The following is a 230,686-nucleotide window of genomic DNA, read 5'->3' as shown; positions in this document are numbered from 1 at the left end:
GGCCGTCTTGCTGATGAGTATCGTTATGCGAGTAAACCGCCACCAATGCTCCTGACTCACCCTTTGCCTGAAGATCGAATTACCGATAGCCGTGCGCGAGCAAGAACCTATCCTCCAATGCGTGTTGTGCCTTCAATAGACTATCATCTAGCTCGCGCGCGCATTGTGGCTCGTTACGCTGGCATTGATGGACAAGCCGCCCTGAGCTGGTTTGAGAGAACCCAAAAGAAAGCCTCTGCGGACATTACACCTGCTTTTGATTATGGTCGAGCACTCGTGCATTTAGACAATAAACGCTTATCTCAAGCGGAACCAATTTTGAAAAAGTTACTGGAACAAGACCCAAGTAACCCGTTTTACTTGGACGCTATGACGGATTTATACATCGAGAAGAAGCAGCCAGAAAAAGCAACCGAGATGCTCCGCAAAGCGTTATCTCGTAACCCTCAAAATAAAGTATTGACCATTAACTACGCCAATGCGCTACTTGAGGACAATAAAAACGATCAAGCCACGCGAGTTCTTCAAAGATACACTCATGACTATCCTGAAGATACAAATGGCTGGCACCTAATATCGAAGAGCTACCACGCGCTGGGGCGTAGCGATGAAGAGTTGGCTGCTCGAGCAGAAATTTTGGCATTGCGAGCAAATTGGAATAAAGCGATTCAATATTATAGTGAAGCAAGTAAAATGGCCAAGTTGGGCAGCTTAGAGCAAGCGCGATACGATGCCCGTATCGACCAACTCATGATCCAAAGAGATCGATTCATGGCATTACAATAACGAAATGGAGAAAACCATGTCAGTCGTGATTTATCACAACCCTCGTTGCTCAAAGAGCCGTCAAACACTTGAACTGCTTGAGCAAAATGGTGTTACACCGGAAGTCGTCAAATACCTAGACACACCACTTAACGTGGATGAACTAAAAGCGCTGTACGCCCAGCTTGGCTTTTCATCTGTACGTGAAATGATGCGCACTAAAGAAAGTGAATATAAAGAGCTTGGCTTAGGCGAAGACTCCGTCAGCGATGAGCAATTATTCGAAGCAATGGCGAAAAATCCAAAGTTGTTTGAGCGTCCGGTTGTCGTTGCTAACGGCAAAGCAAAAATTGGTCGCCCACCAGAGCAAGTGTTGGATATTTTATAAATGGATTGCCAGATCCTTATTTTGTATTTCAGCCGTCATGGCTCGACAAAACAACTGGCAAGACAAATAGCAAGAGGAGTCGAATCGACTCCTCAATGCCAAGCAATTTTGCGTACAGTTGAAGAACTGTCACCTCACTCACACTCCCCTTCTGATCCAATTGTTACTCTAGAGGAACTAAAAACGTGCGACGGTCTAGCGTTTGGCAGTCCCGTCTGGTTTGGCAACATGGCTGCGCCTTTAAAGCACTTCTGGGATCAGACTACATCTTTATGGGTCAGTGGTGACTTAATCGATAAGCCTGCTTGTGTCTTTACCTCTTCGTCCTCGATGCATGGTGGTCAAGAAACAACGTTACAAAGCATGATGACCCCTTTATTGCATCACGGGATGATGGTTTTGGGCATTCCTTATTCCGAGCCAGAGTTACACACTACGCAGTCCGGAGGCACTCCGTATGGCGCCAGCAGTGTAGGCCATGAGGCAACCCTAAGCAGTGAAGAGATTCGCCTGGCACAACAATTAGGCAAAAGGCTGGCAACTGCAGCGTTAAAACTAAAAGTCTGTTAGTAAAATCAAGGATAGTTAATCGATGTCTGACTCTTTAGACCAAACACCACTCGGTACACAGGCTAAAACCTATCGTTACCTGGCTTTATTTGGCAACTTAGCCTTATTAGCCTGGGTCGCTATTTGGCAGCTTGCGTTATCCCCTCACCCTCACCTCAGCAGCACAACACTTGCTATTGCTTGGTGTATTCCGCTACTACTTCCGTTACCTGGTATTTTAGCTGGTAAGCCTTACACTCATGCTTGGGCTAACTTTGTTCTTATGCTGTATTTCTTGCATGCGCTGACCATCCTCTATGTGGATGGGGGTGAACGCTGGCTTGCGGCAGTGGAACTGATACTGACTTCACTCGGTTTCGCTGGCAATATTTTGTTTGCTAGAGCGAGAGGCAAAGAGCTAGGCCTTAAGTTGAAACGCCTCTCTCAAGTAGAAAAAGAAGAAAAAGCGAAATTCAATAAATAACGCCAATCGCAGTCAATCACTGATCATTGGTTCGAATACGAATTTAGAAAACAAAAAGAGTCGCTATTGCGACTCTTTTTTATGCTTACCACATTGGTGTTTGATCCTTGCGTTTCACGCCTGGAACGCTACCAAGGAGATTACGATGCCGAGCGCCACTCGTAGATCAAGTCATACTGTTCTCGGACAGGCTCCACAATCATCGGCTGAGTTGGTTGTGTTTCGTCACTTGCTTCTGCCACAACATTTACTGGTACTTCAGGCTGCGCTTCTTTTGGCGTCGCGGCGTCTTTTGCTTCATTACTCTGAACCAATGGCTCTTCTTCTTGAGTTGAAGCTGGGGCATCAACTTCACCTAAAGGATCTTCAAAAACCATTAATTGAGAAATAGAAGAAGCTTCTTTCTCAAAAGCTTGTTGTGATGCCAAAAGGTGGATGTTGAGCGTTAACTCGTCCCCTTGAACACGCTTAATCTCTGTACCCGCAACCGAATTAAGTTGTTTTAGCGCATTCTCTAAACGGAAGAAGTCCGTGGCAGAGGTTACATTAAGGACTTTCACTGCTAGCGCTTTTGAAGACTTTCCTGAAACCACAACTGCACTCTTACTTGCATAGTAGTCTGCGATGCCATCCACCATTTCTGCAATAGCATTAGCACCTGATGCAGACTCGCTACGCGGAGAACGTTGCGCTTCTACAATTCTCGTTGGCGACTGGTCGTAGAGTGTCCAACGAATTTGTTCACCTTGAGCCCGTACAACCAAAACGGCGTCAGCTGGGTAGCGCTGGCTGGCTTGACCAATTGGCTCAATAAAGCCGCCCCAAAGATCAGAGACATTAACACCGGTTACATCATCAAAATCCCCAACCGGGATAGTGATTGGTAGGCCTCTTAATTTCGCTGCGCTACGAAGTGCTGCAACATTTGAAGATTCAGAATGTTCCCACGCAATGTTACGATCGTAACCCTGTTCTTCAACCATCCAAACTAAAATATTGGCACGATTTGGCGACCAAGATGGCAATTGTGCTTGTGTTAAAAGAGAGCTGATTTGGTCGTTGTTAAACAACATTTTTAAGCTCGCTTTTCCATCAACCTGCCCATAGCTTAGTTGAGAAATGTAACGCGCACTTGAGCTAAGTGCCTTTTTAATCACTGGATTGCTTAAAGAGGATTGAGAACCGGTCGCTCGAACAATCACATCCTGCATACCTTGTTGACGAGCCAAAGACTCACCGTCGTTCTGCTCACTGTCGATAACCACTTCGGCACGATAGATATCCACCTGAGTTAATGCATATACTGGTAGGGACAACCAACCTATCAGTAAGAGAGCTAAATAGCGCATAGTTTTTATAATCCTCTGAACAAGAACCCGAATAATAAGCAACTATCAAATCTTGAGCAAGGTAAGTACTGAGTAAATTGTCTGTATTATGACCAGCTTTGTTAACTCGGGCCTCAACCAGCACTTCAGTGCTATTTTTTATAATAAACTCATTGCTTATTAAGCTATCTCAACAAGTTAGGCTGTCCATTTTTCATCTTCACGCAAGACACGTAAAAGAGGACAATTTGCAAGCAAGCAACTCTCAAAAGTGCTATTTATGGGAAAAATTCAATCGAAAGTTTGATCTATGCAACATTGCAAACGATTGCAGGATGATAGTATTCGCCGGATTTGTCTGCGTATCTTGAAAATAGGGAATTATTATGAAAAACGCGTTACAAGGCGCTCAAATGCTCTTTGTCGCTTTTGGTGCTTTGGTGCTTGTGCCGCTCCTAACTGGCCTTGATCCAAACGTAGCCCTCTTTGGTGCCGGTGTCGGTACCCTCCTCTTCCAATTAATGACTAAACGTTCTGTTCCCATCTTCCTTGCCTCTTCTTTTGCGTTTATTGCTCCTATTATGTTCGGTATCCAAACTTGGGGTATCGGTGCAACGATGGGCGGCTTGATGGCAGCTGGCTTAGTTTATGTGGCTCTAGGGGCGATGATCAAAGTGCGTGGTGTTGGATTTATCCATAAAATTCTCCCGCCCGTTGTCGTTGGCCCTGTGATCATGGTTATCGGCCTTGGCCTTGCCCCAACAGCAGTGAACATGGCGGTAGGTAAAACTGGTGATGGAGCTGCACAGCTAGTTAATGGTGATGCTGCGATCATTATCTCGGCGGTCTCACTGCTCACAACCATTGTACTCAGCGTTTTTGCAAAAGGCTTTTTGAAGCTCGTTCCTATTGTTGGTGGTATTCTTGCTGGTTACTCTGTTTCTCTATTCTACGGGGTGGTTGATTTCACTCCCGTAGAACAAGCGGCTTGGCTAGCCATGCCAAACTTCACCGCGCCAGAGTTCAATATCAACGCAATTTTGTTCATGATTCCTGTCGCTATCGCACCTGCGGTTGAGCACGTAGGTGACATGCTTGCCATCTCAAACGTTACAGGTAAAAACTACCTGAAAAAACCAGGCCTTCATCGCACAATCGCAGGTGACGGGGTGGCAACTATCGCAGCTTCGATGGTGGGTGCTCCACCAAACACCACTTACAGTGAAGTAACAGGAGCGGTAATGCTAACCAAAGCATTTAACCCTGTGATCATGACTTGGGCAGCAATCACCGCAATCGTACTTGCATTGGTAGGTAAGCTAGGTGCGGTTCTTCAAACGATTCCAGTACCTGTCATGGGCGGTATCATGATTCTGCTGTTCGGCTCTATCGCAACGGTAGGCCTCAACACACTGATCAAGAATAACGTTGATTTACATAAGTCTCGTAATCTAGTGATTGTTGCCGTAACCCTTGTGTTTGGCATTGGTGGTATGGCCTTCGGTATTGGTGAGTTCAGTCTACAAGGTGTGAGTCTATGCGGTATCGTGGCAATTATTCTTAACCTTGTGCTACCAAACGATTTAGGTGAAAACCACGTTGTAGATAACGCACAAATGGAAGAAGAAAGCGCGAAATAGTTCGTTTGCGCCGCTTTATTAGTTGGCGTGTCTTACTCTTCTCCTCTTGTAGATACAAAAAAGGCTTGGTTTTCACCAAGCCTTTTTCTGTTCAGTCATAGTAATACATCAAAGAATTACTTAGTACCGAAGATCTTATCACCTGCATCGCCTAGACCCGGAACGATGTAGCCTTTGTCATTAAGCTTCTCATCGATTGCCGCAGTGTATAGCTCAACATCTGGGTGTGCTTTTTCTAGCGCTTCAATACCTTCTGGTGCAGCAACAAGTACCAGCACTTTGATTTGGTTACAACCTTTCTCTTTTAGGAGATCGATCGTAGCAATCATAGAACCACCTGTTGCAAGCATTGGGTCAACAACAAGCGCAATACGCTCCTCGATGTTTGAAGCAAGCTTGTTGAAGTAAGGAACTGGCTCAAGCGTTTCTTCATCACGGTAAATACCCACAACACTGATACGTGCGCTTGGCATGTGCTCAAGAACTCCATCCATCATGCCTAGACCTGCACGTAGGATTGGCACTACGGTTACTTTTTTACCTTTAATCTGGTCTACTTCTACCGGACCGTTCCAACCATCAATGGTCACTTTTTCTGTTTCAAAGTCTGACGTTGCTTCGTAAGTAAGTAGGCTACCGACCTCAGTCGCTAACTCACGAAAACGTTTTGTGCTGATGTCACCTTCTCTCATTAGACCAATTTTATGTTTTACTAGAGGGTGCTTTACTTCAACAACTTTCATGTCCATCTCCGGCTATAGTTGGCAATATTTAAACAAACCTTCAGATTATACATGATTTTCACAGGGATATCAGGATAAATCACTAAAGAAAAAAACAGACGCAAACGTTTGCTATCTATGTTTAAGCACTGTTAGAATAGCGCCGTTTTCATATCCAACTTAATACCGAGGACTTCCCTGTGAGTGGTAACAACTCTTCTCTTAGCTATAAAGACGCTGGTGTAGATATTGATGCAGGCAACGCGCTTGTGGATCGTATTAAGGGTGCGGTAAAACGTACTCGTCGCCCTGAAGTTATGGGTGGTATCGGTGGTTTTGGCGCGCTATGCGAATTGCCAACTAAATACAAACAACCTGTACTGGTTTCTGGTACTGATGGCGTTGGCACAAAACTTCGCCTAGCACTGGATATGAACAAGCACGACACGATTGGCATCGACCTAGTGGCAATGTGTGTAAATGATCTTATCGTGCAAGGCGCAGAGCCACTGTTTTTCCTAGATTACTACGCAACAGGCAAACTAGACGTTGATACCGCAGCGGATGTTGTTTCAGGTATCGCAGAAGGGTGTGTTCAAGCAGGTTGTGCCCTAATTGGTGGCGAAACTGCGGAGATGCCTGGCATGTATGAAGGCGAAGACTACGACGTAGCTGGTTTCTGTGTTGGCGTAGTAGAAAAAGAAGACGTGATTGACGGCACGAAAGTCGCTGCTAGTGATGCACTTATCGCTGTTGGCTCAAGCGGCCCACACTCAAACGGTTACTCCCTTATCCGTAAGATCCTAGAAGTATCTGGTGCAGATAAGAGCGAAGAGCTAGCAGGCCGCACTATTGGTGAGCACCTACTAGAACCAACAAAAATTTACATCAAGTCAGCACTTAAGATGATTGAGAAACACGACATCCATGCGATTTCTCATATCACTGGTGGTGGTTTCTGGGAAAACATCCCACGCGTACTGCCTGAAGGCACGAAAGCAGTTATCGATGGTAACAGTTGGGAATGGCCAGTTATCTTCAAGTGGCTACAAGAGAAAGGCAACGTCGACACACACGAAATGTACCGCACATTCAACTGTGGTGTAGGTCTAATCGTCGCACTACCGAAAGACCAGGCAGACGCAGCAGTTGCTCTTCTTAAAGAAGAAGGCGAAAACGCGTGGGTGATTGGTCAAATCGCACAAGCAGACGCGAACGAAGAGCAAGTTGAAATCCAATAATTTGCAAATCGAGCTCAAAAGATAAGAAGAATGAGGACACTAGATGACTAGGTCCTCATTTTGCTATCTAGAACACTAAAAACCATTCTATTAGTAGGTAGTTTAGAAGCTACATAACTCCAACCTACAATACCAAGGCGCTCTCGACATCATGAAAAACCATACCCTAAAAAACTTTGTGGTCCTCATCTCGGGTAACGGAAGTAACCTGCAAGCTATCTTGGAAGCTTGCGAAGACAGCATGCCAAACGCACGAGTGGCAGCCGTGTTCTCTAACAAAGCAGATGCTTTTGGTTTAGAACGTGCAAAAAAGTTTGATGTAGACGGTCACTTTGTCGACCCTAAAGCATTCAGCTCGCGTGAAAGCTTTGATGCAGAGCTAATGAGTCAAATAGATGAATACCAACCAGACGTGATTATTCTTGCTGGTTACATGCGCATTCTGAGCAGCGCATTTGTTTCTCATTACATGGGTAAGATGATCAATATCCACCCTTCTCTTCTACCAAAATATCCTGGGCTACACACACACCAGAGAGCAATTGATGCTGGCGATAAAGAACATGGTACGAGTGTGCACTTTGTAACGGAAGAGCTTGATGGTGGCCCTGTCATACTGCAAGCAAAAGTTCCTGTGTTCGAAGACGATGATGCTAGTGTACTTGCGGCACGTGTTCAGGCGCAGGAGCACCGAATCTACCCTATGGTGGCTAAGTGGCTGGTAGACGAGCGGTTGATCATGAAGGATGGTAAAGCCTATTTAGATGGCGCAGAGCTTGGCGTACATGGGTACGCCTCAGATGAGTAGCCCTGAATAATAAACTCCAGGCACAAAAGAGCAGCCTGAGGGCTGCTCTTGGTTGGTTGTTTTAATACTTATAAACTTGATTCAAGAAAACCATGGTGAGACTAGAAACCTAAAACCCAACATTCTAAAAAATCCCATAACCACTTGAGTAACATAACACTCGGAAAGTAGATTCTGAATCTGGTTCGTTCTTCACCGTTCAGACTGACGAGGTGTTTTATGAGAAATTTCTATCAGTTACGTCTTTACAGCAAGCCTTAGCGAGACTAGGACTCTACTACCAGCACTCTAGAAAGTAAGAATGCTCATCCGTATCCGCCCTCGGTTTAAAACGCATAAAAATAAAGCTCGCGATTAAGCGAGCTTTATCTTTATATTCAGAGTAAGAGACCATCACTCTAACGGTTCGGTTGGCGCTTGATTGCCCGGCTTAGCCGCCGCAAACGGCACATTTACCAGTTCAGAGGCATTATTTTTGACTAGTTCACCTAGGTGAAACAAGCCGTATTCGCCAGGTTTCATACGCTGCCAAGCTTCGTTGCCCGTCAAAGGTTGAGTTGCGATCACAGAAACGATGTCATGTGGCGTGGTTTCTTCTTGGAAGTTAATTTCCACATCTTCATCAAGCAAAGCAGCTTTTCCAAACGGTGCGCGTCTTGTGATCCAATACAAATGATTGGTGCAATACGTCATTACATACTCACCATCACTCAGAAGCATGTTAAATACACCCTTCTCTCTTAGCTCATCACAACATTTAGCAACATATAAGAATACCGACTCCATATCCTTTGGTGGCTCAGGATATCGATCTTCCATTTGCTTCAATAACCAGCAAAATGCCAGTTCACTATCTGTTTCACCGACAGGTCGATGTCGACCTGTATGCAAGTCTTGATAGCCAGAGAGCTGACCGTTATGCGCAAACGTCCAATACCTACCCCACAGCTCACGTGTAAAGGGATGAGTATTTTCTAAATTAACACCACCACGATTCGCCTGTCGGATATGACTAACGACCGCACGACTTTTGATGGGATAATTTTGTACCAACTCTGCTATTTTAGACTCACAACTTGGCTTGGGATCTTTGAAGGTTCGAAAGCCCTTCCCTTCGTAGAAGGTGATCCCCCATCCGTCACGGTGTGGGCCGGTTCGACCTCCACGCTGCATGAGCCCAGTAAAACTGAAACAAATATCCGTTGGAACATTAGCGCTCATACCGAGCAATTCACACATGGTTTAAAAAACTCCCTAACAACACAGCTCGAAACGGTGGCCGTAAACGATTATTCCATCTCTTTTTCGATCAACTGAATGATGATATGAATAATCTTAATATGAATTTCCTGAATGCGGTCTGCATAACCAAAGTGTGGCACGCGGATTTCAATATCTGCAAGGCCTGCCATTTTGCCGCCATCTTTACCTGTTAGCGCAATCGTCTTCATGCCTTTCGCTTGTGCTGCTTCAATCGCTTTCAGGATGTTACCTGAGTTACCTGAAGTCGACAGACCAAACAGTACGTCACCTTTTCGACCAACCGCTTCTACATAACGTGAAAACACGAAGTCATAACCAAAGTCATTACTCACACAAGAAAGGTGGCTTGGATCTGAAATAGCAATACCAGCATAGCCAGGACGATTTTCTCGGTAACGGCCTGTTAGCTCTTCGGCAAAGTGCATTGAATCACAGTGAGAACCACCGTTACCACATGACAATACTTTACCATCTTGCTTGAATGAGTCAGCAATCATTTTCGCCGCTGCTTCGATTTGCGCAATGTTATGGTCATCGCTTAAAAATTTGTTGAGCACTTCAGCAGCTTCGTTTAATTCACTTCTAATCAGATCATGGTACATAAGACGTTCTCTTTATTATTTCGGCTTCAGTCAGCTCTAGACTCACTGAGCAAATTGTTCTGATACCAATTTGGTATCGGACATTTCATAAACCTGAACTCGGGTTTGATTACTCTGAGTTTACCCACAAACGAGAATTAGTGTCGATAGTGAACCAACAGATTTAGATTAGTGATGGTAATAAACTTGTCAACTTGCTCATGAAACCATCACTCAAATCTCAACTTTAGAATTTTAACTCTACTTAGATCACTTTTTATCCAATCTTATGTTTTACATTTCCTTAATATTTTGATTACACTTAAACCAACTGGTTAGACCTCTTACCTAACATACAGACGTACAAAACTTATAAAGTCTGAAAAGGAAAATACATATGGACATCTTGCTCTCAATCATCACGATGGCGATCGTGCTAGGCATTACGCTCTACCACCGCATGTCTCTCGTGAAATCTATTAGCTTACTCACCGCAGCCATGCTGGCTCTTACAGTAGCTGGTACTGTCGGCGTTATTGGTTGGGCTATTTACGTTCTCGCCGCAGCTGTGCTCGCGGTTCCTAGCGTACGTCAGTCTTTAATTAGCCGCAAAGCGTTAGTGCTTTTCAAGAAAGTGCTGCCAGCTATGTCTCAAACCGAAAAAGAAGCGTTAGACGCAGGTACCGTCTGGTGGGAAGCCGAACTATTTAAAGGCAAACCAGAGTGGCAAAAGCTACACGCGATTCAAGCACCTAAATTAAGTGCGGAAGAACAAGCCTTTTTAGACGGCCCTGTGAATGAAGTGTGCGCCATGGTGAGTGATTTCCAAGTGACCCATGAACTCGCGGACTTACCGCCAGAAGTTTGGCAATACCTGAAAGATCATAAGTTCTTCGCCATGATCATTAAGAAAAAGTACGGTGGTCTAGAATTCTCAGCATACGCGCAATCTTTGGTACTACAAAAATTAACGGGTGTTTCTGGCGTTCTATCGTCTACCGTTGGTGTTCCTAACTCTTTAGGCCCTGGTGAGTTACTGCAACACTACGGTACTGAAGATCAGAAAAATCATTACTTACCGCGCCTAGCTGAAGGTAAGGAAATCCCTTGTTTCGCCCTAACAAGTCCAGAAGCGGGTTCTGACGCTGGATCTATTCCAGATTACGGTGTGGTCTGTAAAGGCGAATGGGAAGGAAAAGAAGTACTGGGTATGCGCCTAACTTGGAACAAGCGCTACATCACCCTAGCGCCAGTCGCAACGGTACTAGGCTTAGCATTTAAACTTCGCGACCCTGAAGGTTTGCTAGGCGACAAAGAAGATCTTGGCATCACTTGTGCGCTTATCCCAACTGATGTCAAAGGTGTTGAGATTGGTAACCGACACTTCCCACTCAATGTGCCATTCCAAAATGGTCCAACGCGCGGTAAAGACATCTTTGTTCCTATCGATTTCATTATCGGTGGCGAAAAAATGGCGGGCCAAGGTTGGCGTATGCTGGTTGAGTGTCTGTCGGTTGGACGTGGTATCACGCTACCTTCAAACTCAACAGGTGGCATCAAAACTGCGGCAATGGCAACCGGTGCTTACTCACGTATTCGCCGTCAGTTCAAACAGCCGATCGGCCATATGGAAGGAGTTGAAGAACCATTAGCACGCTTGGGTGGTAATGCTTACGTGATGGATGCAGCAAGCAACTTAACCGTTGCGGGTATCGACTTAGGTGAAAAGCCATCAGTAATCTCAGCTATCGTGAAGTATCACTGTACGCACCGCGGCCAGCAAAGCATCATCGATGCAATGGACATCGTAGGCGGTAAAGGTATCTGTATGGGACCTTCTAACTTCCTAGCTCGTGGTTACCAAGGTGCGCCAATCGCGGTAACGGTTGAGGGTGCTAACATTCTAACACGCTCAATGATCATCTTTGGCCAAGGCGCAATCCGTTGCCATCCGTACGTTCTTGAAGAAATGAACGCGGCGTATTCTGAAGCAAGTAATGCTGTCGAGAAATTTGATAAAGCGCTTGCTGGTCACGTGAGCTTTACAATGAGTAACCTAGTGCGCAGTATCTGGTTTGGTTTGAGCGACGGTCTGGGCTCTTCATCACCAACCAAAGATGCAACCAAGCGTTACTACCAACAATTGAACCGTTACAGTGCAAACCTTGCTCTGCTATCGGATATCTCAATGGCAGTGCTAGGTGGCTCTTTGAAGCGTAAAGAGCGTCTATCAGCACGTCTTGGTGACATTCTAAGCCAGCTATATTTGAGCTCTGCGACGTTGAAACGTTTTGAGCAAGATGGCCGTCCAGTCGAAGATTTACCATTAGTACACTGGGGTCTACAAGACAGTTTGAAACAAGCGGAAGTGGCAGTAGATGAATTCTTAGCAAACTTCCCGAACAAAGTAATTGGCCGTGCGCTACGCGTATTAATCATGCCATTTGGTCGCGTACGCAAAGCACCAAGCGATAAACTAGACAGTAAAGTGGCGCGCATTCTACAAACACCAAGTGCAACGCGCTCACGCATTGGTCGCGGTCAATACCTTGAACCAACCGAGCACAACGCAGCAGGTAAGATTGAGCTTGCACTATCAGTCATTCTTCAAGCTGAGCCTGTGTTTGACAAAGTATGTAAAGCGCAAGGTAAGCGTCGCCCATTCTTACGTTTGGATATGATTGCTCAGGAAGGGTTAGAGCAAGGCTTTATCACGCAAGAAGAAGCCGATCTACTCAGAGAAGCGGAACAGCATCGTCTAGATACAATCAACGTTGATGATTTTGAGCCGGAACTGCTTGCCGCAAAGCCGCTATACCCTCAGATGGATAGTGTCGCGTAACTCTAGAATCTGAGACCACAAACGGGAGTATCAGCTCCCGTTTTTTATTGCTTCCAGAATCGCATTCATAACACCACGAAGCCCCTGCGCAATCGCAATAAAAGCCACGCACTCCAATCTTTCCCCCGATTTCCAGTGATAACTAACTCACAGACGTTCCAACTAAGCGGTGTATACTTTAAGTAACTCACTCACATATATGGTAAATCCGTTGGCTAAAATATTACTCGCACAGTGGTTCCCAGGGCTTGTTCAGCTTAAGCATTATCAAAAAGAATGGTTTGTTAACGACTTTAGAGCCGCCTTTTCTGTTGTCGCGGTTGCACTGCCAGTTGCCATAGCTTATGCACAGTTAACTGGTGTATCCGCAATTGTCGGTCTGTATTCGTGTGTACTGCCAATGTTGGTTTACGCCATGATGGGCACATCTCGGCAACTCATTGTCGGACCCGATGCAGCAACCTGTGCAGTGATCGCTGCTGTTGTGACACCACTTGCCGCAGGTGACCCCACAAAACATTGGCAGTTGGTTATGACCATGACAGCGATGACGGGGATTTGGTGTGTACTGGCAAGTCGTTTCAAGCTAGGGGTGTTTGCAGATTTCCTTTCTCGTCCGATTCTTTTGGGTCTACTCAACGGTGTTGCTCTCACAATTATCGTTGGTCAGTTTGCGAAAGTAGTCGGTTTGAAATACGAGCAACGTTATTTACTGGAACGTTTATGGGAAGCTCCACAACGACTAACCGAGCTTCATTGGCCTACTGTAACTCTGAGTATCGTGACAGTTGTCGTTTATTTGCTCACCAAACGCTACCGACCAACTTGGCCTGCTGCCATGCTGGCGATCCTCGTAACTACTGCGTCAGTTTGGTTTTTCCATTTACAAGAGATGGGCGTATCGGTTGTCGGACTCACTCAAGGTGGCTTCCCTCAGTTTCAAACACCGGAGTTTGAGCTAGGTGAAGTTCGTGAACTAGTGGTCCCGGCTCTCAACCTTGCGATTGTCAGTTTTGTTAGCATGATGCTCACCGCCCGCAGTTTCGCTGCTAAAAACGGTTATGATATTGATGCTAATAAAGAGTTTCAGGCGTTGGGTTTTGCCAACATTGCCTCAGCGTTTTCGCAAGGTTTCGCGATAAGCGGCGCTGACTCACGCACAGCCGTCAATGATGCAAATGGCGGTAAATCTCAATTAGTTTCGATTGTCGCTGCAATCACTATTGCCATTATTGCGGTATTTATTTACGAGCCTTTGCAGTTCATCCCTATCGCTTCACTTGGTGTTGTATTGATCATTGCGTCCCTATCGCTGCTCGATCTTAAAGCAATTTGGAAATTAAAATCTCGTGACAAAGATGCATTTTATCTGGCCATCATTACTTTTATTTCTGTGTTGATCGTGGGTGTAATACCGGGGATCACTTTGGCGGTACTGCTAGGGCTGTTTCAATTTTTACGTATTGTCATGCGGCCGAGTGATCAGCTACTTGGCCTGGATGAAAAAGGTACCATTCGGACCATCGACGACTCAGGAAAAGCATCGCCTATTCCTGGAATGGTGATTTACCGCTTTAACTCACCGCTAACTTACTTCAACGCTCCTTACTTTAAACGTAGAGTGTTAGAGCAGGCAGAGCATCACAAAGACGCAAGTTGCGTTGTCATCGACGCCGTGTCGAGCTTTACTCACTTGGATCTCAGTGTGATGGCAACACTGGCAGATATTCACAATACTTTGAAAAAGAGAGGCGTACGCTTAATCCTAGCAGGAAGGAAACGACGTCTTCGTCAATGGTGTGAGCTTACTGGTATCAGCACCAGTGAAGGAGGCATCTTACTGCGAGCTGATATGTACCTTGCCATTAAACTTAGTGGCTGTTACATCAGTGCTGTGGGTGAGGGACAAATTCCTACTGTTCAAAAAGAGCCTGATTTAGAGCAGCCACCCAAACCAATTCCAGAAGTGGCTTAAATACAAATTTAATATAGAAAACAGGAAATTAAACTCCTGTTTTCTAGTGCTTATCTTCACAGCTGAATACGTGTTATGCCTTTGGCTTAAACTTTTTTGTCATCCCTTGGCTTTTAGGAGCCACCAGCCTATAACCAAGCTTTTCGTAAAAGACCGGTTCATCAGCAATCATAGAAACGTAAGAGCCTTCAAGTGCAACAGAAGAAAGATAACCGTCGATGTATTCCATGACTTTTCTACCTAAACCGTTACCTTGATAATCAGAATCAACGGCAACGTCGACAATTTCGAAGTTACACGCCCCGTCACCAACAACCCGACCCATTGCAATGAGCTTTCCTTCATCCCGAACAGATACGCCATATAACGAATTGGGTAGGCCAATTTCAGCAGCTTTCAACGATTTAGGTGATAGCCCGGCTTTTATACGCATATCACAGTATTCTTTCGGGCTTGGCACATGCTCTTCATATCTTATTGTCATTATGTACTACTCCTTTGTATCACCTTGGAGCTTACATAACTAAACTGTATAAATAAACAGTTATACGTTGGAAAGATGTTCCCATTAAGCACACAAAGTATCGGGTCTAGAAAAGAACCCGCCGACAACTCTGACGCCATAATAGATATAAGTTGCTCTGAAGCTAGACATTCCTTTTTCTAAACATGTTTCTCTCAACAACGTATCCGCATGCTTTCGAGCACTTTGAGGCAACACCTCTTCCCTCATGAGTTGGTAAAGAGCATCATGCACTAAAGAAGCTTTCATAATGTTTTTTGTGTCTAACGCTGGCCCACTCGCTCCATCCCATGCATAGCCCTTTTTAATCGTTAACACGCCTTGTTTGGACAAACTAAGAAAAGGGCTGTCATACGCGTTACTCACTGAAATGTGAGTCTCAATCTTTTCTTCAGAATGGAGAGTGTATTTATACTTCTGACGCTTTTTGTATTTCATCAGAGACCTCGCGTTTACTTATTCTTATTTATCACGCACAGCTGAATATTTATCCAGAAACCCTAAAAGATCGGCTCTTGTTATTATGGCGTACTACCTATTACAAAGCCCAAATCAATATAAATAGAACTCCATGCAATCAATAAAGCCAGAACCCCTGACTTTATTGACCAAAATTCAACCAACAATCCTTATTCTGAAGGAAGTCTACTCAATTTTTTATGGATATCTTCTACAAAATTGGTTTGTTCACTTGGAGAAACCTCTAGAACATAATGAAAAAACGGACTTGTATGCTCAGTAATTTTATACTCTTCACTTAACAGCTTAATTACTTGTTCATGATTAAATCGTGCGGAGACTAAGCCACTCTCGGTTTCTTGAGTTATAACTATATAGTGAGCGGTTGGAAAAACCGTAAACCTTCCTTCGACAGGAAACCAAGGAGCAAAAGAAATAATCTCGTCATCAATTATGTATGCTTGAGGTTTACTGACATAGGTGTAAGGGTACTTTTCATCTAAATAGGGTCTTGCTGTATCAAACAAGCCATCATAATAAGTTGGTATTTCTACTTTTTGGATTTTACTTAAGGGATCGAAAGTGAAGGTATCAAGTGATTTTAAATTATTACTTCCCGAATCTGGATTATTAACACCATTATCAATAGAAGAACAACCTACAATTATCACTGCACAAAAAAAAGCTAAAATTTTATTCATTATTTCTTTATCTTTAATTGATTGTTTTGAAAGTTAGTCACATTAAAAATGCAACCAATTTAGAAAGTAAAAATGATATATTATTTATATAAAATCCCAAACATATATTTGAATACAGTAAACTTAAATATTCATAATTTATCCATTTTTCTTCTTCCAACTTGGTAACTTGATAAAAAAACGGAGCCGATTGGCTCCGTTTCTCGCTTTATGTGTTACTACTATTTCTTTGGTACTTCTAATTGCATCTCTGGCATGGCATCGCGCTTCGCTTTAATTTTGCGCCAGACTATCCATGCAATGATCACAATCAGCAGCATTATCAAATTACCCACCGCGATAATAATCATGCTGCGCTTACGCTCAGCCTCTCGCTCAGCGATAATTTGCTTTTCCATTTCAATACGGCGCTGTTCGGCTAATTCAGCTTCTTTTGCAATTCGAGCAGCTTCTAGATCAACTTCATCAACAACACTGAAGGTTTGCTCTGGGATAGGAAACACCAACGAGCGCTGAGTTGCAAAATCAGTGGCAAAGATCTCGCCGCGCCATGCGTACTTACCAAGCTCAGCATCGTTATTGAGGTTCAACGTAACTCTCATTCCATCTTTAGAGACCTGTCCTTGGCTGTAACTAATGAAACCATCGGGAGCGTCCTTTTTCACTGTGACTGCAATAGAGCCTGGTGCAATCATACCTTGCTCGCCACTCACCACTAATTGGTGTGGCTTATCGGGATTACGAGCCTGAATAAAAGTACGAGAGATTGGGTTCGGATAAACCAAGATGACTTGCTCTTGCGCTCGTAAGAATACGCCATTGCCAGACGTGATGCGCGCACGGTACTTACCAGGCTCAACGTCTATTGGGAGCTGAACCGTGAACACTCCATCCCCTGCTTTTTCATCCAAGCCTCGGCCGTCATCAGAAAACTCACCCACAACCATCGGCACTGGACGTGCTTCTTTGATCAGCTCATCTTCATTTTCGACAAACTTGGTAAATGTCACGCGCAGATTCACGCGATCAAGGAAGTCGCGCAGTACAAGAGGTTTGCCGTCGGAGGTCAGGCGAGCTGTAAACTTAAGCGCTTCCCCATTATATAATCGGTTTGGGAACAGATCCGTACTGAGCTTTAGGTGAGAAATTAAGCGGATGTTATTTTTAGGCGTAACTTTCCCCACAGCCTGCCATGGACCTGGCATAGGGTTATCAACGGAAATAATATCGAGTGAGGCTTCTTGATACCAACGTACATTGTCGTAAGAGCCCCAAGCATAGTATTTTTTACCGTCAGGACGGACTAAAACAACTGGCTGAGAACTTTGCTCACGATAAACCAAAAACGTGATCTGCTCGATGGTTGGATCAACTCGAAAGCGATTGTCTAACAAAGACATTGTAGATTCACTCGCAGCACTCGAGAGACTACTCCATATCGCTAAAAACGCGACCAACAAAGCCCTCAACATAGCTTCTCCTATTGATGCCAAATACAGTTGTTCACCAACTCTAATCTTTTTTGGTGAGCTTCTAGTTCATCGGCACTTGCGCGCAAAACCTTTAGCGCTTTTCTTCCTTCAATACGACGAATGGTTTCTACCCCACCCTCTTGTTTATTCGCGTTAAATTCTAGACTCGTTTGACCACCCGTCATAAAGAGGTAAACGTCGGCTAGAATCTCCGCATCGAGCAAAGCTCCGTGGAGTGTACGGTGCGAGTTATCAATACCGTAACGTTCACATAAGATATCAAGGTTGTTTCGCTTACCAGGGAAGATTTTCTTCGCCATAGCAAGGGTATCGGTCACCTTGCAGTAGTCGTCCGTTTTGCCGATGTTAGGATCGAGCATGCCAAACTCGTAATCCATAAAGCCGGTATCGAAGGGCGCGTTGTGGGCAACAAGTTCTGCGCCTTTAATAAACTCAAGAAACTCTTGGTGCACGCTCGCGTATTCCGGTTTATCAACCAAGAATTCATCCGTAATACCGTGAACTTCAACCGCTTCTGGTTGGATTTCACGATCGGGTTTTAAATAAACGTGGAAGTGACGACCAGTCAGCTTACGGTTGATGATCTCCACGGCACCGATTTCAATAATGCGGTGTCCCATGTAGTGAGGACCACCCTCGCGGTTCATACCTGTGGTTTCGGTATCGAGAACGACAATGCGGTTATATTCAGAATTGCTGCTGGTATTCATAAGGTTATGTATGTCAGACTATGCTTTATTAAATGTTTCGGCTAATAGTACCAAAAAATATGACCAAACACGTTGAGATTTTCACTGACGGTTCTTGTTTAGGTAACCCAGGACCAGGTGGTTACGGCATAGTATTGCGTTACAAAGACGTAGAAAAGACACTTTCCAAAGGCTATACGTTAACTACCAACAACCGCATGGAAATGTTGGCGGCTGTCGTCGCGCTACAGACGTTAAAACAACCTTGTAAAGTCACTTTAACGACTGACAGCCAATATGTGCGCCAAGGTATTACTCAGTGGATCCATAACTGGAAGAAGCGTGGTTGGAAAACAGCGGATAAAAAAACCGTGAAGAATGCCGATTTATGGCAAGCTCTAGACAAAGAAACCGCACGCCATCAAGTTGAATGGCATTGGGTAAAAGGCCACGCGGGCCATCGTGAGAACGAAATGTGTGATGAGCTAGCCCGGACTGCTGCAGAAAACCCAACTGAGGAAGATACAGGTTACCAACCCTCTTAGCGAGATTCTTTCCTCATAGTGTTACCCTCTCGATTCATCACCCCAAGTGGTGTGAGCTTTTTCTTCAAGCGCCAATGCGGTTTGATAGGCTTGAGAGGGTATGTCCGTTTCCGCGCGACTATGTAATACAAACTCCCAGCGGGTGATGCCCAATCACCAAGACTATTTTCCAACCATGTCCACATCGTACGGTAACGTTTCATCGGAAACAGCGCATAACGATCACAATGAATCACTTGATAATTAAGTAACCCTAACCAATCTTTGATGCGGTTCGACGTAAACATTCGTCCACTCCAAGGCAAATTATGTTTACGCCATGGAAGCAAACTCGCTAATCCAGTCAAGCTTAATGGGTTGAATCCAGTAATAATTACATAGCCATCATCCATCATCACTCTATCGACTTCACGCAACAAACGGTGTGGATCGCTTGCATAGTCGAGCTGATGAGCGAGTATCACAACATCAAAGCTTTTTTCCAAAAAGGGTAATTCGTAACCATCTGCAATCACATTATGCAACGGGTTCTGGATATCTACGTTGACTTGGTGTTGAATGTTACAATTACAGCTGGTTAGCTCACAGCTCAACCCGCCCAGTTTGAGCATATGGTAGCCGAAGAGTTTCGGGCACCATTCATCAAGTCGGGTCTGGATTGACTCAAGCACCCACGGACCGTTGTTCATTGCTGACCAAGTCGACGGGTGTGGTATAGTTTTGTTGCTGAGTGCTGGTTTCATTAACCACCTGACTAAAATGGGTGACGGAGAACGAATCGTGTTAGAGATCAAAAGCATACCCGCATTTAATGATAATTACATCTGGCTGATACAAAATAGCGATAAGCGCTGCGCAGTCGTTGATCCGGGCGATGCGAAGCCAGTATTAGAATTTCTGCAGGCTAACGAATTAACTTTAGAAGCGATTTTAATTACGCACCACCACAACGATCACATTGGTGGCGTTCCAGACTTAGTGCGTGCATTTCCTGACGTCGCCGTTGTGGGCCCAAAATCAGAGCCAATTCCAACCCTAACGACACCAATGGAAGAAGGCGACAAGCTGGAGTTGTTTGGTGAGATTTTCTTAGTACTTGGGTTACCCGGTCATACTTTGGGCCATATCGGTTACGTTGGAGACGGAAAACTGTTTTGCGGTGATGTGCTCTTTTCCGCTGGCTGTGGTCGTATTTTTGAAGGTACGCCTGAGCAAATGTTTGAATCACTGAGTAAACTAACGTCTCTACCAGAAGAAACTCAAGTCTTCTGCGCACATGAATACACGGCGAGTAACGTGGCGTTTGCTCTAGCGGTTGAACCTGATAATGAGCAACTTCGCCAATATCGCGACGATGTAAACCGACTGCGAGCACTCAACATTCCGACACTTCCAACAACAATACGCAAAGAAAAGTGGATTAATCCGTTCTTGCGAACCTCTAACCCTGACGTGGTTCAATCTGTTGCTAGTCGCATTAAAAATAGCGATCCATGCTCGGTTTTTACTGCTTTACGCGAGTGGAAGAACGAATTTTAACCATTTTCTGCTTGTAAGTTTGCAAGACCCCAGTATTATCAGGGGCTGATTTTTCGAGAAGCGCCACTGGCGCTTCTCTTACGTTTGGGGTTGATATAAATCTATTTGAATTTCTCCCCATTGCATAATTAGAAGCTCTTTGCCTCTATAAATTAGTTAGTGTTTAAAAGATGTCTATTATCTTGCGACTGCCACGCACATTACGTTGCGCGACAGGCAGGTGAAGATAAACAGGCCCTAAATAGGCTGAATCCATGCGTTTGAAGTATACTTGGGCGTTGGCGTTGTTATTATCTGGCTGTCAATTGACTCAGTCAGATTCAACGTCTTCTACACCAGAAACCAATAAATCTGAGCAGACTGCAAAGCAAAATGCAGTAAAAGCTCAACCGGGCAATAAATCGTCACTAGCAAAAAAATCCGCTAACGACGCGCCTAAAGTTCTCTCCCCCCAAGAACAAGAAGATGTGTGGCAACGTATCGCCATGCAGCTGGACATGGATATCCCAAACCACAAGAAAGTGGACTACTACCGTACGTGGTATTTAAAGCACCCAAATCACCTTTACACGGTATCTAAGCGTGCGACTCCTTTTCTATACATGATCACAAAACGTATCGAAGAGCGCGGACTCCCAATGGAGCTTGCATTACTTCCTGTAGTGGAAAGTTCATTCGATGCCTTTGCCTACTCACATGGTAGCGCGGCTGGGTTGTGGCAATTTGTCCCAGGCACCGGAAAAATGATGGGATTAGAGCAAAACTACTGGTATGACGGTCGCAGAGATGTGGCAGCAGCAACGGATGCAGCGCTGGACTACCTAGTACAACTAAACGAGCGTTTTGATGGTAACTGGGAACATGCAATCGCCGCTTATAACAGCGGTGGAGGCCGAGTTTCTAGCGCAATTCGTAAGAATAAAAAGCTCGGTAAACCTATCGATTTCTTCTCATTAGACTTACCAAAAGAGACCAGCAGTTACGTTCCTAAGCTATTGGCCTTGGCTGACGTTATCGCAAACCAAGACAAGTACGGACTTAATATTCCTGCAATTCCAAACAAGCCTGTTCTAACGCTTGTTGATCCAGAAGAGCAGTTAGATCTGGCTATTGCCGCAGATTATGCCGGCATTAGCGTAAAAGAGTTGCAGAGTTACAACCCAGCATACAACCAGTGGTCGACAGCGCCTGAGGGGCCGCACCAACTTTTGATTCCCGTAGAGAAAAAAGAGACTTTTCTCACCAAGGTGGAGAAAAATCGCGGTAAAGGGATGAAGGTCGCTCGCTACAAGGTGAAATCTGGCGACTCTTTAAGCGTGCTAGCTAATAAATACGGCACAACCACGAAAGTCATTCGACGTGCCAACGGCCTATCGAATAACAATATTCGTATTGGTCAATACCTGTTGATTCCGACATCAACAAAAGACGATGCAAAATACGCATTAACGGCACAAAACCGATTAAACAAGACTCAATCTCGTGCTCGTGGTCAACTCAAGCTCACCCATGTCGTTCAGTCTGGAGAAAGTTTGTGGTCAATCGCACGTAACAATAAAGTGTCGTATAAATCGTTAGCTAAATGGAATGGTATGGGCCCTAAAGATCCATTGCGTGTGGGTCAAAAGCTAGTGATTTGGAAAGACTCAGACAAAGGTTCTGTGATCCGTACCGTTTTCTACAACGTTCGCTCTGGCGACACCATTAGCGGCATTGCAAGCAAGTTCAAAGTAAAAACGAACGACATCGTGAAATGGAACTCGCTACACAAGAAAAAATACTTACAACCAGGTCAAAAGCTTAAGTTGTACGTTGACGTAACGAAGGTAAGTGTATGAACCCATCAAGCAATCCACTTGTGATGCTGTTGGACATTTTTCGTTCTCCAACATCTTGTTTTCTTGCGCTTTATCAACGCGGTGGATGGGGATGGCAACCGTTCATCTTCCTGATGCTTAGTCCGTTTTTATTCTGGGGTGCTTACTTTTCGAATGTCGATTTCACGTGGCTCAGTGACCAACTTGCTGCGCAATTTCAGCAAATCGACCCGAAGCAGATTGAGCTATTAGAACCAAACACGCTAATGGCAAGCGCGATCATCAATGATGTATTCAACCGCTTTGCCACCTTACTATTGCTCGCGCTTTGGTTCTTTCTTGCAACAAAGGCAAGCAAACAACAATACGGTTACTGGAAATGGTTTGCCGCATCGTGTGCTATCTTATTCCCAGCAGTATTGGGCGATGTAGCAAGCTACGCGAGCTTGCTACTCAAGCATGGTCAGGTAATGACTTACGCTGCCGATTTAAATAGCCTCAATGGTCTATTAAAGCTGCCTCTTACTAACGAATGGTCTCATTTCGCTAGCTCGTTACCTTTGCTTCTGCCTTGGTACATTGTGCTCGGCTACGGCGTTGTACTGACGTGGACGGAGTTTGAACGTGGCCAAGCTTTGGTGATAGCAAGCCTGCCATGGGTATTCTTCTACGTTATTTGGGCACTTTATATTGTGGTAACCTAAGCTAGTTATTTAACGTAAATGACAATAACAATGGGTTATGATCGGAAGCGTCGCTCTGCGGCGCTTTTGCGTACTTAAGCGTCAGACCTCGGTAAAACACATGGTCCAGTGGTAACCCTGTTATAAATTGGACTCGATGATCCGGCAAGAACGTCACCTCTTGTAAGTCCGCAGCCTTTAAGGCCTGCCTCATCGCATTAACGCGAGATTCACTCCAGCTATTGAAGTCTCCAGCAAATAGAATTGGCCCCACATGATGCTTTAAAAGCATTTCAAGCGCCGTTAACTGAGATACATACTCTTTTGTACCCACGGTGAAGTTAATTGCATGTACATTCACCACTGCGAGTTTCTCGCCATTACTCAAGTGATACTGGCTATATAATGCAGACTTAGGTAAGCGAAGCCACGGCTCTTTAGAGGTGTAAGCGCAGGCTTTTTCTGGTTGCCCTTGAGCAATACTAATTACACCGGCACCGCTACCCAGCGCCTTAAAAGCACTCACTTGATTACTAACCCAGCGACCATCCACCAACCACTGTTTAAATGATGGTGTCATGCTGGCTTCTTGCAATAACAGTAACTGCTTATCAGCAGAAAACTCATCGAGTGCACGTTGCCAATTAGCCCGGTTCTGTTTGTAGATATTCCAGACAAGCACATTGATTTTGCCGTCATGATCGAGAGCTTTTGAATCGCTAAATTCGATGCACCTGATATCTTGTGTCAGCTCGGTACCTGTTTGAGTAATAATTTGCGGCTGATCTGGTACGGTGAAAATAACCTGGAAGCCAACCAATACCGCCATTACGAGAAAAGCTAACGCCAGAAAAAAACGCTTAAACATACGACAAACCTGAATGTAGGCACCCGAAATCTAGAACAACAAATCTCGGGTTAAATGATTTCACTAATAAGCAAACAACAAAAAAGGAGCCACTTGGCTCCCTTTTAGCATAATAAATACGAAACAAGTGACAAGAAACCTTAGATCGCGTCTTCGTCTTCTTCACCAGTACGAATACGAACCACACGCTCAATATCAGTGACGAATATTTTACCATCACCAATCTTACCAGTTTGCGCGGTTTCAATGATTGTCTCTACGCATTTATCAGCCACATCTTCCGTTACAACGATTTCGAGCTTCACTTTAGGTAGAAAGTCCACCATATACTCTGCACCACGGTAAAGCTCGGTGTGACCTTTTTGGCGACCAAAGCCTTTCACTTCAGAGACGGTCATCCCTGTAATGCCAACTTCAGCTAGCGCTTCTCGAACATCATCCAGTTTAAATGGCTTGATAATCGCTTCAATTTTTTTCATGTTCATCCCTTAAGCTTCAATCGATTGCGCTTATTATCGTTTAGCGTTTCGCAACATTCAATGTTTGTCTCTGATCCACCAGCGAAAATCCAGGCTGAGCAAATTAACATAGCGAATATCGTGAGTTGATAAAACCCAATGAGGACTGCTCAATGCCCAATCGTCCAAGCTTTTTCAGACTCGCGTTTACTTCAAACTTGCGTAGTAAGCCGCTAGGTTAGCGATATCTTCATCAGACAACAATGAAGCTTGAGCTTGCATCACAGCAGCAAGCCCACCTGTTCGCTCTTTATTTTTATAAGCTTTAATTGAACTGATAATATATTGCTCATTTTGCCCTTTCAGATTTGGGTAACCCGGAATGACAGCAATACCATCAGCGCCATGACACGCCGCGCATACTCCCGACTTTGCTTGACCTGCTGCAGCATCTCCCGCAGCTAGAGCCTGCCCACTGAACATGGTTAACGCCACCATTGCACCCATGATTGTTTTCTTCATTGCTTCACCTAATCAATTATTATTTAAGGATTTTTATATTTTATAATCGACATTGTGGCATGAATTTTCATTACCTGCGCCAAATAAGTTCACAATCTTGACCATTAAATGCCTGATCAACGAACAGATCTGCCACAGCAACGACTCGGTCTTGATACATCAAAATCGGAATTTGACGACGCAGCCAGCTTGGCACATTGTATTCTTGGAACAACTTCTTCAGTTTTCGACTGTGATTACGCGTGGTTGGATGCGCTGATAAGCCTTCCGGATTAAAGGTCACGCGAAGCAATTCTGGCTGACTCGGAAGCGCAATCGTTGCGTTGCTAGAACTCGTCGTTAAGGTCAGCTCCCCTAGCCGCTCTGGCAGCGACAAAGTCGCATCAACTTGAATCGTACTTTGCCACTCAGTGACGTCAGCCGTTTCCGTTACCCAATAGAGACAATTTCGAAAACGGCGCACTTCACCTTGTTTAAGTTGTAGTTTGGGGTTGGCATCTTGCTGAGCTAATGCGACTTCATTCCAGATGAGATTGAGTTGTACCTGAGTCGGCATACTAGTATTAAGCTTAGACAGCCACATACGAATCAAGCGCGCACGCGCTAATCCACTGTGCTTAGCCAGTTCTTCAATACTCAAACTTAGATCCGTTTGTAAAGCGCGTTCAAACACCGCGCTCAATAGTTCATCCAATAGCGCTTCTTGTTGAGCACATAAACTTGCACTGCGCTGAACCGCTTGATGGATACTCGGCCAGCGACCAGACAATTCAGGAATAACACAATGACGAAGAAAGTTACGATCATAACGGGTATCTTGATTGCTTTCGTCTTCCACCCACTCCAAGCCTAATTTAGTAGCGGCGTCTTCGATGGTCTTCCGCTTGATAGTAAGCAATGGTCGAACTAGAGATCCGCAAGAAAACGGCATACTCTCCGCCATCGAAGATAACCCTTTAGGCCCGCTGCCGCGCTTAAGCGCAAGGAGAAAAGTCTCTATTTGATCGTCGGCATGTTGACCAGTCAACAGTATATCGCCTTCTTGAATGTACTTAGTTAAGGCTTGGTAGCGAGCTTCACGAGCAAGAAGTTCAATACTTTCACCATTGCTGATGTCTAAGCTCACTCGCTCGATCGAGCACGATATCCCCACTTGTTGTGCCCAAAGTAAGCATTTATCGGCCCAATTATCGGCATTCGAGCTTAAACCATGGTGCACATACACAGCGTGACACTCTACAGAGTGCGCTTGTTGGTAGCGACTGAGTAATTCGAGTAAAAGACGTGAATCCACTCCTCCGCTAAACGCTAAGACAACCTTAGTGCCTAATTGATAGTAGCGGCCGAGAACTTGAGCAAAATGCGGGTAAAGCGATTCCATAAGCGATCCGATAGGTACAAAAAAAGGGCTGGACTCTCATCCAACCCTTTCTATTTTAACTGTTATCACTTGAGATATCAGCTAACGCTTAATAGCAATCACCGAAATTAACAGTAACCGTAGCTCATTAGACGCTGGTAACGACGCTCACGTAGCGTCTCTTCATCCAATTGTTCTAGATCTTCTAGCTGACGAAGTAGTGTCGCTTTCATATTCGCTGCCATTTGAACATGATCGCGATGAGCGCCGCCTAGTGGCTCTTCAATGATTTCGTCGATCAGTTCAAGCTCTTTAAGACGCGGAGCAGTTAGACCCATTGCCTCTGCCGCTTGTGGCGCTTTGTCTGAATCACGCCATAAGATTGAAGCACAACCCTCAGGAGAAATTACTGAGTACGTAGAGTACTGAAGCATGTTCACGTAGTCGCCTACACCGATTGCTAGTGCACCACCAGAACCGCCTTCACCAACAACGTTACAGATTACTGGCACTTTAAGACCAGACATCACTTTTAGGTTTTTCGCGATAGCTTCAGATTGACCACGCTCTTCTGCGCCCACACCTGGATACGCGCCAGCCGTGTCGATAAATGTGATAATCGGCATGTTGAAACGCTCTGCCATTTCCATCAAACGTAGCGCTTTACGGTAACCTTCTGGTTTCGGCATACCAAAGTTACGTTTCACCTTTTCTTTGGTCTCACGACCTTTTTGGTGACCAATGATCATCACAGGGCGGCCTTCAAGGCGAGCCATGCCACCCACAATCGCTTTGTCGTCTGCAAACGCGCGGTCACCCGCTAATTCATCAAACTCCTCAAAAGCGTGTTGGATGTAATCCAGCGTGTAAGGACGTAGTGGGTGACGAGCCAGTTGAGCTGTTTCCCATGCACCTAGGTCACTGAAGGTTTTTTTCTTCAGCTCTAAGCTTTTCTTCTCAAGCTGTTCGATTTCTTTATCCAGGTCAATCGCAGAATCACCACCGTGACGAGAGACATCACGTAATGCTTCAATTTTCGCTTCTAGTTCTGCAATTGGCTTTTCAAATTCAAGAAAGTTTAGGCTCATCTATGAATCCTTGTTTACTCAGCGTCTAACATATTGCGCTGAATTTTTAGTTAAATTCGAGTTCTACCTGGCTTTTGCCAAGCAACTGTTTTAAATCGTCGAGTAATGTATCACTTGGCGTAACTCGCCACTCGGTGCCCAATGTTAACCGCGCTCTGGCGTCGGCACGCTGGTAGTATACATTGACGGGTACGGTTCCGGCTTTGTGCGGTTCTAAAATACGGCTGAACTGCTCAAAAAACTGATCGTTGATCTGATTTGCATCTATCGATACCGACAAACCACGAGCGTATTTCTCGCGCGCACTGCCGAGATCCATAACTTCACGCGCCGACATTTTAAGGCCACCGTTGAAGTCATCAAAGCTGACCTGTCCAGAAACGACCAAAATTCTGTCTTTTTCGAGAAGTTCAGCGTATCGATCCAGCGCATCTGAGAACAACATCACTTCCATGCGGCCACTTCGGTCATCCAGTGTCATAATACCAATTCGTGTACCACGCTTGGTCGTCATTACACGAGCGGCAATAACCAGGCCGGCTACCGTGACAGATTGATCGCGGCGAGTGGGCGTTGCGTCTTTTAGTCGACAACTGGTGTATTTGTTTAGTTCCTTTACGTAGGCGTTAATTGGGTGCCCTGTCAAATATAGACCTAGGGTATCACGCTCGCCCTCTAACCACACTTTTTCTGGCCAAGGCGGAACCTGCGTATACTTATGCTCTACTTCTTCAGGTGCATCCGTTAGCACACCAAACATATCCGTTTGACCAAACGCCTCAGCTTGGTGATGTTGACTTGCTGCTTTTACCGCATCATTGAGTGACGCCATCATCGCCGCGCGGTGTGGGCCTAGTCGATCCAACGCGCCCGCGTAAATCAGCTTCTCTATCACTCGTTTATTGACACGTTTTAGATCAACTCGAGCACAGAAATCAAATAGGTCTTTAAAGTGACCACCTTTATTTCTCGCCTCAAGAATCGCATCGATAGGACCTTCACCTACCCCTTTTATCGCACCAATACCGTAAACAATTGCGCCATTTTCATCAACATTAAAGCGATATAGGCCAGAGTTGATGTCTGGTGGCAGCACGGTAAGCTTCATACGGAAACACTCATCGACCAAGCCAACGACTTTTTCCGTGTTATCCATATCGGCTGTCATTACCGCAGCCATAAATTCGGCAGGATAATGTGTTTTCAGCCAAAGAGTTTGATAAGAAACCAATGCATAAGCAGCAGAGTGCGATTTGTTAAAACCATAACCGGCGAACTTCTCTACCAAGTCGAAGATTTTCATCGCCAACTCGCCATCGATACCGTTCTTTATCGCACCTTCTTCAAAGATAGCACGTTGTTTTGCCATCTCTTCTGGCTTTTTCTTACCCATTGCACGACGAAGCATGTCCGCACCACCTAGCGTATAACCCGCTAAGATCTGCGCAATCTGCATTACCTGCTCTTGGTACAGGATGATGCCGTATGTTGGATCAAGCGTCTCTTTTAGCGACTCGTGTTGCCACTTTTCATCTGGATAAGAGATCGCCTCTCGGCCATGTTTACGGTCGATAAAGTTATCTACCATGCCCGATTGCAAAGGACCCGGACGGAAGAGTGCTACCAATGCGATAATGTCTTCGAAACAGTCTGGCTGAAGTCGTTTGATCAGCTCTTTCATGCCTCGAGATTCAAGCTGGAATACTGCTGTCGTTTCAGAGTTTTGCAACAAACGGAAAGAGGCAGGGTCTTCTAACGGTATTGATTCAATTTGAACCGGTTCTTTCCCTTCTCGCTCTAGGCGTGGGTTAATCAGTCCTAACGCCCAGTCAATAATGGTTAAGGTACGTAAACCCAAGAAGTCAAACTTAACTAGGCCAGCGGTCTCAACATCGTTTTTATCAAATTGAGTAACCGGAAAGTGACCTTCAGCGTCTGCATAAATTGGCGCAAAATCGGTAATTGTTGTAGGTGAAATTACAACACCACCAGCGTGTTTACCGGCGTTTCGCGTACAGCCTTCCAAAATATGACACATGTCGATGAGTTCTTTAACTTCCTCATCGGCCTCATACAATTCAGGTAGTGCAGGTTCAGCTTTAAACGCTTTATCTAGCGTCATGCCTGGATCGGGCGGGATCAGCTTTGAAATACGATCAACAAAACCAAATGGGTGGCCCAATACGCGGCCAACGTCACGGATTACCGCTTTTGCCGCCATGGTACCAAACGTGATGATCTGAGATACCGCGTCGCGACCGTACATTTCCGCAACGTGGTCAATAACCTGGTCACGTTTATCCATACAGAAATCGACGTCGAAATCGGGCATCGAAACACGTTCTGGGTTCAAGAAACGTTCGAACAGCAAGTCATATTCTAGTGGATCCAGATCGGTGATTTTTAGTGCGTAAGCCACCAAAGAACCAGCACCGGAACCGCGTCCAGGACCGACAGGAATTCCATTATCTTTTGACCACTGGATGAACTCCATTACGATCAAGAAGTAACCAGGAAATCCCATTTGGTTGATAACATCTAGCTCTATCTGAAGACGTTCATCATATTCAGGGCGGCGACGTTTTCTCTCTTCCTCATCTGGAAATAGGAACTCTAAACGCTCTTCCAACCCCTCTCGGGATTTCATGACTAGGAACTCAGTCTCTTTCATCCCTTCGGTTGGGAAAGCTGGTAGGAAGTACTCCCCTAAGCGCACAGTCACGTTACAACGCTTCGCTATCTCGACACTGTTTTCTAACGCTTCAGGAATATCAGCAAACAGCTCGCACATTTCTTCTTCTGTACGAAGATATTGCTGCGGACTGTAGTTTTTTGGCCTACGCGGATCTTCTAATGTGTAACCATCGTGAATCGCTACGCGTATTTCATGAGCATCAAATAGGTCTGGACTCAGGAATACAACTTCATTGGTCGCCACTACTGGCAAGTCTTGCTGCTCTGCCAATTCAACCGCAAAGTGAAGATAAGTTTCTTCATCTGGACGACCGGTACGAAGTAGCTCAAGATAAAAGCGATCTGGAAAATGCTGTTTATAGAAATCAACACACCCTTGCACTATTTGACGGTTGCCTTTCAAAAGGCCGCGACCAATTTCTCCGCTTTTACCGCCGGATAATACAATCAGGCCTTCAGACATTTCAGCCAACCAGGCTTTGTCAATCACTGGGTGGTGTTGAACATGTCCACGTAAGTACGCTTTTGATATCAATAACGTCAGGTTCTTATAACCTACATTATCCGCCGCAAGCAAAGTCACTTGTGTCAGCTCTTCACCAAACTCGTCCGACTGCATTTTAAAGTCAGCACCAATGATCGGTTTAACACCACTGCCATGCGCCGTACCGTAAAACTTCACCAAACCACATAGGTTGGTAAAGTCGGTCAACGCCATTGCGGGCATACCGAGCTCAGCAACTTTCTTTACAATTGGCGGAACTTTGTTGAGGCCATCCACCATCGAGAAGTCACTATGAACACGCAGGTGGATGAATTTGGGATCTGACATTAACAGGTACCGTGTAACTCTATTTTGTTGGGGATTCTAACCTAAAGAGGTTGGGTTTATAACACCAATTAGATCGTTTGATTATTCTATGCCTAACGCTTTTTTTACTGGCTTGAAACTCTTGCGGTGTTCACTGATCACTCCGTGTTGCTCAATCGCTTCAAAGTGCACTTTAGTTGGGTAACCTTTGTGCTTCGCGAAGCCAAATTGTGGATGAAGTTTATCCAACTCTTCCATCTCTTGGTCACGCACGACTTTGGCAATAATGGAAGCCGCACTGATTTCGGCAACACGTAGATCGCCTTTTACTACAGCTTGAGCATCCATTGGCAGCTCCGGACAACGGTTACCATCAATCAACACCAAATCAGGTTGAACCTGTAACCCCGCCACTGCACGCTGCATCGCAACCATAGTCGCCTGCAAAATATTCAGTTGATCGATTTCTTCAGGAGAACAACGCCCGACCGCCCACGCCAATGCTTTTTCTTTGATTTCAGGAAGCAGCGCCATGCGTTTCTTTTCGGTCAATTTTTTCGAATCGTTCAACCCTTCAATAGGATTGTTAGGATCAAGGATAACCGCAGCGGTGACGACGTCTCCTACCAAAGGGCCACGTCCTACCTCGTCGACTCCGGCCACAAGCTGATAACCTTGCGGATATTCAAACGGAGGGAGTTCAACTTTGGTTTTGGTCACTTTTGGTTTAACAGCCATGATAAATCTCTATTTCTCAATCAGTTTTAGAACCGCGTTTGCGGCTTGTTGGTCCGCATCTTTACGAATCCAATGATGCATTTCCGTAAACTTATCTAACATCGGTTTATTGTCGCTTTCCAATAAGCGAGAAACCTCAGTAAACAAATTGTCTGGTGTGCACTCATCTTGTAGATATTCTTTGACGAGCTCATCATCCGCCAAGATATTCGGCAATGACACATACTTCGTTTTCAATAGACGTTTAGCTAAAAAAGCAGTAAATGCATTCACACGATAACCCACCACCATTGGACGCTTGAGAAGCATACACTCCAACGCTACGGTACCGGAGGCCAACATCACGGCATCGGATGCGGTGATGACGTTGCGTGCGGTGTCATCAACTAACTTGAAGTCCAACTCTGGCGCTAGCTCTTTCCATGCTTGTTCAAACTGCTCACGGCGTTTTTGATTAACAAGCGCGACAACAAACCCCAGTTCTGGAAATTTTTTATGGAGTAACTTGCAGGTTTCAATAAATGGCTCTGAGAGCATTTTTAACTCGCTACCACGACTGCCTGGCAGGACAGCAAGCCACTTTTTATCTTGTTCTAAACCAAGCAACTCACGTGCAGGCGCTTGTTCTGATTCTAGTGGGATGGCATCAGCCAAGGTATGACCAATGAACTCGCAAGGTACATTAAATTTGTCGTAGAACGCTTTCTCAAACGGAAGAAATGCTAGTACCAAGTTCGTTGCCGCTTCTATTTTAAAGATGCGCTTCTGACGCCAAGCCCAAACAGACGGACTCACGTAATGAACGGTTTTAATGCCCGCTTGCTTGAGGTCAAGCTCCAAGCGTAAGTTGAAGTCAGGAGCATCGATCCCGATGAAAACATCAGGCGGATTCTGAGTAAAATACTGAACGAGCTCAGCTTTCACTTTAAGAAGTCTCGGTAAGCGGCCTAAAACCTCGACTAATCCCATCACCGCAAGCTCTTCCATATCAAACAGAGACTCGCAACCTTGGGCTATCATTTTCGGACCGCCAATGCCTACGAACTCTGCGTCTGGATATTGCTGCTTTACTGCTTTGATAAAGCCTTCACCTAGCGTATCGCCAGACAATTCTCCGGCAATGATGCCAATACGTAATGGTCTTTCCATATCTACTTCGCTATTTTTCCTGTGCGCTATGGATAACGGTTTGCCTTATCCATAAAACACAAAAAGATCGTAACCTCAAATTCGGTCACGATCTTTTTATTTATTGGTTCATTCGCCAATTAACGAATAATGCCACGTTCCGTCGTTTCCAGAATATCTGAGAAACGCTTCACTGCTGGCCACTCTTGAGCCATTTCAGCTAGAATAGGCTTCACTTCTTCTAGCGTCTTACCTGAACGGTAGATTTCTTTATACGCTTTTTGTAGCGCACGAATCTCTGGTTTCTCAAAGCCATTACGCTTCAAGCCAACAAGGTTCAAGCCGAAAGGTGTGGCGTGGTTACCTTGCGCGAGTACGTAAGCTGGGACATCTTGCACTACTGCTGAACAGCCGCCAATGTACGCGTAAGCGCCCACTGTACAAAACGGATGAATCGCAGACAGTGCCATCACACCGGCATAATCATCAACAGTAACGTGACCACCAAGAATCGAGTTATTACCGATATGAGTGTGGTTACCAATAACAACATCATGCGCAACGTGTGCATTCACACACAATAAGTTGTCATCACCAATGATCGTGGTTGCTTTGTCTTGCACTGTGCCGCGGTGAACTTGGACCGCTTCACGAATGACGTTACGATCACCGATAACCACAGTTGTGTCTTCACCACCGTATTTTTTGTCTTGGTTTTCTTCACCAATGACAGCATGTGGGAAAATACGGTTATCTTTGCCAATAGTTGTGTGACCTTTGATCACAACGTGAGACATCACTTCTGTGCCTTCACCAATTTCAACCGTAGAGGTGATGTACGTAAAAGGACCTACTGTTACGTTAGCACCAATTTTGGCGCCCTCTTCTACCACCGCTGCCGGGTGGATTTTAGCGGTTTCATGAATCATATTAAAACTCTCGACGAGCACACTTCAGTTCTGCAGAACATACCACTTCGCCGTCAACTTTTGCTACACCGCTAAATGCAGCAATGCCGCGACGTTCTTTCAGAAATTCTACCTCAATAACCAATTGGTCGCCCGGAACCACTGGTTTACGGAATTTCGCGCCGTCTACGCTTGCAAAGTAGTACAGTTCATTTTCTGTTGGTGCACCAAATGATTTAAATGCAAGTAAGCCTGTTGCCTGAGCCATTGCTTCTAAAATCAAAACACCTGGGAATACTGGTAGTTGAGGAAAGTGACCTGTGAACTGAGGTTCGTTAACCGACACGTTTTTAATCGCGTGAAGGTACTTCTCTTCTTGGAAGTCTATCACTCGGTCGATCAATAAGAATGGGTAGCGATGAGGTAGTAGCTCTTGAATTTCAGAGATGTTCATCGTTTTCTTTTCAGTAGTCAAAGTCGTCTTCCTATATCAATTTTTTGCCGCCAAGATGGCAAACGTGGCAACAGGTCGTAAAGCCGAATCGCTTTGCAATATACTAGCAAAATACGCACCATCTTGGAGTTAAATCTACTTAGAGCGCGTCATTATAGAAGAAAAAGACCCGCATTTCGCGAGTCTTCGTACAGAATATGGAACTAGAGCCTGTTAGCTTTCACGTTAAATACAGAGCGAAAGATAACTTGTTCTAAATTTCTTCTTTCTGTTCCAGCTGTTTTTCAACCGCTTTCAGGCGCTTATTCATCTCATCAATACGGTGAACTCGAGTTGCAGTTTTACGCCACTCTCTGTTCGTTTGTAGTGGAATACCTGATGAGTAAAGGCCTTTTTCTTCGATACTGCGCATTACCATGCCCATACCTGTAATCGCCACACCATCTGCGATAGTGATATGGCCATTCAGAACAGACGCGCCGCCAATCTGGCAGTACTTACCAATTTTTGTACTGCCCGCGACAATAGTACCACCAGGCATCACGGTACCATATCCGATCTGCACGTTGTGCGCGATTTGAAGTTGGTTATCCAGAATGACATTGTCTTCAATGATAGTATCTTCGAGTGCACCGCGGTCAATCGTAGTACAAGCACCAATCTCAACGCGGTTACCGATACGCACTGAACCAAGCTGAGGAATTTTAATCCACTCGCCTTTGTCATTCGCGTAACCGAAGCCATCAGAGCCAATGACGGTACCCGATTGAACGAGACAGTCATCACCCAATGACACTTCATGGTAGATAGTGACATTAGCCCAAAGCTTGGTGTTATTCCCTAGCTTGGCGTTCTTACCGATAAAACAACCAGCACCAACACTTACGTTGTCGCCGAGTTCCACGCCCGTTTCAATCACAGCGTTAGCGCCGATTGTAACGTTCTCACCCATCTTAACGTCAGCGGCAATCACAGCACTTGGTGCAATATCGTCTGCCGGTTTTGGTGTGGTATCCATCGCTTGGACCACACGAGCAAATGCGACATAAGGGTCTGAAACCACTAGCGCATTTCCAACGCATTGATCTTTATGCTCAGCCTTTACCATAACAACGGTAGCTTGGCACTCAGAAAGGTGTTTTGCGTATTTTGGGTTAGACAAGAAGGTTACGTCACCTTCTTGTGCTTTATCCATTGGAGCAACACGGCTTACAACGAGAGACTCGTCACCAAACAGCTCACCCCCGGTAATTGTCGCCAATTCGGCTAATGTTAATGTCTTCATAACTTCTTATTTTAGAGCTTTAATTACGTCTTCAGAGATATTGTATTCTGGCTTGCCGTACTGCAAAGCAGAGATATCAATCACAAGATCGTAACCATTTTTGTCTGCGACTTTCTTAACTGCATCTTGAATCGTTTTGAAAAGCTTCGCTTTTTCTTCAGCTTCACGACGCGCACTTGCTTTTTCAAGTGCTTGTGCTTTCACTTTGTACTCGCTGTCTAGCTTCGCGATATCGATACGTAGCTTTTCAACTTCGTCTTGACCCAAAAGCTCGCCGTCACGTTGTAGCTTCTCAATCTTTGTTTTAGCTTGTGCTTGGATTGACTTCAGTTCATCAGCTTTGCTTTTGAAGTCTTTCTGCATTTTTTGTAGTACAACTTCACGTTGAGGAAGAGCTTGAAAAACTTGAGCTGTATTTACGTAAGCAATTTTCTGTGCAGCTTCTGCCGCATTTGCAAACATTGAAGAGCTCAGTACAAGAAGGCCAATCCCAGCCGCTTTGATCATTTTATTCAAAATATTTTCCTCTTTAGAAAGTTCTACCGATAGTGAATGTGAAGAACTCTTCATCATCGCCATCAAATTTCTTAATTGGTTTCGCTAGTGAGAATACTAGTGGCCCCATTGGAGACATCCACTGCAACGCCGCACCGTAAGAAGAACGGTAGTTGGTTGGATCTGAGTAATCGTAGTAGTAACGGTCACCATATTCCGCACCTGAATCGCGGTAGTCAAACTCCGTATCCCAAACACTTGCCATATCAAAGAAGATACTGGTACGAATTTGGTTTTGTACTTCTTCTGATGCAAATGGTGTTGGGACAATCAACTCAACACTTGCTAGCGCTACGGCGTTACCACCAACAGAGTCATCTGTTGCTGTATCTGCGCCATTGTTTGAACCAGATGTATCACGGTAAACTGCTTTAGGACCAACAGAGTTTGAGCCAAAGCCACGAAGCGATGTAAAGCCACCTGCGTAGTAGTTTTCGTAGAATGGGAACAAGTTATCGTTACCATCCGTTTGACCGTAACCATTACCGTAACCTAAGCGGCCACGGAACAAGAGGGTAAACTCGTGCTTTTTAGTCAATGGCACATACTGGCGAACATCGTACTGCATTTTGAAGTATTGAACGTCAGAGCCAGGTACGGTCATTTTATAGAATGCACGCTGATGGTTACCTGCCGTAGGGAAATAGCCACGGTTTAAGTTATTACGTGTCCAAGAGATATTGAAGTCGAAGTCGTTTGTGTTCAACGCTCCACTAGAATCAATGTTGTCTGCTTGTGCTCGTAAGAACTGCTCTACCTGCAAGTAAGGCGATAAGTTACCGATCTTGTTGTGCGTATAACCGACACCGAATTCAAAACGGTTCAACTCATCGAATGGGAAGCCCCACGTTAAGCTCGCGCCATAGCTTTCGTTGGTATAGTCAACGATATTGGCTTCTTTCGCTTCAAATTCGTTATAGAAAACCTTACCACCTAAGCTTACACCGTCTAAGTTCCAGTACGGATCACGGTAATCTAGACTGATGTTTTTCTGGTAGTCATTCATCATCGCATTGATACCAACACGGTTACCGCTACCAATAAAGTTATCTTGTTGCAGGCCAACCTGGAAGCTCACACCCGATTCTGTACCGTAGCCAACACCGAAGTTAACGCTACCAGAGTTCGCTTCTTTGACAGAGTAAACTAGGTCAACTTGATCATCACTACCAGGAACTCGAACCGTCTGTACTTCAACATTTTCAAAGTAGCCCAAACGGTTTAGACGAGTTTTACCCGTTTCAATCGATTTCGAGTTCAACCAACTGCCTTCCATCTGACGCATTTCACGACGAAGGACTTCATCTTTGGTTGAGTTATTACCCGTGAAGCGAATATCACGAACATAAATTCGGTTACCCGGGTCTACGTTAACGACCAAAGAAACTTCTTGATTCTCGTCGTCAAACTCTGGAATGGTATTCACTTGAGGATAAGCATAACCGGACTCACCAAGCACACGCTTAATTCCTTCTTCCATTGAAGTCACCAACGAGCCGTTGTATGTCTCATTGTCTTCAAATGGCACAAGTCTTTCGAACGTCGCTTCCTCACCAATCAAATCACCACGGAACTTCACGTCCTTAACGGTGTAAACCTCGCCCTCTTCTAGACCAAGAGTAATGTATACCCCTTTCTTGTCAGGAGAGATTGCAACTTGTGTCGAATCAACGTTAAATTTTAAGTAACCACGATCCAGGTAGAATGATTTGAGTGCTTCAATATCACCTGCAAGAACTTGCTTTTGATACTTTTCATCAGAAAGGAAATTCCACCACGGCACATCAACATTTAAGTTAAAGCGCGAAAGCAGTTCTTCATCACTGAACACTTCATTACCGATAAAGTTGATTTGCTGAATTTTTGCCGACACACCTTCAGTAAAGACAAACTTAAGATCAGAACGATTACGTGGTAGTGGAGTCACCACCGCTTTTACTGTTGCGTTGTATTTACCTACGCTGTAGTAAAAGTCTTCTAAGCCTTTTTCAATGTTGCTTAGCGTGGTGCGGTCAAGCGCTTCACCTTCACGAACGCCAGACGCGTTCAGGTTTTCTTGTAGCTGCTCGTCCTTGATTGCTTTGTTACCTGAAAAAGAGATGCTTGCAATGGTAGGACGCTCTTTGACTTGAACCATCAGAACACCACCGTCACGCAACACTTTCACATCTTCAAAGTTACCAGATGCATACAGGGCGCGGATAATTTCTGCAACATCGCCTTGGCCAATGGTATCACCGACACGTACAGGCATTTTCAACAATGCAGCACCCAGTGCTACACGCTGCAATCCATCGATTTCAATATCTTGAACTACGAAGTTCTCTGCTCCATTTGCAGATACACTGGTCGCCAGTAAACTTGCAAATAGAATTCGCTTAATCGCCATACTTGTTCTAATTATTCCTTGCTACTGCTTTTGTCTCTGAACTATCACAGACGAGTAAAATCATTAAATAGCGCTAACGCCATGAGCGAGAAGATGATCGCACCACCAATTCTAAAGCCCATTTCCTGCACTTTCTCAGGAACAGGACGTCGAATGACTGCTTCAATTGCAAAAAACAACAAATGACCGCCATCCAACATTGGTAAAGGAACGAGATTAATAATACCTAGGTTAACACTAATTAGAGCCAGAAAACCTAAAAAGTAGACCAAACCATAATCTGCTGTCGCGCCTGCGCCTTTGGCTATTGATATTGGTCCACTCAGATTATTCAGACCAACGTCTCCAACAATCAGCTTCTTAAGCATGCTGATTGTCAAACCAATGACTTGGCCAGTTTTGTCTACTGCTTTACCTATTGACTCGAATACACCAAACTGAAGATCGAAGCGATAACTTTCTGGCCATTCTGCGACTTTAGGTGCAATACCTGCAAAACCAACGACTTCTTTGTTAGCTAGCTCACGGCTACCGGGCGTCAGCGTCAATGTTTGCTCATAACCCTGACGCAACACCGTCAATTCAAGCGGTGTATCAGGATTAGAACGAACCGCTTCAACCACTTGCTTCCATTCGGTTACGCGTTGTTGACCAATTGCGACAACCTCATCACCTGGAAGCACACCGGCTTTTTCCGCCGCTCCACCTTGCGAGACCTGCTCGATAACTCGATACACCTCCGGTGTATACGGAGCAAAACCTAACGACTGCATCGCTGACTGAGTTTCTGGGTCGAACTTCCACTCACGTAAATCGAGCGTTTTCGTTACTTCTGAACCAACTTCATTCGCTGACGTTAGTGTTACCGTCATCAAATCATCGCCAATATGAGAAATCAATCCCATATTTACTGATTCCCAATCCGGAGTTTTGATACCAGATATCGATTTAAGTTCCATTCCAGATTCAATTCCAGCTTCCGCAACAATCGAATTGGGCGTAACTTCACCAATTACAGGCTTAACAGCCGGGATACCAATTAGAAATACCAGCCAATAGGCAAAAATTGCGAAAAGAAAATTAAAGATGGGGCCAGCCGCAACAATAGAGGTTCGCTTCCATAACGGCTTCTTATCAAACGCTAGGTGCTTCTCATGTTCTGGCACCTCATCGACACGGCTATCAACCATTTTCACATAGCCGCCGAGAGGGATCATTGAGATGCTGTACTCCGTTCCGTCTTTGCCTACTTTACTCCAAATAGACTTGCCGAAACCGATTGAAAACTTTTCAACTTTAACGCCGCAACGGCGAGCAACCCAAAAATGCCCAAATTCGTGCACGGCAACAAGAATGCCCAGTGCGACGATAAAAGAAATGAGATTCCACAATATACCAGTCATCATACCAGTCATCAGCTACGCTCGCGTATGGTTTCTAGGGCAATAGTTCGTGCCATTCTATCTAGCTCGAGCAAGCTTTCCAAGCTATTCGCATTCTCAGCTTTGCAGCTTGCGTTGATTTTATTCAACACAGACTCATTGATGCGAGCAATATCGGTAAAACCTAGTCTGTTATTTAAAAATGCATCAACAGCGACTTCATTAGCTGCATTCAATGCCGTTGTTGCGTGTTGACCTTCATAACAAGCATCAATTGCGAGTTTTAAACATGGGTAACGAGCAAAGTCAGGCTGCAAAAACGTCAGCTCACCAACTTTCGTGAAGTCTAGCGGCTTAACCCCAGCTTCTACTCTTGACGGGTATGACATGGTGAGCGCAATTGGCGTCGCCATATCCGCTTCTCCCATTTGTGCCAAGACCGAACCATCACGATACTGAACCATAGAATGAATCACAGATTGAGGATGAATAACCACCTTCAGTTGTTCGCGAGCAGCATTAAATAGCCACTTAGCTTCGATATACTCAAGGCCTTTATTCATCATCGTGGCAGAATCAACAGAAATTTTTGGCCCCATCGACCAGTTTGGATGAGCGATCGCCTGAGCGGGTGTCACCTGCTCCAGTTCTGCGATGTCAGTGTAACGGAAAGGACCACCAGATCCAGTCAACAAAATATGAGAAATGCCATGTTCTTGTAAATTGCAACGACCTAGATTGGTTTGTACTTGCTGTGGTAAACATTGGAAAATGGCGTTGTGTTCACTGTCGACGGGAAGTAGCTCTGCGCCAAATTCTTCTACAGCATCAATAAATAGCTGGCCTGACATTACAAGTGCTTCTTTATTTGCCAACAAGACTCGCTTACCTGCTTTCACGGCAGCCATGGTAGGCAATAAGCCAGCGGCTCCTACAATAGCAGCCATTACACTGTCGACCTCGTCCAGCGAAGCAATATGGCATAGCGCATCAACACCACCTAGCACTTCGGTACCTGGCGAAACCGAGTGTAGCTCAGCTTGAAGTTGAGACGCCGCAGCTTTATCTGCCATGACCGCATACTTAGGTTGCCACTGACGACATAGACCGATCATCTTTTCAACGTTAGTGCTTGCCGCTAAGGCAACGACAGAAAACAGATCTGGGTTTTGTTCGACCACTTTAAGCGTGCTTGCACCAATTGATCCAGTAGCACCAAGAATCGTTAACTTTTGCATGTTGTAAGACCGTTAGAAAGCTCAGGAGCGACGACGCCGCTCCTGATAAATTAGAATACGTAGTAAAGAAGAGCAAAAACTGGGAATGCTGCGGTTAGGCTGTCGATACGATCTAGCACACCACCGTGCCCTGGGATAATGTTACTGCTGTCTTTAATGCCTGAGACACGTTTGAACATACTTTCAACCAGATCACCAAGCACTGAAATAACGACAGTCACTAGCGTAATCAGCACCATATGGACAGGGCTAGTGAACTGGATGTCGAACCAATCAGCAAATGCCCACGCTACGATTAATGCCGTGATAATGCCACCAATTAGCCCTTCAATAGTTTTATTGGGGCTTACATGAGGAGCCATCTTACGTTTGCCTAAGCTTTTGCCTGCAAAGTAGGCGCCGCTATCTGCAGCCCATACCAAGAAACAAACGTACAACACAAGCTTTGCGCCGTGGTATGGATCTACAGTGATGTCATACGCTCTGAGAATAATCACACTCCAAAGGAATGGGATTAATGTCAGAAAACCAAATACATGACGTAAAACAAAATTACTTTGCCAAGATTTCGTCGTTTTGGGGTAAGTAATCGCCATTAAGCTAGCAATAATCCACCAAACAAAACCAATACCCAAGACGACATAATGAGGTGTCGTTAAGTGATTGAGGCTATATGCATCAGGCGAGATGTATAGAAAACTAAGTCCGGTAATAATGATTGCCGGCACAAGGGCAGCAATGCGAGAGTTGCTTCCTGTAAACTGAGTCCACTCCCAAAAACCTAATAGCGTTATTGCAGTTAAAGCGGCAATAAAGCCCATTAGCGGTAATTTAAAAATGCCTAAAATAACCAGGGGAGCTAAAATTAGTGCTGTTATTATTCTCTGTTTCAAACTAACTAGTCCTTATTGAGCTGCCATCAATGCCTTTATTTGTTCACCTGTACAGCCAAAACGACGTTCTCGGTTGATAAACCAAGTCACAGCTTCTACCAAACTGTCTTCATCGAATTCTGGCCAGTACTCTGGTGTAAAGTACATTTCTGCATAAGCCATTTGCCACAACATAAAGTTGCTGATGCGGCACTCTCCACTGGTGCGAATTAAAAGATCCACTTCCGGTAGGTCTGCCATGGTCAAATGCTCAGTGATTAGCTGCTCATTGATATCCTCTACACGAATTTCACCGTTACGTGCTTTTAGCGCTAACGTTTTAGCAGCTTCTGTGATGTCCCATTTACCGCCATAGTTGGCTGCAATGTTGATCACCATACCCGTGTTATCTGCCGTTAGGTTTTCTGCTTCTACAATTTTCTTTTGTAGACGCTCACTAAATCGACTGGTATCACCGATCACGCGCAACCGTAAGTTATTTTTGTGTAGTTTTTTTACTTCACTAGACAGGACCGTGATAAACAGTTCCATCAAAAGACCCACTTCTTCCTCCGGACGACGCCAGTTTTCACTACTAAAAGCAAACAGCGTCATGGCTCTAATGCCTAGTTTTGAAGCAGCAGCCACGGTCTTACGAACGGCACTAACGCCTTTTTTATGACCAAATACGCGAGGTTTTCCTTTGGACTTAGCCCAACGGCCATTACCGTCCATAATGATGGCAATATGCTTAGGAAGGGAATCAGAGAAGGCTTGAGAATTTTGCATAGGGAGTTAATTGAGTTCCATCAGTTGGATAGACTAACATAAAAAAACGCTGAGCTGTGAGCACAGCGTTTTCCAACAGTGATGTGTGTGGGAGTATTAAACTTCCATCAACTCTTTTTCTTTTGCAGCAAGAACTTCATCGATCTTCTTAACTGCAACGTCAGTTAGCTTTTGAATTTCGTCTTGTGCTTTACGATCTTCATCTTCAGAGATTTCTTTATCTTTTAGAAGCGCTTTAAGATCGTTGTTTGCGTCACGACGGATGTTACGAACAGCAACACGACCACCTTCAGCTTCACCACGGACGATCTTAACTAGGTCTTTACGACGTTCTTCCGTTAGCGGTGGAAGTGGAACGCGGATGATAGTGCCAGCTGACATAGGGTTTAGACCAAGGTCAGACGTCATGATCGCTTTTTCTACTTTCGGCGTCAGCTCTTTATCAAAAACCGTGATTGCAAGTGTACGTGCATCTTCAGCAATAACGTTTGCTACTTGGTTTAGAGGTGTTGCTGCACCGTAGTATTCTACAGAAATACCAGATAGTAGGCTTGGGTGTGCACGACCTGTACGAATTTTAGAAAGGTTGTTCTTAAGCGCTTCAACGCTTTTATCCATGCGCTCTTGCGCGTCTTTTTTGATTTCGTTAATCACAGTTTCACCTTAAAAATGTCATCTTTCCTGAAGAAAGCCTAAAACGGTTGAGCAAAGCAAGCACCACCCTAACGCTTTGGAGTGGCACCTTAAGCCAAGCTTATTCGTTGATGAGCGTGCCTTCTGCTTCGCCCATTACCACGCGACGTAGTGCGCCTGGCTTGTTCATATTAAATACGCGGATTGGCATTTTGTGGTCACGAGCTAGCGTAAACGCCGCCAAGTCCATAACTTTCAGCTCTTTATCCAGAACTTCTGCATAAGATAGCTTATCATACAGCTCTGCGTCTGGGTTTGCTACAGGGTCAGCAGTAAATACACCATCAACTTTCGTCGCTTTTAGTACAACATCCGCTTCAATTTCGATACCACGTAAACAAGCAGCAGAATCCGTTGTAAAGAACGGGTTACCAGTACCAGCAGAGAAGATGACAACTCGGCCTTGGCGAAGCTCACGGATCGCATCAGCCCAATTATAGTCGTCACATACGCCTTTTAGAGGGATTGCAGACATAACGCGCGCATTTACGTATGCACGGTGAAGAGCATCACGCATCGCTAGGCCATTCATTACTGTAGCAAGCATACCCATGTGGTCACCAACTACGCGGTTCATACCAGCTTCAGCTAGGCCTGCACCACGGAACAAGTTACCGCCACCGATAACTACACCAACCTGAACACCCAGTTCAACCAGTTCTTTAACTTCTTGTGCCATACGATCAAGGACCGCAGGATCAATACCAAAACCGTCTTCACCTTGAAGAGCTTCACCACTCAGTTTTAATAGAATACGTTGATACGCTGGTTTAGGGTTCGTAGTCATGGAGTTTACCTTCCAAAGAGAGTTGTTGATTAACAGTCATGAATAGACACAACTTCAGTTATGGCTATTCATCACGGCTAATCGTTCACTGCTCATAAAAAGACCGCAGCCTTGGCTACGGTCTAATCTTTATACAGTCTCTAAGGATTAACCTTTTTGAGCTGCTGCAACTTCTTCAGCGAAGCTCATTTCTTCTTTCTTCTCGATACCTTCACCTACTTCTAGGCGAACGAACGTAGAAACTGAAGCGCCTTTTTCTTTCAGCATTTCGCCTACAGTTTTCTTAGGCTCCATGATGAAAGCTTGACCTGTTAGAGAGATCTCGCCAGTGAATTTCTTCATGCGGCCAACAACCATCTTCTCAGCGATTTCAGCAGGCTTGCCTTCGTTCATTGCGATTTCAACTTGAACCGCTTTCTCTTTTTCTACTACGTCAGCTGGTACGTCTTCTGGGTTAACGAACTCTGGCTTAGAAGCAGCAACGTGCATTGCAACGTGCTTAAGAGTTTCTGCGTCGCCTTCACCAGCAACAACAACACCGATTTTCTCACCGTGACGGTAAGAAGCGATTGCAGTGCCTTGAACGTATTCTACGCGACGGATAGTGATGTTTTCACCGATTTTAGCTACTAGAGCTACACGTGCGTCTTCGAATTGTGCTTGTAGTTCTTCAACAGAAGCTTTTGAAGCTAGAGCTGCAGCTGCAACTTCTTCTGCGAATGCAGTGAAGTTACCGTCTTTAGCAACGAAGTCAGTTTGGCAGTTAACTTCAAGAAGAACAGCAACGCCGTTTTCTTCTTTGATGATGATTGCGCCTTCAGCTGCAACGTTACCAGCTTTCTTAGCTGCTTTCGCTGCGCCAGATTTACGCATGTTTTCAATTGCTAGTTCGATGTCAGCGTTTGCTTCTACAAGCGCTTTCTTACATTCCATCATGCCAGCGCCAGTACGCTCGCGAAGTTCTTTAACTAGAGCAGCAGTTACAGTTGCCATTCTGTCTTCCTCGTTTGATTCGAAATAAGGTAAAAAACAGGGGCCTAACATTGTCGGCCCCCATTGCTAACTATAACTTAGTTTATGCTACACAAAGGTTTCACATAGACCAAGTGTGACACAGAGCCGCTATTATTCAGCTTCTACGAAACCGTCTTTTTCAGCAACTGCAGCTACGTCTTTGTTACGACCTTCAGATACTGCTGAAGCAGCAGCGTTCAGGTATAGCTGTACAGCGCGGATCGCGTCGTCGTTACCTGGGATTACGTAGTCAACGCCGTCTGGGTTAGAGTTAGTATCTACCACAGCGTATACTGGAATACCTAGGTTGTTAGCTTCTTTAATTGCAATGTGTTCGTGATCAGCGTCGATTACGAATAGAGCGTCTGGTAGGCCGCCCATGTCTTTGATACCACCAAGAGATTTCTCTAGCTTCTCCATTTCGCGAGTACGCATTAGAGCTTCTTTCTTAGTTAGTTTGTCAAAAGTACCGTCTTGAGATTGAGTCTCTAGTTCTTTTAGACGCTTGATAGACTGACGAACTGTTTTGTAGTTTGTAAGCATACCGCCTAACCAGCGGTTGTTTACGTAAAACTGGTTGCTTGCGATTGCAGCTTCTTTAACAGCTTCAGATGCAGCGCGCTTAGTACCTACGAATAGAACCTTACCTTTCTTCTCGCCAACTTTAGCTAGTTCAGCTAGAGCGTCGTTGAACATTGGTACAGTTTTTTCTAGGTTGATGATATGAACTTTGTTACGAGCGCCAAAGATGAATGGCTTCATTTTTGGGTTCCAGTAACGAGTCTGGTGACCGAAGTGAACACCAGCTTTTAGCATATCGCGCATTGATACAGTTGCCATTTTAAAATCCTCTATGGGGTTAGGCCTCCACATTCCCCATAACTCCGACCAAGCTTCTGCTCAGCACCCCGGAATATGTGACGGAATGTGTGTGATTTAAAGATAAAAGGTTATTCGGATGAAGCTTGCTTCGCCGCTTAACTTTGCTAAACGAAGAGAACAGTCCTCTATTCCGGCGCGCTTTATACCATATTTTAGCTCACTGTGGCTAGTAAAAATTATTTCTTCACCGAGCCACTTTCTCCTATTTATAAGCAAAACTTTAAACATATGATCGAATTAAGAATGATGCATATTCCTATCTAACTTGGGTTAACGCCCCGATGTCTGATAGAATGCGGCCATTCGCACGTTTACGTGCTTAGGAATAAGTAGAGAAAGCCAATGTCAATCAAGATTAAAACTGCTGAAGAAATAGAACGCATGCGCATTGCGGGCAAGCTAGCCGCAGAGATTCTAGAAATGATCGAACCACACATCAAAGTTGGTGTGACGACAGAAGAGTTAAACAAAATCTGTCATGAGTACGCTCTAGAAAAAGGTGCATACTCTGCTCCGCTTGATTACCATGGTTTCCCTAAGTCGATCTGTACTTCAATCAACCATATCGTATGCCACGGTATTCCAGCGGAAAAAGACGAAATCGGTAGCAACGGCCAAATGAAGCCGGCGGTACTAAAAGATGGTGACATCTTGAACGTTGATATTACCGTAATCGTTCCAAATGATGAGAATGCCGATCTGAGCGTGCGTCCTCAGGGTTACCATGGTGACACTTCTAAGATGTTCCTAGTCGGTGATGTTTCGCCTGCAAACAAACGTCTGTGCATGGTAGCTCAAGAAGCACTGTATGTTGGTATGCGTACCGTTAAGCCAGGTTCAACGGTTGGTGACATCGGTACAGCTATCGAGAAGTACATCAAAGAGAATAACAAGAACAATCCTCGCAACAAGTTTTCTATTGTGAAAGACTTCTGTGGTCACGGTATTGGCGATGAGTTCCATGAAGAACCACAAGTGGTTCATTACAAGAACAAAGACCGCCGCGTACTAAAAGAAGGCATGTGCTTTACTATTGAGCCGATGATTAACGCTGGTAAATTTGGTTGCTCTGTTGATGCACAAGATGACTGGACTGTTTACACGGGCGACGGCAAGAACTCTGCGCAATGGGAACATACCATTGTTGTAACAAAAGAAGGTTGTGAAGTACTGACGCTTCGTAGCGACGATACGATTCCTCGCCTAATGAAAAACGCGTAAAGCTGACGACCACTCGTTGTTTACTATATCCCTGCTTCGGCGGGGATATTTTTTATCTGCCGGAAATTTGTTAGATTGTTATTAGATTAGCTTGCACGGATGGCAAATATGACACTTCAGTCCCCTCTTACCTTTTCCGATGAACAAATCAATATCGGTGAACTCAAACGAGAATTAGAGAAGTTTAGCTCTAATCAAAACCAAGAGTTTCTCAATCATCATCCGGTAACAAGCTTGGTTTTAGCCAGAGCTGAATATATGGATCTGCTTCTCAATCGTTTGTGGCAACATTTTGGTTTCAAGGATATTTACAACATTTCCCTAGTTGCCGTTGGTGGCTACGGACGAGGCGAGCTGCATCCGCTCTCCGATATCGATATTTTGATTCTGTCGAACAATAAACTGCCAACCGCGTTAGAAGCAAAAATCAGCGAATTCATTACGCTGTTGTGGGATTTAAAACTCGAGGTCGGACACGCTGTTCGCACCGTTACTGAATGTGCTGAAATTGGTAAAACCGATCTAACGGTCGCGACAAACCTGCAAGAAGCGCGACTGCTGTGTGGAAGCGAGGACACCTTTCAGGCACTGAAGAAAGTCGTGTTATCAGACTCCTTCTGGCCAAGTGAGACGTTTTACCGCGCTAAAATTCAAGAGCAGCGCGAACGCCATGCGCGTTACCACGACACGACCTACAACTTAGAACCGGACATTAAATCAACCCCTGGCGGGCTGCGCGATATTCATACATTAAGCTGGGTCGCTCGACGTCACTTTGGTGCGACTTCATTGTTAGAAATGAGCCGATACGGATTTTTAACTGACGCAGAATACCGAGAATTGGTTGAATGTCAGGACTTCCTTTGGCGAGTACGTTTCGCTCTGCACATGGAGCTTCGCCGCTATGACAACCGCTTGACCTTTGCCCATCAAGCACAAGTTGCGGAAAATCTAGGCTACGTCGGAGAAGGCAATCGAGGCGTAGAAATGATGATGAAAGAGTTCTACCGCACGCTTCGTCGTGTGGCAGAGCTCAATAAAATGCTACTCAAACTCTTTGACCAAGCGATCATTAATGGTGGGGCGACAGAAAGTGCCGAGATTCTCGATACGGACTTTCAACGTCGCGGTTCTTTAATTGAAGCGCGGAAACCCGCATTGTTCCAAGCTCGCCCAGAAACTATTCTGGATATGTTCTTACATATTGCTAACGACTCAACTATTGAAGGGGTGAGCCCACCAACGCTGCGTCAACTTCGCACCGCTCGCCGTCGGCTCAACAAGTTTTTGCACACCATTCCTGCTGCGCGTGAAAAGTTCATGGCGTTATGTCGTCACCCTAATGCTCTGCACAAAGCATTCAGCCTAATGCACCGATTAGGGGTTATGGCGGCCTATTTACCGCAATGGAGTCAGATTGTTGGTCAAATGCAGTTTGACTTATTCCATGCCTACACAGTTGATGAACACAGTATTCGCTTACTTAAACACATCAACACTTTTAGTGACCCAGAAAATCATGCGAAGCACCCTATTTGCTGTGACGTCTACCCACGGATGCAAAAGAAAGAGCTGCTGATTATTGCCGCTATTTTCCACGATATCGGGAAAGGTCGTGGCGGCGATCACTCAATTATCGGTGAAGGAGAAGCGTACGACTTCTGCATTGAGCATGGTTTATCGAAGCCCGAAGCGAAACTTGTCGCTTGGTTGGTAAGACATCATCTATTAATGTCTGTCACCGCACAGCGCCGAGACATTTATGATCCCGATGTCATTACCGAATTTGCCAAAAAAGTCAGAGACGAAGAATCTCTCGATTATCTTGTATGCCTGACAGTTGCAGATATTTGTGCAACCAACCCAGAACTTTGGAATGCGTGGAAACGAACTTTACTTGCGGAGCTGTATTACTCCACGCAACGTGCTTTACGCAGAGGCCTAGAGAATCCTGTCGATGTGCGTGAGAGAATTCGCCACAATCAACAAATGGCCTCCGCAATGCTGCGCAAAGAGGGGTTTGCCGCGCGCGAAATTGAAGTATTGTGGCAACGCTTCAAAGCTGACTACTTCCTTCGTCATACCCATACGCAAATCGCGTGGCACTGCGAACACTTACTTCGCATGGAAGATCCGACTAAGCCTTTGGTATTAATCAGTAAAAAAGCCACTCGTGGCGGCACTGAGGTGTTTGTATATACGAAAGACCAGCCTGCTTTATTTGCGACGGTCGTAGCGGAGTTAGATAGGCGTAATTTTAATGTACACGACGCGCAAATCATGACCAGCAAAGATGGGCACGTGATTGATACCTTTATGGTACTCGATCAACATGGCGAAGCGATCGATGAGTCTCGTCACGCCGCGGTGATTAAACACCTCACCCATGTACTGGAGGCGGGCCGACCAACCAAGATTAAAACGCGCCGTACTCCGAACAAACTTCAGCACTTTAACGTGAAAACCAAAGTCGACTTCTTACCAACCAAAGGTAAAAAACACACTTTAATGGAGTTTGTCGCGCTAGACACACCGGGGCTGTTGGCCAAAGTAGGCCGTACGTTTGCTGATTTAAACATCAACCTTCACGGTGCTAAAATCACCACCATTGGTGAGCGAGCAGAAGACTTGTTTATTTTAACCAGTGATGCAGGGGGAAGGTTAAGTGAAGAACAGCAAGATGAGCTAAGAGAGAGATTGATCGAAAAGTTATCTGATGAGGTCGCAGCTTAGATCAAACCTGCCAATCTTTTCGGTTCAGGGCGAGAGCGATCTTGCCCACAAGTTAAGCATTTTGGCTAAATATCAGCTATCTAGCTCATACATAGGCTGCTACAGTTATATCAATATCAATTCGATGTAATAGAGGTAGCCTATGTATCCCCACCTCACTGGTTTGGGTATTCACGACCCTAAGCAGATTGAACGTTATTCCCTACGCCAAGAAGCACACAAAGACGTACTCAAGATCTATTTCCACAAGCAAAAAGGCGAACTATTCGCTAAAAGCGTTAAATTCAAATACCCACGCCAAATCAAAAATGTTCTTGTTGATAGTGGCAGTCACAAATATAAAGAAGTAACGGAAATCAACCGTAACCTCACATTAGTCATTGATGAGCTGAATAAAATCACTAAGCCAACGAAACAACCTGAGGTTGATGTAAAAGAGAAAATTCTTTCAGACCTTCGTCATTTAGAAAAAGTCGTTTCGAGCAAGATCGCAGAGATCGAAGCGGATCTCGCAAAACTAAAGTAAAACGTTAAGTCTTAAATATTAAAAAAGGGTTAGCATTGATGCTAACCCTTTTTATTTGTACCCAATCATTATCTAGATCTAACTGCGCCGATTATCGGTTGATCATCGATTCATCCCACTCAAATCGAGTAAACAATTGCTGCCAAGTTTCATCAAGATTAGCCGTCATAACAATCTCTTGATCGGTAAATGGATGGATGAACCGTAACTCTGAAGCATGCAGTAGCAGACGATGAGATTCAAACTCTGTGCGATACAGCTTGTTGTGCTTTCCATCCCCGTGCGTTGTATCACCCACGATCGGATGGCGTAGATGTGCCATATGACGACGAAGTTGGTGCTTACGCCCCGTTTTAGGTTTCATCTCAACTAAGCAATAACGCGTTGTAGGAAATTTACCCGTCGAATAGGGAACTTCCACTTTAGCCAACGGCTTATATTCCGTCACCGCTTCTTGCGCTTCTTTTTCTTGTGAAGCGAACTTATCAGCAATCTTGTCTAACTCGACTTTGAGCGCGTAATCCAAGACGCCCTCTTCCTCAATCCAACCGCGTACTATTGCGTGGTATGTCTTTTCCATTTTATGTTCAGCAAACATCGGCATGACTTGTGATGCGACTTCACTCGACAACGCAAACACGAGCACACCAGATGTTGGGCGATCCAGACGATGCAATGGGAACACATGCTGACCAATTTGGTCGCGCAAAGTTTGCATGACAAACTGAGTTTCGTGTTTATCTAACCAACTGCGATGCACTAACATGCCTGCAGGCTTGTTGACCGCTACAAAATATTCATCCTGATAAACGATCTCCAGCTCAACTGGTTCTGAAGATCGCGTTAGTTCTTGTTCTAGCATTCGTTTACTTACACAGTTCGTCAATGGTTCGGATTGTAACGAGCAGCTCGGCGAACTGCGGTTCCTGCTTCCACGCTTCTGAAAAATAGGGCTCGAGAGAAAACCCTCTTGGCAGTGGTTGGTTATTTTTCACTAGTGCGTGCATTCTGGCTATAAAAATCCACTGCAACCACTCATGAGGATGCAATGTATCAATCGCAAATGGCTCCGCACTTTGTAAGGCTTGCTCTGAAGGCATAGTGTATTGCCACAATTTATGCTCTCTAAGCTGCGTTTCAAGTTGGTGAAGTAAGTCGACCAATTGAGTATTTGTTACCATTAATTCTATCTCGAACCTTGAATTAGCCGAGAATGATACCATTTCTTGTGAAAAGAACGTTAGGACGTCGTATTTAATGGAAAACATTCAAACCCTCACTCAACTGTTGAACAACAGCCACTGTGATTATCAAATCTTCGATCTTGGTCGCCGTATCAAAACCATCGCTAAGAAAGAGTTTACCGATGTAGAAAAAGGTCAAGCACCTTACCCATTTCCAATGCAGCGTAAAGCACACCTTGCCATCGCTTATTGGAATGAACAAAAGCAACCTTGGATTTGGTTTCTAAAGTTTGAATTGGACGAGCGCGGTTTGTTAAAGCAAGCGGATATCGGCAATTTCATTAAATACGTCGTGGAGGCTATGGGAACACGCCTCAATGATGATATCACTGAAGAGCAACAACAAAAGCTGTCTAACAACCCATACACTTTCAAACCTTCCGAAGATAAAATGGCCGTGTTTCATAGCCAGGTCCGCGCAAACCTCAATCTTCCTACCAGCCAATATTACGAGCATACCCAGCATTACTTCTCTGGAGGTTTAGGCTGGGATAATTGGCAAACTGTAGGTCTGCAAGGTATCACAGACATAGCCGCTCGCCTGGACAAAGAGCAAAACGGGGTAATGATACGCAAAGCGTTGAACCACCTACCAAATGAGCCACTTTATGCCCTATTAGGTGCGCTTGAGCACGTAGAGCTTCAAGAGCGTTTAGCAGAACGTATCGCGGAAAAGGCACAGCAAGAAATCGCAAGTAGCGAACCTGATCTCTTCCTACTTTCAGCACTTATCCGAGCCCTTGCTGGTGCACCAACAGAAGTCGCCTCTCCAGTATTAGATGCGATATTGCATAGCCCTCGTTTAAGCCATCAGGAGGTATTGATTGGTGTGGCGGGTCGCGCTTGGCACTTACTCGCCAATGAAAAGGTAGCAGAACAGTTTTTGCTGCGTTTAGCTCAAACCGGTAATCAAGCCCTATTTAATCAGTTATTTGCCGATTTAGTGATGCTGCCAGAGTTAAGAATGGTGTTATTGCCTTTACTGCATTCAAACCCATCAGAGGAACTAGCAAATGCGCTAGTAAGCTTACAACAAACAACAAAAAGCTAAGAAAGGTTCAGGAATGATTGGTGATCTTTTAGCAATTTTAGGGCTCTGCTTTTTCTGTTACCTGTTTTGGCAACAGCGTCGCCAAGCCGAACTCGCAAAAGCGGCCATCACGCGTAAATGTGAGCAATTGGATCTCCAATTAATCAGCATCGCCTTTGGTGCCCATAAACTAAAAACGCCAGACGGAGTCTGGCGTTGGCATACGGTGTATCAATTTGAGTTTTCATCTCTTGGTGACGATTGCTACCAAGGAGAGTTAACCATGGTCGGTTTCAGGCCGCAGAACTTTCACCTACCACCGCATCGCTTGTAAATTCCATTTCAAAGTAAGGACCATATATATCCTTACTTTCTTTTGTTTCAACAAATCCCAGCTTTTTCAGTACTGCCATAGAAGCTTGATGATTGCTATTCACGTTAGCTTTCACCTTATTCAAGCCCAATTCACTGCACGCTTTGGGGAAAAATGCTTTTAGTGCTTCTGTTGCTAACCCTTTACCCCAATATGATTTATCAAAAATAAACCCTAATTCAGGTTCGGAATCGAGATTAGCAATGAACACGTGCCCCATATAGTCACGACTGGTGCTCTCTAGCACTGCCATACTATAAATGTTCTCATCATCCAGTATTTTCTCAAACATCTGTTTGGCAGACGCAACTGTATACGGACCATTCAATTCAGCACGGTTTTTCGCACAGCAATTCAGCATGACGAATTCTAGTTGCAACGACTCATTGTAGGGTAGAAGAAGCATTCTTCTGGTTACTATGGCCACATCTGTTCCTTGATTACAACAAACTTAATCTATCCGCAGATCACAAACTCGATGAGCTGAACATGCTCAATGATTGCGGGCATAACACCTTGTAGAGAAGCCGAAAGTTAAACCAACTGGTTGGAAAGGATATTGATCTGAGTTGTTTTTTATTAAGTGTTATTAGGAATTTATATATTTTGTGATATTGATATCCCCGAGTAACATCGAGATGCTTAATTCAATGAGAGCACTGGATATCGTTTTTATATAAGAAAGACCCCGACACATAAGTATCGGGGTCATGGTCTTACTCGCAGCAGTCCGGCTACTAAAAGTGCTCCATGCATCATCCATAATAGTGGCTGATTCCGTCAGCTTATTCCTTACGTCGCCGTCCTAGCGGTGTCCTTATCATCCTGACTGCTAACATTCCTCGTTAGCACACGTCACTTGTTCCTTGAGCGGTGTCCCTTGCATCTTCCTGATGCTGTCCATAACCTCAATCCTAGAGGGGTCCATTGTCTATCCTTAGTCATCAACATCCTATTGATGATCGTATCCTTACAATGTCCTACGCTCCATGCTTGATTAATCATCCTGACCAACCAAATCGTCTTCCTGACGATAACCAAATCCTTGGTGCTTTCCTGTTCCATGTCTGCTTCCTGCTGACAACTCTCAATTTACGCCTTTTCCAAAAATAGACAATCTATCCAAGATAAATATTTGGCTCTCACATTGGTTAACAAGTTGTTAAATCATTATTTATCAGAAACTTAAGCTCTTCAGCTTCTCTTTTTCCGCTTACGAAATCGTTTTCTCTCACAACCTATGTAAGAGATCTCTCACACTACACTCTCCAAAATGCCATTCGCCAAATCAGCGCACTCAACGTATGATGATAGATATATCGTTGTTAAGGATTAAAAATGTTAACTCAAGACGTTACTAAAGAATTAGAAGCGGTAATGGAACAACTGCAACAACAAGGAAAAGAGCCAACCGTAGCGTTAGTGAAAGCACGATTGAAAACGCCAGTTCCAATGCCAGCGTTAATCACCGCAATAAAAAGTTGGAAGAGTGCTCAACGCGTACCCAAGGTTGAAATCGCAGCACAGCACCACACCGATAATGATCGTCTTGAAGCCCTAGAACACACCGTAAAAATGCTAGCCATTCGTATTGAAGAGTTAGAAGCGAAACTCAGTGAGAAATCATCATGAAGTTATGGGTAGATGCAGACGCGTGTCCAAAAGTTATTCGCGAAACCATTGTGCGTGCCGCCGAGCGTACGGGGATTGAATGTACGTTTGTCGCTAACCACGTTGTCCCTGTGCCGAAAAGAGACAACATCCATTCGCTACAAGTCCCTGCGGGATTTGACATCGCAGACAACGAAATCGTCAAGCGTGTAGAAGCCAACGATTTGGTGATCACGTCAGATATTCCGCTTGCAGATGAGGTTATCTCTAAAGGCGCTCAAGCCCTCAGTTCTCGTGGCGAGCTCTATACAAAAGACACCATCAAAGCTCGCCTAAATATCCGCGACTTTATGGAAACCATGCGTTCAAGCGGAATTCAGACAGGTGGGCCCGCCGCGCTTTCTCAAACCGATCGACGCGAATTTGCAAACCATTTGGATCGTATTTTGGCGAAATTTAAGAAGTAACCCTCACTCTATTCAAATTGAGCCAGCAAATAAAAGCCTGGCTCATTCCTGAAAATTCATTCTCAGCATTGCACCCAAAGCGTGCTCTTACTCCCATTTGTTTTGTTCTGTTTATTTTTCATCTCGCTCACCATAGCTTCAATATGCAACGTGGTTTATTTTGAACGACGTTTTTAATAAGTGTATAGAGAATAATGGGCTTTAACATCGTTTCCAGTGGAAGCTACCTGCCAACGAATCAATGGTCTGATCGAGAGATGGATCACTTCCTAAAATTAGCGCCAGGGACCTGCCGAAATAAATTCGACGTTGAATATCGTCATGTAGCCAATACAAAAGAGACCGCTATTTACATGGCGGTGCAGGCAATAGAGCAGTGTTTAGGAAACACACATACCTTAAGCTCCGTTGATCTCCTTATCTACGCTAGCGGTACACACCACCAGTCTCTACCCTACGACGCTTCAGCGGTTCTCGCCGCGTTAGACGCTCCAACATGGCTAGAAAGCTTTGATTTGAACAGCACCTGTTTATCCTTTCTCTCTGCGCTTGATCTTGCTCAGAGTCTATTCTTAGCAAAACGGTACCGTCGGATTCTTATTGTCACCAGCGAACTCGCCACTGGCATCACACTGAATCGAAATTTTACGCTCAAACCAGAAGTTGCAACCTTATTCGCGGACGGTGCCGCCGCATTTTTGCTCGAAGAACACAACGATGATGGATTGCTCACCAGTCACTTTGAAACGCATCATACCGGGTATTCATTTTGTCAAATTAAGGGCGGAGGTAGTCATATCAATCCGCATACCTCCGAGCATCAAGCCTATTTAAAAAGTTGCCAGTTTGAGATGGAGGGCAAAGCACTCTTTAAACATGTGCGTAAAGCCTTACCAGCGTTTCTAAAAAAAGGGTTTGACGCCTCTCCGGTAACACTCGGCGATATTGATTATTTTCTTCCTCATCAAGCCAGCGCGCATGGATTAAAAAAACTGCCTTCACTCACCGGGCTACCAACAGAGAAAACCGTTAATCACTTTTCGACTTTGGGAAACCAAGTCGCCGCCTCACTCCCAATTAACTTACACTGGCTGCGTAATCAGCCAGAAGCCGCAGGAAAACATGTGTTATTAGCTGGTACCGCCGCAGGGTTGTCACTAGGGATGGGAGTGCTAAAACTATGAAGATATTGGTCACTGGTGGCAGCGGGATGTTGGGTAGCGCAATTCTGAGAATGTTTCACCAGCAGCATGAACTGCACTTTACAGCACGAAATACAGTCATCGCTAAACAACTCGCCGAGCAATTCGATGTTATCCCACATATAGTCGATTTAAGAGACCACTCAGCAGTTCATGCGGTATGCCAAGGTATGGATGCAATCATCCATTGTGCCGCTCTCTCAAGCCCATGGGGAAAGTGGCAGGCGTTTTATCAAGCCAATGTAGATGCCACCAAAAACCTCGTCAATGCGGCTAATACCTATCAAATCTCGCGTTTTATCCATATTTCCTCCACCAGCGTCTACTTTGACCATCAAGACCGTTGGAATATTCGAGAAACCGACGCCATAGCTTCATACTGGTGTAATGATTACGCACACACAAAATACCTATCGGAAATTGAAGCCGTAAAAGGCCAAAGCAAAGCGATCATTTTAAGACCGCGTGGCATTTTTGGACCCAATGATCGCGCGATTATCCCAAGAGTGCTTAAGGCGATAAAAAACAACACTCTGCTTCTGCCATCGGGTAGAAATCCTGTGGTTGATCTGACCTATGTAGACAACGTTGCCCATGCAGCGATGCTCGCTTGCACTCAGGCAGGCCAACTTCAGCATGGTGATGTGTTCAACATTTCCAACAACGAACCAATGCCAATTGAGACTGTTCTGCAAGCTTTATGTGAGGGGTTAAACCTAAAAGTAACGTTACAATCATTACCATACGGTGTTGTATCACCATTATTAAAGCTCAGTGAGCAAATACGAAGGCACTTACCACATCAGCCAGAACCAAGGCTCACCTCATACAGCGCAGGATTGTTTAACTATCATCAAACTCTGGATATCAGCAAGGCGAAACAAACACTGAATTACCAACCGCTTTTTTCAATTCAAGAAGGAATACAGCAGTATGCAAACTGGTCTAAAAATAAAAATCTTTGAGGCTGGACACTGCGTACACCCAGGCTTTGTTGTCAAACCAGGTTCTGGTATCAAGCCTAGAGCATTTCCGGCAGCCGTTGCGTTAATTCAGCACCCAACACAAGGCAACATCCTGTTTGACACGGGATATCACGAGCATTTTTTTAGCGCGACTCGCCCCTTCCCTGAACGTTTTTATGCTTGGACAACACCTTGTCGCTATAAAAAAGAACACGGAATTGTTGCGCAGTTAGCAAAAGAAAGTCTCAAACCTCATGATATTGAACACTTAGTACTTTCCCACTTCCATGCTGATCACATTGCTGCCGTGTCTGAGTTTTCCCACTCTCAATTGCATTGCCAACAAAAAGGGGTGGATGCAATTACTAAAAGTGGTCGAATTGGAGGCGTAAGAAAAGGATACCTAAAAGCTCTACTTCCTCCACAACTTGAATCTAACTTATTCATTCATAGTGACTTTTCTGTATCAATCAGCCAAATTCTTCCTCAGTGCCAAGGTGTTAATTTGCTCTGTAAAGACATGTTCGACGATGGATTTATTTATATGGTTAGCTTGCCAGGCCATGCAGCTGGCCAAGTGGGCTTGCTGGTTAAAAGAGACCAAGGTTGGCTGTTCTTACTCGCCGATGCATGCTGGTTAATCGAGAGCTTGAGTGAAAATATCGATCAACATTGGCTGGCGAACATGCTTTGCGATGATACAAAAGCCTATAAAAACACCCTCTCCGAGTTGAGAAGTTGCTACCAACAAACCCACCACTTTGTTCGCTTCGTGCCTTCACATTGTCAGGAAACTATCCAGCAGCTAATCAAAGAAGGATGGATGAAGTGAGAACGCTTATCTCAGAATTCTGGCGAACCCGCTACCGCCCCTTCGGCTCAAGGGAACAAGTCGAAACATGGCAGCAACAACACTTAACGCAACACTTGGATTGGGTATGCCGCCATTCACCGTATTACCGCTCACTTCAAGGTGCACCACTCAGTGATTTCCCTATCATGAATAAGCAAACCATGATGGAGAACCTTTCAGAGTTGAATACGAAGGGCTTAGATGCTGAACAGTTAATGCAGCAGGCACTCAAAGCAGAGCAGTCACGCAACTTTGCCGCTTCGAAAGTTGGCGATGTTACTGTTGGGCTTTCTTCGGGCACATCAGGCATGCGCGGGTTGTTTCTTGCTGACAAACAGGAAACACAACTATGGGCTGGCAATATATTGGCTCGCCTGTTGCCCAACCTATGGCAAAAACACCGAATTGCTCTAGCCTTGCGCGCCAACAGCCCACTGTATAAATCCGTCGCGAAAGGGCCTGTAACATTTTTTTATGCCGATTTAACCAAACCTTACCAAGAATGGATAAAAGAGCTGGATGAGTTCCAACCCACGCTTTTGGTTGGTAGTGCGCAAGCTCTTCAGCTCTGCGCCCAGTTCAGCGGTCAATTTGGTCAACCCGCAATTCAACCACAGCGGATCATTTCTGGTGCAGAAGTCCTAACCGAGAGTGACCGTCACTTTATTTCTCAACGGTTCGACAGCGAACTCCATGAAGTCTATCAATGTACTGAAGGTTTTCTTGCATGTACGGATCAGCATGGACAAATGCGCTGGAATCAAGATGTTGTTTACATCGAAAAACATTGGCTGAATACCGAACGTACTCATTACAGCCCAATCATTACCGATTTTCGTCGTAAAACTCAGCCAATTATTCGTTATCAGCTCGACGATATTATTGAGAATAAACAGGATAATGGCGTATTTGAACCTCTTGGCGCAATTGCCGGACGATGTGGTGATCGCCTCACGCTAAACGCAAACCACGTCCCAGTGACGGTGTTACCAGATCTCATCTACCGCGCTATAACACTATCCGCCCAAAGTCGCGTGGATTACCGAATCACCCAAACAGGGTCACAAGCCATTCAAATTGAAGCGGATGTTCACCACCATCGGGTTATACATCAAGCCTTGATAAAGTTGTTTGACCAATTGCGGCTTGATCCTGTCAGATTTAGTTACCGCCCTGCGCCTATTTGGACGCCAATGAATAAACAACGACGTGTGGTGAACATATGCGGGTCTTAATCACCGGAGCCCGATCACCAGTTGCACTAGAGTGGGCAACCATGTGTATGCATCATGGACATGACGTAACTCTCACCGATTCGCTAAAAAAACCTCTAGGATCGTTTTTGCGAGGCATCGAGTCTTATATCCCCACCGCTTCGCCTCGATTTGCGTTTCCCACCTATCAACAGCAGATCCTAAAAATCATTACTCAGATGCGTATTGATATGGTGATACCCACTTGTGAAGAAGTGTATTACTTGGCTCATGTTGCCAAACAATGCCCAGAAGTAGATTTTTTTCTGCCCAATGTGGGACTACTCAATGCCCTGCACAACAAGTTGACCGTCTTTGAACAGCTTCAAAGTTTGCCAGAAATCACACTTCCAAAAACTCGTTTGGTCGCTGATAAAAGTGAGATTGAAATTAATAAGAGAACCGTTCTAAAGCCCGTTTACTCTCGGTTTGGCGGGCAAGTCATAAGAGATGTGACAACTCAGTCTATTTCTGCCGCCACGATATCGCCCCTTTACCCTTGGGTTCAGCAACAAAAAATCCATGGGACTCCGGTGTGTAACTATGCCATTTTTGAACATGGTGACCTTAAAGCACACCAAGCTTATGTGCCGAAATACTGTGTAAACGGCTCGGCCGCCAGTGCTTTTCAGCCGATCTCGTGCGAACGACTAGATACATTTATCGCAGCTTTTGGTAAACGTCATACTTATCATGGGCAAGTGTCGTTTGACTTCATCAAATCACAAGATGAACTCTACGTGATTGAATGTAACCCAAGAGCCACCAGTGGTTTGCACCTACTCTCGTCTCGATGCAACCAACTGCTTCCTAATATGGAGTTTACCAGTCCTTCCAAGCAGCGATTGCATCATTTAGGTCCAATAACACTCATCGCGGAAGGTGGATTATCCCTGTTCAAGGCTCGAACTTGGCAAGATTGGTGGTCTGGAGTGAATGTGATGCAACAGCATAACTTACCGGCCGGGAGCCAAATCCGGAGTATGTTTGAATTACTCCGGTTAGCTAGGCAGAACAAGACGAAGTGGAGCGACGCTTCTACCGTTGATATTGAGTGGAATGGAGAGGCATTGAACTCATGACACTTTCCTCTCAAGAATGGCATAAAACTTTTTTCACTCTTATGCAGTCGAATCCCATTGATGAATGCACAGCAAGCTTTGGTTGCTACTATATCGATGATGTTGCCATTCCCTACTCCGTAACACCAAAAATACCAAACAACTGTTATGCCGTGTCCCCTATGACACTGCTTAGTGGCTACGCCGAAGAAGAGCTTCACAAAGTCAAAAATGTGGCTGTTCGATGGGTATGTAAGTTACTTATTAATATGACTAAACCAATCTTATCACTGGCTGGATTGGATCAAGTCCAAACGCTCAACAATCAGTGCTTGTCCACCAATATGTATAGCGAACAATGGGCAGCCTTAAATCTCGATGAACTGCGTCGCGTCGCACTCGATCAATACCCCACCTTTCCCTTGGTGCTTCGCTCCCTCAACCAGCGTCAGCATTTACACTTAATTCAGCGATTGAAGCAGCCAAAATGGAAAAGCTTGGTAACACGACAAGTGTATTTACTTGATGATTGGCAAGCGTTCAGCTTCAACCGAGATTTAACGAAAGACTTCAAACTGCTTAATGATAAAGATTGGCAGTTTAGGCCTCTGACCACTGATGAAGAGTTTCAGCGTGCCAAAGAGTTATATGACATGCTTTACCTTGATAAATACAGCCTCAATAACATACAGTTTTCAACCCAATATTTAAAACAGGCGAGCCAGAACAAATTAGTACAGTTAGTGGGACTGTTTTATCAAGAAGAGATGCTGGCTACGTTAGGCATTGTAGAAATTGATAATGATATGACTTGCCCAATTTTTGGCTACGATACCAATAAGCCACAACGCCTCGCATTGTATCGTCGAATATCGGCCTATACCATCCGCCACGCAATGATATTCCAGCGTCGCTTTAATATGAGCTCAGGTGCTCCGGCTTTTAAACGCAACAGAAAAGCCCGGCCAGAAATTGAATTTAGCTATGTTTATATTGCGCACTTACCTTGGTACAAACGCATAATTTGGAAAAGCTTATGCTGGCTCACTCAGCACTTTTATCGCCCTTTGTTGATGCGTTTTCAGCTATAAACCGACATCTATAATCAGGTAAGCCTGCGTACACAGTCTCAATCGATAAAAAAGCCTGCGACGTTCGCAGGCTTTTTATAATGGAGCTGTGTGAGGTAACCGTTTTCTACGGTGTGTAGTATGTTGCTGCGCCAGGGCCTACTGGTAAACCAAATACGAATACCCATAGGTAGAACAGCACACTCCAACCTACAATGAAGCAGATTGAGTAAGGTAGCATGGTCGCGATCAGCGTACCGATACCTAAGTTCTTCATGTAACGAGTCGCTACGGCAAGAATCAAACCAAAGTAGCTCATCATTGGAGTAATGATGTTTGTCGTCGAGTCACCAATTCGGTAAGCAGCCTGAATCGTTTCCGGTGCATAACCAACAAGCATCAACATAGGAACAAAAATCGGAGCCGTTACTGCCCACTGTGCCGATGCCGAACCAATCATTAGGTTGATAAATCCACACATCAGGATGAAGGCAAAGAACAACATTGGGCCAGTTAAGCCAATTTCTTGCAGGAAGCTAGCGCCAGCAACCGCGAATACCTGACCGAAGTTAGTCCATTTAAAGAAAGCAACGAACTGAGCCGCAAAGAAAACTAATACAATGTACATGCCCATAGAAGACATAGATTTCGCCATTGCATCAATTACATCGCGATCCGTCTTCATCGTGCCAACAACTTTACCAAACACAAAGCCTGGAATAGCAAAGAACACAAAGATGAATGCCACGATACTTTTCAGGAATGGTGAACCTGCAATTGTACCTGCATCAGAACGTAGAATGCCGTCTTCTGGAACAACCGTCCAAGCAAGCAGCGCTGAAACAACCAGTACAGCAACACCTGCTAGTTTTAGGCCTTTCTTCTCAATGTCTGTTAAGCCACCCATTTTGTCGTTCGACAAATCTTCTGAGGCTTCTTCTTCACTGTATTTGCCAAGCTTTGGCTCAACAATTTTTTCAGTAACAAACGCACCTGTGATTGCAATGAAGAATGTCGACACAAACATGAAGTACCAGTTAACTTCTGGACCAACAGTGTAAGTTGGGTCGATCATTTGCGCCGCCGTTTCAGTAATGCCTGACAACAGCGGGTCAACCGTACCAATAAGTAGGTTTGCTGAGTAACCACCAGATACACCAGCGAACGCCGCAGCAAGACCGGCAAGTGGGTGACGACCTAAAGAATGGAACAGCATTGCAGCCAGTGGAATAAGTACCACATAGCCAAGCTCTGATGCCGTATTTGAAATGATACCCGCGAAAACGACCGTCACTGTTACCATGCGTTGAGATGCACCCATGACTAAGCCACGCATTGCTGCAGATAGCAAGCCTGAGTATTCAGCAATAGCAACACCCAACATCGCAACCAATACCGTACCCAAAGGTGCAAAGCCGACAAAGTTTTTCACTAGATTGGTAACGATTAGCTCAAGGCCATCAGCGTTAAGCAAGCTAACGACATGAATCATGCCATCCGCGGCACGACCTTTTGCACCCTCAGGACGAGGGTCAACTACGGAAACTTCGAAGTATCCTGCAATACCCGACATCACCAGAATGGCTAAACAGAAAATGGCAAATAGTGTGATCGGGTGGGGTAATAAGTTCCCCAAATATTCGACAGTATCCAAAAAGCGCGTAAACAGCGGCTTCTTAGGCGAGTTTTGTTTAATTGAATCAGATGAACTCATCTGTTCCCTCCTTGTTTTTATTCCTATGCAAATGTGACAAAAATGTCAAAAAGCGTGCGAAGGGTACTTGAGTAGAAGGTCAAATAAAAGCCCTAAATGTTACAAACTGTGACGAACAGAGGCATTTATAACCAACATTGAATAAAAATGTAGATATTTCATCCATGTAAGATAATTAACTCAATATTATCAATTAAACAAAACCATAAGTTAGATATATACAGGTTGATTACTTTTGCACAGCTTTGAATCTCGGGTTCGTTTTACAAATGACATAAAGACGCCCTCTCCGTTTTACAATCTGGCAATCCGGATGACGACTTTTTGCACTTTTTAATGATTTTACTACCTTCATGATTTATTCCTTTTCGCTCTTAAATTGACCAAAACGACGGTTGAAGTTCGCAATGCGACCTTCGGTTTGTACAACGCGCTGTTTACCGGTGTAGTACGGGTGAGAAGCTGACGACACATCTAACGTAAAGTAAGGGTAAGTTTTGCCATCTTTCCATTCGATGGTTCTCTCCGTTTTCAACGTAGAACCAACGACAAAGTACTTATCTACACTCGTGTCGTGGAACACCACAGGACGATATTCAGGGTGGATTCCTGGTTTCATAATACTTTTCCTTTCAATTAAATTGTTATGTTATAACATTTTAATTAATAATCATTATCAACAAGAAAAGCAAGAGAAATTTGTGATACTTTTCATCTCAATGAATTCTTAAAGATGTCCACCATGTATTCCATCGAACCCATCGGCGTCATTGAGACACCGTACAAAGAAAAGTTTGCAGTTCCGCGCCAACCACGCTTAGTACCAGAGGCTAAAGCACGCGTAAAACTGTTAGGTGCAGCAAATAGCCCTGAAGCAGTGCGTGGGCTAGAACAGTTCTCTCACGTTTGGTTGTTGTTTCTATTTGATCAGAATCTGGAAGCTGGTTGGAAACCAACTGTACGTCCGCCACGATTAGGCGGCAATGAACGAATTGGTGTCTTTGCCTCGCGCTCGACTTTCCGTCCAAACGGAATCGGAATGTCAGCCGTTGAAGTGAAAGGAGTCACTAAGCAAGGCGATCAAATCTATCTTGATTTAGGCAGTGTAGATCTCGTGGATGGGACACCGATTGTGGATATTAAGCCTTATATCCCCTATTCGGATTCTATTTCGGAAGCACAAGGCGGATACGCAGACCAAGAGCCAGAAAAGTCACAAGTCACCTTTTCTGCTCAAGCATTAGCAACGATAGAAAATCGATCCGATACTGACTATGTAAGATCAGTCATTGAACAAGTTCTGGCACAAGATCCTCGCCCTGCATATAAGAAAAACAAACCGGACGACAAAGAATATGCGGTAAATTTGTTCGACTTGAACGTAAAGTTCACAGCAACAAGCAACTTAATAACGGTTACCGCTATTGAAAGCTTTTGACAAACGCAATTGGCTGATATTATAGACGGCTAACAAATTTCCCTTTCGGGAACTCCCATACTCCTGCTTATTCAAGCTTGAGTATCTAACTTAAATAAACGGATAAATTTAATGCGTACCAGTAATTATCTTCTTTCTACTCTGAAGGAGACTCCAAACGACGCAGAAGTAGTGAGCCACCAGCTCATGCTACGTGCAGGTATGATCCGTAAGCTGGCTTCAGGTTTATACACCTGGCTACCTACTGGTCTACGTGTACTGCGTAAAGTCGAAAACATCGTTCGTCAAGAAATCGACAATGCAGGCGCAGTCGAAACTTTGATGCCCGTTGTTCAGCCGTTTGAACTATGGGAAGAGACAGGCCGCAGCGAAAAGATGGGCCCTGAGCTACTTCGCTTTACTGACCGTCATGTTCGTCCGTTTGTACTTAGCCCAACCGCTGAAGAAGTGATCACTAGCCTTGTTCGCAATGAAGTGAGCTCTTACAAACAGCTTCCGCTAAATCTGTACCAAATCCAAACTAAATTTCGTGACGAACGACGCCCACGTTTTGGCGTAATGCGTTCACGTGAATTCTCAATGATGGATGCGTACAGCTTTGACATTGATAAAGACGGACTACAAAAGTCATACGACGCAATGCACGATGCTTACTGTAAAGCATTCGATCGCATGGGTCTGGATTACCGTCCTGTACTTGCAGATAGCGGTGCTATCGGTGGTAGCGGCTCTCAAGAGTTCCACGTACTGGCTGAAAGCGGCGAGGATATCATCGCATTTTCTAGCGAGTCAGATTACGCGGCAAACATTGAAAAAGCAGAAGCACTAGCTCCAGCCTCTGAGGCTGCGGCACCAACACAAGAAATGACGTTGGTTGATACGCCAAACGCGAAAACAATCGCTGAATTGGTTGAGCAGTTCGAACTACCAATTGAAAAAACAGTGAAAACACTGTTTGTGAAAGCATCTGACGAAGTTGATGCGCCAATCATCGCGCTTATTATTCGTGGTGATCATGAACTGAACGAAGTGAAAGCAGAAAACCTTCCTCAGGTTGCAGCTCCACTGGAAATGGCATCTGAAGAAGAAATTCGTGCGCTTATCGGTGCAAGCCCAGGTTCACTTGGCCCTGTTGGCCTTAAACTGCCGTTCATTGTTGACCGCAGCGTTGCGGTAATGAGCGACTTCGGTGCGGGCGCGAACATCGATGGCAAACACTACTTCGGTATTAACTGGGGTCGTGATGTAGAGCTTGGCCAAGTTGAAGACCTACGTAACGTTGTGGAAGGTGACCCAAGCCCATGTGGCAAGGGCATTATCCAGCTTAAGCGTGGTATCGAAGTTGGCCATATCTTCCAACTAGGTAACGCTTACTCCGCAGCGATGAACTGTGGTGTACTGGGTCCTGATGGTAAGAACGTCATCCTAGAAATGGGTTGTTACGGTATCGGTATCACTCGCGTAGTAGCGGCTGCTATTGAGCAAAACCATGACAAATACGGCATCATCTGGCCAGATGCAATCGCACCATTCCAGGTTGCGATCGTTCCAATGAACATGCACAAGTCAGAAGAAGTAAAAGAAGCCGCTGAGAAGTTGTACGCTGAGCTAACGGCAATGGGCATCGAAGTACTATTTGATGATCGTAAAGAACGCCCAGGTGTAATGTTCTCTGATATGGAGCTTATTGGTGTACCGCATACCATTATTATCGGTGACCGCTCGATGAAAGAAGGCAACTTCGAATACAAGAACCGTGCTACTGGTGAGAAAACGCCAGTCGCAATGACTGATATTATCGAGCACGTAAAAGCTCAACTAAAGTAAGCGCTCGACGAGTTCGCATTTGAAGTAATTTCAAATAATTAGAAAGGGTTGGCTTCGGTCAGCCCTTTTTTATTACTGGGCAACCTTACTACTCCCCTTTAGATCTATTCACTTTGTTAATCTTTGGTTCAGCTTCTTGCTATTAAACTGATTTCATCATCTAAAGGAGGTCAGTTATGGATTTAAAAAGTCTTCTAAACCAAGCACTCAAATCAGACTTACTCAAGCAAGGGGCTGATGCGTTAGGTAAACAAACTAACAACATCAAACCCTCATCAAACTCAAGTAGCCTGAAAACGCTAGGAGCAGGTGCCGTTGGCGGAGGCCTTATCGGTATGCTGATGGGCTCGAAGAAAAGTAAAAAAATGACCAAGAAAATAGGCTCGGGCGCATTAAAAGTCGGTGGCGCTGCTGCGCTTGGAGCATTAGCCTACAAAGTTTATAACGACTGGCAAGCCAAACAGTCCGGTCAAGGTGTTCAAGAAACCTTTGACCCCGATGACAGTAAACACAGTGTCTTAATTTTAAAAGCAATGATTGGAGCTGCAAAAGCTGATGGTCACGTTGATGAAGAGGAAATGGCGCGCATTGAACAAGCTCTCGCGGATATGGGCGCAGATGAGCACGTTCGTCACCTCGTTCAGCAAGAGTTAAACAAACCGCTTGATCCTGCTGAAATTGCTAATCAGGCGACCTCTCCTCAACAAGCGTCAGAAATTTACCTGGCGTCTTTGATCGTCGCTGATGAACAAAACTTTATGGAAAAAGCGTATCTGCAAGAACTAGCAAAACAACTTCAACTTTCACCAGAAGTCACTCAGCAGTTAGAAGCACAAATGCAGTGATTAAATCTCGCTCAAGCAAACCTTCAACTTGAGCCAAAACAACTCTGTACTTTGAGTTTCAAATCCGCTGTGTGTATATTGAGATAAGTTATCATTTAGTGGAAACAAAACATGCAAGTATACGGCTGTTGTGAACTGGTTCGTGAGCTTTATGCTCAGATTGGTAGTGGCGATCAAGCTTATATTCCCCAAGCAATTTCATGTGCAGTTAAAGCACTGAACGATGTTGCAGCGGATGAGTCCCTGCCTAAAGAAGTGCGTGAAAAAGCGGCATTTGCTGCGGCAAACCTACTGATTTCAGATTTTGAGGATAAGTAATGAATCTAGCGAACTTTGAATCTATGGACCCTGTCATGCTGATGAGCATTGTGAATATGAAGCTACGCGATGACTTCGGTGGTGACTTAGATAAACTGGTGGCTTTCTTCGATATCGAGCGCACAGCACTGGAGACAAAACTGGCTTCTGCTGGTTTTGACTTTCTTCCAGAAGCAGGACAATTCCGTTAATCAACACCATTCTTGGCGGATAACCGAAACGAGAATAACCAATATGAAAAAGGGCTTGATGAGTTACCATCAAGCCCTTTTCTTTTATTCGATAGGCGTCTCGGTTAGCCAAATGAAGCCCAGATGACTGTCGCCACAAGAATTGGACATACAAACTTCACATACGCAGGCCATAACTTACCAAACCAACCTTGCGTAAACTCCGGGCAACCTTGCTCAAGCTCTTTGATTTTTGAGTTGCGATTCCATACCCAACCACCAAATAAGCAGAATAAGAGCGCAGCGGTTGGTTGTAGATATTGAGTAGCAACCGTCGCGACCATACCAAATAGAGCACCAAAATTATAAACAATCACCACACTGAACAAAGCAATGAGACCACCTAAAACCCAGCTCGTTGCGCTGCGCTTAGTATTGAAGCGCTCACTCACTAAAGCCACTGGACACTCTAACATTGAAATGGAAGACGTTAGCGCCGCAATCGTCAGCAATAAGAAGAACACAATAGAGAATAATTGACCAAGCAAACCTAAACTATCAAACATTAGTGGCAATACCGTAAACACTAACGTATCTGAGCTTAAGAGAGAGCCATCTTCTGCATAGATTTGAACGCCCTTTTGCATTGCTACAAACATCGCTGGCATCACCACTAACCCTGCAATGAAAGCAACGGCAGTATCTACCATGGTCACGTTCATCGCCATCTTTGGTAGGTTTTCTTTCTTACTCAAGTAAGATCCGTAAATCAACATTGAGCAGCCACCGATCGTAAGCGAGAAGAAGCCCTGTCCCATTGCAGCAAGAATCAACTTGCGGTCCCATACCTTTTCAAAATCCGGCACTAGGTAATGTTTCAGACCTTCCATCGCACCGTTTTGCGTCATGATGTAAGCAAACAGTAGAGCAAACAGAACAAACAATGCTGGCATCAAACGTGTGGACCACTTCTCAATACCTTGTTTTACGCCACCTTGTACGATGAGAATCGTCAGTACATAAAAAGTAATGGTTCCGAACAAGTTACGTTCAACACTAAAGCCCTTTAGCCATTGAGTTGCAGCTTCTAACCCCATTAGATCTGTGATTGCACCCAGTAAAAAGCAGATCAACCAACCACCAACAATTGAATAAAACGCTAAGACAGCGCTTGGTACGCTTAAACCAATCCAACCCACAATGCCGCCGAGCTTTTTACCGGTAGGGTTATCTGTGATTGCACGCATACTGTCTACAGGGTTGGCTTGACCATGGCGACCAATCGCCATTTCAACCACCAGCATCGGAAATGCGACGATAAGAATCATCACCAAATAAACTAATAGGAAAGCACCACCACCATTACTGGCTGCTTGAGTTGGGAAGCCCCAAATATTGCCAAGGCCAACTGCGGCACCTGCGGCAGCTAAGATGAACCCGAGACGAGAGCCAAAATGCTCGCGAGGCTGAGAAGAGGTTTGCTGTGTCATACTACTCACACAAAAATATCATTGAACTAGCTAACTAGTACACTATAGCAATATTCACTATTCAACAAGAGCACCTCGGTTAAATCCTCGACAGTTGAAACAACTTGCAGTCATTCAGCTTGTAAATTTTAACGTACATCTCATATTCATCGCTCAAAAGCCTCGCGACTGTTGTTCGTTTTACGTGGCTGAATTTTACCAATCCTTCTGCCGTGAAGTGAGCCGAAAAATAATGAGCTCTGGTGTAAGGGACGAACTGTTCCTCGTGATACTGTGTCGAAAAGCAGAATATTGTGCTTCGCTTTTTCCCCCTAATGTCTATTTATCAGCTAGTTATTACTCTGTTCTCATTTATACCCATGATTCAAGGAGAGGAAAATGAAGGTCACCCTACTTTACGGAGCGATGGTTGTAGCACTCAGCGCCAGCTACCAAGCTCAAGCCTATAACTGTCAAAGTCTACCCGACTGGGACAGCACTGCGACTTATACATCGGGCGCTTTAGTAAAAACGCAAGGAGCCGCTTATGAGGCTGCATATTGGACGCAAGGCAATGACCCCGTGACCAACTCAGGATCTTGGGAAGCATGGAAAGCGTTAGGGCAATGCGATGGTGGAAGCAACAACTTATCACCAACGGTGTCGTTCTCCTCTCCAATAAACAACGCACAAATTCCCGAAGGCAGTGCGATCACTTTGTTAGCCAACGCAGCTGACGAAGATGGCCAAATCACACAAATTGAGTTTGTTGCAGGCAACCAAACCGTTGCTGTGGTAACTCAAGCACCATTCGAAGCTTCTTGGACAGCTATTGAAGGGATCTCGCAATTGACCGCAATTGCGACAGATAATGAGGGAGCCGTTAGCACCACGACGATTTCTATCCAAATTCAACCACAAGTCGAATTACCACCACCAAGCATTTCATTGACCAGCCCAGTAGGCACAGAAGTGCTTAATGTAGGCGATAACCTAACCGTAGCCGCTCAAGCTGACGATATTGATGGTGTGGTCACACAAGTTGAGTTCTTCGTAAACAATCAATCTGTCGCCATTGATACTAGTGCACCTTACGAGTATCAATGGACCGCGAGTCCAGGTACATACTCGTTCAAAGCACAAGCGACTGATGATACAAACCTCGCAACGATGAGCCAAGAAGTAGCGCTGGTTATTAGTAATGCAGAAACCGGAACAGGCGGATGTGCAGATGCAGTACCTTATGTGGCAGGCACAAGTTATCAAGCTGGCGACCTGGTTTCTCACTTCAACCAAAAATATCGTTGTGATGTTGCTGGTTGGTGCTCCTCGGATGCGACATGGGCTTACGAGCCTGGTGAAGGGCTATACTGGCAAGATGCTTGGAGTGGCCTAGGTGCTTGTTCGACACCACCGCAAGTTACCATTACGGCACCAACGGATGGACAAGTCGTGCTCGCTGGCAGCAATAACGAAATCACGGCAAACGCAAGCGATGCTGATGGCACAGTCACGCAAGTTGAGTTTTTTGCGAACAACACCAGCTTAGGGGTCACCACTCAAGCGCCATATTCCGTTACTTGGAACGCCACACTTATTGGCGCTAACCAGCTTAAAGCCGTCGCAACCGATAATGATAACAACACGTCAGAGTCCCTGGTTGGTGTGGAAGTCAGCGATAAAGATTTGGTCGTCTCTCTGACTTCACCAAGCAGCGGTCAGACCGCCGGATTAGGCAAAAGCCTCGCATTAAGCGCCGATGTAACGTCTTTAACTTCAGGCATTAAACACGTTGATTTCATGATCAACGGCTCTATTGTTGCAACCGATACCACGGCACCTTACACAGCCAACTGGACACCAACTGCACTTGGTAACTTTACTGTTAGCGCCCAAGCTGTGGATTTGTCAGGAAGCAATGCATTGTCTGACGCCGCAGCAATAACGGTGGTTGAGCAAGTAGATAAACGCCATAAACTCATCGGTTACTGGCACAATTTTGTAAATGGAGCGGGCTGTCCAATTCGTCTAGCGGATATGGCAGATGCTTGGGATGTGATTGATATTGCCTTTGCTGAAAATGATCGCAACAGTGATGGCACCGTGCACTTTAATCTATATTCAGGCGATATTTACAGCGATTGTCCAGCACTCGATCCAACACAATTCAAGCAGGACATGGCAGCGCTTCAAGCTAAAGGTAAGAAGTTTGTTCTCTCTCTTGGCGGCGCAGAAGGCACGATTACGCTGAATACCGACCAAGATTAAGCCAACTTTGTCTCTAGCCTAACAGGTCTTATCGCTGAGTGGGGCTTTGATGGTCTAGATGTGGATTTAGAGAGTGGTTCTAACTTAGTTCATGGCTCGCAAATTCAAGCTCGCCTTGGTCGTGCTTTGCTTCAAATAGAGCAAAACATGGGTGGCGATATGTACCTAACCATGGCGCCTGAGCACCCTTATGTTCAAGGTGGTTATGTGGCTTACAGCGGTATTTGGGGGGCGTACATCCCTGTGATTAACGAGACACGCAGCACGCTCGACTTGCTTCACGTCCAGTTATATAACAACGGTGGTTTACCAAACCCATACTTGCCAAGCAGTGCACCAGAAGGCTCTGTGGATATGATGGTAGCGCAATCTAAAATGCTTATCGAAGGTTTTGAGTTGGCCGACGGCACTCAATTTGCACCATTGCGCGATGATCAAGTCGCAATCGGTTTACCTTCAGGTCCTAGCTCGGCAAATTCAGGGCAGGCTCCAACACAGAATATTATCAACGCACTAGATTGTTTAACCAAAGGCACTTCATGTGGCACCGTTAAACCAGCGTACCATTACCCGAATTATGCAGGAGTAATGACATGGTCTATCAACTGGGATCAGCATGATGGCTTTAACTTCTCAAAACCTGTCGGCGATAAGCTCACCGAGATGAATGCGCAATAAGCTATCAAAGAATAAGCGAGTAAAACGCAAAGAGAGCACAATAGTGCTCTCTTTCTTTATCTCATCGAGTTTTTGCTTTTTAATGAGTAATTAAATCGTAAATACTCGGTAATCTTTTAGCTCAGGGATTTTCTTCAACAGATCGTTTTCTTGCCCTGCCATGTCATCCAGCGAATCGCACAAGTCTTCTGCTTGTTGTTCTACCTCTTTCGAATGCTCGGCTAAACGCTCTTCTACTTTCGCGCTGAGTTCAGCCATACTCTCTGATAATGCAGTGAGGTTTATCCCTCCCTCTTCCTTCATTTTTTTCGATAAAGCATCCAACGAACTGGCTAAAAACTCTTTATTGAAGATCTCTTGTGCTTTTGCAAAGTCTTCAGTCCACCCTTGTGTCATAGACTCAAAACTCTCCGCAGGCAGGATGAAATCACCATCTTTGTAGTAACGTGATTCAACATCAGCGAAAAAGTCCTTTACTGCGACTTTTACATTATCAAACGCACCAGGTGCATCGAGGCTTTCCGCAACATCATCAATAATATCATTCGCAAGCGCTAAACCATCACTCGCCAATTGCTTTGCTTGTGGAATATACGCGTTCATTTTTTCGCGATAGTCTTCAATTGCCGCTTTTTGGTCGGCATTGAGTTCAATTAGCTCACCTTTGATGAAGAGGTTGTTATCCTCATCCACGACAGCTTTATCACCTGTCGTTTGGCGAATTTCCAAGCTTTGCCCATCCATACGGACTTCATTATTGATGTCCACACGACACTGCGCTGCATAACCAGTAGCACTGACCATCAGCAATGAGAGTGTAAAAAGCTTTTTCATGTCATTCTCTTTTATTTAACATTACTCGTGTTAAACATAACACTGAGTAATACATGAGATGTCAGCAAATCGTCACGACTTCGTAACAAGTTGTTTTATCTCCTATTTTCACGTCAACCTCATCACCCTCTTCTTTCCCGAACAACGCTCGACCCAGAGGAGATTTGGCTGTTAAGACAAAGACTTCCAGAGTCTGATATTGAACAGTCAAACCACCAGAGCAAGGGCCTACAAAGAAGTGCTTTTCGATCAAATTCTCATCTGCGAGAACAACGTAAGCACCAACACCAACAGGCGCATTCTTAAAGTTACGAGTCACTAAAGAACGATATTGACGCAACTCCTCTTCACTATCTTGAATTCGCATGGCTTGTCCATGAGCAAGATACGCGGCTTCAAGTGCCAATGTATCGTACTTGTGCTCGGGAACAGTTTCTTCATCTGTGGCGGCATCGATAGCTCGCTGAGCCGATGAATGGGCAACTTGAAGTTTTTCTTCCAGATGTTGGATGATAATTTGGACTAAGTCAGCTTTGTTCATACTTTTAGGACGCGCGTTTAGTATTCGGGGTGTGTTAATGTAGCCAAGTTTACCATCAAAGAAAGGTTTCCCTATTATGCAAAGTGACTCGCTGCATCAAACACTTCAATCTGTATTTGGTTTTGACTCATTACGCCAAGGTCAGCAACCCGTTATTGAAGCCGTTATGAATGGTTACTCTGCTGCGGCAATCTTTCCTACAGGCTCGGGGAAGTCACTCTGTTATCAACTACCTGCAACCATATTACCCAACCTTACGTTGGTGATCTCTCCGTTGTTGGCGTTAATGAAGGATCAACTGAGCTTTTTACAAAGTAAAGGAATCGCGGCCGCTTCTATCGATAGCAGTCAAAGTAGAGAAGAAGCACAACAGGTCATGGCTGGCGTGAAGAATGGACAAATCAAAATCTTGATGATTTCTGTTGAGCGACTAAAAAATGAGCGTTTTCGTGAATTCATTCGCCAAGTACCGATTTCTTTGATGGTCATTGATGAAGCGCACTGTATTTCCGAATGGGGGCATAACTTTCGTCCAGATTATCTCAAACTACCGCAATATCAACGTGAACTGAACATCCCACAGTCTTTACTTCTCACCGCAACGGCAACGCCTGCAGTTATTGAAGACATGCAAAAAAAGTTCGATATTTCCAGTGAACATATTACCGTTACAGGCTTCTACCGCTCTAATCTGGATATCTCGGTGATCCCGTGTGAGGAAACAAAGAAACAAGAACAGCTCAGTGAGATCATCGCCTCTTCACCTAAGCTTCCGACCATCGTATACGTGACGCAGCAGCAAACAGCAGAACGAGTAGCAAAGTCATTAATCAATATTGGCATTAACGCTCACGCATACCACGCTGGCATGAAAAGCGACGTTCGTGAACAAATCCAACAGCAGTTCATGGATGGCCAAATTGACTGTATTGTTGCAACGATTGCATTTGGTATGGGGGTCGATAAATCTGATATTCGACGCGTCATTCACTTCGACTTACCCAAATCAATCGAGAACTACGCACAAGAGATTGGACGTGCAGGCAGGGACGGGCAACGCTCGGAGTGCATTCTGCTAGGCAATACGTCCGGCCTAACGGTGTTGGAGAATTTTGTCTATGGTGACACACCAGAATTTACGTCAATTAACTATGTAGTCGAGCAAGCGAAAGAACATGCTCCACAATGGGAGGTAGTGCCACTGCGTTTGTCGCGTGAAAGTAATATCCGCCAATTGCCACTCAAAACCTTGTTGGTTTATTTGGAGCTACATAACGTCATTGAAGCAAAGTACAGTTACTTTGCGGAATATCGGTTTAAGTTTTTGCACGATCAGCAATTTATTGTGAATCAATTTCAAGGCGAGCGACGTCAATTTGTGGAGGCTATTTTTTCCTGCTCACAAAAAGCCAAAGTGTGGTGCCAAGTTGATCTAGAAGCGCTATGGATGAACTATCAATCGGAACGCAGCCGAGTTGTCGCAGCGCTCGACTATTTTCACCAGAACGGCTGGATAGAACTAGAGAGCAAACAACTGACGGACGTGTACTCAGTTATGCCAACCAAACAGAGCTCGGATGTTTTAATCCAACAACTGTCTGAACTGTTCCAATCCAAAGAAAGCAAAGATATCGAAAGAATCCACACCATGCTGCACTTGTTCCAGTCCGAGCACTGTTTGAGCTCACAATTGGCGAACTACTTTGCGGATCACGATGCACCAAAGCAATGTGGTCACTGCTCCGTGTGTCGTGGTCACGTCGCCACATTCACAGCACCAGAACCTGAAGATATTGAACAATCTCAAGTATCGATATGGGCGCGGGAGTTTATTCAGCTTTCCCCATCGGCCATCAGTAATGATGCCGTTGCTCGCTTCTTGTGCGGAATCAGCACTCCTTTGATTAGCCAGCTAAAAGCCTCAAAGCTAGCAGGTTATGGTGCAATGGCAAATGTAAGTTTTGAGCAGGTATTAACGCAGGTAGAAACGGTAAGGGCCTAAAAAAAGCTCAATTGACGCGCTTGGTCTTCGGGCTTGAGCATCACGTTCAAGCCTAAAAGGCGAATTTCCCGTCCATTTTGGCGTTTAAGAATATCTCTTAGCAAGGTCTTGAAGTCCTCAAGCTCTAATTGCGGATGGATGTGCTCAATTGTTGTCAGTTGAAAGTCGGCAAATTTGACTTTAATACCTTGTTTAATAATCGACTTATCTGGGCTTGCACGCTCTAAACGTTTCTCGAGTTCAGGATAAAGTTTCTCCTCAATCACTTGCCAACATTCATCATAGGTTGCGATGTTCTGGCTGAATGTCCTTTCCACACCGACGGACTTTCTCTCGCGCTCAACAACGACTTCTCGATTATCAATTCCATGGCTTCGCTGCCATAAGGAGGCACCCTGACGACCAAACTGCCTCAACAACTCTCTATAGTCACTGTTTTTAATGTCCTCACATCGATAAAAACCGGCTTGGTGGAGCTTCTCAAGACTCACCTTCCCCACACCAGGAATGTTCTCTAGCGGAAGACTATCGATAACCTCTTGGACTTTCTCTGGCGGAATCACAAACTGACCGTTGGGCTTGTTCATGTCTGACGCGACCTTGGCAAGAAACTTTATCGGAGCAATGCCCGCCGATGCCGTCAACCCAAGTTCACTCCAGATATCGCGGCGAATTGACTCTGCGATCAACGTAGCGGAGCCACGGCAAGCTGTCGAGTCCGTGACATCGAGGTATGCTTCATCCAATGAGAGAGGTTCAATGATAGGCGTATAACGCTCAAAAATAGCACGAATCTGCTGAGAGACTTGCTTATATACATGCATTCTACCGGGCACAACCAACAAATGAGGACAGAGTTGCAGCGCGCGCGCCGTTGACATTGCACTGCGAACACCATATTTACGCGCATCATAATTACAGGTGCTAATCACTCCACGCTGCTTTTCATGTCCGCCAACAGCGAGTGCAATGCCACGGTAACTGGGGTTATCTCTCATCTCTACGGCAGCATAAAAACAATCCATATCGACATGAATAATTTTTCTAATTCGATCTGACATAGCCATCAAAGCACTGTTCAAAAAAACAGTATAAATCAAATCTACCTGAAGAGAAATGGGCGTGTTTAAGCGAACGTCAATCTCGAAGCATTACGTCCAATTGATCGACTAATTCGGCCCAATCTGCATCTTCTTCGATGGCTTGTTTTAGAAAGTTCGCCTGTGACATCGTCCAAAAGCTAGCTTCATGTAAAGGAGCAGAATCTCTTTTGTGTCGATGTTGATTAATAAAATCTTTCATTTCTTGAGGAGAGCTACCGAGGCCCAGTTGTTGAAATAGCTCAGCCATACCATGTTGATGCATTTCCATACTACTTTCTCCCTACGTTAGCTAAACATAATTATATAACTAAGACAGGAATAATGATGTGATGTTAACGGATGCGTGTCAAACATTTGAGTAGTTGTTCTACTTTTGGTTGACATGTGTTTTTTGATGGCGATAAGTTTAATTTTAGTTATCATTGATTTTAAACAATTAATTTTGGGGACTGCGCTTGAGTAATAAGATTCTGGTTGTTGAAGATAGTCGTGCATTTAAAAACTTTCTTTGCCAAACAATAAGCCAAGCTGGTTATGAGGTCATCGCAGCGGAAAGCTACGCGGAGGCAAAGAACTTGTTATCTTCAGCACAGGACCTCTTCTGTGCGGTTTTAGACTATTGTTTACCGGATGCTCAAGATGGCGAGATTATTGACCTCGTTTTGGAACATGGTCATCGTGTCATTGTTTTAACGGCTCGATTTCAAGAAGACACTCGCGAAAAGATGCTTGCAAAAGGTGTCCTCGACTATATTTTGAAAGACAGCATGGCGTCCGTTTCCTATCTATTACCACTCCTCAAGCGACTAACCAACAATCAACAACACAAATGTTTAGTCGTTGATGATTCACACACCGTAAGAAGACACATTGCCCAACTTTTGGAGCATCAATATATTCAGACGTTGGAAGCTGACAATGGGCAAAAAGCCCTAGAGCTTGTCGAGCAAAATCCAGATATCACTCTCGTTTTAACCGACCATGATATGCCCGTTAAAGATGGCATTACTATGGTGCGTGAATTACGTCGGAAGTGGGATAAAAATCAATTAGCCATTCTCGGCTTGTCGGGTAGTAACTCTAAGACCATGACGGCTAGGTTTCTAAAAGCAGGGGCCAATGACTTTTTATACAAGCCATTTAATCAAGAAGAATTTTTTTGCCGTATTCACCAACTGTTAGATATCAAAGACGCAACATCTGAACTGTTTAAAATGGCAAATCAAGATGCGCTAACGGGCTTATGGAACCGCCGCTTTCTGTTTGAGCAACCCCATGTAGAAAACGCTCAAAGAAACATCGCGATGCTTGATATCGATTTCTTTAAGCAAGTAAATGATACACACGGACATGAGGGCGGCGATGCAGTGTTAGTCATGATAGCGAATATTCTAAAAATCTATTTTCCAAATGATATTGTCGCTAGGCTTGGTGGCGAGGAGTTTTGTATTCAAGCCAGTGGCGACTATGACGGCTTTCTAACACGCTTAGAACAAATGAGACAGCGCATAGAAAAAACGCCAATAACTTATTTGGACAAAAACATTCTTGTGACCGCGAGTATTGGTGTAAGCAACATCGAGGGGGAGCTGGAACAACAAATAAAAGTGGCGGATGAGCGACTTTACATGGCCAAAGAGAACGGACGTAACCAAATCATTTCTTCGTCCTAATGACTATCAGTGTGGTCTTGCTCTGTAACATGAGAGAAAGAAACAACAAAACACGGTATTGGGCTCTTTCTCGGACATCTGAGCTTTGGTTAGCTGCCTAAAAATAAAGCTCAGCAGAACGCTGAGCTTTATCACTTTCTTAGTACGATTAACCAATACTAAGCAATTCTATCTTTTTCCCACGCCGCCAATTTCTCAGCACGCGCAGCCTCGCGCGCTTCACGTTTTTTACGCGCATCGCAGGGTTCTGGACAATTACACACTTTTTCGATACCAACTGCCCCTAAGCCACCGCAGCTACCTTTCACGACTTTCTTTTGGAAAATGTATCCGACAGCCATTGCAGTGATTACCGCGACAAACACAGCAAAGGTAATTAGAAATGTATTCATAAAAACATGCTCACTTCTGTTGTTATTTCTTCATGAATGGCTTGTATGCTTCCGAAGCCAACTCTTTAAAACCATCTTCCGTTTTCACAATCATGAAAACAGGAATATTATTTTCGTTCGCAATTGCCATGCCTTTGTCTTCACCTAGCACCATAAGACCAGTTGCAAGACCATCAGCAGTCATCGACGATTTATCTAATACCGTTACAGACACCACTTTATGATGAATTGGTTTGCCTGTTCGTGGATTAATAATATGAGAGTATCTCACACCATTACTCTCAAAGTAATTACGATAGTCACCACTTGTTGCAATTGCCATGTCGCCTGGTTCAATAATTTCTTGAATTGAACGTTCATCAACGGTCGGTTTTTCAATTGCGATACGCCAAGGCACACCTTCACGATTGACACCTTTGAGACGCATTTCACCGCCAACTTCAACCATAAAGTTCTGTACCCCTTCAGATTGAAGGTAGTCAGCAACCACGTCAACCCCCCAACCTTTCGCAATTGTCGATAGGTCGACGTACAAGTTAGGAAGATCTTTGGACAGCTTATTACCATCAACAGATAGGTGATGAATACCGGTATTTGCTTTACGAGCAGCGAGTTCTTCGTCGGTTGGAACTACATCTGGACGAGCTTCTGGACCAAACCCCCACAGGTTAACTAGAGGGCCGACAGTCACATCCAACGCACCTAAAGTAAGACCGTTAAGACGAATTGCTTCTTTCACTACCGTTGCTGTTTGTGTCGAAACTATAAATGGCTCGCTCGTTTGATGCTGGTTAAAACGACTTAACTCTGAGTCGTCACGATAGGTCGACATTTGGTCATTAACCTCTTCCAATAAGCGATCAATTTCTGTCTGCATCGCTTTTGGCGTTGGAATACCATCTTGCTCGATATACTTGATGTTGTAAGAAGTCCCCATGGTAGGGCCACTTAAATGAATTTGATCTGCAGGCTGCTCACAGCCAGCCAAAATCAATAGAGAAGCAAATGCAACAAGCCACTTTTTCACTTGTTAACTCCCAATGTTGTTGAATTGATATGGGAAATAGGATCAATCCTTTCAATCCGATTACCTATATCAACTGTTGAGTATCAGTTTTATGTCTATAAAAAATAATGGCTAGCTCTCTTGGAGAGCTAGCCATAGATTCAATCACTTGGAGGAATTAACCACCGAAGTCATCTAGTAGGATGTTTTCATCCTCTACACCTAGATCTTTCAGCATGCCGATTACAGCAGCGTTCATCATAGGTGGACCACACATGTAGTATTCACAGTCTTCTGGCGCTTCGTGATCACGTAGGTAGTTCTCGTAAAGAACGTTGTGAATAAAGCCAGTGTAACCATCCCAGTTATCTTCTGGAAGTGGATCAGACAGTGCACAGTGCCATACGAAGTTGTCATTCTCAGCTTGTAGCATATCGAAATCTTCTACGTAGAACATTTCACGCTTAGAACGTGCGCCGTACCAGAAAGACATCTTACGCTTAGAGTGCAGACGCTTAAGTTGGTCGAAGATGTGTGAGCGCATTGGAGCCATACCAGCACCACCACCAACGAATACCATTTCTGCATCTGTATCTTTCGCAAAGAACTCACCAAATGGACCAGAAATAGTACACTTGTCGCCTTCTTTTAGAGACCAGATGTACGAAGACATGATGCCTGGTGGTACGTCTGGGTTGTTCGGCGGCGGAGTTGCGATACGAACGTTAAGCATGATGATACCGTGCTCTTCTGGGTAGTTAGCCATAGAGTATGCACGAATGGTCTCTTCATTAACTTTAGACTCGTAGCGGAAAAGGTTGAACTTCTCCCAGTCTTCACGGTATTCCTCAGGAATATCGTAGTCTGCGTATTTCACGTGGTGAGCAGGAGCTTCAATCTGGATGTAACCACCAGCACGGAAAGGTACTGATTCGCCATCTGGAATTTGTAGCTTAAGCTCTTTGATGAATGTCGCTTTGTTATCGTTAGAGATAACAGTACATTCCCACTTCTTAACGCCGAAGATTTCTTCAGGAAGCTCGATATCCATGTCAGTTTTCATTGCAACCTGACACGCTAGACGCTCACCTTCACGCGCTTCACCTTTAGTAATATGGTCAAGCTCGGTTGGTAGGATGTCGCCACCACCTGATTTAACTTTTACGCGACACTGACCACATGAGCCACCGCCACCACAAGCAGAAGATACGAATACGCCAGCACCTGCTAGAGCACTCAGTAGCTTACCACCTGGTTGTGTAACGATCGCCAGAGAAGGGTCATCGTTCACAGAAATTGTAATGTCACCTGTTGGTACAAGCTTAGACTTAGCGAAAAGAATCACTAGTACTAGTGCAAGTACGATCAGAGTAAACATCACTACACCAAGAATAATGTCCATTGACTATTCCTTAATTGTTGCGGTTTACCCGACTTACAGTTGAACACCAGAGAAAGACATAAAGCCTAACGCCATAAGACCTACAGTGATAAATGTGATACCAAGACCACGTAGACCTGGAGGTACGTCAGAGTACTTCATCTTCTCACGGATACCTGCAAGAGCAACGATTGCTAGCATCCAGCCCACACCAGAGCCGAAACCGTAAACGATCGATTCAGCAAAGTTGTAGTCACGTTGTACCATGAAAGATACACCACCGAAGATTGCACAGTTTACTGTGATCAGCGGTAGGAAGATGCCTAGCGCGTTGTACAAAGGTGGGAAGAAACGGTCTAGGACCATCTCTAGAATCTGTACAAGTGCTGCAATTACACCGATAAAGGTGATGAAGTTTAGGAAGCTAAGGTCCACGCCCTCAACTAACGCGTTCTCTCTCAGAACTAGGTTGTATACCAGGTTATTCACAGGAACAGCGATAGTCAGTACTACCACAACTGCAACACCTAGGCCGAAAGAGGTCTTAACCTTCTTAGATACGGCAAGGAAAGTACACATACCTAGGAAGAAAGACAGAGCCATGTTTTCGATGAAAATCGATTTAACTAACAGACTAATGTAATGTTCCATGACGTCCTTACTCCTTCGCTTCTACTTGTTCTGGTTTCAGAATACGGATTACCCAGATAAGGAAGCCGATTAGGAAGAATGCTGATGGTGCTAGTAGCATTAGGCCGTTAGGCTGGTACCAACCACCGTTGCTCACTAGAGGTAGAACTTCTAGACCAAATAGTTTGCCTGAGCCAAATAGCTCACGGAAGAAACCTACAGTGATAAGAACGAAGCCGTAACCTAGACCATTACCAATACCGTCAATAAGAGATGGTACTGGCGCAGACTTCATTGCGAATGCTTCAGCACGACCCATTACGATACAGTTAGTGATAATCAGACCAACGAATACAGATAGCTGTTTAGAGATATCGTATAGGTAAGCTTTTAGCACTTGGTCTACCACGATTACTAACGATGCGATGATTGCCATCTGAACGATGATACGCACACTGTTAGGAATGTGGTTACGGATCAATGAAACAGAGAAGTTAGACAACGCAGTTACAAATGTTACCGCTAGTGTCATTACAAAAGCTGTTTCTAGTTTAGTTGTTACTGCAAGAGCAGAACATACACCAAGAACTTGTAGCGCGATTGGGTTGTTATCCAATACTGGCGCTAGAATGCTCTTTTTAACGTTTTGTGCACTAGACATTAGTTAAGTTCTCCGTCACGAACTTTTGCTAGGAAAGGACCAAAGCCCATATCACCTAACCAGAAGTCAAATGTGTGTTGAACACCATTACTAGTGAGCGTCGCTCCTGATAAGCCATCAACACCGTGCTCAGAACCTTGCGGTGCGCCGCCTTTCACGACCTTAATCGCTGGCTGGTGATCTTCATTGTACAATTTCTTGCCAATGAATTGATCGCGCCATGAAGGGTTCTCTACTTCACCACCAAGTCCAGGAGTTTCACCTTGCTCGTAGTAAGTAATAGCAGACACAGTGTTACCATCAGTTTCAACGGCTACAAAGGCATACATCATCGACCATAGTCCTTTACCGTGCATAGGCAGGATAACTTTTTGGACTTCATCTTGATCTTTTACAAGGTACACCACTGCTGTATTCGCGCGACGACGGATATCAGCTACGTCTTCTTCTGGTGTCAATGCGATTGAACGTTCTGCATCTTTTGATGCTTCACGTTGATCGTACGTAGATGCATTACCCTCAGTAAAGTTACCTGTTTCAAGGTCTACTAGACGAGGTTCGATGTACTCAGCAAATAGCTCTGGTACTTTCTTACCGTTTGCGTCAATGCCTGCAACTTCAACGATCTTTGATTGCTTATCTAGGACAGCGTTAGCTTTTTGCTTATCACGCAGACCTACTGCTGCTGTTGATACGATGATTGAACAAACAAGGCTCAACCCGATAACAACACCCAGCGTCTTTTTAATGCTGTCGTTATTACTTGCCATAGCGTGCTAGTCTCCGCTTGATGTTCTTCTCAATCACTACATGGTCGAACAGAGGTGCGAATAGGTTCGCGAATAGAATCGCCAGCATCATACCTTCTGGGTACGCTGGGTTAACTACACGGATCATCACACACATTGCACCAATCAGGATGCCGTACCACCATTTACCTTTGCTAGTAAATGACGCTGATACTGGGTCCGTTGCCATGAAGAACATACCGAATGCAAAACCACCTAGAACTAGGTGCCAGTGCCATGGCATATTAAACATTGGATTAGTGTCAGAACCGATCACGTTAAACAGAGTCGATACTGCGATCATACCGATCATTACACCCGCAATGATGCGCCATGAAGCGATTCGCATGTAAACGATCATCGCTGCACCGATCATTAGAGCTAGAGTCGATACTTCACCAATTGAACCAGGGATGTTACCGATGAACGCATCCATCCAAGTGATAGGAGCGCCAGTTACTGTGTTAACTAGAGCACCGTTACCACCTTGAGCCCATTGGCTAAGAGCAGTTGCACCAGAGAAGCCGTCAGCTGCAGTCCATACTACGTCACCCGAAATTTGCGCTGGGTAAGCGAAGAATAGAAATGCACGACCTGCAAGTGCAGGGTTAAGGAAGTTACGACCTGTACCACCGAAGATCTCTTTTGCTACAACAACACCAAATGTGATACCTAGCGCCGCTTGCCATAGAGGTAGCGTTGGTGGAACGATAAGTGCGAATAAGATAGAAGTTACAAAGAAACCTTCGTTAACTTCGTGCTTACGCACCATACAGAACAACACTTCCCAGAAACCACCAACAATAAATACTGTTGCGTAGATTGGCAGGAAGTAAGTCGCACCTAGTAGCATCTTACTGCCAACACCCGCTTCCGCACCAATAGTGCCGCCAAGCATTTCTGTTAGCCAGTAGTGCCAGTTACCTGCGATAACTGTCGCTAGTTGGTCACCAGCGTACATGTGGTTAAGTGCTGCAATAGCTTGGCCACCTGCGTTGTACATACCCCAGAACATTGCTGGGAATACCGCAAACCAAACCATGATCATGATACGTTTTAGGTCAACGCTATCACGAACGTGCGAGCTTTTATTTGTTACGATACCTGGCGTGTAAAAAACTGTTGCTACAGCTTCGTACAGGGCAAACCATTTTTCGTGTTTGCCACCAGGCTCAAAATGATGCTCGATGTCTTCAAGAAACTTTTTAAGAGCCATGAAAATTACCCTTCCTTCTCGATAGTATCTAGGCATTCACGGAGTAACGTACCGTACTCGTACTTACCTGGACATACAAAGGTACACAATGCTAGATCTTCTTCATCCAGTTCAAGCGCACCCAGTGCTTGAGCACTGTCTGTGTCGCCGGCACATAGATCACGAAGCAGCAAAGTAGGCTCCATATCTAGAGGCATTACGCGTTCGTAGTTGCCAATTGGAACCATTGAACGATCACTACCATTGGTCGTCGTTGTCATATTGAACAACTGACCTTTGAATACGTGACCAAGGAAAGAGCGAGTTACCGAGAACTTATTCTTACCAGGCATTGCCCAGCCAAATAGTTCTTTTTCACGGCCTTCACGTAATACAGAAACCTGTTGATGGTAACGGCCAAGGTATGCGTGTGGACCAGTTGCATGTGTACCTGTTAGTACTGAACCAGAGATCACACGAACTTCGCCAGGCATCAGCTCGTTATCTGTTAGGTCATCTAAGCTTGCACCCATTACGGTACGAACTAGACGAGGGTTATTCACAACTGGGCCAGCTAGAGACACAACACGATCTGTGCATAGCTCACCAGTTAGGAACAGCTTACCGAACGCGATAACGTCTTGGTAGTTGATGCTCCATGCCACATTCTCTGCATTTACTGGGTATAGGAAATGCATGTGGGTGCCAGCAAGACCTGCTGGGTGAGGGCCATCGAAGACGTGTTCTTCTACGTTAGACTGTGAAGAGCGTGGCAAGCTAGTGCCAGATTTACATACGTAAACCTTGCCTTCTGTCAGGGCTGAAAGAATGTCTAGACCAGCAATGAATGCTTCTTGTTGCTCATTAATGATCAACTCAGGCTTAGCTGCTAGTGGATTAGTATCCATTGCAGTTACGAAAATAGCCTTAGTAGAAGACTCGATTGCAGGAACCTTGCTAAACGGACGAGTACGTAAAGCGGTCCATAAGCCAGAGTCAACCAACTGAGTCTTGATCACTTCACGATCTAGACCTGAAAGTTGAGCGGCTTCGAACTTATCAAATGTCACCTGCTCTTCACCTGCCACTTCAATCACTACAGATTGAAGGACACGTTTAGCGCCACGGTTAACTTCGATCACTTTACCGGCTGCTGGTGCAGTAAATTTCACGCCTGGGTTCTTTTTATCTTCAAAAAGAACTTGCGCTTTTTTCACTTCATCACCAACGCGGACATGCATGGTAGGTCGCATGCCAACGTACTCTTCGCCAAGCAAGGCGACTTTTTTGATGGTCTTACCATCATTAATCACCTGGGATGGAGTTCCTGCGATAGGAAGATCCAAGCCCTTCTTTATTGTAATCATACGCACTTGCACTACTTTTATCGGGAAAAAGATTCTTTTGATTGCGTAACTTTTAGACACGACATCAGTGTCCGGTTTTGATGTTGTTTTAAACATCAAAATCGCAACATCCTATTAAAAATCTCGTCACAAGGAATACGCGAGATTTATCAGGTGCCGTAGTCTAGCATTTTTTAGGAACTTGATGCCATGATCAATCATTAGAATAGAGGGGTTATTTCGGTAGAATCAGGTCTAAAAGGTCAAAGAATAGTCATAACTTTGACCCATCGCACAAATGCCATATTCCATACATATCTTATGGAAAATTGATATTCATCACCTGAAATATTCTGCAATTTCCATTCATTTGTTGAAACACTGTTAACACATTTTTTAACCAGAATTTGTGCCACGTTAACGTCCCTAAAGAATGTAAAACGAAAAAAGATGGCCTAAAGCCACCTTTCTCAGCACCTTTATATCTTGCATTTTTAGTGACCGCCCCCCATACACATCGGGCTATCAGGGGCGCCATCTTGTTCACGCTTCCACTCTTCATCAGTATATGTATGAATAGCTAATGCATGAATGTGGTTGTCCAGTTCATCTGCCAAAATTTGATGAACTTGACGATGGCGCCCAATCAAACGCTGTCCCGCGAACGAATCACTCACAACAATCACTTTGAAATGACTCTCTGAGCCTGGTGGCACATTATGCATGTAGCTCTCATTAATGACTTTGAGATAGCTGGGTTGCAGCTCACTGTGTAGTTTCTTCTCTATGATTTCTTGGATCATATTCGTTCCTCATTGATGCGAATTCCATAAGTATATACCTAAGTAAAGCAGACATGCATCACTCAAACGTCACTCTCATTATTGACGCACTTTGTAGACATATTGTCTCAAGGCGCTTGACTCCACGAACATGTCTAAAGAGCAGCCATCACTGAACTCGTAAAATTTGACAGCTTTTTGTATCTCGACACGTCATCATTTGCGACAATAACACTTAATTTCTAAATCAACTTACATTTAGCTATGAAAACCGAACTGAACCTTCACGAGCGAAGCTTAACACTTCATCGTTTCCCAAAACGTAGTAACGAAACGCTACAAGCGTGGGATGCCGGTGATGAGTATCTTATTAATCATGTTGAAGAGCTTGCTTTGCCAGACAATCAAAACATCCTCGTGATTAATGACAGCTTTGGTGCCCTCTCCTGCTGGTTTTCGGAAAAGCACCATGTAACGCTAATGAGTGATTCATTCATCTCACATAAAGGTGCACAGCAAAATCTCGAGCAAAACCAGTGCAATAAAGTAGCATTTGCCACCACGATGGACCTCGTTCCTGCCAATATTGATCTCGTCTTGCTGCAACTGCCCAAAAGTAACCGCCATCTAGTGTGGATACTAAGCCAATTAAGAAAGGCACTACCGGCTTCCTGCCCCGTCATTGCAGTCAATAAAGCGAAAGAAATTCATACTTCGACGCTAAAACTGTTTGAAAAATACTTAGGCGAAACAAAAACATCTTTGGCCTGGAAAAAACACAGATTGGTGTTTTCTCAAGCAACAGTTGAGCCTCCGATTGAAGTAATGCCTTTCACGACTTGGCGCGTTGATGGCGAAGATATCGAACTCAAGAACATGCCAAATGTCTATTCAGGAGAAAGTTTAGATTTAGGTGCACGCTTTATGCTGCAGCACCTGCCTCAAGACCCTTCGATAGACAATGTCATCGACCTCGGCTGCGGCAATGGTGTTCTGTCTGTTAAATTTGGTCAGTTGAATCCAAATGCTCGGCTAACATGTGTTGATGAAAGTTTTATGGCGCTTGAATCAGCAAAACAGAACCTACGCGACAACCTTGGTGAAAATAGAGACATACAGTGCATAGCGAACAATTGCTTGGACGGTTTTAAACACAGCAGCAGCTCTATGGTTATGTGTAATCCACCGTTTCATCAACAACAGGCAATCACCGATCATATTGCTTGGCAAATGTTCTGCGATGCTAAACAAGTATTAAGTGAAAATGGCCGTTTACTGGTTATCGGAAATCGTCACCTCGGGTACGACGCAAAACTCAAACGTCTGTTTGGCGATAAAAATGTGAAACTTATCGCTTCCAACAATAAGTTTGTGATTTTACAGGCTACAAAAAATCCTGCTAAATTAAGCGCAATATAAGCTTTAGCAAAATAGTTAAAAGGAATAATAAAATGAGAAAATTGGTACTTGCGGCTTCGGTTGCGTTGCTTGCTGCGTGTTCAGCCCCTCAACAACCTCAGCTGAACCTGATGCCAGAAAGCACATTGAGCACCAATCCAATTGTTCAAGGCAAGACTTACAGTTTGACCAGCAAAGATGTACGTGCAGCGCAGTACGTGGCGTTGGTGGATAACGGCCGTTCGAACATTCTTCCTCTTCATGCTAAACAGAATTTACGTATTGCGTTAGAAGAAGCATTAGAGAAGCAATTCTTATCTCAAGGTTTCCATGCGGATCTAAACAGCAACAACGCGATTGAATTGAGCGTTCAAGAAGCGTTGGTCAACGTGAAGCATTCGGTGATGGAAAACGAGATGGATGCTAAAGTTGTGCTGGAAATCACAGCAGAGACACCTGAGGGCAAGCTAGTCAAAACTTATACAGGTACAGCAAAGCGATCTGGCACATTGAGTGCTTCTGATGCCGATATTGAAGAGACACTGAATGATGTAGTGACATTAACACTTAAAGAAATTGCCAATGATCCTGAGCTTCGTCAATACATGCAGGAGCGTTTCTAATGTTACGCAAGGCAATTCTTTCTCTCGCGCTACTCAGCTGCAGCGTTTGGGCCGGACCAAAAGTGGCGTTTGAAACAACGTTAGGTTCATTTACTGTCGAACTGAATGAAGAGAAAGCGCCGATTACGGTAGCGAACTTCCTGAAATATGTAGAAGACGGTAGCTATGAAGGCACTATTTTTCACCGCGTTATTCCAGGTTTTATGGCGCAAGGTGGTGGCTTTAACCAAGATATGCAAATGGTGAAAACATACGCGCCAATCAAAAACGAAGGAAATAATGGTCTAAACAATGACCGTGCTACCATCGCCATGGCACGAACTAATGCACCAAACTCTGCAACTCGTCAGTTTTTCGTCAACTTAGTCGACAATGACTTTCTCAACTATGGCGCTCGACCACCAGGTTATGCTGTATTTGGTGAGGTTACTGAGGGGTTCGACGTTATCCAGAAAATGGCTCAGCAGCCGACCACGACAGTAGGCCGAATGCGTGATGTACCAGAGACGCAAATCGTCATCACCAAAGCTACACTACTTAAATAGCCAAAACGATAAGCCCTTTGAATAATCGAAGGGCTTTCTCTTTCAACGGCTTCATTTTATTGGATTGATTTATGTCTTCATTACCTTCCATCACTTGGTTGGAAACGGTAAAAAGTTACCTCGATAAACGACTCATGTGGGTTTTCATGCTGGGCTGCTCTAGCGGCTTTCCGTGGGTTCTTATCGGTTCAAACATGTCAGGTTGGCTAAAAGATGCCGGCTTGACCCTCTCCGCAATTGGCTATTTTGGTAGCGTTTTTGCGGTCTATGCGATCAACTTTCTGTGGGCACCTCTGGTTGACCGCGTGAAGCTGCCAGTCCTCTTTAGACTGCTGGGGCAAAGACGTAGCTGGATTTTCTTTTGCCAAAGTATCGTACTCGTCGCTACCCTATTTATTGCCGGCGTTAATCCAGCGGAAAACTTGGTGTTTGCGTCACTACTCGCCTTGTGCATTGCAACGGCTTCAGCGACACAAGACATCGCAATTGATGCTTTTCGTATTGATACTTTCCCAAAGTCAGAAGAGTCTAAACTGCCTCAAGCTTCTGCAATGGCGGTCATTGGCTGGTGGACAGGTTATTCACTACCGGGTTATTTAGCGTTTGTTAATGCTGACAGTGTCGGTTGGAATGGTGTGTACTACGGGATGGCGGTGATAGTCGGCATTCTAATGGTCTTTACGATTTTAGTCGGTGAACCGAAGACTCAACGCGAACAACTTCAGTCTGCCGCAGAACAACGCCACAAAGAAGTGGTTGGTTCAAAAGTCGTAGCTTGGTTTACCGTGACTGTTGTAGAACCTTTCCTTGATTTCTTTAATCGCAATGGCGTCCGTGTCGCGATTACTCTGTTGCTGTTCGTTTTCCTATTTAAAATTGGCGAAGCGTTTTTGGGCAGGATGTCGATCGCGTTCTATAAAGATATTGGTTTTAGCAATGAACAAATTGGCTATTACTCCAAACTGATCGGTTGGGGAGCCACCATCTTCTTTACTTTTGTCGGAAGCATGTTCAACGTTAGGTTTGGTATTGTACGTGGATTAATGATCGGCGGTATTGCGATGTCTGCCAGTAACTTGATGTTTGCTTGGATTGCTTCGGTAGGCCCAAACGAGCACTTGTACTTAGCCACGATTATTGTCGATAACTTTACGACTGCTTTCTCAACTGTCGCTTTTGTTTCATTTTTGACGATTCTAACCGGGCAAGCATTTTCGGCAACTCAGTATGCGTTGCTTGCCTCTCTAGGAAACTTCGGACGGACGACTCTTGCTTCTTTCAGTGGCGAGCTAGTGGATTATCTCAATGATTGGAGCACATTCTTCGTGCTTACCGCTGTCATGGTCGTGCCAAGCTTGATTATGTTGTACTCGCTACGACATTACTTTGATGCTCTATTGGAAAAAGCACGTCACAAGCATTAACGAAACATATAAAAAACCACCGAATTCGGTGGTTTTTGTTTTGCGAGATATAAGATAAGAGGTCTATGGGTATAACCCTTTACCAAACATATTAAATATACGTGCCACGCCTTGAGTAAAGATCATCGGCTCAGTCAATACGGTTAAACACAAGCAGTCTTCTCCGGCCTTAGTGTAAGGGCTGTGCTTCACTGATGCGTCTCTAATCATCAAATCGCCCTCTTCATATTGGCCATCCTCGTCACTAAATCCACCATGTAGGATCAATGTAGACTCCAGGCCTTTGTGCGTATGTTGAGGAATTTGCACATCTTCCCCGATGTACATTAAGCTGACACGAGCGTCTTCCCCTAGGTCAATCTGAGCACTAAAAACCTTGCCTCCGTAACTTCTCCATGACCCTACGAGGTCAGAGAAACGCGCTAGAGTTTTAGGAAGAGCGAAACTTTTTCCTGCGACATTAACAGCAGCAGAGTCGCGGATCACGATATTATCAGTCGCTGGCTCCGCATTGATGATGTCATTAAACATGTCGTCAAATTCAGAAACATACTCAGAAGGTATGTCACTTACGATGTTCGCTTGACTTGCTTCGACTTGGTTCACATAAGCTCGGCACTTGGTGCATATTTCTAAATGGGTTGCGACCACAAGACCAGAAACCGCATCAATGCTTCCCGAAGCGTATGCTTCTAACAAGCTGTTATCTGGGTGTTTGTTCATAGTTGCTCCGTATGCATTGAATGCCTTAGCTTTTCTACTGCAAGCCTCAGCCTGGATTTTACAGTACCGAGGGGTATATCAAATAATTCCGCGACCTGTTGATGAGGTAGCTCTTCAAGATATACCGCTTGTAAAACATCTCTCTGGTTTTTCGGTAATATATCTAAAAACTTAACCACCTGTTCTTTCAACATATCTTGTTCTGGTGAATAGTGATCAACAAGATCAGGTGGATAATACTCTGACGGCCAAATGTCATCAGAATGAATGTGTAATTCCTTACCTTTCTGTTTTCTCAGCAAATCAAAACAAAGGTTTCGGATTATGGTATATATCCAAGTCGATAACGCGCTCTTTTCACCATCATAGAGGTGCGCTTTCTGCCAAACTGTCGCCATGGTCTCTTGCACCATCTCCATAGCAACTTGCTCATTACCAACATGTTTGTAAGCGAATTGCTTCAGCTTGGGTGCGTAAAAACGGAATACAAAAGCGAACGCATCTTTGTCTCGAGCCTTCACTTTATCCATGTAATCGTTCCAATCACTGCGCCCCAGTTTTTTCGGGCTATCACTCATCATAATCGGCCTTAATTTGTGGGAGGAGTCTCCTCCTCCCATTCGTCCTAATCGGTCACGTCATCGACCAACAAGTTGAAACCACCGTTGTTCCCATCATCAATGGCAACGACTTGGTACACAACACCGTTCATTACATTGACTGGTGCTGAGTCAACCGCAACAATACTTGGGTTACCAGCCACTGTTACCGTTACATAATATGTACCTTCAGCGACATATAATCCTTGTACGCTATTTTTATACGCAAAATTAGCAATAGTTGGATCACTTCCATCTATTCCTGCACTCGTAGTGAGGTAAATATCCACCATTTCCGCTATAGGATTAGCCGCAGCGTGTGTCACATTCAATGTCGCGCTAGTCGCCACAGCGCGTCTCATATCTTCAACAACCAGAGCTTCGATATCAATCGCTGGGCTAACAACACCGACTGCATAAACACTGTAATCCATTCCACCTGCAACCATTAACCCGTCAACATCTATGATCGGATTGGTTGTTGTGCCATCCACGTAAACGTCAATATCGTAAGCGCCAGCAGCAAGATCCAAATAACCACGAATCTCTTTGAACGCTAAGTCGGCAAGAGGAGCGAAGGCCGCCCCGTTAACGTTAACATCGACGACTGGCGCTCCATCGACAAGGTGTCCGACTCTTACTTCAGCTTGGCTGCCCATATCTTCAATTATAGAAGAGCCCGAACCGTCCAACACCAAGAGTTTGACAGGTGACGTGCTATTCGAATCTCCTGTGCCGATAGCGGCAATCGTCAAGTTGGAGTTAGCCGCAAGAGATACTTTGCCCGAGTCAAAAGCAACGCTGTCTCCTACGGCAAGTCGAACTTGATACTCACCAGCTGGGATGTTCAATACGTCGGTAGAAGCTTTGTAAGCAAGGTTAGTTATTGGAGTCGCGCTAGCAAGAGCAACACCTGGCTCAGTGACATAAAGATCAACAGCAGGAACGCCTGAAGCTGCATGAACAACTTGAACATCTAGACTATTGGCATCAGCCATTGAATCGGCGCTGCGAGTCACAACTAAAGGCTCAACTGGGTTTGGCGAACCATCGGCATCGCCAACAACGAACACGTTATAATTGAGGTCGGAATCAAGATCTAGTTCTGTTTTAGGTACTACGGTCGCGGTTTCATTACCTGGGAGCTGTACATCGACCTGAATCGAATTCATCCCCTCTCGCAATTTAACGTAGCCAGATCCCACACCATAATCAACATTCGTTAAAGATGGTTTATCGTTGATCCACACATTTGCAAGCGGCGCATCAGAAGACGCGTGCACTGCTTGTAAATTGGAATACTCGATAGTGTCACTGTCGGAGCCACACGCCGCCAGTCCTAATGCCGCCACCATAGTTAGCGCAGCTCTGCCAAATCCTTTCATATCCTTGCCTCTTTGTTAGTCGGGGCTTCTATGGCTTCTGTCAGAAATTGCAACGCAGGAATGCAGTTCTCTGCGCCAACGAGCTGTTCGAACAGATTGCAGTCTAAAGGAAGTAATTCAAGCCAGCGCTGGGTCACCCAAGCTGAGTCATCGTAAAAACGATGCTGGTAGAGGTTTCCAAGTTGAGGAAACTCTTCATAAACATGGGATAACTGCTGGCTTAAATAGAAGAAATCTGGTGAGTTGTCTGGATGTTGCCAATTGTCTAACCATTCGACCTCTGCATGGCGTAAGCCGTCCGCATCTGCACGAACTCGTTTGACAACAAAGCGTTTCTCACCAGCGACTGTAATACCAAGAAGACCATCACTGAGTGTTTCAAAATCAACAATCCTGACCAAAGTTCCGATAGATGAAACGTTACCCACGTCTTTAGGGTCACCTTCACTTCCTACTAGGCAAACTCCAAAACCCACATTTTGTAGGCTGCATTCCTTTACCATTCGCTTATATCGTGGCTCAAAAATGCGCAGATTCATTTTACCTTCAGGGAGTACAACTGAAGTGAGTGGGAATAACATGACTTCTTTCATTCAAACGTCCTCTTTGATTCACGGATACATACGAATCCCTTATCACTCCGATCACTAACGATTTATGTTGGTTAATCGACTGGCTTAAAAAGTCATAAAATCGCTCACGCAAACGATCCAAATCACACATTTATTGCAATAAAATGCAACAAACAAAAAGTTCCGTAAATAAAGATAATTTCGTGATGCAACTCACCAAAAACGTTTCATTTTGCACCCTTTATCACTTTCATTTGGGATTTTTATCGCTATTATTCCCGCCAATTGGAAAGCGCAGCACAGATTGCGTGTTCTGAATCATTACAAACATAGAGAGTCCCCTTATGCGTAAATCACTTTTAGCTCTTAGCCTTCTAGCGGCTACTTCAGCTCCAGTTATGGCGGCAGATTACTCTGACGGCGATATTCACAAAAACGATTACAAGTGGATGCAATTTAACCTAATGGGTGCATTTGACGAACTTCCAGGTGAGTCTTCACACGACTACCTAGAAATGGAATTCGGCGGCCGCTCTGGTATCTTCGACCTTTACGGCTACGTTGATGTATTCAACCTAACTTCTGATCCAGGTAGCGACAAAGCTGGCGCAGAGAAGATCTTTATGAAATTCGCTCCACGTATGTCTCTAGATGCGGTAACTGGTAAAGACCTATCTTTCGGTCCAGTTCAAGAGCTATACGTTGCAACTCTAATCGAGTGGGGTGGTAACTCTGGTGTTAACTCTCAAAAAATCGGTCTAGGTTCTGACGTAATGGTTCCTTGGTTTGGTAAAGTTGGTGTTAACCTATACGGCACTTACGACGGCAACAAAAAGGATTGGAACGGTTTCCAAATCTCGACTAACTGGTTCAAACCATTCTACTTCTTCGAGAACGGTTCATTCATTTCTTACCAAGGCTACATCGATTACCAATTCGGTATGGATGATGATGCTGGTAACAAGTTTGGTTCAACCGCGTCAAACGGTGGTGCAATGTTCAACGGTATCTACTGGCACTCAGACCGCTTCGCAGTGGGTTACGGTCTAAAAGGTTACAAAGACGTGTACGGTATCAAAGATACTGATGGGTTCAAGTCAACTGGCTTTGGCCACTACCTTGCTGTAACTTACAAGTTCTAATTGAACCACTAAGTTTGCTCAAAAATGGCGCCTTTCGGCGCCATTTTTATTTGCTTTCCTTTTTTCCCTCATTATCCTTGCAGCAAACCTTTTTAATGAGAGCGTTTGGTGAATATCCTTATCCTCGGTCCAGGTGCGGTGGGCTCACTCTGGGCAACAAAATTTAAGCTTGCCGGGCACAATGTTTCATTGTGGGGAAGAAGTTCTGAAAGCCAACAATCACTTCAGTTGGATGACACACCCGCAATCGTATTCAGTAATCAAGATATTTCCTCCGTAAATAAAGCAGATCTCATTTTGATCACGGTAAAAGCTTGGCAAATGGAAGACGCCATTCAGCCTTTACTGCCTCATATCAACGCAGACACGATTATCATGCTGATGCACAATGGTATGGGTACCGCCTCTGGCGTGGAGAAGGCTCTGCCAAACAATCCTATCGTGCTCGCCACAACGACGCACGGCGCATACAAACCAGATAACCAACACGTACTGCATACCGGTCACGGAACAACGCAAGTGGGTGGTTATAATGACAAAGGAATGCAGTGCGCTTTTCTGCAAGATGTTATGCATCATGCTCTTCCAGAGGCCATTTGGAATCCACACATCCAATCTGCGTTATGGACTAAGTTAGCAATTAACTGCGCGATTAACCCACTGACTGCGATTCTCCAGTGTAAGAATGGTGAACTTGCGAAGCCCGAGTTTAAGATACAACTCGAAAGCATCACTCAAGAACTGGTTGAAGTAATGAGTAAAGAAGGTATTGCTATCGAGTTTCGCTCTCTTTTCGATACGGTAATGCAAGTGGTGAACGCCACAGCTGAGAACTATTCTTCAATGAGACAAGACGTATTCCATCAGCGTCGAACGGAAATTGATTTTATAACCGGATACTTGTTAAAGGCTGCCGAGAAACATCGCATCAATACGCCTGAGAATTTAAAACTTTACCAACGCATCAAACAAATAGAACAAAGCTGGACAGAACAATGAGTAAGAAAATCTTAGTGCCAATCGCTCCGGGCACCGAAGAAATGGAAGCCGTCACCGTTATCGACATGATGGTTCGCGCGGGTTATGACGTTACGGTAGCGAGTGCTGCTTTTGATGGCTCATTGACGATGAAAGCTTCTCGCGGAGTCACACTAACAGCCGATTGTAAACTGGTCGATATTGCTGATGATGAGTTTGACGCCATAGCGCTTTCTGGTGGTGTTGGTGGTGCAGAAATTTTTCGTGATAGCACGGTGATGATAGAAATCCTTAAGCAGCACATCTACGAGGGAAAATTGGTCGCTGCTATCTGCGCAGCACCGGCGTTGGTATTGCAACACCATGATCTTTTCCCACAATCACTGATGACCTGTCACCCGAGCTTTCAGTCACATATCCCGGAAGAGAAGTGGCGCAGCAAACGCGTGACCTTTGATATCAACCACAACCTGATCACTAGTCAAGGTCCGGGTACAGCTTTAGAGTTCGCGATGGAAGTAATCATTCAACTCTCAGGTAAAAAACACGCATGGTCAGTTGCTGAACCAATGATCCCTCTGCCTACTCTGCACTACCACAAGCTTGGTGAAGAATAATGTTTGACGTAAATGCTGTACGCGAGCAATTTCCTGCTCTAAACCAATCCGTCAACGATACGCCCTTAGTGTATCTAGATAGCGCAGCGACAACGCAAAAACCGCAATGTGTGATTGATGTCATCAGTCATTACTACAGTGCGCAAAATGCCAATGTTCACCGTGGCAGCCACAGTTTAACGGCTAATGCCACCAGCCAATTTGAAGCGGCACGAGAACGAGTGGCAAGCTTTATTGGTGCAAACAGCTCTAAAGAGATCATTTGGACACGGGGCGCAACCGAAGCACTGAACTTAATTGCTCAAACCTACGCCCGTAGCACGTTACAACCAGGTGATGAGATCTTAATTAGCGAGATGGAGCACCACGCCAACATCGTGCCCTGGCAAATCGTGGCAGAGCAAACGGGTGCTAAAGTCATTAAAGTTCCGATGACATCAGATTGCCAGTTCGACATCAGTGCATTTGAGGCGCTTCTGTCTGACCGCTGTAAAATTGTTGCTTGCGCACAAATAACCAACGTAACAGGCACACGCCAACCTATCGAAAAAATCACTGAACTGGCGCACAACGTTGGCGCGGTTGTTGTAGTTGATGGCGCGCAAGGCATCGTACATGAGCAACTTGATTTATCGGCATCAGATATCGATTTCTACGTTTTCTCAGGTCACAAACTTTATGCACCAGCAGGCATTGGGGTTTTATACGGCAAGCTTGAACTTTTGGAAGCCATGCCACCATGGCACGGCGGCGGTAAAATGGTTGAACGCGTTTCTTTCGAAAAAACGACGTTTTCTGCACTTCCTGGTAAATTTGAAGCGGGCACACCAAACGTTGCGGGCGCGATTGCTCTAGCGAAAGCCATTGAGTGGTACCAAGGTTTTGACCATCACGAAGTAGAGACTCATCTCCATGTGCTTCAGGATAAGGCCTACCAAGCACTAAGCGCTTTGGATGACATCCATATTCTAGGCTATCAACCGAATGCCTCTGTACTGACGTTCGTCATGGACGGCGTTCATCACCAAGACATGGCGACGCTGCTCGATCAACAAGGCATTGCGGTACGAGCAGGACACCACTGCGCTCACCCATTGATGGATGCGCTAAACGTTAAAGGCACGGTACGCGTTTCTTTTGGTATTTATAACACGGCTGAAGATGTGGATAGACTCATCGCCGCCGTAGAAAAAGCCGTCGACATGCTATAACGCCAACAGTTTGATTTGGAGTAACCAACAAGGTTACTCCATCTGCCTATCCAGAGTCGCCACGCAATTTCTGCCATTTCTTTTCGCAGCATAAAGCGCTTTATCTGCATGCGCATACAAACGTTTGGTGGTTTCATTTCTGCCTATTTCCACCACGCCTACACTCACCGTGACCGGAATTTCAATCTTTTCAAATTCGAACTGACAATTTTGAATGTGGGAACGTACTTCCTCTCCTACCTCTTTCGCCGCCGACAGAGAAGTTTCTGGCAAAATAATCGCAAACTCCTCCCCTCCGACTCTTGCAAAAATTTCGTCTTTGACGAGTAAGTGAGAAACCAAATCAGTTAAGGTCTCTAAGACATAATCCCCCGCATCATGACCACGTTTATCATTGATGACTTTAAAAAAGTCCAAATCAAACAATAACAACGCGGAGTGATAGTTCGGCTCTTGAGCTTTAATGACCTCTTCTGTGAGCTTTTCGAAAAAGACACGTCGATTGTAGATGTTGGTAAGAGCATCAATTTGGCTTTGATGGCGAAGAAGGGTTTCAACTCGGTGGCGATTGGAGATGTTGCGTGTAAGAATAAGGACAACGCGACGACCTCGGTATTTTATAGCGAGTGGGCAGATCTTGCCTTCGTAGTATAGGTCGCCTCTTGGCCCACTGTTAGCATCTATTCCCTGAATGCTGTCGGCGCACATCTTGTACTCGACCGTCACAATACTGTCTTGTTTCAGTGATCGATTGATCTGCTCGATAAACCAGTCAGCTTTATCTTTCTCGAGTACGCTGTGCAGCGTCTCACCTATCAAATTGCTTCCATCGTGATAGGCTTTTTTATCTGTTCCTCCAAAAACATCAATATAGATACCATCTTCACTCAGAATAAAAGTGGGGTCTGGCATTCCGGATAACACGTCTTGCGCATGTTCCAAGGTGAATTGCATATAGGGAGGTTCCTAGCATTTGTATCTAAGTAACCCAATCGCTTCCAAGTGTGTTTCCACATTGGGGAATAGGAGCGGATGGGGCATATGTCTATTATCTAATATAGACAAATTTTAAATACAATTGAGTTTATAAAAACCAAGTGGGCAATATAATGAACCAGGATCAATAGAATGGTTAATTAACGCTAAAATAGTCGACCATTTGCATACTTTTTATCCATATGCAAAAAATATCTCAACTCAGATACAAAAAACGCCAAACAGCTAGGCTATTCGGCGTTTTTTAAGAGTTGGAAAAATAACTCGTTACACGGCGACTTGCTTAATCTGCTCTACAATAGCTTTCAAGCCATTACCACGTGACGGGCTTAAATGGGAGACAAGCCCCAGCTGATCAAAATAAGCATCAATATCAAATGCTTGAATTTGATCGGCCGTTTTACCGTCATAAGCTGCCATTACCAAGGCAATCAATCCACGGACGATACGCGCATCGGAGTCCGCACAAAAATGCCAAACGCCATCTTGCTCTTGGCTCACTAACCACACCAAGCTTTCACAACCCGAAACGGTAACTTGTTCTGATTTCAGCTCTTCTGGCATTTGTGGCAGCTTTTTACCCCACTGAATCACCTGACGGTAACGATCTTCCCAGCCTTGAAATTGCTGCATAGTCGCTACAATGTCTTCGCTGGTGATATCTGTACCAAATGGAGAAACGGGAAAATCTGTCATGATGCGCTCTTCTTCTAGTTTACTGCTTATATTTTGAAATCAACTTCTCAACGATTCGCGATACCGCGACAAAGCCAAACGTTGCAGTTACGACAGTCGCCGCACCAAAACCGCTAGCGCAATCCATACGTTTTGGACCTTCCGCTGTCGACTTCACACCACACACTGAACCGTCTGCTTGAGGGTACTTCAGCTGCTCGGTTGAAAACACGCAATCAATACCAAACTTACGAGCCGGATTCTTAGGGAAGTTATGATGACGACGCAAGGTGTCTTTGATTTTCTTCGCTAGAGGATCTTGGATCGTTTTCGTTAAGTCAGCGACCATGATCTGCGTTGGGTCAACCTGACCACCAGCGCCCCCCGTGGTGATCACTTTGATCTTGTTGCTGCGGCAATACGCCAACAAAGACGCCTTCGCTTTTACGCTGTCAATCGCATCTAGCACGTAATCAAACTCTTTGCTTAAGTACTCATGTTGATTGTCTGGCGTGATGAAATCATCAATCAGATTGACTTTACACTCTGGGTTGATCAATTTGACACGCTCGGCCATCACTTCAATTTTGCTTTGGCCAACGGTGCCCGTCATCGCATGAATTTGGCGGTTAATATTCGTGACACAAACATCATCCATATCAATCAGAGTCAACTCACCGATCCCAGTACGGGCCAGCGCTTCGACCGCCCATGAACCCACGCCACCAATACCAATAACACAAACGTGTGCAGCGCGAAGAATGTCCACTTCACTGTTGCCATAAAGACGACGAGTGCCGCCAAAGCGTTGATTGTAGCTGTCAGATGCTGGGGTATCGAGTTCACGCATATTGAAGTCCAGATGATCGATAGAAAAACAAAGAGTGCGATTTATACGCACTCTTTGATGAAATGTCTAGATAAGAGGCGGTTCCTCTTTCTTGGATGGCTATTGTAGCTTTTCTGGCGGCAAAGCCCAAGGCGCTTGAGTTGGTGAGTTTTCCAGCCCAAGTTTCCAAACTCGACCAAAATGCTTGTAGTGCCCTGCTTCCGTTCCTGCTCTCGCACCAATGCCATGATACAGATCCAAATGGTTCTGTTTTACCGCACCACCAGTGTCTAAAACGATCAGCATTCGCAGTTGATGCGCACCACTCCACGTACCATCGGCATTCAGCAGTGGCACTTCCGCCAAGATTGGAGTCCCCATTGGTAAGATAGAACGGTCACCCGCGACCGCGGCCATTGGCAACAAAGGAATACCAGCCGATCCCGTTACTGGCGCTTCCGCTTTTGGCGCAAAGAAGACGTAAGAAGGGTTTTGCTCCAACAACTCGCGTACTGTTGCGTCGTCGTTGTCCATTACCCATTCTTTAATCGCTTTGAGAGACATTTTTTCACGCGGCACTTCACCACGTTCAATCAAAATGCGGCCAATACTAACGTAAGCTTTATTATTTTTCCCTGCGTACGCGAAGTACTCCAACGTATCATCATCTTCAAAATGCACATAGCCACTGCCCTGCACTTCCATCATAAACGAGTCAATACGGTTAGGCGCATAACCTAGCACTAAACCTTGGCCATCTAATGCCCCGTTGTAGATCTCCGCACGAGTCGGACAATCTGATGAGCAGTTTGGCTTGCCATAAACTGGGTACTTAAAAATGTCGTTTGGTGTATGACGCAGCTCCATCACGGGAGAAAAGTATCCGGTAAACAGCACATTACCTTTTTTATCACCACCACCCAATTGCGCGGCTTGAATGCCAAACGCACTCAACGCACTGGTATCTCCGCTCTGTTGCGCCCACTCACTTAATCGTTGATATAGCGGTTGGTATATCTTCGCCATGGATGGTGACTTTATCACCACTTGCTCAGCTTGCTTGTTAAATTCAGTAAAATCGCGTGGTTTGTTAGACTCAACCACATCCACTTGATTGAGGATCTGAGGAAACTCACCATCAAGATATTGCTGAGCACGATCATTTTGTTGAGCACAGCCAAAGAGTAGGCTCAAAGAGATAATAGGAAGGAGTTTTTTTAACACGTGTCTTTTCCGTAAAAGAGAATAGCAAAAGGATGGCAAACAAATGCATACGGTGCAATTGAAAAGCAACGACAAAATGTTTCAACGCTAAGCCAATCCGTTTACTCGTTGTGAATTCATTCAGTTAATACAACATGATAGCAGCGGAAGAATTACGGAATTGTCCGGATTATGTTTGAAAGTAAGATTTACTGATTGAGAGATGAAATTGTGATCATCCATGTGACTCACAGACGAAAAAGCTGTCAGCTTAAGAGACAATAATAAAAACGACTATCTTACCGCAATCCTTGCACGCCCCTCTAAACGGAATACAGGTAGATAATGTGCATTAGCATCCAGCTTCATTTCTGCATGCTGCTTACCCACAAAATTGAAGTGCCGCTCATTTGAACCCACTCGATACGAAAACGAATCCCCATCGAATTCAAAACTGGTCGCCACTGTAGAACCATTTACGGTAACACCGCGCTCACTCAACACAAATTCTTCACGAGCATAAGGCGCAACATCTTGCTCAACCCAGCGACCATAAATTATCGATTTGGGAATGGGCGGATTAATGGTTCGAGTAATCAAATCACTATACAGCATGCACACGACAACGGTTCCAACTATCGCTATAAGCATGAGAGAACGCTCTAGCCACTTACGAAGCATTGATTTAGATGACGTTTTTGACAGATTTGAAGCAGTGATCGCAGCATTCTTATTAACAGCAGAAGACATGAGGTTCACGTATTGAGGAAAGACGCACCCATTGTAACCTTCCCTTTTAACGGGACCAAGAACCTACCTCAATATGTTTGTGCTTTATTCCAAAATTTCACCTTGCCACCAAGTGAATAAAAAGGCATTATTTTAACATAATTAAACAAAGGAATGGCTGTAGTGAAAATTCGTAGTACTGCTCTCGTAAAAGGATTCCGTCAATCAACACCTTATGTCAATGCTCACCGCGGAAAAACCATGGTGATCATGCTGGGCGGAGAAGCCGTCGCACACAAAAATTTTGGCAATATTATTAATGATATCGCACTCATGCACAGCCTCGGAATCAAAGTCGTGGTGGTGTATGGTGCACGTCCTCAAATTAATCAGCTGCTAGAAAAACAAGACCTCACTACGCCTTACCACAAAAATATCCGCATTACGGATGAATCGGCTTTATCTGTTGTTATGCAAGCTGCCGGACAACTTCAACTTGCGATTACTGCGCGCCTATCAATGAGCCTCAACAACACTCCGATGGCAGGCACCCAGCTCAATGTCGTTAGCGGAAACTACATCATTGCTCAGCCACTCGGCGTTGATGATGGTGTGGACTATTGCCATAGTGGACGCATTCGCCGCATTGACACCGATGCTATCAACCGCACTCTTAATCAAGGTTCAATTGTTCTGCTAGGTCCCATTGCTAGCTCTGTGACTGGCGAGTGCTTCAATTTATTATCGGAAGAAGTCGCCACCCAACTAGCGATAAAGCTGGGTGCGGATAAGCTGATTGGTTTTTGCTCCGAACAAGGTGTCATTGATGACAACGGCAATGCTGTCGCCGAGTTACTACCAATTGAGGCGGAGCATGTCATCAAAACGCTCTCTGAAAATACGTCTCCTGACCTAGATTACAACACTGGAACACTGCGCTTTCTTAAAGGATCTATTGCCGCTTGTCGTGCCGGAGTGCCTCGTAGCCACTTGATCAGCTATAAAGTGGATGGAGCCCTAATTCAGGAGTTGTTCTCTTTCGACGGCATCGGAACCCAAGTTGTTATGGCGAGTGCTGAACAAGTGAGGCAAGCTAATATTGACGATATTGGCGGTATCTTAGACCTCATTCGCCCGTTAGAAGAACAAGGTGTACTGGTTAGGCGCTCTCGAGAGCAGCTAGAGCAAGAGATTGGAAAATTTACCATCATCGAAAAAGACGGCTTGATTATTGGCTGTGCTGCCCTTTATCCATACCCAGAAGAGCGTAAAGCTGAGATGGCTTGCGTAGCGATTCACCCTGACTATCGTGATGGCAACCGAGGTTTGTTACTGCTCAACTACATGAAACATCGTTCTAAATCCGAAACCATTGATCAAATTTTTGTCCTCACGACACACAGTTTGCATTGGTTCAGAGAGCAAGGTTTTTACGAAGTCAGTGTCGACTATTTGCCTGGAGCCAAACAAGGGTTATATAACTTCCAGCGTAAGTCCAAAATCTTAGCGTTAGATTTATAGCTTAACCTTAAATCAGGGAGCGAAACTTGACGTTCCACTATACCAACTAACCTCAAAGGGCAGGATTCAGTTCATTCACGCTCAACCCTGCACATCGAGCTTGTTTAGGAACGAGTTTGTTTAGGAGTAAGGCCACACATAAACCCTACTCCGGACTAGCGGGTCATCATGTAAACCCAACTTAGAAATGCGCAAACCATTGCTTGATTTTTGTTCCAATTTTATCTTTTAAATATACATTTGGTTGGCTATACTCTGCTCGCTAGTGATTGGTTTTTAACCAATACGAATGGATCTAGGTGATGTAATTAGCCTTCACCCTAAAATACTGGGCAATTAAAAACTAGTTAGCTCCGTATTGCACACCAAGGACAGTTGTTAATCTGACTTTAAATAAGCCGAGACGAGCACTGTTATGAGAACAATCATTTGTAATTCGCTTCAAAGCTTCTGGGATATGGCTGACAATCAGTTTTTAGAAGGCCTAGACGTCCACTGTGTTTTCCCCGTAAATGACGCTATCCGAGATTTTATTCTTGCTTATCAACAGCAATACAAAATACGCAGCGTGTCTTTTACCAATGCGTTTGCAAAACATGCATAAAAGAAGACCGAGCCATAAGCTCGGTCTTCTTGTTTTAGTTAGTAAGCCGCTGTACTAACCCACTCGCACGAGTGGTTTTCACCTTAATGCCTCGCTTCAGAACATTAAGTTCGGCGTAAAGAGCTAAACGCTTTTTCGCGCGGGTAATGCCTGTGTAAATCAACTCACGGGTTAATATCGGGCTAAAGTCTGGTGGCAAAATCATCAGGGTGTAATCAAATTCACTGCCTTGCGATTTATGGATGGTCATGGCGTAAGCCGTTTCATGTTCAGGTACTCGGCTCGGTAAGACCGATTTCACACTGCCGTCAGGTAACTCAAAAAAGACTTTCAAACGCGGTTCTTCTTCAGTGTCATCTCGCATGCAAATACCAATATCACCGTTATACAAACCTAAACCGTGATCATTACGCGTAACCATGACGGGTCTGCCGTGATACCAAATTTCATCCTGAACTTGAATGAACTTGCGCGCCGCGAGCGCTTTCTCGATGCGCTGGTTTAGCCCAGCCACACCAAAGTCACCTTCACGGATCGCGCACAGCAGTCGGCATTGGTTGAAAGTATCTAACACCGCTTTGGCTTTGTGCGTTAGCGACTCTGGCTTTCCGGTTTTAGGATCAGTTTCCTGTTGTCCAATGCGTTTGAGGTAACGACCGTATTCCTGCACCAACGTCTGCATCATTTGGTTGTAATGTTGACTACTTAGCGCGAAATGTTCGATGTCAGAAAAGTCACGCGCCCAGACGTTATCTACGCTCGCAGCAGAACCTGAGTTAACCGCTTTTGCCAACTGACCAATGCCTGAGCGAGCGTCAAATCGGTAGCTCTTTTGCAGCATACATAAACTATCAGCAATGCTAGATGCACTGTTACCCGTATGCGCTAAAGTATCGAAACCCGTCAGTTTTGCGATGGCTGACGCCTGCTCTTTGCCATAACCCAATGCATGGAACGAACAGATATCACCCAACACTGCCCCAGCTTCAACTGAGGCAAGTTGGTCTTTATCACCTAACAAAATCAGCCGCGCATGTTTCGGTAAGGCATCGACCACTTTGTACATCATCGGTAAATCGACCATCGACGCTTCATCGATAACCAAAATATCCAAATGCAGTGGATTTTGCTTGTTGTGACGAAATTCTGCGCTATTAGGAATCGCGCCCAGCAACCTATGTAAGGTACTCGATTCAGTCGGAATTTTGGCTTTTAGCTCCGGAGAAACTGGCAGTTCTTGCACTGCTTTACCAATGGACTCGGTTAATCGCGCCGCCGCTTTCCCCGTCGGGGCCACCAGCTTAATGGTCAGATTTTTCTCGTGTGTCGCCTGTTCAATCAAAGCAGCAAGCAATTTGGTTACTGTCGTCGTTTTACCCGTACCAGGGCCACCAGAAATCACAGCAAATCGACGAGTTAACGCAACCGCCGCCGCAACTTTTTGCCAGTTCACGCAAGCCGAGAGTGGCACGAGTTCATCCAGTGTTTGTAAATCCTGAACCTTGCGCGCATTGCTAAGCACGGAATCAATGGCGTGCCAATCCAACGATTCGCTTGCGACCACATCAAGGTGGTCACACACCAATTGCTGACGCAACACTTGATTGCTGCTTCCCGCTTCTACTGCTTTGCCCAACGCGTTAAACAGAAAATGGTATTGGCGTGCGAACAGATGGTTGAGCAACTCCGATAATCGCGCAAACTCTTGTGGTTGCAAGTTAACTGCGGCGCCCAACTGATTGAGCTTTTCCGCCAGTGTCACTTCATAATGCCAATAGCGATGCAGATACAGACGCTCACCATCGAACATTAAAGGCAAGGCTTCTCCTTGCGCGCCGACCACTGTGGAATTTTTTAATACTTGAATCCAGTCTATGCCTTGCAACTGTGTGTTGAGCGCCAATGCCGACTCACCAAACAGCCCTAGCTTACTGGCTAAATCCGTAGATTGCCCTTGTGCATCGAACAGAGACAGACAGATATGTCCTTTACCAAGCTCACTACTGACAACACCCGCGATAAACGCCAATGCTTGACTGTCCGACTGTTCATCATGCGTTTGAGAATCAATAAAGCAGGCGAATTGGTAGTCGAGCTGACGAATAGCACCTTTGTGCGCCAAGCGTTCCAGCACTACCAATAGACTATCTTGGCCAGAATGAAGATTGCGATTTGTCGTCATTAAAGTAGCTCCATCTGCCCGGCTTGAGTTGAGCGCGTTTCAAGTGCTTGACCATCAATCAAACGATCCATCTCTTGTAAGAAGTCTAAGGTTGGTTTCGCGGCAAAAATGCCGTGGTCACTCTGCCCATCCATACCGCGCAAGAACAAGTAATACACACCACCGAAGTGCTGCTCATATTGATAATTCGCCAATCGGCTGCGTAGGAAACGATGCAGTGCTAACGCATAAATCTGGTACTGCAAATCGTAGCGGTGATCTGCCATGGCCGATTTCAGAGCCTCACCATGGTAGTGCGTCACATCGTCGCCAAGATGATTAGATTTCCAGTCAAGTACATAGTATTTACCTTGATGTTCAAACACCAAATCGATAAAACCTTTAAGCATGCCTTGCACGGTTTGGAAACCTAAATCCCCCGCTTTCGCCGACAACGGATCGTGACGTTGAATGACTCGGTTTAGCGCCGGTGCAGACAACACTTCAATCGGCAACAAAAATTCCATCTCCACCAAACGTTGCGACGGTTCTTTTTGATTCAGCAGCAAAGACTTACCATCCAACGGCGTTGCGAGTACGGTATCAATCAATTGCTGTAAAATGGGCAACCACTCTTCATCTAGCTGTTCGCTTTCCATCAAGCCAAGGATGATTTGTGTATTCTCTTCCGTCGTGGCTGGCTGAGTAAATTCAATTTCCTCAAAAAGGCTGTGCAGGAACGTACCCGGACGCGCACCACGAGGGAAGGTAAAAATAGAACGCTCTGGCTCCACCAAATCCGCTTCGTCTTGTTCTTCAGATGAGTCGATATCAAAACCCGTAATCTCAATCGTGGCATCATGCTCGGCGTGATGAGAGCCTTGCTTGACCAAGCCAGAATAACTGGTGATGCGCCAGTTTCTGTCGATAGGGTTTTGCAGCTCTTTCGCGCTAAGATCGTATATTTCTTCTTGTGGCGCTACGTACTTCTCTTCGAGTTGCTGCGGCGGATCGGCCACAACGACACAATCAAGCTCGTCTTGTTGCTTTGTTAAACCTTGGTGCAAATCGTTAATACCACCTTCTTGACCATTTTGAATCAAATAGCCAATCGCACTGCGGTGTACACCAGTTGGCTCTTTGGTCGAACGGCCATTGCGCAACGGTGAGGCACCGATAAAACACGCATACACAGCTCGCGTTAATGCCACGTATATCAAGCGTAAGTCTTCCGCCAAACGCTCTTTATCCGCTTGCTTCATGGACGCATCGTTGCCAGTGATATCCAGTACCGTGCGGTCATTGGCTGCATCGTAATATTTGGCTTCACTGGCTTCTCGATAGCTGAACACAAACGGTAGAAATACGAGGTCATACTCCAAGCCTTTTGATTTGTGAATAGTCACGATCTGTACTAAGTTACGTTCCGATTCTAAACGTTGGATTTGGTCATCACTGCCGCCCAAACCGTTTTCCGCATCACTGATAGACTGAGCGAGCCAACGCAGCAGACCGTGGTCGCTATCCAGTTCATTACTGGCTTGTTGAAGCAGTTCACCGATGTGCATTAAATCGGTAAGCACTCGCTCACCATTTTCACCCTGTGAACTCGCGCCTTCTTCTAGTAATCGCTCGGCAATATGGCGTTTGCTGATCACCGCCCGCAGCATCGGCAGCACACCACGCTGAACCCAAAGTTTGCGATATTCTTTGAATTCGTTTACGGCGTTTTCCCACACAATTTCATCGTTATTAAGTGCATCCAAACTTGCTGCATCAAGGGCAAACAGCTCAGAGGCAAGACTTGCACGCAGCGCACGGTCATTTTCTGGAGTCAGCACCGCTTGCAGCAAACGCTGTAGATCCTGCGCCACTGAACTGGTAAACACACTGTCTCGGTTAGACAGGTACACGCTGGCAATGCCTTGTTCAGCCAGCGCTTGTTTGATCATTCGACCTTCACTACCTGTTCGAACCAACACCGCGATATCGCCCGCTTGAACCGCTTTCTGTTTTTCGCCATTCACCAGACACGCTTGCCCCTGTTGAGCCTGCGTCAAAATAGTTTGGATTTGGCTTGCAGTCGCCTCTGCCATTCGAGTCAAATACTCGCCTTTTGGTAGCGGTTTATCGTCCGCTTCTTGCAACCAATAAGTCAGCGCCGGTTGCTTTTGGCCACCCATAGTCCAAATGCGCTTTTCGGCATTGGGACTGTACTTAACGGGTAAGAACGGAATATCTGAATCATAGATAAATGGACTGTCTGGCAAAGCAAATACTTGGTTTACCGCCTGCACCATATCTGCGCTAGAACGCCAGTTGGTTCCTAACGTATAGTGGGCACTTACTTGGTTACGCGCTTTGATATAAGTGAAAATGTCTGCGCCACGAAAGCCATAAATCGCCTGCTTGGGATCACCGATCATAAACAAACCACATTCCGGATTATTCAGATAAATACGGCTGAAAATACTGTATTGAAGCGGGTCGGTATCTTGGAACTCGTCAATCATTGCGACGGGATACAAAGTACGAATACGCGCCGCTAAAAGCTCGCTTTCGTCCGTATCGATAGAAGCAGAAAGTTGCGTCAGCAAATCATCGAAAGAGAGCCACTGTTTTTGATTTTTCGCGTTGGCCAGCATTGCACGACAATGCTCAATCGCATGAGCAAGCAGTGGCGCTTTTAAGCTGATTGGATTGGCAAGAAATGTTTCAATGGCTTCAAATACCGCATGCTGCGGCGCACTGCCTTTCGGTGTTTTTTCCAACAAGACGTTTTGCGCGAATTTCTCCAGCTTGTCTGGATAATCGTAACCTGTAGTTTCCGTTGCAGCCCAAGCGCTTACCGCCTCCAACCACGTCGGCAGAGACTTTTTGTTGTAACTTCTCGGATTTACATCTGAAGACGAAATCAGCGTTAAGAAGCCATCTTGGCTTTCTCGCCACTGTGCTTTTAATTCATCAATTTTTTTCAAATTTTCAGTATGAAGATCAGCCAAACTGCCTTTCATTGCTGGAACAGAAAGGCTTAACGGCGCACCAGTTAAGTAATTGCTGATGTCAGACAACAACGCAGATGGAGAGCCCCATAGCTGGCGAATTTCTCCAGCCAAGGTAAATGGCAACGGGTAGAAATTGCGGCGCCAGTAATCGGCTACAACTTGCGCTTTTAGGTGACTTTCATCGGTCACAAACTCGTTATTAAATCGGCTGCCAGATTCAAACGCATTTTGCGTTAGCATACGTTGGCAAAAACCGTGAATGGTGTAGACCGCCGCCTCGTCCATCTGACGCTCTGCCTGCAATAAAATTTCTGCGGCTTGCTTGTGATCGTCAAACTCATTAAGCAAAGGTTGGATCACCGGGTCGGAACTCTGTCCACGCGCAAACGCGATTCGCGCATCATGGATTCTTGCCCTGATACGATCGCGTAATTCCGCAGTTGCCGCTTCGGTAAAGGTTACAACCAGAATTTGGTCGACCGTAAGCGGTACGCGATGTCGAGTTTCCGCGCTGCCATGACCAAGCAAAAGACGCAGATATAAACCTGCAATAGTGAAGGTTTTACCTGTACCTGCTGATGCCTCGATTAACCTCGCACCGTGCAGAGGAAACGTCATCGGTTCTAGTGGCGTTGGTTGAGGTTGCTCTGTGCGGTCTAACGTATGTAGAGGACACTCTGCACCTGACATTTGATCCATAACGCTGAATCTCTCCGGATTATTTACTAGGACGTATCACCTAATAAATGTGATCTATAGTTAAAAATTCTATTAATATGTTTAACAAGTTGGATAATTTAGAGCTTTGTGAGATCTTTCTCACGGTTATCCATAAGACGTACCGTTAGTATGCGCCCCACGAGATAAGCCAAACCTTTTTGGCGGCACAACTCAAATGAATTAAACAAAAGTATCATGGTCCCTCTGACCTTGTGGCCGTACAGCGAACGCCCTACAAAAAATAATGATTTTCTGGCGGCCACCCTACTCTTCCTTCTCTTTATCCAGCTGTCTTTATTACGCTTTTACATCATCAGCGTCTTGAACCGCTAAGCGCGCACCTTGCAGTACTAATGCTGTCAGCAAACGAACTTCTGAGGCCAACTCATCATTCCAAGCAGGCCAAATTCGAGAGATGTACGCATTACTGCCTTCGCCCGGGCTCATGAAGCCATCATTGAATGCGTCAGCCATTTTCTTCAAAGATTTCTCTTCGTAATCTACCCACTGACCGCGGCTAAAGCCCGCTTCAACACAAGCCAACGCCGTTTTCGGGAAATAAGGCAAAGGCTTAGTCATGCCTTCGAAAAATAAGCGAACTAATTCAGTCAGTAGCTGTTTGGCATACTGCGCATCGGCAATTTCTGGGTAGATCAAATGCAGCGCGCCTTCTTTACGATCGTAACCAATGATGTGAGTTTTCTTAGCATGACCCGACGCCGACATGGCAAGGTGATCGATCCACGCAGCAAGGTAATCCTGCGAGCGAATCTTACCGCTTCTATAGCGAATCAAACCGGATTGGTAGCATTGAGTCAGCCAACCTGTTAGGCGAACGTTTTTCTCTTCGCCTTCATTTCGCTCAAACAAGGAATCAAACGTCAGGTCGATTTCCAAATCGTCTTGAGGCGCACCAGATAAAAACGCCAGTTTATCCACCAGCTCTTCCGCCTGAACTCGGTTAGTTTCAAATTCGATATCACCAAACGCCCCCACCGGCAGTTTGCCTTGCGCGCGCTGTTGACTCATAAAGTGTTTAAGTACCTCTGTTTTTTTCTCTGGCTGCATCAATGTCGTTTCAAGCAAGGTTTCTAACAGCTCATCACGCATTTGATAGCTCTCCAAACCACCTAAAACAAAGGGTTCGTCGTCCTCCATCACCGGTAGTGGCGGTTCAAAGATTACTTTTAAACGACGATTGAAAAAATACTGCACAGGTAAGCGCCAGAAACGTTGCAACTCGACTAAGTCGAGCTCAAGTGGGAACGTCGCTCCTAACAGATAGTCGTCTAATGCCCGATTAAAATCACGACGAACATAGCCTTGCGATTGACTACTTTGAGTTAATGCCGCTGGAATCCACTCTTTCGCGTAGCTGGCGTGCATGCCTTGGAACGCACTTGGGCTAAACGGCACCATGGCGTGGGTATTCACCAACGCATTTAATAAGTTGTCGCCAGACTCATCAACGGGCAACGCTTCATCACCACTTAAACAATAGTTTTGGTGGCAGTATTCCATCAGCTCAGAAACCAGAACCGAAGGTACTCGCTCGGTATTGTCTTGGATTGAACGGCCAACATAACTGATGTAGAGCGTTTGCTGTGCCGATAGCATTGCTTCGAGGAATAGGTAACGGTCATCATCTCGACGCGAACGGTCGCCCGGTTTGGTTCTTCCGGTCATCAAGTCAAAGCCTTCTGGCGGCATGGAGCGTGGGTACACGCCGTCATTCATCCCCAGTAGACAAACGGTTCTAAACGGAATAGAGCGCATCGGCATCAGGGTACAAAAGTTCACTTGACCAGCCAGGAAGCGCTGGCTGACTCGTGTGCCAGATAATTTGTTTTGAAGGTATTGGCTGATGATCGACGGCGACAACGCATCATCAAATGCGGCATCAGCTAATTGCTCTTTGAGTTGGCTGAGCGTATCGCGAATGGATTTGAGCGCCATTTCGCCTTCTAACTCAACTGAGAAGAAGTCATCCAGCAGTGAAACCAAAGTCTCTCGCCAACCATCAATAGTCTGAACATGAGAAAGTTTGCTTCGATAAGTGCTAATTTGTTGGATAAAGTGTGCCAACTTGCCCGCCAGCTCTGCACCCATGCCTTGCACTTCGTTGTACGGAGATAAACTGCCTTGCTCGGTTTCAAACAAACCTGCGGATTCTGGCATCGCGTAGCCAAGCAACATGCGTTGAATACCAAATTGCCATGTGTTTTGACGGGTTTCCGGCAGTTCAAATTCGCGTCCGGTATTGGCATCCAACCCCCAGCGAATCCCCGATTCCTCAACCCATTGTTTGGCTTGTAAGAAATCATCTTCGCTGAGTTCAAAACGCTTTAATATCGCCGGAGTTTCCAAAAGTTCGAGTAGTTCTGATGCCAAACAGCGCGTATTGGGTAAGTTCACCAACTGCATAAATGCGGCCAGAATTGGGCTCTCTTGATCGGCGGTTCGGTCAGAAATCGAATAGGGAATAAAACGCTCACCCGGTGCGTTACCAAAGACCGCCTGAATCGCAGGGCTGTAAGCGTTGATGTCCGCGACCATCACGATAATATCGCGCGGTTTTAACGTTGAGTCAGCATCGAACATCGCCAATAGTTGATCATGCAGCACTTCCACTTCACGCATCGGGCTGTGACAAGCGTGTAGGCTCAGTGATTTATCACCCAAGCTAACCACTTGTTTGTGATGACTGTTTTCAATCTGTTGGTCATCTTGATGTTCTTCAAGATTGAGAATATCCGCTTGCAATTGATGGAGCAGACTGTCGCGCTCAACATCAACAAAGGCTTCAATTTCATGAGATTCCAGCTGAGACAACAGATACATATTGTCGCGCCCGAGTTTACCCATGGACGCCAACAGACTGTTTCCGACCACATCGGTGTGCAGCTCATCGATCACATTATCTTCCAGTGATCCTTTCAGTTGCTCAGTTTCACCTTGCACTTCCGAGTGATCGTCCTGCCACACAACGTGCTGACGATGTTTCGCCGCCAAACGAGCCAGATATTTGCGATCTCGAACTTCACCCCAGTAATAACGACACGGGTTGGTGAACATCAGATGCACGTCGATGTGTTCACCAATTGCTTTTAGCGCATCCATATAGCGAGGCGGCAACGAAGAAATGCCAAAAACAAACAAACGCTTGGGTAAATGGTCAAAATTGCCGTTAAAACTCTCTAACGTGTCGATAAAGTGCTCATAAAGGTTGGCACGGTGATATGGAGACTGTCCTAATGACACAGTGTGATCATACAACGCTTGCCATAAGATCGGCTGCCACGGATGCTCATCTTCCAGCTCTGGCACACTCTGCCCAGCTTCCCAACTTGCGATCCATTCCGGACGATACACCAAGTAACCATCGAAAATATCGGCAATTTTCTCAGCCAGCTGATACAGCTTAGAGTGGTCAATGTCATCTTTGAGGTACTGCGCTAACGGCGAAAACACCTCTTGGTTGAGAAGCCCCGGAAGCAAATGCATCAACTTCCACGTCATCGCTTCTTTGTTAAACGCACTGCGTTTTGGCACGTCTGGCAATACCTGCGTAAACATTTCCCAAATGAAAGTCGCAGGGAGCGGAAAATCAATGTTCGCGGCAACACCAAACTCTTTGGCCAATTCCATTTTTAGCCACTGGGACATGCCTGGACTTTGAACCAGAATTTGTTCTTTTTCGAACGGGTTTTCCAGCGGACTGATTCGAATCAGTTCGACAAGGAGTGATTTAAGAACGTCAACTTGGTTGGAGTGATAAACAGTAAACAAATTGGGAATACCGAGCGCCGATTGAAACTGTTAGCTAGCTTAGCACAGCCCCATTTAAACCCGCAGTGATCTCGCGTTCGGAAAAAACAAAAGGTTATATATCACTCAAATAGAGTATGAATCTTCTGAATTTTCACATGTCAATCAAGTCTGACATTTCCATACAAAATGTGACATTCGTCGCAACTATTCCATAATAAAAAACACTGTTTTATACTCCCTCTACCCATAATTTATAAACAAACAAAAAGTATGTTTCGCAAACTGTCTTCCAACAGCGCTTGGCTGATTGCTTTTTTTGCTTGCTTTGCAGTGTACCTGTCGATCGCTTGTTATCCTTTTGTGTTGTCTAACAATCAGAATGAACCGCTAACCTTGTTGCAAGGTTACTATTTGGTTTCGACTCAATATGGCTGGCTGGGCTTGATCGCTCTTCCATTTATGTTGTTGAGTTTATTGCTCTCTTTTCTACCGACTCGAGCATTCAAAGGTATCGTGATCGCTATCGCGATCTGTCTATTGATCATGTTTAAAGTCGATATCCTCGTTTTTCAGCAATACAAACTTCACATCAACGCCCTATTAATCCGTATGTTTTTCGAAGGTGGCGGTGATGTCTTCGATATTTCGTGGATGAGTTGGCTAATCTTCGTCAGTGAAGTTGCCGTTCTGGTGATCGGGCTCGCTTGTACCGTTTGGGTAAGTAATAAACTGGCACAAAGCCGAGCTAAGTTCGTTTTGATCAGCGTTTGGTTTGCTGTATTGCTTAGCACGCAGATGATTCATGCGTACAAAAACGCACTTTACGACGATGAAGTCAGTCAGTTTTCGAATAACTGGCCACTTTACTACCCGCTGACGGCTCGTAAATTTATTTACAAACACGACCTAGTGGATGAGAGCATAGCATCGAAGAACCGCGTAGAGTTAACCAACATTGAACGTAGCTCACTCAACTACCCGCTTGCGCCGATTCAAGTGCAAAGCAAAGAGAAACAGCCCAATGTTTTGTTTATCTTGGTTGACGCGTGGCGCTACAGTGATGCGACGCTGGAAGTCATGCCAAATGTCAGCAAGTTCGCCGAAAAAACGGTGAATTTCACACAACATATGAGCGGCGGCAACTCAACTCAAGCGGGTATTTTCAGCCTATTTTACAGCTTGCCCACAACCTACTGGGAAAGCTTTTACGCAAGCCAACGCTCTCCTGTGTTTATGGATACGCTGCAAGCAGAAGGCTACCGCATGGGCATTTTTGGCTCAGCACCGCTCACCAGCCCGCCACTCTCTCGCACGGTATTCAAAAAAGTGTCGGACTTGACCCTGAAACAAACTGGGGAAACAGCAGTCGAGCGCGATCAGCAGATAACAGACAAGTTCATCGAGTTCCAAAAGCAGGACAGCGACAAACCGTACTTTGGTTTTCTGTTCTACGATGCCGCCCACGGTACGGTGTTTCCCGAGCCTGAATTTGCGAAATTCAAACCATACTGGGAACGCGTTGACCACATTTTGCTCAACAACGATTTTGACGCTTCGCTTTACCATAATCGATACAAAAACTCGTTGTACTACATCGATAGCTTGATTGGTGATGTGCTGAAAAACGTCGACTTAGACAATACCATTGTGGTGATTTCATCAGATCATGGTGAAGAGTTTAATGACCATAAGATGAACTATTGGGGCCACACGGGTAATTACAGTGACGTTCAAGTGCATGTGCCTCTTTACGTGTACATGCCAAATCGTCAGCCAGAGCAAGTTGATTACCGCACGACCCATTTTGACGTCGTGCCAACCATGATGAATACGCTGTTTGACGTTCAAGGCACAACGAGTTCATACAGCGTTGGTCATAACTTGTTTGATAGCTCTGCCTCTCGCGATTGGTATATTGCAGGCAGCTACTACAACTATGCATTGGTCGGCAAAGAACTGATGCTTGTGGTCAACCCTGGCGGGCACTCTCAGCAACTGAATCGCCAGTTAAAAGTCGAGAAAGAACAGAAAGTTCCTGTCGATATCATTCGTCATTCTCTGGATGAGATGTCGCGATTTTACAAAAAAGGCTAGCGTCCAACATCGACGCCGATTGAAATAAAAAAGCCTCTTGGTTGTAAGACCAAGAGGCTTTTTCCTATCTGCTATTTAAGCGTGATGAGCGTGCATCAAGCGTGGCTGAATCAACAAGTTGTTGATGTATTGTAAGGCCACATAAGAGACAACAAATGTTGCCACAATCAACTCAAGACCAGCTAAGCCTCGCACTTGTTGAACATAGTGCGCAGCCAATCCTTGCAACTCCATCCAATTCGCCATTTTAAACAGCGCCGTCGCACCGATCACCATCGGGAAGGTAAACGCTGCATAGCCAGGGCTGAATGGCAGTCTAAGCAATTTAAAGAACGCGAGATATATGATGGCTGTCATCAATACCGCGATACCAAATAGCATAGCGATGATCACTGGTGATGGTGTCGCAGTGACCGTTAAGTACCCTGCCAATGATAGACTTGCTGGCGCTGCCATGATTGCCATTGTTGGTTTCGCTGCATCCGGAATTTCATGGGTGAACATGAAACGGTAAATCATCATCGGCAACATGATCGCGTACGCCACCATACCAAACATCAATGCACCTTGTGCCACTGGTGCTAGCATCGGGTTGCCAGAGAAAGACACATCCGCAACGATGATACCCACAGGCGGTACAAACCAACTAGGAACCATGTGGTGCAATTCAAAATCTTTGGCGCGATGGTAAACAAAGCTCACCAAGAATACGATGTGCAAAACCACCGCAATCAGCCAAAGCGCATCGCCAGCTAATGGGTAAAAATGGCCGAGAGAGTTCGATACCACCATAGTGCCCATCGCAAATGTCGGAACCACGCTGCCCACAACCGGATGAGCAAGATCTTGTCTCAATAGATGATTATGTAGCAAAAACTTGGTTGCCAATATAGCCAACAATATGCTCGCGATACCCGCACTAATCCACTGTCCGTAGCCATGTAATTCGGCGAAGTTCTCCCAACTCCAGCCCAAGCTTGCAATACCAAGAGCCAAACCCGCCATTGGAGTTGGTGCTCCCATTACTTTTGCTTTTGTTCTTTGAATCATGATGACCTCAACCAGACTCACTCTTGATGGGACGTATAATACGCTTGCACTTCGTTCCGATATATCTAATTATTTAAAACAAACGTTCAGAATTACTTAACGGTGGGGTATGGCAAGTCACATTTCTCTTAAACAACTGAAAGTGTTTACGACGATCACGCAGCACAAAACGCTCACAGCGGCTTCTGATAGTCTCTTTTTATCGAAAGCCGCAGTGAGCATGGCACTCTCAGAATTAGAAAAGCAGATCGGCCATCACTTATTTGATCGTGTTAATAACCGACTGATTTTGAACCAAGAAGGTCAAAAACTACTGCCACTGGCGGATGAATTACTCAACCGAGCCAAGGACATCGAGAGCATTTTCGATGGTGACCAAGCGCTATCGGGCCAACTTCGCATTGGTGCCAGCGACACCATTGGCAACCAAGTCGCGCCCTATTTGCTTAGCGAATTTCGTCAGCAAACGAACCATCGTTCTCAAAGTCTGTTCATTTCTAACTCCGCACAAATCTGCGACATGCTGACCGATTACGAGTTAGACATAGCCCTCATTGAAGGCAAAACACTTCACCCTGAATTGCAGTCTACCCAGTTTAGCGAAGATGAAATGTGCGTGATTTGCGCGCCCAATTCCCCAGCCGCGCACGAAGGGCCAGTAAACTTAACCGAGCTAGAAAACAGTGAATGGATATTGCGAGAGGCAGGATCTGGTTCACGCGAATTTTTTATGCGCGTTGTCGCGCCGCGCTTGGAACATTGGCATGAAGCTTTTCAGCTCAATACCACCGAAGCGTTGATCAACTCAGTATCGGCAGGGTTAGGCTTGGGCTGTTTGTCACGTTTGTCTGCAGAACCTGCTATTCGTGACGGCCGCGTAAAACTGCTCGACATGCCTTTAGATATGAAACGTCGCTTCTGGTTACTGGTTCATAAAGAGAAATATCAAAGCCCATTGCTCAGAACGTTTATCGAATTTTGCCAAGATTGGGAGCGACCAACAAACCTTCCTTTGGCGGACAAATCCGCAAAGTGAAACCAAGATAGTTTAAATGCTAGTCAGTTAGTTGTACGTGTCTCTCATTCTGAGGCTTGTCGCTAGACTTGATTGGTCAAAAACTGTATAAAAAGCCAGTATCAATACACCAAATTAGGGGACCAACCATGGCTGTAATCGTCAAGTACGTGGTAGAACGCAATGGAGAAGAGAAAATGACTTTTACCTCTAAAGCGGAAGCTGACGCATACGACAAAATGCTGGATATGGCAGACGAGTTATTCTCACTGCTGGGTAAAAGTGAACTTCTAGAAGACGAAGGTAAGCAAGAAGATCTTGCAATGTTCCTTGCGCAAAACAAAGAAGAAGTGCTTTACGCTCTTGGTGCAAAACGTAAACCTGCACCAAAAAAAGCAAAGAAGCTTGAAGCTGTTGAAGAAGATAGCGAGCAAGAAGACGCTGCATAAGCCTCTCATTTGTTTAGAAAAAACGTCGCATTATGCGGCGTTTTTTTATTCCTTCCGTTTATCTCCATATATCTCTGAGAATATAAAGAACCGATTTAATATCCCAAATTGCTCTAAATTTCATGTTGCAGATTAGTGTGACTTAGATCTAGTCTAAATGGGTTCGGTGATGGGGTACCACCGGAATCGAAAGATTCGAACCGCTGTTAAAGCTAATGACTCCTACAGAAACGAAAACAGGTCAGCCCTGTTGGAAGTGCTTTCGCTTATGTTGTGAAAGCGAGAGTTCTGTAGTGAGCAATTCAACTCTTCTCCAACCCCGCTCCTGTTTTCTCAAAAATTAAAAAGATATCCAAAATAGTTGTTAACTCAACAAGGCAACAAACGCATGAACCTCCTGAACATAGTTTTCTATTTGATGGAGCGAATAAGAGCAGTCAACGCCGTTGAGTCTGACAAATAGGCTGGATATCGTACACTGGGAAAACACTATGCAATACTCACACGAAATCCAATCAATGTGCCCGATTCAACGCGGCGATCTTCATGCATCTGCACCGATCCCTGTCGAAGGCGCAATGATCAATCCAAAAGACGTTATCGCGATTTCTGGTCTTAGCCACGGCGTTGGTGCTTGTGCTCCTCAACAAGGTGCAGCAAAACTGACTCTCAACGTTAAAAACGGCATCATCGAAGAAGCTTTGATCGAGACGATCGGCTGTTCTGGCATGACTCAATCCGCAGCGATGGCCGCAGAAATCCTAACAGGCAAAACTATTCTTGAAGCACTGAATACCGATTTGGTATGTGATGCTATCAACGTCGCGATGCGCGAAATCTTCCTTCAATTTGTTTACGGTCGCACTCAATCTGCTTTCTCTGAAGGCGGCTTGGAAATTGGTGCGGCACTGGAAGACCTTGGTCAAACTCAACGCAGCCAAGTGGGTACTAGCTACTCAACTAAAGCAAAAGGCGTGCGTTACATGGAGCTGGCTGAAGGCTACGTAACAAAACTCGCGCTAGACGAAAACAAAGAAGTGATTGGTTACCAATATCTCAACCTAGGCAAGATGATGAAAGCCATCAACGAAGGCGTATCTGCAGCAGAAGCAGCAGAAAAAGCAACGGGCACTTACGGTCGTTTTGACGAAGCCGTAACGACCATTAACCCACGCCAACAATAATTGCCACCAAGAGGAAAGAGATTATGAACACTCCAATTACTGAATCTGTACGTCGCACATTAGACGAAATGCAACTTTCTTCTCTGGAAGCGGCTTACCAATGCTGTATGGATCGTGGTATCGACCCTAAAGCACTAGTGATGGACACTCAACCTATCGCGTTTGAAAGCGCGGCAGATGCCTACACACTGGGCACCGCTTTGGCGATTTTCCGCGGAGCAAAAACAGCAGAAGAAGCAGCAAACATCATCGGTGAAGGTCTTCAGGCGTGCACTAAACCCGGCAGCGTGGCAGAGCAACGCCAAGTGGGTATCGGTCACGGTGCATTGGCGGCTCGTCTATTGAATGAAGAAAGCGGCTGTTTCGCTTTCCTTGCCGGTCACGAGTCATTCGCAGCGGCAGAAGGCGCAATCAAAATCGCACTAAACGTGAACAAATCACGCAAAAATCCGTTGAAAGTGATCCTGAATGGTTTAGGTAAAGACGCCGCTTACCTCATCTCACGCATCAATGGTTTCACTTACGTACGCACTCAATACAACTACCAAACTGGTGAGTTAGTGGAAGTAGAACGTCGCCGTTTCTCCCAAGGTCCACGTGGTGAGATCCTTTGCTACGGTGCAGACGATGTACGTGAAGGCGTGGCTATTATGCATAAAGAACAAGTGGATGTGAGCATCACTGGTAACTCGACTAACCCGACTCGCTTCCAGCACCCAGTTGCCGGTATCTACAAAGCAGAGCGTAACCGTGAAGGCATGCCTTACTTCTCTGTGGCATCAGGCGGTGGTACTGGTCGTACTCTACACCCAGATAACGTGGCGGCAGGCCCTGCCTCTTACGGCATGACAGACACTATGGGTCGCATGCACGCCGATGCACAATTCGCGGGTAGCTCTTCAGTACCTGCACACGTAGCGATGATGGGCTTCATCGGTATGGGCAATAATCCAATGGTAGGTGCAACGGTTGCACTTGCAGTAGCCGTCGGTGAACTTAGCCTCTAAGTCGATTTGTCGCTTTACTATCCAAAGCCAGTAAATCCAACAAACCCAGTGTAGGGGGAGTGACTTCGGTCCTCCCCTTATTTTTTGCGATGCCCCCTTCTACAACTTCACTGTGTCTCTGCCCAAAATCGGTCTGGTAAGGCTTTTGCGACACATTTCTCATCAGACAAACATATCTCTAAAAAGACAAAAGGTATCCATCTACGGACTTTCTCCATTTCCCCTCTTTAAACTCCCCAACACTCTCTTTATGATGACTGACAACTTAATTATTTCTTGTCAGTGAACAGACGAGACACAAGACTCAACACATGGAGATCAACTATGGCTTTCTTCTCTCTAGCCTTTGGTACGGCAACTAAAAACCGCGACGGCAAAATCATCGAAGCGTTTTTCCCAAACCCAGTTCTTAACCCAAGCGAAGCGCTTGTTAACGCACTAGCAGCAGTAGCAGGTTACGAGCAAGGCAACCAAGCTATCGAGATCTCTGCAGCACAAAGCGCAGAACTGGCAGCAGCATTTGAAGCAAACGGCGATGCGGCAAACGCATCTTTCGCAGCAAAAGCAGCAGAATCAGCACAACCACTTGTACTGGTTGTCCTTGCAACTGACGAGCAGCCACAAAGCGTTGCTGAAGGCTTCCTAAAACTTCAACTTATCTCTAACCGCCTAGTTCAACCGCACGGCACGGTACTAGACGGCATCTTCGGTCTACTACACAACATCGCATGGACTAACGAAGGTCCAATCGATCTACCTGAACTAGCAGAGCGTCAAATCGAAGCTCGCCTAGCGGGTCGTGCACTAAGCGTAGATTGCGTAGACAAGTTCCCTAAAATGGTGGACTACGTGGTACCAACTGGCGTTCGTATCGCTGACACTTCTCGCGTACGTCTTGGCGCACACGTTGGCGAAGGCACAACGGTAATGCACGAAGGCTTCATCAACTTCAACGCAGGTACAACTGGCGTGAGCATGGTTGAAGGTCGTATCTCTGCTGGCGTAGTGGTTGGTAACGGCTCTGACATCGGCGGCGGCGCATCTATCATGGGTACGCTATCTGGCGGCGGTAAAGTTGTGGTTTCTATCGGTGAAAACTCGCTACTAGGCGCGAACGCAGGTCTTGGTTTCCCAATGGGTGACCGTTGTACTATCGAATCAGGTCTATACGTAACTGCTGGTTCTAAAGTACGCATGCTAGATTCTGCTGGCCAAGAAGTAGAAGTAGTGAAAGCACGCGATCTTGCAGGTGTTTCTGACCTACTGTTCCGTCGTAACTCTGTAACAGGTCAAATCGAGTGTCTTGCTAACAAGAGCGCGGTTGAACTGAACAGCGAACTGCATAAAAACAACTAATTCATTCGTGAATTAGCCCTACGAAAAATCCCCCAGCAGGAAACTGTTGGGGGATTTTTTAGCTTACAGCAAAATGCGTGATTACTGATTTAAAAAGCTGACCGCTTTATCTGGGAAATCAGTAAACAAACCATCCACTTTTACTTGGTTGTAGTACACATCCATCATGCCTTCAAAGCTGTCAGTGTACGCTGGAATGCGTCCTGGATCGGCGCGGAACGTGTATGGATGCACTTGCAAGCCAGCGTCTTTTGCAGCCTTCATCAACGGCTTGATGATGATATTGTCTTTGGTTGACTTATCATCCACCAGCATCGGCTTCCAAGGTCCAATTCCTTCCGCGTAACTCGCTACTTTCTTCATTCCGTCGGCTTCGAACATCCAGTCATAACTGTATGGTGTTGCCTTGTCGCCTTTGTACACCATAGTTTCGTTCCAGTCCGTGTAAGCCATAAGCTGAACGAGCTTTAAGTCCATGTCCATTGCAGGCATGAGTTCACTGTTGATGCGTTGAAGTTCATTCGCATCAAAACACTGAAGGTAGACTTTGTCGTCTTGAGAGCCGTAACCGTACTGCTTCAAGACTTTAAGTACTGCTTTAGAAATGTCCTTACCTTCATGACGATGGAACCAAGGCGCTTTAATTTCTGGGTAAATACCGATGTCATAACCCAGCGTTTTGTTTAAGCCTTGGATCAGCTCAATCTCTTCAGCAAACGTCGGCACGGTGAAGTCAGATTTCCACATAGGGAATCGGGTTGGATAGCCCGCTACTTTGTTGCCTTTCTCATCGATGTTGAACCCTTCGGTAACTCGCAAGGATTTGATTTCCGCCAGAGTGAAATCAATCGCGTAATAACGACCATCTTTACGTGCACGATCAGGAAAACGCTCCGCAACATCCGTTACGCGATCGAGATAATGGTCATGCAACACGACCAACTGGTCGTCTTTCGTCATTACCACATCTTGCTCTATGTAGTCAGGTTTCATTGCGTAAGCAAGTGCTTTGGCTTCTAGCGTGTGCTCAGGCAAGTAGCCCGATGCGCCACGATGCGCAATGACAAGCGGCTTCGCAATCGCACCAGCAGAGAGGCTAAGTGCTAAAAAAGTAAGACATACTGACTTTGTTTTCATTGTTATTTCCTTGATAAAGCGAAGAGGCAGTATTCCACTGCCTCTTTAAATAAATATTACGCTAGCGCTTCCTTCTCGCGCTCTTTTTGCTCGTGGTGCGCACGTTCACCTAAAAAGGCGTACATCAAACACACGATAGAAGTAATACAAGAACCCACTAAGATGATAAAGCCACCATCCCAGCCAAAGTGGTCTACGGTGTAGCCCAAAATCGCGTTTGCGGCAACTGCCCCACCCAGGTATCCAAACAAACCAGTAAGACCAGCGGCAGTACCTGCCGCTTTCTTCGGAGCGAGTTCAAGTGCGTACAAACCGATCAGCATAACCGGACCATAGATTAGGAAGCCAATTGCAATAAGCGCCATCATATCTACTGTTGGGTTGCCTGCAGGGTTAAACCAATAAACCATCACTGCAACTGTCACTAACACCATAAATAAGATACCAGCAGGTGCACGACGACCTTTGAACAATTTGTCAGAGATCCAACCACACAATAGTGTTCCTGGAATGCCAGCCCATTCGTATAAGAAATAAGCCCATGACGATTTATCTACCGAGAAATCCTTCGCTTCTTTTAGGTAAACAGGTGCCCAGTCCAGTACGCCGTAACGAATTAGGTAAACAAATGCGTTTGCAATTGCAATCGACCAAAGAAGTTTGTTGTTGAAGACGTATTTGAAGAAGATTTCCTTCGCTGTCATTTCTTGTTCATGGGACTTGTCATAGTCATCTGGGTAATCGTCTTTGTATTCTTCAATAGGAGGCAGACCACAAGACTGAGGGGTATCGCGAACCGTCATCCAAACAAACACAGCAACTAACGTGGCGAAAAATGCAGGAACATAAAATGCAGTGCGCCAATCATCATTAAATGCCCACAGGCCAAGAATAAATAGTGGACCAATCAAACCGCCACCCACGTTGTGCGCCACGTTCCAAACCGAAACGATCTCACCACGCTCTTTACGTGACCACCAGTGCACCATGGTTCGGCCACAAGCAGGCCACCCCATCCCTTGGAACCAACCGTTTAAGAAAAGCAAAATGAACATCGCAGTGACGCTACCAGTCGCCCATGGCATAAAGCCAAAGCAAAACATCACTAATGCAGACATCAATAGGCCGCCACTAAGGAAATAGCGAGGGTTGGAGCGGTCTGAAACGCTGCCCATTAGAAACTTAGAGAGACCATATGCAATGGAAACAGCTGCCAAGGCGACACCTAAGTCTCCGCGGCTAAAGCCTTGCTCGATAAGATAAGGCATCGCCAAACTGAAGTTTTTACGAACTAGATAGTAACCGGCGTAGCCAACAAAGATACCGATAAAGAGTTGCCAACGGAGGCGAGAGTAGGTGCTATCGATGCTGCCAGGGGACAGACGATCAATGTGCGCCTTAGGTTTGAATATTCCAAACATAGGAACCTCATTATTTTGTATGCGATGGTAAAAACACAAAAGGAGCGAACGAAACAAAATAAATCTTCGTTCGAAAGTTCATGAATTGTATGGAGTTAGGATTTTATTTCTGTGACAAATGTTGCACATGGATTAAATATAAGTAAATACAGTAAATTATATGAGCATTAATTAGATCATCGTTCAACTTTACTCAAGATTCGTTAATATTAAACTGATGTTCAAACCTCTCACTTGAGCATTCCAATTCGAAACCTTTGAAACAAAGGCTCGAATTAGAACATAAACTAACCGTAAAAAGGGCGATTTACGCCTGCCCTACTCGCTCCGAACCAACTAATAACTAAAAAGCTGAAAAACGATCACGTTTAGCATCAAACGAAATAAAAAAAACAATTTTTATTTGAATACAAGCCGAAGCAATGATTCACAAACACAAGACATTAACAGCGTTTATTCTCTTATCAACTCATCCTATTGGTACCAATGGGATGACGATTTTTTCTAAAAGTCCAAACATGACAGCGTATTTTTTATATCACTGCTATCCCTTGATACATTTGACATTCCGCTACTCCTTTAGGGTTAATTGCTACACAAGTTCTGTGCAATAAGTCTCCAAGCACGTAGCAGCTTCACAAAACTCCTCTTACCAGTTGTGCATTCTTTTTCACATCGGTAATTTGAGCGCTCTCATCACTGGCCTCGTGACAAATAAATTATTTTCGTTGTGTTCTTTTCCGGTTAAAAGATGCGCCATTTAACAAAAACGAAGACTTTGATTAACAAATTTATGCTCAAACGCTCATTTTTAACGCTCGTTTGTTTTCGCAAACGTTTATATATGCACAATAGTATCGTGCTAGACAGGCAAAAATGATCAAAGGACTTTTAACATGACAACGAACAAACACCCCTCTCTGCTTGGAGAATGTTTGGCCGAGTTTATCGGTACAGGACTACTTATTTTCTTCGGCGTAGGCTGTGTTGCAGCCTTAGTTCTAACAGGCGCATCATTTGGACAATGGGAAATCAGTATTGTATGGGGCTTCGGTGTCGCCATCGCTATTTACTGTACGGCTGGCGTCTCTGGTGCACACATCAACCCTGCCGTTACCATCGCACTTGCTATGTTCCATGGTTTTGATAAGGCGAAAGTGGTGCCATACATTATCGCTCAAATGCTTGGGGCATTCTGTTCTGCTGCGTTGGTTTACAGCTTATACAGCAACCTTTTCACCGACTACGAAATCGCTCATAACTTCGTTCGCAGCAGCCAAGATGCACTAGCAACTGCTGGTATCTTCTCAACCTATCCGCATGCCTCCCTCTCTTTCTTTGGTGCTTTTGCTGTGGAATTCGTTATCACTGCTGTGCTGATGTTTGCGATTCTGGCTCTGGGCGATGAAAATAACGGCGCGGCACGTGGCGCAATGAACCCTCTATTGATCGGTATTTTGATTGCCGTCATCGGTGGTTCACTTGGCCCACTAACAGGCTTTGCGATGAACCCTGCTCGTGACTTTGGACCGAAGCTGTTCGCTTACTTCGCAGGCTGGGATTACGCTCTGACAGGTGCTAAAGACATTCCTTACTTTATCGTGCCTTTACTTGCTCCGATTGCAGGTGCGTGTTTTGGTGGTTGGTTGTATCCAAAAGCGATTGCCGCTTACCTTCCACAACAAGGTCACGGTTGCACGATTCCAAACCAATGTGAGACGGAAGAAGAAACAGAAGAAGCTAGAGCTTAAAACTGACGTAACTCGAACATTTACTAAAATATAAATAACGAAACAAAAGGATTCTTACCATGACTGAGCAAAAATACATTGTTGCCCTAGACCAAGGTACAACAAGCTCTCGCGCAGTGATTCTTGATCATGATGCGAACATCGTAAGCGTCGCGCAACGCGAATTTACTCAGATTTATCCAGAAGCAGGTTGGGTTGAACATGATCCAATGGAAATTTGGGCAACACAAAGCTCTACCTTAGTAGAAGCTCTAGCTAAGTCTGGCATCCGTAGCGACCAATTAGCGGCTATCGGTATTACTAACCAGCGTGAAACGACCATCGTCTGGAATAAAGAAACAGGTAAACCCGTTTACAATGCGATCGTATGGCAATGTCGCCGTACTGCTGATATCTGTGAAGATTTAAAAGCACGCGGTCTCGAAAACTATGTACGTGACAACACTGGTTTGGTGCTTGACCCTTACTTCTCCGGTACCAAAGTTAAATGGATTCTGGACAATGTTGAAGGCGCACGAGAAGACGCAGAAGCAGGCAAGCTTTTGTTTGGTACTGTCGATACTTGGTTAGTTTGGAAGATGACTCAAGGTCGCGTTCACGTAACCGACTACACTAACGCATCGCGTACCATGCTGTTTAACATCAACGATCTATGTTGGGATCAAAAAATGTTAGATGAGCTTGGCATCCCAGCATCTATGATGCCAGAAGTGAAGCGCTCATCGGAAATTTACGGTAAAACCAACATCGGTGGTAAAGGCGGTACTCGTATTCCTATTTCTGGAATCGCAGGTGACCAACAAGCGGCGCTTTACGGCCAAATGTGTGTTGAAGCGGGTCAAGCGAAAAACACTTACGGTACGGGTTGTTTCTTGCTAATGAATACGGGCCAAGAAAAAGTCACTTCGACACATGGCCTTCTAACGACTTTGGCTTGTGGTCCTGCAGGCGAACCAGCTTATGCACTTGAAGGTGCCGTATTCATGGGAGGAGCTTCAATCCAATGGCTACGCGATGAATTGAAAATCCTAAACGGTGCAGAAGACTCTGAATACTTCGCGACAAAAGTGGATACATCAAACGGCGTTTATGTCGTGCCTGCATTTACTGGTTTAGGCGCACCATACTGGGATGCCTACGCACGTGGCACGATTGTCGGCCTTACTCGCGGTGTGAATTCAAACCATATCATCCGTGCAACATTGGAAGGCATCGCTTATCAAACTCGTGACGTACTGGATGCGATGCAAGCTGACTCAGGCATTAAGCTTGCGAACCTTCGCGTCGATGGTGGTGCAGTAGCGAACAACTTCCTCATGCAATTCCAATCCGATGTATTGAACACAGAAGTACACCGCCCTCAAGTAACTGAGGTTACCGCTCTTGGTGCAGCCTACCTTGCCGGCCTTGCAGTTGGTTACTGGGATAGTATTGATGAGTTGCAGAATAAAGCGGTACTTGATCGCACCTTTGAGCCACACGATGATGAAGAAAAACGCAATCGTCGTTACAAGGGCTGGAAACGTGCAGTGAAATGTGCACAAACCTGGTCTGAACTTCACGACGAAGAAGATTAATCTCATCTCCATAAGAAAAAAAGAGCGCCATTTGTGCGCTCTTTTTGCGCTTTATCCCCGATTCCTGAACTCGCTTACTTCTCACAACGAGCAAATTCGAGCACAATAGAGCTTCGAATTTGAAGCATTGGCCGTTACCAATGCACAAGGGAGTGGTAAGTGAAGCAAATACCTCGACACCAGCAGATTGTTGAGCTGGTGAAAAAACAAGGCTATGTCAGCACGGATGAGTTGGTAGAAAGATTCAATGTCAGCCCACAAACCATCCGACGCGATCTCAATGAACTCGCCGATGACAACAAAATTCGTCGTTATCACGGTGGAGCCACTATTCCTCTCAGTTCTGAAAACACATCTTACAACACGCGTAAAGCGCTCAACTTCAATGAAAAAGATGTCATTGCAGACGAGGTAGTCAAACACATTCCAGATGGTGCCACACTATTCATCGATATCGGCACCACACCAGAAGCAGTTGCGCGAGCGCTCAATAAAAATCATAAACAGTTGCGTGTTGTCACCAACAACATCAATGTTGCGACCATTCTTTTCCCTAACCCTGAAATCAAAGTCATCTTAGCGGGTGGAGAAGTCCGCAGCAGAGACGGCGGTATTGTTGGCGAGGCTACCCTCGATTTCGTTAAACAGTTCCGTCTCGACTTTGGTATTCTCGGCATTAGCGGTATCGACTTCGATGGCTCGCTATTAGACTTTGATTACCACGAAGTCCGGGTAAAACAAGCGATAATTGACAATAGCCGTAGTGTATTTCTTGCCGTAGACCACACCAAGTTCGGGCGCAATGCTATGGTGAAACTAGGCAATATTGCACAGCTCAACATGATCTTTACCAATAAGCAGCCACCAGAAGAAATCTTGTCAATTTTGAAGGAAGCTTCTATCCCACTTGAAGTGGTTGAAGCTAACGAATCAAACTCCGAAAACGAGTAACGTCAATCGTATAATTCCCCCTCAAATGACCTCTGCCTTAATTAGACAGAGGTTTTTTTGTGTCTAAATCACACAAAACGCTCACAAACGAAAATAATAGATGATCACAAACGAAACCTGAGCTAGGATTACATTATGTTCTAAAATGCTCGTTCGCTCACCAAGAGGTCAAATTTATGAGTATACAAAATAATGCTTCCACTACTAGCTCATCCACTACCTTAGACTTGATCGTAATCGGTGGCGGCATTAACGGAGCTGGTATTGCAGCAGACGCAGCTGGCCGAGGTTTGAGTGTTGGCTTATATGAAGCAAATGACTTCGCATCTGCGACTTCTTCAGCAAGTTCTAAACTGATACACGGCGGTTTACGCTACCTTGAACACTACGAGTTTCGTTTAGTTTCGGAAGCGCTCGCAGAGCGTGAGGTTATTCTTCGTAAAGCACCACACGTCGCATTACCAATGCGTTTCCGTTTACCGCATCGCCCATTCCTACGCCCAGCTTGGATGATTCGTTGTGGCCTTTTCCTTTACGATAACTTGGGTAAACGTACGACGCTGCAAGGCAGTAAAACCGTCAACCTTGCGAAATCTGGCTTGCTAAAACCAGAGATGAAAACGGGTTTCGAATACTCTGACTGTTGGGTTGATGATGCACGTTTAGTATTACTGAACGTTCTTGCGGCTCGCGAAAACCATGCTGAAGTACGTAACTACTGCCGCGTGGAAAAAGCACACCGTGAAGGTGGTATCTGGCACGTTACTATTCACGATGTGATGACAGACCAACGTTTCGAACGTAAAGCGAAAGCGTTAGTCAATGCTGCGGGGCCTTGGGTAAAACAGTTCTTTGATGATGGATTAGAGCAAGCCTCTCCTCGTAACATTCGCTTAATCAAAGGCTCGCACATCGTTGTTCCTCGTATCCACAACGAACCGCAAGCCTACATCCTTCAAAACAAAGACAATCGCATCGTATTTATGATTCCTTACTTAGATAAGTTCTCAATCATTGGTACAACAGATGTGGAATACAAAGGTGACCCACGTGAAGTGTCGATCTCAGATGACGAAGTCGATTACCTCATTGATATCGTAAACCAACACTTTGTCCACCAGTTGACTCGCGAAGATGTAGTTTGGACATACAGCGGTGTTCGTCCTTTATGTGACGATGAATCTGACTCTCCGCAAGCAATCACACGAGACTACACGCTAGAGCTCGATGCGGAATACGACCATGCACCTCTGCTTTCTGTTTTTGGTGGTAAGTTAACGACCTACCGTAAGTTAGGTGAAGCAGCAATGAAAAAGCTAGCTCCGTTCCTACCTGAAATGGGTAAAGACTGGACTGCCAACCAAACCCTTCCTGGTGGTAACTTCAGCTGTAGTCGTGAACAATTAGCTAAACAAATTCACGCTAAATACACCTGGGCGCCAGAAGCATTGATTCTTCGTTATGTCACACAGTTTGGTACCCAAACGTGGAACTTAATGGAAGGTACAACAAGTGAAGCTGACTTAGGACAAACGTTCTCGGCACAAGCAGGTGGTGTTTACCAACGTGAGATCGATTACTTAATGAACCATGAAATGGCAATGACCGATGAAGACATTTTATGGCGCCGTACTAAGCTTGGTCTTTACATGAACGAGGAAGAAAAACAGGCCTTAACGGACTATTTAAAGAAAAAGCTACAACAGAAAGTGGTTAATCTTTCTCAAGTTGGCTAACAGCTCCCCTCCCTCCCCCACAATAAAGCCTGCTTAGTTGCAGGCTTTTTGTTTTGTTGTTTAAGCACAACACCTTGGTGCGCTCCACTCGATTGCAAATAAGAACAACTATTCATAGACATTTGGCGTTAAATACAATCATACTCATTTGAAAGATAATGCATCAATGACTTCAGAGTACCGTACTCAGAGTATTGCCTCTGTATGGCAATGCAATTCTCGCGAAAGAAGTATCTTGAGGTTATTTTGGTATCGGCTCAAACAAGGAAAAGAAAATGGGTTTTATGATTGAACATTGGGACTTCTCAACCCCAGAAGCAACTCAACAATCCACCACGGCAGAGCAAATTCAAGCTAAGCATTGGTACCATTGCGAACGGCTGCATCCTGATATTCGTGGTTGGCTGGAGCAGAACCAAGTACCTCGAGCTACGGTTGATCATCTATTAGCCGACGAAAGCCGACCATCTTTCCATCCTTTGGATGACGAGAACTTCATGTTGATTTTACGAGGCGTCAATATGAACGGCAATGCATCACCAGAAGATATGCTTAGTATTCGAATTCTCTACTTTCAAGGCGCACTCATTTCAACTCGTAAAATTCCATCACGCGCGATCATGGAGATTCGCCAAGCATTAGCGGAACACAAAGGCCCAAAAAGTCTTGCCAGTTTACTTCATCAGATCATTGAAGGATTAAACAGTAAAATAGACATTTACCTTGATACGATTGAAGAAACACTAAACCAGTTCGATGTGAATGATGAGTCGACGTACAAACATATGGCTACTCAAAAAGCACTGATTTCTATCAAGCGTTTTATTCGTCCTCAGCAGTACGCTATCCGTGATCTTGTGGAGTCAGAATCAGAATTGATTGCTTTGAGACCTCATCAATATCGCTTCGCACACAATAATATTACGCGCATAAATGAAACACTTGAGTTTTATCTTGGAGAAGTGGCGCTTTTCCAAGAAGAGATCAAACATCATCGTGATGAGAAAACCAATAAAAACAGTTACCTGTTTACTTTGGTAGCAACGATTTTTCTACCAACCAGCTTCTTAACAGGTTTACTCGGTATCAATGTTGGTGGAATGCCAGGCGTGGATTCCACCATGGCATTCACCTGGTTCTGCATCGCCTTAATTGTCATTTTTGGTCTAGAGTGGTGGCTATTTAAACGCTTGGGGCTCACGAATAAAGCGGACGACGAAGACGAATAAACACTAAACCTATAAAGAACAAAAACCAAAAGAGGAGCACGCGGCTCCTCTTTTCTCTACTCACATTAGAATCTTATCCGGGGTGACCATCCACACGAGGGGTCACAAGCATCACACCAAAGCGCCACACAAATAGCCCAAACGCAACAATCCATAATCCACCGCTGATATCAATCCACAGTATCATGTTCGCTGGATCAAAGATCACGGCGAAACTGCGAACCAAAGCTGCCGCGGTAATCGCTGCAAACGCAAGGCTCATGTTTGGCCCTTTGTAGATCATGCGACCAGTATGTCCCATCGTCACCCGTGTAATCATCGCTAAAATCAAACCGCCTAACGCACCTATCGCAAACAGGTGAATGAGGTTATGGCTGGCAAATGCATCTCCCCAGACGCCTCGCAAAATTAAGCTTAGTGGTAAACACAAATACGCAGCATGCAGCGACCACACTAAAGGCTCGTTCAGGGTTAACCAAGGTTTCCAGCGAACAAAACGCACCAACTGAGCAACACCTGCAAATAGCATCAAAGGACTACCTAGTTCTGCAAACGTCACAGGGAAAAAGCTCAGCACAAATAGCATTACCAATGGCAAGTTCGCGAACCACTCTAACCAAGCCAATGGTTGCGCTTTTTCGAAATTAAATCGACGCGCAGTAAAAAATGGAATTACACGTCCGCCCATCACTGACAACAGCAAGGTAAACCACCACAGCATTGCTTGCCACACCGCTGAAGAGCTAAAGGGCGGCATACCTTTTATCGTTGCGTAGCTTGCAAAGTTCGCAAAGATGGCTAAAAGAAACAGTGGAACGAAAAACAAATTACGCCAACCTTTGGCTCGATACACACGAATGCCCACCTCATAGGTGACAAACAGTAAAAATACCGCTTCGATACTGCTGGTTAACCATAACGGTGCTTGTGTCCAAAGCAATATGCGGGGCACTAACCACAAGCCAAATAAAGCCAGAAGCATGTAATGCTTGGTACCATTAATGCCAGTCCAGTTTTGTACCGCGGTCAGTACAAAGCCAACTACAATGGCCATCGAAAAACCGAACAACATTTCATGTACGTGCCACCATAATGCAGGCACGGCTAATGCGTTTGGCTGTCCGCCTTGGAACATCCACACCCACAACGCAATCGCAACAATGGCGTAAATCGACCCAAACAGAAAAAACGGCCGAAAGCCTAATCGCAGCCATGCGGGGATTTTTTCTTCTACTTTTTTATCGGTGATATTCAGCATTATCTTGCCCTCAAGCGTCTCTCGATGCTGGTTAACTCAACTACATATTGATGCTACCATAAACATGTATAAAAAATACATGTTTATAATTAAGATTATACTTAAGAGGTAAAGTTGTGCTTCAGATGCGGGTTAGGTATAAACATGAGAGGCACAACTATCAGTTAAGGGATGCAACGACAATGTACATATTTGGCTATGGCAGTTTGATTAATTCTGCGTCACGTAAATTAACCGGACAAACGGGAGAAGCCATTCCCGTCATAGCACATGGGTTGGTTCGCTACTGGGGGAAGATTGACGACAGCTACAGTCTCTCTCCATTAGTGGTGAACCAAGGCGATGGACAGGTTAATGGCGTTTTACTCGAAGTGAATAAAGAAGCGCTCGCAGAATTCGACCGCCGTGAGCGAGGTTATCATCGTATTCAACTTCAGCCAGATCAAATCGAAACAGATGCGAGTTTTAACCAAGAACATGACATTTGGGTTTACGTAAAAGACGAGCCACTACCACCATGCGCAAAGAGCCCAATCATGCAAAGTTATGTTGATACCGTGCTGGCAGGTTGCTTGGAAGTTTCCCACGCGTTTGCAGAGCATTTTGTGCGTCACACCATTGGCTGGCAACACGCGAAAGAAAATGACCGCCATCAACCCAAATATGGCAACCTTGCAGGCGTACAAGATCACCATTATGAGTTGATTGATAATCTGATCAAAAAAGGAGCCTAACGGCTCCTTTTTAGTATCTATGTTTTGCTTACGCGAGCTTAAAACTTGTAATCAACACCAACGTACAGGCTGTCAAAATCAAAATCTTCGCTGCCACCGTTTTCGGCATCAATACTTACCGAAGAAGCACGGTAGCCACCAGATACAACCAAACCTGAAGCGAACTCATAACCAGCCTCAACACCGTAGTTAAAGCCTACATCACGACCATCATCGGTAACAGTGCTAGATGATTTCACTTCATAAGAAACACTCATTACACCAAGGCCAGCAATCGCACCAACATAGAAGCCTGTACCTGCAAATTGGTATTTAGGCTTCGCATTGAAATTGAACGCAGAAGCATCAACACTAAATTTAACCGGCCACCCCATGTAAGAAAATGTTTCTTCAAAGTCGCCAAAGTATATGTACTCACCTTCAAAAGCTAGTTTGAAGTTTTCTGAATATTGAAGCTCTTTACCTACAGCAAGGCTAAGACCTGTCGCAGAAAAATCTTTTGACAAGCTTTTAACTTTAAGATCTGAATTTACCAAATCAGCACCAACATACCAGTTACCTTTTGCTTGAACTGATGCTGAAGCAACCACTGCACCTAAAGCCAATAATGGCAATACTTTTTTCATTATAATTTCCTAATTTTTCATACTGTTAGACAGCTTTTAAAAGCGCGGAGATTATAAATAGAGTTGAATACTTTCCTATTGATTTGTTTATAAAATGAGACACAAAACATAAACATGAACAATAAAACGTTTGCTTGTTTAAACTCTAAACAGCTCCACTCCTATTAAGTACTAGAGTTACCACAAGTAACAAGTCTCCAAACCAGTCGCGTTTTTCAGTATTTTTACAGCAATATAATCCTTACGTTTACGGCTTTATTTATTACTCAATAGAGTCTATTTCATGAAAACAAGTTGGCTTGATATGATGATTTAAAGTGTTTAGGACTGTCTTACTAAAGGTTTGTGCATACCTAAGTAGCTGTTTAAAATAGTCAGATTATTGAGCTCACACTTGGGCAGTGCCAACGGGAAATTTACATGGCAAAGCTAAAAGATATCGCCATTGAAGCAGGCGTCTCACTTGCAACCGTATCGCGGGTTTTGAACAACGACCCAACGTTGAGCGTTAAAGAAGAAACCAAATACCGCATTTTGGAAATTGCAGAAAAACTGGAGTACCGCACCAGTAGCTCGAAGAAAGGCATCAAAGAAGCTAAGCAAAAACATCACTTTTTAGCCTTATATAACTACAAACAAGAAACAGAGGTGAATGACCCTTACTACTTATCAATTCGTCATGGGATTGAAACGCAATGCGACAAATTAGGTATTACGCTAACCAATTGCTATAACAGTGAAATTGATGTTGAAACGAAAAAGATAACAGGTGTCCTTTTAGTCGGAAATGTCGACCAAAAGGTAGTAGATAAATTACCTAAACGTCTAGCCGATAGCATCTGCTACATAAACTTTTCAGATCCAACCTGCCCTTATGATTGCGTTGATGTCGACCTTATTCGAGTCAGTAGGCAAGTAGTTGATTTCTTTGTACAACGAGGCCACCGCCGCATCGGTTATATTGGCGGTCAAGACAAGCACGACGCAGCTGACACTCGTGAAAATGTGTTTTTGGGCTATGGCTATCTAAAAGGCGTGGTCGCAGAACAAGATATACACTATTGTGCCTGCTCTAGTTTGTCCGGTTATAACTTAGCGAAAGAGATGCTAGCCAAAGGTGACTTCCCGAAAGCAGTATTCATTGATTCAGACTCCATCGCGATTGGCATAGTACGTGCAATCCATGAATTTGGCTTAAAGATACCAGAGGATATTACGTTGATTAGTATGAATGATATTCCTACTGCTCGCTTTACCTTTCCGCCATTGTCTACAATTCGTATTCACTCTGAGTTGATGGGAACTCAGGGAGTGAACTTACTGGTGGAAAAATACCGAGATGGACGCTTACAACCTCTTTATGTATACGTGCAAACAGAGCTTAAACTACGTGGTACAACTCAATGATACCTTTTCCATTAATCTCTTTTATGAATTAAATCTGAAACATCCCCCCTTACCAAAGACATTCATTTTGCACAATCAGTACTGTTTCGGTGTAACGCCGATAGCTCAGCGGGTAGTAAGGAGTTCAACAACAAATAACTCTAAGCACCATGAGTGCCCCAAATGTTTATCATTTAGAGGTGATGGTCGAAGAAACCAACTCGCGTAGCCAAATGCCTTTGTCTTCATTGTTTCGGCTGGAATGCCACAGCATAGCAATATCAAAATCCGCAACGGCGATCGGCGGCTTAACGGTAACGAGATCGTCCGAAAAGCCCTCCGCCAATGCCATTTTTTCTGGCACGATGGCAATGAGATCGCGTTTTTTCAATAGATGCCGAATAGTGAGAAAGTTGCGCGACGCCACGGTGACTTTGCGGCTCAAGCCATGTTCTGCAAGCTTTTGGTCTACTTGTGTCTTTAAGCTCCCATCGGGACTTACCAGAGCTTGCTCTATGTTCGCGAACGCTTCCAGAGACAGCTGTGTTTCCCCTTGCAATACCTGTTTATCACACATGCACACGTGCTTTTCGGTGTACAAGTACAAGCTCTCAAAGTTGTCATCCAACACCGGCATGCTGCCAATAATGACATCGAGCTTTTCATGCTCAGTTAATGCCACGTAGTTGCTACGATTGACGTTAATAAAACTGATCTGCGCCTCTGGGGCGCGCTGGCGTATTTCGTCATAAAGCCTAGGAGCAAAGATAAACTCGGCATAATCCGTTAACCCGATGCGACATACACCCGCGTAATTTTCAGGTTGGAAGGCAGACTTAGTGAGCAAGTCTTTGGCGATAGAATCCAACAAGTGATGCACAGTTGGCGCGATGTGGTGAGCGTGCTCGGTGGGCTCCATCTTGTGCCCTTTTCGCTCAAAAAGCGGGTCGTCAAACAACAACCTTAAACGAGACAAACTATGACTCATCGCCGACTGGCTAACGTAACTTTTCTCTGCCGCGACGCTAACGCTTCGATAGCGATACAAGTAGGAAAACGTCACCAATAAGTTCAAGTCAATGTTGCGCCACTGAATGTCCTCTTTCACTCCAACATCCTCATCCCATTTCATTCATAGATGAAATTAAAATCATCAATTTGAGTCATTTTAGAGCATTCGATAAATTAGCAACAATGCTTTTTAGATAAACAGGCTCGACATGTTCACCATATTCAAAACTTTTTTCTGGCTGGGTTGGTTCAGCTTCGGCGGCCCGGCGGCTCATATTGGTTATTTTCGCCAAACATTTGTTGAGAAACTGAAATGGCTTGATGACAGCGAGTACGCGCAAATTGTCGCGCTCAGTCAGTTTTTGCCGGGACCGGGCTCAAGCCAAGTTGGCTTTGCTTTAGGCTATAAACGTGGCGGTTTAGGTGGCGCATGCGCAGCATTTGTCGGATTCACGCTTCCTTCAGTGGTCATCATGTTGGCGCTGGCGATAGTGAGCAGCCAAATCACCGACACCGCAGTGTTCCAAAACATCGTTCACGGCCTAAAACTGCTCGCAGTCGTCGTCGTGGCGGATGCGACTTGGGGCATGTACAAAAACTTCTGCCAAAGTAAACTGACCGCGGGTTTGTGCGTCGCGACTGCGATTGCGTTGCTGGTGGCACCAAGCATCATGACGCAAATGTTCGTGTTGATCGCAGCAGGTTTTGTCGGAATGCGGTATCTGAAGAAAGACTCCGCGCCATCAGCCGAGTCGTTTAAACCGTCTATCGCGCCATTGGCTCTATTTGCGATGCTTTTACTCGGCTTACCGTTAGTGGCTCATACGTTACCTTTACTTGGGCTGTTTAGTGATTTTTTCCAAGCTGGTAGCTTAGTGTTTGGTGGCGGTCATGTGGTTCTGCCGCTTCTGCAAAACATTGTTGGCGACCAGCTCAGCCAAGATGCATTTTTAACAGGCTACGCCGCTGCACAAGCTGTACCAGGGCCAATGTTCACCTTTGCGACTTTTATCGGTTATGAGCTTTCGGATACGCCAATTTTAGGTGCGCTGATCGCAACGCTTGGCGTATTCCTCCCAGGGTTTCTTTTACTACTTGGCGTTCTTAAGAACTGGCAAGCACTGGCAGGAAAACCGCTGGTCTCCGGCGCCATCAACGGTGTAAATGCCTCGGTAGTAGGGTTACTACTCGCGGCACTTTACCAGCCAGTATTTAGCAGCGCAGTTGTTGCTCCCATCGACATGGCGTTAGTGGTTGCAGGTTTTTATCTACACAAAAAGCTCAACCTTTCGGTTCTGTGGATGATCGTGTTTTTTGTGGCGGCAGGCCTTGTCACGGGCATGATGTAGCCTGCTGATACGCCAACTATTGAATCCAGATAAACCACGGGTACTCAAATACGAGTGCCCTTGCTTAGATTAGATAGTGAAAACGGAACAGACCCCGATAAAAAGAGCATCACAAATTATGACTTAATTTCTCTCGGTTAAGCCATTGTTCATTCTTACCAACTTAACTGCATCATGACGAGAATGGACATCGAGTTTTTTGTACAACTTGTATATATGGCTTTTCACTGTACTTTCAGATAAAAAAAGTCTTGAAGCAATTTGTTGATTTGAAATGCCGTACACAAGTAGCTCTAGAATCTGTTTTTCTCTGCATGTTAACTCATCATGCTGCTGTTCTTCGGACAAATTTGCATGCCGATAATTGAGGACTAACTTCTCTAGGTACATTCTTGGTAGCCACAACCCACCTTTCAGTACGTATTCCGCGCCATCACATATATGTGTCACTGATGCACTTCGGAGCAAAATTCCTTTTAACAACTTCCAATGCAGTAAGTCCGTTTGTACTTTTTCACAAGGGACGTTGTGAAGCATAAAGGACCACCCAAATAGATCAAAATCTGGTAACTTTCCTTGTACTTCAAGCTGACGCATAAAATCGTAATCAATAAACATCAAATCGATACTGAGTGAGTGACTTCTGAACACCACTTCATCTGGTTGCATTATCTTTACATCGACATCATGAATGGAAGACAGCTGTTTTTTTATTAAGTTACTTTGTAAATTACTCTCAGCTAGCAGTATCAAGTGCTTCTTTTCCATAGTCCCACCACATTAACTTACCTGTTTCACCAACCCCCGTTAGAAAATTAATTGGAGGCAGCAAAGAGAATTTATCTTCATTTTAAGTAGAAAATATAGCACTTCAGAATGATATCGCATTGCTTTTCAGCACCGAAAAAGACTTAAAAAGTATGAACCTGTTGTGTTTTTATCCATACTTTTCAACCTGTGTTAGCATAAGGATATGATTTATAATATTAAATAATAAAGATAATAATTGGATAAAATGCCATTTATAAAAAATGGATGACTGCTCCGCTCAGTGCAATAGAACAAATTACTTCTTTATATTGGCTTCATTTCATACTTGATGAGTACTTAAAGTAAATACAAAAAATAACATTATGATTATGTTATTTTTTTCTTTAATACTTTAAATAGACGTACCTAAATACTCCCTTCCAGCCTGAATCATTCTCAATAATGAGAACAGCTTTCACTGATCCTTTCTTATAATTTCATCGCTTCCCACAACATTTGAAGGAAGCAGCAAGAAGTTAAGTGCAGTCATTTTTAATCAGGAATAACAGGAAATGGAGTAATCGTTATGACTCTAAACAAAACAGGGCTTGCTTTAGCAATGTCAGCAATTTTATTTAGTGGCTCTCTAATCGCGAATGAGATCGATGATGGAGACGACAACATGCAATGGACTGACAGCGCTAATACCGATATCGGTTTATCTGGCAGCTTCAATGATAACAGTGACAATAGCGCATCTCTCGGTGTTGGTGATAGCTTCAACGACAACAGCGATAATAGTGCGTCACTAGGTATTGGTCATAGCTTCAACGACAACAGCGACACTGACAACAGTGCAACTCTTGGTGTTGATGACAGCTTTAATAACAACAGCGACAACTCAAACTCGAGCACTAACACAGCTCAAAGCCACAACGACAATAGTACGTCTAACGCTAACGACAACAGTACCAGTGCTGATCTTGATGTGAGCCTAAATAGTGATAGTAGTGACTCAAGTACTAACACAAATAGAAGCCACAACGACAACAGCGACTCTAGTACTACTGTAAGACGTAGCAACAACGACAACAGTGACTCTAGTATCAACAGTAGCTTTAACGATAACAGCGATAATCGTAATCAAAGCGACAACCGTAACCAGAGTGATAACCGTAGCTACGCTGATTCAAGCACAACAAACTCGAACAGCTTTAACGACAATAGTAACTATCAAAATGACTCGAGCTCAACAAATGTTGATAGCTTCAATCAAGTCCATATGGATACAGATATGGTTGTTGCGAGCTCAAGCCTAATGGGTGGTGTTACAGGTGCATCAGTTATTTATGCAACTAACGCGGATGATACTCGAGTTCGAGTTGAAAACATGAACACCCTTGGTGGTCTTGGTGGTGCAGCTGGTATTACTACCGTTGGTCAAAATGCTGGTTCAAATTCACTTGTACAACAATCTGTTACAACTAATGCAAGTGTGTTTACTGGGGGTGAGTAACCGACTAGTAGGAGAAAGCGATGCGTTTGGCAATCTGTACTTTGAGTATGATAGTTGCCTGCACTGCACTCGCTGATGACATTGCATTATCTGGCGGAGAAGTTAGCTTGGATATCATGAATGAATCAAGAGGTGGACAAAATGTTGAACTCGACTTGGTTTATGCAGAATCAGATATCAATGGTATTTCGTCAGATAATGTCGCGTCAAACACCGTGAGTGGTAACAATATACTATCAAGTGGAGCGTTCGCAGACAGTTCGGGTATATCCAACGTAATTCAGAACAGCGGAAACAACGTTTTAATCCAGAACTCTACCGTCGTTAACCTGACACTCAAGTAAACAATATGAAAGTATTAAATAACTTAATTTGGCTGATGCTCGTTTATTCAGCATCAGCCATTTCATTAGAACTGCTACCTTACCGAGCACATTACTCTGTTCCTGTTAAAAGCTACAAAGAAATAGTGTTCGGTGATGTTTTTCGCCAACAGTATGACTTCAGCTGTGGCTCTGCCGCCCTGGCTTCTCTTCTCACTTTTCATTATGCAACAGAGTCATCTGAACAAGATATCTTCAAAAGCATGTTTGAAAAAGGTGATAAAGAAAAAATCAAAGAGAAAGGTTTTTCTTTGTTGGATATGAAGTTTTACTTGGATTCCATAGGGTTACGTTCTGACGGCTTTCAAGTAGGATTGGAGAAAATTAAAGAAGTCGGCGTCCCTGGGATTACTCTCGTTAATTTCGATGGGTATATGCATTTTGTTGTCATCAGAGGTATAAACAATCACTCAGTTATTCTAGGAGACCCTTCTAGAGGAACCATGATAATGAAACTGGATGAGTTTGAAAGATATTACCAAGGAATTGTGTTACTGGTCCGTAACGAAGCGGAAATGGGACGGTCTAGCTTTATAACCAATGATAATTTCACCGTATATCAAAGATCACCATTAAAAACAGGAGTGTCTAGAGATTCCTTAGGGGTATTTAGCATTACTCTCCCAGTTTCCGGTGAAAATTAATATAACATTGTTTTAAATAACTTTAAGAACTTAACAACCTGAAAGGCCTACATTATGAACTACAATAAATTTTTGTTAGTGCTTTGTATGCTAATACCTCATTTTAATGTGAATGCTAAAGATGTTGGCCTGCAAGAACTTACTCCTCTTTCAAATTTATCTTTAGAAGAATATCGAGGTGGTTTCCAAATTACGGACGAGTATATTATTAATATTGGATTAAGCATTACTACGACTATAAATGGCGATGATATTTTGAACACAAATATTGCCAACTTAGTAATTGAAAATGGTAATTTAAAAAACATTAGCGCAAATAGTGAAAATCAAAGTGGAGATGTTTTCAACCAGGGTATTGTTAACATCATACAATTTGGTGAAGGCAATATTATTGGAGATGATTCTATAGATTCACCCAAAATGCCTTCGTCTCAAAATCCTAATATAATAAGTTCAGACTTTATAAATTCAAGTATTATCAATATTATTCAAAACACGAAAGATAACAGTATTATTGGACTTAGCACGCTCGTAGACATTGATGCTCAAGTAAATGGGGTAATACGGGAAATCAAAGCAAACCAACAATTAGAAGACGCCTTATTGAACCACCTTCAATGAGCATTTCCATTTTTATCTGAAAAATTGTCACGTTAAGCTTCTTTGATATTAGAAACGACTGATATCTATGATTACATACCAAAAGAAAGTTCGATATATCAATCGGCCACCATCATTTTAAGAATATATACCTACTTTATCCAATATAATCCAATCAATTTATAATGCGAACACTAGGCGCTAACGATAAATTAGGCCCAAGACTCAAGGGCCTAATATCCATTTTACAAATTAAAAGGTACTCGTACTGTTAATTGAAAGTCGGGAGTATCTTCTGTAAGACCAGCTTGAGCACTAACATTGATAGATGAGCGTTCACTAAAGGCATAGTTTATACCAAAAGTTAATGCATCTAATTGAAGCAACTTAGCATCATCTGCCGATCTGCCATTTACTTTGCTTTTTAAAATAGTTTTATGGCTAAGTCCTAAAGAGAATGAAAGATCAGGATTCACCGCAAACCCCATTCCCCCTGAAAGAGAAATAGTGTCTCCAAGTTCAACATCAGCTTTTGTGTCGCCAACTGTAACAGTATCCTCTAAGTTATAAATATAACTTAGACTAGCGAACAAGACCGCAGGATCAACAGGGTGAATAAGAGATAAATTAGGCTCAAAACTCCAAAAACCCGAACCTGTAGGGACATCACTAAATGAGTTGCTTCCATCTTCAATAGAAACATCATAAGGCGATCGTCCTGTATCCGACTTTACTCTAAGGCCACCTACCCAGTATGGCGCAGACTCAAAGTTAAACTGGTGCCTCAATGCGAACTCTACATCACCAAGCCCTCCGCCATCCACCGTTGTGTTTACTACTTCACTGTTTGAACCATCTTGAATGGGGCGCGTAGAAACTTGGTCATTACGATACACATACGGCACTCTAACTTCTAACTCTGTGGCGTTTGTTAAACCGTACCGAGCAGTTAATCCAACGGTTACTGTAGTCCTATCCGAATCACTCACTTCAATTCGCCCAACAATCAGAGTTGGTAAGACTGTATACCCAACAACAGATACTTTGTTTGAAGAGTTTTGTGTATAGCTTAAAGACGAATCAAATGACCATTTACCTTTAGGTGTGAGAACGCCTGGGCGCTCAATAACATCACCAACCGTTTGGGCGCGCTGAGGAATATCATCTCCTTCAGCACCATATGCATTCCCCGCAATGAATAAACTACAAAGATAGGTACCCAGTAAAGTCTTCCGTAACATCACATCTTTCCTTTTGCTGATGATCGTACCCAAGTAATCTCAGGCAATAGCTTGAGGTGAAGCTCCTAACTTTCCAAAGTAAGATTAGTATAGCTACTTCAAAACCACGACATACCTTTAAGTTTGGCGCTTTGAAGAAATTAGGAGACATTTATACTTATCTTCAACACTAAGCCACTAGTTAATAAATAATTAGGATAGATTCTATGTTTTCGCAATATTATTAATAAAATAAATTGCTTACCTGTGCTCTTAGTATGAAGTCGGTATGACATAACAGCTGAAAAGCCTGTTCTCTTTTGCGTAGCATCAATCACATTGCTTTTTAGATCTAGTCGCTCCGACTTCAACCATAACTAACGCTATCTTCCCCACATATTTCATCAAAATGCATTCCCGTGTCGCGATTTAACATGCTAAAGTTAACAATGCGTTAACAATTATAAATACAATGAGAAGACATGGAGTCACTTAAAATGAATCAGCCGAATCTAAATAGCGCTGCTGGTTGCGCTCTCCCACCACCAAATGAAATGATCCTCAAATGGGCTCAAGAGCGTCCAAATGAGGTCTACCTAAAACAAATTATTAACCGACAGTTTGTTGAGTACACATTCTCTGATGTTGCAGATCAAGCCTTAAAACTTGTCAGCGCACTACGCTCGCTTGGTGTAAAGCCTGGCGACAAAGTTGCGTTAGTATCTAAAAACTGTGCAGAATGGTTTATTTGCGATCTTGCTATGATGCTTGGTGACTATGTCAGTGTGCCAATCTTTCCTACCGCCGGTGCAGACACCATCGAATACTGTGTGACTCATAGTGAAAGTAAAGCGATCATTGGCGGAAAACTCGATGATCCCAAAGCAACTCAGCAAGTCATTGATGCTATGCCTGAACTCATTAGCATCGCTCTACCTTATGACACGGCACCTAAGTGTAAGCACGAATACCAAGCGCTCATTGCTGATGCAGTGCCAAGTGAAGAGCGTCCGCAGCATTACGATGACAAGCTAATGTCGTTGGTGTATACCTCAGGCACATCAGGGTTACCGAAAGGCGCGATGCTAACTTACGGCGCATTCAGTTGGTCTGTTCAGCAACTGATCAATCATATTGGTATCCAAGAAAACGACCGATTGTTCTCTTATTTACCGCTCGCTCATATTACAGAGCGTGTTTATATCTTCGGTTCATCGATTATGGGTGGCGTGCCAACAGCATTTCCAGAGTCACTGGACACTTTTATCGAAGATGTGAAGATGCACCGACCAACTCTGTTTATCTCCGTCCCACGATTATGGACGCTATTCCAGCAACGTATTCAAGACAAACTTCCACAGAAGAAGCTCAATATTCTGTTGAAAATCCCATTCGTCAATTCTTTGATCAAGAAAAAGCTAGCAGATGGTCTAGGTTTAGATCAGGCTCGAGTATTAGGCTGTGGCTCTGCACCTGTCTCGCCAGCGCTGTTGGAATGGTACCACTCAGTGGGCCTTGATATCACAGAGGCTTGGGGGATGACGGAATCATTTGCCTACAGCACGCTCAACTACCCATTTAGAGCTGACAAAATTGGTAGTGTCGGTAATGCAGGGCCAGGCATTGAGTTAAAAATCGCAGCCGATGATGAAATCATGGTGCGTGGCAAAGGGCTATTTTCTGGCTACTACAAAAATGATATTGCCACCCAAGAGTCTTTTGATTCAGAGGGCTGGCTACACACAGGCGATATCGGCGCTATCGACTCAGATGGTTATCTAACGATTCAAGGCCGTAAAAAAGATAACTTCAAAACCGCCAAAGGTAAATTTGTCTCTCCGGTTCCTATCGAGAAAAAGCTTTTCGAGTACAGTCGCGTAGAGATGATGTGTCTCATCGGTTTAGGGCTACCCGCTCCGATTCTTTTGGTTGTGCCACATGACTTCCCTAACTTTGATCGAGAGCGATACGCACGTACCACACGTAAAGTTATTGCCAGGATGAATCAAGAACTCGCCTCTCATGAGCAAATCAAAGGTGTGTTAATGATTAAAGAACCTTGGAGTATAGAAAATGGCGTACTGACGCCAACGCTTAAAATTAAACGTCATGTGCTCGAACAAAAGTATCATGAGATAGGCCACAATTGGCCAAAAGATGAATTGGTCGTGTGGGAAGAAGACTTGTAATTTTGCTTGCACTCCTCAACACCATTGGGGAGTGCAACTTAACTTTGAGCTTGAATCAAACTCATAGACTACTCTCTCCAGAATGGCTTACTCACTTCACAACTAATCTCCCTTTCACCTAATCCAATATCGTCCCAAAGGTGCTTTGGTAACTCTCTCAAGTGACGACGTGTCTTATAGTTCCTTCTCCAAGCCGCCAGTTTAGAATAAATTAACTGTAACCCGCTCTGATGGGCAGTAGGTATAGTACGCTCACAAGTGTGTGTCATGTTTTCCATTTCAAAGATCCCTATACAATGTTGACCACTTAATAATCAGCGACTACGCTGATAACCTCAAACGATAGAATCTGCCATAGAGTTAAGGAAAACTAATGTGAAAGATCGAATGCCTCCCTTACAAAGCTTGTATTACTTTTTCGTTGCAGCAAAGGAAGGAAGCTTTAAAACGGCAGCAAAAGAACTGTTTGTTACGCCAGCGGCCATTAGTCAGCAAATTCGTCATTTAGAAGAGTTCTTAGGCACGGACCTATTTGTTCGTCAGCACAGAAAAATCGTGCTCACACCAGAGGGAGAGCTACTGTTTAGTCAGGCAGAAAGAGGGTTTGCTCATTTGCAGCAAGGGGTAAGATTAGTCAATCAAGATCCAAACCCGAACCACCTTTCGATATCAACACTCCCCTCTTTCGCTCATCATTGGTTAGTCCCGAAAATTACGGCTTTTCGTCAGCGTCACCCTGATATCGCCTTGCTATTAGAACCAACCAATGATTTGGTGTCTTTTCAAGATAGCCAGATAGATTTATGTGTTCGTTACGGTTTAGGAAAGTACCCCAATTTAGAATCACAATGGCTAATGGACGAAGCTTTTTATCCAGCTTGTCATCCGGTGTACCAGAAAGAGCACGGGATCTATAACATCGAGGATTTAAGCAAAGCTGAGCTGATTGAAGATGTTTGGCCTGATCTTGATTGGAATATGTGGTTAGCAACCTTGGGTCACTGCGCAGCAAAGCCTACCTTAAAATACAGTGGATCACATCTCGTGCTTGAGGCTGCACTATCACTTCAAGGCGTGGCATTAGTAAAACACAGTTTAGCTCATCAATATTTTCGTTCTGGCAAATTGGTCCGAATTGGAGATATCGCTATCAAGCCCAACTTTGCGTATTACTTGTGTGCGCCAAAAGGCTACTTAAAAAGACCTAAAGCTCAATTGTTTGCGCAATGGTTGAAGGAAGAAATAGAAATATTTGAAAAGTCAGTGGTACCAGACTTTAAGACCATTGACCTAAAAGGCAACAGTACTAGAACGGCATCATAACAAACGCTAAATAGGAATAAAACAAACACGCTCTGCGTATAAGACTGCTAAATACAAAAAGCCCCGCACTAAGCGGGGCTTTCAAGTTATAGAGTTAACTTAAGAATTACTTCTTAGCGTTACGCTCTTTAACGTCAGCAATTACTTGCTCTGCAACGTTTGTTGGACATGGTGCGTAGTGTGAGAACTCCATAGAGAACTGACCACGACCAGAAGTCATAGTACGTAGAGTACCGATGTAACCAAACATTTCTGATAGAGGTACATCACCCTTGATACGTACGCCAGTAGACGCTGCTTGTTGGTCTTTGATCATACCACGACGACGGTTAAGGTCACCGATTACGTCACCAACGTGATCTTCTGGAGTGAACACGTCAACTTTCATGATTGGCTCAAGAAGTTGCGCGCCAGCTTTAGGCATAGACTGACGGAATGCACCTTTCGCTGCGATTTCGTAAGCGATAGCTGAAGAGTCAACTGCGTGGAAACCACCGTCGAATAGTTCAACTTCAACGTCTAGAGTAGGGAAGCCAGCTAGAACACCGTGCTCCATCATTGACGCAAAGCCTTTCTCAACTGCAGGCCAGAATTCTTTAGGTACGTTACCACCAACAACTGTTGATTTGAACGTGAAGCCAGAGTTTGGCTCACCTGGTTTGATGCGGTAATCGATCTTACCGAACTGACCAGAACCACCAGACTGTTTCTTGTGCGTGTAGCTATCTTCGATTGCTTGAGTGATAGTTTCACGGTAAGCAACCTGTGGAGCACCAACTTCTAGCTCAACGCCGTAAGTACGCTTAAGGATATCTACCTTGATGTCTAGGTGAAGTTCACCCATACCTTTCAGGATAGTTTCGCCTGAATCTTCATCAGTCTCAACTTGGAATGATGGATCTTCTGCAACCATTTTACCGATCGCGATACCCATCTTCTCAGAACCGCCTTTATCTTTAGGCTTAACTGCGATAGAGATTACTGGATCTGGGAAGATCATTGGCTCAAGAGTACATTCGTGCTTAGGATCACATAGAGTGTGACCAGTTTGAACGTTCTTCATACCAACTACAGCGATGATGTCACCAGCTTGTGCTGAATCGATCTCGTTACGCTCGTCCGCGTGCATCTCAACCATACGGCCGATACGCTCTGTTTTACCAGTTGCAGAGTTAAGGATTGTGTCACCTTTCTTCATCTTACCAGAGTAGATGCGGATAAAGGTTAGAGCACCGAAGCGGTCATCCATAATCTTAAATGCAAGAGCACGTAGTGGCTCGTCTGCAGATACAGTCGCAACTTCACCAGTTGGCTCACCAGTCTCTGAATCAGTTAGAGGCTGTGGATCAACTTCTGTTGGAGATGGTAGGTAATCAATTACCGCGTCAAGAATAAGTTGGATACCTTTGTTCTTGTACGCTGAACCACAGTAAGTTGGGAAGAATGCTAGATCACGAGTACCTTTACGGATACAACGTTTGATGTCTTCTAGAGATGGCTCTTCGCCTTCTTCTAGGTAAGCCATCATTAGATCTTCGTCTTGCTCTAGAGCAGTTTCGATTAGCATTTCACGGTATTCAGCAGCTTTTTCTACCATGTCTGCTGGAATATCTTGAACTTCGTAGTTCTCTGGTTGGCCAGACTCATCCCATACGTAAGCTTGTTGGCTTAGTACGTCTACAACACCTACGAAATCTTCTTCGATACCGATAGGTAGAGTCATAACTAGAGGTGTAGCACCTAGTACGTTCTGTACTTGATCTACAACTTTGTAGAAATCTGCGCCCATACGGTCTAGTTTGTTAACGAAGATCAGACGTGATACGTGTGATTCGTCAGCGTAACGCCAGTTAGTTTCTGACTGAGGCTCAACACCACCAGAACCACAGAATACACCGATACCACCGTCAAGTACTTTTAGAGAACGGTAAACTTCGATAGTGAAGTCAACGTGTCCAGGAGTATCGATGATGTTTAGACGGTGATCGTTCCAGAAACAAGTTGTTGCTGCAGACTGGATTGTGATACCACGCTCAGCTTCCTGCTCCATGAAGTCAGTAGTAGTTGAACCGTCGTGAGTGTCACCGATCTTATGGATCTTACCAGTTAGCTTTAGGATACGCTCTGTAGAGGTAGTTTTACCCGCGTCTACGTGAGCAAAAATACCAATGTTTCTGTATTTTGATAAATCAGTCATTGTCTTACTCTGTTAATAAGGTATAAAGTGCGCGCAGAGTATATCACATTCTGTCAATACTGATACCCTTGCGTGCGGATGGAAGAAAAAAAATTTTAACGTGAAATTTCCGTCCCCAAAGCATAGTCAAACACAGCAATTTATGTACTTTATTCGCATTTTATTGAGGACGAATAGAACAGTTTGTGATTGCACAAATACCATTCTTATGAGCATTACAGCTCGTCAAAAGCCTCTATAGCTTCCGACAATTTCTTAACGCCGTGAATTTGCATGCCAGGGATGCCACCTTTCGGCATGTTGGCTGCTGGCACGATGGCTTTCTTGAAACCATGTTTGAACGCTTCATTCAAACGCTCTTGCCCACTTGGCACTGGACGGATTTCGCCCGCAAGCCCTACCTCACCAAAAATCACCACATCTTTAGGGAGTGGACGGTCACGAAAACTCGATAAAAGCGCCATAACTAAAGCAAGATCAGCGCTCGTCTCCGTCACCTTAACACCGCCAACCACATTAACAAAGACATCTTGGTCTGCCATTTGTAAGCCACCATGCTTATGCAACACAGCGAGCAAAAGTGATAGGCGGTTCTGCTCCAAGCCGACCGCAACACGACGAGGGTTGGCTAACTGCGAGTAATCCACCAGCGCTTGAATCTCTACTAGCAGAGGGCGCGTGCCTTCCCAAACCACCATGACGGAAGAGCCTGATGTTTCTTCTTCACCACGAGAAAGGAAGATCGCTGATGGGTTACTCACTTCTTTCAATCCTTGGCCTGTCATTGCAAAGACACCAAGCTCATTCACAGCGCCAAAACGGTTTTTATGACTACGCAAAGTGCGGAATCGGCTATCCGTTCCACCATCGAGTAGTACCGAACAGTCGATAATGTGTTCAAGAACTTTGGGGCCCGCAAGGGTACCATCTTTTGTTACGTGACCAACAATAAATACCGCAACATTATTCTGTTTTGCGTATCGTGTCAGAGCCGTCGCAGATTCACGTACCTGAGCAACACTGCCAGGCGACGATTGAACATCAGAAACGTGCATCACCTGAATCGAGTCTATTACCATTATACGAGGCTGCTCTTTTTCGGCGATTTGGCAAATTTTGTCGACGTTCGTTTCCGATAGCATTTTTAAATGATCTTTCGGCAAGCCCAATCGGGAAGCACGCATTGCCACCTGCTGTAATGACTCTTCACCGGTTACGTAAAGCGTTGGCATTTGCGCAGATAAACTACACATGGTTTGCAACAGAAGGGTTGATTTACCTGCACCAGGGTTACCACCAATCAAAATTGCGGCACCTGGCACAACACCACCACCCAACACGCGGTCAAGCTCTTTAAACCCACTGGTGAAGCGAGGTACTTCTTGCAGATCAATTTCGGATAGCGTTTGAACCGTAGCTTCTGTTGCGGAACCAGCGTAGCCGCTTAAGCGTTCATTGCGAGCAACGGTTGGCGATGCTGCGATACGTACTTCTGTTATCGTATTCCATGCACCACATGCGTTACACTGCCCCTGCCAACGGGGAAAGTCCGCGCCACAATCATTACAAACATACGCTCGTTTTGCTTTCGCCATGATGCCTCAATTTTTTCTACAAATGTGACTAAGCACAGCCAAGTCAGACCTGAACTGAAATGAACTATTGATATACTTAAGTATTACTTCGCTTAGCCGATACAATTTAAAGTAACTACATACTCTAACAGAAATAATGCAGCAATCTGAAATTCTCTCGCTCGCAGAACGACTCATTCCCGTTTACGGTACGAATGACTTTGACTTTGTCCTTGGCCAACTGACCGAGGAAGAGCCGCCTTCGGCCAAAATTTTGGTTAAAATGGAACTTAACCGCTTAATGGCTCCATGCAAAAAAAGCATTGATTTGCGAGGTCGCGTTCAAGGCGAATGTCGCGAGTATATTTTGGATGGTATTCCACATTGGTTGGATGATGTTGCTTTCAACGCTTACCATAAAAACATCAAAAAGTTTGGCTGCTACACGGAAGGAATGTGGGAAGCATTGGTCAACACGCGAAATAACTTTCGCGTAATGAGCAAGCGCCTTACTCAGCAAAAAACGCAATCGTTAACGGATCCTAAAAGCCCGTTCTTAGCAGAACCCGTTCACCTAGGCTACGATTTAAAGCGCCAAGAAAAACGCTTGAAAGTCCAATCTCAAGTTGAAATTTGCCGTTCTAAAGGACAGCTTCTTCATGGATTAAGCATTGATTTATCTAGCTCTGGCGCAAAGTTCAAAGTCCCGAGCGCATTTAAATATAACCTTGGGGAAATTATTCAGGTCACGTTTACTGAATTTGCCAGCAAATCTAACGTTGCAGGTATAGAGAAACCGCTTGCATACCGCATACTCGCGGTTGATGACTGTTACGAAAATGACTCAGTTCGATACCTCAGAACCATACGCTTAACTGACACCAATGTCGTCACCAGAGTGATAGATGAAGCGCTCAACAGTGCTGCTAAAAGGGCTCGTCACGACAATCAAGACAAGATTATTCGAGCTCGAACTCGCGGTTATGAGCACATCGCACTAAAGCACACCAGCAGCTTGCCTCTATTCTTTGATGGTAGTGACCTAAAATTAGCAATGTTAACGCCAAACAATCAAAAGCTTTGGCAATACTGGCACGATGAGAGAAACCAGCAAATGTTTGGTTCCTTATTCAACGAGCAACGCATCGCGTCACTCATTAAGCCTGGTGTTAAAGGAACAACCAATGTCCTTTATTCATTTACTCACGAGCACGAGAATCGAACCTATTTCTATTCGATGTTTCGCCCAGAAGCAACTCGCGAACAGCGCCAGCTATTTTGGCATTTAGGTGGCAAACGAGAGAGTTGGCGCGCCTTTAGAATTTCAATCTTTGAACTATCAGAGCAAGAACAGGAAGACCTAGCAGCATTCTCTCCAGAGTTGGCAGAAACGTCTCAATCACTGACTCATATTGGTATTTTGCAAGAAATTGCTGACGAAAAGTCAGGGCAGGATTACCTGCTAACTGAAAAGCCGCGCTTACCCGCTAATACATTAAACGCGTTTCGCCATCCGAGAAGAGTTATCGGCAATCCAAAGGGCATTTATTTTGATGCAAAGTCTCGTCGAAAAGAGCCTCGTTATCGTTTTAAAACACCTTTAGAGTTGTACTCAGGACAAACTAAAACAGGCGGCAGTACTGTTGACCTTTCCAAACGAGGACTCGGAATTAGGCTAAGTGAGCCCACGATGTTACGTTCTGGGCAAGAGGTAAGAATCAACTTTCGAGAATTACAACTCTACGATAAAAAATTGCCGTTAATGTCGGTGCCATACCGAGTAATTCGTGTAAGCCCAGACGGTTGTAGCGTGCAGCTAGTTATTGATGAAAGCAGCCAAACCATGAAGGTAATCGCTTTTTTCAACAGCATTATCGAGCACAATCAAGACAAGCTAATCCCGCAAAAAGAGACGCTACCAAGTAATGCTCTACTTGAAAGGCTGCACTGCATGTTGCTCTCGCGTACGCTGAGCACGCCCATTTTTATCAGTAAGAGTACGTCATCTTCAATCAAAACCCCCGTTATCGGGGTGAACTTGCCGCTACCTAAACACATTGAGCTTTTTGCCCGTCTTGGGCATGATCAACTGTTGTCACTTGAACCTATCTTTAAAGGCCGGACAAGCACATTAATCGCAGAGCCAATAAAACGTGTAGAAGGTGCTCAAGCCAGACATCAGGATATCTACATAAGCGCCGCAAAAGTAGGCAATAAAATTACAGGCATTGAGTCAAAGCTTCATCAAGAGTTCAACAGCGTAAAAGAGCGGATTCAATTTATAAAGAAAGCGCGAATGATGGGTGACTTTTACGTGATTCGCCTTTCTACTGCGCCAATTTTCGATCCGATGACATCATTACTGCAACAAGATTTAAGTGACTTAACCCAATTTGGTGTACATCAAGCAAGCAAGTTAGAAAAAGAGTTGACGGCGCTCGTTGGTTACAGTGAATTTGAAGACATTACTGAAGAGGTTGTAATTAGATTGGAGTTAACCGAGTAAATTCAAAGTCATACCAAATTGAAAAAAAACACCGCCTTTCTGGCGGTGTTTTTGAATGGATGGTTAAGGTTTAGCTTTCCAGCTAACCTTTTGCTGCTTCACCAATGCGCCAGATAAAATACAGAGCACACCGCCTAACCCAGCAAAGCGAATCGCAGATTGCGCTTGAGCTTCCACTTTTGGTTTTGCGTGATACGCAATCCCTAATCCTGCCACCGACATCATCACAAGATCATTAGCGCCATCACCGACAGCGACCGTGTTGTGCTGCTCAATTTCATATTCATCCGCCAATTCCACTAGAATGTCTGACTTCATCTGCGCCGTTACCACATCGCCAAGTACGTTACCCGTGAGTTTGCCGTCAATAATTTCTAATTGATTGGAGCGAGCAAAATCTAGGTCGACTTTATCTTTGATGTAATCAGAGAAGTAAGTAAAACCACCGGAGGCAATCGCTGTTTTCCAGCCCAAGGCTTTCAACGTCGCAATTAGCGCTTCAAAGTCCGGCATGAATGGTAACTGGGAACGAACTTGTTCAAGAATTGATTCATCGGCACCTTTGAGCTTACCAACTCGCTGACGTAAACTTTGCTCAAAATCCAGCTCACCTTGCATGGCACGTTCAGTGACTTCAGCGACCTCATCCCCTACTCCTGCCAGTTTCGCGATTTCATCAATACACTCTATCTGGATCGCCGTTGAATCCATATCAAATACAATCAACCCTTGGGTTGATAGATCGGGCACTTCATTAAGCGAGGCGTAATCTAGGTTGAGACTTTGTAAGATCGTTTCATGTTGAGGAGTCAACTCTCCGGCCATCAGGGCTACTTCATATTGGCCAACTTTCCACGTTTCTAGTATTGGGTTGTAAAAGCCGGTGAAGAAATCAATGTCTTCGAAGTGACTTGGCGAAAGGTACTCAGCAAATACGATCCAGTTTGCTTTTGCTTTATCTAATTGGGAGGCAAATCGAGTCTCGGGTAATCGTTTTAAAAGTGTCGTATGTTTTCTGATAGGCAAGCTTTTTGACGCGTCCATGTATATAATCCCTTATGACTTTGCTAAAACGTTACCTCAACAAACTAAAAAGGCAAGTCTTTGTTTTATTTTAAATGGATGAGTAAAGAGCATGAGTGAATCTTTGTTCTCAGTAAGGAATGCCCTAAGAATTCTGGCACTAATCCTACTGTGTGTGATGTTGTTTATCACAATAAAAAACAGTGTTGTGATCAGTAAGGGTAATGAGAAAATTCAAGCACAACAGCTTGAAACGCTCACCAAAGTTTTGATTTCACAGGCGTCTCTTTCTGCCAGTGAGATGATTTTAACTAAAGATCAAGAACGATTACTTCAGCTAACAAACCAGCTAGCACAAGACCGTTTAGTGTTTGATGCAACAATCTACGATGCACAGGGTGTACGTTTAGCGTCTAGTGAAGAGGCATTATCGGTACGCGAAGTTCTTGGCCTGGATACGCCTTTGGCAACAGCTTCCATTGGTCGCCAGCAGTTGGTTGAACCAGTTTTTGCAGATGGTGCGCTTATCGGTTTTGTTCGCGTGACCTTTGAGACGGGCCGGGTGACGGCTATTTCTGACCACCACTATCGCAAGAGCGATCGTTATATGTACATGATGGTCTTAATGAGCTTTGTCTGTGGTATGTTGTTCATCTTGATTTTACGTCGACAACCGATACGTCGTAAAAAAGCGCCAAACCTGCTGCTAACCAAGTAACTAGGTAGCGCTAACAACTCATATAAAAACAGCCCGCAATGTGTGGGCTGTTTTTTAAGCTCTTGAGAGCGAAAAATAGAATGACTCTTCGTCGCTTACTCTTCGTCACCAAGCAATACTGAATCTAGTGCGATTAGCATCATGTCGTTGAATGTCGTTTGACGCTCGTCAGATGTAGTCTGTTCGCCAGTCTTGATATGATCAGAAACCGTACAGATTGTCAGAGCTTTTGCACCGTATTCTGCCGCAACACCGTAAATACCAGCCGCTTCCATTTCAACACCAACAATGCCGTACTTGTCCATTACATCGAACATTTCTGGATCTGGCGTGTAGAAAAGCTCTGCTGAGAATAGGTTACCAACTTTAACGTCAATACCGCGAGCTTTTGCAGCGTCTTCTGCCGCACGAACCATGTTGTAGTCTGCGATTGCCGCGAAGTCATGACCTTTAAAGCGGATACGGTTCACTTTAGAGTCAGTACATGCACCCATGCCGATCACAACATCACGCACTTTGATGTCTTCATTCACTGCGCCACAGCTGCCAACACGGATGATTTTCTTCACGCCGAAGTCTTTGATTAGTTCAGTCGCGTAAATCGAGCATGATGGGATACCCATACCGTGGCCCATTACCGAGATCTTACGGCCTTTGTATGTGCCTGTGTAACCAAACATATTACGAACGTCACACACTTGAACGACATCTTCGAGGAAAGTCTCTGCGATGTATTTTGCACGTAGTGGATCGCCAGGCATCAGTACGACGTCTGCAAATGCACCCATTTCAGCATTGATATGTGGAGTTGCCATTTTCTTTTCCTTAACCTTTCTCTAGCGCTCCGCGCTTAAGGCGATATAAGCCAGAGTATTCTCATTTCCGACAAGCAGCATTTACATACTGCAAACATAAAACTAGGAGCAATCAAGCTCCTAGTTTTCAAAAACCTAACTAATTATAGGAAGTTCTTACCGTAATCCATTGGAGAAGTACCGAAGTAACTTGCCAATGTTTGACCGATATCTGCGAATGTTTCGCGGCGGCCAAGAGAACCAGCTGGTACTTTTTGACCATAAACCAATACTGGGATGTGCTCACGAGTATGGTCAGTACCTGGCCATGTTGGGTCACAGCCGTGGTCTGCCGTTAGGATAAGCACATCGTCTTCTTCCATAATCTCTAGCACTTCGTTGATACGATCATCGAAGTACTCAAGTGCCGCTGCGTAACCCGCTACGTCACGACGGTGACCGTAAGCTGAGTCGAAGTCTACAAAGTTAGTGAATACGATCGTGTTGTCGCCCGCTTCTTTGATTTGCTCTAGCGTTGCTTCGAACAATGCAGGGATACCTGTCGCTTTCACTTTCTTAGTGATGCCGCAGTTTGCGTAGATATCAGCAATCTTACCAATAGAAACCACGTTGCCTTGCTTCTCATCAACGAGCTTCTGAAGAACCGTTGCTGATGGTGGCTCTACAGAAAGATCACGACGGTTACCTGTACGCTCAAATTGACCTTTACCAGCACCAACGAATGGGCGCGCGATAACACGACCAATGTTGTAATCTTCTAGCTCTTCACGTGCGATTTGGCAAAGCTCTAGTAGACGGTCTAGACCGAAAGTCTCTTCGTGACATGCGATTTGGAATACAGAGTCAGCAGACGTGTAGAAGATTGGTTTGCCAGTCTTCATGTGCTCTTCACCAAGATCGTCAAGAACTTGAGTACCAGACGCGTGACAGTTACCTAGGAAACCGTCAAGACCTGCACGCTCAAGAATGCGGTCAGTCAATTCTTTCGGGAAGCTGTTTGCTTTGTCAGTGAAGTAACCCCAGTCAAACAGAACAGGAACACCTGCGATTTCCCAGTGACCAGACGGCGTGTCTTTACCTGAAGAAAGCTCTGCTGCATGACCGTATGCACCAATGATTTCAGCGTCTGCGTCTAGTCCAGGTGCGAAGCGACCTGTCGATTCTTTATGCGCCATTGCCAAACCAAGTTTCGATAGATTTGGAAGGCGAAGTGCACCTTGGCGATTGTCGTTATCTGCTAAGCCTTTGTCACATTGGTCAGCGATGTGACCTAGTGTGTCTGAACCTACATCACCAAATTCTTTAGCATCGGCAGTTGCACCGATACCGAATGAGTCTAGTACTAAAATACATGCTCTTTTCATTGCTCGTTCCTTAGGCCCACTCGGCTTTTTATTATGGTTGAGTAGGCCTTGTGTAATTACTTGTTCTATTAGATATCTTCTGCACGAATTTGGCGGTAAACCTCTGGAGTTGGTGTGTATTCACCACCTACTTTGATTGCACTGCGCAGTGCTTTTGCCGCTTCTTCCCATTGCTCTTCAGTGCGAGCGTGGATGACCGCAAGAGGTTTATCACTGTCTGCGACCTCACCTAGGCGGATGAACTCGTCGAAACCAACTGCGTAGTCGATTTCATCAGTAGCGACTCGACGACCACCACCCATAGCAACCACAGCCATGCCGATAGCACGTGTATCCATTGCAGAGACAATGCCCGTTTCTGTTGCGTAAACTGGCTTGATGATTTCTGCTTTTTCTAAGTAGTTGTCGTAGTTTTCTACGAAGTCCGCAGGGCCGCCTAAGCCAGCAACCATCTTGCCGAAGCACTCAGCTGCTTTGCCGTTATCCAGCACTTCCATCAGTTTTGCGCGTGCGTCTTCTGTGTTCTCAGCAAGCTTGCCAAGTACTAACATTTCAGCACATGAAGCCATGGTCACTTCAAGTAGACGAGGGTTACGGTATTCACCTGTTAAGAAACGAACCGCTTCACGAACTTCTACCGCGTTACCCGCTGAAGACGCCAATACTTGATTCATGTCCGTAAGAATTGCCGTAGTCTTAGTGCCAGCACCGTTTGCTACCGCAACGATTGATTTTGCTAGCTCTTCAGACGCTTCGTAAGTTGGCATAAATGCACCTGAACCCACTTTTACGTCCATCACTAGCGATTCCAGACCCGCCGCCAGTTTCTTAGAAAGGATCGACGCCGTAATCAGGGAGATATTGTCTACCGTTGCGGTAATATCACGAGTCGCGTAAACACGCTTATCCGCAGGAGCAAGGTCACCAGTTTGACCGATGATCGCCACACCAGCGTCTTTGGTTACTTGACCAAAAACATCGTTGCTCGGCGTAATGTTGTAACCAGGAATAGATTCAAGTTTATCCAGCGTACCGCCTGTATGACCAAGACCGCGGCCAGAGATCATAGGTACGAAACCGCCACACGCTGCCACCATTGGGCCAAGCATTAAAGAAGTTACGTCACCCACACCACCGGTTGAGTGTTTGTCGACAATTGGACCACCGAAATTCATGTGGCTCCAGTCGATAACCATGCCCGAATCACGCATTGCACACGTTAAGGCGATGCGCTCATCCATGGTCATTTCATTAAAGAAAATCGTCATAGCAAACGCCGCAATCTGACCTTCAGATACCGTGTTGTTCGCTACGCCTTGAATAAAGAAGTTGATTTCATCGGCGGTTAGGACTTCGCCGTCACGTTTTTTACGAATGATTTCTTGTGGTAAATACATTAGTGCCTCCCAAGCTCTTTTGAGCCATGGTTGTAGTAGGATAGAAGAGGTTTGGTAGCACCCGTTTAGGTGCTACCGTTCAGACGTATTATTGGAATTAGTACGCTGTTGGATCAGCGACGTCGTCCGATACTTCTAATGTATTTAGTAGGTTGGTTAGCAGGCTAGACGCACCAAAACGGTAGTGACGAGCATCAACCCAGTTGTCACCTAGGATTTCGTCAGCCATTGCTAGGTATGCTGCTGCGTCTTCAGCAGTGCGCACACCACCTGCTGGTTTGAAACCAACAGTTTCTGCAACACCCATGTCGCGAATAACTTCAAGCATCATGCGAGCGTATTCTGGTGTTGCGTTTACTGGCACTTTACCAGTTGAAGTTTTAATGAAGTCAGCACCTGCTTCAATACAGATTTGAGATGCTTTCTTGATTAGTGCTTCTTCTTTTAGTTCACCTGTTTCGATGATCACTTTAAGAAGAATGTCACCACAAGCTTCTTTACATTGCTTAACTAGTTCGAAGCCTACTTTCTCATCACCCGCCATTAGCGCGCGGTAAGGAAAAACTACGTCAACTTCGTCTGCACCGTAAGCAACCGCCGCTTTTGTTTCAGCAACTGCGATTTCAATGTCGTCGTTACCATGTGGGAAGTTCGTTACTGTTGCAATACGAACCTCTGGCGTACCTTGCTCACGAAGTGTCTTCTTAGCAATAGGAATAAAGCGAGGGTAAATACAAATTGCAGCTGTGTTGCCTACTGCTGTTTTCGCGTCATGACATAGTGAGATCACTTTTGCATCAGTGTCATCGTCATTCAACGTAGTTAGGTCCATAAGTTTAAGTGCACGTAGCGCTGCTGCTTTTAAATCGCTCATTTCTATCTCCGATCAATATTCAAAAAATTCACTACTCAGCCTTACATCACGTCTTTAACTATAATCAACAAGTCGAGACAATGTGAGTAAATGGCTAAACAGTCTATTAATGAACGGACTTGGTTCCCTGAAGACTCGGCATATACAGCGAAAATTTATCATATGCCAATTGCTATCCTTGTCACCGCACAGTACCAGTTTGGCCTATGGCACAACAATCTATGATTGCGGTGTCTTTAATATCACATCACAAAGCAAAACGCCTATTAGATCTGATATTGCAGGGCAATTCATTTGCCCATCGATTATGTAATATTCATTACGTGATTAAGAATCAAGCTTAACCACTATCCTGTGATTAATACATTATAGAGTTTCACCGCAAAACTGTAGCACCAAATAGAGCGCAAACGGTTTGTATCTCAAAATTTCCTAGCCCCTATTCCATTGACTGCGTAATACCTCGACTAAGGCAAACACCCGATGAAATTTTGGAGCCCGAAAAACGAAAAATGCCCCGCAGCAATCTCTTGCTACAGGGCATGATGTAAAACGGCGTCTATATATTAAGAACCGATTCTAATTATAGTGCTGCAAGGCTTAAGCAGAAGCCTGCAATTGTCGCTGCCATAAGGTTAGACAACGTACCTGCAAGAACTGCTTTAACACCCATGCGAGCGATGTCACTACGACGGTTTGGTGCAAGGCTACCTAGACCACCAAGTAGAATCGCGATAGAAGAAAGGTTCGCGAAACCACATAGTGCGAATGAGATGATAGCTGTTGTCTTCTCAGACATTACTTCACCAGTTGCCGCGATTACTTGAGCGTTTTCACCTAGATATGGTGTGAAGTTCAAGTAAGCAACGAATTCGTTCACTACGATTTTCTGACCGATGAATGAACCAGCTGTTACAGCTTCTGCCCATGGAACACCGATTAGGAATGCTAGTGGAGAGAACGCGTAACCTAGGATTAGCTCTAGTGTTAGTTCTGGCATGCCGAACCAACCACCGATGCCACCTAGCATACCGTTGATTAGCGCGATTAGACCAACGAATGCGATTAGCATTGCACCTACGTTAAGCGCAAGTTGTAGACCAGAAGCCGCACCGCCCGCAGCTGCGTCGATTACGTTAACTGGTTTGTCGTCACCGCCGTCCATCGCTTCTTCGATACTTTCGTGAGGCTGGTCAGTCTCTGGGTGAAGGATTTTAGCGAACAGTAGACCACCTGGTGCTGCCATGAATGATGCCGCAACTAGGTACTCTAGTGGAACACCCATAGATGCGTAACCAGCTAGTACACCACCAGCAACAGAAGCTAGACCACCACACATTACCGCGAATAGCTCTGATTGAGTCATTTTTGGAACGAATGGGCGAACAACTAGAGGTGCCTCAGTTTGACCTACGAAAATGTTAGCTGCCGCTGACATTGATTCCGCACGAGAAGTGCCTAGCGCTTTTTGTAGTGCGCCACCAAGAATCTTGATAACCCATTGCATAACGCCAATGTAGTAAAGAACTGAAATCAGTGCAGAGAAGAAGATCAGTGTAGGAAGAACACGGAATGCGAAGATGAAACCGCCGCCGCCGAATACTTCGAACATCTTGTCAGAAACAAGACCACCGAACAGGAATGATGAACCATCGTTACCGTAGTTGATAACGTTAGAAACACCTGAAGAGAAACCGTTTAGTAGATCACGGCCCCAAGGTACATACAGAACAAATGCACCTAATGCGAATTGGATAGCGAATGCGCCACCCACAGTTCTAAAGTTGATAGCTTTTCGGTTGTTAGAAAATGCCACTGCAATCGCAAGAAGCACTACCATACCGATTAGGCTCATAAACAGGCTCATAGTTTATGACTTCCTTATAAGTTATTTATTGGCGTGTTACAAAATGGAGCTATAAAGCGGGGGCAATTATACTCATGCAGAATCAATTAAAGTAATGCCAGCCTCACACTTTCCTATAAGATTCATGATTGATTCAACCAGCTTTGTGAGTTAATTCACAATAAGCAGGAAAACGTTTTCGATTTCAAACCACATCTTTAGATTTTATTCACATATCGAGAAAGCAAAATTGCTATTTTTCCACAGTTGAGAGGCAATCGATTGCTTTCGGCCGTTATGCAACTCTACGAGCTCATTAAAGACGTGAATGAGTTTGGCTGGGTGATTTGACTCCCCTTGATATCCAAGTATAGGCATATCTGGTGCGTCTGTTTCGATTACTAGGTTTTCGAGTGGTAATTTTTGAATTGCGTCGCGTGTTTTCTTAGCTCTTGGGTAGGTAATCGTTCCTCCTACACCGATAAAAAAACCTAATTTGACCCACTCCATGGCTTGCTGATAACTCCCAGAAAAAGCGTGTAGCACACCTCCTCTAGGGAGATTCGCCGCTTTCACCATTTGAATGAGGCGATTGTGCGCTTTTCGGCTATGTAAAATAACTGGGAGCTCGAAGCGTCTAGCCAGCTCAAATTGAACTTCAAGTGTCTTTTCTTGCAACTGTGGGTCAACATCAATGGCAAAATCTAAACCACACTCTCCTATTGCCACGCACTGTGGCCCTTTTTGATTTAGATAGCCTTCTAGTTCTGTAAGGTGCTGCTCAAAGTTATCTTCAAGAAAATACGGATGAAAGCCGAGCGCATAATACAAATTGGCATGTTGCTCTGCCAAAGTTTGAATACGAGCCCAGTTTTGCGGACCGACGGAAGGAATCAAAATTCTTGCGACGCCTTGCGTTTGAGCAAGCTCAAGTTGATGCGCAAAGTCATCTTGAAACACATCAAAATCAAAGTGGCAGTGCGTATCAAAGAGCTTCATCTTGACGCTTTTTATCTGTATCTGCGGGCAGAAAATCAGGAGATCGTTGGGCTTCACTCTTCTCTTCAGTTTGATGGGCAGGGTCTTTTCGATATGGGACACAACTGCGTTTCTGATCGGGAGTTAACCCCATCTCTTTACACCAGTTGTCGTAACGCTTTAGCCCACGTTTAAACCAATTCATATCTTATCCTTATATAAAAACGCCCTTGGCTAAGTTTATAGCCAAGGGCGTTTTAAAATCTAGTTTGCGTTAAGGCTTACCCTAACCGCGCAAATTAGTGCTCACGCGTCGCACGGAAATCAACGTCAGGGAAACGCTCTTTCGCCAAGTTTAAGTTAACCATTGTTGGAGCGATATACGTTAGGTTATCACCACCATCCAATGCTAAGTTCGCTTGATTCTTGCGTTGGAACTCATCCAGTTTCTTCGCATCACCACACTCAACCCAACGAGCAGTTGCAACGTTAATGCCTTCATAAATCGCTTCAACGTTATACTCAGATTTCAAACGAGCCACAACAACATCGAACTGAAGTACACCAACGGCACCAACGATCAGATCGTTGTTCTGTAGAGGACGGAATACCTGTACCGCACCTTCTTCTGATAGCTGAACCAAACCTTTGAGAAGCTGCTTCTGCTTTAATGGATCTTTCAGGCGAATACGACGGAATAGTTCCGGAGCGAAGTTCGGAATACCAGAGAACTTCAGTGATTCACCTTGCGTAAAGGTATCACCAATCTGAATAGTGCCGTGGTTGTGTAGACCAATGATGTCACCGGCGTAAGCGTGTTCTGCACGTGCACGGTCACCAGCCATAAAGGTTACTGCATCAGAGATACTCACTTGCTTGCCAAGACGAACGTGGTTCATCTTCATACCTTGCGTGTAAGTGCCCGATACAATACGCATGAATGCGATACGGTCGCGGTGTTTTGGGTCCATATTCGCTTGGATCTTAAATACGAAACCAGAGAACTTCTCTTCAGTCGCTTCAACTTCACGTTCAACCGCTTGACGAGTTTTCGGCGCTGGAGCCCATTCAGTCAGACCGTCTAGCATATGATCCACACCAAAGTTACCTAATGCAGTACCGAAGTAAACTGGCGTCAGGTCACCTGTTAAGAACATTTCCAAATCAAACTCAGGGCAAGCACCCATGACAAGCTCAAGCTCTTCTCGAACACTTTCCGCAAGGCCTGCACCAACTTTTTCATCAAGCTCTGGGTTATCGAGACCTTTGATGATTCGAACTTCTTGAATCTCATGACCGTGACCTGATTCGTATAAAATCGTTTCATCACGGTGAATGTGGTACACACCTTTAAATTCTTTACCACAGCCGATTGGCCATGTAATTGGCGCACACATCATGCCCAACTCGTTTTCTACCTCGTCCAATACTTCCATTGGATCACGAACGTCACGGTCAAGTTTGTTCATGAAGGTTACGATTGGCGTGTCACGCAGACGCGTTACTTCCATCAGCTTACGTGTACGATCCTCGACACCTTTCGCCGCATCGATAACCATCAAACACGAGTCTACTGCCGTTAACGTACGGTATGTATCTTCCGAGAAGTCTTCGTGTCCAGGCGTATCAAGTAGGTTTACCAGACAGTCATTGTAAGGGAACTGCATTACAGAAGTGGTTACCGAGATACCACGTTCTTTTTCCATTTCCATCCAGTCTGATTTTGCGTGCTGTGCGTTACCACGACCTTTAACCGTACCTGCTTTTTGGATCGCGTTTCCGAATAAAAGGACTTTTTCAGTAATGGTGGTTTTACCCGCATCCGGGTGAGAAATAATAGCGAACGTTCTGCGCTTAGACACTTCGCCTAAAAAAAGGGGATTTGACATTAGTTAATCTTCTAAATTACTTTCATGCTCACAAAATAGGCAAGCATATCTACTATTCGATATTGTGCGGTATTCTCGCTTATTATCGCTGTGCTAGCAAACTGGAAAGACATGAACTGAATTTACTCGGCTCACCAGCCTTTACCTGCAACTAACAAGGGAAAGCCAGCTCCACACAAAGAGATGTAAAAATTCAAAAAATTATTATTACATATTCAAAAGCCTCGAATCCGGATACGCATTTAAAGCATAAGTGTTGATGAGGTAATTAGTAACGGCCTAAAACTAACTCAAAAATAAGTAACTCATGATAATGGCGTCTTCCTTACCATTTCCCGATTTAGCTGGGTAATAGTTGTAACGACGGTCCACTTCATTAAAACCTGCTTGCTCATAAATATGGATAGCTGGGTGATTACTTTCACGCACTTCTAACCAAGCACTCTCTGCTTTGGCTTGTTCACAGTATTCAATAAACGCGTCCAGCAATTTTTGCCCTAGCCCTCTGCCCTGTTGAGAAGGCGCTACTGCAATATTTAATAGTGTCACTTCTCCAACAATATTCTGTCCATAGAAGTAACCAACCACTTGAGAGCCTTCCAGCATCACATGATGGCAAGCACCGCGACTGGATAAGTCACGAACCAAAGACTCGGCCCAAGGGTGAGAATGTGCTTGCTGCTCGATTTGCCAAACTTGGTCGAGGTGCTCTGCACGCATCGGCGTAATTTCAATTGTCACGCATTAGCTCCGTTAAGAAGAGTACGAACAGATTTGTTGCCACAATGCGCGGCGCTGTTCGTTATTACCATCAATATCTTGTAATAGTGGCGAGGTCAGGTGCTTTGCCTTGATGCTTTGATCAGCCTCACAGCCTGCAAACCACACCCACTCTAGCTGATGTTCACCCAGCATGGATAAGCGCTCAGGCTCTAGGTGTAGCGCATCATCAAGCGTGAGCTTAATGCTTTTTAATACGCGCTCAAACATCAATGCCGTCTCGTTTTCTGGACATATTGGCGATACCAATAGGAGTTTACATGAACTTTGCAAATCCAATAATGGCGATTGATAGCCTTCCAGTCTTTCAGGGTGTACCAGCTCCCATGTGCTGATCCCCATTTCACGTAAATACTGTTTCTCGTTAATTGACATTTTCCGTCACCTATTTGAACGAGGGCAATCCTATCAAATTATCGCGATTATACCTAAAGGACTTCAAGGAACACCTGAACACAATGAGATGATTTGGATATTCCTGAACATAGCGTTTTGCCAACGGCCACACATTGGGTATGACATATGAGGTACATTATGAAATTCTTAAATACGCTACTACTTTGCACACTGGTAGCCGCCACCAGCGTGAGTGTTTTTGCTAATAACAGCGATGAGTGGGAGCTGATTGCAACGAAAACCGTTAACTTTCATACAGAAACAGATACCGTGACACCAAATAGCCTATTCCGAAACCGAAGCTTCAGTAAAATAAAACTAAAATGTGTGCAAGGAACGGTAGACATGAATGGTTTAAAAGTCGTCATGACAGATGGTAGTGAGAAAAAGCTTTCCTCTATGGGCGTACTAACAAGCGGATTGTCGACTCGTGCCTGGAGCCTTCCAGGTACAAAAGAAGCCAAGCTAAAACGGATTGAAATGACTTACAGTAGCTGGGGAAGCACAAAACTTAGCCTGCTAGGGGTAAGTAAAAAAGCGAAAATAGAGGTCTGGGGCAAAAAGAAAAGTAACCAGTCATCCTAACCTCCCTATCTCAGTTTTCAGTGAATAAGAAAGAAGCCCACTTAGTCGTGGGCTTCTTTCATTTACAGTTCAGAGAACTCTGGCGCATAGTCTATGCGTCCGGAGCGTCCAGCACATTGACCTTCGACCAACTCTGCGACTCGAAATGCACCTTTAGGGACATCCCAAGCACATTCAAAGCCCATCTCGTTGCATGATTGAAAACCCTGGCGCGCGTAATAATCAGGATCGCCCAACACCACACACACTGGGTAGCCAAAATCACGCAGTGAATCAAAACCTTCTTTGATCAACTCTGCAGCGATGCCTTGGCGACGGTAATCTTCATGAACAGCTAATGGCGCTAGCCCTTGCCATGACAAATCTTCACCATTTAAGGTCACAGGGCTAAATAAAGCATGGCCTATCACCTCTCCCTCATCTGTACACGCGACTAAGGAAAGCGTGAATTTGCTGTTTTCGCGCAAACGCATCACAAGCTCAGCTTCAGCTTCCGTCGGGAAGGCGTGTTTCAATAAGCGGTCAATGGTAAGAATGTCCGCTGGGGCTTCAGTTCGAATAAGCATTCGCTACTCCGGTTGGTTGTGCAGGCGCTTGAACTCCTTTCTGAACAAAATCAGCCAATTGATTCAAAGCGACTTGCATTGCTTTCGGTAACTGCTCTAAGTCGACACTGTCCATTAAGTTTTTCACTTCTAAGCCAAGCTCAGTATCACCTTCAATTGAAAGGCGACGTTGGAAGAACAGTGTGTCAGGGTCTTCTTTACGACCAGCAATCAGTACTAGGTCGTTTAGATTACCACTAAAACTCACATCTTCCTGAACTGGTTTTTCAGCTACCACCAATTTTTCGTCTTGATAGCTGATGTACCATGCTAAGTTCAAGTCTTTAATCGCAACTTTTAACCACTTGTCTTCAAGGAACTCAAAGTCACCATCTTCCAAGGCTTCTTTAAACACCATTTTTAGCCCTTCTAGCAACGCTTTTTGCTGAATTGGCTGTGGTAATAACTGGACTGGAGAACGCAAAATATTAGCTGCGTTCTTTACTAGTTGACTGCGAATCTTGTTTAACACGTTCATTATCCGTTACTTTGTCATTAGGTTGCTTATATTAAGCAATCGTGGCGATGAGATTACTGTTATGTATCAATAAAGTGCTTATTTTAGATTGGTGGTTTATTGCTCACTAACGCTTCTTTTTTTGAACTTACGTGTATTATTGATGCGAACAGGTGGATAAACACTTTTACAACCGTATTTTCAAAGTTATAGTTATCTGAGCGTATCCATGTGATTGTCGACTGCACAGCTAAAACCGCGAGCCCTTTAATGGCAAGTAACACTTTGGCTTGGTGGTAGATCGCCGCAGGCTTATCAGGGTGTCGCTTTTTATACACGGACGAATAATCTGGCTCATTGGAGATCGGTAATACCCTAATGCCTTCCCAGCAATTAAAACATTGGTTTGCCACGCTAACCTCAAATAGCCCTTTCTTCTTTGCCATTCTTGATAAAAAACACAATTATCGAATGGTAAGTGACCGTTACTGCGATATCGCAGGTTTAAGTCATGAGGAAATCGTCGGCTTAAACGATTGCCAAGTGCTGGGTGAACAGTTTTATAAGAAGCTTGCACCATACTATCAGCGCGCGTTCAAAGGGGCACATGTCGAAGCCGAAATCACGCTCGATGAAACCGACCTTGAAACCAGTCTTCACTTTAGTCTTTCGCCAGTTTTTGAAGGTAACGACATTCGCTTTGTTGTTTTTCACGCTGTCGATACTTCAGAAAAGCAGATACTCGTTCGCTCCTTAGAAGAGTCCGAAAGTAAGTTTGCGAAGTTAACACAACTGCTACCAGACGGCTTACTGCTTATCGAAGATGATATTGTCATCTCTGCGAACCCCGCATCAGCGCGCCTTCTCGGACTTAACTCTCCTCATGAATTGTTGGGCGAAGAGCTAAGTCGTTTATTCATCGATGAAAACAGTAAAAAGGTATTTAGTCATCGATTGAGTACATTAATTTCTGACAAACCTTTTGTCTGCTTAACCAGTGCAAGATGCGGCTTTGAACGGAAAGTTCAGCTACACGCGGATTCCACGGCGATATTAGGTAGCGAATCTCAAATTATCCTAATCCAAGATGCTGATGATGCGCCCAAAAACCTGTCTTCTGCATCGAATGAAGACATACACATTGACTCGCTCACCAAACTCTACAACCGCTTTGGCTTCACCAAACGTTTGGAACAGCTGATCAAAAAGCAAACACCGCTTCTGGTGTTCTATTTGGATATCGATAACTTCAAAAACATTAATGACTCACTTGGCCATCATATTGGCGATAAAGTGATTCAAGAGGTATCGGTCCGTCTTAAACGGTTACTGCCAAACCAAGCGATTATTGGTCATTTGGGTGGCGATGAGTTTGGCGTCATTCTGCCGGAGCCAGAAAACACCCGCATGGCTGAAATTTTGTCCGATCGCATTATCTCGTTGATCAACCAACCTTTCGACTTGCACCACTTCAGTAAACGCCTTGCGTGTTCAATTGGTAGCGTTCGATACCCTGAAGACGGACAAGATGCGCGAATCCTACTACAAAATGCCGATACTGCGATGTATGAAGCCAAAGATCGTGGTAGAAATCGTCTGATCAAATTTAACGATCAAATGAACAAAGAAGCGCGTATGCGTTTGTGGCTTGAAATTGAACTGCAAAAAGCATTGCAGCAGAACGGTTTGGAAGTGTGGTATCAACCTAAGGTTAACGCGCGAGACTTCAGTATCAACGGCGCAGAAGCGCTCGTTCGTTGGAAGCATCCAGTCGAAGGGTACATTAGTCCTGGCTCATTCATTCCTGTCGCCGAGCGCGCTGGGTTAATAGAACACCTTGGACGTGTCGTGATGCGTGATGTTTTCAATACGGTAAAACGTTGGAAGCAACAAGGCATACTGCCAGGCCGTGTCGCCATCAACCTCTCTCCCGAGCAATTTGGCAACCCACAGCTGATCGACTTTATGGAAAAGCTGCTTCGCACTACCGAGCTTGATCCAAGCTGCATTACCTTCGAGCTAACCGAAAGTGCCGTGATGAGTGATAGCGAACATACACTGCAAATGTTGAATGCGATTAAAAAGCTTGGCTTCGCTCTCTCTATCGATGACTTTGGTACCGGCTACTCTTCTCTTTCCTACTTAGCGCGTTTTCCTATTGACGAGCTAAAAATCGACCGCGCTTTTATTAATGATATCGACACACTACCGAAACAAGTCACTGTGATTGAAAACATCATTAATCTGGGTAAGTCGCTCGACTTAACTGTCGTTGCCGAGGGGGTGGAAACCCACCAGCAAGCGACCCTGCTCTCTAACCTTCAATGTAATGCGATTCAAGGATTCCATTTTTATCGCCCGCAGCCAAAACATGAAATTGAAGAGCTGTTTGTACAGAATCGTCGTCACAAGAACTAACCCCGACCCGATACCCTTACTCGCAAGGGGTAAATATCGACTTTATTGAGCTAAACCTAACTTAGGTCAATTTCGCTATTCATAATTCTTCATAAAATGCGGACACCTTTTTATTCTCAATGATTGTGAGCATATGGAACTCTTGTGTCCCGCGGGTAACCTGCCTGCGTTAAAAACTGCGATTGATTGCGGTGCCGATGCCGTCTACATTGGTTTCAAAGATGATACCAACGCCCGTCACTTTGCTGGCCTCAACTTTAACGGCAAAAAGTTAGAAAAAGCGGTGCAATACGTTCATGACCGCAATAAAAAAATTCATGTCGCGTTGAATACCTTCGCTCATCCCAATGGCTTCGAGCGCTGGACGAACGCAGTAGACAATGCAGCGGCACTGGGTGTAGACGCGCTGATTGTTGCAGACATTGCAGTGCTGGAGTACGCGGCTCGCAAATATCCCGATCTAGAACTACACCTTTCAGTGCAAGCATCAGCGACCAACGTCGCAGCCATTGATTTTTACAAACAAAACTTCAACGTAAAACGGGTAGTATTACCTCGCGTTTTATCGATTCATCAGGTCAAACAGCTTTCACGCAACATCACTAGCGATGTCGAGTTAGAAGTCTTTGCTTTTGGTAGCCTTTGCATCATGTCTGAAGGTCGCTGCTACCTATCGTCATATATGACAGGCGAGTCTCCAAACACTGTGGGAGCATGCTCTCCAGCTAAGTACGTTCGCTGGCAAGAAACAGAAAATGGTCTGGAATCCCGCCTTAACGACATTTTGATCGATCGCTACAGCGCCGGTGAAAATGCGGGCTACCCTACCTTGTGTAAAGGTCGTTTCGAAGCAGAAATCGAAGGCGAGAAAAAACGCTACCACGCACTGGAAGAACCAACCAGTTTGAACACCCTCTCTATGCTGCCAGAACTATTTGCTGCAAATGTGGCGTCTGTAAAAATTGAAGGTCGCCAACGTAGCCCAGCTTACGTAGAACAAGTCACTCGAACATGGCGAGCCGCGATTGACCGTTACCAAGCAAACCCAGAAGCTTATCAAGTCGAAGCGGCTTGGGATGCCGCATTGGCAAACGTGTCTGAAGGTACGCAGACCACACTTGGTGCTTATCACCGCAAATGGCAGTAGAGGTTAAGATGGATAATTCAATGAAATACGCGCTTGGTACGCTGTTGTACTTCTGGCCAAAACAAGATATCGAAGCGTTTTATGAACAAGCGAAATCAAGCTCCGCGGACATCATCTATCTTGGGGAAACCGTATGTTCAAAACGTCGAGAAATGAAGCCTTCGCATTGGCTTGAAATCGCAAAAGAGCTGTCTGCATCTGGCAAGCAAGTGGTGCTATCAACAATGGCACTACTAGAAGCTCCGAGTGAAGTAAACATAATGAAGAAGTACATCGACAACGGTGACTTCGCGATTGAAGCAAATGACGTATCTGCTGTTCAATTGGCATCAGAGCATAAAGTGCCTTTCGTCGTTGGCCCTGCAATCAATACTTATAACGCACACACGCTCAACTTATTTTTGAAACAAGGTATGATGCGTTGGTGCATGCCTGTCGAGCTATCTCGCGAATGGTTAAACGATACTTTAGTTCAGTGTGACGAGCTTGGTATTCGTAACAAGTTTGAAGTTGAGGTATTTAGCCACGGTTATTTGCCTTTAGCGTATTCCGCTCGCTGTTTCACAGCCCGAGCTGAAAACCGAGCGAAAGACGATTGCGAAACCTGCTGTATCAAATACCCTACGGGTATCCAGGTCAGCAGCCAAGAAGGGCAAGAAGTCTTTAACCTTAACGGCATTCAAACACAGTCAGGGTATTGCTACAACCTCATCAATGACTTACCTACTATGAAAGGGCTGGTTGATGTGGTCCGGTTAAGCCCTCTTGGTATCGACACTTTTTCAGAGTTAGAGCGTTTTCGCTCAAACGAATACGGCGATAATCCTGAAAAGCTCGAAAGCCGCCAATGCAATGGCTATTGGCATCAACTAGCGGGCTTAGAAGTAAAAACCATTTAATCCTTAAAGATAAAAGCGAGGCCTAGCCTCGCTTTTATCTGTTAGCTTTTGTTAGCAGGCTTGCACCTTTGGTTCGACAGAACTCTCATTAAGCAGCTTTTTCACATCTCGCCACAACATACTGATCACGACCAAACTCAATGCAATGTTAGACAATGGGAAAGCTAACCAAATACCTGTCACGCCGAAAAGTTTCGGCATAATGAATAAGAATGGCAACTGGACCAGCATGTTGCCTAGTGTTACAAACATAGCTTTGCTGCCTTTGTTTACTGATTGATAGTACGCGGCCGCCACAACTAAAAAACCATCTAAGAACAACGCAAACATGTGTAAACGAATCCCGATCACGGTGCTATCAATCAACTGTTGGTCAGCATTATTAAACACCGCAACCAGTTCGTACGGGAAAAGGTTCATCAAAACAACGAACGCCACCCCACCAAGCACAGATGTCCCCATCGCGACCTTTAATAACTTTCTGATGTTCTCCTGATTACGTGCACCGTGGTTGAAGCTCACTAAAGGCTGCATACCATTCGCAATTCCTTCTGCTATCAGATAGTAAACCGTCACGATGTACCCCAAAATGGCGTACGCTCCGATCAACATTGCACTTCCGTATTGAGCAAATAACGCGTTGTGCAGTGCCACCATCACAGAGCCGTAGGCGTACATAAAGAAACTTGATGTACCTATCATGATAATCTTTGGTGCAGCATCAACCTGAACTTTGAAGTCGCGGATACGAAGGCGTAATGTTGCTTTTGAAGTAAAGAAGTAACCAATACCGAGCACAGTGACCACTAATTGTGCAAGTGCAGTGGCAATAGCGGCTCCGGTTAACTCCCACTCCAACCAAGCAATAAATACGTAGTCTAATACAATGTTAATAACGGCACCGATGACCATCAAAATCGTTGCTAAGTTCGGGCTGTCGTCATTGCGTAATAAAAACGGAACTGCGATAGAACCCAACGTGAATACGCACGCGACAATCAGAATATGCAAATATTGCAGCGCAAGTTCAAACACTCGCCCTTCCGCACCTTGCCAGCGAATAAATTCATCCGAAAACAAGAACAATATTGTAGCAACGATCGGCATCAATGCCGCTAACAACGTCAATCCGGTCGTTAGGATTCGCTTAGCGCCTTCATGATCGTTCTCTCCTTGCTTGATCGAAGTCAGCGCGCCAGTCCCCACCCCAATCATCATTCCTATACCGAGGATCGAACCGATAATAGGCCACGCAACATTGATCCCAGCTAATCCGTCAGCGCCAACATAACGGCCAATAAAAATGCCATCAACTATTTGATACAAACCGTTTACGAGCATTGCTGCGACGGTTGGAATCGTATATTTCCAAAACTGTCTATAAATTGAGTTTTGCATGACTGTCACCAGTAGTTAGCAAAGCTAACCATTTAATTAGCAAGGCTAACTAAATGGTTAAATTAAATAAAAGAAAGATGAAACAACAAAAACTAAACCATACAGCTGAGGCCTTTGCTTCAGTTTAAAATGACTTATTACTCAATGCTTTATTCAATAAAGCTTGTAACTGTTCAGCTTCTTGCTGATTTAATTGTTGCATCATTTGGTCAGAGATATCTTTGTACACTACCTGCTCCAAAGACATTTTTTCTGCGACTTCTTCCGTAAGCAACACACGCTTAGCACGAGCATCCTCATTACATGCGATGCGTTTCACCAAACCCTTTTTTTCCAAACGCACAACCATTGTCGATGCGGAAGGCTTAGTCACTTGCAGCTCTTCTGCAAGATCGGTTATTCGCACACCCTCAGGGTAAACCTGAATCACACGTAAATAATCGAACTCATTAAAGCTTAGATGTGATAATGGATCTTCTTTGGCATAGACACGCCAAGCTTTGGCGCAAAAACGCTCTAAATCAATCAAGCTTTCTTCTAATGCCATAAAAGCCACCACCACTTAGTTAGCAAGACTAACTATTTTAAATGAGTCACTCATCAAGTTCAATCATAAAAAAAGCCGCTCTCATCGAGCGGCTCTAAATCATTCAATTTCCAGCTTCTTGGCAGCCTTTAACTTGGCCAATCTATCTTGCTGTAATTGATCGTAAATTTGCGCCAACTCCAAGAAAGAATAGCGATGCTCAACATAATCGTAAACGTTGAACGAAATCGCGAGCTTATAAAGTGAGATGGCACTTGCGATATCACCTTCAAGCTGATTACGCTTTCCAAGGTAGAAATACGTTTCCGTCAATCGTTCAGCTAGGCGATAGTTCTCTCTCGTTCCATCCATAATTGCTTTAAGCGCGTCTTCGTCCGAGACGTCTCGCAGCATGATAGCAACAAGAACCCACCCCCACTCTTCACTACGATCTCGTAAATAACGCTGTTGAAGATTGGCTTTTGCTTGCTCTGGATTTTGCTCAGCTTCGATGATGTACAGCCATAATGAACGAAAAGGATCCGTTGGCATTTCTTGATAATGCTTGGTCATATCTTCTAAAGCGAGATCGATTCGGCCACCATAATACAGTGCAATCGCACGGTTGCGCTCAGCATAGGTATTATCAGGAGCCAACTCTATGGTCGAGTCAAACGCTTCATATGCCGCATCAAACTCTCCTACTTGGGTAAAGTATACTCCCAAAAGATTGAAGATGTCCGGCTGAGCAGGATTCAACTGCAAAGACTGGTTAAAGTCCAAACGGGCAAGATCACGTAAACCAACGCTGTCGTAGTAGCTACCGCGCTCATAATGCATTTTAGCGCGCACTTCATCACTAAGGTCGGGACGTTGTAGCAACTGCGAGAGACGCGCGATTTGTACTTCTTGTTGAACACTAGGCTGAAGTGGCACCGCCATCGGTGGATATAACCACTTTTGTGCTGATTGTTGAGAAGTATTTGCACAACCGGTCAGCGCGATAGCAACACATAAAATTGCGGTTTGAAACCATTTCACTAATTGATACTCCTGTTTGGACCGCTCAAGATTTATTTCTCTTAATGCAATATAGGCGATAACCTCGTTTGAGGTTAATACATCGAAACAAACCAAAAAAGGGGAGCGAAAATGCTCCCCTTTTATAACATGCTTTCAGGCCCTTAATCTAATAAAAGGCTGAAAGTCTCATTTTGTCTTACTCGTCTTTAGCAGCTGGTGCTTCAGCAGCAGCTTCTTCAGCTGGCTTTTCTACCGCTTCTTTCATGCTTAGACGTACACGGCCTTGGCGGTCGATTTCAAGAACTTTAACTTGAACTTCTTGACCTTCAGCTAGGTAGTCAGACACTTTCTCTACGCGTTTTTCTGCGATTTGAGAAATGTGTACAAGACCATCTTTGCCTGGAAGAACCGTTACGAATGCACCGAAGTCTGCTAGACGTGCAACTTTACCTGTGTAGATACGGCCCACTTCAACTTCAGCAGTGATCTCTTCGATACGGCGGATAGCTTCTTTCGCAGCAGTGCCTTCAGTTGCCGCAATCTTGATAGTACCGTCGTCTTCGATTTCGATAGTTGTACCAGTCTCTTCAGTTAGAGCACGGATAACTGCACCACCTTTACCGATAACGTCTTTGATCTTCTCAGCGCTGATCTTCATCGTGTGAATACGCGGAGCAAATTCAGAGATGTCTTCACGAGCACCAGAGATTGCTTCATCCATTACAGATAGGATGTGCTTACGTGCGCCTTGAGCTTGGTTAAGCGCAATTTGCATGATTTCTTTAGTGATGCCTTCGATCTTGATGTCCATTTGAAGTGCAGTGATACCAGTGTTAGTACCTGCTACTTTAAAGTCCATGTCACCTAGGTGGTCTTCATCGCCAAGGATGTCAGAAAGTACAACGAAATCGTCACCTTCTTTAACAAGACCCATTGCAATACCAGCAACAGATGCTTTGATTGGTACACCTGCGTCCATAAGTGCAAGAGAAGTACCACATACTGAAGCCATTGAAGATGAACCGTTAGATTCAGTGATTTCCGACACAACACGTACTGTGTATGGGAACTCATCAACAGAAGGCATTACTGCAGCAATACCACGCTTCGCCAGTTTACCGTGGCCGATTTCACGACGCTTAGGAGAACCTACAAAACCAGTTTCACCTACACAGTATGGAGGGAAGTTGTAGTGCAGTAGGAAGTGATCTTTACGCTCACCAGTTAGCTCATCGATGATTTGAGCATCACGCTGAGTACCTAGCGTTGCCGTAACGATCGCCTGAGTTTCACCACGAGTGAATAGCGCGCTACCGTGAGTACGAGGAAGAACACCAGTACGTACATCTAGTGCACGAACCATGTCTTTTTCACGGCCATCGATACGAGGGTTACCTGCAATAATACGGCTACGTACTACTGTCTTCTCTAGATCATGGAAGATAGTGTGGATTTCTTTTGTATCTGCTTCAGGATCTTCAGCAAGAAGAACTTCATTTACTTCCGCAGCGATCTCATGGATGCGGTCGTAACGAGCCATTTTCTCAGTAATTTGGTAGGCTTCAACAAGTTTAGCTTCTGCTAGATCAGCAATCTTATTTTTAAGCGCTGTGTTCTCTTCAGGAGCAACCCAATCCCAAGCAGGAGTTGCAACTTCTGCTTTGAATTCGTTGATAGCTTTAATAGCAACTTGTTGTTGGTCATGACCATAAACAACCGCCGCTAGCATTTCTTCTTCAGTTAGGTTGTCCGCTTCTGACTCAACCATCAATACTGCTGACTCTGTACCTGCAACAACAAGGTCAAGCTTAGAAGTTTCTAGTTCAGTTTGGCTAGGGTTAAGTACAAGCTGACCATCGATATGACCAACACGCGCCGCACCGATAGGGCCGTTGAATGGAATGCCAGAGATAGCAAGAGCAGCAGAAGTACCGATCATTGTAACGATATCTGGCTGAACATCTGGGTTTACAGACATTACTGTCGCGATAACCTGAACTTCGTTTTTAAACGCGTCTGGGAATAGCGGACGGATTGGACGGTCGATTAGACGAGCTGTTAGCGTTTCGCCTTCAGAAGGACGACCTTCACGTTTGAAGAAGCCGCCTGGGATTTTACCCGCAGCGTAAGTACGCTCTTGGTAGTTAACCGTTAGTGGGAAGAAGTCTTGACCTGCAACGGCTTCTTTTTTACCTACAACAGATACGAATACAGACGTATCATCCATTGTGACCATAACTGCTGCTGTAGCTTGACGTGCAATAACGCCAGTTTCTAAAGTAACTGTGTGGTTACCGTACTGGAACGTTTTAACAACTGGTTTTTCGAACATTGTTATTCCTTGTTTCTAATCTTCCTTTAGTGCTTAAAGAAATCTTAGATGTGTTAATTGACACTCAAGGCATTACGAATCGCGACTAGTAAAAAGAAACTCGGAAATTCCTTTTGAATAGTCGCGACCTTTTGGTCGACGTGGTTGACTGTAATGCTATGAGCTTTTGAGAAAACCTCTTACAAGGTTTAGCCGCCAGTATTATAACGGCATAAGTCTAATTTGGCTAAATTTAGGCAACAAAAAAGGGGCATAAAGCCCCTTTTTAGACAAACTGCTATGCAGTCGCTGATTAGCGACGTAGGCCTAGACGTTTGATTAGGTCTTGGTAGCGAGCTAGGTTTTTACCTTTTAGGTAATCTAGAAGCTTACGACGACGAGAAACCATGCGTAGAAGACCACGACGGCTGTGGTGATCGCCTTTGTGCGCTTTGAAGTGACCTTGTAGGTGGTTGATAGAAGCTGTAAGTAGAGCTACTTGAACTTCTGGTGAACCAGTGTCGCCTTCGCCTTGTGCGTATTCTGCAACGATTGCTGCTTTAGTTTCTGCATTCAGAGACATAATTCTCTCCTAATAAGAGTAGGTTTAAAGTTGTAGCAGCCAATCTCTGATTCAGCCGCTACGCGAAGCGCGGATTATAGGGAAATTTCCTATCTCGTGCAATATAAAAATACCGACACTCAGATCGGTATTTTCAATCATTTACTTGGATGCAACGTCATCTCGGAACACGACCAATCGCTTAGGAGCGATTTTGCCATCTTCGTTCATTTCGCCAACGCCAATAAACAAGCGTTCTTCACCCATAGTAAGGCGAAGTGAGCCCTCAGTCGGAGCACCAAATACTTGAACGGGCTGCCCATGTTGGACCATATTCGCCAGTTCAGGCACCAAGTTGACTTCTGGTAAGTCTTCTACCGCGGTATCCATTGGCAAAAGCAGTGGGTCCAGTAGCTCTCGAGGCGCTCGTTCCTCGCGGTGAGCTTGCTCTAGCAACTCATTTAGTTGCTCAAGTGTTACCATATTCTCGTAAGGGTATTTAGCAACACCAGTACGACGAAGCATAGTTACGTGCGCACCACAACCTAACATTTCGCCCAGATCATCAACGATAGTACGAATATAGGTACCTTTAGAGCAGTGCACTTCCATCTCTACTTCATCGCCTTCAAAACGGTGAAGAACAATCTCATATACCGTGATCTTACGAGATTCACGCGGAACTTCGATGCCTTTACGAGCGTATTCATACAAGGGTTTACCTTGATACTTCAACGCAGAGAACATGGAAGGTACTTGATCAGATTCGCCACGGAACTTCTCAATGCACGCTTCTAGCTTGTCTAACGTAACATCGACTGGACGCGTCTCTACAACTTCACCATCCGAGTCAGACGTATTGGTACGTTCACCCAGCTTTGCGATCACGCGGTAGCGTTTATCAGAATCAAGAAGAAACTGAGAAAATTTTGTCGCTTCACCCAAGCAAATTGGCAGCATGCCTGTCGCTAATGGGTCCAAGGCTCCAGTGTGGCCTGCTTTCTCGGCAAAGTAGATTCGCTTTACTTTTTGCAGTGCATCATTGGAAGAGATACCTGTTGGTTTGTCCAACAGTATAACGCCATTAATTGGACGACCTTTACGACGACGAGCCATTATTCTTCGTCCTCACGACCAGAATCTTTTTGCTTTTGTTTGTCTGAACTAACGACTTCAGACACTAGGTTAGACATACGCATACCTTCAACAAGCGTATTGTCATAGTGGAAGCGGATTTCTGGCGTTAAACGTAGACGAATACGCTTACCTAACATCATGCGAATGTGCACTTCGTGCTCACGTAGCGCTGCTAGACATGATTCTGGTGTTTGCTCACCCACACACAGGAAGGTCACAAATACTTTTGCGTAAGCTAGGTCACGAGAGACTTCTACGTCTGAGATCGTCACCATGCCAAGGCGAGAGTCACGAACTTCACGTTGAAGGATCATCGCTAGTTCTTTTTGCAGCTGCTGTGCAACGCGCTGCGTGCGGCTAAATTCTTTTGACATATCTTTACTCTTATATAGAAAGAATGGGGGGTTGGTCAAAGCCAGCCCCCCATGGTGTATTCAACAACCAATTACTACTTATCTTTCAAAGACAATATTAGTAATTTTAGTCAATTAGTCTAGAGTACGTTTAATTTCAACGATTTCGAAGACTTCGATTTGGTCACCAACGCGAACATCATTGTAGTTCTTAACGCCGATACCACATTCGTAGCCATTCTTAACTTCTTGAACGTCATCTTTGAAACGACGTAGTGACTCTAGTTCACCTTCGTAAATAACAACGTTATCACGTAGTACACGGATTGGGTTGTTACGCTTGATCACACCTTCTGTAACCATACAACCAGCGATAGCGCCCAGTTTCGGTGACTTAAACACGTCACGAACTTCAGCAAGACCAATGATCTCTTGCTTGAATTCTGGAGCAAGCATACCGCCCATTGCTTGTTTCACTTCGTCAATCAATTGGTAAATGATTGAGTAGTAACGTAAGTCAACAGCTGCGGCTTCAACAGCACGGCGAGCAGAAGCATCTGCACGAACGTTAAAGCCAAGGATGATTGCGTTTGAAGCTTCCGCTAGTACTACATCAGTTTCCGTAATACCACCTACACCAGAACCAACGATGTTCACTTTAACTTCGTCAGTAGATAGCTTAACTAGTGAGTCAGCGATTGCTTCTACAGAACCTTGAACGTCTGCTTTAAGTACAACGTTAAGTTCAGCAACTTCACCAGCAGTCATGTTAGAGAACATGTTCTCTAGTTTAGATTTCTGCTGACGAGCAAGTTTCACTTCACGGAACTTACCAGCACGGTAGTTAGCTACTTCACGCGCTTTACGCTCGTCACGAACTACTGTTGCTTCATCACCTGAAGATGGTACACCTGAAAGACCTAGGATCTCTACAGGGATAGATGGGCCAGCCGAAGTAATTTCTTTACCTAGCTCATCACGCATTGCACGAACACGGCCGTATTCTTGACCACAAAGAACGATGTCGCCTTTGTTTAGTGTACCTGATTGAACAAGTACTGTTGCAACTGGACCACGACCTTTATCTAGGCGAGATTCAACAACAACACCAGATGCCATGCCTTCAGCTACAGCTGTAAGTTCAAGAACTTCAGACTGAAGAAGGATTGCTTCTAGAAGACCATCGATGTTTGTACCCTGTTTAGCAGAGATGTGAACGAACATGTTCTCACCGCCCCACTCTTCAGGAATAACGTCGTATTGAGCAAGCTCGTTCTTAACATTATCTGGGTTCGCGTCTTCTTTATCGATCTTGTTCACAGCAACAATTAGAGGAACGCCTGCCGCTTTCGCGTGCTGAATCGCTTCTACTGTTTGTGGCATTACGCCATCGTCTGCTGCAACTACAAGAACAACGATATCTGTTGCTTGAGCACCACGAGCACGCATTGCAGTAAACGCTGCGTGCCCAGGAGTATCAAGGAACGTGATCATGCCGTTGTCTGTTTCAACGTGGTACGCACCAATGTGCTGAGTAATACCACCCGCTTCGCCAGAAGCAACGTGTGTGCGACGGATGTAGTCAAGTGTTGACGTTTTACCGTGGTCAACGTGACCCATGATAGTAACAACTGGAGCACGTGGAACTGCTTCCGCGTTAGTGTCACGGTCAGATAGTACCGCTTCTTCCAGTTCGTTCTCTTTACGAAGAACTACTTTATGGCCCATTTCTTCAGCAACAAGTTGTGCTGTTTCTTGGTCGATCACTTGGTTGATAGTCGCCATAGCGCCCATCTTCATCATTACTTTGATAACTTCTGTCGCTTTAACCGACATCTTGTTAGCGAGTTCTGATAGAACGATCGTTTCGCCAATTACAACGTCTTGCTTAGCAACCGTTGCTGACTTATCAAACCCGTGCTGCATTGAAGTCGGCTTAGCAAGTTTGCCCTTACGACCTCTACCGCCACGTTGGTTGTTACGGCCACCGCGAGCTTGGTCGTCTTTACCCGAAGCTGCTTTTTTCTTCTTACGACGACCGCCTTCTACTTTGCGATCTGCTTCATCTTCGGCTTCACGTGCGTATTGTGAAGTCGTTACATGGTAATCTGTATCTTCCATATCACCCTTTTTCTCTTCTGCAGCAGACCAACGCTCTTTATTCTTTTCAGCCAATTCGCGAGCTTCTTCAAGCTTGCGCTGACTTTCCTCTTCAGCCTTACGCTTAGCTTCTTCTTCCTGACGACGTTTAAGCTCGTCGGCCTCTTTTCGCGCTGCTTCTTGCTTAATTTTCTCTTCAGCATCACGCTTTGCTTTTTCTTCAGCATTACGTTGTGCATTCGTATCTACGTCTCGCTTCGCTTTTTCTTCAGCTTCACGTTTCGCTTTTTCTTCCGCTTCACGTTTTGCAGCTTCTTCAGCTTCACGTTTCGCAGCTTCTTCAGCTTCACGTTTTGCAGCTTCTTCTGCTGCACGTTTTGCTGCTTCTTCTGCTTCACGTTGTGCTGCTTCTTCAGCTTCACGTTTCGCTTCATCTTCAATTGTGCTGCGCTTCACGTATGTACGTTTTTTGCGCACCTCAACCTGAACATTCTTACTCTTACCACCACCCGCGTTCACACTAAGTGTACTACGAGTTTTACGCTGAAGCGTAAGGCGAGTCGGCTCTGAATCACCTGATTTATCACCGTGTTCTTTCTTTAAATGAGAGAGAAGCTTCTGCTTCTCTTCATCAGTAACATTGTCAGAGCTCGCCTTTTTAATGCCAGCGTCAGCAAGTTGTTCAATCAAGCGGTCGACTGGCGTACCAATCTCATCACTCAGTGCTTTAACTGTTAATTGTGTCATGCCGCTTCCTCCTTGCCGAAAATTATGCTTCTTCGCCGAACCAACAGATGTTACGTGCGGCCATAATTAGCTCACCTGCACGTTCTTCGGTCAGGCCTTCGATACCTTCTAAATCGTCAATACCTTGGTCAGCAAGATCTTCCAGTGTCGCTACACCTTTCGCTGCCAATTTAAATGCCATCTCTCGCTCAAGACCTTCAAGTGCAAGTAGGTCCTCAGCTGGTTCTAGACCTTCAAAAGACTCTTCTTGTGCTAGTGCGATCGTCGTTAGTGCATCTTTTGCACGTCCACGAAGCTCTTCGATTAGTTCTTCATTCAAACCATCGATTTCTAGTAGCTCGTTAACTGGCACGTATGCGATTTCTTCTAGCGTTGAGAAACCTTCTTCAACAAGAAGTTGAGCGAAGTCTTCTTCAATATCTAGGTACTTCATGAAGTTTTCAATAGATGCTTGTGATTCTTCAGCGTGTTTCTTCTGAAGATCAGCAACTGTCATAACATTCAGTTCCCAACCTGTTAGTTGAGATGCTAGACGCACGTTTTGACCGTTACGACCGATAGCTTGCGCTAGGTTGTCAGCTTCAACTGCGATGTCCATTGAGTGTGCATCCTCATCAACGATGATAGAAGCAACATCAGCTGGCGCCATTGCGTTGATAACGAATTGAGCTGGGTTATCATCCCAAAGCACAATATCGATACGCTCCCCACCAAGTTCGCCAGAAACAGCTTGTACACGTGCACCACGCATACCAACACACGCACCTACAGGGTCGATACGTTTGTCATTTGTTTTGACAGCGATCTTAGCGCGAGAACCAGGATCACGTGCCGCGCCTTTCAACTCGATAATATCTTCTGCGATTTCAGGCACTTCAACACGGAACAGTTCTGCCAACATTTCTGGCTTAGAACGAGTGATGAACAATTGGAAACCACGTGCTTCAGGCGCGACTTTGTAAAGAAGGCCACGTACACGGTCGCCTGGACGGAAGTTTTCACGAGGAAGTTGGTCATCACGCAGGATTACCGCTTCAGCGTTATTACCAAGATCAAGCACGATTGTGTCACGGTTTACTTTTTTCACGACACCAGTGATTAGATCACCTTCATTGTCGATGAACTGTTCAACGATTTGTGCGCGCTCAGCTTCACGAACTTTTTGAACGATAACTTGCTTAGCAGTTTGAGTCGTAATACGGTCAAACGTTACTGATTCGATTTCGTCTTCTACGTAGTCGCCAAGCTCGATTGAGTCATCTTCGTATTGCGCTGCTTCTAGTGAGATCTCTTTTGTAGGGTTCTCTACGTCATCAACAACTAACCAACGGCGGTAAGTTACAAATTCACCGGTTTTACGGTCAATGGCAACACGTACGTCGATTTCGATTTCGTATTTTTTCTTTGTAGAAGTTGCTAGAGCAATCTCAAGAGCCTCAAAGATACGCTCACGAGGTACCGCTTTTTCGTTCGATACCGCTTCTGCTACCGCTAAAATTTCTTTACTCATTATATTTAGCCTCTAAGCTTAAACTTTTTTAGGGAACTAAAATTTAGGGATCAGGTTAGCTTTGGAAATGTTACTTAGAGCAAACTCTTCTTGCTGACCGTCTACAGTAATTGTCACTGTTTCGCCATCAACACCGTGGATAATACCTTTCCACTTACGACGGTTTGCTACAGCCATTTTCAATACGATGCTGACCTCGTGACCAATAAATTGCTCGTAATGTGCTGCTTTAAAAAGTGGTCTTTCTAAACCTGGAGAAGACACTTCTAGGCTGTAAGCAACAGAAATTGGATCTTCAACGTCTAAAACTGCACTAACTTGGTGGCTAACTTCTGCACAGTCGTCTACGTTAATACCATTTTCATGGTCAATGTAGATACGTAACGTTGAGTGCGCGCCTGCACGAATGAATTCTAATCCAACTAACTCATAACCTGATGCCGCTACTGGCGCGTCAAGCATTTCAGTAAGTTGTCTTTCTAAACCAGTCATTTAACCACTCCAGAAACAAAAAAAGGGCTCAGAGCCCAATCAAAAAACCAAGCAGTATCTGAGCCATTTCAAAAAGCTCAGATAACAAAAAACCCCGATAGTCGGGGTTTTATGCTGCTGGACCCTGATACGTTAAGAATAGCCAACAATTGCTTTTCTTAACTCGTAGTGTGGTTAGCACTACGCAAACTTGCCAATCTACGATTTCCTTTTAAAGAAAGAGATTGGTTGCGGGGGCCGGATTTGAACCGACGACCTTCGGGTTATGAGCCCGACGAGCTACCAAGCTGCTCCACCCCGCGTCCGACTTGCTGAGCATTATACTCGCAAACAAGTGATTTACAAGTTTGTAAATACATGGTGCCGAGAGAGGGACTCGAACCCTCACACCTAAGGCACTAGCACCTCATGCTAGCGTGTCTACCAATTTCACCATCTCGGCATCAAAACCTTACAGCTTATTGAGGAATTTCATCACCCGCTGGGGCAGGAACTTCACTCGCTGCATCCTTAACTTGTTCAACAACTGGTTGACCTAACGTTGGGTCTACCCATTGTGATTCAGTCTGGTGCGTAGACATACGACCAAGTAACAAGCTAACGATAAAGAATACGGTTGCTAAAATAGCAGTTGTTCGGGTTAAGAAATTACCTGAGCCGCCAGCACCAAACACTGTGTTTGAAGCACCAGCACCGAACGAGGCTCCCATATCTGCGCCTTTACCTTGTTGAATCAACACAAGGCCAATCACACCAAGCGCTGCCAACAGGTAAATCACAAGTAGAACTGAAAACATTTTTTCCACCTATGTTCCAAATTGTTGAGCCAGCGCCGTTCAAAAGAATAAATCATTATGAACAAGGCTAGCGACCTCCTAACGGGAGGCGGAGCAATACTAGCGAAAGCCAGTAACGCTGACAAGGGAAAATTAGTAAAAAATCAATGCCAATGCGTTAAGCGCTCAAAAAAAGGGCAAAAGATGCCCTTTTCATTCAAGACATGCTTTAACGCAATGATTAACAACTTGCTTTAACAGCCTCAGCGATTTTCAATGCTGAGTGTTGAACTAGTTCACCATCTTCGCCTTCCACCATAACGCGGATCAAAGGCTCAGTGCCAGACTTACGCAGCAGTACACGCCCTTTATCACCAAGTGTCGCCTCTACTTCAGCGACAGCGTTTAATACAGCTGTAGCTTCAAGAGGGTTACTTTCTCCTGAGAAACGGACATTTTCTAAAACCTGAGGATATAATGTCATTCCTTGCGATAGTTCATATAAAGACATATCGCTGCCAATTACAGAAGCAAGTACTTGAAGTGCAGCAACAATCGCATCGCCGGTTGTGACTTTATCTAATAAGATCACATGGCCTGAGTTTTCAGCACCAATTTTCCAACCTTTTTCTAGCAGTTGCTCCATGACATAACGGTCACCAACAGCAGCACGTACAAACGGAATGCCTAGCTGCTTTAAACCATTTTCCATACCCAAGTTAGTCATTAGTGTACCAACAACACCACCCTTTAGCTCACCACGACGAAGTGCATCACGAGCGATGATATAAGCAATTTGGTCACCATCAACTTTGTTACCTAGGTGGTCGACCATAATGATGCGGTCACCATCACCATCAAATGCGAGACCAAGATGCGCTTGCTCTTCAACAACACGCTGTTGAAGAGCTCGTACGTCTGTTGCGCCCACTTTTTCATTAATGTTGATGCCGTTAGGCTCTACGCCCATAGCGATAACTTCTGCCCCAAGTTCTTTGAAAACATTTGGAGCGATGTGGTACGTTGCACCGTGCGCACAGTCTACTACGATCTTAAAGTTCGCAAGGCTCAACTCAGATGGGAAAGTACTCTTACAGAATTCGATGTAACGACCAGCTGCATCATTTAGGCGGGTTGCTTTACCAAGCTCAGCAGACTCCACACATTCAATTTCTTTATCTAACTCAGCTTCGATCGCCAATTCGATATCGTCAGGTAGCTTAGTACCCTCAGAAGAAAAGAATTTAATGCCGTTGTCGTAATATGGGTTATGTGATGCAGAAATCACAATACCAGCCTCGGCACGGAAAGTCTGAGTTAAATATGCCACAGCTGGAGTTGGCATGGGACCAGTAAATGTTGCTTTAAGTCCCGCAGCTGCAAGGCCAGCCTCTAGTGCAGATTCAAGCATATAACCTGAAATACGTGTATCTTTACCTATGATAACTTTCTTTGTGCCTTGTTTCGCTAGTACACGACCAGCAGCCCAGCCAAGCTTAAGTACGAAGTCTGGAGTGATTGGGTATTGTCCTACTTTACCGCGCACACCGTCAGTACCAAAGTAACGTCTTTCATTCGACATAAACTTTCCTTTATTATTTTTAAATATTGTTTTTCGTCATCTCAACAACTTTCATCGCTTCGATTGTCTCTTCAAAGTCATGCACGCGAATGATCTGCGCGCCTTTCATCGCGGCAATCGTAGCACAAACGACACTTGCGTTCGTACACTCTGCCGCTGGCTTGTCTAACAGTTTGAAGATCATGGATTTACGAGACATGCCAGCCAAAATAGGCAGGCCGAATTCATGAAACTTTTCAAGATGAGCAAGCATATGATAATTGTGCTCGATTGTTTTGCCAAAGCCAAACCCAGGATCGAGAATCAGTTGAGATTTATCAATCCCTGCTGCTTCACACGCCGCGATACGTTCTTCTAGAAAAGCCGACACGTCCCCCATTAAATCATCATAATGAGGGTCAACTTGCATGGTCCTAGGCTGACCTTTCATATGCATCAGACAAATTGGAAGGTTTGCTTCTGCTGCGACTTCCAGAGCACCTGGCTCTTGCAGCGAGCGGATGTCATTGATCAAATCAGCCCCAGCATCAATTGCTTGACGCATCACTTCTGCTTTACTGGTGTCAACGGAAATCCATACATCATATTTTTCACGAATGGCTTTGATTACTGGGACAACACGCCTAAGCTCTTCTTCCAAAGACACATCCGGTGCACCAGGTCTTGTTGATTCACCACCAACATCAACAATACTTACACCAGCCTTTATCATTTTATCAACTTGAGCAAGAGCAAGTTCAATTGAGTTGTATTTACCGCCATCCGAAAAGGAATCCGGTGTCACATTTAGAATGGCCATGACATGTGGACGCGAAAGGTCCAAAGATTTGTTATTTGCTGTAATCATCATCATAAACACAAAAACCCCGAGATAACTCGGGGTTTAATATTATCGATACTCTTTATTCAGAGTCTTTCTTTTCAGGCGCTTCGTTAGAAGTTGTTTCAGAAGAGCTAGGCTGTTCTGCATCTTTCGCAGTCTCCGTTGCTTCTTCTTTAACTTCTTGCTTTGCTTGAGGCTTGTCGCTGTCTTCTGGTTTGCTTGCTGAGTTATCACTCCAGCCCGCAGGCTCACGAATTTCAGCTTTGCGCTCCATTAAGTCATCAATCTGGCGAGCATCAATGGTTTCATACTTCATCAGCGCATCTTTCATCGCATGCATGATATCCATGTTCTCTTGAAGAATCTTCTTCGCACGATCGTAGTTGCGGTCAATGATCTGACGAACTTCGTCATCAATCAACTTCGCTGTATCGTCAGACACATGTTTAGTCTGAGTTACACTACGTCCTAAGAACACTTCGCCTTCATCTTCTGCATACAGCAGAGGGCCAAGCTTTTCAGAGAAACCCCATTGAGTAACCATCTTACGAGCAATATCTGTTGCGCGCTCGATATCATTAGAAGCACCGGTTGATACTTTGTCAGCACCGTAGATAAGTTCTTCTGCTAAACGACCACCGTACAAGCTAGAAATCATTGATTCTAGGTGTTGGCGAGACATACTCACGCGGTCCTGCTCTGGAAGGTACATTGTTACACCCAACGCACGACCACGTGGAATGATAGACACTTTGTACACTGGATCGTGTTCAGGAACCAAGCGACCAACAATCGCGTGACCCGCTTCGTGGTATGCGGTTGACTCTTTCACTTCCTCAGACATCACCATTGAACGGCGCTCAGCACCCATCATGATTTTGTCTTTCGCCAGTTCAAACTCAACCATAGAAACGTTGCGCTTGTTACCTCGCGCAGCAAACAAGGCTGCTTCGTTAACTAAGTTTGCTAGGTCAGCACCAGAGAAGCCTGGTGTACCACGTGCGATGAGAGAAGGCTCTACATCACCCGCTAGAGGGACCTTACGCATGTGAACTTTTAGGATCTGTTCACGGCCACGTACATCTGGAAGACCAACTACCACTTGACGGTCAAAACGACCAGGACGCAGTAGCGCAGGGTCTAGCACGTCCGGACGGTTAGTCGCAGCGATAACGATAATACCTTCGTTACCTTCGAAACCATCCATCTCAACGAGCATTTGGTTTAGTGTTTGTTCACGTTCATCATGACCACCACCAACACCTGCGCCACGTTGACGGCCTACCGCATCGATCTCATCGATAAAGATGATACAAGGTGCAGCTTTCTTTGCTTGTTCAAACATGTCACGCACACGAGATGCACCAACACCAACGAACATTTCTACGAAATCAGAACCAGAGATAGTAAAGAATGGTACTTTCGCCTCACCGGCAATGGCTTTCGCTAGAAGCGTTTTACCCGTACCAGGAGGACCAACCATTAGAACACCCGTTGGAATCTTACCGCCCAGTTTTTGGAAGCGGCTTGGATCGCGTAGGTAGTCCACCAGTTCTTTCACGTCTTCTTTTGCTTCGTCACAACCAGCAACGTCAGCAAAAGTTGTCTTGATTTGTTCTTCGCTCATCATTCGAGCTTTGCTCTTACCAAAAGACATGGCGCCTTTACCACCGCCGCCTTGCATTTGACGCATGAAGAAAATCCATACACCAATTAGTAAGATCATTGGGAACCAAGAGATGAAGATAGTACCAAGCAAGCTTTGCTCTTCTGGAGGCGTGCCTTGTACTTTCACGTTTTGGTTAATTAGGTCATCTAGAAGCTTTTGGTCATACACTGGCATGTAAGTGACCATTTTGGCACCGCCGCCACGACGAACAAAGCTAATTTCACCGTCTTTAAAAGTTGCTTCTTGAATCTGGCCTTGGCCAACTTCCTGTACAAACGTGGTGTAATCCACGGTTCTGCCATTGCTTTCTCCAGGGCCAAAGCTCTGGAATACCGACATCAATACGACGGCGATAACAAGCCACAGAATTAAATTTTTTGCCATGTCACTCAAGGTGTAAGCCTCTCGATAACTAATTGTAATTAAAGGTAGGGTACTACAGTTCATTAACTGTAGCTATAGTGTTAACACGCTCTCAAGAGAGCAAAATGGTTAACCTTTGTAACCAGTGGCTACGACGAAGACCTCTCGAGAGCGAGCTCGCGATGAGTCTGGTTTTCTAATTTTTACGGCTTTAAACATGTCTCGGACTTCTTTCACATACTGATCGAAGCCTTCCCCTTGGAAAACCTTTACGACAAAGCTACCATTAGGCGCTAGAACTTGTCGACACATATCTAAAGCTAATTCAACTAAATACATAGCGCGAGGTTGATCAACAGAATTGTTTCCCGCGATGTTAGGCGCCATATCAGACATTACTACGTCTACCATGGAAGGTTGGATCCTTTCTAGCAAAGCTTCCAATACCGCATCATCACGAAAGTCGCCTTGTAAAAAGCTAACGCCAGCAATCGGGTCCATAGGAAGCAAGTCACACGCAATGATCTGACCACTGTCCCCTACTATCTTAGCAGCATATTGAGACCATCCGCCCGGCGCGGCCCCCAAGTCGACGACTGTCATTCCAGGCTTTAACAATTTATCTTTCGTTTGAATCTCATCGATCTTGAAATAAGCACGTGAGCGGTAGCCTTTTTTTCGGGCTTCATTCGCGTATTTATCATCAAAGTGTTCTTTCAACCAACGACCAGAACTAGCCGAATGTTTTTGTTTACTCATTTTAATCCCAACAAGGCACAAATTGGAGCTATTGTTTTAATAGGCGCTACCTATTACTCAATAAATTATAGTCTTCAGCAATAGATGGCGTTAAAATAGCTTTTTTCAACCCTTATTTTAAAGAAAATTGGCCGCGTAATGAACCTAAGCACCAAACAAAAGCAGCACCTTAAAGGCCTAGCTCACAGTTTAAAACCTGTTGTGCTAATGGGCGCAAATGGACTTACAGAAGCCGTGCTAGCAGAAATTGAAATCGCTCTTAACCATCACGAACTTATCAAAGTAAAAGTTGCTTCGGAAGATCGTGAAACAAAACAGCTAATCATCGACGCTATCGTACGTGAGACGGGCGCTGAAAAAGTTCAGACTATTGGTAAAGTGCTTGTGCTATACCGCCAGTCTGAAGAGCGTAAAATCGAAATCCCTCGTAAGTAACTCTACTTACGTTGCTGAAGAAAAAAGGTCGCCTGAGGCGACCTTTTTGCGTTTTATCAGAGTAGTAATGCTACTCCAAACGACTTAGATATATTCTACTCGGTCAATTTCGAAGTCTTTCGCGCCACCCGGAGTTTGAATAGCAACTTCATCGCCTTCCATCTTACCAATCAGGCCACGAGCAATAGGTGAGCTCACTGAAATGCGACCTGCTTTGATATCGGCTTCGTCATCACCAACGATTTGGTACGTTTTTTCTTCTTCGGTGTCGATATCAATCAAGGTTACGGTTGAACCAAAAATAACTTTACCCGTGTTCTCCATCTTCGTTACATCAATAACTTGAGCAACTGACAGTTTGTATTCAATGTCACGGATTTGTGCTTCACAAATGCCCTGCTCTTCACGAGCGGCGTGATATTCAGCATTCTCTTTTAAATCACCTAGCTCACGAGCTTCAGCAATTGCCTCTGAGATCTGAGGACGTAGTTTAAGTAGACGATCGAGTTCTGCACGTAGCTTTTGCTCGCCACGTAGTGTCATTGGAACTTTTTCCATTTTATAACCTCAAGCCCAAATGGGTCTTTGGACAAAAAAAGCCCACCCTGTCATAGGACTGGGTAGTGCGCTTAAAGATGTATTTCGTTTAGTGTAAACAAACTCCCGGACGAAATCATCTTAATTCGAAAGACAGCAAGACTATGCCTTTTCGGCATAATGATATAACTCACTTTTAGAGCGGTTCTAGGGCGAATCACCTTCTCAATTTATTGAAAAACAACACTGTTCATTACACCAAAAACCTCAAAAAAGATAAAAACTAATCAATGTCAGGCCAATGTCATTGCCAATAATTTCAATCAAAAACAGTAATTTAAATAAAAACAACGCACAATTGAACAGTGTTCATCAGTGGGATTTATATCATTTTACTAACTCATACGGAAACTTTAGCAGTAAAACATGTCCAGCGAGTTGTTAGATCAATGGCTTACAAGTGCGAACTATATCGCTCAATTAGCCAATTTTGGACCAACAACTTGTGAGAGATCACCTCTCCCCCATACAACAATGATTATGGACAGCTAACTAGGACAAATAAGATGAAAAAGACTCTAATTGCTCTTTCTGTATCTGCAGCAGCTATGGCAACTGGCGTAAACGCAGCTGAACTTTACAACCAAGACGGTACTTCTCTAGAAATGGGCGGCCGTGCTGAAGCACGTCTATCTATGAAAGATGGCGACGCTCAAGACAAATCTCGCATCCGTCTAAACTTCCTTGGTAAACAAGAAATCAATGACAACCTATACGGTGTTGGTTTCTGGGAAGGTGAATTTGAGACTGCTCAAAACGGTACTGTAGACGGCGACGACAAGAGCGATCTAGAAACTCGTCTTGCTTACGCTGGTCTTGGCGGTGCTTACGGTGAGTTCGCATACGGTAAAACTGAAGGTGCACTAGGCGTTATCACTGACTTCACAGATATCATGGCTTACCACGGTAACTCTGCAGCAGACAAACTAGCTGTATCAGACCGTACAGACAACATGATGGCTTACAAAGGCCAGTTTGAAAACCTAAGCGTAAAAGCAAGCTACCGCTTCGCTGATCGTATGGAAAACAAAAACACTGGTGAGTACTACGACAACAAACAAGACGGTTACTCTCTATCTGCAATCTACGCTCTAGCTGACACTGGTCTTGAGCTAGGTGCTGGTTACGCAGATCAAGACAAAGCTAACGAGTACATGCTAGCTGCATCTTACACAATGTCTGATCTTTACTTCGCTGGTGTATTCACTGACGGCGAGAAAATGGAAGATTCAAACAACAGTAACACAGTTGATTACACTGGTTACGAGCTAGCAGGTGCTTACACTCTAGGCCAAACAGTATTTACAACATCATACAACAATGCAGAAACTAACAACGAAACTTCTGCAAACAACTTCGCTGTTGATGCTTCTTACTACTTCAAGCCTAACTTCCGTGGTTACATTTCTTACAACTTCAACCTGATTGATGCAGGTGACAAGTTTGGTTCAACTGACACGAGCAAAACAGTTGCAACTAAGATCGATGCTGAAGACGAGCTAGCTCTAGGTCTACGTTACGACTTCTAATTCCGGTCTTTGACTAGAATATCGAATGCCCGCTTTAAGCGGGCATTTTTTATACTTAATTTTAAGCAGCGCGCCTTTCTCTCGTGTCTCATTCATGAAGACATTTGAAGCATTTCTTTAGTTACCTAGCATATTGAAAGGACTTGCGTATACTCAATCACATAACTCACCTTAGAAAGTATCATTATGCGTTTACGTTGGCCCTTGCTCATATTCTCTTCATTACTTTCTGCTTTTTCACAAGCGTACCCTCATCAAGAAGTGCTGCCTGAAGGCGCCCGCATCAGTTTAGTTGCGGAAAAACTCAGTGAAAATGCTGAGCTTGACGGTGTTCATCCTACCGAACAACTGTTCCCACCAGCGAGTACATTAAAAATCGTCACCGCATTAGCCGCAAAGCTAGAACTGGGTGATAATTTCCGGTTTCGAACCAAGCTGGAAACGTCGAACTCAGATGCAGTGATTTACTTTGTCGGCGACCCAACACTCCAAACCAACGACTTAAAATCACTCCTCACTCTAGCTAAGAAAAATGGCTTAAAACGGATTAACGGTGACCTATGGCTCGATAACAGCGCATTCACTGGTTATAACCGTGCGGTGGGCTGGCCATGGGATATCTTGGGAGTTTGCTACAGCGCTCCGGCATCGACCATCACACTCAATAACAACTGTGTACAAGCCTCTATCTATACACAAAAAGATGGTGGAACGCGGGTCTACGTACCAGAGCATCAACCTATTCGTGTCACAAGTACCGTAGAAACAGTTTCTAAAACCATTAAGAAAAGTCGTCATTGTGACTTAGGTTTAGTTGCAAATCCCGATAACAACTACAAGCTAACAGGGTGCTTGGTTGAAAGAGACAAACCATTGCCACTGAAATTTGCGGTTCAAGACCCTGAGCGTTACACCAGTCAAAGGTTGGCGGCTTTGCTCAAGGAGCTCAACATTGGGGTATCAGGACAGATTAGGGTCGGTACGGCGCCAGAAAAGCAGCGAAAACTCATCGCAATGCATCAATCAAAAGCCTTACCAGACATTCTCGAAGATATGCTCAAAAACTCTGACAACTTGATTGCCGACACATTAACCAAAACACTTGGTGCTAAATTTTTCGTTCAGCCAGGCAGTTTTACTAACGGTACAGAAGCGATCAAGCAGATCATTTTCGCCAACACTGGTATTGATATTCGTAATGCGCGCCTAGAAGACGGCTCAGGACTTTCGCGAAATAACCGGATCTCCGCGACCAAGATGGCTGAAATGCTGCGCTATATTTGGAAGCATGAAAACGAACTCAAATTGATTGCCATCATGCCGAAATCAGGTGAATCCGGCACATTAAAGTACCGACAAAGTATGCGAAAACTTCCAATTAAAGGACAGCTGATCGCGAAAAGTGGCTCTATCTACGGGACTTACAATATGGCTGGATATGGCTTGGACAAAAATGGTCAACCTAACACCATTTTTGTTCAGTTTGTTTCAGACTACTTCCCAGAAAAAAGGGACGACAACACACCTGTCATCGCCCCGATTACACATTTTGAGCAGCTTTTTTACAATGACATTGTGAACTTTAGTCAGGCAATACCTAAGAAATAGTTCACCACGTTAAAGTAAATCCACATTCCTGAAATATCGACGATAGATGCAAGAACTGGACTCACCAATACGGCTGGGTCCAACTTGCAAGCTCGTGCAATAATTGGCAACAGCCCGCCCAATGTTGTAGAAATGGTGACTTGAATGAACAGCGCAACTGCTATTGCCAGTGCGATATCGGTCAGTTCAAAGCCTCCTGTTGATTGTCCTGCACTAAATAACATAATGCGTCCAATCATCACGATAGCGATCGCTAGCGCAATAAATAGAGCGACTCGGCTCTCTTTCCACAAAACTTCTAACCATTGGCGCTTTTTTAACTCTCCAGTAGCAAGAGCACGAATCACCAAAGTTGCTGCTTGTGTTCCTGTGTTACCACCAGCAGCTGCAATCACTGGCATGTACACTGCAAGTAAAACAAGCTGACTAAGGGTGTCCTCATACTGAGCGATGATCAAGCCTGACACTATCCCTAAAAGAGCCAGCGCAATGATCCATCCAATACGCTGTTTTACATGCCCTAAAACACTAGTTGATAAATAACCATCGGGTGTATCAACTTCAGACATATGCAGACCCAGTTGGTGAGCATAATGACGTGCGCGTTTGTCATGACCTGCTTGCTCAAGTTGAGCAATAAGACTATTCACATAGCCGACAGAGCAATGCTGTAAAATACCTACAGCCTCATCAATCGGCATAACCGTAAGCAAATGGACTTGTTGCTCTTGCTCGTACTGCAAGAATGCATTGCGAGCTGCACCAATTTCTACTTCAGAAAAGTTTGGTGTTGTTTCAATAAAAGTGTTGTTCATTACCGTCATGGCGAATCTCCCGATTGGCATTGGTAACGACCATCGACAAAGCATGAAAAGCCACTCTTGCACGCTAAAAGTCAGACAACAATTAAGATGCACAGAGAAAACCAATGCGAATGCACTGTCTATTCAGAATGTATGAAGGAAATAACGAGAAGAAAATTAGAAAAGATGCCTCACCACTTAGGTAAGGCGGAGATCGCCAATACCGAAGCGGGTTATTTCGCTCCCTTAATCTTACTCACCCAACGACTGGGAGGATGGTCGGTATTGTTCATGTAAATCTCCGATAGCGCTGCCATTATTGGCAGCGCAAGTATAGTAGCAAAGTTCATCAGGTATGGAAGTTTTACTTTGCCGTTTTTGCTAAATTTTCATACAAAAAAAGCGCCCTTCGGACGCTTTCATTTGCAGTCATTATGGATTACTGAATAGTAATACGAGCAAATTTACGTTTGCCTACTTGGAACACGTAAGTACCCGCTTCTGGAGCAAATTTGCTGTCCGCAATTTTTTCACCATCAATCTTCACAGCGCCCTGCTTAACCATGCGCATCGCATCTGACGATGATGGACATAAACCTGCTTCTTTCAACAGATTACTCACTGGGCGACCTGCGTCAAAGTCAAACTCTGGCATTTCATCAGGAATTTGGTTCTTCGCAAAACGGTTTACGAATTCTTGCTCTGCTGCATCGGCATCGGCTTCACTGTGGAAACGAGCAATAATTTCTTTTGCTAGCAATACTTTGATGTCACGAGGGTTTTTGCCCGCTTCTACATCAGCTTTGAATTGAGCAATCTCTTCCAGAGGACGGAAAGAGAGCAGCTCGTAGTAGCTCCACATTAGGTCATCAGAAATAGACATGATTTTACCAAACATTTCGCTTGGCGCTTCGCTGATACCGATGTAGTTGTTTGCTGACTTAGACATCTTCTTCTCGCCATCAAGGCCCACTAGAAGCGGCATCATCAGTACAACCTGAGGTTTTTGACCGTGAGACTTTTGCAGTTCACGACCCATTAGAAGGTTGAACTTCTGGTCTGTACCACCTAATTCAACATCCGTTTCCATTGCTACTGAGTCCCAACCTTGTAGAAGTGGGTACATGAACTCATGAATAGCAATTGGCTGACCACCCGCGTAACGCTTTTTAAAGTCGTCACGCTCTAGCATACGAGCAACGGTTTGGTTTGCCGCAAGGCGAATCATACCTTCTGCGCCCAATTCAGACAGCCACTCAGAGTTAAACTGAATTTTAGTCTTTGCAGGATCGAGAATTTTGAACACTTGCTCTTTGTACGTTTCAGCGTTACGCAATACGTCTTCGCGACTTAGCGGTGGACGAGTTGTGTTTTTACCTGTCGGGTCACCAACCATTGCAGTGAAGTCACCGATTAGGAACGTCACTTCATGACCTAGTTCTTGGAACAAGCGAAGCTTATTGAAAATAACCGTATGACCTAGGTGAATGTCAGGTGCTGTTGGATCAGCGCCCAATTTAATACGTAGAGGACGGTCTTCTTTTAGTTTTGCGATTAGCTCTTCTTCTGGAATCAGCTCTTCAACACCGCGCTTAATCTCGGCTAGTGCAGCTTCAATGCTCGCCATTCTTGTTCACTCCCACAGATTTGGCAAAAATATAATAGCTGAACATATTACTTGAATAGCGATGCATTTTGAAACACGTTAGACTAGGTAGTTGTCACTTTTTCCGTTTAATTTAGCAATCAAGTACCTCATGCATTCGATTTTTGTCCGACTTCCACTCTTGCACAAAGTATTGATCGGTTTTTTTAGTGCGCTGATTATCTTCGCGCTCTTCTTTTTACCTGATCCGCAAGACCTAGACCCGCAGCAGAGCCGATTAAAAGTTGGTCAACATTATCCTGTGCCAGTTTCCCTCGAACTCAGTGCACTAAATAGTTCATCGCCTGCGGTTCCCGCCGTGCTGCGCTGGGAGACATACAAGGTAAAAAATGGCGAGAGTGCTGCCATCTTATTTAGTCGCGTAGGGCTTTCTGCTCGTCTATTACATGAACTGGTGTCATCAGACAAAGAAGTGGAAAAACAGTTAACTCGGCTTCGACCTGGTGACCGATTGCAATTTGGTTTTGACGAAAATAGCGACTTGGTGCAGCTAAGAAGAACACTAAGCGCGTTCGAGACTTTTCGTATCACATTAAAAGACGGCAAGTACGTTTCTGAAGTTGATAAAAAAGAAGTCGACTTCCAGTACAACTACGCTGAAGCCACCATCAAATCAAACTTTTGGAATGCAGGAATATCTTCTGGATTAAATGGTAACCAAATCATGGAACTGGCTGGCATATTTGGTTGGGACATCGACTTTGCTTTAGATATTCGTAAAAACGACAGCTTCCGAGTACTTTACCAAGAGGAAGTGGTAGAAGGTGAAGTAATCGGCCGTGGAAAAATCATTGCTGCGATCTTTAAAAACCAAGGCGATACCTTTACCGCAATATTGGATCAGAAAAGTGGCAAGTATTACGACGAAAATGGGCGTGCAATGAAAAAAGCATTCTTACGCGCGCCGTTGGATTTCCGTCGAGTTTCGTCTAATTTCAACCCACGCCGCTTACATCCAGTGACGGGACGCGTTCGTCCTCATAGAGGCACGGACTATGCGGCACCGGTGGGTACCCCGATTTGGGCAGCTGGTGATGGCGTCGTTCAAAAATCGTCTTACAACAAATTTAATGGTAACTACGTTTTCATTAAACATAGTAATACTTACATTACCAAGTACCTGCACTTAACCAAACGTACTGTACGAGCTGGTCAACGCGTTAAGCAAGGCCAAACCATCGGTACGCTTGGCGGAACTGGCCGTGTAACTGGCCCTCACCTGCACTATGAGTTCCTTGTGAATGGTGTCCATAAAAACCCGCGCACGGTGAATTTGCCACAATCTAAATCCCTGACAGGAAAAGCGAGACAAACTTTCATGGCAAACGCGAAAGTTAGCATGGACAAGCTTGAACGCTACAGCAAACTGTTAGCAATGAAGTAAGGCAAGGTATTGAAAAGGGCAGCTTCGCTGCCCTTTTTGTTTTGTCGATATCATCACGATAAAGCTTACTGTTCGGAGTGATGCTCTCTCCCGAGCATAAGCAAACACGGTGTCAGAACTAACGTTAGCAAAGTCGCAAACGCCAAACCACCCGCGACAGCGGTCGCAAGCTGAGACCACCATTGAGTGCTTGGTGCGCCAAACTCCACTTTCTGATTAACTAAGTCGATGTTCATTTCTAACACCATTGGCAATAAGCCTAATATGGTGGTCACCGTCGTAAGTAAAACGGGTCTTAAACGCTGCACACCCGTACGCAAAATAGCCTCAGATTTTTCTAAGCCACGTTTACGCATCTGATTATAAGTATCGATTAAAACAATATTGTTGTTTACCACGATACCAGCCAACGCAATCACTCCAATTCCCGACATAATGATGCCAAATGGCTTTTGGAAAATAAGTAACCCAGCGAAGACACCAACGGTAGAAAACAGCACTGCACTAAGGATTAAGAAAGCTTGATAAAAGCTATTAAACTGCGTAATTAAAATCAAAGCCATCACACCAAGCGCGACAATAAAAGCATTTTGCAAGAATGCTGATGAGTTTTCCTGCTCTTCATTTTGACCCCGAATCTTATATTCAATGCCTTCTGGTAAGTCGAGCTGTTCCATTCCAGCGGCAATCTTAGGTAACTCAAGCGCCAAATTGTAACCTTCCACCATATCCGCTTTAATATTGATAACTCGATGACCGTCGACCCGACGAATAGTGTCTTGCTTATGATCTGGTTTGATTTGAGCAAAATTCGTAATCGGTACTAGACCAGCTGCCGTTTTCACTCTCAGCTGATCAAATCGACCTATGTCGCGCTTATCTTGCGGATAGCGCACCAAAATATCGACTTCTTCATCCGCATCATCGGGCAAATAATCGCCTATTTTCAAGCCGTTCGTAACAAACTGGACGGTATTCCCGACTAAAGTAGCATCCGCTGCAAAGCGAGAGGCGTCATCTCGCTGGATATCAATTTGCCAATCAATCCCTTCCTTATTAGTGGTATCACTCAAGTTGGTCAGTGCAGGATTACCATCAGCCCAATGTCGTACTTTTTTGGCTGCTTCATCTAACGCACTAACACTCAAATTTCGTGATGACACTTCAATCACGAGATCATGCTCGACAGGCGGCCCTGCGTCCGGGAATTTATACTCAAGTTCAACACCATAAAAGCGGTCTGTCGTCTCTTTTAGTTCCTCAATAATGGTTTTCACTTTGCGTCGATACTGCCAATCCACAGGCGTTATTTGAATCTGGCCAATCTCGTCCCCATTATCGCTCGATCCTGTGCGCGTGTAGACACTTTCAAACTCGTCATGACCGAGCATCACCTTCTCGATTTCGCGCATAACAACATCTTTTTCGTGAATAGACAGGTCACCATAAGAACGAACTTTAACGGTAAAAAAGGCAGGGTCCACCTCAGGGAAAAACTCTGCACCCAAGCCAGCTTTGTTGTAAGTGAAGCCGACACCTGCCGCTAGCAGTATCGCGCTGAGTAAGACTTTCCATGGATGACGAATCGCTACCGACAGAGTCTGGTAATAAAGCTTGGTAATGCCAGTCGCTTTTTCAAAGTTGCCGTTATGCAGCTCCACCATTTCTCGCTGAGCTTTCTGATTGACTACTTGAGGCTTGCCAATGATCCCACCGATGACAGGAACGAACAATAAAGCCATCATCAGCGAAGCGGCCAAGGTAGCAATTAAAGTAAGTGGTAAGTACTTCATGAACTCACCAGTGATGTCTGGCCAGAAAAGTAACGGAGCAAACGCAGCCAATGTGGTTGCTGTGGATGCGGTAATAGGCCAGGCCATTCGCTTTGCTGCATCTCGATAGGCTTCTTTACGTGGCGTTCCTTCTTGCATGCGCCGATCTGCAAACTCTGTCACCACAATGGCACCATCCACCAACATGCCTACCGCCATAATTAAAGCAAACAGTACGACGATATTGACCGTCAGCCCAAATACCGATAACACCAACAACCCAGTCAAGAACGATCCTGGAATAGAAATCCCCACGAGAAGCGCGGTCCTAACCCCCAATATGGCAATAATGACGATAACTACGAGGATAATTGCGGATAAGATATTGTTTTGTAGATCACTGAGCATCAATTTGACATCGTCGGATTGATCCCAAGTATATTTAACTTGCAAATTGTCGGGCCACTCGGCGCGCTTCTGTCCCAGAGCCAGTACTTCTTTTACCAGCTCAACCGTTTCAATGATGTTTTCCCCTGCCCGTTTTTTTACGTCCAAAACGATGGCAGATTCGCCATCTAAACGAGCAAAACTTTCAGGATCGCGAAATGCACGTCGTACTGTCGCCACATCGCCAAAAGTGATCACCTCTTTGCCATTCACCTTGATCGGTAGTTCAAGCACATCTTTCAGTGAATCAAAAACCGATGGGACTTTTACCGAAAAGCGTCCATACCCAGTATCGACAAACCCCGCAGCCACAACTCGGTTATTCAAGGCAATTAAATTATAGATGTCCGCTTGATCGAGACCGTAGCTTTCCATTAATAGCGGATCGACAACTATCTCCACGATGTCTTCGCGATCCCCTGCGATTTCAACTTCAAGAACCTGACGGAAACTCTCCAAACGATCACGTAGCGTTCTGGCAATCTGTACAATGGTCCGCTCTGGTACGGTGCCATATAGAACAACAGTCAAAACAGGCTCTTCAGATGCAAACGTGACTTCATTTACCGTTGGCTCATCACTGTCCTCTGGTAATTTTGGCTTTGCAAGATCAACCGCATCACGCACATCTGCCATCGCTTTATCAAGATCCACTCCAACACTAAATTCCAGCGTCACCGAAGCATGACCTTCTGATGCCACAGAGGTCATCTCTTTTACACCTTCAATAGAGCGCAACTCTTGCTCTATTGGCCGAACTAATAAACGTTCGGCATCGACGGGAGAAATGCCTTGATGCCCAACAGAAACGTAGATAATAGGAATGGTAATATCTGGGCTCGATTCCTTGGGGATAGTGACGTAAGTAATGACACCGGCAATTAAGATCATCACCAGTAATGTCAGCATGGTGCGAGCGCGGGATAACGCAGCATCAATCAGAGTGTACATAAGTGCTCCTTACTGCTCACTAGCCGCTTCAACAACTACGTCATCAACTTTATTGGCCAGTACTTGATCACCATCTCGCACAAAACCTTGTCCCAGTACGATAATGTCTGCACGCTCTCCTAACCCAGAGAGCCACACACCATCATCCTCGGCCTTAACGAGTTGAATTGGAACAAACTCAACATACTCATTACGCAGTGTCTTGACACCTAAGTTACCTTCTTCATCTAGTGCTAACATGGCAGCCGTAATCTTTACTGCCAACACTTCACTCAAAGGCAGCTGTACTTCTGCGCTCATACCGGCAGGAATTCTTGCGTCTTGATTATCAATTTCGATTTCAATTGGAAATGTATTAGTAGAAGCAGAAGAAACACGTCCAATGTAGCGCACACGACCTTGATGATGCTGTTGGTTAATGGTTCTTACGTCGGCTTCTAGGCCTTCCTTAAGGTATTGTATATGCCGTTCACTGACATCGGCTTCAATCACTAAAGTATCCAAATCAATGACCGTCGCAATAGGATCGCCAATCCCGACAAAATCACCTAACTCAACAAAGTGGTGATCTACGATGCCATCAAATGGCGCTTTAACCTCAGTATTTCTTAAAGCCGTTTGCACGTTACTCAAATTCGCACGTGCATCTACCAACGCTGCTTGCGCTGTCGCAAATGCAACCTCACCTTGCAGTCCACGACTTTTTAGCGATTTAGCTGCATTAAACTCTTTCTCTTTAACCAACAGCATCGCCTGGGCCCGTTTAAGTTGAATGCCAAGGTCGCGCTTATCGATGTTTGCGATCACTTGTCCCTGTTTGACCGCTTGGCCTTTCTTTATGTTAAGACTGACTATTTTACCGGCAACTTCGGCGCCAAGACGCGCTTGACGATTGGGCGCTGTTCGTCCATACAATTCAATGGTTTTACTGGTAGGTTCGGCAAGAAAAGTATCAAACATCACCTTTGCAAGTGGTGTTGTGTTCGTGGATGTTGAAGAGTTAGGATGATCATCTTGTGCTTTGAGTTGGCCGATGGTTAGCCATGCAACAAGAAGTAAGACGAGGATAAGAGATACTAGCCAAGGGCGCTCGACAATTCGGCGTCCAAAAGAAAGTCCAGACATATAAAGTCCTTTTTATTATTTCTCTGCATATCTGCGAGTGTGCGCTTTACGTGACATCCTTCTACATAAAGCACAGGCAGCCATTAGCTGCCTGTTAGGTGTTAATTACACACTGAACGATGCACCACAACCACATGTTGTCGTTGCATTTGGATTATTTACGAAGAAGCGCGCTCCTTCCAACCCTTCTGTGTAGTCAACAATACCGCCAACGAGATATTGCAGACTCATAGGGTCTACAACCAGTGTTACACCACTGTTTACGATTGTCGTATCGCCTTCGTTTACATTTTCATCAAAAGTAAAGCCGTATTGGAAGCCGCTGCAGCCGCCGCCAGTAATGTATACGCGCAGTTTCAATGCTGGGTTTTCTTCTTCAGCAATCAATGCTTTAACGCGAGATGCTGCTGCGTCAGAAAAAGATAATGGTACGTTTACTTCGCTCACGAAGACCTCTCTCACTCGTGTAATGCGTCAAGCCTGAAGCAAGACGTCAAATTTGTGCTAATTGAGACGATTATCCAATACCTGACAAACTCGTTCAAGTATTCGCCGCCGATTCTTTATAACAGATGCGGATATATAAGATTACACTGCGAAACAACACATAAATTAAGCAAAACGTTTCTAACTTGATTATAGCTAGGTACAATGCGCTCCACTTGGTCCGAGCAATCAAAAGAGGATAACCCCATGACCAAATCATCAGAGCTGTATCAAAAAGCTCAGCAAACCATCCCTGGCGGTGTCAATTCACCAGTTCGTGCATTCAACGGCGTTGGCGGCTCTCCGCTATTTATCGAACGAGCAGACGGTCCACTGATTTTTGATGCCGATGGTAAAGCGTATATTGATTACGTTGGCTCTTGGGGTCCAATGATTCTTGGCCACAACCACGCAGTTATCCGCGAAGCAGTAATTGATGCAGCGCAACGCGGTCTTAGCTTCGGTGCGCCAACAGAACTTGAAATCGCGATGGCAGAATTAGTTTCTGAGCTTGTTCCATCAATGGAGCAAATCCGCATGGTAAGTTCTGGTACTGAAGCTACGATGAGCGCGATTCGCCTTGCACGTGGCTTCACCGGTCGCGACAAGATCATGAAATTTGAAGGTTGTTACCACGGCCATGCTGACAGCTTGCTAGTAAAAGCAGGTTCTGGTGCACTAACTCTAGGCCAACCAAGCTCTCCTGGCGTTCCTGCAGATTTTGCTAAGCACACGCTAACAGCAACATTCAACGACCTAGATTCTGTACGCGAGCTATTTGCTGCTAACAAAGGCGAAATTGCTTGTATCATCGTTGAGCCAGTAGCAGGCAACATGAACTGTATTCCACCAGTGGAAGGCTTCCACGAAGGGCTACGTGACATCTGTGATCAAGAAGGCGCGCTACTAATTTTTGATGAAGTAATGACAGGCTTCCGTGTTGCTCTAGGCGGCGCGCAAGCACACTACAACATCAAACCCGACCTAACGACACTGGGTAAAGTGATTGGTGGCGGTATGCCAGTAGGTGCTTTCGGTGGCCGTAAAGAAGTGATGCAATACGTTGCACCTACAGGCCCAGTTTACCAAGCTGGTACCCTTTCCGGTAACCCTGTCGCAATGGCAGCAGGCTACGCATGTTTGAACCTTCTAAAAGAAGAGGGCAACGAAAAGCGCCTAGCTTCTAAAACGAAACAACTTGCTGAAGGTTTTAAGTCTCTAGCAGAAAAACACGGTATTCCGCTAGTTGTTAACCAAGTGGGCGGTATGTTCGGCTTCTTCTTCACTGACCAAGAAAAAGTAACTTGCTACGAAGACGTAACGAAGTGCGATGTAGAACGCTTCAAGCGTTTCTTCCACTTAATGCTAAAACACGGTGTCTACCTTGCGCCATCTGCGTTTGAAGCGAGCTTTACTTCACTCGCTCATGGTTCAAAAGAGATTGATGCCACACTAGAAGCTGCTGACCGCTGTTTTGCTGTTCTTGCAGAAGAAGCGAAGTAATCGCTAAAAACGGCGATAACGCATTTAGAAAAGGACCGTAACGGTCCTTTTTTATTGCCAATTCAAAATAACCAATATCGCTAATACGCCAACGACAATGCCAAACCACGGTATTCGCTTAGCTTTTTTCTCGGTTTGACACTTTTTATCACCGTTGCAACAACCCATAGCTCATCTCTTGATTGATAACCGACTGATTTGTAGTCATTATAGCAAGGTACATCGCCCTGCTCTAATTCGGCATTGTCATAAGCTTGAAAGAGTTAAGAGTGCAAAGTAATAAAGGTTACACGCCATCATTGAAGGCATAAACCGTAAACGTCACCTGTAAGTTGGACTAATACCATGCCAAATAATGTAAAAATAACGTCGAGTCACCGAGTACTAATGGTTGCTTTACTCGCCGCTGCTTTTGCTTGCTACTTATTGGTTGAGCCATATATCAATTCCATTGTGATGGCTTTTATCATTTCTTTGCTCATGTTTCCGATACACGAATGGTTTGAGCAGAAAATTCCCAAGCACCCCAATATGGCGGCACTGCTGTCATGTGTCGTCTTGACGTTTATTATTGTTATCCCGCTTTTATTTGTGTTTGCCGCCATTGTTCAGCAAGGCTCTGTTTTCTCACAAAATACATATAATTGGGTTACCAATGGTGGTATCCAAGATATATTCCAACATCCTTTCGTTATCAAAGGCTTAGCGATTGTTAATGAGTACTTACCTTTTGATAAAATCGAGCCCAAAGCCATCGCTGAGAAAATTGGGCAATTTGCCACATCGTTTGGCTCTAACTTAGTCGCTATCAGCGCAAAGATTTTAGGAGACGCAACCAACTTCCTAATGAACTTCTTCCTAATGCTGTTTGTGCTGTTTTTTCTGCTTCGTGACCACGACAAAATTATCTCTGCGATTCGTCATATCCTGCCACTCTCACGTAGCCAAGAAGACCGCATATTGACAGAGATAGAGCAAGTTTCTAAATCAGCCGTAATGGGCTCATTCATGACAGCGATTGCTCAAGGTTTGGCTGGCGGTATCGGTATGTGGCTCGCCGGTTTCCCTGGGTTATTTTGGGGAACAATGATGGGCTTTGCATCATTCATTCCAGTGGTAGGAACCGCGCTAATCTGGATTCCTGCAGCAGCGTACTTGTTCTTAACAGGCGATATGACTTGGGCTATCTTCTTGACGGTGTGGAGTGTAGTTATCGTTGGCTCTATAGATAACCTATTACGTCCGTTGTTAATGCAAGGCAGCGCCGGCATGAATACCCTTATGATTTTCTTCTCATTACTGGGTGGTCTGCATCTGTTTGGTTTGATTGGTCTTATCTACGGCCCACTTATTTTTGCCGTGACCATGGTACTGTTTAATATCTACGAGGAAGAATTCAAAGACTTCCTTAACCAACAAGACAACAGCTAGTCACCGCTTAATCACTTCAAGCTTGGGGCGGATTGTGCGAAAATCTGCCCCAAATTATTTCTGATGAACCAAATTTATGTCTGCTTATATCGCTCCTAGCCAAATAGCTCAGCGCCAACTTGAATACTTCAACGGAAAACACGTTTTAGTCGCTGGTGAAGTTGAAGACCTATTTCCTCTTGAGTTAGTGGCTCATTGTGAGTCTGTTGAAGTGTTTACTTCCAACTATAGCTACTACCGCCAAATTCAAACCTCTGACAAAGTGAAAAGTCATTTTGGCTCTGTGTTTGATGTTGAAACAAAAGCAGACATGGTCCTTTTATACTGGCCAAAAGCAAAAGCCGAAGCAGAATACTTGCTGGCGATGTTGATGGCGAAACTGGGCATTAACACCGAAATCGTCATCGTTGGTGAAAACCGCTCCGGCATCAAGAGCATCGAGAAGATGTTCCAAGAATACGGCCCTGTGAACAAGTACGACTCTGCTCGTCGCTGCTCATTTTACTGGGGTAATTGCCTCAATGAACCAAAACCTTTCAACCAAGCAGATTGGTTTAAGTCTTACACTGTTACACTCGGTGAGCAGTCGCTAGCGGTTAAGAGCCTACCTGGCGTATTCAGCCATGGCGAGTTCGACTTAGGTAGCCGATTGCTGCTTGAAGCCTTACCTAAGCTGTCGGGCAAAGTGCTCGACTTTGGTTGTGGTGCAGGTGTACTCGGTGCGTTTATGGCGAAAGCGAATCCAGAGATCGCGATTGAGATGTGTGACATTAATGCTTATGCGATCACTTCTAGCCAAGCCACATTAGAAGCGAATGGTTTATCCGGACGCGTATTTGCATCAGATATATACTCGGATACCGCAAAAGACTACCGCTTTATCGTCAGCAACCCGCCATTCCACAGTGGTCTAGACACAAATTACAACGCAGCGGAAACCTTGTTGGGTCAGGCACCACAATATTTAACCAAAGACGGCGAAATGGTGATTGTCGCGAATAGTTTCTTAAAATACCCACCAATTATCGAGCGGGCGTTTAATAATTGCGAGACGCTAAATAAGACCAATAAATTTTCTATCTACTACGCGAAAAAATCATAACTTCCCCCCGCGCGGGCACAAACCTGCGCGATTTTTTCTCATAAATTCAACACTCATAAGAAAAACTGCGTCACCCTGCACGCTTTACAACTAACTTTCTTGTCAAAGAAAAAAAACTCGTTAATTTTGTTAATTCTATCTAGTTGAACATCTTATCCGTTTTTAACGAGAACCTCGGCAGCGAAGTATGTTTTAGAACTGCCCATTATGAGTTGTAATCTTATCCATGTTTAAATTCTACAAAAAACAGAAATTTAAGCGCCTTCAGAGTACACTGATGACCGCATTTCTGGTGCTCAGTATCACACCTCTTACCATTACTGCGATCTTTTTCTTGCAGTCCCACAGTAAAGATCTGCAAGAACAAAGCACCTCGCACTTACTGTCTGTTCGAGATACAAAACAGCAGCAAATCATCGACTACTTTGAGGCACGAGAAACCGAAGTCATGGGCTTTGTGCGCTCAGAGTTGGCTTACGCCAGTGGTGGCCGATTCTACGGTCTCGTCAATGCTTTTAGTCGTTTAGGCAATGATATTGAAGAGTCTCGTAAAAACGCCCAACAGCGCTACATCGAGGGCAGCGGAGACCAAATCAAAACCTCAACGTTACCCGAGTCATCCAACTATGTAGGAAGTGAACGTTACCGGCTTTTACATAAACGCTATCATTGGGCCTACTTAGAGCTCCTCAAGCGCTCTGATTTTAATGACATTTTGCTGGTCGACATCAATGGTAACGTCACCTACTCGATCAACAAAGACGATAACTACGGAACGAACTTGTTATCAGGCCCCTACAAAGACTCGGCACTTGGCAAAACTTTCAAGCGTCTCGCCGATGATGTGACTGAACGTCGAAAAGTAAACGAAGACTACACTCCTGTGATTGTGTCTGACTTCGAGCTGGAAGGGGGGAAATCAGTCGCTTGGCTAGGTGCACCAATTGTTCAGCAAGGTTATCTACACAGCTATGCCATGTTCCGCTTGCCAAATAATGGCATCACTAAGTTAGCCGCAGACGCCAACCGAGAGTCATCAATTAACACCTTGCTGGTTGGAAATGATCACCAACCTCGCACAATTAACACGAAACAAGACGATATTAAGAACAGTTTAGAAGTGATCGATAAAGCACTCTCTGGTGCATTTGGTGTCGGCACTTACACAAACGGTTTAGGTGAAGAGATCATCGCGGCTTATGCACCGATTGAAACTCGTGGTGTGATTTGGGCGCTCGTCGTACAGTTACCAGAAAACGAAGCTTTCGCTCGTATCCATCAACTCGAAAAACTATTCGTTATCGCTATGTTGATCGCCATTATCCTTGTGGTGATCGCTTCTCACTATTTATCAAACTTTATCACTTCTCCGTTGCTGAAATTGACTTGGGTTGCCGAAAAGGTCTCTGCAGGTGATCTTGATGACACGTCTTTTAATACTGTTCGTAAAGATGAAATTGGTCGGCTTGCGTTAAGCTTTGAACGAATGCAACGCTCTATTCGAGAGAAGATTCAAACCATTAAGAAGCAAAATGAAGAACTAGAAAGCAACATACAGATCATTCAAAAACAGAATGAAGAACTGCAATTGGCCGATAAATTAAAAGATGAATTCTTAGCCACGACTTCTCATGAACTTCGTACACCGTTACACGGCATGGTCGGGATTGCTGAAACCTTAGCGTCCGGCGCCAATGGCGCGATCCCCGCTAGCCAGAAATATCAGCTTGATATCATCATTAAAAGTGGTCAGCGTCTCGCTAATCTAGTCGATGACTTGTTGGATTATCATAAAATGCGTTATGGAAGCATGGATATCCAGAAATCAGCAGTGAGTTTGGGCAGTGCAACACGATTGGTTTTAGAGCTTTCTAGCCATTTACTTGGAAGTAAAACCATCCGCATCATCAACCAAGTCCCAGCGGATTTAAAAGCAGTGTCAGCTGACCCGCAACGCCTTGAACAAGTGCTATATAACCTGATTGGCAATGCGATTAAATACACCTCAGAAGGTAAAATTGTTATCTCCGCTAATGTGGTAGATGATCATGTACGCGTACAAGTCGTGGATACTGGACAAGGAATTCCCGCAGAACAACTTGAGCATATTTTTGAACCACTTATCCAAGCAGGGCAAGACGCGAGCCGTTATCGTCAAGGTGCAGGGCTTGGGCTCTCCATTAGCCGGCAATTGATCGAATTAATGGGAGGCTCGTTATACGTCAGTAGCCAACCAATGGTCGGAACTACCTTCAGTTTCACTTTACCGCTCGCCAGTGAAGAAGAAATCCAAGCAACCCAGACTCTAGCTGCGCACGGGCACTTCCAAATTCCTGAAGTTAATGTAGAGAACAGCGAAGACTTATCACTTCCAGAGAACCCAGACGGCCCGTTACTGTATGTTGCTGACGATGAACCAGTAAACTTACGCGTGCTTGAAAGCTTTTTACGTTTAGAGGGCTATCGTGTGCGTACCGTCTCCGATGGGCCAGAAACGTTAGCGCTCGTCGAGCAAGAGAAGCCGGAACTTCTGTTATTGGATATCATGATGCCAGGCATGAGCGGCTACCAAGTTTGTAGTGAACTACGTGAAACCTATGATCATGCCGAGTTGCCAATCATTATGCTCACCGCACTCAGTCAAACAGAAGATCGTGTAAGAGGTTTTGAAGCAGGAGCCAACGACTATTTATCGAAACCATTTAATAAACAAGAGTTGGCGGCACGTATCCAAGCGCATTTAACGGCAAGTAAAGCAGAAATGCGCCATATGGAAAACAAAGTGCTAGAGTCTGAACTTAGACAGCGAGCAGTCGTTGAAGCAAGCTTACTTGAGACTCAAGGTCGTCTGTTGGAACAGCTAGAATCGGCTCCTGAAGCTATCATCTGTCTACGTGAAGACAAGCGTATTCGCTTTGCTAACGAAGCTGCTTGTAAGCTATTCAAGCGCAGCTTAGAACAGCTAAAGCGCTCATCTGCTGATGAGCTGATTGCCCCTAAATATCTAACCGTCAAACAACCTCATTACTGTGGCAAGATTGATATCTATATTGAAGATATTCGTCAGAACATCGAAGCAGACATTCTTAAGCTCCCTGAAGGTTCAGGGTTAGATATCATGTACATCTTTAATGTCGGCGGTGGAGCCAGTGCCGCTCGCATACATAATCTAGAAACCGCCGTAGAAGTGCTTTCAAGTTATGCATTTGATGGTGACAAAGACCAATTACAAAAGCTAAAAGAGCTTGGCGGAGAATTTACGCGCCTTGCAGACAAAGCGCTCGGTAATAAAAAAGACAAGCAAGAACTTATGCGAGAAGTTCTAGTAGACGCAATGACACATGCTTTAGAGTATTGGGAATCTGTAACGGGTGAAAGTAAGTTCGCATTTGCAGAGCAAAGTGGCTTGTGGCGCGTTTATCTAGACCGTAGTACTTTGCAAACACGCACTTTAGATAAATACATGCGTATAGAAACATTACCCAAAACACCACGTTGGAGAACGGTGCTAAGCTCGATAGAGTTCATTCTCGAACACTGCAAAGAACAGAGCCCCGAGAGAGCATACATAGAAGCACAACGAGATAAACTACAGCGACTATTGACCAGCTAATATTTATCAAAAAACTAGCCCAGCGTGCATGCTGGGCTTTTTTGTTATTCGAGTATTCCCTTCCTAGAGATAAAAGAGACCGCCTCTTCCTACCCCGTTAACATATTTCCAATAACGAACATTTGGTTAGACAACGCTATCTATTGTTGGTCTTCAAAACGTACGACCTTATCCATTTAACTTGTCTTAACTAGGTAAGTTCGAGCAACCGAAAAACTTCATTCATACAATAAAAAAAGGACAACAAACGGAAGAAAACTGTCGATAAAAAAGGCCATTTTTCAGATAACAAGCGGATTTTGACGAACTATTGATAGAGATTGCGAACTTAATCACAACAGAACGGCAGATTAATTTTTAGCTGATTAATTAACACCATTTCTGCATGTGAGCGAGATCTCCGAACCTAGAAACCAAGCAAGAAACGTATATTTAAAAAGGACCAACAGGTTAGTAATCACCAACATTCATTATTAACAAGGATATAAACTGCGACGCATATCAACGTTTATTTTTTGGCCCAATGCTGGTTAAAATTAGCCAAAATAACGTTTATAACGGAGAGCTCAGAGATTTTAACGTTTTTAACGGGAATCAAGTTTGATTATTTTATGGATAAGGTGTTTTCTTACTCCTGCCTAAGGCCTACAGGCCACTCTTGGCGAAACTCAATGTTGTAATGAGTAAGGCATGTACAAGAGGTAGGTCTTAGAGAGTGTTTATCAATTGATGACATTCAATTCCATTTAGTGAAATGAAAGCAAATAGTAAGGAACAGCTATGCTTGCCAATATTAAAAAAACAGCACTAGCAACAGCAATTATTGCAACGGCTACTACAGGTTTTGCATCGGTAGCTACTGCGGCTGAACGCAGTGAACTGACTATCCACCCTAAAGAGTTTACAACTTTCGTTCGTAACTTTAACCCTTTCTTGGGTGCAACTAACCTGCACACAACAACCGACTTTATTTACGAGCCGCTCGTTGTTTTTAACGAAATGCACGGTAATACGCCTGTATTTCGTCTAGCAGAAAACTTTACCATGGCTGATGACCTGATGAGCGTAACCTTCGATATCCGTAAGGGCGTAAAATGGTCTGATGGCAAAGCGTTTACCGCTGATGATGTTGTTTACTCTTTCAACCTAGTTAAAGAGAAGCCAGAGCTAGACCAATCTGGTATCAACTCTTGGGTGACTGGCGTAGAAAAAGTTAACGACTACCAAGTTAAATTCCGTCTAAGCGAAGCAAACTCAAACGTTCCTTACGAAATTGCGAAAGTACCCGTCGTACCTAAGCACGTATGGAGCAAAGTAAAAGATCCAGCAACATTCACAAACGAAAATCCAGTAGGCAGTGGTCCATTTACCGAAATCGACACTTTCACACCGCAGCTATATATCCAGTGTGAGAACCCGAATTATTGGGATGCAGACAACCTAGATGTAGACTGTCTGCGTGTGCCGCAAATCGCGAACAACGACCAATTCTTGGGCAAAATCGTTAACGGCGAAATGGACTGGACGTCTTCATTCGTACCAGACATCGACCGTACGTACGCTGCAGCAAGTCCGAATCACCACTACTGGTACCCACCAGCGGGTACTCAAGCATTTGTAGTGAACTTCAAAAACCCAGACGCTGCGAAAAACGAAGCGCTAACTAACGTTGACTTCCGTCGTGCGTTCTCTATGGCGCTAGACCGTCAAACTATTATTGATATCGCTTTCTACGGCGGCGGTACAGTGAACGACTTCGCATCTGGCCTTGGCTACGCATTCGAAGCTTGGTCTGATGAAGAGACGCACAACAAGTACAAAGGCTACAACACATACAACGCGGAAGGTGCGAAAAAGCTTCTAGCTAAAGCTGGCTTCAAAGATGTAAACAAAGATGGCTTTGTGGATACACCATCTGGCAAGTCTTTCGAGCTTCTAATTCAATCACCAAACGGTTGGACTGACTTCAACAACACAGTACAACTAGCCGTTGAGCAACTAGCAGAAGTGGGCATTAAAGCTCGTGCTCGTACACCGGACTTCTCGGTATACAACCAAGCAATGCTAGAAGGTACTTACGACGTTGCTTACACCAACTACTTCCACGGTGCAGATCCACACTTGTACTGGGATAGTGGCTACAACTCGAAGCTACAAGCTGGTGACGGCATGCCTCGCTTTGCAATGCACTTCTACAAGAACGATAAGCTAGACGGTCTTCTTAACAGCTTCTACAAGACAGCAGATAAGCAAGAACAGCTAGAGATCGCTCATGGCATTCAGAAGATCATTGCTCAGGACCAAGTAACTATTCCTGTGCTATCTGGCGCGTACATGTACCAATACAACACAACTCGCTTCACTGGTTGGTGGAACGAAGAAAACCCTAAGGGCCGTCCAAACATTTGGGCAGGTATCCCAGAGCGTCTACTTCACGTACTGGACCTAAAACCAGTTAAATAAGTAGAAGTTCATTTCAAGCGGCATACATCCCGTGTGCCGCCTATAAAAATCCCTTGTTAACGAAACCAATATGTGGCGCTCGTCGTCAGGGGATTTTTCGCTCTAAGTTTCGCTAGGAGCGACCTGAAACCAGAAACAGGGAAAAAATCTGGGTGAGTAAGGTGTGAGTTATGGGTTATTTTTTAAGACGTTTGTCGTTCTATCTTGTCGCGCTCTTAGTTGCAGCGACGTTAAACTTTATTATTCCGCGAGCAATGCCTGGTGACCCAGTTACCATGATGTTTGCTAATGCTTCAGTACAGGTGACTCCAGAACGAATCGCAGCAATGAAAGAACTGCTCGGTTTCGTTGATGGGCCAATTTACATTCAGTACTTCTCGTACATTAAAAACATTCTAAGTTGGGAATTGGGCACCTCAATCCAGTTCTACCCACTTTCAGTTAATTCTTTACTAGGTAGTGCATTTGGCTGGTCACTATTTCTAGCTGGTACTGCGGTTGTACTTTCTTTCTCCATCGCTTCTGTCCTTGGTATTTTTGCCGCCTGGAAGCGCGGGAGTAAGTACGATGCATTCGTAACGCCTGGCACATTGATCATTCAAGCTATTCCACAAATGGTTATCGCAATGTTAGCGCTGTTTACCTTTGCGATTGGCCTGAAATGGTTCCCATCTGGCTATGCTTACACGCCAGGTACTATTCCTGATTGGACAAGCTGGGAGTTCATCAAGAACGTGGGTTACCACGCTGTACTACCTCTATTCTGTGCAACCATCGTTCAAATTGGTGGCTTCCTAGTTAACATGCGTAACAACATGATCAACCTTCTCGCCGAAGACTACATCACGATGGCTAAAGGTAAAGGGCTGAGTGAAAACCGCGTCGTCTTTAATTACGCCGCACGTAACGCACTACTTCCAAGTGTTACCGCACTGTCTATGTCTTTGGGTATGGCCATTGGTGGTCAATTGATCATCGAGATGATTTTCAACTACCCAGGTTTAGGCACCGTGCTACTTAACGCAATTCACGCTCGTGACTACCAAGTACTTCAAGGTCAGTTAATTATCATGACGATGTTCATGCTGTGCTTCAACTTAATGGCTGACATGCTGTACATGATTCTAGACCCTCGCCTACGTACGGGAGGCAAATAATCATGAAAGAACTATTCAAACTTATTTTAGGTAACGCATTCGCTCGAATCGGTCTTGGTATTGTTACCGTATTCGTATTCGTTGCGATCGCCGCTCCTTTACTTACAAAGCATGCGCCAGACAAGCGAACCGGTAACCCACACGAATACCCAAGCTTTGTTGTAAAACAGGCACAAAACAATCCTGATGGTTGGGTCGCTAAAAACCTAGCAGACGATCGTCGTACGCTGATTATGTCTAAAAAGGCCGACCACGTATTAGGTACTAGCCGAATGGGTCGCGATATCTGGTCGCAAGTGGCTTACGGTGCACGAGTATCACTGGGTGTAGGCTTTGGCGCTGGCATCATCGTGTGCTTCTTAGCAACAGTCATTGGTATATCGGCAGGTTACTTCGGCGGCAAAGTGGATGACGTATTGAGTGCCGCGATGAACATCATGTTAGTAATTCCGCAGTATCCATTGCTATTCGTGTTGGCGGCCTTTATCGGTGAAGCAGGCCCACTCACCATTGCCTTGATTATCGCTGGTACTTCTTGGGCATGGGGTGCACGTGTTGTCCGCTCTCAAACTATGGCACTACGCGAGAAAGAGTTCGTTAAAGCTGCCGAAGTATTGGGAGAGTCTTCATTCCGCATCATCTTCGTTGAGATTTTACCAAACCTTATCCCAATTGTCGGTGCGAGCTTCATTGGCTCAGTAATGCTGGCGATCAACACTGAAGCGGTCATTTCGTTCCTAGGTTTGGGTGATGCCAACACGATCAGTTGGGGCATCATGCTTTACAACGTGCAAACCTCATCAGCCATGCTGATTGGCGCATGGTGGGAAGTACTAGCACCTTGTATTGCCCTAACACTACTGGTTACTGGTCTTGCTCTGTTGAACTTTGCCGTTGACGAAATTGCGAACCCTCAACTTCGTTCTCACAAAGGCATGAAACGCTGGAAAAAACTAGCTGCAAAAGACAAGAAAGAACGTGAGCCTGAACTGGCACCACAAAATGCACTATGGAGCGGAGATAAATAATCATGACTGCACCACTAATTTCCATCCGTAACCTATGCGTAGACTACATCACAGACGCGGGCGATGTCCGCGCCTGTAACAACGTGAGCTTCGACATTGCACCAGGTGAAGTATTCGGTCTGGCTGGTGAATCTGGCTGTGGTAAATCCACTGTTGCCTTCTCACTAATGCGCCTTCATAAGCCGCCAGCGTTTATCACAGGTGGTGAGGTTATCTTCAACGGTGAAGATATCCTTCAGTACAGCGATGATCGCATGCAAGCGTTCCGCTGGAGTGAAATGTCGATGGTATTCCAGAGTGCGATGAACGCTTTGAACCCTGTTCTAACCATGGAAGAGCAGTTCTGTGACGTCATCATGCGTCATACCAATATGACTCGCGCTCAAGCAAAAACACGCGCTGAAGGTCTGCTGGAAATCGTTGATATCCACCCTAGCCGATTGAGTGATTACCCGCACCAGTTCTCTGGTGGTATGCGTCAACGTCTAGTAATCGCAATCGCTTTGGCTCTGAACCCAAAAATGATCATCATGGACGAACCGACTACCGCATTGGATGTAGTGGTTCAACGTGAAATTCTACAAAAAATTTACGCGCTTAAAGAAGAGTTTGGTTTCTCAATTCTATTCATCACACATGACTTGTCATTGATGGTCGAGTTCTCGGATCGTATCGGCATCATGTACTCAGGTGAGTTGATTGAAGTCGCGCCTTCTAAGCAAATTCTGGAAAGTCCTTACCACCCTTACACCAAAGGTTTGGGTAGCTCTTTCCCTCCACTAACTGGACCAAAGACCAAATTGACTGGTATTCCAGGTAACCCGTTGAACTTGCTAGAAGTTCCACAAGGCTGCCGCTTCCAAGCTCGTTGCGACCGCGTACATGAAGCATGTACACGTGTACCAACCCAATTACGTCAAATTGAACCAGGTCGCCTCTCAAATTGCCATTTGTACGGCGACACCATTGCTCAAGCTAAGGTTTAACAACAAAAAAACGCTAGCTAAGAACAAAAATTACACTGGAGAGAATTATGAGCAAACAATTCGGCGAACTGCTGATTGAGGGTAAAAATGTCGTTAAGGACTTCCCTTTAAACAGTAACTCAATCAAACAATCTAAGATGCGCGCAATCAACGACGTCTCTTTCAAAATGTACAAGAGCCGCGGCTTGTCAGTGGTAGGTGAATCTGGTTCAGGTAAGTCTACTACTGCAAAAATGATTGCAAAAATGTACGCACCAACCGATGGCATCATTGAGTACAAAGGTCGTGATATCCAAGACATCACCTCTCGTCACGATTTAATGACCTACCGTGAAGGTGTACAAATGGTGTGGCAAGACCCGTTTGGCTCGCTAAACCCAACGCACAATATCTTCCACCATATTGCGCGCCCGCTGCTGATTCATAAGAAAGTAGCACCGGGCAACAAGAAAGAACTGGAAGAGCGTGTGTACGACCTACTTGAACAAGTTGGTCTTATTCCACCAAAAGAAACGGCGCAAAAGTTCCCGCACCAGCTATCTGGCGGTCAGCGTCAACGTGTAAACCTAGCTCGTAACATCGCAGTTGGTGCTGAAGTGGTATTGGCGGATGAGCCAACATCGATGCTCGATGTATCAATCCGTGCCGGTGTTCTGAACTTGATGGAAGAGATGAAGTTCGAGAAACAAATGTCTCTGCTTTACATCACTCACGACATCGCAACAGCGCGTTACATTGCTGAAGATCTCGCGGTCATGTACGTAGGTCACATGGTTGAATGGGGCGATACTGAAGAAATCATTCACGATCCTCAACACCCATATACGCAACTGTTGGTATCTGCGGTTCCAGATCCATCGAAGTCTATTCACGAGAAACTGAAAGGCAACAAAGGGGAAATCCCACTTTGGACACCAGAATCTGTCGGCTGTCCATTTGCTGGACGTTGTGTACACGCTACCGACAAATGTCGCGAACGACTACCGGGCGTCACTCAACTGTCCGACAACCACTTTGTCCGCTGTTACTTATTTGAAGATTAATCATAACGAGGGTCAGGTTCAGCCTGACCCATTCCTGTTTTTATCGTTTCCCGGAGACATTGAATGCTGCTACTGACTAACCACATTGGTTATGAACGTCTGGGCCCAAAGAAAGCCATTATCCAGACCGAACAACCACACTTGTCTTCTTACACTGCTCAATTGATTTGTGCCACTAGCGAGCAAACCGTGGCAACTTTTGCGGTTGAAGAACAAGGTAAAGTGGCGAACTGGCATCAGGGCTATTTCTACCTCATCGACTTTTCCTCTTTCACAACGTCAGGTGACTATTTCTTGCAAGTAGAAGATACGCGCTCTTCCTCTTTCATCGTTGGCGAACACATTCTGTTGGATCAAACTTTGTCAGATGTGATCCACTACTTCAAATCGCAACGTTGCGGCGGGATCTTCGATAAACAAGATCGACAACTTCCAGTACTAAACTCCAATAAAAAGGTTGATGTACACGGCGGCTGGTACGACGCATCAGGAGACGTTAGCAAGTATTTAAGTCACCTTTCATACGCGAATTATTTGAATCCTCAACAAACCCCAATGGTGGTTTGGAACATCCTAAAAGGGGTTTCATTGCTTGAAGGAAGCGAAGACATTGCAGCTTTCACACGTACACGTCTGATTGAAGAAGCCCTGTTCGGTGCAGACTTTCTTGTGCGTATGCAAAACGAAAAAGGCTTTTTCTACATGACGGTCTTTGACAAGTGGAGCAAAGATACTGCGCAACGCGAGATTTGCGCGTACGAAACTCAACTTGGTCACAAATTTGACGACTATCAAGCAGGCTTTCGACAAGGTGGCGGTGTCGCCATTGCAGCGCTAGCGGCAGCGTCGCGTTTAAGTGTTCACGGTGAATACGATCAACAAAAATACCGCAACGCTGCCGAAAATGGTTACTGGCACTTAAAAGAGCACAATACGCAGTACCTCAATGATGGGGAAGAAAACATTATCGACGAATACTGTGCGCTACTGGCTTGTGTAGAACTGTTTAAAGCAACCAAAGAAACTCGCTACTTGGAAGAGAGCCGTTTGTGGGCGCAACGTTTAGTTGCACGCCAAATGAGCGACGAGCAGATTCAACACTTTTGGTCAGCAAACCAAGACGGCAGCCGTCCATATTTTCACGCAGCCGAAGCTGGTCTACCAGTTATTGCCCTATGCGAATATCTATCAATTGAAGACGACTCAGCACGAGCGGAATCGGTAAAACGTATCGTCAACCTAGCGTGTGAGTTTGAGATCACAATATCGAATAAAGTGATCAACCCATTCGGTTACCCTCGCCAATATGTTAAAGGCGTAAATGAGTCAAAACGCGAGGCATTTTTTGTCGCACACAACAATGAATCCGGCTATTGGTGGCAAGGCGAGAATGCTCGACTGGGCTCACTCGCGACCATGGCGTACCTTGCTCAACCGCATATAGCGTCGCAAGAAGTACAGCAACAACTTTCTGTGTTTGCTCAAGATGCATTGAACTGGGTTGTAGGCTTAAACCCATACGACATGTGCATGCTAGATGGCCATGGTCGTAACAACCCTGATTACCTCCCTCAATATGGTTTCTTCAACGCAAAAGGTGGCGTGTGTAACGGAATCACTGGCGGCTTTGAAGACGAGGAAGACATTGCATTTAACCCACCAGCACAAAAAGAAGACGTGTTACAAAACTGGCGCTGGGGCGAACAATGGATCCCGCATGGCGCTTGGTACTTACTCGCGATAATGAGTCAAGCTCAGCATGTTTCTCAGTTGGCGACCTCTAAAAATATGAAGGAAGAATAATCATGGGAATGTATTTTGTCGGTATCGATGGTGGCGGCACGTCATGTCGAGCCAGGATTAAAGATTCACAAGGTAATTTTCTTGGCGAGGCCAAAAGCGGCAGTGCCAACATCATGCTAGGTGCTGAAATAGCAATGGCTTCGATTCTTGAATCCATCACTTCGGCTACCGAGCAAGGCGGTCTAACACAACAAGATTTCGCGTCGATGCACGTCGGCTTAGCCCTTGCTGGCGCAGAGCACAAAGCATCTTGGCAAGCCTTCATGTCTCTTCCTCATCCATTTGCCAGTATAACTCTGAATACCGATGCTTACGGTGCGTGCGTTGGTGCGCACAATGGCGAAGATGGCGCAATCATGATTGCGGGAACCGGTTCTTGTGGCATCTACCTTAAAGGATTGGAGCAACACGTTGTCGGTGGTCGTGAGTTCCCTATTTCGGATCAAGGTGGCGGCGCAGTGATGGGGCTACGCCTAGTTCAGCAAGTTTTGTTAGCTGAAGATGGCATCAGAGAAAAAACGCCCCTAGCACAACACTTTATGACGCATTTCGAAAATGAGGTCGACAACGTGGTGGCGTGGTCAAAACAGGCGCTTCCTCGTGATTATGGGCAGTTTTCTCCGGCTATTTTCCAACATGCGGAACAAGGCGATGCACTGGCCATTGAAATACTGAAGCAAACCGCAGCGGATATAGAAATGTTTCTCGTGGCATTAAACAAGCGCGGCGCAACACGTATTTGTTTAATGGGTAGCATTGCTGAACGCATTTTACGTTGGCTCTCACCACCAGTTCAGCAATGGATTGTTGAGCCACAGTTTGACGCGATTGAAGGCGCAATTATGTTTGCTGGCAAACCAGAACATAACCTTTACTCGCTCAGTGCGGCGTAGGAGTAGATATGGAATATCGTGTTGATCTCGTGGTCCTTTCTGAGCAGAAACAAAACTGCCGCTTTGGCCTCACCTTTCATAACTTGAGCGACCAAGACCTAAACAGCTGGAGCTTAACTTTCGCTTTCGATCGTTACATTCTTCCAGACAGCGTTTCAAATGGTCAACTGACTCAAATTGGTAGTTTTTGCACACTTAAGCCAGAAGGGGTGGTACTGGCTGCCAACCATCACTATTACTGTGAATTCAGTATTGGTTCGAACCCATTCCGTTATTACTCGGATGGCTTTAACGAAGCGATGATCAACTTTGTCGTTGATGGAAACCCACAGCGCGCACAAGTGGATGTCACGCCTATCGTATTAGCTTCACCATACCGTGAACGCAGTGAGATTCCGGCAAGTTTAACCCATGCACAGCCCTTGCTGCCAAAACCAAACCATATTGAGGTCAGCGATCACTATTTTAGCTTTGATCATCATGCTGGCGTCGCGGTTTATTCAAGCCTGGCCAATTCAGCTAAAGAATGGCTACTTGATGAGCTTAAGCGCATTCACCAATTTGAGTTCGCATCAGACAATGGCAGTCAGATCATCTTCAAAGGCAACCCAACCTTGGATGAAGGCGCTTACAAACTGAAAGTAGCCGAAGAGTCAATCAAAATTGAAGCAGGATCTTCGTCTGGTTTTACCCATGCTTGTGCAACGTTATTACAACTAATCAAAGTTGGCGATCAACCTAACTCAATGGAAGTAGTTTGCTGTTCAATCAAGGACAGGCCACGTTTTCGTTACCGCGGTATGATGCTGGATTGTGCTCGTCATTTTCACTCCGTTAAGCAAGTCAAACGCTTGATCAACCAACTGGCTCATTACAAGTTCAATACGTTCCATTGGCATCTTACCGACGATGAGGGGTGGCGAATTGAAATCAAATCACTGCCTCAACTGACCGATATTGGTGCTTGGCGCGGATTGGATGAGATCAATGAACCACAGTACACGCACTTTGATGAACGTTACGGCGGCTTCTACACACAAGAAGACATCAAAGACGTTATCGAATTTGCATCGCAACGCGGCATCACCATCATTCCTGAAATTGATGTACCTGGTCATTGCCGAGCCGCCATCAAGTCGTTACCACACCTATTGGTAGAAGCGGAAGATACCACCGAATACCGCAGTATTCAGCATTACAACGACAACGTCATTAACCCAGCTCTGCCGGGGAGCTATGAATTTATCGACAAAGTGCTAGAAGAAGTCTCTGCGCTTTTTCCTGCGCCTTACGTTCATATTGGTGCCGACGAAGTACCTAACGGCGTATGGTCAAAAAGCCCAGCATGCCAAGCACTAATGGAACAACTGGGTTACAGCGACTACAAAGATTTGCAAGGACACTTCTTGCGTTATGCCGAAGACAAACTTCGTAAATTGGGCAAACGCATGCTGGGCTGGGAAGAAGCTCAACACGGCGACAAAGTCAGTAAAGATACGGTGATCTACTCATGGCTAAGCGAAGAAGCGGCCTTGAACTGTGCTCGCCAAGGCTTTGATGTGGTGCTGCAACCAGCACAAACCACTTACCTAGATATGACCCAAGACTACGCACCTGAAGAACCGGGCGTGGACTGGGCAAACCCACTGCCACTAGAAAAAGCTTACAACTACGAGCCGCTCGCTGAAGTGCCTGCTGACGACCCAATACGTAAGCGCATTTGGGGCATTCAAACAGCATTATGGTGCGAAATTATCAATAACCAACCTCGCATGGACTACATGATCTTCCCTCGTTTAACTGCAATGGCAGAAGCATGTTGGACAGACAAACAACACCGAGATTGGACCGACTATTTATCACGCTTGAAAGGCCATCTACCTCTGCTTGATTTGCAGGGAGTGAATTACCGTAAACCGTGGAAGTAATACAAAACTGATGTCGAAACATCACGCTTGAAGAGTTTTTAAATTTTGGCTGCTGATGCAGCTTCGTAAAAAGGAAAGACACAAATGAAATACGGCTATTTCGATAACGAGAATCGCGAATACGTCATCACTCGCCCTGACGTACCAGCACCATGGACCAACTACCTAGGTACTGAGAAGTTCTGTACGGTTATCTCGCACAACGCGGGTGGCTACTCGTTCTACAACTCTCCAGAATACAACCGTGTTACTAAATTCCGTCCAAATGCGACATTCGATCGCCCAGGACACTACGTTTACTTGCGTGATGATGAGACAGGTGATTACTGGTCAATCTCTTGGCAACCAGTTGCGAAGAGCCTAGACGAAGCAAACTACGAAGTTCGTCACGGCTTGTCTTACTCTAAGTTCAAATGTGAATACAGCGGTATTACCGCAACAAAAACTCTGTTCGTGCCAAAAGGCGAAGACGCTGAAATCTGGGATGTAGTGATTAAAAACACCTCTGACAAACCACGTACGATCAGTGCATTCTCATTTGTTGAGTTCTCATTCAGCCACATTCAATCTGATAACCAAAACCATCAGATGTCTCTGTACTCGGCAGGTACGGCTTACAACGAAGGCGTGATAGAGTACGACCTGTACTACAACACCAACGATTTCGAAGGCTTCTACTACCTAGCTTCAACATTTGCCCCAGATTCATACGACGGCCAACGTGACAGCTTCCTAGGCCTATACCGTGACGAAGCAAACCCGTTAGCGGTAGAACAAGGTAAGTGTTTCAATACAGCGCAAACTTGTTACAACCACTGTGGCTCTTTGCATAAGCAATTTACTATTCAGCCGGGTGAAGAAGTTCGCTTTGCTTACATTCTCGGTATCGGTAAAGGCAACGGAGAGCGTCTGCGTGCTAAGTACCAAGACCTTGCAGAAGTCGACAACGCATTTGCGGGTATCAAAGCACACTGGGATGAGCGTTGTGGCAAGTTCCAAGTGAAATCACCAAACGAAGGTCTAGATACCATGATCAACGCTTGGACGTTATACCAAGCGGAAACGTGTGTGGTGTGGTCTCGCTTTGCTTCATTCATCGAGGTGGGAGGCCGTACTGGTCTTGGTTACCGCGATACAGCGCAAGATGCAATCTCAGTTCCTCACGCTAACCCAGCAATGACGCGCAAACGTATCGTTGACCTACTGCGCGGCCAAGTAAAAGCGGGCTACGGTCTACACCTATTCGATCCAGATTGGTTTGATCCAGAAAAAGCGGATGTTAAACCATCTAAATCTCCAACCGTAGTTCCAACACCTTCTGATGAAGACAAAATTCACGGCATCGAAGACACCTGTTCTGATGATCACCTATGGCTAGTTCCAACCATCTGTAAGTACGTGATGGAAACCGGTGAGCACAGCTTCTTCGACGAAGTGATCCCTTACGCCGACGGTGGCGATGCAACGGTTTATGACCACATGAAAGCCGCGCTAGACTTCTCGGCTGAATACGTAGGTCAAACCGGTATCTGTAAAGGTCTGCGTGCAGACTGGAACGACTGTCTGAACCTAGGTGGCGGCGAATCTTCAATGGTGTCGTTCCTACATTTCTGGGCACTGCAGGAGTTCATCGACCTAGCGAAATACCTAGGTAAGGAAGCCGACGTTGAAAAATACACCGAGATGGCAGCAAACGTGCGTGAAGCGTGTGAAACACACCTTTGGGACGAAGAAGGCGGCTGGTATATCCGTGGTCTAACGAAAAACGGCGAAAAGATCGGTACAGCGCAACAAAAAGAAGGTCGTGTACACCTAGAGTCAAACACACTTGCGGTACTTTCTGGTGCGGTATCTCAAGAGCGCGGCGAAAAAGCGATGGACGCTGTCGATGAGAACCTATTCTCTGAATACGGCCTCCACCTAAACTCACCATCTTTTGCAACACCGAATGATGATATCGGCTTCGTAACTCGTGTTTACCAAGGCGTAAAAGAGAACGGTGCGATATTCTCGCATCCAAACCCATGGGCTTGGGTAGCTGAAGCGAAACTGGGTCGTGGTGATCGTGCAATGAAGTTCTACGATGCGCTAAACCCATACAACCAGAACGACATCATCGAAAAACGTATTGCAGAACCATACTCATACGTTCAGTTCATCATGGGTCGTGACCACCAAGACCACGGTCGTGCAAACCACCCATGGTTAACAGGTACGTCAGGCTGGGCTTACTTCGCTGTTACCAACTTTATTCTTGGTGTGCGTACAGGCTTCGATGGCCTAACTATCGATCCATGTATCCCAACGAACTGGCCTGGTTTCGAAGTGACTCGCCAATGGCTAGGAGCAACGTACAACATCAAAGTCGTTAACCCAGACTCAGTAAGCAAAGGCGTTAAGTCGATTACCGTGAACGGTGAAGCTGTAAATGGTGCATCTGTACCAGTTCAAGCGGAAGGTTCAGTAAACGAAGTTATCGTTACTCTAGGTTAATCATCTTTTGGGGGAGTCCTTCTCCCCTTTTGATTTATCCGGTGCATTTATGTTTTACAAGTGCATCGGTTCGCTAGCAAAGATTTAAGACGCGGTGGGATGCCGCTCTTATCGAGGTTCGAATCATGATCAAATTTGGTACAGGCGGTTGGCGTGCATTTATCGGTGAGGAGTTCACCAAAGATAATGTACGTTTGGTCGCTCAAGCAGTTGCAAACATCACGAATAACGAATCGGTTGCCGATCGCGGCTTTGTGATTGGCTATGACCGTCGTTTTCTTTCCGATAAAGCCGGTCGTTGGTTCGCTGAAGTTCTGGCAGCAAACGGCATTGTGGTGAGCTTTATCGACAAATTTGTCCCAACGCCTATCGTAATGTTTAAAGCGAAGGAAATGGGCTGTGCGTACTCGGCATGTATTACCGCATCACACAACCCTGCCGATTACAACGGCATTAAAGTCTTCATTGAAGGTGGTCGTGACGCAGATGAAATCATCACCCAAAAAATCGAATCACAAATAGACGCGCTCACTGCGCAAGATGTAAAAAGCGTCGACTTTGAACAAGCGGTTGAAGATAAGCTGATTGAAATCATCAATCCGATGAACGAATTCGTTGACTCAATCATCGACTTTATCGACATCGGAGCGATCAAGAAGGCGAATTTACGTGTTTTGATCGACCCAATGTTTGGTGTCGCGAAAAACGCACTGCAAACCGTATTAATCAACGGCCGCTGTGACGTTGATGTGATTAACGATGGCAAAAACCCAGACTTCGGTGGGTTAATGCCTTCGCCAAGCGCTGCAACACTCTACCGTTTGATGCACCTAGTGAAAGAGCAAGGTTACGATATTGGCATCGGTACTGATGGCGATGCGGACCGTCTTGGTATTATCGACGAAAAAGGTAACTTCATTCATCCAAATGAAGTGCTACTGCTGCTTTACTACTACCTACTTGAATACAAAGGCTGGAAAGGCTCCGTGGTACGTAACATCGCAACCACCCACCTTCTCGATAAAATCGCCGAAGATCATGGCGAGAAATGCTTTGAGGTTCCTGTAGGCTTTAAGCACATCAGCTCCCAAATGGAAGCGGATGACTCACTGATTGGCGGGGAAAGCTCTGGTGGCCTAACCATTCGCGGCCACATCAAAGGTAAAGACGGCGTATTCGCATCAAGCCTATTGGTAGAAATGATTTCAGTAACCGGCAAGAAGCTGTCTGAGTTGCTGGATGAAATCTACGGCAAGTACGGCTATGCCTACATGGCAGAAGGCGATTGCAAGTTCAAACCAGCGCAAAAAGACGTACTGTTCAACAAGATTTATGTTGAAAAGCAGTTGCCTGAGTTTGAGTTTGAAATCGAAAAAGTCAGCTATGAAGATGGTGCGAAAGTCTACTTCAAGAACGGCGGTTGGATCATCGCTCGCTTCTCTGGCACTGAGCCACTGCTACGAATTTTTGCAGAGATGCAAGATAAGGACACTGCGGAACGTGTTCTTCAACAGTTTAAAGACTTCTTGTCTTTATAACTGAACCTTGTGCCCGCTTCGAGCACTATGATGAGAGTCAACGCTGTCTGAAAAGGCGCTCATCAACAGGAGAAGAGCACTTGCCCGGCTCCACAGCCGGGCTTTTTTATTGTATGTTGGGAAGTCGTAAACGAGATAGAAAAGATACTCAGGAGCGTTAAGCAAATGCCAGGACGCCTTGCGTTTCAATTTTCACCGCGACGGACTCACCTATATTTAATGCTTGCGAAGCTGTAGCTAACAAACGGTCACCATTCGCGTTAATCACATAACGGCAGTGATCACCCATAAAATGCTGTTCCAATACGGTTACCGAACTATCTTCATCGGATTGAATTTGCACATGCTGCGGTCTTAGCAGTAAAGAGCACTCCGCCTGTAATGGAATATCTTGTTGAGCCGTGGCTTCAACCACGCCCAAGTGGGTTTCATATTCTGAATTCGAAACCCGTTTAGCAGCAAGGTAACTGCCACCACCTAAGAAATCAGCGACAAATTTACTTGAAGGCTGGTAGTAAAGCTCAGATGCTGTGCCATATTGCTCGATGACTCCATTGTTCATCACTGCCATTTTATCGGCGAAAGCAAAAGCCTCTTCACGGCTATGCGTAACAAAAATGGCAGTCACACCTTGGGCCTTAAAAATCTTACGGATCTCACTTATCAACTCATGGCGAACTTGCGTATCAATATTAGAAAACGGTTCATCAAGTAACAATAAGTCTGGGCTGTAAGCTAATGAGCGAGCAATCGCAACACGCTGCTGCTGTCCACCAGACAATTGATGAGGATAACGATCGCCATAACCTTGAAGATGCACGAGTTCTAACATCTCTTGAACTTTGGCATTTTTCTCTTTTGTCGAGCACTGCTTTAAGCCAAAGGCAATGTTTTGCTCCACCGTCAAGTGAGGAAAAAGTGCGTAATCTTGGAAAATCATCCCGATATTACGCTGTTCTGGCGGCAACCAGTTTTCCCCATCATCAATTGTGACGCAATTTAGACTCATTTCGCCTGACGTTAACGGCAATAATCCCGCAACGGCCTTTAATAGTGTTGTTTTCCCACAGCCACTGGCTCCTAGCAAACAGACAATCTGCCCTTGTTCTACCTCAAGAGACAATGATTCGAGTACAGTTTGATCGTCATATTGGCACGTTAGGTTTTTAATTGATAATGCACAGCTCATCAGTGATTTTGCTCCAGTGAACGGTTAACAACAACAAGCGGGATCAACCCAACAAGAACCAACAGAACCGCTGGCAAAGCGGCCAATTCTAAATGCTCATCCGAGGCGAAGTTATAAACGTATGTGGCTAGTGTTTCAAAGTTAAACGGACGAAGTAACAAAGCCGCATTAAGCTCTTTCATCGACTCGATAAACACTAATAAAGCCGCAATCAGTGCACCGCGCTTAACCAGCGGAAAGTGCACGCGCCACAGCATGGCATTGGGCTTACAACCCATAGTGCGCGATGCCATATCTAACGACGGAGAAATTTTATTTAAATTACTTTCGATACTACCAATCGCTACCGCGGAAAAGCGCACAACCATGGCAAATACTAGTGCGAACATGGAACCAGAAAAGATAAGTCCCGGCCTTCCCCACTCCATGGCTTTAGCAACATCGTTGACACGATGATCCATAAACAGCACAGCGACCATCACACCGATGGCTAGTACCGTTCCTGGTACTGCATAGCCCATAGAAGAAAGACGCATAAATGCCAAGCTTTCTCGTTTACCACTGACTCGATGGGTAAAGTTAACGATCAGTGCGACAGCAACACCAATAATCGCAGCAATAACAGACACAACTAAGCTATTCCATGCGTATTCACGAAACTCTGAGGTCCAACTCTGCGCAAAATAAGTGATCGCATAATCAATCAGCTGTAGTAGCGGCAAAATAAAAGCGACTGAAACCAAGCCCCAACACCAAACCAGTGCGGTCCACTTTTTCCAGCCCGTCAACTCGTAACGAAAATCTTCGTGACTGTTAAATTGGCTTTGAAAAAGCTTTTGTTTACGGCGGCTGTATCGTTCGGCACTAAGAAGCAGTACTACAATGACGAGCATCATGGCAGAAATCTTGGCTGCCGCATTAAGATTAGAGTACCCCAACCAAGTATCGTAGACCGCTGTGGTTAACGTATTCACCGCGAAGTAACTTACCGTACCAAAGTCACCGATGGTCTCCATTGCGACCAATGATAAACCTACTGCGATAGAGGGTCTTACTAACAGCATCGAGATGCGCCAAAAGCTTTCCCATGGAGAGCACTTGAGCAAACGCGCGCTTTGCAATAAAGATACATTTTGCTCCATAAACGCAGCCCGGCACAATAAATACACGTAAGGATACAACACCAAAGCCAACACAAAGGTCGCACCAGGCAACGTACGAATGTCAGGGAACCAATACTCGCCAGGTCCCCATCCGGTTACATCACGCAAAAAGATCTGAATCGGGCCTGCAAAATCAAACCAATCAGTAAAAATATAACCAATGATATAACCTGGCATTGCAAGAGGTAGCACCAATGCCCACTGCAACCATTTTTCGGTCGGCAGTTTACACATGGCCATTATCCAAGCGCTTGGAATACCAAGAATTAAGGACAGCACCATTACGCCAACAGTTAGCGCAACCGTGTTAAAAATATAAGTCGGCATGACCGTTGCCATTAAATGAGCAAACAAATCATCCGTTTCACCAATTGCGGTGTAGAAGATCGCTAAGATCGGCAAAACCAGTAGCAGAGTTATTACCCCACTACTGGTTTTCCATAAAGAGTGTTTATCTTTCATCGCCTAATTACTGCAAGGCTGTATGAAATACAAATGCTGTTGCAAATACATCTCATATCCTTTAATCAAATGGGGGTACTGTTATACCCCCACAAGGAATTAAAGGTCAAATTTCACTTCATCTAATAGCTTAATTGCCGCTTCGTGGTTGGCTGCAATATCGTCTAGAGAAAGCTTGTCTGCTTTAAAGTCACCCCAAGATTCCACAAGCTCAGAACGCTTCACGCCTTCTTTAACTGGGTACTCGTAGTTAACTTCTGCGTACATTTGCTGCGCTTTGTCACCCGTTAGGAATTCCATTAGCTTCACAGCATTGTCTTTGTTTGGAGAGTACTTAGCCATCGCCATACCAGAGATATTCACGTGAGTGCCTGTAGTCTCTTGGTTAGGGAAGTTGATGTAAACTGCATCAGCCCAAGCTTTTTGCTCTTTGTCGTTAACCATTTTACCTAGGTAGTAGCTGTTACCTAGAGAAACATCACATAGGCCTTCTTTGATCGCTTTAACTTGTGCACGATCGTTGCCTTGTGGTTTGCGAGCAAGGTTTGCTTTCACGCCTTCTAACCACTCTTTGGTTTCTGCTTCGCCATTGTGAGCAATCATTGCTGAAACTAGAGAAACGTTGTACGGGTGCTTACCGCTACGAGTACAAATTTTACCTTTGAACTCTGGCTTAGCTAAGTCTGCGTAGTTGAAATCTGCGCCTAGTTTACCTACGCGATCACGTGATGAATAAACGCTACGAGAACGTAGAGTTAGAGCAAACCACTCATTCTCTTTATCTTGGTATTGAGCAGGTACGTTTTCTTCAATGATTTTGCTATCGACTTTCTGAACTAAACCTTTGTTTGTCAGTTCAGCTAGACGGCTGATGTCTGTCGTAAGAATAACGTCAGCAGGGCTGTACTCACCTTCTTGAGCTAGCTTTTCTGCTAAGCCTTTTTTAGCAAATTTTACGTTTACTTTGATACCAGTTTCTTTAGTGAACTCATTGAACATAGGTTCAACTAGGAAAGGTTGACGGTAAGAGTAGACGTTCACTTCTTCAGCAGCCATTGCTGTTGGAGCTAGAGTAGCGCAAGTTAGTGCTGAAAGAGTTAGCAGTTTTTTCATTGTTTAATCCTTTACCATGCTAATGATAACGTTTATCAGTTGCGTTATTATATGTATGTTCAATAAGAAGACAATGACGAATATTAAAAAACCTGCTCATCGGAGCAGGTTTTATTGTGTTAAGTGTGTAACCATTTATTACAAGCTAATGATTATTTCACCGTAACAAACTCTGGGTAAGCACCAACACCACAATCATGCATGTCCATACCTTCCATTTCTTCATCTTCTGTAACGCGAATCCCAACGGTCGCTTTCAAGATTGCCCACACAACTAGGCTAGCACCAAATACCCAAGCAAAGATAACTACGGCACCTAAAAGCTGTGCACCAAACGTTGCATCACCGTTGCTCAGTGGCACTACCATTAGGCCGAAGAAACCACACACACCGTGAACTGAGATAGCACCTACTGGATCGTCAATTTTAAGTTTATCTAGAGCAATGATACTGAATACTACTAGTGCACCCGACACCGCACCAATCGCAACCGCGTACAGTGGTGATGGCGATAGAGGGTCTGCAGTGATGGCAACCAAGCCAGCTAGCGCGCCATTGAGGATCATCGTTAAATCGGCTTTACCCCAAGTAGTTTTACAAACGAATAGCGCCGCAATTGCACCAGCAGCCGCTGCTGCGTTAGTGTTTAGAAAGATCTGACCTACCGCTGTAGCATTCTCAAAATCTGAAACCATCAACTGAGAACCACCGTTAAATCCAAACCAGCCAAACCAAAGGATAAAAGTACCCAACGTTGCCAAAGGCATGTTAGAACCTGGAATCGGATAGATTTCACCATTTTTACCGTACTTACCCTTACGCGCGCCAAGCAGTAACACACCAGCAAGAGCAGCAGAAGCACCTGCCATATGTACGATACCAGACCCCGCAAAGTCACTAAATCCAGCTTCTGCTAGGAAGCCTCCACCCCATGTCCAGTAACCTTCCATTGGATAGATAAACGCAGTTAAAATCGCAGAGAAAATCAAGAAAGACCAAAGCTTCATGCGCTCAGCTACCGCACCAGAAACGACGGACATAGCAGTTGCAACGAAGACAACTTGGAAGAAGAAGTCAGACTCTAAAGAGTGGTCGGCCCCTTCACCTTGAGTACCAATTAGCGTACCAAATGAAGGTAACCAGCCTCCTTCTCCATTATCGACATACATGATGTTATAACCGACAATCAGAAACATCGTGCATGCGATGGCGTACAAACAGATGTTCTTCGTAAGAATTTCTGTTGTGTTTTTAGAGCGCACAAGTCCAGCCTCTAGCATCGCAAAGCCTGCTGCCATCCACATTACCAACGCACCGGAAATGAGGAAGAAAAAGGTGTCAAGTGCGTAACGTAACTCGGTTACTGTTGTTGTTAATTC

General features: G+C 44.9%; 200 protein-coding genes, 2 tRNA genes, 1 pseudogene and 1 riboswitch (2 of these 204 only partly in view). Of the genes and pseudogenes, 89 read left to right on the top strand and 114 right to left on the bottom strand.

Annotation, left to right across the window (positions count from 1 at the left end; genetic code table 11):
* The 4 genes in view from R7Q41_RS12865 to R7Q41_RS12850 are tightly spaced (at most 22 nt apart) and all read left to right on the top strand, a layout consistent with a single transcriptional unit that may run on beyond the window.
* Window positions 1-786: the 3' portion of a tetratricopeptide repeat protein gene (locus tag R7Q41_RS12865; protein WP_005394337.1), read on the top strand. Its footprint begins 666 nt before the window's first position; the window shows 786 of its 1,452 coding nt (coding positions 667-1,452); its start codon lies off the left edge, out of view; its stop codon occupies window positions 784-786.
* 16 nt (window positions 787-802) lie between these two features.
* Window positions 803-1,153 carry an arsenate reductase (glutaredoxin) gene (arsC, locus tag R7Q41_RS12860; protein ID WP_005380410.1) on the top strand — a complete coding sequence of 117 codons (351 nt, stop codon included), beginning with the start codon at window positions 803-805 and terminating at the stop codon, window positions 1,151-1,153.
* A complete protein-coding gene (gene wrbA / locus R7Q41_RS12855; protein WP_005380409.1) occupies window positions 1,154-1,723 on the top strand; it encodes an NAD(P)H:quinone oxidoreductase in 570 nt (189 codons plus the stop codon). It abuts the gene before it with no gap.
* A 22-nt stretch (window positions 1,724-1,745) separates the two neighbouring features.
* Entirely contained in the window at window positions 1,746-2,186 is a 441-nt protein-coding gene (locus R7Q41_RS12850; protein ID WP_005380407.1) for a DUF2069 domain-containing protein, read from the top strand.
* 140 nt (window positions 2,187-2,326) lie between these two features.
* Here R7Q41_RS12850 and R7Q41_RS12845 read toward each other — a convergent pair whose 3' ends face one another.
* On the bottom strand, window positions 2,327-3,535 hold the full coding sequence (locus tag R7Q41_RS12845; RefSeq protein WP_054577598.1) for a DUF2066 domain-containing protein: 1,209 nt from the start codon (window positions 3,533-3,535) through the stop codon (window positions 2,327-2,329).
* Between the two features lie 365 nt (window positions 3,536-3,900).
* On the opposite strand from R7Q41_RS12845, the gene R7Q41_RS12840 reads away from it, so the two are divergent.
* Complete coding sequence (locus tag R7Q41_RS12840; protein WP_005389855.1) at window positions 3,901-5,154, top strand: uracil-xanthine permease family protein; 1,254 nt, start codon at window positions 3,901-3,903, stop codon at window positions 5,152-5,154.
* Window positions 5,155-5,270: 116 nt separating this feature from the next.
* Here the strand turns inward: R7Q41_RS12840 and upp are convergent, their stop codons facing one another.
* Window positions 5,271-5,897 carry a uracil phosphoribosyltransferase gene (gene upp, locus R7Q41_RS12835; RefSeq protein WP_005380401.1) on the bottom strand — a complete coding sequence of 209 codons (627 nt, stop codon included), beginning with the start codon at window positions 5,895-5,897 and terminating at the stop codon, window positions 5,271-5,273.
* Window positions 5,898-6,076: 179 nt separating this feature from the next.
* On the opposite strand from upp, the gene purM reads away from it, so the two are divergent.
* Together purM and purN are read left to right on the top strand one after the other, a co-directional pair.
* Window positions 6,077-7,117 (top strand): phosphoribosylformylglycinamidine cyclo-ligase, encoded by a 1,041-nt coding sequence (gene purM / locus R7Q41_RS12830; RefSeq protein WP_308386827.1) that lies wholly within the window; start codon window positions 6,077-6,079, stop codon window positions 7,115-7,117.
* A gap of 151 nt (window positions 7,118-7,268) precedes the next feature.
* Window positions 7,269-7,925, top strand: coding sequence for a phosphoribosylglycinamide formyltransferase (purN, locus tag R7Q41_RS12825; RefSeq protein WP_025768256.1), 657 nt, complete (start codon window positions 7,269-7,271; stop codon window positions 7,923-7,925).
* A 393-nt stretch (window positions 7,926-8,318) separates the two neighbouring features.
* Here the strand turns inward: purN and R7Q41_RS12820 are convergent, their stop codons facing one another.
* On the bottom strand, window positions 8,319-9,164 hold the full coding sequence (locus tag R7Q41_RS12820; RefSeq protein ID WP_005380394.1) for a class II glutamine amidotransferase: 846 nt from the start codon (window positions 9,162-9,164) through the stop codon (window positions 8,319-8,321).
* Between the two features lie 50 nt (window positions 9,165-9,214).
* On the bottom strand, window positions 9,215-9,790 hold the full coding sequence (gene lpcA, locus R7Q41_RS12815; protein WP_005380392.1) for a D-sedoheptulose 7-phosphate isomerase: 576 nt from the start codon (window positions 9,788-9,790) through the stop codon (window positions 9,215-9,217).
* Between the two features lie 376 nt (window positions 9,791-10,166).
* On the opposite strand from lpcA, the gene fadE reads away from it, so the two are divergent.
* Together fadE and R7Q41_RS12805 are read left to right on the top strand one after the other, a co-directional pair.
* Complete coding sequence (gene fadE, locus R7Q41_RS12810; protein ID WP_053306714.1) at window positions 10,167-12,611, top strand: acyl-CoA dehydrogenase FadE; 2,445 nt, start codon at window positions 10,167-10,169, stop codon at window positions 12,609-12,611.
* Between the two features lie 199 nt (window positions 12,612-12,810).
* Window positions 12,811-14,586, top strand: coding sequence for a SulP family inorganic anion transporter (locus R7Q41_RS12805; RefSeq protein WP_017820741.1), 1,776 nt, complete (start codon window positions 12,811-12,813; stop codon window positions 14,584-14,586).
* A gap of 73 nt (window positions 14,587-14,659) precedes the next feature.
* Here the strand turns inward: R7Q41_RS12805 and R7Q41_RS12800 are convergent, their stop codons facing one another.
* From R7Q41_RS12800 to dnaQ, 5 genes are all read right to left on the bottom strand, one after another.
* Window positions 14,660-15,070, bottom strand: a complete 411-nt coding sequence (locus R7Q41_RS12800; protein ID WP_005391824.1) for a GNAT family N-acetyltransferase — start codon at window positions 15,068-15,070, stop codon at window positions 14,660-14,662.
* 84 nt (window positions 15,071-15,154) lie between these two features.
* Window positions 15,155-15,547, bottom strand: a complete 393-nt coding sequence (locus R7Q41_RS12795; RefSeq protein WP_017633769.1) for a DUF1353 domain-containing protein — start codon at window positions 15,545-15,547, stop codon at window positions 15,155-15,157.
* Between the two features lie 191 nt (window positions 15,548-15,738).
* A complete protein-coding gene (locus R7Q41_RS12790) occupies window positions 15,739-16,269 on the bottom strand; it encodes a hypothetical protein (RefSeq protein ID WP_318144519.1) in 531 nt (176 codons plus the stop codon).
* A gap of 221 nt (window positions 16,270-16,490) precedes the next feature.
* Window positions 16,491-17,741 (bottom strand): TIGR03503 family protein, encoded by a 1,251-nt coding sequence (locus R7Q41_RS12785; protein ID WP_025768253.1) that lies wholly within the window; start codon window positions 17,739-17,741, stop codon window positions 16,491-16,493.
* An 8-nt stretch (window positions 17,742-17,749) separates the two neighbouring features.
* Window positions 17,750-18,472: a DNA polymerase III subunit epsilon gene (gene dnaQ / locus R7Q41_RS12780; RefSeq protein WP_017636047.1), complete on the bottom strand. Its 723-nt coding sequence runs from the start codon at window positions 18,470-18,472 to the stop codon at window positions 17,750-17,752.
* A 59-nt stretch (window positions 18,473-18,531) separates the two neighbouring features.
* Between dnaQ and rnhA the strand changes: the two genes are divergently transcribed.
* Window positions 18,532-18,996: a ribonuclease HI gene (gene rnhA / locus R7Q41_RS12775; protein WP_318144518.1), complete on the top strand. Its 465-nt coding sequence runs from the start codon at window positions 18,532-18,534 to the stop codon at window positions 18,994-18,996.
* Here rnhA and R7Q41_RS12770 read toward each other — a convergent pair.
* Window positions 18,993-19,739 carry a class I SAM-dependent methyltransferase gene (locus R7Q41_RS12770; RefSeq protein ID WP_017636046.1) on the bottom strand — a complete coding sequence of 249 codons (747 nt, stop codon included), beginning with the start codon at window positions 19,737-19,739 and terminating at the stop codon, window positions 18,993-18,995. The genes rnhA and R7Q41_RS12770 overlap by 4 nt on opposite strands.
* A gap of 37 nt (window positions 19,740-19,776) precedes the next feature.
* Here R7Q41_RS12770 and gloB point away from each other — a divergent pair, with 37 nt between their 5' ends.
* The 3 genes from gloB to R7Q41_RS12755 all read left to right on the top strand — a co-directional run bounded on the left by gloB (window position 19,777) and on the right by R7Q41_RS12755 (window position 23,056).
* Window positions 19,777-20,535: a hydroxyacylglutathione hydrolase gene (gene gloB / locus R7Q41_RS12765; RefSeq protein WP_017636045.1), complete on the top strand. Its 759-nt coding sequence runs from the start codon at window positions 19,777-19,779 to the stop codon at window positions 20,533-20,535.
* 254 nt (window positions 20,536-20,789) lie between these two features.
* The gene (locus tag R7Q41_RS12760) at window positions 20,790-22,373 is read left to right on the top strand and encodes a LysM peptidoglycan-binding domain-containing protein (RefSeq protein WP_017820746.1); all 1,584 of its coding nucleotides are present in this window, start codon (window positions 20,790-20,792) and stop codon (window positions 22,371-22,373) included.
* Window positions 22,370-23,056, top strand: coding sequence for a YIP1 family protein (locus R7Q41_RS12755; protein WP_005380375.1), 687 nt, complete (start codon window positions 22,370-22,372; stop codon window positions 23,054-23,056). Before R7Q41_RS12760 ends, R7Q41_RS12755 begins: the two co-directional genes overlap by 4 nt.
* Window position 23,057: 1 nt before the next feature.
* Here R7Q41_RS12755 and R7Q41_RS12750 read toward each other — a convergent pair whose 3' ends face one another.
* The 21 genes from R7Q41_RS12750 to rpsB all read right to left on the bottom strand — a co-directional run bounded on the left by R7Q41_RS12750 (window position 23,058) and on the right by rpsB (window position 45,908).
* Window positions 23,058-23,903 (bottom strand): endonuclease/exonuclease/phosphatase family protein, encoded by an 846-nt coding sequence (locus tag R7Q41_RS12750; RefSeq protein ID WP_025768251.1) that lies wholly within the window; start codon window positions 23,901-23,903, stop codon window positions 23,058-23,060.
* A gap of 140 nt (window positions 23,904-24,043) precedes the next feature.
* Window positions 24,044-24,382, bottom strand: coding sequence for a nitrogen regulatory protein P-II (gene glnB / locus R7Q41_RS12745; protein ID WP_005380372.1), 339 nt, complete (start codon window positions 24,380-24,382; stop codon window positions 24,044-24,046).
* A 186-nt stretch (window positions 24,383-24,568) separates the two neighbouring features.
* Window positions 24,569-24,883, bottom strand: coding sequence for a c-type cytochrome (locus R7Q41_RS12740; protein WP_017636043.1), 315 nt, complete (start codon window positions 24,881-24,883; stop codon window positions 24,569-24,571).
* Between the two features lie 70 nt (window positions 24,884-24,953).
* Complete coding sequence (gene tilS, locus R7Q41_RS12735; RefSeq protein WP_318088938.1) at window positions 24,954-26,264, bottom strand: tRNA lysidine(34) synthetase TilS; 1,311 nt, start codon at window positions 26,262-26,264, stop codon at window positions 24,954-24,956.
* 107 nt (window positions 26,265-26,371) lie between these two features.
* Window positions 26,372-27,331, bottom strand: coding sequence for an acetyl-CoA carboxylase carboxyl transferase subunit alpha (gene accA / locus R7Q41_RS12730; protein ID WP_005380365.1), 960 nt, complete (start codon window positions 27,329-27,331; stop codon window positions 26,372-26,374).
* Window positions 27,332-27,377: 46 nt separating this feature from the next.
* Entirely contained in the window at window positions 27,378-30,857 is a 3,480-nt protein-coding gene (dnaE, locus tag R7Q41_RS12725) for a DNA polymerase III subunit alpha (RefSeq protein WP_005385364.1), read from the bottom strand.
* Between the two features lie 81 nt (window positions 30,858-30,938).
* Window positions 30,939-31,574, bottom strand: coding sequence for a ribonuclease HII (gene rnhB / locus R7Q41_RS12720; protein ID WP_167415389.1), 636 nt, complete (start codon window positions 31,572-31,574; stop codon window positions 30,939-30,941).
* Window positions 31,575-31,583: 9 nt separating this feature from the next.
* Entirely contained in the window at window positions 31,584-32,723 is a 1,140-nt protein-coding gene (gene lpxB / locus R7Q41_RS12715) for a lipid-A-disaccharide synthase (RefSeq protein ID WP_017636041.1), read from the bottom strand.
* A gap of 119 nt (window positions 32,724-32,842) precedes the next feature.
* Window positions 32,843-33,631 (bottom strand): acyl-ACP--UDP-N-acetylglucosamine O-acyltransferase, encoded by a 789-nt coding sequence (lpxA, locus tag R7Q41_RS12710; RefSeq protein WP_005380357.1) that lies wholly within the window; start codon window positions 33,629-33,631, stop codon window positions 32,843-32,845.
* A gap of 1 nt (window position 33,632) precedes the next feature.
* Window positions 33,633-34,085 (bottom strand): 3-hydroxyacyl-ACP dehydratase FabZ, encoded by a 453-nt coding sequence (gene fabZ / locus R7Q41_RS12705; RefSeq protein ID WP_005380349.1) that lies wholly within the window; start codon window positions 34,083-34,085, stop codon window positions 33,633-33,635.
* Between the two features lie 232 nt (window positions 34,086-34,317).
* Window positions 34,318-35,349, bottom strand: coding sequence for a UDP-3-O-(3-hydroxymyristoyl)glucosamine N-acyltransferase (gene lpxD / locus R7Q41_RS12700; RefSeq protein WP_005380347.1), 1,032 nt, complete (start codon window positions 35,347-35,349; stop codon window positions 34,318-34,320).
* A gap of 6 nt (window positions 35,350-35,355) precedes the next feature.
* Window positions 35,356-35,865: an OmpH family outer membrane protein gene (locus R7Q41_RS12695; protein ID WP_005391804.1), complete on the bottom strand. Its 510-nt coding sequence runs from the start codon at window positions 35,863-35,865 to the stop codon at window positions 35,356-35,358.
* Window positions 35,866-35,878: 13 nt separating this feature from the next.
* Window positions 35,879-38,293, bottom strand: coding sequence for an outer membrane protein assembly factor BamA (gene bamA / locus R7Q41_RS12690; protein WP_005391802.1), 2,415 nt, complete (start codon window positions 38,291-38,293; stop codon window positions 35,879-35,881).
* 44 nt (window positions 38,294-38,337) lie between these two features.
* Window positions 38,338-39,696: a sigma E protease regulator RseP gene (gene rseP, locus R7Q41_RS12685; RefSeq protein ID WP_005380334.1), complete on the bottom strand. Its 1,359-nt coding sequence runs from the start codon at window positions 39,694-39,696 to the stop codon at window positions 38,338-38,340.
* An 11-nt stretch (window positions 39,697-39,707) separates the two neighbouring features.
* Window positions 39,708-40,913 carry a 1-deoxy-D-xylulose-5-phosphate reductoisomerase gene (gene ispC, locus R7Q41_RS12680; protein ID WP_005385353.1) on the bottom strand — a complete coding sequence of 402 codons (1,206 nt, stop codon included), beginning with the start codon at window positions 40,911-40,913 and terminating at the stop codon, window positions 39,708-39,710.
* A 50-nt stretch (window positions 40,914-40,963) separates the two neighbouring features.
* Complete coding sequence (locus tag R7Q41_RS12675; protein ID WP_005385351.1) at window positions 40,964-41,806, bottom strand: phosphatidate cytidylyltransferase; 843 nt, start codon at window positions 41,804-41,806, stop codon at window positions 40,964-40,966.
* Between the two features lie 12 nt (window positions 41,807-41,818).
* On the bottom strand, window positions 41,819-42,574 hold the full coding sequence (locus R7Q41_RS12670) for an isoprenyl transferase (protein ID WP_005380331.1): 756 nt from the start codon (window positions 42,572-42,574) through the stop codon (window positions 41,819-41,821).
* A gap of 96 nt (window positions 42,575-42,670) precedes the next feature.
* Window positions 42,671-43,228, bottom strand: coding sequence for a ribosome recycling factor (gene frr / locus R7Q41_RS12665; protein WP_005380330.1), 558 nt, complete (start codon window positions 43,226-43,228; stop codon window positions 42,671-42,673).
* Between the two features lie 100 nt (window positions 43,229-43,328).
* Window positions 43,329-44,054 carry a UMP kinase gene (pyrH, locus tag R7Q41_RS12660; RefSeq protein WP_005380329.1) on the bottom strand — a complete coding sequence of 242 codons (726 nt, stop codon included), beginning with the start codon at window positions 44,052-44,054 and terminating at the stop codon, window positions 43,329-43,331.
* Window positions 44,055-44,201: 147 nt separating this feature from the next.
* Entirely contained in the window at window positions 44,202-45,047 is an 846-nt protein-coding gene (gene tsf, locus R7Q41_RS12655; protein ID WP_005380328.1) for a translation elongation factor Ts, read from the bottom strand.
* A gap of 132 nt (window positions 45,048-45,179) precedes the next feature.
* Window positions 45,180-45,908 carry a 30S ribosomal protein S2 gene (gene rpsB, locus R7Q41_RS12650; RefSeq protein ID WP_005380327.1) on the bottom strand — a complete coding sequence of 243 codons (729 nt, stop codon included), beginning with the start codon at window positions 45,906-45,908 and terminating at the stop codon, window positions 45,180-45,182.
* Window positions 45,909-46,292: 384 nt separating this feature from the next.
* Here rpsB and map point away from each other — a divergent pair, with 384 nt between their 5' ends.
* The 3 genes from map (at window position 46,293) to R7Q41_RS12635 (ending at window position 50,430) form a co-directional block, all read left to right on the top strand.
* On the top strand, window positions 46,293-47,171 hold the full coding sequence (map, locus tag R7Q41_RS12645; RefSeq protein ID WP_005380326.1) for a type I methionyl aminopeptidase: 879 nt from the start codon (window positions 46,293-46,295) through the stop codon (window positions 47,169-47,171).
* 108 nt (window positions 47,172-47,279) lie between these two features.
* On the top strand, window positions 47,280-49,904 hold the full coding sequence (gene glnD, locus R7Q41_RS12640) for a bifunctional uridylyltransferase/uridylyl-removing protein GlnD (RefSeq protein ID WP_238843868.1): 2,625 nt from the start codon (window positions 47,280-47,282) through the stop codon (window positions 49,902-49,904).
* 142 nt (window positions 49,905-50,046) lie between these two features.
* Complete coding sequence (locus R7Q41_RS12635; protein ID WP_171344492.1) at window positions 50,047-50,430, top strand: DUF3461 family protein; 384 nt, start codon at window positions 50,047-50,049, stop codon at window positions 50,428-50,430.
* Between the two features lie 91 nt (window positions 50,431-50,521).
* Here R7Q41_RS12635 and truC read toward each other — a convergent pair whose 3' ends face one another.
* Window positions 50,522-51,292: a tRNA pseudouridine(65) synthase TruC gene (truC, locus tag R7Q41_RS12630; RefSeq protein ID WP_171344493.1), complete on the bottom strand. Its 771-nt coding sequence runs from the start codon at window positions 51,290-51,292 to the stop codon at window positions 50,522-50,524.
* A 4-nt stretch (window positions 51,293-51,296) separates the two neighbouring features.
* Complete coding sequence (locus R7Q41_RS12625) at window positions 51,297-51,611, bottom strand: YqcC family protein (protein WP_042521408.1); 315 nt, start codon at window positions 51,609-51,611, stop codon at window positions 51,297-51,299.
* Window positions 51,612-51,687: 76 nt separating this feature from the next.
* Here R7Q41_RS12625 and R7Q41_RS12620 point away from each other — a divergent pair, with 76 nt between their 5' ends.
* Both R7Q41_RS12620 and R7Q41_RS12615 read left to right on the top strand, forming a co-directional pair.
* A complete protein-coding gene (locus R7Q41_RS12620) occupies window positions 51,688-52,725 on the top strand; it encodes a DUF3549 family protein (protein ID WP_005380317.1) in 1,038 nt (345 codons plus the stop codon).
* 13 nt (window positions 52,726-52,738) lie between these two features.
* On the top strand, window positions 52,739-53,038 hold the full coding sequence (locus R7Q41_RS12615; protein ID WP_005380315.1) for a DUF3301 domain-containing protein: 300 nt from the start codon (window positions 52,739-52,741) through the stop codon (window positions 53,036-53,038).
* Here the strand turns inward: R7Q41_RS12615 and R7Q41_RS12610 are convergent.
* Window positions 52,998-53,483 carry a GNAT family N-acetyltransferase gene (locus tag R7Q41_RS12610; protein WP_213868692.1) on the bottom strand — a complete coding sequence of 162 codons (486 nt, stop codon included), beginning with the start codon at window positions 53,481-53,483 and terminating at the stop codon, window positions 52,998-53,000. The two genes, R7Q41_RS12615 and R7Q41_RS12610, sit on opposite strands and share 41 nt — an antisense overlap.
* A 932-nt stretch (window positions 53,484-54,415) precedes the next feature.
* On the opposite strand from R7Q41_RS12610, the gene R7Q41_RS12605 reads away from it, so the two are divergent.
* The 8 genes from R7Q41_RS12605 (at window position 54,416) to R7Q41_RS12570 (ending at window position 61,580) form a co-directional block, all read left to right on the top strand.
* On the top strand, window positions 54,416-54,709 hold the full coding sequence (locus R7Q41_RS12605) for a hypothetical protein (RefSeq protein WP_262653504.1): 294 nt from the start codon (window positions 54,416-54,418) through the stop codon (window positions 54,707-54,709).
* Window positions 54,706-55,155, top strand: coding sequence for a YaiI/YqxD family protein (locus R7Q41_RS12600; protein ID WP_005380310.1), 450 nt, complete (start codon window positions 54,706-54,708; stop codon window positions 55,153-55,155). Before R7Q41_RS12605 ends, R7Q41_RS12600 begins: the two co-directional genes overlap by 4 nt.
* Before the next feature lie 194 nt (window positions 55,156-55,349).
* Window positions 55,350-56,339 carry a ketoacyl-ACP synthase III gene (locus R7Q41_RS12595; protein WP_172840021.1) on the top strand — a complete coding sequence of 330 codons (990 nt, stop codon included), beginning with the start codon at window positions 55,350-55,352 and terminating at the stop codon, window positions 56,337-56,339.
* Window positions 56,336-57,322 carry an NAD-dependent epimerase/dehydratase family protein gene (locus R7Q41_RS12590; protein WP_053349821.1) on the top strand — a complete coding sequence of 329 codons (987 nt, stop codon included), beginning with the start codon at window positions 56,336-56,338 and terminating at the stop codon, window positions 57,320-57,322. Before R7Q41_RS12595 ends, R7Q41_RS12590 begins: the two co-directional genes overlap by 4 nt.
* Entirely contained in the window at window positions 57,291-58,154 is an 864-nt protein-coding gene (locus R7Q41_RS12585; protein ID WP_017820759.1) for an MBL fold metallo-hydrolase, read from the top strand. Before R7Q41_RS12590 ends, R7Q41_RS12585 begins: the two co-directional genes overlap by 32 nt.
* Window positions 58,142-59,410 (top strand): F390 synthetase-related protein, encoded by a 1,269-nt coding sequence (locus R7Q41_RS12580; protein ID WP_172840020.1) that lies wholly within the window; start codon window positions 58,142-58,144, stop codon window positions 59,408-59,410. Before R7Q41_RS12585 ends, R7Q41_RS12580 begins: the two co-directional genes overlap by 13 nt.
* Window positions 59,398-60,510, top strand: a complete 1,113-nt coding sequence (locus tag R7Q41_RS12575) for an ATP-grasp domain-containing protein (RefSeq protein WP_053304075.1) — start codon at window positions 59,398-59,400, stop codon at window positions 60,508-60,510. The genes R7Q41_RS12580 and R7Q41_RS12575 overlap by 13 nt, the downstream gene beginning before the upstream one ends.
* Complete coding sequence (locus R7Q41_RS12570) at window positions 60,507-61,580, top strand: hypothetical protein (protein WP_213885663.1); 1,074 nt, start codon at window positions 60,507-60,509, stop codon at window positions 61,578-61,580. The genes R7Q41_RS12575 and R7Q41_RS12570 overlap by 4 nt, the downstream gene beginning before the upstream one ends.
* A 106-nt stretch (window positions 61,581-61,686) precedes the next feature.
* Here R7Q41_RS12570 and R7Q41_RS12565 read toward each other — a convergent pair whose 3' ends face one another.
* The 3 genes from R7Q41_RS12565 to R7Q41_RS12555 form a co-directional block, all read right to left on the bottom strand.
* On the bottom strand, window positions 61,687-63,273 hold the full coding sequence (locus R7Q41_RS12565; RefSeq protein ID WP_005380301.1) for an AbgT family transporter: 1,587 nt from the start codon (window positions 63,271-63,273) through the stop codon (window positions 61,687-61,689).
* A gap of 229 nt (window positions 63,274-63,502) precedes the next feature.
* Complete coding sequence (ykgO, locus tag R7Q41_RS12560) at window positions 63,503-63,628, bottom strand: type B 50S ribosomal protein L36 (protein WP_005380299.1); 126 nt, start codon at window positions 63,626-63,628, stop codon at window positions 63,503-63,505.
* Between the two features lie 3 nt (window positions 63,629-63,631).
* Complete coding sequence (locus R7Q41_RS12555) at window positions 63,632-63,892, bottom strand: type B 50S ribosomal protein L31 (RefSeq protein WP_005380295.1); 261 nt, start codon at window positions 63,890-63,892, stop codon at window positions 63,632-63,634.
* 123 nt (window positions 63,893-64,015) lie between these two features.
* Here R7Q41_RS12555 and tsaA point away from each other — a divergent pair, with 123 nt between their 5' ends.
* From tsaA to R7Q41_RS12530, 5 genes are all read left to right on the top strand, one after another.
* A complete protein-coding gene (tsaA, locus tag R7Q41_RS12550; protein WP_005380294.1) occupies window positions 64,016-64,711 on the top strand; it encodes a tRNA (N6-threonylcarbamoyladenosine(37)-N6)-methyltransferase TrmO in 696 nt (231 codons plus the stop codon).
* A 111-nt stretch (window positions 64,712-64,822) separates the two neighbouring features.
* Window positions 64,823-66,538, top strand: a complete 1,716-nt coding sequence (locus R7Q41_RS12545; RefSeq protein ID WP_065274766.1) for a proline--tRNA ligase — start codon at window positions 64,823-64,825, stop codon at window positions 66,536-66,538.
* 176 nt (window positions 66,539-66,714) lie between these two features.
* Complete coding sequence (locus R7Q41_RS12540; RefSeq protein ID WP_065274767.1) at window positions 66,715-67,383, top strand: tellurite resistance TerB family protein; 669 nt, start codon at window positions 66,715-66,717, stop codon at window positions 67,381-67,383.
* A gap of 111 nt (window positions 67,384-67,494) precedes the next feature.
* Window positions 67,495-67,701, top strand: a complete 207-nt coding sequence (locus R7Q41_RS12535; protein WP_005391765.1) for a YaeP family protein — start codon at window positions 67,495-67,497, stop codon at window positions 67,699-67,701.
* Window positions 67,701-67,892, top strand: coding sequence for a DUF4250 domain-containing protein (locus R7Q41_RS12530; RefSeq protein WP_005380289.1), 192 nt, complete (start codon window positions 67,701-67,703; stop codon window positions 67,890-67,892). The genes R7Q41_RS12535 and R7Q41_RS12530 overlap by 1 nt, the downstream gene beginning before the upstream one ends.
* A gap of 104 nt (window positions 67,893-67,996) precedes the next feature.
* On the opposite strand, the gene R7Q41_RS12525 is transcribed toward R7Q41_RS12530, so the two are convergent.
* Window positions 67,997-69,361: a sodium-dependent transporter gene (locus R7Q41_RS12525; protein WP_033905531.1), complete on the bottom strand. Its 1,365-nt coding sequence runs from the start codon at window positions 69,359-69,361 to the stop codon at window positions 67,997-67,999.
* A 378-nt stretch (window positions 69,362-69,739) separates the two neighbouring features.
* Here R7Q41_RS12525 and R7Q41_RS12520 point away from each other — a divergent pair.
* Window positions 69,740-72,286, top strand: a pseudogene (locus R7Q41_RS12520) (Ig-like domain-containing protein).
* Window positions 72,287-72,376: 90 nt separating this feature from the next.
* On the opposite strand, the gene R7Q41_RS12515 reads toward R7Q41_RS12520, so the two are convergent.
* Window positions 72,377-73,120, bottom strand: a complete 744-nt coding sequence (locus R7Q41_RS12515) for a YggN family protein (RefSeq protein ID WP_005380283.1) — start codon at window positions 73,118-73,120, stop codon at window positions 72,377-72,379.
* Between the two features lie 61 nt (window positions 73,121-73,181).
* Window positions 73,182-73,661 (bottom strand): GreA/GreB family elongation factor, encoded by a 480-nt coding sequence (locus R7Q41_RS12510; RefSeq protein WP_005380280.1) that lies wholly within the window; start codon window positions 73,659-73,661, stop codon window positions 73,182-73,184.
* Window positions 73,662-73,737: 76 nt separating this feature from the next.
* On the opposite strand from R7Q41_RS12510, the gene R7Q41_RS12505 reads away from it, so the two are divergent.
* Window positions 73,738-75,663 carry an ATP-dependent DNA helicase RecQ gene (locus tag R7Q41_RS12505; RefSeq protein WP_054576291.1) on the top strand — a complete coding sequence of 642 codons (1,926 nt, stop codon included), beginning with the start codon at window positions 73,738-73,740 and terminating at the stop codon, window positions 75,661-75,663.
* Here the strand turns inward: R7Q41_RS12505 and dinB are convergent.
* Window positions 75,660-76,724: a DNA polymerase IV gene (gene dinB / locus R7Q41_RS12500; protein ID WP_054576341.1), complete on the bottom strand. Its 1,065-nt coding sequence runs from the start codon at window positions 76,722-76,724 to the stop codon at window positions 75,660-75,662. The genes R7Q41_RS12505 and dinB overlap by 4 nt on opposite strands.
* Window positions 76,725-76,800: 76 nt before the next feature.
* Window positions 76,801-77,034: a DUF2789 domain-containing protein gene (locus R7Q41_RS12495; protein WP_005380277.1), complete on the bottom strand. Its 234-nt coding sequence runs from the start codon at window positions 77,032-77,034 to the stop codon at window positions 76,801-76,803.
* Window positions 77,035-77,221: 187 nt separating this feature from the next.
* Here R7Q41_RS12495 and R7Q41_RS12490 point away from each other — a divergent pair, with 187 nt between their 5' ends.
* On the top strand, window positions 77,222-78,439 hold the full coding sequence (locus R7Q41_RS12490) for a response regulator (RefSeq protein WP_005380276.1): 1,218 nt from the start codon (window positions 77,222-77,224) through the stop codon (window positions 78,437-78,439).
* A gap of 158 nt (window positions 78,440-78,597) precedes the next feature.
* Here the strand turns inward: R7Q41_RS12490 and nqrM are convergent, their stop codons facing one another.
* The 9 genes from nqrM to bolA all read right to left on the bottom strand — a co-directional run bounded on the left by nqrM (window position 78,598) and on the right by bolA (window position 86,641).
* On the bottom strand, window positions 78,598-78,831 hold the full coding sequence (gene nqrM, locus R7Q41_RS12485) for a (Na+)-NQR maturation NqrM (protein ID WP_005380273.1): 234 nt from the start codon (window positions 78,829-78,831) through the stop codon (window positions 78,598-78,600).
* A gap of 22 nt (window positions 78,832-78,853) precedes the next feature.
* Window positions 78,854-79,858, bottom strand: coding sequence for an FAD:protein FMN transferase (locus R7Q41_RS12480; protein ID WP_005391755.1), 1,005 nt, complete (start codon window positions 79,856-79,858; stop codon window positions 78,854-78,856).
* A gap of 157 nt (window positions 79,859-80,015) precedes the next feature.
* Entirely contained in the window at window positions 80,016-81,239 is a 1,224-nt protein-coding gene (gene nqrF / locus R7Q41_RS12475) for an NADH:ubiquinone reductase (Na(+)-transporting) subunit F (protein WP_005380271.1), read from the bottom strand.
* A 33-nt stretch (window positions 81,240-81,272) separates the two neighbouring features.
* Window positions 81,273-81,869, bottom strand: a complete 597-nt coding sequence (gene nqrE / locus R7Q41_RS12470; RefSeq protein ID WP_005380270.1) for an NADH:ubiquinone reductase (Na(+)-transporting) subunit E — start codon at window positions 81,867-81,869, stop codon at window positions 81,273-81,275.
* Window positions 81,870-81,876: 7 nt separating this feature from the next.
* Window positions 81,877-82,509 (bottom strand): NADH:ubiquinone reductase (Na(+)-transporting) subunit D, encoded by a 633-nt coding sequence (locus tag R7Q41_RS12465; protein ID WP_005380269.1) that lies wholly within the window; start codon window positions 82,507-82,509, stop codon window positions 81,877-81,879.
* Entirely contained in the window at window positions 82,509-83,279 is a 771-nt protein-coding gene (locus tag R7Q41_RS12460) for a Na(+)-translocating NADH-quinone reductase subunit C (protein ID WP_005380267.1), read from the bottom strand. Before R7Q41_RS12460 ends, R7Q41_RS12465 begins: the two co-directional genes overlap by 1 nt.
* Entirely contained in the window at window positions 83,269-84,513 is a 1,245-nt protein-coding gene (locus tag R7Q41_RS12455; RefSeq protein ID WP_005380265.1) for an NADH:ubiquinone reductase (Na(+)-transporting) subunit B, read from the bottom strand. Before R7Q41_RS12455 ends, R7Q41_RS12460 begins: the two co-directional genes overlap by 11 nt.
* A 5-nt stretch (window positions 84,514-84,518) precedes the next feature.
* Complete coding sequence (locus tag R7Q41_RS12450) at window positions 84,519-85,859, bottom strand: Na(+)-translocating NADH-quinone reductase subunit A (protein ID WP_005380264.1); 1,341 nt, start codon at window positions 85,857-85,859, stop codon at window positions 84,519-84,521.
* A gap of 473 nt (window positions 85,860-86,332) precedes the next feature.
* Window positions 86,333-86,641 carry a transcriptional regulator BolA gene (bolA, locus tag R7Q41_RS12445; protein ID WP_005380262.1) on the bottom strand — a complete coding sequence of 103 codons (309 nt, stop codon included), beginning with the start codon at window positions 86,639-86,641 and terminating at the stop codon, window positions 86,333-86,335.
* Window positions 86,642-86,884: 243 nt separating this feature from the next.
* Here bolA and R7Q41_RS12440 point away from each other — a divergent pair, with 243 nt between their 5' ends.
* The 4 genes from R7Q41_RS12440 to R7Q41_RS12425 all read left to right on the top strand — a co-directional run bounded on the left by R7Q41_RS12440 (window position 86,885) and on the right by R7Q41_RS12425 (window position 90,610).
* Window positions 86,885-88,039 (top strand): methyltransferase, encoded by a 1,155-nt coding sequence (locus tag R7Q41_RS12440; RefSeq protein ID WP_318144517.1) that lies wholly within the window; start codon window positions 86,885-86,887, stop codon window positions 88,037-88,039.
* A gap of 32 nt (window positions 88,040-88,071) precedes the next feature.
* A complete protein-coding gene (locus R7Q41_RS12435) occupies window positions 88,072-88,641 on the top strand; it encodes a YajG family lipoprotein (protein WP_318144516.1) in 570 nt (189 codons plus the stop codon).
* On the top strand, window positions 88,641-89,186 hold the full coding sequence (locus tag R7Q41_RS12430) for a peptidylprolyl isomerase (RefSeq protein ID WP_203346006.1): 546 nt from the start codon (window positions 88,641-88,643) through the stop codon (window positions 89,184-89,186). Before R7Q41_RS12435 ends, R7Q41_RS12430 begins: the two co-directional genes overlap by 1 nt.
* Window positions 89,187-89,257: 71 nt before the next feature.
* A complete protein-coding gene (locus tag R7Q41_RS12425) occupies window positions 89,258-90,610 on the top strand; it encodes an AmpG family muropeptide MFS transporter (protein ID WP_005380257.1) in 1,353 nt (450 codons plus the stop codon).
* 63 nt (window positions 90,611-90,673) lie between these two features.
* Here R7Q41_RS12425 and R7Q41_RS12420 read toward each other — a convergent pair whose 3' ends face one another.
* From R7Q41_RS12420 to R7Q41_RS12405, 4 genes are read right to left on the bottom strand one after another with little or no spacing between them, the layout of a single operon-like run.
* Entirely contained in the window at window positions 90,674-91,333 is a 660-nt protein-coding gene (locus tag R7Q41_RS12420; protein WP_065274773.1) for a ChrR family anti-sigma-E factor, read from the bottom strand.
* Window positions 91,330-91,914, bottom strand: coding sequence for an RNA polymerase sigma factor (locus R7Q41_RS12415; protein WP_005380255.1), 585 nt, complete (start codon window positions 91,912-91,914; stop codon window positions 91,330-91,332). Before R7Q41_RS12415 ends, R7Q41_RS12420 begins: the two co-directional genes overlap by 4 nt.
* 44 nt (window positions 91,915-91,958) lie before the next feature.
* Complete coding sequence (locus R7Q41_RS12410; RefSeq protein ID WP_318144515.1) at window positions 91,959-93,317, bottom strand: DUF4397 domain-containing protein; 1,359 nt, start codon at window positions 93,315-93,317, stop codon at window positions 91,959-91,961.
* Complete coding sequence (locus tag R7Q41_RS12405; RefSeq protein ID WP_005380253.1) at window positions 93,314-93,910, bottom strand: LON peptidase substrate-binding domain-containing protein; 597 nt, start codon at window positions 93,908-93,910, stop codon at window positions 93,314-93,316. The genes R7Q41_RS12410 and R7Q41_RS12405 overlap by 4 nt, the downstream gene beginning before the upstream one ends.
* A gap of 323 nt (window positions 93,911-94,233) precedes the next feature.
* Between R7Q41_RS12405 and R7Q41_RS12400 the strand changes: the two genes are divergently transcribed.
* From R7Q41_RS12400 to csdA, 4 genes are all read left to right on the top strand, one after another.
* Entirely contained in the window at window positions 94,234-95,031 is a 798-nt protein-coding gene (locus R7Q41_RS12400) for an outer membrane protein OmpK (RefSeq protein ID WP_005385292.1), read from the top strand.
* Window positions 95,032-95,139: 108 nt separating this feature from the next.
* Complete coding sequence (panE, locus tag R7Q41_RS12395; RefSeq protein WP_318144514.1) at window positions 95,140-96,030, top strand: 2-dehydropantoate 2-reductase; 891 nt, start codon at window positions 95,140-95,142, stop codon at window positions 96,028-96,030.
* Window positions 96,027-96,626, top strand: coding sequence for a DJ-1 family glyoxalase III (locus R7Q41_RS12390; protein ID WP_006742560.1), 600 nt, complete (start codon window positions 96,027-96,029; stop codon window positions 96,624-96,626). The genes panE and R7Q41_RS12390 overlap by 4 nt, the downstream gene beginning before the upstream one ends.
* On the top strand, window positions 96,626-97,837 hold the full coding sequence (csdA, locus tag R7Q41_RS12385) for a cysteine desulfurase CsdA (protein WP_054728421.1): 1,212 nt from the start codon (window positions 96,626-96,628) through the stop codon (window positions 97,835-97,837). Before R7Q41_RS12390 ends, csdA begins: the two co-directional genes overlap by 1 nt.
* Before the next feature lie 33 nt (window positions 97,838-97,870).
* Here the strand turns inward: csdA and R7Q41_RS12380 are convergent, their stop codons facing one another.
* The 5 genes from R7Q41_RS12380 to R7Q41_RS12360 form a co-directional block, all read right to left on the bottom strand.
* Entirely contained in the window at window positions 97,871-98,791 is a 921-nt protein-coding gene (locus tag R7Q41_RS12380) for a GGDEF domain-containing protein (RefSeq protein ID WP_213899277.1), read from the bottom strand.
* A gap of 309 nt (window positions 98,792-99,100) precedes the next feature.
* Window positions 99,101-99,529, bottom strand: a complete 429-nt coding sequence (gene csdE / locus R7Q41_RS12375) for a cysteine desulfurase sulfur acceptor subunit CsdE (RefSeq protein WP_054728416.1) — start codon at window positions 99,527-99,529, stop codon at window positions 99,101-99,103.
* A 19-nt stretch (window positions 99,530-99,548) separates the two neighbouring features.
* Entirely contained in the window at window positions 99,549-100,358 is an 810-nt protein-coding gene (gene tcdA / locus R7Q41_RS12370) for a tRNA cyclic N6-threonylcarbamoyladenosine(37) synthase TcdA (protein WP_005391724.1), read from the bottom strand.
* A gap of 99 nt (window positions 100,359-100,457) precedes the next feature.
* Window positions 100,458-101,561, bottom strand: a complete 1,104-nt coding sequence (mltA, locus tag R7Q41_RS12365; protein WP_017636015.1) for a murein transglycosylase A — start codon at window positions 101,559-101,561, stop codon at window positions 100,458-100,460.
* A 273-nt stretch (window positions 101,562-101,834) separates the two neighbouring features.
* Window positions 101,835-102,290: a DUF2850 domain-containing protein gene (locus R7Q41_RS12360; protein ID WP_054576300.1), complete on the bottom strand. Its 456-nt coding sequence runs from the start codon at window positions 102,288-102,290 to the stop codon at window positions 101,835-101,837.
* A gap of 162 nt (window positions 102,291-102,452) precedes the next feature.
* Here R7Q41_RS12360 and argA point away from each other — a divergent pair, with 162 nt between their 5' ends.
* Entirely contained in the window at window positions 102,453-103,790 is a 1,338-nt protein-coding gene (gene argA, locus R7Q41_RS12355; protein WP_262628037.1) for an amino-acid N-acetyltransferase, read from the top strand.
* Window positions 103,791-104,205: 415 nt separating this feature from the next.
* Window positions 104,206-104,394: a hypothetical protein gene (locus R7Q41_RS12350; RefSeq protein ID WP_005380230.1), complete on the top strand. Its 189-nt coding sequence runs from the start codon at window positions 104,206-104,208 to the stop codon at window positions 104,392-104,394.
* Window positions 104,395-104,428: 34 nt separating this feature from the next.
* On the opposite strand, the gene recD is transcribed toward R7Q41_RS12350, so the two are convergent.
* From recD to recC, 3 genes are all read right to left on the bottom strand, one after another.
* Window positions 104,429-106,576, bottom strand: a complete 2,148-nt coding sequence (recD, locus tag R7Q41_RS12345) for an exodeoxyribonuclease V subunit alpha (RefSeq protein WP_318144513.1) — start codon at window positions 106,574-106,576, stop codon at window positions 104,429-104,431.
* Window positions 106,576-110,250 carry an exodeoxyribonuclease V subunit beta gene (gene recB, locus R7Q41_RS12340; protein ID WP_213973343.1) on the bottom strand — a complete coding sequence of 1,225 codons (3,675 nt, stop codon included), beginning with the start codon at window positions 110,248-110,250 and terminating at the stop codon, window positions 106,576-106,578. Before recB ends, recD begins: the two co-directional genes overlap by 1 nt.
* Before the next feature lie 327 nt (window positions 110,251-110,577).
* Complete coding sequence (gene recC / locus R7Q41_RS12335) at window positions 110,578-114,069, bottom strand: exodeoxyribonuclease V subunit gamma (protein ID WP_213917211.1); 3,492 nt, start codon at window positions 114,067-114,069, stop codon at window positions 110,578-110,580.
* Between the two features lie 252 nt (window positions 114,070-114,321).
* Between recC and R7Q41_RS12330 the strand changes: the two genes are divergently transcribed.
* Complete coding sequence (locus tag R7Q41_RS12330) at window positions 114,322-116,145, top strand: DUF3413 domain-containing protein (RefSeq protein ID WP_318144512.1); 1,824 nt, start codon at window positions 114,322-114,324, stop codon at window positions 116,143-116,145.
* A gap of 75 nt (window positions 116,146-116,220) precedes the next feature.
* Here the strand turns inward: R7Q41_RS12330 and R7Q41_RS12325 are convergent, their stop codons facing one another.
* Window positions 116,221-117,195, bottom strand: a complete 975-nt coding sequence (locus R7Q41_RS12325) for a TDT family transporter (protein WP_017636010.1) — start codon at window positions 117,193-117,195, stop codon at window positions 116,221-116,223.
* 109 nt (window positions 117,196-117,304) lie between these two features.
* Here R7Q41_RS12325 and R7Q41_RS12320 point away from each other — a divergent pair, with 109 nt between their 5' ends.
* The 5 genes from R7Q41_RS12320 (at window position 117,305) to dapD (ending at window position 122,206) form a co-directional block, all read left to right on the top strand.
* Entirely contained in the window at window positions 117,305-118,231 is a 927-nt protein-coding gene (locus tag R7Q41_RS12320; RefSeq protein ID WP_005391712.1) for a LysR substrate-binding domain-containing protein, read from the top strand.
* 128 nt (window positions 118,232-118,359) lie between these two features.
* On the top strand, window positions 118,360-118,659 hold the full coding sequence (locus tag R7Q41_RS12315; RefSeq protein ID WP_005380208.1) for a YebG family protein: 300 nt from the start codon (window positions 118,360-118,362) through the stop codon (window positions 118,657-118,659).
* A 156-nt stretch (window positions 118,660-118,815) separates the two neighbouring features.
* Window positions 118,816-118,891: riboswitch (Fluoride riboswitch) on the top strand.
* Between the two features lie 259 nt (window positions 118,892-119,150).
* Complete coding sequence (locus R7Q41_RS12310) at window positions 119,151-119,843, top strand: iron-sulfur cluster assembly scaffold protein (RefSeq protein WP_005450903.1); 693 nt, start codon at window positions 119,151-119,153, stop codon at window positions 119,841-119,843.
* Window positions 119,844-119,866: 23 nt separating this feature from the next.
* On the top strand, window positions 119,867-120,850 hold the full coding sequence (locus tag R7Q41_RS12305; protein ID WP_086047013.1) for a GGGtGRT protein: 984 nt from the start codon (window positions 119,867-119,869) through the stop codon (window positions 120,848-120,850).
* A 324-nt stretch (window positions 120,851-121,174) separates the two neighbouring features.
* Window positions 121,175-122,206 (top strand): 2,3,4,5-tetrahydropyridine-2,6-dicarboxylate N-succinyltransferase, encoded by a 1,032-nt coding sequence (gene dapD, locus R7Q41_RS12300; RefSeq protein ID WP_086047014.1) that lies wholly within the window; start codon window positions 121,175-121,177, stop codon window positions 122,204-122,206.
* A gap of 81 nt (window positions 122,207-122,287) precedes the next feature.
* Here dapD and glpQ read toward each other — a convergent pair whose 3' ends face one another.
* Together glpQ and glpT are read right to left on the bottom strand one after the other, a co-directional pair.
* Entirely contained in the window at window positions 122,288-123,343 is a 1,056-nt protein-coding gene (gene glpQ / locus R7Q41_RS12295; protein ID WP_005380201.1) for a glycerophosphodiester phosphodiesterase, read from the bottom strand.
* Between the two features lie 56 nt (window positions 123,344-123,399).
* Window positions 123,400-124,764 carry a glycerol-3-phosphate transporter gene (glpT, locus tag R7Q41_RS12290; protein ID WP_005380199.1) on the bottom strand — a complete coding sequence of 455 codons (1,365 nt, stop codon included), beginning with the start codon at window positions 124,762-124,764 and terminating at the stop codon, window positions 123,400-123,402.
* 896 nt (window positions 124,765-125,660) lie between these two features.
* Between glpT and R7Q41_RS12285 the strand changes: the two genes are divergently transcribed.
* The 5 genes from R7Q41_RS12285 to R7Q41_RS12265 all read left to right on the top strand — a co-directional run bounded on the left by R7Q41_RS12285 (window position 125,661) and on the right by R7Q41_RS12265 (window position 132,008).
* Window positions 125,661-126,515, top strand: coding sequence for an MIP/aquaporin family protein (locus R7Q41_RS12285; RefSeq protein ID WP_005380195.1), 855 nt, complete (start codon window positions 125,661-125,663; stop codon window positions 126,513-126,515).
* Window positions 126,516-126,574: 59 nt separating this feature from the next.
* A complete protein-coding gene (gene glpK / locus R7Q41_RS12280) occupies window positions 126,575-128,092 on the top strand; it encodes a glycerol kinase GlpK (RefSeq protein WP_005380193.1) in 1,518 nt (505 codons plus the stop codon).
* A gap of 159 nt (window positions 128,093-128,251) precedes the next feature.
* Window positions 128,252-129,043, top strand: coding sequence for a DeoR/GlpR family transcriptional regulator (locus R7Q41_RS12275; protein WP_005380192.1), 792 nt, complete (start codon window positions 128,252-128,254; stop codon window positions 129,041-129,043).
* Between the two features lie 176 nt (window positions 129,044-129,219).
* Window positions 129,220-130,779 (top strand): glycerol-3-phosphate dehydrogenase, encoded by a 1,560-nt coding sequence (gene glpD / locus R7Q41_RS12270; protein ID WP_017636005.1) that lies wholly within the window; start codon window positions 129,220-129,222, stop codon window positions 130,777-130,779.
* A gap of 275 nt (window positions 130,780-131,054) precedes the next feature.
* A complete protein-coding gene (locus tag R7Q41_RS12265; RefSeq protein ID WP_005380188.1) occupies window positions 131,055-132,008 on the top strand; it encodes a CorA family divalent cation transporter in 954 nt (317 codons plus the stop codon).
* 73 nt (window positions 132,009-132,081) lie between these two features.
* On the opposite strand, the gene R7Q41_RS12260 is transcribed toward R7Q41_RS12265, so the two are convergent.
* Window positions 132,082-133,266, bottom strand: coding sequence for an NnrS family protein (locus tag R7Q41_RS12260; protein ID WP_171345832.1), 1,185 nt, complete (start codon window positions 133,264-133,266; stop codon window positions 132,082-132,084).
* Between the two features lie 182 nt (window positions 133,267-133,448).
* Between R7Q41_RS12260 and R7Q41_RS12255 the strand changes: the two genes are divergently transcribed.
* Window positions 133,449-134,000 carry a gamma-glutamylcyclotransferase family protein gene (locus R7Q41_RS12255; RefSeq protein WP_042521366.1) on the top strand — a complete coding sequence of 184 codons (552 nt, stop codon included), beginning with the start codon at window positions 133,449-133,451 and terminating at the stop codon, window positions 133,998-134,000.
* 38 nt (window positions 134,001-134,038) lie between these two features.
* On the opposite strand, the gene R7Q41_RS12250 is transcribed toward R7Q41_RS12255, so the two are convergent.
* Window positions 134,039-134,626, bottom strand: coding sequence for an outer membrane beta-barrel protein (locus tag R7Q41_RS12250; protein WP_017636001.1), 588 nt, complete (start codon window positions 134,624-134,626; stop codon window positions 134,039-134,041).
* A gap of 420 nt (window positions 134,627-135,046) precedes the next feature.
* On the opposite strand from R7Q41_RS12250, the gene ebgR reads away from it, so the two are divergent.
* On the top strand, window positions 135,047-136,033 hold the full coding sequence (gene ebgR, locus R7Q41_RS12245) for a transcriptional regulator EbgR (RefSeq protein WP_318108969.1): 987 nt from the start codon (window positions 135,047-135,049) through the stop codon (window positions 136,031-136,033).
* A 169-nt stretch (window positions 136,034-136,202) separates the two neighbouring features.
* Here the strand turns inward: ebgR and R7Q41_RS12240 are convergent, their stop codons facing one another.
* Entirely contained in the window at window positions 136,203-137,120 is a 918-nt protein-coding gene (locus R7Q41_RS12240; RefSeq protein ID WP_005380171.1) for a LysR family transcriptional regulator, read from the bottom strand.
* A 112-nt stretch (window positions 137,121-137,232) separates the two neighbouring features.
* Here R7Q41_RS12240 and chrA point away from each other — a divergent pair, with 112 nt between their 5' ends.
* Window positions 137,233-138,372 carry a chromate efflux transporter gene (chrA, locus tag R7Q41_RS12235; RefSeq protein ID WP_065274781.1) on the top strand — a complete coding sequence of 380 codons (1,140 nt, stop codon included), beginning with the start codon at window positions 137,233-137,235 and terminating at the stop codon, window positions 138,370-138,372.
* 123 nt (window positions 138,373-138,495) lie between these two features.
* Here chrA and R7Q41_RS12230 read toward each other — a convergent pair whose 3' ends face one another.
* Entirely contained in the window at window positions 138,496-139,140 is a 645-nt protein-coding gene (locus R7Q41_RS12230) for a helix-turn-helix transcriptional regulator (protein ID WP_065274782.1), read from the bottom strand.
* Between the two features lie 568 nt (window positions 139,141-139,708).
* On the opposite strand from R7Q41_RS12230, the gene R7Q41_RS12225 reads away from it, so the two are divergent.
* From R7Q41_RS12225 to R7Q41_RS12210, 4 genes are read left to right on the top strand one after another with little or no spacing between them, the layout of a single operon-like run.
* Window positions 139,709-140,638, top strand: a complete 930-nt coding sequence (locus tag R7Q41_RS12225) for a hypothetical protein (protein ID WP_005380168.1) — start codon at window positions 139,709-139,711, stop codon at window positions 140,636-140,638.
* Window positions 140,639-140,658: 20 nt separating this feature from the next.
* Window positions 140,659-140,982 carry a hypothetical protein gene (locus R7Q41_RS12220; protein ID WP_005380167.1) on the top strand — a complete coding sequence of 108 codons (324 nt, stop codon included), beginning with the start codon at window positions 140,659-140,661 and terminating at the stop codon, window positions 140,980-140,982.
* Between the two features lie 5 nt (window positions 140,983-140,987).
* The gene (locus tag R7Q41_RS12215) at window positions 140,988-141,665 is read left to right on the top strand and encodes a C39 family peptidase (RefSeq protein WP_054728365.1); all 678 of its coding nucleotides are present in this window, start codon (window positions 140,988-140,990) and stop codon (window positions 141,663-141,665) included.
* 54 nt (window positions 141,666-141,719) lie between these two features.
* Window positions 141,720-142,286 carry a hypothetical protein gene (locus tag R7Q41_RS12210; RefSeq protein ID WP_025768212.1) on the top strand — a complete coding sequence of 189 codons (567 nt, stop codon included), beginning with the start codon at window positions 141,720-141,722 and terminating at the stop codon, window positions 142,284-142,286.
* A 224-nt stretch (window positions 142,287-142,510) separates the two neighbouring features.
* Here the strand turns inward: R7Q41_RS12210 and R7Q41_RS12205 are convergent, their stop codons facing one another.
* Window positions 142,511-143,506, bottom strand: a complete 996-nt coding sequence (locus R7Q41_RS12205; protein ID WP_005380160.1) for a transporter — start codon at window positions 143,504-143,506, stop codon at window positions 142,511-142,513.
* Between the two features lie 476 nt (window positions 143,507-143,982).
* On the opposite strand from R7Q41_RS12205, the gene R7Q41_RS12200 reads away from it, so the two are divergent.
* Complete coding sequence (locus R7Q41_RS12200) at window positions 143,983-145,674, top strand: AMP-binding protein (RefSeq protein WP_031779037.1); 1,692 nt, start codon at window positions 143,983-143,985, stop codon at window positions 145,672-145,674.
* A gap of 68 nt (window positions 145,675-145,742) precedes the next feature.
* Here R7Q41_RS12200 and R7Q41_RS12195 read toward each other — a convergent pair whose 3' ends face one another.
* On the bottom strand, window positions 145,743-145,943 hold the full coding sequence (locus R7Q41_RS12195) for a DUF1127 domain-containing protein (protein WP_224721253.1): 201 nt from the start codon (window positions 145,941-145,943) through the stop codon (window positions 145,743-145,745).
* Between the two features lie 106 nt (window positions 145,944-146,049).
* Between R7Q41_RS12195 and R7Q41_RS12190 the strand changes: the two genes are divergently transcribed.
* Entirely contained in the window at window positions 146,050-146,997 is a 948-nt protein-coding gene (locus R7Q41_RS12190; RefSeq protein ID WP_005380154.1) for a LysR substrate-binding domain-containing protein, read from the top strand.
* A 106-nt stretch (window positions 146,998-147,103) separates the two neighbouring features.
* Here the strand turns inward: R7Q41_RS12190 and fusA are convergent, their stop codons facing one another.
* Both fusA and radA read right to left on the bottom strand, forming a co-directional pair.
* The gene (gene fusA, locus R7Q41_RS12185) at window positions 147,104-149,194 is read right to left on the bottom strand and encodes an elongation factor G (RefSeq protein WP_005386444.1); all 2,091 of its coding nucleotides are present in this window, start codon (window positions 149,192-149,194) and stop codon (window positions 147,104-147,106) included.
* Between the two features lie 215 nt (window positions 149,195-149,409).
* The gene (gene radA, locus R7Q41_RS12180) at window positions 149,410-150,789 is read right to left on the bottom strand and encodes a DNA repair protein RadA (protein WP_005386443.1); all 1,380 of its coding nucleotides are present in this window, start codon (window positions 150,787-150,789) and stop codon (window positions 149,410-149,412) included.
* 136 nt (window positions 150,790-150,925) lie between these two features.
* Between radA and R7Q41_RS12175 the strand changes: the two genes are divergently transcribed.
* Complete coding sequence (locus R7Q41_RS12175) at window positions 150,926-153,274, top strand: PilZ domain-containing protein (RefSeq protein WP_238970088.1); 2,349 nt, start codon at window positions 150,926-150,928, stop codon at window positions 153,272-153,274.
* 63 nt (window positions 153,275-153,337) lie between these two features.
* Here R7Q41_RS12175 and serB read toward each other — a convergent pair whose 3' ends face one another.
* On the bottom strand, window positions 153,338-154,318 hold the full coding sequence (gene serB / locus R7Q41_RS12170) for a phosphoserine phosphatase (RefSeq protein WP_005386439.1): 981 nt from the start codon (window positions 154,316-154,318) through the stop codon (window positions 153,338-153,340).
* 91 nt (window positions 154,319-154,409) lie between these two features.
* Here serB and R7Q41_RS12165 point away from each other — a divergent pair, with 91 nt between their 5' ends.
* Window positions 154,410-155,015 (top strand): YtjB family periplasmic protein, encoded by a 606-nt coding sequence (locus tag R7Q41_RS12165; RefSeq protein WP_005391677.1) that lies wholly within the window; start codon window positions 154,410-154,412, stop codon window positions 155,013-155,015.
* Between the two features lie 95 nt (window positions 155,016-155,110).
* Here the strand turns inward: R7Q41_RS12165 and deoD are convergent, their stop codons facing one another.
* From deoD to deoC, 4 genes are all read right to left on the bottom strand, one after another.
* Window positions 155,111-155,830 carry a purine-nucleoside phosphorylase gene (deoD, locus tag R7Q41_RS12160; RefSeq protein WP_005380140.1) on the bottom strand — a complete coding sequence of 240 codons (720 nt, stop codon included), beginning with the start codon at window positions 155,828-155,830 and terminating at the stop codon, window positions 155,111-155,113.
* 143 nt (window positions 155,831-155,973) lie between these two features.
* Window positions 155,974-157,194: a phosphopentomutase gene (locus R7Q41_RS12155; RefSeq protein WP_318144511.1), complete on the bottom strand. Its 1,221-nt coding sequence runs from the start codon at window positions 157,192-157,194 to the stop codon at window positions 155,974-155,976.
* A gap of 68 nt (window positions 157,195-157,262) precedes the next feature.
* Window positions 157,263-158,591, bottom strand: a complete 1,329-nt coding sequence (deoA, locus tag R7Q41_RS12150) for a thymidine phosphorylase (protein ID WP_005380134.1) — start codon at window positions 158,589-158,591, stop codon at window positions 157,263-157,265.
* 97 nt (window positions 158,592-158,688) lie between these two features.
* On the bottom strand, window positions 158,689-159,465 hold the full coding sequence (deoC, locus tag R7Q41_RS12145) for a deoxyribose-phosphate aldolase (protein ID WP_005380133.1): 777 nt from the start codon (window positions 159,463-159,465) through the stop codon (window positions 158,689-158,691).
* 90 nt (window positions 159,466-159,555) lie between these two features.
* Here deoC and R7Q41_RS12140 point away from each other — a divergent pair, with 90 nt between their 5' ends.
* Complete coding sequence (locus R7Q41_RS12140; RefSeq protein WP_005391675.1) at window positions 159,556-159,690, top strand: hypothetical protein; 135 nt, start codon at window positions 159,556-159,558, stop codon at window positions 159,688-159,690.
* Between the two features lie 358 nt (window positions 159,691-160,048).
* Here R7Q41_RS12140 and R7Q41_RS12135 read toward each other — a convergent pair whose 3' ends face one another.
* The 6 genes from R7Q41_RS12135 to R7Q41_RS12110 all read right to left on the bottom strand — a co-directional run bounded on the left by R7Q41_RS12135 (window position 160,049) and on the right by R7Q41_RS12110 (window position 165,333).
* On the bottom strand, window positions 160,049-161,332 hold the full coding sequence (locus R7Q41_RS12135) for a NupC/NupG family nucleoside CNT transporter (protein WP_005380131.1): 1,284 nt from the start codon (window positions 161,330-161,332) through the stop codon (window positions 160,049-160,051).
* 204 nt (window positions 161,333-161,536) lie between these two features.
* The gene (locus R7Q41_RS12130) at window positions 161,537-162,310 is read right to left on the bottom strand and encodes a TatD family hydrolase (protein ID WP_017635883.1); all 774 of its coding nucleotides are present in this window, start codon (window positions 162,308-162,310) and stop codon (window positions 161,537-161,539) included.
* Entirely contained in the window at window positions 162,297-162,494 is a 198-nt protein-coding gene (locus R7Q41_RS12125) for a DUF5363 family protein (RefSeq protein ID WP_017635884.1), read from the bottom strand. The genes R7Q41_RS12130 and R7Q41_RS12125 overlap by 14 nt, the downstream gene beginning before the upstream one ends.
* Window positions 162,495-162,588: 94 nt before the next feature.
* On the bottom strand, window positions 162,589-164,178 hold the full coding sequence (gene prfC / locus R7Q41_RS12120; protein WP_005380123.1) for a peptide chain release factor 3: 1,590 nt from the start codon (window positions 164,176-164,178) through the stop codon (window positions 162,589-162,591).
* A 285-nt stretch (window positions 164,179-164,463) separates the two neighbouring features.
* Window positions 164,464-164,919 (bottom strand): ribosomal protein S18-alanine N-acetyltransferase, encoded by a 456-nt coding sequence (gene rimI / locus R7Q41_RS12115; protein WP_005380122.1) that lies wholly within the window; start codon window positions 164,917-164,919, stop codon window positions 164,464-164,466.
* Window positions 164,920-164,931: 12 nt separating this feature from the next.
* Entirely contained in the window at window positions 164,932-165,333 is a 402-nt protein-coding gene (locus tag R7Q41_RS12110) for a DNA polymerase III subunit psi (protein ID WP_005380121.1), read from the bottom strand.
* Window positions 165,334-165,492: 159 nt separating this feature from the next.
* Between R7Q41_RS12110 and R7Q41_RS12105 the strand changes: the two genes are divergently transcribed.
* Window positions 165,493-165,939 carry a hypothetical protein gene (locus R7Q41_RS12105; RefSeq protein WP_005380120.1) on the top strand — a complete coding sequence of 149 codons (447 nt, stop codon included), beginning with the start codon at window positions 165,493-165,495 and terminating at the stop codon, window positions 165,937-165,939.
* 62 nt (window positions 165,940-166,001) lie between these two features.
* Here R7Q41_RS12105 and R7Q41_RS12100 read toward each other — a convergent pair whose 3' ends face one another.
* Together R7Q41_RS12100 and R7Q41_RS12095 are read right to left on the bottom strand one after the other, a co-directional pair.
* A complete protein-coding gene (locus R7Q41_RS12100) occupies window positions 166,002-166,505 on the bottom strand; it encodes a GNAT family N-acetyltransferase (RefSeq protein ID WP_213907998.1) in 504 nt (167 codons plus the stop codon).
* Complete coding sequence (locus tag R7Q41_RS12095) at window positions 166,489-167,016, bottom strand: ubiquinone anaerobic biosynthesis accessory factor UbiT (protein ID WP_005394645.1); 528 nt, start codon at window positions 167,014-167,016, stop codon at window positions 166,489-166,491. The genes R7Q41_RS12100 and R7Q41_RS12095 overlap by 17 nt, the downstream gene beginning before the upstream one ends.
* Window positions 167,017-167,379: 363 nt before the next feature.
* Between R7Q41_RS12095 and R7Q41_RS12090 the strand changes: the two genes are divergently transcribed.
* The 3 genes from R7Q41_RS12090 to R7Q41_RS12080 all read left to right on the top strand — a co-directional run bounded on the left by R7Q41_RS12090 (window position 167,380) and on the right by R7Q41_RS12080 (window position 171,465).
* Complete coding sequence (locus R7Q41_RS12090) at window positions 167,380-169,419, top strand: EAL domain-containing protein (RefSeq protein ID WP_318144510.1); 2,040 nt, start codon at window positions 167,380-167,382, stop codon at window positions 169,417-169,419.
* A 133-nt stretch (window positions 169,420-169,552) separates the two neighbouring features.
* Entirely contained in the window at window positions 169,553-170,566 is a 1,014-nt protein-coding gene (locus R7Q41_RS12085) for a ubiquinone anaerobic biosynthesis protein UbiU (protein WP_005386427.1), read from the top strand.
* A 20-nt stretch (window positions 170,567-170,586) separates the two neighbouring features.
* Window positions 170,587-171,465 carry a U32 family peptidase gene (locus tag R7Q41_RS12080; protein WP_025998719.1) on the top strand — a complete coding sequence of 293 codons (879 nt, stop codon included), beginning with the start codon at window positions 170,587-170,589 and terminating at the stop codon, window positions 171,463-171,465.
* A 51-nt stretch (window positions 171,466-171,516) separates the two neighbouring features.
* Here R7Q41_RS12080 and R7Q41_RS12075 read toward each other — a convergent pair whose 3' ends face one another.
* The 17 genes from R7Q41_RS12075 to rlmE all read right to left on the bottom strand — a co-directional run bounded on the left by R7Q41_RS12075 (window position 171,517) and on the right by rlmE (window position 189,596).
* Window positions 171,517-172,863, bottom strand: coding sequence for an MATE family efflux transporter (locus R7Q41_RS12075; protein ID WP_318108958.1), 1,347 nt, complete (start codon window positions 172,861-172,863; stop codon window positions 171,517-171,519).
* Between the two features lie 124 nt (window positions 172,864-172,987).
* The gene (locus R7Q41_RS12070; RefSeq protein ID WP_005380103.1) at window positions 172,988-173,410 is read right to left on the bottom strand and encodes a MarR family winged helix-turn-helix transcriptional regulator; all 423 of its coding nucleotides are present in this window, start codon (window positions 173,408-173,410) and stop codon (window positions 172,988-172,990) included.
* 99 nt (window positions 173,411-173,509) lie between these two features.
* Complete coding sequence (nlpI, locus tag R7Q41_RS12065; protein WP_005380101.1) at window positions 173,510-174,430, bottom strand: lipoprotein NlpI; 921 nt, start codon at window positions 174,428-174,430, stop codon at window positions 173,510-173,512.
* A 178-nt stretch (window positions 174,431-174,608) separates the two neighbouring features.
* Window positions 174,609-176,744 carry a polyribonucleotide nucleotidyltransferase gene (gene pnp / locus R7Q41_RS12060; RefSeq protein WP_054574827.1) on the bottom strand — a complete coding sequence of 712 codons (2,136 nt, stop codon included), beginning with the start codon at window positions 176,742-176,744 and terminating at the stop codon, window positions 174,609-174,611.
* 292 nt (window positions 176,745-177,036) lie between these two features.
* Complete coding sequence (gene rpsO / locus R7Q41_RS12055) at window positions 177,037-177,306, bottom strand: 30S ribosomal protein S15 (protein WP_005380094.1); 270 nt, start codon at window positions 177,304-177,306, stop codon at window positions 177,037-177,039.
* Between the two features lie 141 nt (window positions 177,307-177,447).
* On the bottom strand, window positions 177,448-178,401 hold the full coding sequence (gene truB / locus R7Q41_RS12050; protein ID WP_318108956.1) for a tRNA pseudouridine(55) synthase TruB: 954 nt from the start codon (window positions 178,399-178,401) through the stop codon (window positions 177,448-177,450).
* A complete protein-coding gene (gene rbfA / locus R7Q41_RS12045) occupies window positions 178,401-178,796 on the bottom strand; it encodes a 30S ribosome-binding factor RbfA (protein ID WP_005380087.1) in 396 nt (131 codons plus the stop codon). The genes truB and rbfA overlap by 1 nt, the downstream gene beginning before the upstream one ends.
* A gap of 114 nt (window positions 178,797-178,910) precedes the next feature.
* Window positions 178,911-181,622 carry a translation initiation factor IF-2 gene (infB, locus tag R7Q41_RS12040; protein ID WP_005380086.1) on the bottom strand — a complete coding sequence of 904 codons (2,712 nt, stop codon included), beginning with the start codon at window positions 181,620-181,622 and terminating at the stop codon, window positions 178,911-178,913.
* 22 nt (window positions 181,623-181,644) lie between these two features.
* A complete protein-coding gene (gene nusA / locus R7Q41_RS12035) occupies window positions 181,645-183,132 on the bottom strand; it encodes a transcription termination factor NusA (RefSeq protein ID WP_005380084.1) in 1,488 nt (495 codons plus the stop codon).
* Between the two features lie 36 nt (window positions 183,133-183,168).
* Window positions 183,169-183,624, bottom strand: a complete 456-nt coding sequence (gene rimP / locus R7Q41_RS12030) for a ribosome maturation factor RimP (RefSeq protein ID WP_005386424.1) — start codon at window positions 183,622-183,624, stop codon at window positions 183,169-183,171.
* A gap of 225 nt (window positions 183,625-183,849) precedes the next feature.
* Window positions 183,850-183,926 (bottom strand) — tRNA-Met (locus tag R7Q41_RS12025).
* A 56-nt stretch (window positions 183,927-183,982) separates the two neighbouring features.
* Window positions 183,983-184,066: transfer RNA gene (locus R7Q41_RS12020), tRNA-Leu, on the bottom strand.
* 16 nt (window positions 184,067-184,082) lie between these two features.
* Window positions 184,083-184,421 carry a preprotein translocase subunit SecG gene (gene secG / locus R7Q41_RS12015; protein WP_005380080.1) on the bottom strand — a complete coding sequence of 113 codons (339 nt, stop codon included), beginning with the start codon at window positions 184,419-184,421 and terminating at the stop codon, window positions 184,083-184,085.
* A gap of 220 nt (window positions 184,422-184,641) precedes the next feature.
* Window positions 184,642-185,982 carry a phosphoglucosamine mutase gene (glmM, locus tag R7Q41_RS12010; protein WP_005388992.1) on the bottom strand — a complete coding sequence of 447 codons (1,341 nt, stop codon included), beginning with the start codon at window positions 185,980-185,982 and terminating at the stop codon, window positions 184,642-184,644.
* Between the two features lie 19 nt (window positions 185,983-186,001).
* Window positions 186,002-186,832 carry a dihydropteroate synthase gene (gene folP / locus R7Q41_RS12005; protein ID WP_017820419.1) on the bottom strand — a complete coding sequence of 277 codons (831 nt, stop codon included), beginning with the start codon at window positions 186,830-186,832 and terminating at the stop codon, window positions 186,002-186,004.
* A gap of 52 nt (window positions 186,833-186,884) precedes the next feature.
* On the bottom strand, window positions 186,885-188,858 hold the full coding sequence (ftsH, locus tag R7Q41_RS12000; protein WP_017635895.1) for an ATP-dependent zinc metalloprotease FtsH: 1,974 nt from the start codon (window positions 188,856-188,858) through the stop codon (window positions 186,885-186,887).
* Between the two features lie 108 nt (window positions 188,859-188,966).
* A complete protein-coding gene (gene rlmE, locus R7Q41_RS11995; protein WP_005388985.1) occupies window positions 188,967-189,596 on the bottom strand; it encodes a 23S rRNA (uridine(2552)-2'-O)-methyltransferase RlmE in 630 nt (209 codons plus the stop codon).
* 138 nt (window positions 189,597-189,734) lie between these two features.
* Between rlmE and yhbY the strand changes: the two genes are divergently transcribed.
* The gene (gene yhbY / locus R7Q41_RS11990) at window positions 189,735-190,031 is read left to right on the top strand and encodes a ribosome assembly RNA-binding protein YhbY (protein WP_005380066.1); all 297 of its coding nucleotides are present in this window, start codon (window positions 189,735-189,737) and stop codon (window positions 190,029-190,031) included.
* Between the two features lie 84 nt (window positions 190,032-190,115).
* On the opposite strand, the gene greA is transcribed toward yhbY, so the two are convergent.
* Entirely contained in the window at window positions 190,116-190,589 is a 474-nt protein-coding gene (greA, locus tag R7Q41_RS11985) for a transcription elongation factor GreA (RefSeq protein ID WP_005380065.1), read from the bottom strand.
* Between the two features lie 545 nt (window positions 190,590-191,134).
* Between greA and R7Q41_RS11980 the strand changes: the two genes are divergently transcribed.
* Together R7Q41_RS11980 and dacB are read left to right on the top strand one after the other, a co-directional pair.
* Window positions 191,135-192,157 (top strand): porin, encoded by a 1,023-nt coding sequence (locus R7Q41_RS11980; RefSeq protein WP_005380064.1) that lies wholly within the window; start codon window positions 191,135-191,137, stop codon window positions 192,155-192,157.
* A gap of 186 nt (window positions 192,158-192,343) precedes the next feature.
* On the top strand, window positions 192,344-193,765 hold the full coding sequence (dacB, locus tag R7Q41_RS11975) for a serine-type D-Ala-D-Ala carboxypeptidase (RefSeq protein WP_005380063.1): 1,422 nt from the start codon (window positions 192,344-192,346) through the stop codon (window positions 193,763-193,765).
* Here the strand turns inward: dacB and R7Q41_RS11970 are convergent.
* Entirely contained in the window at window positions 193,744-194,589 is an 846-nt protein-coding gene (locus R7Q41_RS11970; protein WP_005380062.1) for a magnesium transporter, read from the bottom strand. The genes dacB and R7Q41_RS11970 overlap by 22 nt on opposite strands.
* 418 nt (window positions 194,590-195,007) lie before the next feature.
* Entirely contained in the window at window positions 195,008-196,195 is a 1,188-nt protein-coding gene (gene tyrS / locus R7Q41_RS11965; RefSeq protein ID WP_017820416.1) for a tyrosine--tRNA ligase, read from the bottom strand.
* A 130-nt stretch (window positions 196,196-196,325) separates the two neighbouring features.
* On the opposite strand from tyrS, the gene R7Q41_RS11960 reads away from it, so the two are divergent.
* Window positions 196,326-197,618, top strand: coding sequence for a peptidoglycan DD-metalloendopeptidase family protein (locus R7Q41_RS11960; RefSeq protein ID WP_021707738.1), 1,293 nt, complete (start codon window positions 196,326-196,328; stop codon window positions 197,616-197,618).
* A 65-nt stretch (window positions 197,619-197,683) separates the two neighbouring features.
* On the opposite strand, the gene vmeK is transcribed toward R7Q41_RS11960, so the two are convergent.
* The 3 genes from vmeK to erpA all read right to left on the bottom strand — a co-directional run bounded on the left by vmeK (window position 197,684) and on the right by erpA (window position 202,360).
* Window positions 197,684-200,788: a multidrug efflux RND transporter permease subunit VmeK gene (gene vmeK, locus R7Q41_RS11955; protein ID WP_017820415.1), complete on the bottom strand. Its 3,105-nt coding sequence runs from the start codon at window positions 200,786-200,788 to the stop codon at window positions 197,684-197,686.
* Between the two features lie 9 nt (window positions 200,789-200,797).
* Window positions 200,798-201,913: an efflux RND transporter periplasmic adaptor subunit gene (locus tag R7Q41_RS11950; protein WP_005386537.1), complete on the bottom strand. Its 1,116-nt coding sequence runs from the start codon at window positions 201,911-201,913 to the stop codon at window positions 200,798-200,800.
* Window positions 201,914-202,018: 105 nt separating this feature from the next.
* The gene (gene erpA, locus R7Q41_RS11945; protein ID WP_005380031.1) at window positions 202,019-202,360 is read right to left on the bottom strand and encodes an iron-sulfur cluster insertion protein ErpA; all 342 of its coding nucleotides are present in this window, start codon (window positions 202,358-202,360) and stop codon (window positions 202,019-202,021) included.
* 246 nt (window positions 202,361-202,606) lie between these two features.
* Here erpA and hemL point away from each other — a divergent pair, with 246 nt between their 5' ends.
* The 14 genes from hemL to R7Q41_RS11875 all read left to right on the top strand — a co-directional run bounded on the left by hemL (window position 202,607) and on the right by R7Q41_RS11875 (window position 225,380).
* Complete coding sequence (gene hemL, locus R7Q41_RS11940; protein WP_017820414.1) at window positions 202,607-203,902, top strand: glutamate-1-semialdehyde 2,1-aminomutase; 1,296 nt, start codon at window positions 202,607-202,609, stop codon at window positions 203,900-203,902.
* Between the two features lie 345 nt (window positions 203,903-204,247).
* Entirely contained in the window at window positions 204,248-205,333 is a 1,086-nt protein-coding gene (locus R7Q41_RS11935) for an AI-2E family transporter (RefSeq protein ID WP_031779035.1), read from the top strand.
* 76 nt (window positions 205,334-205,409) lie between these two features.
* Window positions 205,410-206,435: a 16S rRNA (guanine(1207)-N(2))-methyltransferase RsmC gene (gene rsmC, locus R7Q41_RS11930; RefSeq protein WP_033905578.1), complete on the top strand. Its 1,026-nt coding sequence runs from the start codon at window positions 205,410-205,412 to the stop codon at window positions 206,433-206,435.
* A 226-nt stretch (window positions 206,436-206,661) separates the two neighbouring features.
* Entirely contained in the window at window positions 206,662-210,048 is a 3,387-nt protein-coding gene (locus tag R7Q41_RS11925) for a response regulator (protein WP_005380036.1), read from the top strand.
* 780 nt (window positions 210,049-210,828) lie between these two features.
* Window positions 210,829-212,511 (top strand): ABC transporter substrate-binding protein, encoded by a 1,683-nt coding sequence (locus tag R7Q41_RS11920; protein ID WP_005380037.1) that lies wholly within the window; start codon window positions 210,829-210,831, stop codon window positions 212,509-212,511.
* 170 nt (window positions 212,512-212,681) lie between these two features.
* The gene (locus tag R7Q41_RS11915; RefSeq protein ID WP_005380038.1) at window positions 212,682-213,668 is read left to right on the top strand and encodes an ABC transporter permease; all 987 of its coding nucleotides are present in this window, start codon (window positions 212,682-212,684) and stop codon (window positions 213,666-213,668) included.
* 2 nt (window positions 213,669-213,670) lie between these two features.
* A complete protein-coding gene (locus R7Q41_RS11910) occupies window positions 213,671-214,696 on the top strand; it encodes an ABC transporter permease (protein ID WP_054730004.1) in 1,026 nt (341 codons plus the stop codon).
* 2 nt (window positions 214,697-214,698) lie between these two features.
* The gene (locus tag R7Q41_RS11905; RefSeq protein WP_005386550.1) at window positions 214,699-215,682 is read left to right on the top strand and encodes an ABC transporter ATP-binding protein; all 984 of its coding nucleotides are present in this window, start codon (window positions 214,699-214,701) and stop codon (window positions 215,680-215,682) included.
* Between the two features lie 47 nt (window positions 215,683-215,729).
* Window positions 215,730-216,725, top strand: coding sequence for an ABC transporter ATP-binding protein (locus tag R7Q41_RS11900; protein WP_005380041.1), 996 nt, complete (start codon window positions 215,730-215,732; stop codon window positions 216,723-216,725).
* A 63-nt stretch (window positions 216,726-216,788) separates the two neighbouring features.
* Entirely contained in the window at window positions 216,789-218,528 is a 1,740-nt protein-coding gene (locus R7Q41_RS11895) for a glycoside hydrolase family 9 protein (RefSeq protein ID WP_017635902.1), read from the top strand.
* 2 nt (window positions 218,529-218,530) lie between these two features.
* Window positions 218,531-219,421, top strand: coding sequence for an N-acetylglucosamine kinase (locus R7Q41_RS11890; protein WP_017635903.1), 891 nt, complete (start codon window positions 218,531-218,533; stop codon window positions 219,419-219,421).
* A gap of 8 nt (window positions 219,422-219,429) precedes the next feature.
* Window positions 219,430-221,349: a beta-N-acetylhexosaminidase gene (locus tag R7Q41_RS11885; protein WP_005380048.1), complete on the top strand. Its 1,920-nt coding sequence runs from the start codon at window positions 219,430-219,432 to the stop codon at window positions 221,347-221,349.
* Between the two features lie 84 nt (window positions 221,350-221,433).
* Window positions 221,434-223,842 (top strand): GH36-type glycosyl hydrolase domain-containing protein, encoded by a 2,409-nt coding sequence (locus R7Q41_RS11880; RefSeq protein WP_005380050.1) that lies wholly within the window; start codon window positions 221,434-221,436, stop codon window positions 223,840-223,842.
* 125 nt (window positions 223,843-223,967) lie between these two features.
* Window positions 223,968-225,380: a phosphoglucomutase/phosphomannomutase family protein gene (locus R7Q41_RS11875; RefSeq protein ID WP_318144509.1), complete on the top strand. Its 1,413-nt coding sequence runs from the start codon at window positions 223,968-223,970 to the stop codon at window positions 225,378-225,380.
* Between the two features lie 157 nt (window positions 225,381-225,537).
* On the opposite strand, the gene R7Q41_RS11870 is transcribed toward R7Q41_RS11875, so the two are convergent.
* The 4 genes from R7Q41_RS11870 to R7Q41_RS11855 all read right to left on the bottom strand — a co-directional run.
* Entirely contained in the window at window positions 225,538-226,569 is a 1,032-nt protein-coding gene (locus R7Q41_RS11870; protein ID WP_318144508.1) for an ABC transporter ATP-binding protein, read from the bottom strand.
* The gene (locus tag R7Q41_RS11865; RefSeq protein ID WP_318144507.1) at window positions 226,569-228,194 is read right to left on the bottom strand and encodes an iron ABC transporter permease; all 1,626 of its coding nucleotides are present in this window, start codon (window positions 228,192-228,194) and stop codon (window positions 226,569-226,571) included. Before R7Q41_RS11865 ends, R7Q41_RS11870 begins: the two co-directional genes overlap by 1 nt.
* Window positions 228,195-228,293: 99 nt before the next feature.
* On the bottom strand, window positions 228,294-229,307 hold the full coding sequence (locus tag R7Q41_RS11860; protein WP_005386566.1) for a Fe(3+) ABC transporter substrate-binding protein: 1,014 nt from the start codon (window positions 229,305-229,307) through the stop codon (window positions 228,294-228,296).
* Window positions 229,308-229,459: 152 nt separating this feature from the next.
* Window positions 229,460-230,686: the 3' portion of an ammonium transporter gene (locus R7Q41_RS11855; protein WP_005386568.1), read on the bottom strand. The gene runs 3 nt beyond the window's last position; 1,227 of the gene's 1,230 nt are visible here — the last part of the coding sequence; its start codon lies beyond the right edge, outside the window; the stop codon is at window positions 229,460-229,462.

This window comes from Vibrio sp. 2096 (assembly GCF_033339595.1).
Taxonomy (GTDB): domain Bacteria; phylum Pseudomonadota; class Gammaproteobacteria; order Enterobacterales; family Vibrionaceae; genus Vibrio; species Vibrio alginolyticus.
The sequence above is the reverse complement of the archived record's forward strand: the minus strand, read 5'-3'. Positions and strand labels throughout refer to the sequence as shown.

Bases quoted from the DNA above. Each gene is read 5' to 3' on its own strand.
- R7Q41_RS12380 (WP_213899277.1), bottom strand. From the start codon at position 98,791: ATGCAATTCACCTTGGAACATGCGCAAGACGTGTTATCCGGAATGCCA.
- R7Q41_RS12135 (WP_005380131.1), bottom strand. From the start codon at position 161,332: ATGAGCCTGTTTATGAGCCTAATCGGTATGGTAGTGCTTCTTGCGATT.
- R7Q41_RS12525 (WP_033905531.1), bottom strand. From the start codon at position 69,361: ATGACACAGCAAACCTCTTCTCAGCCTCGCGAGCATTTTGGCTCTCGT.
- fusA (WP_005386444.1), bottom strand. From the start codon at position 149,194: ATGACTGATTTATCAAAATACAGAAACATTGGTATTTTTGCTCACGTA.
- tsaA (WP_005380294.1), top strand. From the start codon at position 64,016: ATGTATTCCATCGAACCCATCGGCGTCATTGAGACACCGTACAAAGAA.
- dnaE (WP_005385364.1), bottom strand. From the start codon at position 30,857: ATGTCAGATCCCAAATTCATCCACCTGCGTGTTCATAGTGACTTCTCG.
- R7Q41_RS11880 (WP_005380050.1), top strand. From the start codon at position 221,434: ATGAAATACGGCTATTTCGATAACGAGAATCGCGAATACGTCATCACT.
- vmeK (WP_017820415.1), bottom strand. From the start codon at position 200,788: ATGTACACTCTGATTGATGCTGCGTTATCCCGCGCTCGCACCATGCTG.
- ykgO (WP_005380299.1), bottom strand. From the start codon at position 63,628: ATGAAGGTAGTAAAATCATTAAAAAGTGCAAAAAGTCGTCATCCGGAT.
- prfC (WP_005380123.1), bottom strand. From the start codon at position 164,178: ATGTCAAATCCCCTTTTTTTAGGCGAAGTGTCTAAGCGCAGAACGTTC.
- R7Q41_RS11900 (WP_005380041.1), top strand. From the start codon at position 215,730: ATGAGCAAACAATTCGGCGAACTGCTGATTGAGGGTAAAAATGTCGTT.
- R7Q41_RS12505 (WP_054576291.1), top strand. From the start codon at position 73,738: ATGCAAAGTGACTCGCTGCATCAAACACTTCAATCTGTATTTGGTTTT.
- R7Q41_RS12440 (WP_318144517.1), top strand. From the start codon at position 86,885: ATGAAAACCGAACTGAACCTTCACGAGCGAAGCTTAACACTTCATCGT.
- deoD (WP_005380140.1), bottom strand. From the start codon at position 155,830: ATGGCAACTCCACATATCAATGCTGAAATGGGTGCATTTGCAGACGTC.
- R7Q41_RS12070 (WP_005380103.1), bottom strand. From the start codon at position 173,410: ATGGCATTAGAAGAAAGCTTGATTGATTTAGAGCGTTTTTGCGCCAAA.
- R7Q41_RS12585 (WP_017820759.1), top strand. From the start codon at position 57,291: ATGCAAACTGGTCTAAAAATAAAAATCTTTGAGGCTGGACACTGCGTA.
- R7Q41_RS12400 (WP_005385292.1), top strand. From the start codon at position 94,234: ATGCGTAAATCACTTTTAGCTCTTAGCCTTCTAGCGGCTACTTCAGCT.
- R7Q41_RS12795 (WP_017633769.1), bottom strand. From the start codon at position 15,547: ATGAAATACAAAAAGCGTCAGAAGTATAAATACACTCTCCATTCTGAA.
- R7Q41_RS11860 (WP_005386566.1), bottom strand. From the start codon at position 229,307: ATGAAAAAACTGCTAACTCTTTCAGCACTAACTTGCGCTACTCTAGCT.
- R7Q41_RS12435 (WP_318144516.1), top strand. From the start codon at position 88,072: ATGAGAAAATTGGTACTTGCGGCTTCGGTTGCGTTGCTTGCTGCGTGT.
- R7Q41_RS12080 (WP_025998719.1), top strand. From the start codon at position 170,587: ATGAAATACGCGCTTGGTACGCTGTTGTACTTCTGGCCAAAACAAGAT.
- glpD (WP_017636005.1), top strand. From the start codon at position 129,220: ATGAGTATACAAAATAATGCTTCCACTACTAGCTCATCCACTACCTTA.
- R7Q41_RS12430 (WP_203346006.1), top strand. From the start codon at position 88,641: ATGTTACGCAAGGCAATTCTTTCTCTCGCGCTACTCAGCTGCAGCGTT.
- glmM (WP_005388992.1), bottom strand. From the start codon at position 185,982: ATGTCGAATGAAAGACGTTACTTTGGTACTGACGGTGTGCGCGGTAAA.
- R7Q41_RS12595 (WP_172840021.1), top strand. From the start codon at position 55,350: ATGGGCTTTAACATCGTTTCCAGTGGAAGCTACCTGCCAACGAATCAA.
- R7Q41_RS12360 (WP_054576300.1), bottom strand. From the start codon at position 102,290: ATGTCTTCTGCTGTTAATAAGAATGCTGCGATCACTGCTTCAAATCTG.
- R7Q41_RS12625 (WP_042521408.1), bottom strand. From the start codon at position 51,611: ATGGTAACAAATACTCAATTGGTCGACTTACTTCACCAACTTGAAACG.
- R7Q41_RS11865 (WP_318144507.1), bottom strand. From the start codon at position 228,194: ATGAAAGATAAACACTCTTTATGGAAAACCAGTAGTGGGGTAATAACT.
- pnp (WP_054574827.1), bottom strand. From the start codon at position 176,744: ATGTTCGAAAAACCAGTTGTTAAAACGTTCCAGTACGGTAACCACACA.
- R7Q41_RS12410 (WP_318144515.1), bottom strand. From the start codon at position 93,317: ATGAAAGGATTTGGCAGAGCTGCGCTAACTATGGTGGCGGCATTAGGA.
- truC (WP_171344493.1), bottom strand. From the start codon at position 51,292: ATGCTAGAACAAGAACTAACGCGATCTTCAGAACCAGTTGAGCTGGAG.
- R7Q41_RS12085 (WP_005386427.1), top strand. From the start codon at position 169,553: ATGGAACTCTTGTGTCCCGCGGGTAACCTGCCTGCGTTAAAAACTGCG.
- rnhB (WP_167415389.1), bottom strand. From the start codon at position 31,574: ATGGCTGTTAAACCAAAAGTGACCAAAACCAAAGTTGAACTCCCTCCG.
- purN (WP_025768256.1), top strand. From the start codon at position 7,269: ATGAAAAACCATACCCTAAAAAACTTTGTGGTCCTCATCTCGGGTAAC.
- rbfA (WP_005380087.1), bottom strand. From the start codon at position 178,796: ATGTCAAAAGAATTTAGCCGCACGCAGCGCGTTGCACAGCAGCTGCAA.
- R7Q41_RS12140 (WP_005391675.1), top strand. From the start codon at position 159,556: ATGGCTAAACAGTCTATTAATGAACGGACTTGGTTCCCTGAAGACTCG.
- R7Q41_RS12330 (WP_318144512.1), top strand. From the start codon at position 114,322: ATGTTTCGCAAACTGTCTTCCAACAGCGCTTGGCTGATTGCTTTTTTT.
- R7Q41_RS12450 (WP_005380264.1), bottom strand. From the start codon at position 85,859: ATGATTACAATAAAGAAGGGCTTGGATCTTCCTATCGCAGGAACTCCA.
- radA (WP_005386443.1), bottom strand. From the start codon at position 150,789: ATGGCGAAAGCAAAACGAGCGTATGTTTGTAATGATTGTGGCGCGGAC.
- tilS (WP_318088938.1), bottom strand. From the start codon at position 26,264: ATGGAATCGCTTTACCCGCATTTTGCTCAAGTTCTCGGCCGCTACTAT.
- R7Q41_RS12555 (WP_005380295.1), bottom strand. From the start codon at position 63,892: ATGAAACCAGGAATCCACCCTGAATATCGTCCTGTGGTGTTCCACGAC.
- R7Q41_RS12305 (WP_086047013.1), top strand. From the start codon at position 119,867: ATGAACACTCCAATTACTGAATCTGTACGTCGCACATTAGACGAAATG.
- R7Q41_RS12230 (WP_065274782.1), bottom strand. From the start codon at position 139,140: ATGGAAAAGAAGCACTTGATACTGCTAGCTGAGAGTAATTTACAAAGT.
- map (WP_005380326.1), top strand. From the start codon at position 46,293: ATGTCAATCAAGATTAAAACTGCTGAAGAAATAGAACGCATGCGCATT.
- R7Q41_RS12465 (WP_005380269.1), bottom strand. From the start codon at position 82,509: ATGTCTAGTGCACAAAACGTTAAAAAGAGCATTCTAGCGCCAGTATTG.
- serB (WP_005386439.1), bottom strand. From the start codon at position 154,318: ATGGACGCGTCAAAAAGCTTGCCTATCAGAAAACATACGACACTTTTA.
- R7Q41_RS12495 (WP_005380277.1), bottom strand. From the start codon at position 77,034: ATGGAAATGCATCAACATGGTATGGCTGAGCTATTTCAACAACTGGGC.
- R7Q41_RS12455 (WP_005380265.1), bottom strand. From the start codon at position 84,513: ATGGCTCTTAAAAAGTTTCTTGAAGACATCGAGCATCATTTTGAGCCT.
- R7Q41_RS12110 (WP_005380121.1), bottom strand. From the start codon at position 165,333: ATGTCAATTAACGAGAAACAGTATTTACGTGAAATGGGGATCAGCACA.
- tsf (WP_005380328.1), bottom strand. From the start codon at position 45,047: ATGGCAACTGTAACTGCTGCTCTAGTTAAAGAACTTCGCGAGCGTACT.
- R7Q41_RS12225 (WP_005380168.1), top strand. From the start codon at position 139,709: ATGACTCTAAACAAAACAGGGCTTGCTTTAGCAATGTCAGCAATTTTA.
- R7Q41_RS12100 (WP_213907998.1), bottom strand. From the start codon at position 166,505: ATGCTTATTCGAACTGAAGCCCCAGCGGACATTCTTACCATTGACCGC.
- R7Q41_RS11920 (WP_005380037.1), top strand. From the start codon at position 210,829: ATGCTTGCCAATATTAAAAAAACAGCACTAGCAACAGCAATTATTGCA.
- glpK (WP_005380193.1), top strand. From the start codon at position 126,575: ATGACTGAGCAAAAATACATTGTTGCCCTAGACCAAGGTACAACAAGC.
- R7Q41_RS12840 (WP_005389855.1), top strand. From the start codon at position 3,901: ATGAAAAACGCGTTACAAGGCGCTCAAATGCTCTTTGTCGCTTTTGGT.
- R7Q41_RS12605 (WP_262653504.1), top strand. From the start codon at position 54,416: ATGTTAACTCAAGACGTTACTAAAGAATTAGAAGCGGTAATGGAACAA.
- R7Q41_RS12535 (WP_005391765.1), top strand. From the start codon at position 67,495: ATGCAAGTATACGGCTGTTGTGAACTGGTTCGTGAGCTTTATGCTCAG.
- lpxA (WP_005380357.1), bottom strand. From the start codon at position 33,631: ATGATTCATGAAACCGCTAAAATCCACCCGGCAGCGGTGGTAGAAGAG.
- upp (WP_005380401.1), bottom strand. From the start codon at position 5,897: ATGAAAGTTGTTGAAGTAAAGCACCCTCTAGTAAAACATAAAATTGGT.
- R7Q41_RS12575 (WP_053304075.1), top strand. From the start codon at position 59,398: ATGCGGGTCTTAATCACCGGAGCCCGATCACCAGTTGCACTAGAGTGG.
- tcdA (WP_005391724.1), bottom strand. From the start codon at position 100,358: ATGCGTGAACTCGATACCCCAGCATCTGACAGCTACAATCAACGCTTT.
- R7Q41_RS12255 (WP_042521366.1), top strand. From the start codon at position 133,449: ATGTACATATTTGGCTATGGCAGTTTGATTAATTCTGCGTCACGTAAA.
- R7Q41_RS12390 (WP_006742560.1), top strand. From the start codon at position 96,027: ATGAGTAAGAAAATCTTAGTGCCAATCGCTCCGGGCACCGAAGAAATG.
- rnhA (WP_318144518.1), top strand. From the start codon at position 18,532: ATGACCAAACACGTTGAGATTTTCACTGACGGTTCTTGTTTAGGTAAC.
- greA (WP_005380065.1), bottom strand. From the start codon at position 190,589: ATGGAAAAAGTTCCAATGACACTACGTGGCGAGCAAAAGCTACGTGCA.
- chrA (WP_065274781.1), top strand. From the start codon at position 137,233: ATGTTCACCATATTCAAAACTTTTTTCTGGCTGGGTTGGTTCAGCTTC.
- rseP (WP_005380334.1), bottom strand. From the start codon at position 39,696: ATGACTGGTATATTGTGGAATCTCATTTCTTTTATCGTCGCACTGGGC.
- dinB (WP_054576341.1), bottom strand. From the start codon at position 76,724: ATGTCAGATCGAATTAGAAAAATTATTCATGTCGATATGGATTGTTTT.
- rsmC (WP_033905578.1), top strand. From the start codon at position 205,410: ATGTCTGCTTATATCGCTCCTAGCCAAATAGCTCAGCGCCAACTTGAA.
- R7Q41_RS12265 (WP_005380188.1), top strand. From the start codon at position 131,055: ATGGGTTTTATGATTGAACATTGGGACTTCTCAACCCCAGAAGCAACT.
- R7Q41_RS11890 (WP_017635903.1), top strand. From the start codon at position 218,531: ATGGGAATGTATTTTGTCGGTATCGATGGTGGCGGCACGTCATGTCGA.
- R7Q41_RS11925 (WP_005380036.1), top strand. From the start codon at position 206,662: ATGTTTAAATTCTACAAAAAACAGAAATTTAAGCGCCTTCAGAGTACA.
- R7Q41_RS12530 (WP_005380289.1), top strand. From the start codon at position 67,701: ATGAATCTAGCGAACTTTGAATCTATGGACCCTGTCATGCTGATGAGC.
- infB (WP_005380086.1), bottom strand. From the start codon at position 181,622: ATGACACAATTAACAGTTAAAGCACTGAGTGATGAGATTGGTACGCCA.
- R7Q41_RS12320 (WP_005391712.1), top strand. From the start codon at position 117,305: ATGGCAAGTCACATTTCTCTTAAACAACTGAAAGTGTTTACGACGATC.
- csdE (WP_054728416.1), bottom strand. From the start codon at position 99,529: ATGACAGATTTTCCCGTTTCTCCATTTGGTACAGATATCACCAGCGAA.
- R7Q41_RS12405 (WP_005380253.1), bottom strand. From the start codon at position 93,910: ATGAAAGAAGTCATGTTATTCCCACTCACTTCAGTTGTACTCCCTGAA.
- R7Q41_RS11875 (WP_318144509.1), top strand. From the start codon at position 223,968: ATGATCAAATTTGGTACAGGCGGTTGGCGTGCATTTATCGGTGAGGAG.
- secG (WP_005380080.1), bottom strand. From the start codon at position 184,421: ATGTTTTCAGTTCTACTTGTGATTTACCTGTTGGCAGCGCTTGGTGTG.
- R7Q41_RS12790 (WP_318144519.1), bottom strand. From the start codon at position 16,269: ATGAATAAAATTTTAGCTTTTTTTTGTGCAGTGATAATTGTAGGTTGT.
- nqrM (WP_005380273.1), bottom strand. From the start codon at position 78,831: ATGAATACATTTCTAATTACCTTTGCTGTGTTTGTCGCGGTAATCACT.
- R7Q41_RS12515 (WP_005380283.1), bottom strand. From the start codon at position 73,120: ATGAAAAAGCTTTTTACACTCTCATTGCTGATGGTCAGTGCTACTGGT.
- R7Q41_RS12615 (WP_005380315.1), top strand. From the start codon at position 52,739: ATGATTGGTGATCTTTTAGCAATTTTAGGGCTCTGCTTTTTCTGTTAC.
- recB (WP_213973343.1), bottom strand. From the start codon at position 110,250: ATGTCAGGTGCAGAGTGTCCTCTACATACGTTAGACCGCACAGAGCAA.
- R7Q41_RS12545 (WP_065274766.1), top strand. From the start codon at position 64,823: ATGCGTACCAGTAATTATCTTCTTTCTACTCTGAAGGAGACTCCAAAC.
- R7Q41_RS11970 (WP_005380062.1), bottom strand. From the start codon at position 194,589: ATGACGGTAATGAACAACACTTTTATTGAAACAACACCAAACTTTTCT.
- R7Q41_RS12590 (WP_053349821.1), top strand. From the start codon at position 56,336: ATGAAGATATTGGTCACTGGTGGCAGCGGGATGTTGGGTAGCGCAATT.
- csdA (WP_054728421.1), top strand. From the start codon at position 96,626: ATGTTTGACGTAAATGCTGTACGCGAGCAATTTCCTGCTCTAAACCAA.
- R7Q41_RS12770 (WP_017636046.1), bottom strand. From the start codon at position 19,739: ATGAAACCAGCACTCAGCAACAAAACTATACCACACCCGTCGACTTGG.
- R7Q41_RS12130 (WP_017635883.1), bottom strand. From the start codon at position 162,310: ATGAAGCTCTTTGATACGCACTGCCACTTTGATTTTGATGTGTTTCAA.
- bolA (WP_005380262.1), bottom strand. From the start codon at position 86,641: ATGATCCAAGAAATCATAGAGAAGAAACTACACAGTGAGCTGCAACCC.
- R7Q41_RS11915 (WP_005380038.1), top strand. From the start codon at position 212,682: ATGGGTTATTTTTTAAGACGTTTGTCGTTCTATCTTGTCGCGCTCTTA.
- R7Q41_RS12195 (WP_224721253.1), bottom strand. From the start codon at position 145,943: ATGACACACACTTGTGAGCGTACTATACCTACTGCCCATCAGAGCGGG.
- glpT (WP_005380199.1), bottom strand. From the start codon at position 124,764: ATGTTTGGAATATTCAAACCTAAGGCGCACATTGATCGTCTGTCCCCT.
- R7Q41_RS12310 (WP_005450903.1), top strand. From the start codon at position 119,151: ATGCAATACTCACACGAAATCCAATCAATGTGCCCGATTCAACGCGGC.
- R7Q41_RS12580 (WP_172840020.1), top strand. From the start codon at position 58,142: ATGGATGAAGTGAGAACGCTTATCTCAGAATTCTGGCGAACCCGCTAC.
- glpQ (WP_005380201.1), bottom strand. From the start codon at position 123,343: ATGAAAACAAAGTCAGTATGTCTTACTTTTTTAGCACTTAGCCTCTCT.
- R7Q41_RS12850 (WP_005380407.1), top strand. From the start codon at position 1,746: ATGTCTGACTCTTTAGACCAAACACCACTCGGTACACAGGCTAAAACC.
- R7Q41_RS12800 (WP_005391824.1), bottom strand. From the start codon at position 15,070: ATGACAATAAGATATGAAGAGCATGTGCCAAGCCCGAAAGAATACTGT.
- R7Q41_RS12105 (WP_005380120.1), top strand. From the start codon at position 165,493: ATGAAATTCTTAAATACGCTACTACTTTGCACACTGGTAGCCGCCACC.
- R7Q41_RS12260 (WP_171345832.1), bottom strand. From the start codon at position 133,266: ATGCTGAATATCACCGATAAAAAAGTAGAAGAAAAAATCCCCGCATGG.
- pyrH (WP_005380329.1), bottom strand. From the start codon at position 44,054: ATGACTACGAACCCTAAACCAGCGTATCAACGTATTCTATTAAAACTG.
- folP (WP_017820419.1), bottom strand. From the start codon at position 186,832: ATGATGATTACAGCAAATAACAAATCTTTGGACCTTTCGCGTCCACAT.
- R7Q41_RS12620 (WP_005380317.1), top strand. From the start codon at position 51,688: ATGGAAAACATTCAAACCCTCACTCAACTGTTGAACAACAGCCACTGT.
- nusA (WP_005380084.1), bottom strand. From the start codon at position 183,132: ATGAGTAAAGAAATTTTAGCGGTAGCAGAAGCGGTATCGAACGAAAAA.
- R7Q41_RS12635 (WP_171344492.1), top strand. From the start codon at position 50,047: ATGTATCCCCACCTCACTGGTTTGGGTATTCACGACCCTAAGCAGATT.
- R7Q41_RS12460 (WP_005380267.1), bottom strand. From the start codon at position 83,279: ATGGCAAGTAATAACGACAGCATTAAAAAGACGCTGGGTGTTGTTATC.
- R7Q41_RS12845 (WP_054577598.1), bottom strand. From the start codon at position 3,535: ATGCGCTATTTAGCTCTCTTACTGATAGGTTGGTTGTCCCTACCAGTA.
- R7Q41_RS12565 (WP_005380301.1), bottom strand. From the start codon at position 63,273: ATGAGTTCATCTGATTCAATTAAACAAAACTCGCCTAAGAAGCCGCTG.
- R7Q41_RS11885 (WP_005380048.1), top strand. From the start codon at position 219,430: ATGGAATATCGTGTTGATCTCGTGGTCCTTTCTGAGCAGAAACAAAAC.
- R7Q41_RS12670 (WP_005380331.1), bottom strand. From the start codon at position 42,574: ATGCAAAATTCTCAAGCCTTCTCTGATTCCCTTCCTAAGCATATTGCC.
- R7Q41_RS12200 (WP_031779037.1), top strand. From the start codon at position 143,983: ATGAATCAGCCGAATCTAAATAGCGCTGCTGGTTGCGCTCTCCCACCA.
- rimP (WP_005386424.1), bottom strand. From the start codon at position 183,624: ATGACTGGTTTAGAAAGACAACTTACTGAAATGCTTGACGCGCCAGTA.
- R7Q41_RS12610 (WP_213868692.1), bottom strand. From the start codon at position 53,483: ATGCTTCTTCTACCCTACAATGAGTCGTTGCAACTAGAATTCGTCATG.
- R7Q41_RS12220 (WP_005380167.1), top strand. From the start codon at position 140,659: ATGCGTTTGGCAATCTGTACTTTGAGTATGATAGTTGCCTGCACTGCA.
- bamA (WP_005391802.1), bottom strand. From the start codon at position 38,293: ATGGCGATTAAGCGAATTCTATTTGCAAGTTTACTGGCGACCAGTGTA.
- R7Q41_RS11895 (WP_017635902.1), top strand. From the start codon at position 216,789: ATGCTGCTACTGACTAACCACATTGGTTATGAACGTCTGGGCCCAAAG.
- arsC (WP_005380410.1), top strand. From the start codon at position 803: ATGTCAGTCGTGATTTATCACAACCCTCGTTGCTCAAAGAGCCGTCAA.
- deoC (WP_005380133.1), bottom strand. From the start codon at position 159,465: ATGAGCGATTTAAAAGCAGCAGCGCTACGTGCACTTAAACTTATGGAC.
- R7Q41_RS12760 (WP_017820746.1), top strand. From the start codon at position 20,790: ATGCGTTTGAAGTATACTTGGGCGTTGGCGTTGTTATTATCTGGCTGT.
- R7Q41_RS12210 (WP_025768212.1), top strand. From the start codon at position 141,720: ATGAACTACAATAAATTTTTGTTAGTGCTTTGTATGCTAATACCTCAT.
- R7Q41_RS12090 (WP_318144510.1), top strand. From the start codon at position 167,380: ATGCCTTCCCAGCAATTAAAACATTGGTTTGCCACGCTAACCTCAAAT.
- R7Q41_RS12415 (WP_005380255.1), bottom strand. From the start codon at position 91,914: ATGATGAGTGATAGCCCGAAAAAACTGGGGCGCAGTGATTGGAACGAT.
- R7Q41_RS11870 (WP_318144508.1), bottom strand. From the start codon at position 226,569: ATGAGCTGTGCATTATCAATTAAAAACCTAACGTGCCAATATGACGAT.
- R7Q41_RS12785 (WP_025768253.1), bottom strand. From the start codon at position 17,741: ATGTTGAGGGCTTTGTTGGTCGCGTTTTTAGCGATATGGAGTAGTCTC.
- R7Q41_RS11905 (WP_005386550.1), top strand. From the start codon at position 214,699: ATGACTGCACCACTAATTTCCATCCGTAACCTATGCGTAGACTACATC.
- R7Q41_RS12540 (WP_065274767.1), top strand. From the start codon at position 66,715: ATGGATTTAAAAAGTCTTCTAAACCAAGCACTCAAATCAGACTTACTC.
- R7Q41_RS12570 (WP_213885663.1), top strand. From the start codon at position 60,507: ATGACACTTTCCTCTCAAGAATGGCATAAAACTTTTTTCACTCTTATG.
- wrbA (WP_005380409.1), top strand. From the start codon at position 1,154: ATGGATTGCCAGATCCTTATTTTGTATTTCAGCCGTCATGGCTCGACA.
- rpsB (WP_005380327.1), bottom strand. From the start codon at position 45,908: ATGGCAACTGTATCAATGCGCGATATGCTAAAAGCTGGTGTTCACTTC.
- ispC (WP_005385353.1), bottom strand. From the start codon at position 40,913: ATGCAAAAGTTAACGATTCTTGGTGCTACTGGATCAATTGGTGCAAGC.
- rlmE (WP_005388985.1), bottom strand. From the start codon at position 189,596: ATGAGTAAACAAAAACATTCGGCTAGTTCTGGTCGTTGGTTGAAAGAA.
- R7Q41_RS12740 (WP_017636043.1), bottom strand. From the start codon at position 24,883: ATGAAGAAAACAATCATGGGTGCAATGGTGGCGTTAACCATGTTCAGT.
- R7Q41_RS11950 (WP_005386537.1), bottom strand. From the start codon at position 201,913: ATGTCTGGACTTTCTTTTGGACGCCGAATTGTCGAGCGCCCTTGGCTA.
- R7Q41_RS12205 (WP_005380160.1), bottom strand. From the start codon at position 143,506: ATGTTACGGAAGACTTTACTGGGTACCTATCTTTGTAGTTTATTCATT.
- hemL (WP_017820414.1), top strand. From the start codon at position 202,607: ATGACCAAATCATCAGAGCTGTATCAAAAAGCTCAGCAAACCATCCCT.
- recD (WP_318144513.1), bottom strand. From the start codon at position 106,576: ATGACGACAAATCGCAATCTTCATTCTGGCCAAGATAGTCTATTGGTA.
- accA (WP_005380365.1), bottom strand. From the start codon at position 27,331: ATGAGCCTAAACTTTCTTGAATTTGAAAAGCCAATTGCAGAACTAGAA.
- R7Q41_RS12215 (WP_054728365.1), top strand. From the start codon at position 140,988: ATGAAAGTATTAAATAACTTAATTTGGCTGATGCTCGTTTATTCAGCA.
- R7Q41_RS11980 (WP_005380064.1), top strand. From the start codon at position 191,135: ATGAAAAAGACTCTAATTGCTCTTTCTGTATCTGCAGCAGCTATGGCA.
- glnD (WP_238843868.1), top strand. From the start codon at position 47,280: ATGACACTTCAGTCCCCTCTTACCTTTTCCGATGAACAAATCAATATC.
- R7Q41_RS12820 (WP_005380394.1), bottom strand. From the start codon at position 9,164: ATGTGTGAATTGCTCGGTATGAGCGCTAATGTTCCAACGGATATTTGT.
- deoA (WP_005380134.1), bottom strand. From the start codon at position 158,591: ATGTATTTACCACAAGAAATCATTCGTAAAAAACGTGACGGCGAAGTC.
- R7Q41_RS11935 (WP_031779035.1), top strand. From the start codon at position 204,248: ATGCCAAATAATGTAAAAATAACGTCGAGTCACCGAGTACTAATGGTT.
- R7Q41_RS12155 (WP_318144511.1), bottom strand. From the start codon at position 157,194: ATGAAAAGAGCATGTATTTTAGTACTAGACTCATTCGGTATCGGTGCA.
- R7Q41_RS12350 (WP_005380230.1), top strand. From the start codon at position 104,206: ATGAGAACAATCATTTGTAATTCGCTTCAAAGCTTCTGGGATATGGCT.
- nqrE (WP_005380270.1), bottom strand. From the start codon at position 81,869: ATGGAACATTACATTAGTCTGTTAGTTAAATCGATTTTCATCGAAAAC.
- R7Q41_RS12165 (WP_005391677.1), top strand. From the start codon at position 154,410: ATGAGTGAATCTTTGTTCTCAGTAAGGAATGCCCTAAGAATTCTGGCA.
- dapD (WP_086047014.1), top strand. From the start codon at position 121,175: ATGGCTTTCTTCTCTCTAGCCTTTGGTACGGCAACTAAAAACCGCGAC.
- dnaQ (WP_017636047.1), bottom strand. From the start codon at position 18,472: ATGAATACCAGCAGCAATTCTGAATATAACCGCATTGTCGTTCTCGAT.
- tyrS (WP_017820416.1), bottom strand. From the start codon at position 196,195: ATGGCGAGCATTGAAGCTGCACTAGCCGAGATTAAGCGCGGTGTTGAA.
- R7Q41_RS12075 (WP_318108958.1), bottom strand. From the start codon at position 172,863: ATGCAAAACTCAATTTATAGACAGTTTTGGAAATATACGATTCCAACC.
- R7Q41_RS12125 (WP_017635884.1), bottom strand. From the start codon at position 162,494: ATGAATTGGTTTAAACGTGGGCTAAAGCGTTACGACAACTGGTGTAAA.
- ebgR (WP_318108969.1), top strand. From the start codon at position 135,047: ATGGCAAAGCTAAAAGATATCGCCATTGAAGCAGGCGTCTCACTTGCA.
- R7Q41_RS11910 (WP_054730004.1), top strand. From the start codon at position 213,671: ATGAAAGAACTATTCAAACTTATTTTAGGTAACGCATTCGCTCGAATC.
- R7Q41_RS12420 (WP_065274773.1), bottom strand. From the start codon at position 91,333: ATGAACAAACACCCAGATAACAGCTTGTTAGAAGCATACGCTTCGGGA.
- R7Q41_RS12805 (WP_017820741.1), top strand. From the start codon at position 12,811: ATGGTAAATCCGTTGGCTAAAATATTACTCGCACAGTGGTTCCCAGGG.
- R7Q41_RS12755 (WP_005380375.1), top strand. From the start codon at position 22,370: ATGAACCCATCAAGCAATCCACTTGTGATGCTGTTGGACATTTTTCGT.
- ftsH (WP_017635895.1), bottom strand. From the start codon at position 188,858: ATGGCAAAAAATTTAATTCTGTGGCTTGTTATCGCCGTCGTATTGATG.
- glnB (WP_005380372.1), bottom strand. From the start codon at position 24,382: ATGAAAAAAATTGAAGCGATTATCAAGCCATTTAAACTGGATGATGTT.
- R7Q41_RS12285 (WP_005380195.1), top strand. From the start codon at position 125,661: ATGACAACGAACAAACACCCCTCTCTGCTTGGAGAATGTTTGGCCGAG.
- truB (WP_318108956.1), bottom strand. From the start codon at position 178,401: ATGGCTCGTCGTCGTAAAGGTCGTCCAATTAATGGCGTTATACTGTTG.
- R7Q41_RS12600 (WP_005380310.1), top strand. From the start codon at position 54,706: ATGAAGTTATGGGTAGATGCAGACGCGTGTCCAAAAGTTATTCGCGAA.
- lpxD (WP_005380347.1), bottom strand. From the start codon at position 35,349: ATGAAGACATTAACATTAGCCGAATTGGCGACAATTACCGGGGGTGAG.
- yhbY (WP_005380066.1), top strand. From the start codon at position 189,735: ATGAACCTAAGCACCAAACAAAAGCAGCACCTTAAAGGCCTAGCTCAC.
- lpcA (WP_005380392.1), bottom strand. From the start codon at position 9,790: ATGTACCATGATCTGATTAGAAGTGAATTAAACGAAGCTGCTGAAGTG.
- rpsO (WP_005380094.1), bottom strand. From the start codon at position 177,306: ATGTCTCTGAATGCAGAAACTAAAGCAGCAATCGTTGCAGAATACGCA.
- dacB (WP_005380063.1), top strand. From the start codon at position 192,344: ATGCGTTTACGTTGGCCCTTGCTCATATTCTCTTCATTACTTTCTGCT.
- R7Q41_RS12750 (WP_025768251.1), bottom strand. From the start codon at position 23,903: ATGTTTAAGCGTTTTTTTCTGGCGTTAGCTTTTCTCGTAATGGCGGTA.
- R7Q41_RS12325 (WP_017636010.1), bottom strand. From the start codon at position 117,195: ATGATTCAAAGAACAAAAGCAAAAGTAATGGGAGCACCAACTCCAATG.
- R7Q41_RS12250 (WP_017636001.1), bottom strand. From the start codon at position 134,626: ATGAAAAAAGTATTGCCATTATTGGCTTTAGGTGCAGTGGTTGCTTCA.
- R7Q41_RS12425 (WP_005380257.1), top strand. From the start codon at position 89,258: ATGTCTTCATTACCTTCCATCACTTGGTTGGAAACGGTAAAAAGTTAC.
- R7Q41_RS11960 (WP_021707738.1), top strand. From the start codon at position 196,326: ATGCATTCGATTTTTGTCCGACTTCCACTCTTGCACAAAGTATTGATC.
- nqrF (WP_005380271.1), bottom strand. From the start codon at position 81,239: ATGGACATTATTCTTGGTGTAGTGATGTTTACTCTGATCGTACTTGCA.
- R7Q41_RS12315 (WP_005380208.1), top strand. From the start codon at position 118,360: ATGGCTGTAATCGTCAAGTACGTGGTAGAACGCAATGGAGAAGAGAAA.
- fadE (WP_053306714.1), top strand. From the start codon at position 10,167: ATGGACATCTTGCTCTCAATCATCACGATGGCGATCGTGCTAGGCATT.
- R7Q41_RS12510 (WP_005380280.1), bottom strand. From the start codon at position 73,661: ATGAACAAAGCTGACTTAGTCCAAATTATCATCCAACATCTGGAAGAA.
- R7Q41_RS12175 (WP_238970088.1), top strand. From the start codon at position 150,926: ATGCAGCAATCTGAAATTCTCTCGCTCGCAGAACGACTCATTCCCGTT.
- lpxB (WP_017636041.1), bottom strand. From the start codon at position 32,723: ATGGAAAGACCATTACGTATTGGCATCATTGCCGGAGAATTGTCTGGC.